Annotated in this window: 212 protein-coding genes, 4 tRNA genes, 1 other RNA gene and 1 pseudogene; 83 read left to right on the top strand and 135 right to left on the bottom strand. The window is 70.8% G+C overall.

The genetic code is table 11. The features are described 5' to 3' along the window. Positions 1 to 3: 3 nt before the first annotated feature. Positions 4 to 147: a hypothetical protein gene (locus AB0B85_RS06265; RefSeq protein WP_357404138.1), complete on the bottom strand. Its 144-nt coding sequence runs from the start codon at positions 145 to 147 to the stop codon at positions 4 to 6. Between AB0B85_RS06265 and AB0B85_RS06260 the strand changes: the two genes are divergently transcribed. Both AB0B85_RS06260 and AB0B85_RS06255 read left to right on the top strand, forming a co-directional pair. Beyond that, a complete protein-coding gene (locus tag AB0B85_RS06260) occupies positions 146 to 568 on the top strand; it encodes a thioesterase family protein (protein ID WP_357404136.1) in 423 nt (140 codons plus the stop codon). The two genes, AB0B85_RS06265 and AB0B85_RS06260, sit on opposite strands and share 2 nt — an antisense overlap. A gap of 370 nt (positions 569 to 938) precedes the next feature. Then, positions 939 to 1,868 (top strand): alcohol dehydrogenase catalytic domain-containing protein, encoded by a 930-nt coding sequence (locus tag AB0B85_RS06255; RefSeq protein ID WP_357404134.1) that lies wholly within the window; start codon positions 939 to 941, stop codon positions 1,866 to 1,868. Positions 1,869 to 2,317: 449 nt separating this feature from the next. On the opposite strand, the gene AB0B85_RS06250 is transcribed toward AB0B85_RS06255, so the two are convergent. After that, a complete protein-coding gene (locus tag AB0B85_RS06250) occupies positions 2,318 to 3,073 on the bottom strand; it encodes an SDR family oxidoreductase (protein WP_357404132.1) in 756 nt (251 codons plus the stop codon). Between the two features lie 31 nt (positions 3,074 to 3,104). Beyond that, positions 3,105 to 3,476, bottom strand: coding sequence for a VOC family protein (locus AB0B85_RS06245; protein ID WP_357404130.1), 372 nt, complete (start codon positions 3,474 to 3,476; stop codon positions 3,105 to 3,107). Between the two features lie 82 nt (positions 3,477 to 3,558). Here AB0B85_RS06245 and AB0B85_RS06240 point away from each other — a divergent pair, with 82 nt between their 5' ends. Next, a complete protein-coding gene (locus AB0B85_RS06240) occupies positions 3,559 to 3,999 on the top strand; it encodes a MarR family transcriptional regulator (RefSeq protein WP_357404128.1) in 441 nt (146 codons plus the stop codon). A 159-nt stretch (positions 4,000 to 4,158) separates the two neighbouring features. Here AB0B85_RS06240 and AB0B85_RS06235 read toward each other — a convergent pair whose 3' ends face one another. The 3 genes from AB0B85_RS06235 to AB0B85_RS06225 are packed head-to-tail and all read right to left on the bottom strand — an operon-like array spanning position 4,159 to position 7,609. Continuing rightward, positions 4,159 to 6,729 (bottom strand): tetratricopeptide repeat protein, encoded by a 2,571-nt coding sequence (locus tag AB0B85_RS06235; protein ID WP_357404126.1) that lies wholly within the window; start codon positions 6,727 to 6,729, stop codon positions 4,159 to 4,161. 3 nt (positions 6,730 to 6,732) lie between these two features. Then, positions 6,733 to 7,344 (bottom strand): DUF6879 family protein, encoded by a 612-nt coding sequence (locus AB0B85_RS06230; RefSeq protein ID WP_357404124.1) that lies wholly within the window; start codon positions 7,342 to 7,344, stop codon positions 6,733 to 6,735. Further along, entirely contained in the window at positions 7,337 to 7,609 is a 273-nt protein-coding gene (locus AB0B85_RS06225) for a hypothetical protein (protein WP_357404122.1), read from the bottom strand. The genes AB0B85_RS06230 and AB0B85_RS06225 overlap by 8 nt, the downstream gene beginning before the upstream one ends. A 113-nt stretch (positions 7,610 to 7,722) precedes the next feature. Between AB0B85_RS06225 and AB0B85_RS06220 the strand changes: the two genes are divergently transcribed. Beyond that, positions 7,723 to 8,118, top strand: a complete 396-nt coding sequence (locus tag AB0B85_RS06220) for a hypothetical protein (protein WP_357404120.1) — start codon at positions 7,723 to 7,725, stop codon at positions 8,116 to 8,118. A 768-nt stretch (positions 8,119 to 8,886) separates the two neighbouring features. Here the strand turns inward: AB0B85_RS06220 and AB0B85_RS06215 are convergent. Then, positions 8,887 to 8,958: transfer RNA gene (locus AB0B85_RS06215), tRNA-Val, on the bottom strand. Between the two features lie 50 nt (positions 8,959 to 9,008). Continuing rightward, positions 9,009 to 9,566, bottom strand: a complete 558-nt coding sequence (locus AB0B85_RS06210; RefSeq protein WP_357404118.1) for a TIGR02611 family protein — start codon at positions 9,564 to 9,566, stop codon at positions 9,009 to 9,011. Between the two features lie 294 nt (positions 9,567 to 9,860). Between AB0B85_RS06210 and AB0B85_RS06205 the strand changes: the two genes are divergently transcribed. Further along, complete coding sequence (locus AB0B85_RS06205; protein WP_053653619.1) at positions 9,861 to 10,292, top strand: SsgA family sporulation/cell division regulator; 432 nt, start codon at positions 9,861 to 9,863, stop codon at positions 10,290 to 10,292. Between the two features lie 115 nt (positions 10,293 to 10,407). On the opposite strand, the gene AB0B85_RS06200 is transcribed toward AB0B85_RS06205, so the two are convergent. Continuing rightward, the gene (locus AB0B85_RS06200; protein WP_357404116.1) at positions 10,408 to 11,184 is read right to left on the bottom strand and encodes a glucose 1-dehydrogenase; all 777 of its coding nucleotides are present in this window, start codon (positions 11,182 to 11,184) and stop codon (positions 10,408 to 10,410) included. A 203-nt stretch (positions 11,185 to 11,387) separates the two neighbouring features. Between AB0B85_RS06200 and AB0B85_RS06195 the strand changes: the two genes are divergently transcribed. Together AB0B85_RS06195 and AB0B85_RS06190 are read left to right on the top strand one after the other, a co-directional pair. Beyond that, positions 11,388 to 12,371, top strand: coding sequence for an AraC family transcriptional regulator (locus AB0B85_RS06195; protein ID WP_357404114.1), 984 nt, complete (start codon positions 11,388 to 11,390; stop codon positions 12,369 to 12,371). A gap of 7 nt (positions 12,372 to 12,378) precedes the next feature. Further along, positions 12,379 to 12,834: an Rrf2 family transcriptional regulator gene (locus AB0B85_RS06190; protein WP_355032917.1), complete on the top strand. Its 456-nt coding sequence runs from the start codon at positions 12,379 to 12,381 to the stop codon at positions 12,832 to 12,834. A 21-nt stretch (positions 12,835 to 12,855) separates the two neighbouring features. On the opposite strand, the gene AB0B85_RS06185 is transcribed toward AB0B85_RS06190, so the two are convergent. The 8 genes from AB0B85_RS06185 to AB0B85_RS06150 form a co-directional block, all read right to left on the bottom strand. Further along, positions 12,856 to 13,821: an acetylxylan esterase gene (locus tag AB0B85_RS06185; RefSeq protein ID WP_357404112.1), complete on the bottom strand. Its 966-nt coding sequence runs from the start codon at positions 13,819 to 13,821 to the stop codon at positions 12,856 to 12,858. Positions 13,822 to 13,848: 27 nt separating this feature from the next. After that, positions 13,849 to 14,553: an N-acetylmannosamine-6-phosphate 2-epimerase gene (locus tag AB0B85_RS06180; RefSeq protein WP_357404110.1), complete on the bottom strand. Its 705-nt coding sequence runs from the start codon at positions 14,551 to 14,553 to the stop codon at positions 13,849 to 13,851. After that, a complete protein-coding gene (locus AB0B85_RS06175) occupies positions 14,550 to 15,485 on the bottom strand; it encodes an ROK family protein (protein ID WP_357404108.1) in 936 nt (311 codons plus the stop codon). Before AB0B85_RS06175 ends, AB0B85_RS06180 begins: the two co-directional genes overlap by 4 nt. A 2-nt stretch (positions 15,486 to 15,487) precedes the next feature. After that, complete coding sequence (locus tag AB0B85_RS06170; protein ID WP_357404106.1) at positions 15,488 to 16,426, bottom strand: dihydrodipicolinate synthase family protein; 939 nt, start codon at positions 16,424 to 16,426, stop codon at positions 15,488 to 15,490. Continuing rightward, positions 16,423 to 17,496, bottom strand: coding sequence for an ABC transporter ATP-binding protein (locus AB0B85_RS06165; protein ID WP_357404104.1), 1,074 nt, complete (start codon positions 17,494 to 17,496; stop codon positions 16,423 to 16,425). Before AB0B85_RS06165 ends, AB0B85_RS06170 begins: the two co-directional genes overlap by 4 nt. Beyond that, entirely contained in the window at positions 17,493 to 19,451 is a 1,959-nt protein-coding gene (locus AB0B85_RS06160; protein ID WP_357404102.1) for a dipeptide/oligopeptide/nickel ABC transporter permease/ATP-binding protein, read from the bottom strand. Before AB0B85_RS06160 ends, AB0B85_RS06165 begins: the two co-directional genes overlap by 4 nt. Beyond that, the gene (locus AB0B85_RS06155; RefSeq protein ID WP_357404100.1) at positions 19,451 to 20,407 is read right to left on the bottom strand and encodes an ABC transporter permease; all 957 of its coding nucleotides are present in this window, start codon (positions 20,405 to 20,407) and stop codon (positions 19,451 to 19,453) included. The genes AB0B85_RS06160 and AB0B85_RS06155 overlap by 1 nt, the downstream gene beginning before the upstream one ends. Before the next feature lie 103 nt (positions 20,408 to 20,510). After that, entirely contained in the window at positions 20,511 to 22,139 is a 1,629-nt protein-coding gene (locus AB0B85_RS06150) for an ABC transporter substrate-binding protein (RefSeq protein WP_357404098.1), read from the bottom strand. 140 nt (positions 22,140 to 22,279) lie between these two features. Between AB0B85_RS06150 and AB0B85_RS06145 the strand changes: the two genes are divergently transcribed. Next, entirely contained in the window at positions 22,280 to 23,011 is a 732-nt protein-coding gene (locus AB0B85_RS06145) for a FadR/GntR family transcriptional regulator (protein WP_357404096.1), read from the top strand. A 172-nt stretch (positions 23,012 to 23,183) separates the two neighbouring features. Here the strand turns inward: AB0B85_RS06145 and AB0B85_RS06140 are convergent, their stop codons facing one another. Together AB0B85_RS06140 and AB0B85_RS06135 are read right to left on the bottom strand one after the other, a co-directional pair. Continuing rightward, on the bottom strand, positions 23,184 to 23,855 hold the full coding sequence (locus AB0B85_RS06140) for a FadR/GntR family transcriptional regulator (RefSeq protein ID WP_357404094.1): 672 nt from the start codon (positions 23,853 to 23,855) through the stop codon (positions 23,184 to 23,186). 44 nt (positions 23,856 to 23,899) lie between these two features. After that, positions 23,900 to 24,043, bottom strand: a complete 144-nt coding sequence (locus AB0B85_RS06135) for a hypothetical protein (protein WP_357404092.1) — start codon at positions 24,041 to 24,043, stop codon at positions 23,900 to 23,902. Between the two features lie 466 nt (positions 24,044 to 24,509). Here AB0B85_RS06135 and AB0B85_RS06130 point away from each other — a divergent pair, with 466 nt between their 5' ends. From AB0B85_RS06130 to AB0B85_RS06110, 5 genes are all read left to right on the top strand, one after another. Then, entirely contained in the window at positions 24,510 to 24,701 is a 192-nt protein-coding gene (locus AB0B85_RS06130) for a hypothetical protein (RefSeq protein WP_357404090.1), read from the top strand. Positions 24,702 to 24,873: 172 nt separating this feature from the next. Next, the gene (locus AB0B85_RS06125) at positions 24,874 to 27,663 is read left to right on the top strand and encodes a glycoside hydrolase N-terminal domain-containing protein (RefSeq protein ID WP_357404088.1); all 2,790 of its coding nucleotides are present in this window, start codon (positions 24,874 to 24,876) and stop codon (positions 27,661 to 27,663) included. A gap of 67 nt (positions 27,664 to 27,730) precedes the next feature. Further along, complete coding sequence (locus tag AB0B85_RS06120; protein ID WP_357404086.1) at positions 27,731 to 30,517, top strand: alpha-L-fucosidase; 2,787 nt, start codon at positions 27,731 to 27,733, stop codon at positions 30,515 to 30,517. 30 nt (positions 30,518 to 30,547) lie between these two features. After that, positions 30,548 to 32,821: a family 20 glycosylhydrolase gene (locus tag AB0B85_RS06115; protein ID WP_357404084.1), complete on the top strand. Its 2,274-nt coding sequence runs from the start codon at positions 30,548 to 30,550 to the stop codon at positions 32,819 to 32,821. A 74-nt stretch (positions 32,822 to 32,895) separates the two neighbouring features. After that, positions 32,896 to 35,529 carry a discoidin domain-containing protein gene (locus AB0B85_RS06110; RefSeq protein WP_357404082.1) on the top strand — a complete coding sequence of 878 codons (2,634 nt, stop codon included), beginning with the start codon at positions 32,896 to 32,898 and terminating at the stop codon, positions 35,527 to 35,529. A 58-nt stretch (positions 35,530 to 35,587) separates the two neighbouring features. Here the strand turns inward: AB0B85_RS06110 and AB0B85_RS06105 are convergent, their stop codons facing one another. Genes AB0B85_RS06105 through AB0B85_RS06080 form a run of 6 tightly spaced genes read right to left on the bottom strand, consistent with a single transcriptional unit; the run spans position 35,588 to position 40,338 of the window. Further along, a complete protein-coding gene (locus tag AB0B85_RS06105; RefSeq protein ID WP_357404081.1) occupies positions 35,588 to 35,911 on the bottom strand; it encodes a DUF202 domain-containing protein in 324 nt (107 codons plus the stop codon). Between the two features lie 33 nt (positions 35,912 to 35,944). After that, positions 35,945 to 36,313, bottom strand: a complete 369-nt coding sequence (locus AB0B85_RS06100) for a DUF202 domain-containing protein (RefSeq protein WP_357404080.1) — start codon at positions 36,311 to 36,313, stop codon at positions 35,945 to 35,947. Then, complete coding sequence (locus tag AB0B85_RS06095) at positions 36,310 to 37,722, bottom strand: sulfatase (RefSeq protein WP_357404078.1); 1,413 nt, start codon at positions 37,720 to 37,722, stop codon at positions 36,310 to 36,312. Before AB0B85_RS06095 ends, AB0B85_RS06100 begins: the two co-directional genes overlap by 4 nt. A gap of 23 nt (positions 37,723 to 37,745) precedes the next feature. Beyond that, positions 37,746 to 38,747 (bottom strand): aliphatic sulfonate ABC transporter substrate-binding protein, encoded by a 1,002-nt coding sequence (locus AB0B85_RS06090; protein WP_357404076.1) that lies wholly within the window; start codon positions 38,745 to 38,747, stop codon positions 37,746 to 37,748. Further along, on the bottom strand, positions 38,744 to 39,526 hold the full coding sequence (locus AB0B85_RS06085; protein ID WP_357404074.1) for an ABC transporter ATP-binding protein: 783 nt from the start codon (positions 39,524 to 39,526) through the stop codon (positions 38,744 to 38,746). Before AB0B85_RS06085 ends, AB0B85_RS06090 begins: the two co-directional genes overlap by 4 nt. Next, a complete protein-coding gene (locus AB0B85_RS06080) occupies positions 39,523 to 40,338 on the bottom strand; it encodes an ABC transporter permease (RefSeq protein WP_357404072.1) in 816 nt (271 codons plus the stop codon). Before AB0B85_RS06080 ends, AB0B85_RS06085 begins: the two co-directional genes overlap by 4 nt. A 328-nt stretch (positions 40,339 to 40,666) precedes the next feature. On the opposite strand from AB0B85_RS06080, the pseudogene AB0B85_RS06075 reads away from it, so the two are divergent. Next, positions 40,667 to 42,658 (top strand): annotated as a pseudogene (locus tag AB0B85_RS06075) (family 20 glycosylhydrolase); the annotation flags it as partial. Positions 42,659 to 42,941: 283 nt separating this feature from the next. Here AB0B85_RS06075 and AB0B85_RS06070 read toward each other — a convergent pair. From AB0B85_RS06070 to lysS, 3 genes are all read right to left on the bottom strand, one after another. After that, positions 42,942 to 45,485, bottom strand: coding sequence for an ATP-dependent Clp protease ATP-binding subunit (locus tag AB0B85_RS06070; protein WP_357404070.1), 2,544 nt, complete (start codon positions 45,483 to 45,485; stop codon positions 42,942 to 42,944). A gap of 554 nt (positions 45,486 to 46,039) precedes the next feature. Next, positions 46,040 to 46,384 carry an Lsr2 family protein gene (locus AB0B85_RS06065; protein WP_110563841.1) on the bottom strand — a complete coding sequence of 115 codons (345 nt, stop codon included), beginning with the start codon at positions 46,382 to 46,384 and terminating at the stop codon, positions 46,040 to 46,042. A gap of 111 nt (positions 46,385 to 46,495) precedes the next feature. Beyond that, positions 46,496 to 48,004, bottom strand: a complete 1,509-nt coding sequence (gene lysS / locus AB0B85_RS06060; RefSeq protein ID WP_357404068.1) for a lysine--tRNA ligase — start codon at positions 48,002 to 48,004, stop codon at positions 46,496 to 46,498. 88 nt (positions 48,005 to 48,092) lie between these two features. Between lysS and AB0B85_RS06055 the strand changes: the two genes are divergently transcribed. Next, positions 48,093 to 48,833, top strand: a complete 741-nt coding sequence (locus AB0B85_RS06055; protein ID WP_357404066.1) for a class I SAM-dependent methyltransferase — start codon at positions 48,093 to 48,095, stop codon at positions 48,831 to 48,833. Positions 48,834 to 48,869: 36 nt separating this feature from the next. Here AB0B85_RS06055 and AB0B85_RS06050 read toward each other — a convergent pair whose 3' ends face one another. Continuing rightward, positions 48,870 to 49,628, bottom strand: a complete 759-nt coding sequence (locus tag AB0B85_RS06050; protein WP_357404064.1) for a type III pantothenate kinase — start codon at positions 49,626 to 49,628, stop codon at positions 48,870 to 48,872. Between the two features lie 118 nt (positions 49,629 to 49,746). Here AB0B85_RS06050 and AB0B85_RS06045 point away from each other — a divergent pair, with 118 nt between their 5' ends. Beyond that, positions 49,747 to 50,838 (top strand): hypothetical protein, encoded by a 1,092-nt coding sequence (locus AB0B85_RS06045; protein ID WP_357404062.1) that lies wholly within the window; start codon positions 49,747 to 49,749, stop codon positions 50,836 to 50,838. An 18-nt stretch (positions 50,839 to 50,856) separates the two neighbouring features. On the opposite strand, the gene nadC is transcribed toward AB0B85_RS06045, so the two are convergent. The 7 genes from nadC to AB0B85_RS06010 form a co-directional block, all read right to left on the bottom strand. Next, positions 50,857 to 51,753, bottom strand: coding sequence for a carboxylating nicotinate-nucleotide diphosphorylase (nadC, locus tag AB0B85_RS06040; protein ID WP_357404060.1), 897 nt, complete (start codon positions 51,751 to 51,753; stop codon positions 50,857 to 50,859). Then, a complete protein-coding gene (locus AB0B85_RS06035; RefSeq protein WP_357404058.1) occupies positions 51,750 to 53,444 on the bottom strand; it encodes an L-aspartate oxidase in 1,695 nt (564 codons plus the stop codon). The genes nadC and AB0B85_RS06035 overlap by 4 nt, the downstream gene beginning before the upstream one ends. A 99-nt stretch (positions 53,445 to 53,543) precedes the next feature. Then, complete coding sequence (locus AB0B85_RS06030) at positions 53,544 to 54,440, bottom strand: septum formation family protein (protein ID WP_357404056.1); 897 nt, start codon at positions 54,438 to 54,440, stop codon at positions 53,544 to 53,546. A gap of 96 nt (positions 54,441 to 54,536) precedes the next feature. Continuing rightward, the gene (gene panD / locus AB0B85_RS06025) at positions 54,537 to 54,965 is read right to left on the bottom strand and encodes an aspartate 1-decarboxylase (RefSeq protein ID WP_357404054.1); all 429 of its coding nucleotides are present in this window, start codon (positions 54,963 to 54,965) and stop codon (positions 54,537 to 54,539) included. Positions 54,966 to 54,977: 12 nt separating this feature from the next. After that, the gene (panC, locus tag AB0B85_RS06020; RefSeq protein ID WP_357404052.1) at positions 54,978 to 55,856 is read right to left on the bottom strand and encodes a pantoate--beta-alanine ligase; all 879 of its coding nucleotides are present in this window, start codon (positions 55,854 to 55,856) and stop codon (positions 54,978 to 54,980) included. Further along, on the bottom strand, positions 55,853 to 56,809 hold the full coding sequence (locus AB0B85_RS06015) for a Rossmann-like and DUF2520 domain-containing protein (protein ID WP_357404050.1): 957 nt from the start codon (positions 56,807 to 56,809) through the stop codon (positions 55,853 to 55,855). The genes panC and AB0B85_RS06015 overlap by 4 nt, the downstream gene beginning before the upstream one ends. A gap of 124 nt (positions 56,810 to 56,933) precedes the next feature. Further along, the gene (locus AB0B85_RS06010; protein ID WP_357404048.1) at positions 56,934 to 57,509 is read right to left on the bottom strand and encodes a TetR family transcriptional regulator; all 576 of its coding nucleotides are present in this window, start codon (positions 57,507 to 57,509) and stop codon (positions 56,934 to 56,936) included. A gap of 118 nt (positions 57,510 to 57,627) precedes the next feature. On the opposite strand from AB0B85_RS06010, the gene AB0B85_RS06005 reads away from it, so the two are divergent. From AB0B85_RS06005 to AB0B85_RS05995, 3 genes are all read left to right on the top strand, one after another. Beyond that, a complete protein-coding gene (locus AB0B85_RS06005; protein ID WP_357404046.1) occupies positions 57,628 to 58,539 on the top strand; it encodes an SDR family oxidoreductase in 912 nt (303 codons plus the stop codon). Between the two features lie 67 nt (positions 58,540 to 58,606). After that, positions 58,607 to 59,818 (top strand): SAM-dependent methyltransferase, encoded by a 1,212-nt coding sequence (locus AB0B85_RS06000; protein ID WP_357404044.1) that lies wholly within the window; start codon positions 58,607 to 58,609, stop codon positions 59,816 to 59,818. Next, on the top strand, positions 59,815 to 61,002 hold the full coding sequence (locus AB0B85_RS05995) for an NADH-quinone oxidoreductase subunit D (RefSeq protein WP_357404043.1): 1,188 nt from the start codon (positions 59,815 to 59,817) through the stop codon (positions 61,000 to 61,002). Before AB0B85_RS06000 ends, AB0B85_RS05995 begins: the two co-directional genes overlap by 4 nt. Before the next feature lie 18 nt (positions 61,003 to 61,020). Here the strand turns inward: AB0B85_RS05995 and AB0B85_RS05990 are convergent, their stop codons facing one another. The 4 genes from AB0B85_RS05990 to AB0B85_RS05975 all read right to left on the bottom strand — a co-directional run bounded on the left by AB0B85_RS05990 (position 61,021) and on the right by AB0B85_RS05975 (position 65,588). Further along, a complete protein-coding gene (locus tag AB0B85_RS05990) occupies positions 61,021 to 62,850 on the bottom strand; it encodes a hypothetical protein (protein WP_357404041.1) in 1,830 nt (609 codons plus the stop codon). A 108-nt stretch (positions 62,851 to 62,958) separates the two neighbouring features. Next, the gene (locus AB0B85_RS05985; RefSeq protein WP_357404038.1) at positions 62,959 to 63,963 is read right to left on the bottom strand and encodes a glycine betaine ABC transporter substrate-binding protein; all 1,005 of its coding nucleotides are present in this window, start codon (positions 63,961 to 63,963) and stop codon (positions 62,959 to 62,961) included. A gap of 201 nt (positions 63,964 to 64,164) precedes the next feature. Next, complete coding sequence (locus tag AB0B85_RS05980; RefSeq protein ID WP_357404036.1) at positions 64,165 to 64,905, bottom strand: ABC transporter permease; 741 nt, start codon at positions 64,903 to 64,905, stop codon at positions 64,165 to 64,167. Continuing rightward, positions 64,902 to 65,588, bottom strand: coding sequence for an ABC transporter permease (locus AB0B85_RS05975; RefSeq protein WP_357404034.1), 687 nt, complete (start codon positions 65,586 to 65,588; stop codon positions 64,902 to 64,904). Before AB0B85_RS05975 ends, AB0B85_RS05980 begins: the two co-directional genes overlap by 4 nt. Before the next feature lie 2 nt (positions 65,589 to 65,590). Here AB0B85_RS05975 and AB0B85_RS05970 point away from each other — a divergent pair, with 2 nt between their 5' ends. Beyond that, a complete protein-coding gene (locus AB0B85_RS05970; RefSeq protein WP_357404032.1) occupies positions 65,591 to 66,595 on the top strand; it encodes an ATP-binding cassette domain-containing protein in 1,005 nt (334 codons plus the stop codon). Positions 66,596 to 66,667: 72 nt separating this feature from the next. Here the strand turns inward: AB0B85_RS05970 and AB0B85_RS05965 are convergent, their stop codons facing one another. The 7 genes from AB0B85_RS05965 to folP form a co-directional block, all read right to left on the bottom strand. Next, a complete protein-coding gene (locus tag AB0B85_RS05965) occupies positions 66,668 to 67,174 on the bottom strand; it encodes a hypothetical protein (protein ID WP_357404030.1) in 507 nt (168 codons plus the stop codon). Between the two features lie 53 nt (positions 67,175 to 67,227). Then, a complete protein-coding gene (locus AB0B85_RS05960) occupies positions 67,228 to 67,536 on the bottom strand; it encodes a hypothetical protein (RefSeq protein WP_357404028.1) in 309 nt (102 codons plus the stop codon). 53 nt (positions 67,537 to 67,589) lie between these two features. After that, positions 67,590 to 68,822: an ABC transporter permease gene (locus AB0B85_RS05955; RefSeq protein ID WP_357404026.1), complete on the bottom strand. Its 1,233-nt coding sequence runs from the start codon at positions 68,820 to 68,822 to the stop codon at positions 67,590 to 67,592. Between the two features lie 119 nt (positions 68,823 to 68,941). Next, the gene (locus tag AB0B85_RS05950; protein ID WP_357404024.1) at positions 68,942 to 69,481 is read right to left on the bottom strand and encodes a DUF3180 domain-containing protein; all 540 of its coding nucleotides are present in this window, start codon (positions 69,479 to 69,481) and stop codon (positions 68,942 to 68,944) included. A gap of 19 nt (positions 69,482 to 69,500) precedes the next feature. Continuing rightward, positions 69,501 to 70,028: a 2-amino-4-hydroxy-6-hydroxymethyldihydropteridine diphosphokinase gene (folK, locus tag AB0B85_RS05945; RefSeq protein WP_357404022.1), complete on the bottom strand. Its 528-nt coding sequence runs from the start codon at positions 70,026 to 70,028 to the stop codon at positions 69,501 to 69,503. Then, a complete protein-coding gene (gene folB / locus AB0B85_RS05940; RefSeq protein WP_357404020.1) occupies positions 70,025 to 70,393 on the bottom strand; it encodes a dihydroneopterin aldolase in 369 nt (122 codons plus the stop codon). Before folB ends, folK begins: the two co-directional genes overlap by 4 nt. Next, positions 70,390 to 71,286 (bottom strand): dihydropteroate synthase, encoded by an 897-nt coding sequence (gene folP, locus AB0B85_RS05935; RefSeq protein WP_357404018.1) that lies wholly within the window; start codon positions 71,284 to 71,286, stop codon positions 70,390 to 70,392. The genes folB and folP overlap by 4 nt, the downstream gene beginning before the upstream one ends. Before the next feature lie 355 nt (positions 71,287 to 71,641). On the opposite strand from folP, the gene AB0B85_RS05930 reads away from it, so the two are divergent. The 7 genes from AB0B85_RS05930 (at position 71,642) to AB0B85_RS05900 (ending at position 80,142) form a co-directional block, all read left to right on the top strand. Further along, the gene (locus AB0B85_RS05930; protein WP_357404016.1) at positions 71,642 to 71,956 is read left to right on the top strand and encodes a hypothetical protein; all 315 of its coding nucleotides are present in this window, start codon (positions 71,642 to 71,644) and stop codon (positions 71,954 to 71,956) included. A gap of 13 nt (positions 71,957 to 71,969) precedes the next feature. Next, positions 71,970 to 72,332, top strand: coding sequence for a hypothetical protein (locus AB0B85_RS05925; RefSeq protein WP_355032620.1), 363 nt, complete (start codon positions 71,970 to 71,972; stop codon positions 72,330 to 72,332). A gap of 70 nt (positions 72,333 to 72,402) precedes the next feature. Further along, positions 72,403 to 75,843 carry an ATP-binding protein gene (locus tag AB0B85_RS05920; protein WP_357404013.1) on the top strand — a complete coding sequence of 1,147 codons (3,441 nt, stop codon included), beginning with the start codon at positions 72,403 to 72,405 and terminating at the stop codon, positions 75,841 to 75,843. A gap of 1 nt (position 75,844) precedes the next feature. Continuing rightward, positions 75,845 to 77,800: an MFS transporter gene (locus tag AB0B85_RS05915; protein WP_357404011.1), complete on the top strand. Its 1,956-nt coding sequence runs from the start codon at positions 75,845 to 75,847 to the stop codon at positions 77,798 to 77,800. Beyond that, positions 77,797 to 78,357: a hypothetical protein gene (locus AB0B85_RS05910; RefSeq protein ID WP_357404010.1), complete on the top strand. Its 561-nt coding sequence runs from the start codon at positions 77,797 to 77,799 to the stop codon at positions 78,355 to 78,357. Before AB0B85_RS05915 ends, AB0B85_RS05910 begins: the two co-directional genes overlap by 4 nt. Positions 78,358 to 78,359: 2 nt before the next feature. Then, a complete protein-coding gene (locus AB0B85_RS05905; RefSeq protein WP_357404160.1) occupies positions 78,360 to 79,529 on the top strand; it encodes a M23 family metallopeptidase in 1,170 nt (389 codons plus the stop codon). Between the two features lie 13 nt (positions 79,530 to 79,542). Next, positions 79,543 to 80,142, top strand: a complete 600-nt coding sequence (locus tag AB0B85_RS05900) for a hypothetical protein (protein WP_357404158.1) — start codon at positions 79,543 to 79,545, stop codon at positions 80,140 to 80,142. 2 nt (positions 80,143 to 80,144) lie between these two features. On the opposite strand, the gene AB0B85_RS05895 is transcribed toward AB0B85_RS05900, so the two are convergent. Further along, positions 80,145 to 80,708 (bottom strand): hypothetical protein, encoded by a 564-nt coding sequence (locus AB0B85_RS05895; protein WP_357404008.1) that lies wholly within the window; start codon positions 80,706 to 80,708, stop codon positions 80,145 to 80,147. Positions 80,709 to 80,902: 194 nt separating this feature from the next. Between AB0B85_RS05895 and AB0B85_RS05890 the strand changes: the two genes are divergently transcribed. Together AB0B85_RS05890 and AB0B85_RS05885 are read left to right on the top strand one after the other, a co-directional pair. Next, positions 80,903 to 83,491, top strand: a complete 2,589-nt coding sequence (locus tag AB0B85_RS05890; RefSeq protein ID WP_357404006.1) for an FtsK/SpoIIIE domain-containing protein — start codon at positions 80,903 to 80,905, stop codon at positions 83,489 to 83,491. A gap of 1 nt (position 83,492) precedes the next feature. Further along, complete coding sequence (locus AB0B85_RS05885) at positions 83,493 to 84,212, top strand: hypothetical protein (protein ID WP_357404004.1); 720 nt, start codon at positions 83,493 to 83,495, stop codon at positions 84,210 to 84,212. A gap of 152 nt (positions 84,213 to 84,364) precedes the next feature. Here AB0B85_RS05885 and folE read toward each other — a convergent pair whose 3' ends face one another. The 4 genes from folE to AB0B85_RS05865 form a co-directional block, all read right to left on the bottom strand. Beyond that, entirely contained in the window at positions 84,365 to 85,030 is a 666-nt protein-coding gene (folE, locus tag AB0B85_RS05880; protein ID WP_357404156.1) for a GTP cyclohydrolase I FolE, read from the bottom strand. Between the two features lie 35 nt (positions 85,031 to 85,065). Beyond that, positions 85,066 to 87,084: an ATP-dependent zinc metalloprotease FtsH gene (ftsH, locus tag AB0B85_RS05875; protein WP_357404002.1), complete on the bottom strand. Its 2,019-nt coding sequence runs from the start codon at positions 87,082 to 87,084 to the stop codon at positions 85,066 to 85,068. Positions 87,085 to 87,559: 475 nt separating this feature from the next. Next, positions 87,560 to 88,135, bottom strand: coding sequence for a hypoxanthine phosphoribosyltransferase (gene hpt, locus AB0B85_RS05870; protein ID WP_179781302.1), 576 nt, complete (start codon positions 88,133 to 88,135; stop codon positions 87,560 to 87,562). Between the two features lie 100 nt (positions 88,136 to 88,235). Next, entirely contained in the window at positions 88,236 to 88,385 is a 150-nt protein-coding gene (locus tag AB0B85_RS05865) for a hypothetical protein (RefSeq protein ID WP_357404162.1), read from the bottom strand. Positions 88,386 to 88,523: 138 nt separating this feature from the next. On the opposite strand from AB0B85_RS05865, the gene AB0B85_RS05860 reads away from it, so the two are divergent. Beyond that, on the top strand, positions 88,524 to 89,486 hold the full coding sequence (locus AB0B85_RS05860; RefSeq protein WP_357404000.1) for a helix-turn-helix domain-containing protein: 963 nt from the start codon (positions 88,524 to 88,526) through the stop codon (positions 89,484 to 89,486). Between the two features lie 9 nt (positions 89,487 to 89,495). Here AB0B85_RS05860 and tilS read toward each other — a convergent pair whose 3' ends face one another. The 3 genes from tilS to dacB all read right to left on the bottom strand — a co-directional run bounded on the left by tilS (position 89,496) and on the right by dacB (position 93,140). Continuing rightward, on the bottom strand, positions 89,496 to 90,488 hold the full coding sequence (tilS, locus tag AB0B85_RS05855) for a tRNA lysidine(34) synthetase TilS (protein ID WP_357403998.1): 993 nt from the start codon (positions 90,486 to 90,488) through the stop codon (positions 89,496 to 89,498). A 10-nt stretch (positions 90,489 to 90,498) separates the two neighbouring features. After that, positions 90,499 to 91,569: a zinc-dependent metalloprotease gene (locus AB0B85_RS05850; RefSeq protein ID WP_357403996.1), complete on the bottom strand. Its 1,071-nt coding sequence runs from the start codon at positions 91,567 to 91,569 to the stop codon at positions 90,499 to 90,501. Between the two features lie 104 nt (positions 91,570 to 91,673). Then, a complete protein-coding gene (dacB, locus tag AB0B85_RS05845) occupies positions 91,674 to 93,140 on the bottom strand; it encodes a D-alanyl-D-alanine carboxypeptidase/D-alanyl-D-alanine-endopeptidase (RefSeq protein WP_357404154.1) in 1,467 nt (488 codons plus the stop codon). Between the two features lie 591 nt (positions 93,141 to 93,731). On the opposite strand from dacB, the gene AB0B85_RS05840 reads away from it, so the two are divergent. Beyond that, positions 93,732 to 94,238, top strand: coding sequence for an inorganic diphosphatase (locus AB0B85_RS05840; protein WP_109816465.1), 507 nt, complete (start codon positions 93,732 to 93,734; stop codon positions 94,236 to 94,238). Positions 94,239 to 94,269: 31 nt separating this feature from the next. On the opposite strand, the gene eccD is transcribed toward AB0B85_RS05840, so the two are convergent. Then, the gene (eccD, locus tag AB0B85_RS05835) at positions 94,270 to 95,673 is read right to left on the bottom strand and encodes a type VII secretion integral membrane protein EccD (protein WP_357403994.1); all 1,404 of its coding nucleotides are present in this window, start codon (positions 95,671 to 95,673) and stop codon (positions 94,270 to 94,272) included. 101 nt (positions 95,674 to 95,774) lie between these two features. Between eccD and eccCa the strand changes: the two genes are divergently transcribed. The 4 genes from eccCa (at position 95,775) to AB0B85_RS05815 (ending at position 102,754) form a co-directional block, all read left to right on the top strand. Then, positions 95,775 to 99,755 (top strand): type VII secretion protein EccCa, encoded by a 3,981-nt coding sequence (eccCa, locus tag AB0B85_RS05830; RefSeq protein WP_357403992.1) that lies wholly within the window; start codon positions 95,775 to 95,777, stop codon positions 99,753 to 99,755. A 74-nt stretch (positions 99,756 to 99,829) separates the two neighbouring features. Then, on the top strand, positions 99,830 to 101,167 hold the full coding sequence (gene mycP / locus AB0B85_RS05825) for a type VII secretion-associated serine protease mycosin (protein ID WP_357403990.1): 1,338 nt from the start codon (positions 99,830 to 99,832) through the stop codon (positions 101,165 to 101,167). Between the two features lie 53 nt (positions 101,168 to 101,220). After that, a complete protein-coding gene (locus tag AB0B85_RS05820) occupies positions 101,221 to 102,012 on the top strand; it encodes a phosphatase PAP2 family protein (RefSeq protein WP_357403988.1) in 792 nt (263 codons plus the stop codon). Between the two features lie 37 nt (positions 102,013 to 102,049). Further along, positions 102,050 to 102,754 (top strand): phosphatase PAP2 family protein, encoded by a 705-nt coding sequence (locus AB0B85_RS05815; RefSeq protein WP_357403986.1) that lies wholly within the window; start codon positions 102,050 to 102,052, stop codon positions 102,752 to 102,754. A gap of 13 nt (positions 102,755 to 102,767) precedes the next feature. On the opposite strand, the gene AB0B85_RS05810 is transcribed toward AB0B85_RS05815, so the two are convergent. From AB0B85_RS05810 to AB0B85_RS05785, 6 genes are all read right to left on the bottom strand, one after another. Then, a complete protein-coding gene (locus tag AB0B85_RS05810) occupies positions 102,768 to 103,946 on the bottom strand; it encodes a MarP family serine protease (RefSeq protein ID WP_357403983.1) in 1,179 nt (392 codons plus the stop codon). A 63-nt stretch (positions 103,947 to 104,009) separates the two neighbouring features. Continuing rightward, positions 104,010 to 104,702, bottom strand: coding sequence for a CoA pyrophosphatase (locus tag AB0B85_RS05805; protein WP_357403981.1), 693 nt, complete (start codon positions 104,700 to 104,702; stop codon positions 104,010 to 104,012). Then, positions 104,699 to 105,367, bottom strand: a complete 669-nt coding sequence (locus tag AB0B85_RS05800; protein ID WP_357403979.1) for a TlpA disulfide reductase family protein — start codon at positions 105,365 to 105,367, stop codon at positions 104,699 to 104,701. Before AB0B85_RS05800 ends, AB0B85_RS05805 begins: the two co-directional genes overlap by 4 nt. Beyond that, entirely contained in the window at positions 105,364 to 106,152 is a 789-nt protein-coding gene (gene nth, locus AB0B85_RS05795) for an endonuclease III (protein ID WP_357403977.1), read from the bottom strand. Before nth ends, AB0B85_RS05800 begins: the two co-directional genes overlap by 4 nt. A 39-nt stretch (positions 106,153 to 106,191) precedes the next feature. After that, positions 106,192 to 107,361 carry a CapA family protein gene (locus AB0B85_RS05790; RefSeq protein WP_357403975.1) on the bottom strand — a complete coding sequence of 390 codons (1,170 nt, stop codon included), beginning with the start codon at positions 107,359 to 107,361 and terminating at the stop codon, positions 106,192 to 106,194. Between the two features lie 55 nt (positions 107,362 to 107,416). After that, on the bottom strand, positions 107,417 to 108,079 hold the full coding sequence (locus tag AB0B85_RS05785) for an adenosylcobinamide amidohydrolase (RefSeq protein ID WP_357403973.1): 663 nt from the start codon (positions 108,077 to 108,079) through the stop codon (positions 107,417 to 107,419). A gap of 143 nt (positions 108,080 to 108,222) precedes the next feature. On the opposite strand from AB0B85_RS05785, the gene AB0B85_RS05780 reads away from it, so the two are divergent. From AB0B85_RS05780 to AB0B85_RS05740, 9 genes are all read left to right on the top strand, one after another. Continuing rightward, positions 108,223 to 108,900: a Crp/Fnr family transcriptional regulator gene (locus AB0B85_RS05780; protein ID WP_076467173.1), complete on the top strand. Its 678-nt coding sequence runs from the start codon at positions 108,223 to 108,225 to the stop codon at positions 108,898 to 108,900. Between the two features lie 114 nt (positions 108,901 to 109,014). Next, positions 109,015 to 109,758, top strand: coding sequence for a metallophosphoesterase family protein (locus AB0B85_RS05775; protein WP_357403970.1), 744 nt, complete (start codon positions 109,015 to 109,017; stop codon positions 109,756 to 109,758). A gap of 190 nt (positions 109,759 to 109,948) precedes the next feature. After that, entirely contained in the window at positions 109,949 to 110,554 is a 606-nt protein-coding gene (locus tag AB0B85_RS05770) for a TetR/AcrR family transcriptional regulator (RefSeq protein ID WP_357403968.1), read from the top strand. A gap of 38 nt (positions 110,555 to 110,592) precedes the next feature. After that, positions 110,593 to 111,390, top strand: coding sequence for a TIGR03084 family metal-binding protein (locus AB0B85_RS05765; RefSeq protein WP_357403966.1), 798 nt, complete (start codon positions 110,593 to 110,595; stop codon positions 111,388 to 111,390). After that, entirely contained in the window at positions 111,387 to 113,063 is a 1,677-nt protein-coding gene (locus tag AB0B85_RS05760) for an acyclic terpene utilization AtuA family protein (RefSeq protein WP_357403964.1), read from the top strand. The genes AB0B85_RS05765 and AB0B85_RS05760 overlap by 4 nt, the downstream gene beginning before the upstream one ends. Further along, on the top strand, positions 113,060 to 114,256 hold the full coding sequence (locus tag AB0B85_RS05755) for an acyl-CoA dehydrogenase family protein (RefSeq protein ID WP_357403962.1): 1,197 nt from the start codon (positions 113,060 to 113,062) through the stop codon (positions 114,254 to 114,256). The genes AB0B85_RS05760 and AB0B85_RS05755 overlap by 4 nt, the downstream gene beginning before the upstream one ends. A 55-nt stretch (positions 114,257 to 114,311) precedes the next feature. Beyond that, positions 114,312 to 115,913 (top strand): carboxyl transferase domain-containing protein, encoded by a 1,602-nt coding sequence (locus AB0B85_RS05750; RefSeq protein ID WP_357403960.1) that lies wholly within the window; start codon positions 114,312 to 114,314, stop codon positions 115,911 to 115,913. 13 nt (positions 115,914 to 115,926) lie between these two features. Further along, complete coding sequence (locus tag AB0B85_RS05745; protein ID WP_357403958.1) at positions 115,927 to 117,888, top strand: biotin carboxylase N-terminal domain-containing protein; 1,962 nt, start codon at positions 115,927 to 115,929, stop codon at positions 117,886 to 117,888. A gap of 16 nt (positions 117,889 to 117,904) precedes the next feature. Next, complete coding sequence (locus AB0B85_RS05740) at positions 117,905 to 119,068, top strand: acyl-CoA dehydrogenase (protein ID WP_357403956.1); 1,164 nt, start codon at positions 117,905 to 117,907, stop codon at positions 119,066 to 119,068. Between the two features lie 189 nt (positions 119,069 to 119,257). On the opposite strand, the gene AB0B85_RS05735 is transcribed toward AB0B85_RS05740, so the two are convergent. Beyond that, complete coding sequence (locus AB0B85_RS05735) at positions 119,258 to 120,271, bottom strand: hypothetical protein (RefSeq protein WP_357403954.1); 1,014 nt, start codon at positions 120,269 to 120,271, stop codon at positions 119,258 to 119,260. Next, positions 120,268 to 120,615 carry a PadR family transcriptional regulator gene (locus AB0B85_RS05730; protein WP_357403952.1) on the bottom strand — a complete coding sequence of 116 codons (348 nt, stop codon included), beginning with the start codon at positions 120,613 to 120,615 and terminating at the stop codon, positions 120,268 to 120,270. Before AB0B85_RS05730 ends, AB0B85_RS05735 begins: the two co-directional genes overlap by 4 nt. A 78-nt stretch (positions 120,616 to 120,693) precedes the next feature. Between AB0B85_RS05730 and AB0B85_RS05725 the strand changes: the two genes are divergently transcribed. Next, on the top strand, positions 120,694 to 121,386 hold the full coding sequence (locus tag AB0B85_RS05725) for a hypothetical protein (protein WP_357403950.1): 693 nt from the start codon (positions 120,694 to 120,696) through the stop codon (positions 121,384 to 121,386). 24 nt (positions 121,387 to 121,410) lie between these two features. Here the strand turns inward: AB0B85_RS05725 and AB0B85_RS05720 are convergent, their stop codons facing one another. Together AB0B85_RS05720 and AB0B85_RS05715 are read right to left on the bottom strand one after the other, a co-directional pair. Beyond that, a complete protein-coding gene (locus AB0B85_RS05720) occupies positions 121,411 to 122,592 on the bottom strand; it encodes a hypothetical protein (protein ID WP_357403948.1) in 1,182 nt (393 codons plus the stop codon). Next, positions 122,589 to 123,530, bottom strand: a complete 942-nt coding sequence (locus AB0B85_RS05715) for a transporter substrate-binding domain-containing protein (protein ID WP_357403946.1) — start codon at positions 123,528 to 123,530, stop codon at positions 122,589 to 122,591. The genes AB0B85_RS05720 and AB0B85_RS05715 overlap by 4 nt, the downstream gene beginning before the upstream one ends. Before the next feature lie 169 nt (positions 123,531 to 123,699). Here AB0B85_RS05715 and AB0B85_RS05710 point away from each other — a divergent pair, with 169 nt between their 5' ends. Beyond that, on the top strand, positions 123,700 to 124,041 hold the full coding sequence (locus tag AB0B85_RS05710; RefSeq protein ID WP_357403943.1) for a hypothetical protein: 342 nt from the start codon (positions 123,700 to 123,702) through the stop codon (positions 124,039 to 124,041). Here AB0B85_RS05710 and AB0B85_RS05705 read toward each other — a convergent pair. The 7 genes from AB0B85_RS05705 to AB0B85_RS05675 form a co-directional block, all read right to left on the bottom strand. Continuing rightward, positions 124,028 to 125,539, bottom strand: a complete 1,512-nt coding sequence (locus AB0B85_RS05705) for a serine/threonine-protein kinase (RefSeq protein ID WP_357403941.1) — start codon at positions 125,537 to 125,539, stop codon at positions 124,028 to 124,030. The genes AB0B85_RS05710 and AB0B85_RS05705 overlap by 14 nt on opposite strands. 30 nt (positions 125,540 to 125,569) lie before the next feature. After that, positions 125,570 to 126,073, bottom strand: a complete 504-nt coding sequence (locus AB0B85_RS05700) for a hypothetical protein (RefSeq protein ID WP_357403939.1) — start codon at positions 126,071 to 126,073, stop codon at positions 125,570 to 125,572. Positions 126,074 to 126,241: 168 nt separating this feature from the next. Further along, positions 126,242 to 129,862, bottom strand: coding sequence for an adenylate/guanylate cyclase domain-containing protein (locus AB0B85_RS05695; protein WP_357403937.1), 3,621 nt, complete (start codon positions 129,860 to 129,862; stop codon positions 126,242 to 126,244). Next, complete coding sequence (locus tag AB0B85_RS05690; protein WP_357403935.1) at positions 129,859 to 130,695, bottom strand: MBL fold metallo-hydrolase; 837 nt, start codon at positions 130,693 to 130,695, stop codon at positions 129,859 to 129,861. The genes AB0B85_RS05695 and AB0B85_RS05690 overlap by 4 nt, the downstream gene beginning before the upstream one ends. Before the next feature lie 134 nt (positions 130,696 to 130,829). Further along, positions 130,830 to 131,291 carry a RidA family protein gene (locus AB0B85_RS05685; RefSeq protein ID WP_357403933.1) on the bottom strand — a complete coding sequence of 154 codons (462 nt, stop codon included), beginning with the start codon at positions 131,289 to 131,291 and terminating at the stop codon, positions 130,830 to 130,832. Then, the gene (locus AB0B85_RS05680) at positions 131,288 to 131,443 is read right to left on the bottom strand and encodes a DUF4177 domain-containing protein (protein ID WP_007466198.1); all 156 of its coding nucleotides are present in this window, start codon (positions 131,441 to 131,443) and stop codon (positions 131,288 to 131,290) included. Before AB0B85_RS05680 ends, AB0B85_RS05685 begins: the two co-directional genes overlap by 4 nt. 45 nt (positions 131,444 to 131,488) lie before the next feature. Further along, positions 131,489 to 131,971 (bottom strand): hypothetical protein, encoded by a 483-nt coding sequence (locus AB0B85_RS05675; RefSeq protein WP_357403931.1) that lies wholly within the window; start codon positions 131,969 to 131,971, stop codon positions 131,489 to 131,491. A gap of 678 nt (positions 131,972 to 132,649) precedes the next feature. On the opposite strand from AB0B85_RS05675, the gene AB0B85_RS05670 reads away from it, so the two are divergent. Genes AB0B85_RS05670 through AB0B85_RS05660 form a run of 3 tightly spaced genes read left to right on the top strand, consistent with a single transcriptional unit; the run spans position 132,650 to position 135,354 of the window. Further along, complete coding sequence (locus AB0B85_RS05670) at positions 132,650 to 133,144, top strand: hypothetical protein (protein ID WP_357404152.1); 495 nt, start codon at positions 132,650 to 132,652, stop codon at positions 133,142 to 133,144. 26 nt (positions 133,145 to 133,170) lie between these two features. Then, positions 133,171 to 134,148 carry an ArsA-related P-loop ATPase gene (locus AB0B85_RS05665; RefSeq protein WP_357403929.1) on the top strand — a complete coding sequence of 326 codons (978 nt, stop codon included), beginning with the start codon at positions 133,171 to 133,173 and terminating at the stop codon, positions 134,146 to 134,148. A gap of 54 nt (positions 134,149 to 134,202) precedes the next feature. Continuing rightward, a complete protein-coding gene (locus AB0B85_RS05660) occupies positions 134,203 to 135,354 on the top strand; it encodes an ArsA-related P-loop ATPase (RefSeq protein WP_357403927.1) in 1,152 nt (383 codons plus the stop codon). A 6-nt stretch (positions 135,355 to 135,360) separates the two neighbouring features. Here the strand turns inward: AB0B85_RS05660 and AB0B85_RS05655 are convergent, their stop codons facing one another. Further along, complete coding sequence (locus tag AB0B85_RS05655; RefSeq protein ID WP_184179440.1) at positions 135,361 to 135,681, bottom strand: WhiB family transcriptional regulator; 321 nt, start codon at positions 135,679 to 135,681, stop codon at positions 135,361 to 135,363. 407 nt (positions 135,682 to 136,088) lie between these two features. On the opposite strand from AB0B85_RS05655, the gene AB0B85_RS05650 reads away from it, so the two are divergent. Further along, a complete protein-coding gene (locus AB0B85_RS05650) occupies positions 136,089 to 138,530 on the top strand; it encodes a transglycosylase domain-containing protein (RefSeq protein ID WP_357403925.1) in 2,442 nt (813 codons plus the stop codon). Between the two features lie 117 nt (positions 138,531 to 138,647). On the opposite strand, the gene AB0B85_RS05645 is transcribed toward AB0B85_RS05650, so the two are convergent. Further along, on the bottom strand, positions 138,648 to 139,103 hold the full coding sequence (locus AB0B85_RS05645) for a GatB/YqeY domain-containing protein (RefSeq protein WP_357403923.1): 456 nt from the start codon (positions 139,101 to 139,103) through the stop codon (positions 138,648 to 138,650). Between the two features lie 25 nt (positions 139,104 to 139,128). Between AB0B85_RS05645 and AB0B85_RS05640 the strand changes: the two genes are divergently transcribed. Next, the gene (locus AB0B85_RS05640; RefSeq protein ID WP_357403921.1) at positions 139,129 to 140,022 is read left to right on the top strand and encodes a metallophosphoesterase; all 894 of its coding nucleotides are present in this window, start codon (positions 139,129 to 139,131) and stop codon (positions 140,020 to 140,022) included. A gap of 70 nt (positions 140,023 to 140,092) precedes the next feature. Next, positions 140,093 to 140,169, top strand: a tRNA-Pro gene (locus AB0B85_RS05635). Between the two features lie 56 nt (positions 140,170 to 140,225). Here AB0B85_RS05635 and AB0B85_RS05630 read toward each other — a convergent pair. The 11 genes from AB0B85_RS05630 to AB0B85_RS05580 form a co-directional block, all read right to left on the bottom strand. Further along, a complete protein-coding gene (locus AB0B85_RS05630) occupies positions 140,226 to 141,317 on the bottom strand; it encodes a tyrosine-type recombinase/integrase (protein WP_357403919.1) in 1,092 nt (363 codons plus the stop codon). Continuing rightward, positions 141,317 to 141,583 carry a helix-turn-helix domain-containing protein gene (locus AB0B85_RS05625; RefSeq protein ID WP_112734980.1) on the bottom strand — a complete coding sequence of 89 codons (267 nt, stop codon included), beginning with the start codon at positions 141,581 to 141,583 and terminating at the stop codon, positions 141,317 to 141,319. The genes AB0B85_RS05630 and AB0B85_RS05625 overlap by 1 nt, the downstream gene beginning before the upstream one ends. Positions 141,584 to 141,594: 11 nt before the next feature. Then, on the bottom strand, positions 141,595 to 143,322 hold the full coding sequence (locus AB0B85_RS05620) for a replication initiator (RefSeq protein WP_357403916.1): 1,728 nt from the start codon (positions 143,320 to 143,322) through the stop codon (positions 141,595 to 141,597). Continuing rightward, positions 143,319 to 143,540: a hypothetical protein gene (locus AB0B85_RS05615; protein WP_112734978.1), complete on the bottom strand. Its 222-nt coding sequence runs from the start codon at positions 143,538 to 143,540 to the stop codon at positions 143,319 to 143,321. Before AB0B85_RS05615 ends, AB0B85_RS05620 begins: the two co-directional genes overlap by 4 nt. A gap of 5 nt (positions 143,541 to 143,545) precedes the next feature. Beyond that, positions 143,546 to 143,983: a hypothetical protein gene (locus AB0B85_RS05610; RefSeq protein WP_357403914.1), complete on the bottom strand. Its 438-nt coding sequence runs from the start codon at positions 143,981 to 143,983 to the stop codon at positions 143,546 to 143,548. Continuing rightward, positions 143,980 to 144,594 carry a hypothetical protein gene (locus AB0B85_RS05605; protein ID WP_357403913.1) on the bottom strand — a complete coding sequence of 205 codons (615 nt, stop codon included), beginning with the start codon at positions 144,592 to 144,594 and terminating at the stop codon, positions 143,980 to 143,982. The genes AB0B85_RS05610 and AB0B85_RS05605 overlap by 4 nt, the downstream gene beginning before the upstream one ends. Continuing rightward, positions 144,579 to 144,845 (bottom strand): hypothetical protein, encoded by a 267-nt coding sequence (locus AB0B85_RS05600; protein ID WP_357403911.1) that lies wholly within the window; start codon positions 144,843 to 144,845, stop codon positions 144,579 to 144,581. The genes AB0B85_RS05605 and AB0B85_RS05600 overlap by 16 nt, the downstream gene beginning before the upstream one ends. Further along, positions 144,842 to 145,030: a hypothetical protein gene (locus AB0B85_RS05595; protein WP_357403909.1), complete on the bottom strand. Its 189-nt coding sequence runs from the start codon at positions 145,028 to 145,030 to the stop codon at positions 144,842 to 144,844. Before AB0B85_RS05595 ends, AB0B85_RS05600 begins: the two co-directional genes overlap by 4 nt. Positions 145,031 to 145,054: 24 nt before the next feature. After that, positions 145,055 to 145,363: a spread protein gene (locus AB0B85_RS05590; protein ID WP_357403907.1), complete on the bottom strand. Its 309-nt coding sequence runs from the start codon at positions 145,361 to 145,363 to the stop codon at positions 145,055 to 145,057. After that, complete coding sequence (locus AB0B85_RS05585; RefSeq protein ID WP_357403905.1) at positions 145,360 to 147,000, bottom strand: FtsK/SpoIIIE domain-containing protein; 1,641 nt, start codon at positions 146,998 to 147,000, stop codon at positions 145,360 to 145,362. Before AB0B85_RS05585 ends, AB0B85_RS05590 begins: the two co-directional genes overlap by 4 nt. Positions 147,001 to 147,257: 257 nt before the next feature. Beyond that, a complete protein-coding gene (locus AB0B85_RS05580; RefSeq protein WP_350856940.1) occupies positions 147,258 to 147,656 on the bottom strand; it encodes a transcriptional regulator in 399 nt (132 codons plus the stop codon). Positions 147,657 to 147,856: 200 nt separating this feature from the next. Here AB0B85_RS05580 and AB0B85_RS05575 point away from each other — a divergent pair, with 200 nt between their 5' ends. Continuing rightward, positions 147,857 to 148,723, top strand: a complete 867-nt coding sequence (locus AB0B85_RS05575; protein WP_357403902.1) for an AAA family ATPase — start codon at positions 147,857 to 147,859, stop codon at positions 148,721 to 148,723. Then, the gene (locus AB0B85_RS05570; RefSeq protein ID WP_357403900.1) at positions 148,720 to 149,262 is read left to right on the top strand and encodes a kinase; all 543 of its coding nucleotides are present in this window, start codon (positions 148,720 to 148,722) and stop codon (positions 149,260 to 149,262) included. The genes AB0B85_RS05575 and AB0B85_RS05570 overlap by 4 nt, the downstream gene beginning before the upstream one ends. Here AB0B85_RS05570 and AB0B85_RS05565 read toward each other — a convergent pair. From AB0B85_RS05565 to AB0B85_RS05555, 3 genes are all read right to left on the bottom strand, one after another. Next, positions 149,220 to 149,999, bottom strand: coding sequence for an HAD family hydrolase (locus AB0B85_RS05565; protein ID WP_357403898.1), 780 nt, complete (start codon positions 149,997 to 149,999; stop codon positions 149,220 to 149,222). The two genes, AB0B85_RS05570 and AB0B85_RS05565, sit on opposite strands and share 43 nt — an antisense overlap. An 850-nt stretch (positions 150,000 to 150,849) precedes the next feature. Next, positions 150,850 to 151,854 carry an MBL fold metallo-hydrolase gene (locus tag AB0B85_RS05560; protein ID WP_357403896.1) on the bottom strand — a complete coding sequence of 335 codons (1,005 nt, stop codon included), beginning with the start codon at positions 151,852 to 151,854 and terminating at the stop codon, positions 150,850 to 150,852. Positions 151,855 to 151,875: 21 nt separating this feature from the next. Then, positions 151,876 to 154,533 carry an N-6 DNA methylase gene (locus AB0B85_RS05555; RefSeq protein ID WP_357403894.1) on the bottom strand — a complete coding sequence of 886 codons (2,658 nt, stop codon included), beginning with the start codon at positions 154,531 to 154,533 and terminating at the stop codon, positions 151,876 to 151,878. A gap of 342 nt (positions 154,534 to 154,875) precedes the next feature. Here AB0B85_RS05555 and AB0B85_RS05550 point away from each other — a divergent pair, with 342 nt between their 5' ends. Beyond that, positions 154,876 to 155,868 (top strand): HNH endonuclease, encoded by a 993-nt coding sequence (locus tag AB0B85_RS05550; protein WP_357403892.1) that lies wholly within the window; start codon positions 154,876 to 154,878, stop codon positions 155,866 to 155,868. 263 nt (positions 155,869 to 156,131) lie between these two features. On the opposite strand, the gene AB0B85_RS05545 is transcribed toward AB0B85_RS05550, so the two are convergent. The 6 genes from AB0B85_RS05545 to AB0B85_RS05520 all read right to left on the bottom strand — a co-directional run bounded on the left by AB0B85_RS05545 (position 156,132) and on the right by AB0B85_RS05520 (position 160,462). Beyond that, entirely contained in the window at positions 156,132 to 157,295 is a 1,164-nt protein-coding gene (locus AB0B85_RS05545) for a site-specific integrase (protein WP_357403890.1), read from the bottom strand. Then, positions 157,292 to 157,510, bottom strand: coding sequence for a helix-turn-helix domain-containing protein (locus AB0B85_RS05540; RefSeq protein WP_357403888.1), 219 nt, complete (start codon positions 157,508 to 157,510; stop codon positions 157,292 to 157,294). The genes AB0B85_RS05545 and AB0B85_RS05540 overlap by 4 nt, the downstream gene beginning before the upstream one ends. Positions 157,511 to 157,592: 82 nt before the next feature. Next, the gene (locus AB0B85_RS05535) at positions 157,593 to 159,068 is read right to left on the bottom strand and encodes a replication initiator (protein ID WP_357403886.1); all 1,476 of its coding nucleotides are present in this window, start codon (positions 159,066 to 159,068) and stop codon (positions 157,593 to 157,595) included. Between the two features lie 17 nt (positions 159,069 to 159,085). Then, a complete protein-coding gene (locus tag AB0B85_RS05530) occupies positions 159,086 to 159,319 on the bottom strand; it encodes a hypothetical protein (RefSeq protein ID WP_196920157.1) in 234 nt (77 codons plus the stop codon). Next, positions 159,316 to 159,738, bottom strand: a complete 423-nt coding sequence (locus AB0B85_RS05525) for a hypothetical protein (RefSeq protein WP_357403884.1) — start codon at positions 159,736 to 159,738, stop codon at positions 159,316 to 159,318. Before AB0B85_RS05525 ends, AB0B85_RS05530 begins: the two co-directional genes overlap by 4 nt. A 511-nt stretch (positions 159,739 to 160,249) precedes the next feature. After that, complete coding sequence (locus AB0B85_RS05520; protein WP_099849185.1) at positions 160,250 to 160,462, bottom strand: hypothetical protein; 213 nt, start codon at positions 160,460 to 160,462, stop codon at positions 160,250 to 160,252. Positions 160,463 to 160,897: 435 nt separating this feature from the next. Here AB0B85_RS05520 and AB0B85_RS05515 point away from each other — a divergent pair, with 435 nt between their 5' ends. Both AB0B85_RS05515 and AB0B85_RS05510 read left to right on the top strand, forming a co-directional pair. Then, positions 160,898 to 162,181, top strand: a complete 1,284-nt coding sequence (locus AB0B85_RS05515; RefSeq protein ID WP_357403881.1) for an XRE family transcriptional regulator — start codon at positions 160,898 to 160,900, stop codon at positions 162,179 to 162,181. Between the two features lie 14 nt (positions 162,182 to 162,195). Beyond that, positions 162,196 to 162,753 carry a GNAT family protein gene (locus AB0B85_RS05510; protein WP_357403879.1) on the top strand — a complete coding sequence of 186 codons (558 nt, stop codon included), beginning with the start codon at positions 162,196 to 162,198 and terminating at the stop codon, positions 162,751 to 162,753. On the opposite strand, the gene AB0B85_RS05505 is transcribed toward AB0B85_RS05510, so the two are convergent. The 4 genes from AB0B85_RS05505 to AB0B85_RS05490 all read right to left on the bottom strand — a co-directional run bounded on the left by AB0B85_RS05505 (position 162,750) and on the right by AB0B85_RS05490 (position 165,818). Then, entirely contained in the window at positions 162,750 to 163,481 is a 732-nt protein-coding gene (locus AB0B85_RS05505; RefSeq protein WP_357403877.1) for a HEPN domain-containing protein, read from the bottom strand. The two genes, AB0B85_RS05510 and AB0B85_RS05505, sit on opposite strands and share 4 nt — an antisense overlap. Before the next feature lie 526 nt (positions 163,482 to 164,007). Further along, on the bottom strand, positions 164,008 to 164,169 hold the full coding sequence (locus AB0B85_RS05500; RefSeq protein WP_196920163.1) for a hypothetical protein: 162 nt from the start codon (positions 164,167 to 164,169) through the stop codon (positions 164,008 to 164,010). A gap of 507 nt (positions 164,170 to 164,676) precedes the next feature. Continuing rightward, positions 164,677 to 165,096, bottom strand: a complete 420-nt coding sequence (locus AB0B85_RS05495) for a hypothetical protein (protein ID WP_357403875.1) — start codon at positions 165,094 to 165,096, stop codon at positions 164,677 to 164,679. Between the two features lie 80 nt (positions 165,097 to 165,176). Next, positions 165,177 to 165,818 (bottom strand): class I SAM-dependent methyltransferase, encoded by a 642-nt coding sequence (locus AB0B85_RS05490; protein WP_357403873.1) that lies wholly within the window; start codon positions 165,816 to 165,818, stop codon positions 165,177 to 165,179. Positions 165,819 to 165,957: 139 nt separating this feature from the next. Here AB0B85_RS05490 and AB0B85_RS05485 point away from each other — a divergent pair, with 139 nt between their 5' ends. Both AB0B85_RS05485 and AB0B85_RS05480 read left to right on the top strand, forming a co-directional pair. After that, the gene (locus AB0B85_RS05485) at positions 165,958 to 166,527 is read left to right on the top strand and encodes a SigE family RNA polymerase sigma factor (protein ID WP_357403871.1); all 570 of its coding nucleotides are present in this window, start codon (positions 165,958 to 165,960) and stop codon (positions 166,525 to 166,527) included. After that, complete coding sequence (locus tag AB0B85_RS05480; RefSeq protein WP_357403869.1) at positions 166,524 to 167,999, top strand: hypothetical protein; 1,476 nt, start codon at positions 166,524 to 166,526, stop codon at positions 167,997 to 167,999. The genes AB0B85_RS05485 and AB0B85_RS05480 overlap by 4 nt, the downstream gene beginning before the upstream one ends. A gap of 73 nt (positions 168,000 to 168,072) precedes the next feature. Here AB0B85_RS05480 and AB0B85_RS05475 read toward each other — a convergent pair whose 3' ends face one another. Beyond that, positions 168,073 to 168,546 carry a hypothetical protein gene (locus AB0B85_RS05475; RefSeq protein ID WP_357403867.1) on the bottom strand — a complete coding sequence of 158 codons (474 nt, stop codon included), beginning with the start codon at positions 168,544 to 168,546 and terminating at the stop codon, positions 168,073 to 168,075. Positions 168,547 to 168,696: 150 nt separating this feature from the next. Here AB0B85_RS05475 and AB0B85_RS05470 point away from each other — a divergent pair, with 150 nt between their 5' ends. Next, positions 168,697 to 169,980, top strand: a complete 1,284-nt coding sequence (locus AB0B85_RS05470; RefSeq protein ID WP_357403865.1) for an MFS transporter — start codon at positions 168,697 to 168,699, stop codon at positions 169,978 to 169,980. A gap of 251 nt (positions 169,981 to 170,231) precedes the next feature. Here AB0B85_RS05470 and AB0B85_RS05465 read toward each other — a convergent pair whose 3' ends face one another. Next, entirely contained in the window at positions 170,232 to 171,938 is a 1,707-nt protein-coding gene (locus AB0B85_RS05465) for a bifunctional metallophosphatase/5'-nucleotidase (protein WP_357403863.1), read from the bottom strand. Positions 171,939 to 172,227: 289 nt separating this feature from the next. Here AB0B85_RS05465 and AB0B85_RS05460 point away from each other — a divergent pair, with 289 nt between their 5' ends. Further along, positions 172,228 to 173,016 carry an alpha/beta fold hydrolase gene (locus AB0B85_RS05460; protein WP_357404150.1) on the top strand — a complete coding sequence of 263 codons (789 nt, stop codon included), beginning with the start codon at positions 172,228 to 172,230 and terminating at the stop codon, positions 173,014 to 173,016. Positions 173,017 to 173,076: 60 nt separating this feature from the next. Here the strand turns inward: AB0B85_RS05460 and AB0B85_RS05455 are convergent, their stop codons facing one another. Genes AB0B85_RS05455 through AB0B85_RS05435 form a run of 5 tightly spaced genes read right to left on the bottom strand, consistent with a single transcriptional unit; the run spans position 173,077 to position 175,390 of the window. After that, positions 173,077 to 173,724 (bottom strand): histone deacetylase, encoded by a 648-nt coding sequence (locus tag AB0B85_RS05455; RefSeq protein ID WP_357403861.1) that lies wholly within the window; start codon positions 173,722 to 173,724, stop codon positions 173,077 to 173,079. 12 nt (positions 173,725 to 173,736) lie between these two features. After that, on the bottom strand, positions 173,737 to 174,237 hold the full coding sequence (locus AB0B85_RS05450) for a hypothetical protein (RefSeq protein ID WP_357403859.1): 501 nt from the start codon (positions 174,235 to 174,237) through the stop codon (positions 173,737 to 173,739). Beyond that, the gene (locus AB0B85_RS05445) at positions 174,234 to 174,824 is read right to left on the bottom strand and encodes a CDP-alcohol phosphatidyltransferase family protein (protein ID WP_357403857.1); all 591 of its coding nucleotides are present in this window, start codon (positions 174,822 to 174,824) and stop codon (positions 174,234 to 174,236) included. The genes AB0B85_RS05450 and AB0B85_RS05445 overlap by 4 nt, the downstream gene beginning before the upstream one ends. Continuing rightward, a complete protein-coding gene (locus AB0B85_RS05440; RefSeq protein WP_357403855.1) occupies positions 174,821 to 175,048 on the bottom strand; it encodes a hypothetical protein in 228 nt (75 codons plus the stop codon). Before AB0B85_RS05440 ends, AB0B85_RS05445 begins: the two co-directional genes overlap by 4 nt. Further along, the gene (locus AB0B85_RS05435) at positions 175,049 to 175,390 is read right to left on the bottom strand and encodes a helix-turn-helix domain-containing protein (RefSeq protein ID WP_357403853.1); all 342 of its coding nucleotides are present in this window, start codon (positions 175,388 to 175,390) and stop codon (positions 175,049 to 175,051) included. Between the two features lie 203 nt (positions 175,391 to 175,593). Between AB0B85_RS05435 and AB0B85_RS05430 the strand changes: the two genes are divergently transcribed. Then, a complete protein-coding gene (locus tag AB0B85_RS05430) occupies positions 175,594 to 177,003 on the top strand; it encodes a sensor domain-containing diguanylate cyclase (protein WP_357403851.1) in 1,410 nt (469 codons plus the stop codon). A gap of 118 nt (positions 177,004 to 177,121) precedes the next feature. On the opposite strand, the gene AB0B85_RS05425 is transcribed toward AB0B85_RS05430, so the two are convergent. Next, positions 177,122 to 178,183 carry an aspartate-semialdehyde dehydrogenase gene (locus AB0B85_RS05425; RefSeq protein ID WP_357403849.1) on the bottom strand — a complete coding sequence of 354 codons (1,062 nt, stop codon included), beginning with the start codon at positions 178,181 to 178,183 and terminating at the stop codon, positions 177,122 to 177,124. 5 nt (positions 178,184 to 178,188) lie between these two features. After that, on the bottom strand, positions 178,189 to 179,454 hold the full coding sequence (locus AB0B85_RS05420; protein WP_357403847.1) for an aspartate kinase: 1,266 nt from the start codon (positions 179,452 to 179,454) through the stop codon (positions 178,189 to 178,191). 258 nt (positions 179,455 to 179,712) lie between these two features. Between AB0B85_RS05420 and AB0B85_RS05415 the strand changes: the two genes are divergently transcribed. Both AB0B85_RS05415 and AB0B85_RS05410 read left to right on the top strand, forming a co-directional pair. Then, positions 179,713 to 180,501 carry a hypothetical protein gene (locus AB0B85_RS05415; protein WP_357403845.1) on the top strand — a complete coding sequence of 263 codons (789 nt, stop codon included), beginning with the start codon at positions 179,713 to 179,715 and terminating at the stop codon, positions 180,499 to 180,501. Positions 180,502 to 180,585: 84 nt separating this feature from the next. After that, the gene (locus tag AB0B85_RS05410) at positions 180,586 to 181,116 is read left to right on the top strand and encodes a nitroreductase family protein (protein WP_357403843.1); all 531 of its coding nucleotides are present in this window, start codon (positions 180,586 to 180,588) and stop codon (positions 181,114 to 181,116) included. Here AB0B85_RS05410 and AB0B85_RS05405 read toward each other — a convergent pair whose 3' ends face one another. After that, positions 181,117 to 182,103, bottom strand: a complete 987-nt coding sequence (locus tag AB0B85_RS05405) for an ArsR family transcriptional regulator (RefSeq protein WP_357403841.1) — start codon at positions 182,101 to 182,103, stop codon at positions 181,117 to 181,119. Between the two features lie 80 nt (positions 182,104 to 182,183). Between AB0B85_RS05405 and AB0B85_RS05400 the strand changes: the two genes are divergently transcribed. Both AB0B85_RS05400 and leuA read left to right on the top strand, forming a co-directional pair. Continuing rightward, positions 182,184 to 183,455 carry an MFS transporter gene (locus tag AB0B85_RS05400; protein WP_357403839.1) on the top strand — a complete coding sequence of 424 codons (1,272 nt, stop codon included), beginning with the start codon at positions 182,184 to 182,186 and terminating at the stop codon, positions 183,453 to 183,455. Between the two features lie 238 nt (positions 183,456 to 183,693). Beyond that, positions 183,694 to 185,445, top strand: a complete 1,752-nt coding sequence (leuA, locus tag AB0B85_RS05395) for a 2-isopropylmalate synthase (RefSeq protein ID WP_357403837.1) — start codon at positions 183,694 to 183,696, stop codon at positions 185,443 to 185,445. A gap of 59 nt (positions 185,446 to 185,504) precedes the next feature. Here the strand turns inward: leuA and AB0B85_RS05390 are convergent, their stop codons facing one another. Beyond that, complete coding sequence (locus AB0B85_RS05390) at positions 185,505 to 186,998, bottom strand: MFS transporter (protein ID WP_357403835.1); 1,494 nt, start codon at positions 186,996 to 186,998, stop codon at positions 185,505 to 185,507. Positions 186,999 to 187,105: 107 nt separating this feature from the next. On the opposite strand from AB0B85_RS05390, the gene AB0B85_RS05385 reads away from it, so the two are divergent. Next, positions 187,106 to 187,747, top strand: a complete 642-nt coding sequence (locus tag AB0B85_RS05385) for an HNH endonuclease family protein (protein ID WP_357403833.1) — start codon at positions 187,106 to 187,108, stop codon at positions 187,745 to 187,747. Further along, positions 187,744 to 188,130 (top strand): hypothetical protein, encoded by a 387-nt coding sequence (locus tag AB0B85_RS05380; protein WP_357403831.1) that lies wholly within the window; start codon positions 187,744 to 187,746, stop codon positions 188,128 to 188,130. The genes AB0B85_RS05385 and AB0B85_RS05380 overlap by 4 nt, the downstream gene beginning before the upstream one ends. A gap of 61 nt (positions 188,131 to 188,191) precedes the next feature. Here AB0B85_RS05380 and AB0B85_RS05375 read toward each other — a convergent pair whose 3' ends face one another. From AB0B85_RS05375 to AB0B85_RS05345, 7 genes are all read right to left on the bottom strand, one after another. After that, complete coding sequence (locus AB0B85_RS05375) at positions 188,192 to 189,292, bottom strand: oligopeptide/dipeptide ABC transporter ATP-binding protein (protein WP_357403830.1); 1,101 nt, start codon at positions 189,290 to 189,292, stop codon at positions 188,192 to 188,194. Continuing rightward, a complete protein-coding gene (locus AB0B85_RS05370; RefSeq protein ID WP_357403828.1) occupies positions 189,289 to 190,275 on the bottom strand; it encodes an ABC transporter ATP-binding protein in 987 nt (328 codons plus the stop codon). Before AB0B85_RS05370 ends, AB0B85_RS05375 begins: the two co-directional genes overlap by 4 nt. Before the next feature lie 52 nt (positions 190,276 to 190,327). Further along, positions 190,328 to 191,341: an ABC transporter permease gene (locus AB0B85_RS05365; RefSeq protein ID WP_357403826.1), complete on the bottom strand. Its 1,014-nt coding sequence runs from the start codon at positions 191,339 to 191,341 to the stop codon at positions 190,328 to 190,330. After that, positions 191,338 to 192,345, bottom strand: coding sequence for an ABC transporter permease (locus tag AB0B85_RS05360; protein ID WP_357403824.1), 1,008 nt, complete (start codon positions 192,343 to 192,345; stop codon positions 191,338 to 191,340). Before AB0B85_RS05360 ends, AB0B85_RS05365 begins: the two co-directional genes overlap by 4 nt. A gap of 97 nt (positions 192,346 to 192,442) precedes the next feature. Further along, the gene (locus AB0B85_RS05355) at positions 192,443 to 194,116 is read right to left on the bottom strand and encodes an ABC transporter substrate-binding protein (RefSeq protein ID WP_357403822.1); all 1,674 of its coding nucleotides are present in this window, start codon (positions 194,114 to 194,116) and stop codon (positions 192,443 to 192,445) included. Between the two features lie 246 nt (positions 194,117 to 194,362). Continuing rightward, a complete protein-coding gene (gene recR / locus AB0B85_RS05350; RefSeq protein WP_179781356.1) occupies positions 194,363 to 194,956 on the bottom strand; it encodes a recombination mediator RecR in 594 nt (197 codons plus the stop codon). Between the two features lie 8 nt (positions 194,957 to 194,964). Then, positions 194,965 to 195,273 carry a YbaB/EbfC family nucleoid-associated protein gene (locus tag AB0B85_RS05345; protein WP_238433593.1) on the bottom strand — a complete coding sequence of 103 codons (309 nt, stop codon included), beginning with the start codon at positions 195,271 to 195,273 and terminating at the stop codon, positions 194,965 to 194,967. Between the two features lie 207 nt (positions 195,274 to 195,480). Here AB0B85_RS05345 and AB0B85_RS05340 point away from each other — a divergent pair, with 207 nt between their 5' ends. Continuing rightward, positions 195,481 to 196,158 (top strand): DUF998 domain-containing protein, encoded by a 678-nt coding sequence (locus AB0B85_RS05340; protein ID WP_357403820.1) that lies wholly within the window; start codon positions 195,481 to 195,483, stop codon positions 196,156 to 196,158. Here AB0B85_RS05340 and AB0B85_RS05335 read toward each other — a convergent pair. Then, on the bottom strand, positions 196,155 to 199,259 hold the full coding sequence (locus AB0B85_RS05335) for a DNA polymerase III subunit gamma and tau (protein WP_357403818.1): 3,105 nt from the start codon (positions 199,257 to 199,259) through the stop codon (positions 196,155 to 196,157). The two genes, AB0B85_RS05340 and AB0B85_RS05335, sit on opposite strands and share 4 nt — an antisense overlap. A gap of 181 nt (positions 199,260 to 199,440) precedes the next feature. Further along, an RNA gene (gene ffs, locus AB0B85_RS05330) (signal recognition particle sRNA small type) lies at positions 199,441 to 199,530 on the bottom strand. Between the two features lie 82 nt (positions 199,531 to 199,612). Here ffs and AB0B85_RS05325 point away from each other — a divergent pair. Beyond that, positions 199,613 to 199,697, top strand: a tRNA-Ser gene (locus tag AB0B85_RS05325). A 1,210-nt stretch (positions 199,698 to 200,907) separates the two neighbouring features. Here AB0B85_RS05325 and AB0B85_RS05320 read toward each other — a convergent pair. Beyond that, on the bottom strand, positions 200,908 to 201,570 hold the full coding sequence (locus AB0B85_RS05320; protein ID WP_357403816.1) for a pentapeptide repeat-containing protein: 663 nt from the start codon (positions 201,568 to 201,570) through the stop codon (positions 200,908 to 200,910). A gap of 268 nt (positions 201,571 to 201,838) precedes the next feature. On the opposite strand from AB0B85_RS05320, the gene AB0B85_RS05315 reads away from it, so the two are divergent. Then, the gene (locus AB0B85_RS05315; RefSeq protein ID WP_357403814.1) at positions 201,839 to 202,675 is read left to right on the top strand and encodes a class I SAM-dependent methyltransferase; all 837 of its coding nucleotides are present in this window, start codon (positions 201,839 to 201,841) and stop codon (positions 202,673 to 202,675) included. A gap of 101 nt (positions 202,676 to 202,776) precedes the next feature. On the opposite strand, the gene AB0B85_RS05310 is transcribed toward AB0B85_RS05315, so the two are convergent. Continuing rightward, positions 202,777 to 203,019, bottom strand: coding sequence for a flavin reductase (locus tag AB0B85_RS05310; protein WP_357403811.1), 243 nt, complete (start codon positions 203,017 to 203,019; stop codon positions 202,777 to 202,779). 199 nt (positions 203,020 to 203,218) lie between these two features. Here AB0B85_RS05310 and AB0B85_RS05305 point away from each other — a divergent pair, with 199 nt between their 5' ends. Further along, positions 203,219 to 203,986 carry a helix-turn-helix transcriptional regulator gene (locus AB0B85_RS05305; RefSeq protein ID WP_357403809.1) on the top strand — a complete coding sequence of 256 codons (768 nt, stop codon included), beginning with the start codon at positions 203,219 to 203,221 and terminating at the stop codon, positions 203,984 to 203,986. Next, a complete protein-coding gene (locus tag AB0B85_RS05300) occupies positions 203,977 to 204,168 on the top strand; it encodes a DUF397 domain-containing protein (protein WP_357403807.1) in 192 nt (63 codons plus the stop codon). The genes AB0B85_RS05305 and AB0B85_RS05300 overlap by 10 nt, the downstream gene beginning before the upstream one ends. A gap of 65 nt (positions 204,169 to 204,233) precedes the next feature. Here AB0B85_RS05300 and AB0B85_RS05295 read toward each other — a convergent pair whose 3' ends face one another. Next, positions 204,234 to 204,857: a DUF1349 domain-containing protein gene (locus tag AB0B85_RS05295; protein WP_357403805.1), complete on the bottom strand. Its 624-nt coding sequence runs from the start codon at positions 204,855 to 204,857 to the stop codon at positions 204,234 to 204,236. A gap of 135 nt (positions 204,858 to 204,992) precedes the next feature. Here AB0B85_RS05295 and AB0B85_RS05290 point away from each other — a divergent pair, with 135 nt between their 5' ends. Both AB0B85_RS05290 and AB0B85_RS05285 read left to right on the top strand, forming a co-directional pair. Next, positions 204,993 to 205,547 carry a hypothetical protein gene (locus AB0B85_RS05290; protein ID WP_357403803.1) on the top strand — a complete coding sequence of 185 codons (555 nt, stop codon included), beginning with the start codon at positions 204,993 to 204,995 and terminating at the stop codon, positions 205,545 to 205,547. Positions 205,548 to 205,639: 92 nt separating this feature from the next. Continuing rightward, positions 205,640 to 206,134 carry a hypothetical protein gene (locus AB0B85_RS05285; protein ID WP_357403801.1) on the top strand — a complete coding sequence of 165 codons (495 nt, stop codon included), beginning with the start codon at positions 205,640 to 205,642 and terminating at the stop codon, positions 206,132 to 206,134. Between the two features lie 99 nt (positions 206,135 to 206,233). Here the strand turns inward: AB0B85_RS05285 and AB0B85_RS05280 are convergent, their stop codons facing one another. After that, positions 206,234 to 206,827: a hypothetical protein gene (locus tag AB0B85_RS05280; protein ID WP_357403799.1), complete on the bottom strand. Its 594-nt coding sequence runs from the start codon at positions 206,825 to 206,827 to the stop codon at positions 206,234 to 206,236. Positions 206,828 to 206,997: 170 nt separating this feature from the next. Here AB0B85_RS05280 and AB0B85_RS05275 point away from each other — a divergent pair, with 170 nt between their 5' ends. Then, the gene (locus AB0B85_RS05275; protein ID WP_357403797.1) at positions 206,998 to 207,471 is read left to right on the top strand and encodes an SUKH-4 family immunity protein; all 474 of its coding nucleotides are present in this window, start codon (positions 206,998 to 207,000) and stop codon (positions 207,469 to 207,471) included. A 69-nt stretch (positions 207,472 to 207,540) separates the two neighbouring features. Here AB0B85_RS05275 and AB0B85_RS05270 read toward each other — a convergent pair. Continuing rightward, a tRNA-Ser gene (locus AB0B85_RS05270) sits at positions 207,541 to 207,627 on the bottom strand. 75 nt (positions 207,628 to 207,702) lie between these two features. Between AB0B85_RS05270 and deoD the strand changes: the two genes are divergently transcribed. Next, complete coding sequence (deoD, locus tag AB0B85_RS05265; protein ID WP_030328147.1) at positions 207,703 to 208,410, top strand: purine-nucleoside phosphorylase; 708 nt, start codon at positions 207,703 to 207,705, stop codon at positions 208,408 to 208,410. A gap of 95 nt (positions 208,411 to 208,505) precedes the next feature. Here deoD and AB0B85_RS05260 read toward each other — a convergent pair whose 3' ends face one another. Genes AB0B85_RS05260 through AB0B85_RS05245 form a run of 4 tightly spaced genes read right to left on the bottom strand, consistent with a single transcriptional unit; the run spans position 208,506 to position 212,000 of the window. Then, positions 208,506 to 209,705: an ABC transporter permease gene (locus tag AB0B85_RS05260; RefSeq protein ID WP_357403795.1), complete on the bottom strand. Its 1,200-nt coding sequence runs from the start codon at positions 209,703 to 209,705 to the stop codon at positions 208,506 to 208,508. Next, positions 209,705 to 210,400 carry an ABC transporter ATP-binding protein gene (locus tag AB0B85_RS05255; protein ID WP_357403793.1) on the bottom strand — a complete coding sequence of 232 codons (696 nt, stop codon included), beginning with the start codon at positions 210,398 to 210,400 and terminating at the stop codon, positions 209,705 to 209,707. Before AB0B85_RS05255 ends, AB0B85_RS05260 begins: the two co-directional genes overlap by 1 nt. Further along, positions 210,397 to 211,479: a peptidoglycan-binding domain-containing protein gene (locus AB0B85_RS05250; RefSeq protein ID WP_357403791.1), complete on the bottom strand. Its 1,083-nt coding sequence runs from the start codon at positions 211,477 to 211,479 to the stop codon at positions 210,397 to 210,399. Before AB0B85_RS05250 ends, AB0B85_RS05255 begins: the two co-directional genes overlap by 4 nt. Beyond that, positions 211,476 to 212,000 (bottom strand): hypothetical protein, encoded by a 525-nt coding sequence (locus tag AB0B85_RS05245; protein ID WP_357403789.1) that lies wholly within the window; start codon positions 211,998 to 212,000, stop codon positions 211,476 to 211,478. Before AB0B85_RS05245 ends, AB0B85_RS05250 begins: the two co-directional genes overlap by 4 nt. A 131-nt stretch (positions 212,001 to 212,131) precedes the next feature. Between AB0B85_RS05245 and AB0B85_RS05240 the strand changes: the two genes are divergently transcribed. Together AB0B85_RS05240 and AB0B85_RS05235 are read left to right on the top strand one after the other, a co-directional pair. Next, on the top strand, positions 212,132 to 212,788 hold the full coding sequence (locus AB0B85_RS05240; RefSeq protein WP_357403787.1) for a response regulator transcription factor: 657 nt from the start codon (positions 212,132 to 212,134) through the stop codon (positions 212,786 to 212,788). After that, the gene (locus AB0B85_RS05235; RefSeq protein WP_357403785.1) at positions 212,785 to 213,951 is read left to right on the top strand and encodes a HAMP domain-containing sensor histidine kinase; all 1,167 of its coding nucleotides are present in this window, start codon (positions 212,785 to 212,787) and stop codon (positions 213,949 to 213,951) included. The genes AB0B85_RS05240 and AB0B85_RS05235 overlap by 4 nt, the downstream gene beginning before the upstream one ends. Positions 213,952 to 213,967: 16 nt before the next feature. On the opposite strand, the gene AB0B85_RS05230 is transcribed toward AB0B85_RS05235, so the two are convergent. The 3 genes from AB0B85_RS05230 to AB0B85_RS05220 form a co-directional block, all read right to left on the bottom strand. Beyond that, positions 213,968 to 214,414, bottom strand: coding sequence for a nucleoside deaminase (locus AB0B85_RS05230; RefSeq protein ID WP_357404148.1), 447 nt, complete (start codon positions 214,412 to 214,414; stop codon positions 213,968 to 213,970). A gap of 145 nt (positions 214,415 to 214,559) precedes the next feature. Beyond that, the gene (locus AB0B85_RS05225; protein WP_357403783.1) at positions 214,560 to 215,087 is read right to left on the bottom strand and encodes a tRNA adenosine deaminase-associated protein; all 528 of its coding nucleotides are present in this window, start codon (positions 215,085 to 215,087) and stop codon (positions 214,560 to 214,562) included. Between the two features lie 379 nt (positions 215,088 to 215,466). Beyond that, the gene (locus AB0B85_RS05220) at positions 215,467 to 215,853 is read right to left on the bottom strand and encodes a hypothetical protein (protein WP_357404146.1); all 387 of its coding nucleotides are present in this window, start codon (positions 215,851 to 215,853) and stop codon (positions 215,467 to 215,469) included. Positions 215,854 to 215,923: 70 nt separating this feature from the next. Here AB0B85_RS05220 and AB0B85_RS05215 point away from each other — a divergent pair, with 70 nt between their 5' ends. Together AB0B85_RS05215 and AB0B85_RS05210 are read left to right on the top strand one after the other, a co-directional pair. Continuing rightward, positions 215,924 to 216,688, top strand: a complete 765-nt coding sequence (locus AB0B85_RS05215; protein WP_357403781.1) for a peptidoglycan DD-metalloendopeptidase family protein — start codon at positions 215,924 to 215,926, stop codon at positions 216,686 to 216,688. A 29-nt stretch (positions 216,689 to 216,717) separates the two neighbouring features. After that, on the top strand, positions 216,718 to 217,788 hold the full coding sequence (locus tag AB0B85_RS05210) for a PHP domain-containing protein (protein WP_357403779.1): 1,071 nt from the start codon (positions 216,718 to 216,720) through the stop codon (positions 217,786 to 217,788). Between the two features lie 126 nt (positions 217,789 to 217,914). On the opposite strand, the gene AB0B85_RS05205 is transcribed toward AB0B85_RS05210, so the two are convergent. Continuing rightward, positions 217,915 to 218,895, bottom strand: a complete 981-nt coding sequence (locus AB0B85_RS05205; protein ID WP_357403777.1) for a DMT family transporter — start codon at positions 218,893 to 218,895, stop codon at positions 217,915 to 217,917. A 131-nt stretch (positions 218,896 to 219,026) separates the two neighbouring features. On the opposite strand from AB0B85_RS05205, the gene AB0B85_RS05200 reads away from it, so the two are divergent. After that, positions 219,027 to 220,697, top strand: a complete 1,671-nt coding sequence (locus AB0B85_RS05200) for a DUF885 domain-containing protein (protein ID WP_357403775.1) — start codon at positions 219,027 to 219,029, stop codon at positions 220,695 to 220,697. A gap of 68 nt (positions 220,698 to 220,765) precedes the next feature. Here the strand turns inward: AB0B85_RS05200 and AB0B85_RS05195 are convergent, their stop codons facing one another. The 3 genes from AB0B85_RS05195 to nudC all read right to left on the bottom strand — a co-directional run bounded on the left by AB0B85_RS05195 (position 220,766) and on the right by nudC (position 224,283). Beyond that, positions 220,766 to 222,316 carry a DUF6114 domain-containing protein gene (locus AB0B85_RS05195; RefSeq protein WP_357403773.1) on the bottom strand — a complete coding sequence of 517 codons (1,551 nt, stop codon included), beginning with the start codon at positions 222,314 to 222,316 and terminating at the stop codon, positions 220,766 to 220,768. Positions 222,317 to 222,393: 77 nt separating this feature from the next. After that, complete coding sequence (locus AB0B85_RS05190; protein ID WP_357403771.1) at positions 222,394 to 223,017, bottom strand: DUF6230 family protein; 624 nt, start codon at positions 223,015 to 223,017, stop codon at positions 222,394 to 222,396. Between the two features lie 348 nt (positions 223,018 to 223,365). Continuing rightward, positions 223,366 to 224,283: an NAD(+) diphosphatase gene (nudC, locus tag AB0B85_RS05185; protein ID WP_357403769.1), complete on the bottom strand. Its 918-nt coding sequence runs from the start codon at positions 224,281 to 224,283 to the stop codon at positions 223,366 to 223,368. Positions 224,284 to 224,463: 180 nt separating this feature from the next. On the opposite strand from nudC, the gene AB0B85_RS05180 reads away from it, so the two are divergent. Further along, positions 224,464 to 226,278: a VanW family protein gene (locus tag AB0B85_RS05180; protein WP_357403767.1), complete on the top strand. Its 1,815-nt coding sequence runs from the start codon at positions 224,464 to 224,466 to the stop codon at positions 226,276 to 226,278. Positions 226,279 to 226,874: the final 596 nt, after the last annotated feature.

The following is a 226,874-nucleotide window of genomic DNA, read 5'->3' as shown; positions in this document are numbered from 1 at the left end:
CACCTATCGGTGCAGCAGACCCATGATCAGCACGGCCTCGCCGGCGTCCGCCCGCGCGGGCGTGGCGGTGACGGCCACGAGCGCCGCGGCCATGGCGGCGCGGTGAACAGCGGCGGTGTCACCGCGCCCCGCTACGCTCGCGCTCATGGCAGATCCGTTCCGGGTGCGCATCACCGTCCGTGGCTACGAGCTGGACACCCAGGGCCACCTGAACCAGGCCGTCTACCTCCAGTACGGCGAGCACGCCCGGTGGGAGTGCCTGCGCGCCGCCGGCATCTCACAGGAGCGGCTCATCGCCGGCGGGGTGGGGCCGGTCGCCCTGGAGGTCACCGTGCGCTACCTGCGCGAGCTGCGCGGCGCGGACGAGGTGGACGTGTCCTGCGGGTTCCGCTGGGGCGAGGGCAAGACCTTCCAGATCGACCAGGACTACGTCCGCCCGGACGGCACCCCGGTGGCGACGCTGACCGGGGTAGGTGGTCTGCTCGACCTGTCCGCCCGGCGGCTGGTGGCCAACCCGCGCGAGCGGTTCCGGGAGCTGGCCAGCGACCCGGGGCCGCTCAACCTCTGAACGCAGGTCTCCCCCAGCAGGTCGGGTCGCACCGGCATTACGCCCATCCCGACGTTTCCCCTGCCGCCTTCTTCGTCGGTCACCCACACCGACGTCGGGTCCGGGCCGGGCAGCGCCACTCCCCCGTGGCAAATTCGCGGTCATCTCGGTCGCCGGCTCGCCGTCCGGCACCACGTAGCCGGGCACCGCATCGAGCGGCCGGATCACCACCCGGACCGACCAGGAAGCTGACCTGCCCGCCGCTGCGCAGGGCCGGTACGGCGGAGGTGGTGATCCGGCCATGGGCGAAGTCGATGCGGGCCAACGGGCCCGGTCACCCCCGGCGGGCTGCCGTCGGCCCGGTCGTCTGGCACATGTGAGGATGCGGCGCATGCGTGCCGTGATCTTCGACGAGTTCGGTGCCCGACCCGAGGTCCGCGATGTGCCGGACCCGGTGCCGCCGCCCGGGGGTGCCGTCATCCGGGTCGAGGCGACCGGATTGTGCCGCAGCGACTGGCACGGCTGGCAGGGGCACGACCCGGACGTCCGCCTGCCGCACGTGCCTGGCCACGAGTTCGCCGGCGTGGTCACGGCGGTCGGCACCGGTGTACGCGGCTGGCGCCTCGGCGACCGGGTCATCGTGCCGTTCGTCTGCGCGTGCGGGCAGTGCCCGGCCTGCTTCTCTGGCGACCAGCAGGTGTGCGAGCGGCAGACGCAGCCCGGCTTCACCCACTGGGGCTCGTTCGCCGAGTACGTGGCGGTGCAACACGCCGACGTCAACCTGGTCCGGCTTCCCGACGAGGTGGGCTACCCGGCCGCGGCGGCGCTCGGCTGCCGGTTCGCCACGGCGTTCCGGGCGGTGGTCGGTCAGGGGCGGGTCGCCGCAGGCGAGTGGGTGGCGGTGCACGGCTGCGGCGGTGTGGGGTTGTCGGCGGTGATGATCGCAGCGGCGTGCGGCGCGCGGGTGGTGGCGGTCGACGTTGCCCCCGGCGCACTCGAGCTGGCCCGCCGTTTCGGGGCCGCTGTGTGTCTGGACGGGGCTGCCCTCACCGGACCCGGCGCGGTGGCCGCAGCCGTTTGTGAGGTGACCGGCGGCGGCGCCCACCTGTCGCTCGACGCCCTGGGCAGCCACGCCACCTGCACTGCCTCGATCGAAGCGCCGCGACGAGCAGCAACGACCCGGCGGCCGCCGAGCGCCCCCAGCGGCGCAGGGCCGCCCGGGCCGCCCGGGCCGGCGGCGGGGACGGTCCCGGCACCACCACCCGGTCCACGCCGGGGTACGCCAGCCGGGCGGCCTCGACCGCTTCCTCCTCCGACCTGACCGCCCGGTTGGCGGTGAGGGTCAGCCCAGCCTCGTCCCGGTAGCGCCACCGCCACACCTCTCCCACCGGCCACAGCTCGATTCGCTCCCCTCGGGCGGTCCAGGGCGGGGCCCTCGGGTTCGTCCTCGCCGCTCAGGCGAAGGGGCGCGGGACGGGCCGCCCGGCGCAGCCAGCCCGGGTGAGTTCGCCGAGCGACGCCGCCTCCCCGCGACGCAGCGCCCGGTGATGGCGATCGATCGATTTCAGTAGCAGTGATCGGCGGGCCTCGCTCACCACGCGTGCACTGCCAGCTCTGACCACTTCGACATCCACTGGGAGGTCACGGCACACCGCTCGATCTCCATCGCCGCAGGTCATAGTCGGGTCTGCAGTGAGACGTGGCTTGTCTGCCGGCCAGCGACGCCAGCCGGTCCGTCGTCGCGGGCCAGCGCCTGGCCAGCGGCCGCGCTCAGGTTGCGTTGCGACCCCCGTCGACGTCGAGGACGGCGCCTTGGACGAAGCTGGCGTGATTGCCGGCGAGGTAGGTGATCGCGGCGGCGATCTCCTCGGGTGCGGCGGGTCGTCCGGCGGGTGCGGCGGCTGCGAGCCGGTCGAGTCCGTCGCCGAAGGCCTGGGTTCCTTCGGTTCGGGTGGGGCCTGCGCTCACTGCGTTGATGCGCACCCCTCGGGGGCCGAATTCCGCGGCCCACGCTTTGGTGAGTAAGAGCAGCGCGGCCTTACTGGAACCGTAGAGGGCGAAGCCGGGCATGCCGAAGCGGGCGGTCATGCTCAGCACGTTGACGACGGTGCCGTGTCCGCGTGCGGCCATCGCCGGGCAAAACTCGGCGACCAGCAGGAACGGTGCCTCAACGTTGACCGCGTAGCAGGTGATGAAGTCGTCGTGCGTGGTGTCGGCAGTGAGACCCCGTGCGGGGTAGACGGCGGCGTTGTTGACCAGGATGTCGACGTGCCCACCGCCGGCCTCGGTGGCTTGCTGTGCCATTGCCCGTACGCTGCCGGCGTCAGCGAGATCGCCGAGCAGCAGGTCGGCCTTGCCTCCGGCACTGCGGATCGCGGTGACTACCGCGTCGCCGCGGGCGGCGTCTCGGCCGCCGACGATGACGTGGGCTCCGCGTTGGGCGAGCGAGACGGCCACCGCACGTCCGATGCCGCTGGTGGCGCCGGTGACGAGCGCCGTCGAACCGACGAACTCCCGTGCAGTCATGCGAGCTGATCCTTCCGTGGTTGTGGTCGGGTCATGCTCGGTCGTGGACGGTGACGGCGTACCCGTCGGGATCGGTGAAGGTGAAGGTGCGTCCGAAGGGCCCGTCGAACGGTGACACCGTGATCGGAACACCATGGGCGGCGAGTTTGTCGTGCACCGCCTGAGCGTCGTCGGCGCCTAGCCACAGAACGACGCCCGCGCCGGGGTGCGGTGTCACGGCGTCGAGGTCGACGCCGGGCAGCGGTTCGCGCACGGCGAACGCGATGGGTGTGGTGGCGAAGACGACGGCATGTGGTGGGGCTCCCGCCGCTCGCGTGAGCCCGAGTCGTGTTTCGTAGAACTCCGCGGCCTTTTCGAGGTCGCGGACTTGGAGGCCGATGAAGTCGGGTCCGGTGACGTGCATGACTCTCCCTGTGTGTCAGCGTGTTGACATCAACAGTCTGTGTCATCATGTTGACATGGGTCAAGGGGGAATTTCCCGACCAGTGGACGAGCAGGTCGGATACGTACTGAAGAAGGCGGCCAGCGTGCTGCGCTCGGCGATGGACAACGCGCTACGACCGCTCGGCCTGACCGTTCCGCAGTACGCCTGTCTTGAACTGCTGCGGCAGCAGCCAGGCTTGTCCGGCTCAGAGCTGGCCCGCGCAATGTTTGTGAGCCGTCAGTCGATGAACCTGGTAGTGAAAGGGCTGGAACGTCGAGGGATGCTCACTCGCTCGCCGGTTCCCCGCCACGGCAAGGCGCTACCGACCGAACTGACCCCGGCCGGCCTCGGGCAGCTGGCCGCCGCGAACGAGGCCGTGAGCGTGGTGGAGAAGAAGATGCTGGCCGCCCTGACCGCGGACGCTGAGCGACGACTGTGCGCCGACCTCACCGCGTGCGCGGCCGCGCTCAGCGATCTCGCCGGAGAAGCTGACCCAGATTGACCTGCGACGATGTCGCAGGGGCAGCGGCTCAGCCGATCTCAGCGACATAGCGCGATACCCGATACGTCGCCGGCGTCGGAGATCAGCGGGACGGATCAGCGCGAGCCGCTGTGGTTGGTCGCGCCGTAGGCACGCCGGCAAGCAGGAGGGCGCAGCGCGTTACCTGCAGCGCACGATCACCCTCAGCGAGGAGCCTGACCCCGACGACCTGAAGGTGATGCGCGACATTGCCAAGAAGTCACCGGTCACCCTACTGATCCAGTTCGCCTGGAGCGTGCGGACCGAGTTCGTCGGACCGCGTTGAGGGGCACCGCGCGACGCCTCCGCCGGTGGCAACACGGTCCCGGCCATCGCCGACTCGACGCGCCGTCGCAGTCGTTCCGCGCGCGGGTCCGGGAAGTTGCTCAACAGCGTGACCGCTTCGCGCCACCACCGGTGTGCCTCCTCGGCGCGCGCGACGTCGATCAGCGCCGTTGCCAGGTGGTCCAGCGTCAGGGCGAGCTGCCAGTCGTCCCCGAGCCGCCGGTGAACCGCCGCCGCCCGCAGGTGGAAGGCGATCGCCTGCTCCGGCTGCCCCAGCTCCCGGTACGCCTCGCCGGCCCCGTCCAGTGCCATCGCCTCCCGGCTGCGGTCACCCAGCTGGCGCTGGATCGTGGCCGCCCGGTGCGTCGCCTCCAGCGCCTTGGCGGACCGACCGGCGGCGCGCTGCACGCGCGCATATTCGACCAGCCAGTGCGCCAACCACACCGGGCTGCCGTGTTCGGCGATGGCCAGTGCCCGCTCGATCGCGGCCAGGGCGTCCTCGTTGCGTCCGAGTTCGCGCAGCGTCATGCTGAGGAAGAAGAGCGAGTTGCCCGCCTGCCCCCGGTCGTCGATGTCCCGCTGCACTCCGAGCGCCTGATTCAGCAGCATCACGGCGTCGGCGAGGTCACCCAGTTCGTAGCGGGTCTCCGCAAGGTTGCTCAGCAGCAGGGCCTGCCAGCGTTGGTCCTGACGGCGGGTGAAGATGTCGAGGCTCGCGCCGAAGTGCGTGAGGGCGTCGGTGAGGCGGCGGTGGCGCAGCGCCAGTAGTCCCAGCGCGTTGATGGACACTGCCGTGCCGTGCTCGTCGCCGATCTCCCGCCGAATCGCCAGCGCAGCGTGGTGGTGCTCCGCCGACTCCGTGAGCTCGCGGGCCTGGAAGTGGGCCTTACCGAGGCTTTCCAGCGCCTCCGCCTCAGCGCCTCGGTCGCCCAGCGATCGCGCAGCGGACAAACCGATCCGCGCGGTGGCGAACCATGCGTCGAAGGCGTTGCGGTGCATGAATACGCTGCGCAGCAGGACAGCCAGGCGCCAAGCAATCCGCGGCAGCGCTGCCTCGAACGCGGCGCGGGTGGCGGCGACGAGGTTGTCCTGCTCGGCGGTGAACCAGGCGTCAGCCTCTTCGGCGGTGGCGAAGCTCAGCGGCGTGACCTCGGTCGGTGGTGCCAACGGCATCGTCCGGCTGAACGGGAGTGTGCGGGTCAGCGCGGCGTCCGCCGTGTGCAGGTACCAGGTGAGTATGCGACGCAGCGCCGCCTGGCGATCCTCGCCGCTCTCAAGGTGCTTGACCTGGTCCACGGCGTACGCGCGTAACAGGTCGTGCAGTTGGTAGCGGCCGGGTGCGCTCTGTTCCAGCAGGTGCGCACCGACGAGCGCGTCGAGCGGCGGCCGAACCTGTGCCACCGGCCAGCCGGCGAGCGCGGCGGCAGCCGGCGCGCCGAGGTCCGGGCCGGGATGCAAGCCGAGCAGGCGGAACAGACGGGCCGCCGATGTGTTCAGGGCCCGATAGGACCAGGCGAAGACGGACCGGACGGCGTCGGCCTCCTCACCGTCCTCCGTGGTCAGCGCGTCCCACAGGGCCGACTCGTCACGCAGGTCCTGGATTAACTCGGACAGCGGCATGAACGGCCGGCTCGCCGCCCGTTCGGCGGCGATTCGCAGGGCCAGTGGCAGCCTGGCGCACAACCGTGCCAGTTCGGCGAGCTCGACCGAGTCATCGCCGGTGCGGTAGTCGACGGTCACGTCGTGCAGCAGCGTCACCGCGTCCTCCTCGGCCAACATGCGCAGGGTCAGCCGCCGGCCGCCGTCGCGGCTGACCAGTCCCGACAGCATGCTTCGGCTGGTGACGATCACCAGGCAGCTGCTGGTGCCCGGCAGCAGTGGACGCACCTGCCGGACCGTGGCGGCGTTGTCCAGGACCACCAGGACGCGCCGGTCAGCCAGCCGGGAGCGGTACACCGTCTCGCGGTCCTCGAGATCAGCGGGAATCGCGGATGCGGGGACGCCCAGCGCCCGCAGGAAGCGGCCAAGTACCTGCTCCGGTTGACTGGGTTGGCCCGGGTCGTAGCCACGGAGGTTCGCGTAGAGCTGTCCATCCGGGAACCGGTGCCGCACGGCGTGCGCCCAGCGCAGCGCCAGAGCGGTCTTGCCGACGCCAGCGGTGCCGGTGACGACGACGACGAGGTTGGCGTCGGCGGCCTCATCGCCGAGAAGCCGGTCCAACGCGCGCAGCTCCTCGACCCGGTTGACAAAGCCGCGTACATCACCGGGGAGCTGACGGGGAGGCGGGTCGGCGAGGGAGGGGTCGCCGGAATAGAAGTGAACACCGCCGTACACGTCGCGCGCCTGCACCAGGTCGGCGGGGCCGGACAGCTCCGACCGGTTGACGTGCTCCGGTCGTCCTTGCTCCGCCGCGCCGTTAGCCGCCATCTGTCAGTCCGTGTGGGGAGGCTCCAATGGTGCCACCGCTCGGGCGAAGAACTCGTCTAGCGGCTCGCCGGCGTCGTAGAGCGACTCGATGAACTTTTGGCATCGCGTCACCACGTCCGGGTTCCGCCAGCGGCGCGCCGCCTCGAGCAAGCCGTCGGCGTCGTAGATCGCCTCGTACATGACGTCCGTACCGAGGGTGTAGATCTCCGGCAGCGGGCCATCCGCCTCCGCGGCGGCGACCTGGTTCGGTGCCACCACTCGGGTCAGGCCGCCGTACTCGTGGCGTAGCCGCAGCACGTGCAGCTCCCACTGCAGGTAGGGCGTCAGTGGCTCCTGCACCACCCGCAGCCGGCGGGTAGCGAACCCGCTGTCGGCGATGCGCTGGTAGTAGTCGCCGAACTCGGAACGCCGCGCGTCGAGAATCCGCAGCGACTCTTCCCATCGACCAGCGGCGAACGCCTGCCAGCCCTCATCCTGCGGTTCCTTGAACGTTTGTTGCCGTTCCAGTTTCCAGAATCCTGGCGGGCCGGTCTTCCAGAACCGTTGTTCGAATTCGGCCCAGTAGTCGTCGAGGGCCAGCAGCTCGCCGGGGTCTCCGCCCAGGAGTTCACGCATCAGGGATGTCTACCTTCGCCGCGATCATGGTCGATCGGGGAATGATGATAAGCCGCTCACCGGGGTCGACGGAGACTCCCTCGGGCAGCCGGTCCTGGTAGGTCTCGGTGAGATCCTGCCCGATCACGGCGACGTCACCGTTGCTCAGCTCCCAGATGTCGGGACAGCTGCCGTCCCCGGAGGTGTTGCCCAGTTCGTGCGACGACTTGCCCCATCGGCGGTTCAGCTCGGCGGACGGGTCCGCCTCCCACCGACGTGGACTCATGCCAACCCCCTGATTAGGTGATGCCGAGAGCACGGATAGTAACATCGAACAAGCTGGATTACAGTCATGCTTGCCGACTCCGGCCCGGATGGTGATCCTGGGGGGTGAAGGGTGTGGAGGATCCGCTCATGCTCGCGGCGGCGACGACGCTGGTCGCCTGGGCGACCACCGAACTCGCACAGGGATCCCGGTCAGCTGTATCCGGCCTGACCGAGTATCTCCGCCACCGATTCCGTCACGAGCAGGCAGCCCAGCAGACCGTGGAGGTCGCGCTACGCCACCCGACTACGGATACCGTTCAGCGCCTCGGAGCACTCCTCGAACAAGAGGCGCTCGGTGATCCCGCGTTCGGTGCCGAGTTCCTCGAACGCTTCAGGAAGGTCCAGGCGATCGTCGCGGCCAACCAGGGCGATGTGACCAACACCGTCTCCGGCGACGTCAGCGGATCGGTGGTGCAGGCGCGTGACGTCCACGGCGGCATATCCCTCGGCGGACACAGCGGCGCCTGATCAGCCGCTGTCCACTGGTGACCCGCGGCCCGCCCGTACCGCCGGCGCGCCGGCCCCAACCCGGCCGACGTGACCCGGCTGGCCGCCCACGTCGGCCCAACTCGGCAGTTGGCCCACCGGGGGCACTGCCGGCGGCACCATTTGGTGCAGCGCATCACCGTCCCGGACATTGAACGCAATGACTTTCGACCAACTCGCCGCTCTGCACCGAACCGGTCGACTGCTACGCGGCGGGCAGATCAACCACCTGGACGGTGGTGACTCTGACCGTCGAAACTTCGGACAACCCCCCGCCAAAACGATCAGCAGTTCAGCCTGATGTCCGCAACCCCACTCGTCGTCGACAGCGGCCGTGACACTCCACTGCCCATGACACGAAAAGTCCGATACGAGGCCGCCCGAATCGTGAACCCCGGACATTCAATAGGCCGCTGCAGGTCGTCGTGCAGCACCGTTGGCGGCAACCTCTGCGACGAGAAATGTAGCCGCAGCCGGGGCCTCTACTCAGGAACTCAAAGCCAGCAAGGGTCCGCGACCAACCGCCCGCCGGACCGCGCCGTCCCCTAGCCCTCCATCGCCGCAACCCAAGAAGCCGCCGACCCGGTCCAGTCCGGGAAGGGGTCAGCGTCAGAGCACGCCTGCCCCGGGTGATCGCGGCGAGCGCCGCTCACCGCTGCTCCCAATCTGCTCCCAATGTAAGCGGCACATACGGCGAAGCCCGTTACCGGCTTATCCGGCAACGGGCTTCTGACCTGCGCAAACTGAGAGTGGGCGATGCTGGTATCGAACCAGCGACCTCTTCGGTGTGAACGAAGCGCTCTCCCACTGAGCTAATCGCCCTCAGCGCCACTGACTCTACCCGATCGTGGAACCGGACCGGAAATCCGGGGTCAGTGCGTCGCGAGGTAGTGCATCGCCTCGGCCACCACGTCGATGCCGAGGCTGTACTTGAGCGACAGCCAGACCACGGTGGCCACGAAGACCAGGCCAACGAAGCCGAGCACAGTTCGCACTATGAGTGACTGTCGAGTCACCCATTGTGTCCAGCCGTGGACATGTCGGCGGGTGAAGCCGAGCAGTCGGCGCGCCCAGTGGTATTCGACTGCCCAGATGCCCAGCCCGGCGATCACCAGCAGCCAGCCGGGGCCGGGCAGTGGGATGAGGGCGATGCCGATGGTCACCACTATCGCTCCGGCGATCGCAATGAAGATCTTGAGGGCGATCCGGCCGGTGGGGTTGGCCCGGATGAGGTCGAGGGTCAGCGAGATCCGCTCCCGCCACCGGGGGCGGCGCGGGGGTTCGCCGACGACGAGGACACCACCGGGACGATCGGCGTCGGACGTCGGCCGATCGGCGCGTTCGGGCTGCTTCATCGGCACTCCGTACCCCCGCTTTTCGGCTGCTTGGACCGCTACCTTCGGCGGGCCGAACGCCGTGAGCCGATCCACTGAGGATTTCTTCGCCACCATTTCACCCCCCAGTGTCGCTCAGGCCCGTCACTGCAACGGCCGACTGGACGTTACCGGAGTAAGTCGACGACTGAACCACCCGATGCCGGGCGGGATCACGCACTGGGCAGAACCGGAAATCCTACATGAATGTTCACATTCACGCGGCCTTTCCGTCCCCCTTCCCACCACTGGGTGAAGTCAGCGTATGGCGGAGCGTAGCCAGGAGTAGCACCTGAGTATGGGAAAAGCGGGACACGCGCGTTCCGCAGCGGTGCCGGGGGGAGAACGTCCATGAGTGTCATCCGACCGACGACCGTAGAGGTCGAGACGTCGCTAAGGCTCGTCGCACCTGACGCCACCGCCTTGCCGGTGCGTGCCAGTCTGCGTTACGACCCTGCTGACCCGTATGCGGTCCATGTCCTGTTCCATGCCGAATCGGCCGGGGGCGAGGCGGTGAGCTGGTCGTTCGCTCGCGAACTGCTTGTCACCGGCCTGGACGAGCCGGCCGGCATCGGGGATGTGCGGGTCTGGCCCTGGGCCACCCCGCGCGGCGATTTCGTCGCGCTGGCCCTCTCGTCACCGGACGGCAACGCCCTCTTCGAGGTGCCGCGCAGCGTCCTGGTGCGGTTCCTTCGCCGGACGTACGTCGTCGTCCCGCGCGGTCGTGAGGCCGAGCACCTGGACGTCGACACCGCAGTGACCCGGCTGCTCGCCGGTCGCTGAGCACCACCCGAACGGGAAGTACCGGCCACACCGGGGCCGCGCGGATCTGCCGAGTCCGCGCGGCCCCGGCACACCCGGGGGGTACGCGGGCAGCCCGACCCGGGGTGGTCGGTGTTCAGCCGTGCGTGGTGATGCCACCGTCGACGGGGATGACCGCCCCGGTGAGGTAGGCGCCCGCCCGCGAGGAGAGGTAGATGGCCGTGCCGGCCATGTCCTCCGGGCGGCCGATGCGGCCCAGCGGCACCTGCTGCTCGATGGCGGCCCGGCTGGCGGGGTCGTCGAGGGCGAAGGCCATCATCTTGCTCTCGAACGGGCCGGGCGCGATCGCGTTGACGGTGATCTGCTCGGCGGCGAGTTGGTGGGCCAGGCTGCGGGTGAGCATGTGCACCGCCGACTTGGTGGCCGAGTACGCGTACACCTCCATCGCTGGCACCCGGATGCCGTCGATCGACCCGATGTTGATCACGCGGGCCGGGTCGTCGGCGCTGGCGGCGGCGCGTAGCGCCGGCAGCAGCGCGGTGGTGAGCCGGAAGACGGCCTTGACGTTGACCGCCCAGAGCTTGTCGAACGCGGCACCCGGGTAGGTTTCCAGCGGTGCGCCCCAGGTCGCGCCGGCGTTGTTGACAAGCACGTCGAGGTGGTCGAAGCGCTCCCCTACGGCGGTGGCCAGCGCCTCGGCCCCGGCGTCGTCGCTGAGGTCGGCGGGGATGGCCTCGCACCGGCCCTCGGCGGAGAGTTCCTTGGCGACGGCCGCGCAGACGTCGGCCTTCCGGGACGAGATGATCACCTGGGCGCCGGCCCGCACGAAGCCCTGGGCGATCATCAGACCGATCCCCCGCGACCCGCCGGTGACCAGGACCGTCTTGCCTTCGACCGAGAACAGCTGCGTCATGCCCATCCCATCGCGAGTCGCCGGGGCCGCCGACCGGTCGGGTGGCCCGGGAAGCGCCGGGCGGGCCACGGACCGGATGGCACTACCGCCCGGTAACGTAGCCCGGCCGTCGGGATCGCGACAAGCCCCACGGACCGCGGTGATTCCGCGACCCGCGTCGATTGGGATGCGATGACCTGCGGTTCGGGCTACCGTCGCAGGCGATGGTCTCCACCGGTCCCTCCCCCGCGCCACCGATCGGTTCGGCTCCACCCGTACCCGACCAGATCGCCACGTTCGCGCTGGCCCACCTCGCCGGCGACCCGGGCTGGCGTCGGCCGGTGCTCGTCGAGCAGGAGCTGCTGATCCTCACCAGCCGTGGGCACGGCGACGCGGAAGTCGACTTCCACCTGTTGCCGTGCCGGCCCGGCACACTGCTGCGGGTCCGCGCCGGCCAGGTGCTGCGCTGCGCCGGCCCGCAGTTCGACGCCACTGTGGTGTCCTGGGATCCGGCGGCGTTGCGCGGCTTCGACGTCGATCTGGACGCGCCAGTCACCTGGCGGCAACTGGCCGGCGAGGACGAGGACGCGGTGATCACCGAGGTGAGCCAGTTGGCGGTGGACTGCCAGCGGCACGCCGACGGCCGTGCCGCCCGCGCGCTGCTCCGCCACCAACTGGCAGTGTTGCTGCTGCGCCTCACAGTGGCCGGGGGCGAACGCGTCACCTCCCGTCCCGAGGAGGAGACGTTCCACAGGTTCCGCCAAGAGGTGGAGCGCGGCTACCCGCGCACCCGACGGGTGGAGGATTACGCCGCCGACCTGCGTTGCTCGGTGCGTACCCTGACCCGCGCCTGTCTGGCCGTCACCGGCCGCAGCGCCAAGCAGGTCATCGACGAGCGGGTGGCGTTGCAGGCCGGCCGGCTACTCGCCGCGACCGACCAGCCGATCGCCCAGATCGGCCGGCGGCTCGGCTTCTCCGAGCCGACGAACTTCGGTCGTTTCTTCACCCGCGAGGTCGGGGTCAGCCCCGGCGCGTTCCGGGCCGCCCGCGACCAACCGCCCAGCGGCCGGGTGGTCCGCCCCCGCCCGCCGGTCGAGCCGAGCGGCGCCAACGGTGGCAGGTTCCGTCCCGGCACGCTCGGTGAACCGGCGAACGGTGGCCACTCCGGGTCGCCCACCGGACCGGCCCGCGGTGGCGGCCGGGCATGATGACGGGGTGCAGATCTCCGCGCGCGGCGACTACGCGGTACGGGCGGCACTGAGCCTCGCCACCGCGTACCCCTCGCTGCTGTCCACCCAGGCCATCGCCGGGGAGCAGGACATGCCCCGCAAGTTTTTGGAGGCGGTCCTTGCGGATCTGCGTCGGGCTGGCATCGTCCGCGCCCAACGTGGCGCAGAGGGCGGTTACACACTGGCCCGTCCGCCACGCGAGGTGACCGTCGGCGCGGTGCTGCGGGCGGTCGACGGCCCGCTGGCCGGGGTGCGCGGCCTGCGCCCGGAGGAAACCCGTTACGAGGGTGCCGCGGAGAACCTGCCCGGCCTGTGGGTGGCGGTGCGGGCGGCGGTGCGGCGGGTGGTCGACGAGGTGAGCCTCGCCGAGATCGTGAGCGGTAGACTGCCGGCCCACGTGCGCAAACTCACCGCGCTGCCGGACGCGTGGGAGCCGCGCTGACGTTAGCCGACAGCGCTGTCCTCAGCGGCCGAAGAGCTTCCGCAGCCAGGCGAGCTGTTCAAGCTGCTGGTGCGCCTCGCCACCTTCGTGGTCGTTGAACTCGTAAACGCGTACCTCCTTGTCGCCGCCGTAGCGGTGGTAGGCCGCGAAGCAGGTCGAGGGCGGGCAGGTCCGGTCCATCATCGCGACGGAGAACAGTGCCGGCGCGGTCGCGCCGGGCGCGAGAACGGCGGCGTCGACGTACGACAACGTCCGGAACACCTGGCTGCGCTGGTCCCGGTGCAGCGCGAGATACTCGGCGACCTCGCCGTAGGGGCCCTCGGCGGCGATCTGGACAGCGCGCGGGAAGTCGGACAGGAAGGGCACGTCGGGCATGGCCGCCGCCACCCCCGGGAACAGCGCGGCGACCGCCAATGTCAGGCCGCCGCCCTGGCTGATGCCGGTGACGACGACCCGGTCGGAGTCGACGGCGGGATGGTCCTGGGCGGCCTGGGCGAACCGGACCGCGTCGGTGATCAGCCTGCGGTAGTAGAAGTCCTCCGGGTTGGTGACGCCGCGGGTGAGGAAGCCGGGGACGGTGCCCGCCGGATAGGAGTGCGGGTCGGCGGTGATCCCGGGCGCGGCGCTCCAGCCCTGACCCCGGGTGTCCATGATGAGGTGCGCGAAGCCCGCCGAGGCCCAGAACAGTTTCTCGTGCGGCAGGCCACGTCCACGGCCGTACCCGAGATACTCGACCACGCAGGGCAACGGCCCGGCGACATTCGTCGGCAGGTGCAGCCAGCCGTGCACCGGCTCGCCGCCGTAGCCGGCGACGGTGACCGAGTGGGTGCGGATCGAAGTGAGACCTGTGTCGACGGGCTCGTACGCCGCCGCCGTCGGTTCGTCGACGCGCAGCGTCCGCTCCCAGAAGGCGGCCAGGTCGGCCGGAACAGCCAGTTCGGGTCGGTACGCCCAGCATTCGGCAAGGGTGAGGTCGCTCAATGCCACAGTTTGGCCTCCAGGACAGCGGGATCGTCAGTTGGTGTGGGGTCCCGGCGGCGACTGGGCGCCGGCCATCGCCGACGCGAACCAGCCGGTGATGGTGCTGGGGTGGGTGATCGCCGTGCCCACCACCACCGCCCACGCTCCGGCCCGCAGCGCCTGCGCCGCCTGGGCCGGGGTGTGGATCCGCCCTTCGGCGACCACCGGCACGTCGATCACTGCGGCGAGCCGGGAGACAAGGTCCAGATCCGGGCCAGGCTGCTTGGTGGTGTACGCGGTGTAGCCGGAAAGGGTGGTGCCGACCAGGTCGGCGCCCGCCTTGGCGGCGGCGATCCCCTCGCCGAGGGTGGAGCAGTCGGCCATCACCAGAGCCCCGGTCAGGTCGTGGACGGCGGTGATGGTGCCGGCGAGCGTTCGGCCGTCGGGTCGTGGCCGAGCGGTGCCGTCGAGCGCGACGACGTGCGCGCCGGCCCGCGCCACGGCCAGCGCGTGCTCCAGCGTGGGGGTGATGAAGACGTCGTCGTCCCCGTCCTTCCACAGCCCGATCAGCGGGAGGTCGACCGCCTGCCGGATGGCCGAGATGTCCGCCAGGCCCTGGGCGCGGATGCCGGCGGCTCCGCCCTCGGCGGCGGCGAGAGCGACCCGGCGCATCGTGTCCGGGGAGCGCATCGGCTCACCGGGGTACGCCTGGCAGGAGACGACGAGGCGGTGACGGAGCTGCGCGATCAGCGCGTTCATGCGGTGCCCTCCCAGGCAAGTGACGCGGCGCCGACAAGTGGGGCGTCCGATCCGAGGGTCGAGGCCAGGACGGGCACGTCGTCCAGACTGGGCAACGTCTCCCGCCGCACGGCGTCCAGAAGCGCCTGCCACCAGAGGTCGCCGAGGCCGGCGACCCCGCCGCCGATCACGACGGCAGCGGGGTCGAGCACGTTGACCAGTCCGCCGACAGCCGAGCCGACGGCAGTCCCGCCCAGCAGCACCACCTTGCGGGCGGTCGGGTCGCCGTCCGCGGCGCGCGCGGCGACCAACCGCAGGTCGTCGACCGGCCGACCGGCACGCCGCACGTACTCCTGGACGAGGCCGGGCCCGGAGGCGATCGCCTCCAGGTGCCCCTGTCCGCCGCAGGTGCAGGGCAGCCGCCCGGCGTACGGCGACGGCTGGTGACCGGCGTGGCCGGCCACGGAGTGGGCGCCGGCCAACACGGTGCCGCCGACGACGAACGAGGCGCCGATGCCGGTGCCGACCGCGACGAAGAGTGTCGTCTCGTAGCCGGCGGCCGAACCGTGGCGGGTCTCGCCGAGGGCGTGCGCGTGCACGTCGTTGATGACGGCTACGGGCAGGCCCAGCAGGTCGCGCAGTTGCCCGCGCAGATCCGTGCCGGCCCAGCCGGCCAGGGCGTCGGTGGCCGACAGCACCCGGCCGGTCCGGTGGTCGATCACCCCGGCGCTGCCGACTCCGAGGCCACGCACGGTTGTCCCCGTCGCCCTCCCCCGCAACCGGTCGACGAGACCGGCTGCGGTGTCGAGGATGGCGGTCGCTCCGGCCCGACCGGGGGTGGGGGCGGTGGCCCGGTGGACGACCTCGCCGTGGCGCGTCACGAGGGCGGCGGCCGTCTTGGTGCCCCCGATGTCGAGGGCGGCGACCACCGGGGGCTTGTGTGCCTCCGACATGGCTAGAGCAGCCCCGCCAACTCCAGCTGGGCACGCACCCGTGCCGTCTCGTCGGCGTCGAGCGGTCGCAGCGGAAGCGACACCGCGTTGCTGTCGATGACACCGAGCAGGGCCAGGGCGGTCTTGAACGCGCCCACGCCCCGGGTGGCCCCCGCCGCCGTCGCCGGGTCGGCCGCGTCGACGATCCGGAACAGCCGGGTCAGCCGGTCCTGCTCCGCGCGGGCGGCGTCCCAGTCGCCGTCCACGCAGGCCTGGTGAAGTCGCACGTAGCCGGCCGGGTCCACGTTGCCCAACCCGGGGACAGAGCCGGAGGCACCGGCGAGCATCATCGCGTCGACCACCACCTCGTGGCCGGTCAACAGGCTGAAGCCGACGTTCGGCGCGCGTTCCGTGATCGCCAGCACCAGCTGACGGAAGGAGACGTCGTCGCCGCTGGAGTCCTTGACGCCCGCGAGAACGCCCTCCACCGCGAGCCGGCTCAGCAGGTCCGGAGAGAGCTTGGTGTGCACACAGACCGGAATGTCGTACGCCAGCAGGGGCAACTCGACCGACGAGGCGAGGGACCGGAAGTGCCGCTCGATCTCGTGTGGGCCGACGATGGCGTAGAAGGGCGCGGTGGCCACCAGTCCATCGACACCTAGGCGCGTCGACGCGTCGGCCCGGTCGAGGACCCGGCGCGTGGTCGGCTCGATGCAGCCGGCGATGACAGGTACGGCACCCCCGACGGTCTTGACGACGGTTTCGAGGGCCTGGTCCCGCTGGCTGTCGGTGAGGAACACCGTCTCGCCGGAGCTGCCGAGGGCGAAGATGCCGTCGACGCCGGCGGCGAGCATCCGCTCGACGAGCCGTTCGAGGGAGGCGACGTCGACAGCACCCTCCTCGGTCAGGGGGGTGACGACCGGCGGCACGACTCCGGCGAACCGCGGGGCAGGGGTGGTCACGCTGTCTCCTCGACATGTAGGGGGGTGGTGCGGCCGGTCGATGCTCTGGCGAGCTCGACCAGCTCCGTGTTGCTGGATCCAGCGGGTACGGGGTGGTAGCACCGGAACTCGTGGAGGCCGGCACCGCCGCCGCCCGTCCTGGGTGGTGGCATCTCGATGGCGCAGCCGTCAGTGGCCTTCCAGCAGCGGGTGCGGAACGGGCAGCCGGTGGGCGGCCGGGTCGCGAGCGGGACGGGACCGACGAGCGGGATCGGATCCAGCGGTGAGAGCAGACCCGGCGTGGCGGAGAAGAGCGCCCGGGTGTACGGGTGCTGGGCGACCTCGGGGAGCCCTGCGGCGGGCGTCTGCTCCACGATCCGGCCCAGGTACATGGTGACCACGCGGTCGCTGATCCGTTTCACGGTCTGGATGTCGTGCGAGACGAAGACCATGGCCAGGTTCAGGCGCTCCTTGAGGTCCAGGAGCAGGTTGAGGATCTGCGCCCGCACCGACACGTCGAGGGCGCTGGTGGGCTCGTCGGCGATCACCAGGCCCGGCTCCAGGGCCAGGGCACGCGCGATGGACACCCGCTGGCGTTGGCCGCCGGAGAGCTGGCTCGGCAGCACGTCGGCCACCGAGCGGGGCAGGCCCACCAGGGCCATCAGCTCCCTTACCCGCTCCTCACGCTCCTTGCGGGTGCCACGCCGGTGCACGTCGAGCGGGTCACGCAGGATGTCGCGGACCGGCATGCGCCGGTTCAGCGACGTGGCCGGATCCTGGAAGATCATGCCGACCCCGGCGCCGATGTGCAGCCGGCGTTCCGCCGCGTTCATCGACCAGACGTCCTTGCCGGCGAAGGCGACAGTGCCGCTCGTCGGCCGCTGCAGACCCACAAGCACCTTGGCCATCGTGGACTTGCCGCAGCCGGACTCACCGACGACACCGATGGTCTCGCCGGCTCGCACGGTCAGGTCCGCGCCGGTGAGGGCGTACACCCGCTCGCGGCCGAACATGCCGCCCCCACGGGTGCGGTGAACCACGTGCACGTCGCGCAGCTCGACGATCGAGTCGTGTGAAACTGACGCACTCATCGGGCCAGCTCCTCTTCCCTGACATTGACGGCCGGGTGGTGACAGGCGTACCGGTGGTCGGTGACGCCCTCCAGGAGGGGCGTCTCCTCCCGGCAGATCTCGGTCGCCATGGGGCAGCGGTCGGCGAAGCGGCAGCCCGCCGGGAAGTCGGCAGGCGACGGCACCACACCGCGGATCTGGGTGAGCCGCTCCGCGCCGGCCTCAAGGGAGAGCACCGAGCCGAGCAGACCCCGGGCGTAGTGGTGCGCGGGCGCGCCGACCACGTCGGCGGTGACACCGCTCTCGACGATCTGACCGCCGTACATCACCACGACGCGGTCCGCGACGTCGCTGACCAGCGCCAGGTCGTGACTGACCAGGATCAGCGCGAAGCCGAGCTGGCCGCGCAGCCGCAGCAGCAACTCCATGACCTGCGCCTGGACCGTGACGTCGAGCGCGGTGGTCGGCTCGTCGGCGATGATCAGGCGCGGGTCCCGGGACAGGGCCATCGCGATGACCACCCGCTGCCGCTGCCCGCCGGAGAGCTCATGCGGGTACGCGGACAGGGTGCGCTGCGAGTCCAGGCCCACCAGTTCCATCAGCTCCTCGGCGGAGCGGGTGCCGCCACGGCTGATCATCTGGGCGAGCTGCGGACCGATGCGCAGTGAGGGGTTCAGGGCCGACAGGGCGTCCTGGTAGATCATCGCGATCTCGCGCCCCATCAGAGCCCGGCGTCGCTTCGCGCTCACCTTCAGCAGGTCGGTGCCCGCGAAGCGGACCTCGCCGCGCACCCGGGCCCCCTGCGGGAGCAGGCCCATCACGGCGAGCGACGTCAGGGACTTGCCCGAGCCGGACTCCCCCACCAGGCCCAGCACCTCGCCGGGGCGGACGTCGAAGGTCAGGTCGTCGACGATGTCGACACCCCGGTGCCGCCCCTCGAACCCGATGGACAGGTTCTGGACCTCCAGGACGGGCTCACCCTGCGGGAGCGGGCGGGCCCGCTCGCGCAGCCGCTGCGCCGCCTCGGGCAGGCCAGGCAGCCGCACCACCTCACCGGAGCCGGGCTGCGCCTCCTCCTGCGCGTCGCCGGCCCTGGTCGAGGTGGCCCGCCTCGCCGCCGGGGCGGCCCAGGCGTCGGACATGCCCTCGGAGAGCACGTTCAGGGCGAGCACGGTCAGCAGGATCAGCAGGCCGGGGAAGAACGTGGCCCACCAGCCACCGATCTGGACCATCTCCTTGCCGAAGGCGATGACCGAACCCCACGAGGACGCCGCCTCCTGGGGTGCCAGCCCGCCACCGATGAAGGAGAGGGACGCCTCGAACACGATCGCGTCGGCCACCATGACGGTGGCGAAGACGAGGATCGGGGCGGCGCAGTTGCGCAGGATGTGCCGCCAGAGGATGTGCGGTCGTCGTGCACCGATGATCCGTTCGGCGGCGACGTAGTCCTCCCGGTACTGCGAGAGCACGTTGGCGCGCACGATACGGGCGATCTGCGGCACGAAGACGAAGGCGATCGCGATGACGAGGACCACGAGGCTGTTCTTGCCGAAGGAGATGATCAGCAGGGCGGAGAGGACGATGGCGGGGAATGCCATGACGACGTCGAGGCACCGCATCACTACCTCGTCGACCGCCGGCCGGCTGGTTCCGGCAAGCGCGCCCAGGATCGAGCCGACCACCAGGGCGATACCGGCGCTGCCGAAGCCCACGATCAGCGAGCGTCGGGTGCCGGCGACCAGCCGCGAGAACACGTCGCGTCCGAGCTTGTCCAGGCCGAACCAGAAGTCGCCGTTGGGGCCGGTCAGCGCCGGTCCGAGCCCGGCCTGCGCGGGGTCGTGCCGCATGATCAGCGGCGCGAAGATGCCCACCACGACGATGAGCAGGACAAAGCTCAGTGCGATCCGGGCCGTGAGGCTGAGCCGTTTGAAGGCGATGCCGGGAACCGACAGCCGGGCGGTGAGTGTTCGACGCATCAGTGGGCTCCGCGCAGTCGTGGGTTGGCGAAGAGGTAGAGGATGTCGACCACCAGGTTCACGACGACGAAGCAGATGGCGATCGTCAGCACGGTCCCCTGCGCGAGGGCGGTGTCGTTCTGCTGCACCGCGCTCATGATCTGGGTGCCCATGCCCGGCAGCGAGAAGATGGCCTCGATGACGACAGTGCCGCCCAGCAGGTAGCCGATCCGCAGGCCCAGCACGGTGAGTGGATTGACGAGCGCGTTGCGCAGCACGTTGCGTCCGATCACCACTCGCGGTGGCAGCCCGGCGCCGATGGCCGTACGGACGTAGTCCTTGTCGAGTTCCTCGACCATCGACGTTCGCACGATTCGGGCCAGCGAGCAGCCGACCGGCACGGCGAGAGCCAGCGCGGGCATGGCGAGCGACTGCAGCCAGAGGGAGAACGAGTCACCGGGGTTGACGTACCCGCCGGTCGGGAAGACGGGGCGGCGCACCGACAGTTCCTGGATGAGCAGCAGGGCCAGCCAGAACGACGGCATGGCGATACCGGCCATCGAGACGAACCGGATGACCTGGTCGGGCCAGCGGTCCCGGTACAGCGCTGCGGGGATGCCGAGGGCCAGCGCGATGACCAGCGCACCGATGATGCCCAGGGCCGTCAGCTGGATCGTCAGGGGCAGCGCGGTGGCGATCTTGTCGGCGACCGGGACGGACGGCGGGAAGGTCATGCCCAGGTCGCCCCGGACCAGGTCGCCCAGGAAGTGCAGGTACCGCAGGGGCAGCGGGTCGTCGAGCCCGTTGGCGGCCTTGAACGCGGCCACCTGCGCGGGGGTCGCCTGGTCACCGAGAACGGACAGCGCGGGGTCGATCGGGGAGAACTGCATGATCACGAAGACGAAGATCGTGATGCCCAGCACCAGGGGTATCAGTGTCAGGAGTCGTCGCGCGACCAGACTCAGAACGCTCAGCATGGTGTCTTTCTCTCGTCGAGGGCCGCCGGGGCGTCCCGCCCAGCCCACGGGACAGGGGCTGGGCGGGACGCGGAGGGGCCAGGGTCGGGCCCCCGAAGCGGGCTCAGCCCTTTCGGCCGGTGCCCAGGAAGTACAGGCCGGTGGTCGACGCGCCCGAGAAGTCCGAGAGCTTCGCCGGGTCGTACGCGGTGACGACCTTGGTGTGCAGGATCGGATACAGCGGGACCTCGTCGGCGACCTTGTCCAGAGCCTGCCCCCACAGGGCCTTGCGGGCCGCCTCGTCGGAGGTCTGCGCGGCCTTGTCGAGCAGGTCGGCCATGGCCTTACGGTCGGCGGCGCTCCACCGGTAACGCAGGCCCGGCCAGGTCTCGCCGTAGTAGAACCAGCGCAGCAGCAGGTCGCTGTCGACGCCGAAGACGCTCGGGTCTCCGGTGGCCATCAGGACCCGGAAGGTGTCCTTCGGAACGATGTCGCCGTAGATGGCCGAGGACGGCACCGTGTTGAGGGTGGCGTTGACGCCGATCTTCTTCCACTGCTCGATGACCAGCGGAGCGACGTCCTTCACCGCGGAGTTGTCAGTGGTGTCGAGCTGGAACGACAGGTTGGTGACGCCGGCCTCGGCGAGCAGGGCCTTGGCCTTGTCCACGTTGAGGTCGTAGACGGTGGCGGCCTTCTGGTAGTCCTTGTTGCCCTCGTCCAGGTAGCTGGTCGCCGGGGTGCCGTAGCCGTTGAGCGCGGTCTTGATGACCGCGTCCTTGTCGATCGCGTAGTGCAGCGCCTGACGTACCCGCTTGTCGTTGAACGGCGCCGCAGCCGTGTTGAACATGAGGAAGACCTGGTTGAAGGCCTGCTTCACATCGACCTTGTACTTGTCCTTGAGCGAGTCGACGTTCAGGTACGGCACCGACTCGATGGCCTGGACACGGCCGCCCTGCAGGTCCGACACCCGGGCGGAGGCCTCCGACGTGGTGTTCCACGTCATCGTCTCGACCTTGGCCAGCTTCGAGCCGTTGTAGTTCGGGTTCTTGCTGAGCTTGACGCCCGACTCCTTGGACGCGCTGTCCAGCTTGAAGGGGCCGGAGCCGATCGGCGCCGTGTCGAAGGCCTTCGACGCGGCGACATCCGCGGTCTTCGCCTTCGGCACGATCTTGATCACGGAGATCCGCTCGTCGAACAGCGCGAACGGGTACTTCAGCGTGAACTCGGCGGTCGTCGCGTCCTTGGCGGTGACCGAGTCGATGAACGACACGAACCCCTGCATGAGCGGCGGGGCCTTGGGGTCCGCCGGCTTCAGCACGCGCTGGAACGACCACGCGACGTCCTCGGCGGTGACGGGCGTGCCGTCGGAGAACTTCGCGCCGTCCCGAACCGCCACGGTGTATTTGAGCCCGTCGGGGCTGGCCACCGGGTCTTCCTTGGCCAGGGCACGGTAAGGTTCCCGCGTGACCGGGTCGAGATCGATCAGACCCTCGAAGATGTGCTGGTTGACCGCGGTCGCCACCGCCGACGAGGCGTTCCCCGGGTCGAACCCGCTGGAGAGGGTGAACGCCAGAGTGGTCTCGATCGAGGTCGCACCCCCGTTACCGCCCTCGACGGCGTTGGTCGAGGCGGGGCCGCCACTGCACGCGACAAGCCCGAGTGCGAGGGTTGCCGCAGTGGATGCGACGGCCAGCGAGCGGAACCGGCGCGGGGGCAAGCGCCGACTCTCCTTTGGCTCAACGGTGGTGCTCACGTAGCTGCCTCCATAGGCTCTTCATTGCGCTTGCGTCGCCGCTCGCGCTGAGGGATTCGAAGGTTAATGGGGTCTGACGTCAGACATCTGATGCCGATAGGGTGAGCGTGTCAGATCCGTGAACGAAGGGCAAGTGGCAGATGACGACCATTGACGCATCCCCGCTACGCGGTGCGGAGCGCCCGGGTCCCCGCCGGCAGGAGGTGGCGACCAAGATCAAGGATTACATCCTGCGCAATCGCCTCAAGCCCGGAGACATCCTGCCCACCGAGGCGGAGCTGTGCGACGCGGTGGGGGCGAGCCGCTCGAGCGTCCGCGAGGCCGTCAAGATCCTCTCCGCGCTCGACATCGTCGAGGTGCGGCACGGTCACGGCACCTTCGTCGGCCGGATGTCCCTCGCCGCGCTCGTGGAGGGCCTGACCTTCCGCGGCCTGCTGAGCGGCGAGGAGGACCACCACGTCCTGGGGCAGGTCGTCGACGTCCGCCAGACCCTGGAACAGGGGCTGGCAGCCCAGGTCATCGCCGTTCTCGACAGCGGGCACCTGGCGAGACTCTCCACCCTCGTCGACGAGATGGAGAGCCTCGCCGCCCAGGGGATGGACTTCCTCGACGTCGACCGCGCCTTCCACGTGAAGCTGCTGGAACCCCTCGGCAACGACCTGATCCTCCAGCTGACCGAGGCGTTCTGGCAGGTGCAGGCCATCGTCGCCCCCACGCTGCGCACCGAGCCGGAGGACCGGCTGATCACCGCCCACCGTCACCGGGCGATCGTGGACGCGATAGCGGCCGGCAACGTGGCCGGCCTGCAGGCCGCCATCGCCGACCACTACGCGCCCATCCGGGCGAGCATCGCCCGCATCGTGCAGTCCTGAGTCGACACCGCCACCGTCGTCGGAATCGACACTGGACTGACGCGAGGCGCCATCGGCGTTCCGATGATGCTCCCTATACATAGGAGTGTCACCGCACCCGATTCGACGCGACGGGTTCGACCGGCGTTCGACGACCTCGGCACGGTAGCGCCGAGGTCGCGCGGGGGGTCGGTCACAGTGCCCGGCGGAGCCACTCCTCGACACCGGCGACGTGCACGGTCGCCCAGGAACGCGCCAGATCGGCCTGGCCGAGCGTGATCGCGTCGACGATCGCCTGGTGCTGCTCACGGGTCCGGGTGACGGCGCCCACCTGGGTGACGCCGCGCCAGATGCGGGCCCGGGTGGTGGGGCCGGAGAGCCCGTCGAGCAGCGAGCACAGCACCGCGTTTCCGGCGCCGACGGCGATCTGGCGGTGGAATTCCAGGTCGTTGGCGACCAGCATCTCGACGTCGCTGGTGTCGTCGACGTTGTCGAGGATCGCCTGGAGGTCGGCGATGTCCTCAGCACCCATCCGTTGCGCGGCCATCGCGGTGGCGGCTGGTTCGAGAATGCGCCGGACCTCCAGAAATTCCAGCACTGTGTCGTCGCGGTGGAAATCCACGACGAAGCCGAGCGTGTCGAGCAGCAACTGTGGAGCGAGGCTGGTGACGTAGGTGCCGTCGCCCCGACGGACGTCCAGGACGCGGATGATGGACAGCGCCTTCACCGCCTCCCGCAGGGAGTTTCGGGACAGGCCGAGTCGCCGGGCCAGGTCCGTCTCCTTGGGCAGTCGGTCGCCGGGGCCGAGTTCGCCCGAGGTGATCATGTTTTTGATCTTGCCGATCGCCTCGTCGGTGAGCGCCATCGCTGCCTCCGGGTAGGTGTGAGCCGTTGCCGTGACCGCGAGGATTACACCCTGAGCCGGTAGACACGCGCGGCGGTGCCCCCGAAGAGCGCCCGGGATGCCGCGTCGGTGAGCTGCGGCAACACCTCGTGCAGCGCGGCCAGGACCCGTCCGTAGCTGCCGGCGAGCAGGCACACCGGCAGTCCCACCTCTCGCGGTCGATGTCGAACGAGGCGTACGCGGGCGGTTCTTCCCAGCGGTAGATGGTGCGCGTCGACGGTCAGCACGTGCGGGCGGTCCGGCTACCCACGCCCGACCGCGCGCTCCTCGCGGGAGCACCTTACTCGTCGAAGCTGCACCACTGTCCGTTCCCAGTTGAGGTGGTATGGGCAGCTCGGCTTCGGGGTGCAGGCGGTGGGGCGGGGCTTCGGTTTGCAGGGCGGTGAAGTGGCGGGTCAGGGCGTCGACGGTTGCGGTTGGTGAGCACGGCCAGGCGTGCGGCGCGTACTGATCCTTGATGGCCGGGTGGGGCGCAGAGGTAGCGGCGTAGGCAGCTGGGGTCGTAGGTGGTTGACGTGGGCGAGGCGGCGGACGTAGGAGCTCAGGGTCTCGCCGGGTTGGGGGCGGGGTATGACCGGCAGTGGCTGGGGCCAGCCCGGGAAGTTCCGCTGACCCGTGAACATCGCAAACGACCGCGCCGGCACGACATCCGCGAACCGCCGCAGCGCAGCGCGTCAGCGGCTCACAACGCAGCTCACCGCCCTCGCCGACGAACTCGACCCTGAAGTCGGCCGGGTCGATGACGCCGGCAGCGGCGACGGATTCCGAAGAGGAAACATCGGGTGTTTCCGATTCCATGACCTCTGACATCTGATGTCTGTCAGACGCCCCTCGCGCCTGCGACAGATCGAGCTGGGCTGACGGGTCTCCATGCGGGTCACGATCGTCCCCTCTGGCCGCACACATCAGACGAATGAGTCCGGGCCATTGACAAAAATAAACATCCCACGTTAACTCTCCTCTACATAGAGGAGGCCCTATGTTCGAGAACAGCAGTCTCCGGACCATCCTGTGCGCCGCAGCCGTGCCCCTTCTCGTGGCCGCCTGCCTGACCTCCCTGTCCGTCGCCGCGACTCCAGCCGCTGCCGCCGCCGATCCCGCGCTGGCGCTCTGGTACGACGAGCCCGCCGCCAACTGGGAGAGCAACGCGCTGCCGCTGGGCAACGGCGCGCTCGGCGCGATGGTCTTCGGAGGCGTCCAGACCGAACGTCTTCAGCTCAACGAGAAGAGCCTGTGGACCGGTGGACCCGGCACCGCCGGATACAACCACGGCAACTGGACGTCACCACGGCCCGGAGCTCTGGCCGGCGTACAGGCCCAGATCGACCGGGACGGACGGATGGCGGCCGGCTCGGTCGCCACCGCCCTCGGCCAGCCGGCGACGGCGTTCGGCTCGTACCAGAACCTCGCCGACATGTACCTCGACATGACCGGCACACCGACGACGGTGAGCGGCTACCGGCGCGAGTTGGACCTCGCCGAGGCCACCGCCAGCGTCGCGTACTCGCACGGTGGGGTGACCTACCAGCGTGAGTACTTCGCCAGCCACCCGCGCAACGTGATCGTCTCCCGGCTGTCCGCCAGTCAGACCGGGAAGGTCTCCTTCGTCCTGCGTCCCGCCTCGGCCCAGTCCGGCAGCACCGTGACGGTGGCGAACGGCCGGATCACCACCCGGGGCACGCTGCCCGGCAACGGGCTGATCCACGAGACCCAGTACCGGGTGGTAACCACGGGCGGCACCCGCACGGACGGCACCGACCGGATCACCGTCACGGGCGCCGACTCGGCGTTCATCGTGCTGTCGGCCGCGACGTCGTACGCCGACACCTATCCCACCTATCGCGGCGCGGACCCGCACGCCCAGGTCACCCAGGCGGTCGACGGCGCTGCGGCCTCCACCTGGGCGGCGCTGCGCGCTGCCCACCTCGCCGACTACAAGAGTCTCTTCGACCGCGTCCGGCTCACCGTGGGCGGGCAGATGCCGAACGTCCCGACCGACGAGCTGCGGTCGGCGTACACCGGTGCCGCCGGACGGGCCCAGGACCGCGCGTTGGAGTCGCTGTACTTCTCCTTCGGCAGGTACCTGCTCATCGCGTCGTCGCGCGGCGGCTCCCTGCCGGCCAACCTCCAGGGCGTCTGGAACAACTCCAACAACCCGCCCTGGCAGGCCGACTACCACACCAACATCAACGTCCAGATGAACTACTGGCCGGCGGAGACCACGAACCTCACCGAGACCGCCACACCGCTGTTCGACTTCATCGACGCCCTGCGGGCACCCGGCCGGACAAGCGCGCAGAACATCTACGGTACGACCGGCTGGGTCACGCACCTCAGCACCAACCCGTACGGCTTCACCGGTGTGCAGGACTGGGCCACCGCCTTCTGGTTCCCGGAGGCCGCGGCCTGGCTGTGCCAGCACCTCTACGAGCACTACCGCTTCACCCGGGACACCTCGTTCCTGCGGGATCAGGCGTACCCGGCGATGAAGGAGGCCGCCGAGTTCTGGCGGGCCAACCTGCGCGTCGACCCGCGCGACGGCAAGCTGGTCGTGACGCCCAGCTACTCGCCGGAGCAGGGCGACTTCTCGGCCGGCGCGTCGATGAGCGAGCAGATCGTGTGGGACCTGCTCACCAACACCATCGAGGCGAGCACCACGCTCGGCGTCGACGCCACCCTGCGCGCGCAGTGGCAGACCACGCTGAGCAAGCTCGACCCCGGCCTGCGGGTCGGTTCCTGGGGCCAGTTGCAGGAGTGGAAGGCGGACTGGGACAGCCCCACGAACGACCACCGGCACGTCTCGCACCTGTACGCCCTGCACCCGGGACGGCAGATCTCCCCGCTGACCACCCCGGCCCTGGCCGACGCCGCCAAGGTGTCCCTCACGGCACGCGGCGACGGTGGCACCGGCTGGAGCAAGGCTTGGAAGATCAATTTCTGGGCTCGGCTGCTCGACGGCGACCACGCCCACAAGATGCTCAGCGAGCAGCTCAAGAGCAGTACGCTGGCCAACCTGTTCGACACCCACCCGCCGTTCCAGATCGACGGCAACTTCGGTGCTACCGCCGGCATCGCGGAGATGCTGTTGCAGAGCCAGAACGGCGTCGTCGACGTCCTGCCGGCCGTGCCGGCGGCCTGGCCCACCGGTTCGGTGACCGGTCTCAAGGCGCGCGGCAACGTGACAGTGGACGCCGAGTGGCGCAACCGCCTGGCCAGCCGGATCACGCTCACCGCCGGCAGCAGCGGCACCCTCACCGTCCGGAACCCGATGCTGGCCACCGCGTCGCTGGTGGACCTCACCACCAACCAGACAGTGCCGGTGACCCGCACCGGTGACCGGGTCACGTTCACGGCCGAGGCCGGGCACCGCTACCAGGCCGTCTCCACGGCCGCGACCGGCACGATCGCCGGCGTGGCGAGTGGCCGCTGCGTCGACGTACCGGGGGCGGCCACCGCCGACGGAACCGCCCTCATCCTCTGGGACTGCACCGGCGCCACCAACCAGATCTGGACCCGGCAGGCCGACAACACCATCCGCAACCGTGGCAAGTGCCTCGCCGCCGCGAGCACCACAAACGGCGCCGCCGCCACCATCACCACCTGCGGCACCGCCACCAACCAACGCTGGACCTACGACACCACAGCGAGAACCCTGCGCAACCAGGCCACCGGCACCTGCCTCGACGCCAACGGCGGCGGCACCACCAACAACACAGCAGTCATCCTCTGGCCCTGCACCACAGCCACCAACCAACAGTGGCTGATGTAGCACCTACCGGTCTGCCGGACGCCACCACCGCACCGCCCTCCCTGCCCGTTCCCGGAGAGGACGCTCCATGACCCGTACCCTGCGTCGCCACCGTTCGCGCGCGAGCAGTGCCGCCCTGGCCGCTCTGGCAGTGCTCGCCACCTGCCTGGTCCAGCTCACCCCACCGGCGGCACCGGCCGCCGCAGCACCGGGGGACGGCACGATCACCGGGGTGGCCAGCGGGCGCTGCGTCGACGTGCCCGGCGGTGCCACCGCCGACGGCACCACCCTCATCCTCTGGGACTGCACCGGCGCCACCAACCAGATCTGGACCCGGCAGGGCGACAACACCATCCGCAACCGTGGCAAGTGCCTCGCCGCCGCCAGCACCACAAACGGCGCCGCCGCCACCATCACCACCTGCGGCACCGCCACCAACCAACGCTGGACCTACGACACCACAGCCAGGACACTGCGCAACCAGGCCACCGGCACCTGCCTCGACGCCAACGGCGGCGGCACCACCAACAACACAGCAGTCATCCTCTGGCCCTGCGGCACGGCCACCAACCAGCAGTGGCGGGTCGCCGCCGCCGACTACCAACCGCTTCTCGACGTCGGCTTCAGCGGCACGTTCACCTCCACCACCGGCTACACGCCGTCGACAGGCGAACTGGTCGACGGGCAGCTCACCCGCTTGGCGGGCAGCGAGACGATCGGCGGCACGTCGGTCACCCTCACCGGCGGTGGCACCGGCATCGGGTTCTCCCCCCGGATCCCGGTGACCAGCACGAAGTACGTCAACAGGAGCCTGCTGGCCGAGGCTGTGGTACGCCGTCAGAGCGGTGCCACGCTGACCTTCGACACGGTGCTCAGCCTCGCCGGTGGCGGCTACTACCGCTACGCCAGCGGCTCGCAGACCGCCACCGAGTTCGGCATGTACGGGCCGGACGCCCCGTACTACGACACCCGCCAGAGCGGGCCGAACCTGCCCGACACGCAGGACACCCACGTGGCGTTGGCCTACGAGTACGTGAACGACTCGGCGGCCCGGCTCGTCGCGTACGTCAACGGCTGCCAGGTGGGCAGCACCGTCACCGCTCCGGTGGCCGCGGCCAACGCGTCGCAGGGTCTGCTGACGTTCGGCAACGACGCCGGAACCCGTAACCGTGGCTGGCACGGCACCGTGGACGCCATCGCACTCGCGACGATGACTGGCGCCGCCGGTCCTGTCGACTTCCAGCTCGACGCGCCGGTCTGCGGAGGCACACCACCGCCGCCCGGCTGCGCCGGCAACCCCGGCAGCAGCGGCCCGGTCAGCCCGGCCACCGTCATCACCGTCGACAGGTGCGACACAGTCGACCGGATCCGGCAGAAGGCGGCCCAGGTCGTCCCGTCGGCCGCCCAGTTGGCCTGGCAGCAGCGGGAGCTGACGGCCTTTCTGCACTACGGCATGAACACCTTCACCGACGTCGAGTGGGGCAGCGGGAACGAGGACCCGGCCCTGTTCAACCCGACGACAGTCAACCCCGCGCAGTGGATGGACGTGCTCAAGCGCAACGGGTTCAAGCAGGTCATCCTCACCGTCAAGCACCACGACGGGTTCCTGCTGTACCCGTCGCGCTACAGCACCCACTCGGTGCGCAGCAGCCCCTGGTGGGGTCGGACCGGCCAGAGCGACATCCTGCGGGCGACCGTCGACGCCGCCCGCGCGGCAGGTCTCGCCGTCGGCTTCTACCTCTCCCCCGCCGACGGCGCGGAGATCCCCGGCCGGCGCGGCGGCGACCGGTTCGGCAACGGCAGCGCCAAGCGGGCGGTGAGCATCCCGACGCTCGTCGCCGGCGACACCCGCACCCCGACCCAGACGTACGCGTACCAGGCCGACGACTACAACGCCTACTTCCTCAACCAGCTCTACGAGCTGCTCACCGAGTACGGGCCGATGGCCGAGGTGTGGTTCGACGGTGCCAACCCGTACACCGCGTACCCGCAGCCGTACCAGGTCGCCGACTGGTACCGGCTGATCCGGGCACTGCAACCGAACGCCACGATCGCGATCAACGGGCCGGACGTGCGCTGGGTCGGGTCGGAGTCCGGGGCGTTCCGGGCCGACGAGTGGAGCGCACTGCCGTTCCGGGGCACCGATCCCGGCGCGCTGAACCGTGACGACGACCTGCTCGCCGGCGCCGCGTCGAGCGACCTGGGTTCCAGTGCGTTGATCGGCCGCAACCTGGGCTCGATCACCTACCTGTCGTGGTACCCGGCCGAGGCGGACGTGTCGATCCGGCCCGGCTGGTTCTGGCACTCCGGCCAGAACGGCTCGGTCAAGCAGCCGGCCGCGCTGATGCAGCTCTACGAGAACGCGGTGGGCCGCAACGCCAACCTGCTGCTCAACGTCCCGCCGAACCGGGCCGGTGTGATCGACGCGCCGGACGTCAGCGCCCTCGACGGGTTCGGCACCGCGCAACGCGCCCGCTACGGCCGGGAGTTGTTCGCCAAGGCGGGTGCGACCGGCACCCACGCCACCCTCACCGACGCGGCCCTGGGCACCTACTGGTCGCCCTCGGGTGGTGCCGTCACCGGCGCTGTCGAGCTGACCGCCTGCCGGGCCCGCACGTTCGACCGGGTGCTGGTGCAGGAGTCGGTCGGCAACGGCCAGCGCGTCGAGGCGTTCGCCGTGGACGCCTGGATCAACGGCGGCTGGCAACAGGTCGCCGCCGCCGGAACTGTCGGCTACAAGCGGATCGTTCCGCTGTCCACCGCCGTGACGAGTGACCGGCTGCGGCTGCGGGTCACCGCCGCACGCGGCGTACCGCAGGTCGCGACGCTCACCGCGTACGCGACAGACAGCACCGCCAACCCGGCGTCCTGCTGATTCCCAACCCTTTACCGAGAGGAACGGTTCATGCGTCTTCGACGTATCAGCGTCACCGGAGCGGTGGTGGTCCTCGCCGCCGCACTGTTGACCGTGCCGGCGACACCGGCCTCGGCCGTACCGGGTGACCTGCAGGTGATCCCGGCGCTGAAGCAGTGGACGGCGGGCACCGGCAGCTACACCTTCGGCGCGACGTCCCGCATCGTTGTCGACAGCGCCTACACGGCCCAGCTCAACGACGACGCGGCGACCTTCGCCGCAGACCTGCGGGACCTGACCGGCCGCACCGTCGCGGTCGCCACCGGAGCCGCGGCGACCGGGGACATCCGGCTGACCCTGGGCGGCAGCCAATCCGCCGAGGGCTACACGATGACCGTCGGGTCGAGCATCGCCATCCAGGGCTCGACCGACGCCGGCGCCTTCTACGGCACCCGCACGGTGCTGCAACTGCTCAAGCAGTCCACAACCGTCCCGGCGGGCACGACGACCGACTCCCCGACCAAGTCCGAACGCGGCCTGATGGTCGACGTGGGCCGCAAGTACTTCACAGTCGACTGGCTCCGCCGGCACATCAAGGAACTCGCCTACCTGAAGATGAACCGGTTGCACCTGCACCTGTCAGACTCGCAGGGGTTCCGGCTGGAGAGCACCACCCACCCGGAGGTGATGTCGGAGCAGTACTACACCAAGCAGCAGATGCGCGAGCTCATCGCTCTGGCCACCCAGTACCACATCGAGGTCGTGCCCGAGATCGACATGCCGGGCCACATGAACGCCATCCTGGAGGACCACCCGGACCTGCAACTCGCCGACACCAACGGCAACCGCAACCCCTACTACCTCGACCTGTCCAAGCCCGGTGCCTACACCCTGACCCGGGACCTCATCACCGAGTTCCTGCCGCTGTTCCCCGGCCGGTACTGGCACATCGGCGCGGACGAGTACGTCGGCAACTACGCCGCCTACCCGCAGCTGCTGACGTACGCCCGCGCGACCTACGGGCCGAACGCCATCGCCAAGGACGTCTACTACGGCTTCATCAACTGGGCCAACGACATCGTCCGTGCCGGCGGCAAGACCACCCGCATGTGGAACGACGGCATCGGCACCGACGGCACCATCCGGCCGGCGTCGAACATCCACGTCGAGGTCTGGTACAACTACGGCATCACCCCGCAGGCCCTGCTGGACCGGGGGCACACCATCTCCAACCAGGCGTGGGATCCCACCTACTACGTCCCCGCCATCAGCAAGCCGAACGTGACGTGGGCGTACGAGACCTGGACGCCGGAGCGCTTCCAGGGCAACAACACCGTCAACGCTCCGGCGCGCAACCTCGGCACGGTGCTGCACATCTGGTGTGACTACCCGGACGCCGAGACCGAGGACCAGATCGCCGCCGGCATCCGGACCATCCTGCGCGTCATCGCCCAGCAGACCTGGGGTTCGCCGAAGCCGGTCGCCACGTACACCGCCTTCACCCCGATCATCGACCGCATCGGCCGGGCTCCCGGCGGCCCGGCGGTGGCGACCGCCAACCTGGCGACCAACCGCCCGGCGACCGCGTCGTCGACCGAGACGGCCAGCTTCCCGGCGTCGGCAGCGGTGGACGGCGACATCAGCACCCGCTGGGCCTCGGCCTACACCGACCCCAGCTGGATCCAGGTCGACCTCGGCAGCAGCCAGGAGCTGTCCCGCGTCGCACTGCGCTGGGAGGCCGCCTACGCGCGGGCGTACCAGATCCAGACCTCCACCAACGGCACCACCTGGACCACGGCGGTGACAGTCACCGCGGGGGACGGCGGCACCGACGAGCACGTGCTCAACACCACCGCCCGGTACGTACGCATGCAGGGCACCCAACGGGCCACCACGTTCGGCTACTCACTGTGGGAGTTCGAGGTCTACGGGCCGAAGAAGGGCGCCATCACCGGCACCGCCAGTGGCCGCTGCATCGACATCCCCGGCAGCAACACCACCGACGGCACCGCGGTCAACCTCTGGGACTGCAACAGCGGGCCCAACCAGACATGGACCCACCGCAACGACGGCACCCTCACCGCCCTGGGCAAGTGCCTGGAGCCGGCGAACGGAAGCCTCACCGACGGCACCGCGATCGTGATCCGCACCTGTTCCACCGCCACGTACCAGCGCTGGACCTACGACGCCGCCACGAGCAGCTACCGCACCGGCGGCAAGTGCCTCGACGCCAACGGCGGCGGGACCGCCAACGGCACCCGCCTCATCCTCTGGCAGTGCACCAACGGCGCCAACCAGCGCTGGAGCACCCCCACCACCGTCTGAACCCCACCGATGGAGGCACGATGCAGCACGCTTCGCCCTCACCCTCATCGACGACACGGCGACGGCGGCTCGTCGTGCCCACCATCGTTCTGGGTCTGATCGCCGGTGCCGTCGCGACGGTCGGGGGCCAGCCGGCCCCGGCCGGCGCGGCGGTCCCGGCGGACCCGACCTACACCGACGCCGCCGGTCTGGTCTTCCCCGGTGTCCAACCGGGGGCGGCGACGGCGTCGCTATCCGGCGGCAGCTTCACACTGGCCAACGCGGCCCTGTCGACCACGTGGAGCGTGCAGGGCGGCACCGTGTCGCTCACCCGGTTCGACAACCGGGCGGCGAACGCCACAGTGCCGATGAGCCTGCGCGGGCTCTTCACCCTCACCCTGGCCGACGGCAGCACCATCACGACGGCGAACACGGTCGTCTCCGCGGGTCCAGCGCTCAGCGATCTGCCGGCGAACGCCGGGTCGGCACGGCTCGCGGAACGCTTCGCCGGCAAGGCGGTCACCACCACCTTCCGGTACGGCGGCGGCACCCGGACGCTCGACGTGCAGTGGCAGGTACGGCTGCGCGGCGGAGCCAACTCCGTGCAGCACAGCTTCACCGTGCGCTCGGTGGCCGGCACGTTCGACGTGACCTCCCTGCTCCTTGTGGAACTCGGCCTGACCAACGCCCGGGTGCTCGGCAGCGACGACGGCAGCCCGGTGGTGCACGGCGCGGCCGGCAGCGAGACGGTGTTCGTCGGCATCGAGAACCCGATGGCGAAGGCGACGGTGAACGGGTCCGCCGTCGACATCACGGTGCCCCGCGCCGGTGACCTCACCACCGGCGCGTCGTGGGTCTACACCGCCTCCACCGGTGTCTCCCCGGCCGGGCAGCTGCGCCGCTCGTTCCAGTACTACCTGCAACGCGAGCGGGCCCACGACCGCCGGACGTTCCTGCACTACCAGAGCTGGCTGGACCTCAAACCGCCGGGCGAGGTCATCAACAGCGCCGAGCTGACCCGGGCCATCAACCTGTTCGGCACCCAGCTGCGCAACCGGGGAGCGACCATCGACAGTTTCTGGGTCGACGACGGCTGGGACTATCTGCGTACGCCCCGGGTCGACGAGACGAACCTGAACGTCTGGTCGTTCGACCCGACCCAGTTCCCCACCGGCTTCGCGCCGCAGAAGGCTGCCGCCGCGCAGTACGGGGCCTCGATGTCGGTGTGGATGTCACCCTTCGGCGGGTACGGCACCAGCGCCGCCACCCGCCAGGCCATCAACGCGAGCAAACCCGCCGACCAGCGGTTGGAGACGCACAGCGGCGGCCAGTTCAAACTCGGCGGCGCCCGCTACTACGACCGGTTCCGGTCGGTCGCCTTCGACATGATGGACAACCAGGGGGTACGCGGCTTCAAGCTGGACGGCATCGGCGGCGGGCTCTACCAGTCCGGCCCGAACGCGGCCTACATCGCCGACTACGAGGCCCTGCTCGGGTTGACCGGCGACCTGCGCGCGCACCAGAAGGACGTGTTCGTCAACGCGACGGTCGGCACCTGGGGCTCACCGTACTGGTTGTGGTTCACCGACTCGATCTGGCGCGACGGGCACGACGCGGGCCTGGCCGGCGCGGGCAGCGCCCAGCAGCGCTACGTCAACTACCGCGACTCGGAGACGTTCCGCAACAACACCAGGCAGAACCCGCTGTTCCCGATCCCGAGCCTGATGAACCACGGGATCATCTTCTCCGACCGCACACCGCAGTTCACCGCCGACTACGACCTGACCAAGCCCAGTGTCCAGGCCGAGGTGTCGCAGGACATCCGCGCCTACTTCGCGCTCGGGCTGAGCCTTCAGGAGTTGTACGTCCGCAACACACTCGTCGACGCGAGCCGGCCGGGCGCTGCCTGGTTCTGGGACACCGTGGCGGCCAACGCCCGGTGGGCGCGGACCAACCAGGGGTTGCTCAGCGACGTGCACTGGGTCGGCGGTGACCCGGCCGCCGGAGCGGTCTACGGCACCGCCGCCTGGAACTCCTCGGCCGGCGCGTCGAAGGGGATGCTGATGCTGCGCAACCCGTCGGCGTCGGCGCAGAGCTTCACTGTCAACCCGCATACGGTCTTCGAGCTGCCCGGTGGCACCCACCAGCGGTACCGGTTCACCGAGCGCGACGGGCGGCGCGCCGGCTTCGTGTCGGGTCCGGCCGCACCGGTGAGCATCACCCTCGCGCCGTTCGAGGTGGCCGTCTTCCAGGCCGCGCCGACGGACGAGGCGATCGGCGGTGGAGACAGCCCGCAGCTGTCGCGCGCCCGCTGGACCGCGACGGCGGACAGTGTCGAGACCGTCGGCGAGAACGGCGTCGCCGCCAACGCCATCGACGGCAACCCGGCCACCATCTGGCACACCCGCTACGTCGGCGGTGTCGCCGCCATGCCGCACCAGATCACCATCGACCTCGGCGGCAGTTTCCGCGTCGACAAGCTCGACTACCTGCCCCGGCAGGACGGCGGCACCAACGGCACCATCGCCGACTACCAGCTCCTGACCAGCACCGACGGCACCACCTGGACCCAGGTCACCGCCGGCACCTTCGGCGCCGGCAGCACAGTGAAGACGGCGGTCTTCCCGCCCACCACGGCCCGGCACGTGCGCCTGCGCACCACCCGCGCCGCGAACGGGGCCGGGTACGCCTCCGCCGCCGAGATCAACCTGTACGGATCGACTGTCTGACCGGTACCGGCCGTCCCGGGGCGCCCCTATCGTCGCCCCGGGACGGCCGCAGCCCACCTCACCTGGCGAGGACATGGGCGAGGACCGCCACGCCCCCCGCCACCACCAGCACGTTGCCGACGGCCAGCAGGGCGGCGCCCTCCGGGTGGCCCAGGTGGGTGGGCAGTCGTACGCTGCGGTACCGGCGTCGCGCCAGCACCGCCACCGCGACGGCGAGCGGCGCGCAGGCCAGCACGATCCCCGCGGCGACCGGATGGGCTGGCACCAGCTCCCGGCCGACGGCCAGCAGCACGGCGGCCGTCGCCAGCGCGGTGCGCAGCCACGCGAGCAGGGTGCGTTCGGCCTGCGCCCCCCGGTCGGCGAGACGCGGCGGCTCCGTCACCTCAGCACCACGACACCGGCTCAGCACCGGACATCAGATCAGCACCACGACGACGATCGTCACGCCGGCCACGAGCACCCCCGCCGCCGACACGACGACGACGGGGGTGGACGGTAACGGCAACTGCAGCCGCAGCGCCCGTTCGTTGCGGCTCCACCGGGGGAACGCCTCGGCGGCCACCCCGACGGCGAGCACCGCCAGCACGACCGCCGCCCACTGCGAGCCGTCCGCACCGAAGGCCCTGACCGCCGCGGCGGCCACCATGAGACCCAGCGCGGTCCGCAGCCACGCGAGGAACGTGCGCTCGTTGGCGAGGGTGAACCTCGGGTCCGGTTCCGTGCCCACCCCGTAGACCCGGCGTGGCCAGCGGCGGTCGGCTCGTCCCGTCGGTTCCTCCGTCACCCGGTGACCGCTGCCTGCGGCTGCCACGGGGTGTCGCCACACTCCTGCTGGACCCGGGCGAGCTCGTCGGTGAGCGTCGTGCGGATCCGCGCGTACGCCGGGTCGTCGTACACGCTGCGCATCTCCCACGGGTCGGCCCGAAGGTCGAACAGCTCCCACTCCGGCTCCTGCGCCGTCGCGGAGGTGCCGGGCAGACCCAACCCGTCGGCGTAGTAGTAGACCAGCTTGTGGTCGTGGGTGCGTACGCCGTAGTGCGCCCACACGTGGTGCTCGTCGTCGTCGTGCTCCCAGTAGCGGTAGTACACCGACTGCCGCCAGTCGTCGACTGCCTCGCCGCGCAGCAGTTGTCGCAGTGAGCGCCCCTGCATGCGGCCGTCGGCCGGCACGTCGGCGTAGTCGAGGAACGTCTGGGCGAAGTCGACGTTCATGGCGAGCGCGCCGGTGGTGGAGCCGGCCGGGATCTCCGCCGGGTAGCGGATGAGGAACGGCATCCGCAGCGACTCCTCGTACATGAACCGCTTGTCGTACCAGCCGTGGTCGCCGAGGAAGAAGCCCTGGTCGGACGTGTACACGACGATGGTGTCGTCGGTAAGCCCGTGCTCGTCGAGGTAGTCGAGCAGGCGGCCGACGTTGTCGTCGACGCTGGCGACGCAGCGCAGGTAGTCCTTGATGTAGCGCTGGTAGGTCCAGAGCGCTGCCTCGTCCGGGTCCAGGTGCGGTGGCAGCATCTCCTTGATGTCGTTGGCGGTCAGGTCCCGGTCGACTCGCATCCGTGCCGCCCGGGCGGCGGCGGCGTGCCCGGAGTGGTCGTCGTCGAACGAGCCCGGTACGGCCACGTCGTCGACGTACATGTCGCGGTGCTTGTCGTCGGGTTCCCAGTTGCGGTGCGGCGCCTTGTGGTGGACCAGCAGGCAGAAGGGCCGCTGTGGGTCGCGCTGGTCCAGCCAGTCGACGGCCAGGTCGGTGATGATGTTCGTGCAGTAGCCGGGGCGGACCTGTTCGGTGCCGTCCATGCCGATGAACACGGGGTCGCGGTAGCGGCCCTGGCCGGGCACTACCTCCCAGTAGTCGAAACCACGGGGGTCGTGCTCCGGGCCGTGCCCGAGGTGCCACTTGCCGACCAGGGCGGTCTGGTAGCCGGCCCGGCGCAGCAGCTCCGGGAAGACGAGCTGCCGGTTGTCGAACTCGGTCGACAACGTCTGCACGCCGTTGACGTGGTTGTAGGTGCCGGTGAGGATGGTGGCCCGGCTGGGCGCACAGAGTGAGTTGGTGCAGAAGCAGTTCTCCAGCAGGGCGCCGCCGGCCGCGATGCGGTCGATGTGCGGCGTCTCGTTGATCTTGCTTCCGTACGCGCTCACCGCGTGCGCGGCGTGGTCGTCGGCCATGATGAAGACGATGTTGGGCCGCACGGGTCGGTCCTTTCTCACTGTGCTCAGGACGCGTACGCGGCGGCGTCGTAGTAGGTGCTCGGGTCGACCGCCTCCGGCAGCTTGCCCAGGTCCTTGAACAGGCCGTTGAGGCCGGTGAGCCAGCCCGCGACGGTGCCGTCGGCGGACTTGGCGGCGAGTTCCGACGAGGGCAGGAACCGGGCGTTGGTGGCCTCGGCGCGCAGCTGGTCGACCGGCGCCGACTTGAGGAACTTCGCGGTGACCTCGACCGCCGAATCCACGTCGGCCGCCCGCGCGTCGTTGGCGGCGCGCAGCACCGCGAGCACCTTCTTGACCAGCTCCGGCTTGCCGGTCACCACGTCGGTGCGCCCGACGTAGGCGGACGGGAAGCTGATGTCCGGGTAGAAGTCCTCGTTCTTGGCCAGCTCGGTCAGGTCCGGCACGCGCTTCTTGATGGTGCCGATCAGCGGGTACCAGATCCCGGCGGCGTCGATCTGGCCGGACCCGAACGCGGTGACCACAGTGCTGGGGTCCATCGTGACCTTCTGGACGTCGTCGATGGAGAGCCCGGCACGTCGTAGGGCCAGCCGCACGATCATGTCGCCGGAGGTGCCCTCGGGTACACCGACCTTCTTGCCCTTGAGTGCGGCGATGGAGGTGATGCCCGGCTTGGCGATGACCCGGTCGGCGAAGCCGAGCGAGTTGATGGCGATGACCCGGGCCTTGCCGGAGGCCGGCAGCCACATCGCGCCCGGTCCCAGGTAGCCGAAGTCGAGGTCTCCGGCGCCGAGCGCCTGCACCTGCAGGGGGCCGTTGGTGAAGACCTTCAGGTCCGGCTTGAGCCCGTGCTCGGCCCACAGCTTCTTGTCCTCGGCGATCGCCATGAGGCTCGCGCCGGTGAAGTCGGCGATGTAGCCGAGCTTCACCGCTTCGGTGGCCGAGCCGCCGGATCCTGACCTGTCGTCGTCGCCGCAGGCGGCGAGGGCCGCGGTGGCGCCGAAGCCGGCGATGCCGGCCAGCACGGCGCGACGGGAGAGAGGGCTCATCGGGATGTACCTTCCTGAGGGGTCTGGTGGTAGACGGCGCGCCAGACCCGATTGCGGATCCGGGAGAACTCCGGGGAGAGGCGGACCGCTTCGGTACGCGGGTACGGCAGGTCGACGTCGATGACCTCCTGCACCCGGCCCGGTCGGGCGGCCATGACGACGACCCGGTTGGCGAGGTAGACGGCCTCGTCGACGTCGTGAGTGATGAACATGACGGTTCGTTTCTCGGTGCCCCAGGTGTCGAGCAACTGGTCCTGCATCTGCACCCGGGTGAGGGCGTCGAGGGCACCGAAGGGCTCGTCCATGAGCAGGACGCCGGGGTCGACGGCGTACGCGCGGGCGATGGCGCACCGCTGCCGCATGCCTCCGGACAGCATCCGGGGCAGCGCGTCGGCGAAGTCGGTGAGGCCCACGAGGTCGATGAAGTGCTGCGCCCGTCGGCGCCGTTCGGCCCGCCCGACCTTGGCGATCCGGAGACCGAACTCGACGTTGTCGCGGACGCTCAGCCAGGGGAACAACGCGTACTGCTGGAAGATGACGCCGCGTTCCGGGCTGGGCCCCCGCACCGGGCGTGCGTCGACCAGCACCTCCCCACCGGTGGGTTCGACAAGGCCGGCGGCGATGTTCATCAGTGTCGACTTGCCGCAGCCGGACGGGCCGACCACTGTGACGAACTCCTGGTCGGCGATGTCCAGGTCGACGTCGCGCAACGCGTGGAACGGCTTGCCGCCCACCTCGAACGTCCGGCTGGTGGAGCGGAAGGAGATCTTCTCGGTCATCGGCGTTCCTGCCATCCGGTGAGGCGCTTCTCGGCGGCGAGCAGGAGCCGATCCATGACCAGGCCGAGCACGCCGATGGTGATCAGGCCGACGAAGATGCTCGGCAGGTCGTAGTAGATCTGCGCCTGCTGCATCCGGTAGCCGAGGCCCTCCTGGGCGGCGATCAACTCGGCGGCGACCAGCGTCGCCCACGCCGCGCCGAGGCCGACGCGCATGCCGACCAGGATGAACGGGGTGGACGCGGGGACGACGACCCGGCGGAACACCACAGCGTCGTTGGCGCCGAGCACCCGGGCCGCGTTGATCATGGTGCTGTCGACGCTCACCACTCCCTGGAACGTCGACACGACGCAGGACAGGAACGCGGCGAGGAAGATGACGAAGATCTTCGGGGTCTCCCCGATGCCCATCAGCAGGATGGCCAGCGGGATGACGGCCAGCGGCGGGATCGTGCGGAAGAACTGCACGTAGGGCTCGACCAGACCGCGTGCCGTCCGGTACCAGCCCATGAGGAAGCCGACCGGGATGGCGAGGGCGCTGCCGAGCGCGAAGCCGATGAACACCCGGCGCAGGCTGGCGAGGCTGTCGTCGAGCAGGGTGCCGTCCATGGTCAGCTCACCGGCGCGGACGGCGACCTCCTGGGGCCCGGGCAGGCCCGAGACCCCGATCCGGGCCAGCACGATCCAGATGCCGATGCCCAACGCCACGGCGATCACGTTCCACACCAGCAGCGGTACGGCGCGGCGCGGCGGCGACGCCGCAGTGGTGGTCTCCGACCCTCGGGGTGGGGACTGTTGAACGTCTATCGCCACTGTGGTGCTCCGTAGCCCAGCTCGGACATGGGGCCCCTTTCCGGGTCGGCGGCGCTGAAGGTAAGCGAATCTTTGGTGACTCGACGAATCATGTCAACCCTTCGGACTAAAAAACCCGAGCTGGGAGCGGTGCGGTGATTCATAAGATGTCGGATGTCTGGCCGGCAGCCTAGGCGCGGTCGGGCCACGTGACAACGCCCGACCGGGCCGCCCCCCGGACATCGGGTTTATTGTCCGGGGCATTGACTAAATTGAACCGCTTGAGCAGACTGCGGCGTACCCGAGCCACCAGTCTCCCGGCGAGCCGGGCGACGGACGGAGGAGTCCCATGTCGATTCCGCGCTCCCCCCACACCACCGGATCCAGACGCCGCCTGACCGCGGCGACGCTCGCCGTGGTGCTCGCCGCGTCGCTCCTCGCGCCGCTGGTGTCCGGCACCCCGGCCATGGCCGCGCCGGTGAACCTGGCCCGCACCGGCACCGCCACCGCGTCGAGTGTCGAGCTCGACCGCGCCGACTTCGTCGCCACGCGTGTCAACGACGGCGACCGCAACACCCGCTGGTCGTCGAAGTACCAGGACGACAACTGGGTCCAGGTACGGCTGGCGTCCGCCGCCCGGGTCGACCACGTGGTGCTGACCTGGCCCAACGCGTGCGCCCGTGACTTCTCCCTGCAGACCTCGACCGACGGCGCCGTCTGGACCACTGTCACCCGCCTCCAGCGCGACACCTGCCCCCGCACCGACGTCATAGCTGTGAACTCGGCCCAGCCGGTGTCCCACGTACGGATGCAGGGGCACCAGCGGTGGGCGGCCTACGGCTACTCGATCTCCGAGTTCGAGATCTGGGACAGCAGCGCGCCCCCGCCGGCACCCTCACTAGGCCTGCTGCCCAAGCCGGTGTCGCTCACGGAGAACGGCGGTACGCCGTACACACTGAACCCGAACACACCGATCGTCGCGCTCGGATCACCGGCGACGGCACCCGCCACCTACCTCGCCGGGCTGCTGCGCCCCGCCACCGGGTACGCCCTGCCGGTGGTCACCCAGAGCACCGCGCCCGCGCCCATCGTCGTCGAGGTGGGGGCCGGCAAGGGTCCGGTCGGGCACGCCGCCGAGGGATACCGACTCACCGTCACCACCGGCACGGTCCGGATCAGCGCCGACACCGCCAACGGCGCGCTCAACGGGGTGCAGACGCTGCGCCAACTCCTGCCGCAGTGGGTGGAGTCCGACACCGTCGTGAACGCCGCGTGGACGGTGCCGGCGGTGACCATCTCCGACTACCCGCGCTTCGCCCACCGCGCGATGATGCTCGACGTCGCCCGCAGCTTCTACCCGGTGAACGAGGTGAAGGCGTACATCGACAGCGCGGCGCAATACAAGATCAATCGGCTGCACCTGCACCTGACCGACGACCAGGGCTGGCGCATCGCCATCAGCAACCCGGCGAGCAACCCGGCGGGCATCGACTACGGCCGGCTCACCTCGGTCAGCGGGCGCACCGCCATGACCTACAACGACAGCGGGCAACTGATGGGCACCGAGCTGGGCGTCACCGGCTTCTACACGGTGGCCGACTACGCCGAGATCGTCCGCTACGCCGGCGTGAACGGCATGACTGTCATTCCGGAGATCGACATGCCGGGGCACACCAACGCGGCGCTGCACGCCATCCCCCAGCTCAACACGGCCGGCGCACAGCCCAAGCCGGCGTCCGGCCAGCAGACCGCACCGGCGAACGGCACCGGCAACGTCGGCTACTCGACGCTCGACTCGGCCAGCGCGACGACGTACGAGTTCGTCACCCGGGTCCTGACCCAGATCGCCGCCATGACGCCCGGGCCCTACCTGCACATCGGCGGCGACGAGGCGCACGTGACAAGCCACGCGAACTACACAACGATGGTCGACGCCTTCACCGCGACCGTCGCGTCGCTCGGCAAGACTGTCGTCGGCTGGAACGAGTACGCCGGCACCGCGCTGCCCCGGAACAACGCAGTGGTGCAGTACTGGAACGGTGACCGCACGGCGGTGAGCAACGCGGTGAACGGCCGCGGCGCACGTGTCGTCCTCTCCCCCGCCGCCCACACGTACGTGCCGCAGAAGCAGGATTCCCGCCAACCACTCGGCGGCTCCTGGGCGTGCGGCGGACCGTGCGGGCTGGACCGGCACTACAACTGGGACCCGGGCACCTTCATCCCGAACATCGCCGAGACCAGCGTGCTCGGGGTCGAGTCGGCCCTGTGGGGCGAGTTCATCCGCCGTGTCGGCCAGGCGCAGTACTACAGCTTCCCGCGCCTCATCGCCACCGCCGAGGTGGGCTGGACGCCACAGGCGCAACGCGACTACGCCGACTTCACCACCCGTCTGTCGGTGGCCGGGGGGCGGTTGACGGTCGAGGGCGTCAACTTCTTCCCCACCGCCGACGTGCCGTGGCGTAAACAGGCGATCGGCCGGTCCGCCGCCGTCGTCGTCGGCGCACCGGTCGGCGCCACCTGGACGGTCACCGCCCCCGGGCTGCGCAGCACCGACCTGGCTGCCACTGTCACCTGGAGTGACGGGCGGGTGGAGGCGTTGACGCCGACCGCCACGCGCGAGCCTGCTACTCGTCCGTGGCCGCTGCGGCGGTGCCAGCGGCGGTGCCACCGAGGTCGGCCGGCACGGCGTCCGGAACTTCGACAGGCTTCTCCGCGCCCCGGAAGACGAGCTTGGACTTGTCGATGTCGTTCGGGTCGCCCTCGCAGTCCACCACCACGATCTGACCCGGGGTCAGCTCGTTGAACAGGATCCGCTCGGAGAGGTTGTCCTCGATGTCGCGCTGGATCGTGCGACGAAGCGGACGGGCACCGAGCACCGGGTCGAAGCCCTTCGCGGCCAGGTACTTCTTGGCGTTGTCGGTCAGCTCCAGGCCCATGTCCTTGTTGCGCAGCTGGCCCTCGATCCGCTGGATCATGATGTCCACGATCGAGAGGATCTCGGTCTGACGCAGCTGGTGGAAGACGATGGTGTCGTCGATCCGGTTGAGGAACTCAGGCCGGAAGTGCTGCTTGAGCTCGTCGTTGACCTTCTGCTTCATCCGGTCGTAGTTGGACTCGGAGTCCTCCGACTGCTGGAAGCCCAGCGACACCGCCTTGGCGACGTCACGGGTGCCCAGGTTGGTGGTCAGGATGATGACCGTGTTCTTGAAGTCCACGATCCGACCCTGGCCGTCGGTGAGCCGACCGTCCTCGAGGATCTGGAGCAGCGTGTTGAACACGTCCGGGTGGGCCTTTTCGATCTCGTCGAAGAGGACCACCGAGAACGGCCGACGCCGCACCTTCTCGGTCAGCTGCCCGCCCTCGTCGTAACCGACGTAGCCGGGAGGGGCACCCACGAGGCGGGACACCGTGTACCGGTCGTGGAACTCGGACATGTCCAGCTGGATGAGGGCATCCTCGCTGCCGAAGAGGAACTCGGCGAGCGCCTTGGACAGCTCGGTCTTACCGACACCGGACGGGCCGGCGAAGATGAACGAGCCCGACGGGCGCTTCGGGTCCTTCAGGCCGGCCCGGGTACGCCGGATCGCCTTCGAGACCGCCTTGACCGCGTCCTCCTGGCCGATGACGCGCTTGTGCAGCTCGTCCTCCATGCGCAGCAGGCGTGAGGTCTCCTCCTCGGTCAGCTTGTAGACCGGGATGCCGGTCCAGTTGCCGAGCACCTCGGCGATCTGCTCGTCGTCGACCTCGCTGACGACGTCCAGGTCACCGGCCTTCCACTCCTTCTCCCGCTGGGCCTTCTGGCCGAGCAGCTGCTTCTCCTTGTCGCGCAGCTGGGCGGCCCGCTCGAAGTCCTGCGCGTCGATCGCGGACTCCTTGTCGCGACGCACCTGGGCGATGCGCTCGTCGAAGTCACGCAGGTCTGGCGGCGCGGTCATCCGGCGGATCCGCATCCGGGCGCCGGCCTCGTCGATCAGGTCGATCGCCTTGTCCGGCAGGAAGCGGTCGGAGATGTACCGGTCGGCAAGCGTCGCGGCGGCCACGAGGGCTGCGTCGGTGATGCTGACGCGGTGGTGCGCCTCGTAGCGGTCGCGCAGGCCCTTGAGGATCTCGATGGTGTGCGCCAGCGACGGCTCACCCACCTGGATCGGCTGGAAGCGGCGCTCGAGAGCGGCGTCCTTCTCCAGGTGCTTGCGGTATTCGTCGAGCGTGGTGGCACCGATGGTCTGCAGCTCACCACGGGCCAGCATCGGCTTGAGGATGCTCGCGGCGTCGATCGCGCCCTCGGCGGCACCCGCACCCACCAGGGTGTGGATCTCGTCGATGAACAGGATGATGTCGCCGCGGGTGCGGATCTCCTTGAGGACCTTCTTGAGGCGCTCCTCGAAGTCACCGCGGTAGCGGGAACCGGCGACGAGCGCGCCCAGGTCGAGCGTGTAGAGCTGCTTGTCCTTCAGAGTCTCGGGCACCTCGCCCTTGATGATCTTCTGGGAAAGCCCCTCCACCACGGCCGTCTTACCGACGCCGGGCTCACCGATCAGGACCGGGTTGTTCTTGGTGCGGCGGGAGAGCACCTGCATGACCCGCTCGATTTCCTTCTCGCGCCCGATGACCGGGTCGAGCTTGCCCTCGCGGGCGGCCTGGGTCAGGTTGCGGCCGAACTGGTCCAGCACGAGGCTGGTCGACGGCGCGGCCTCACCCGGCGCGGCGCCCGCAGCGGCGGGCTCCTTGCCCTGGTAGCCGGAGAGGAGCTGGATCACCTGCTGGCGGACCCGGTTGAGGTCGGCGCCGAGCTTCACCAGCACCTGGGCGGCGACACCCTCGCCCTCACGGATCAGCCCGAGCAGGATGTGCTCGGTGCCGATGTAGTTGTGGCCGAGCTGCAGCGCCTCGCGCAGCGACAGCTCCAGCACCTTCTTGGCCCGCGGCGTGAACGGGATGTGCCCGCTCGGCGCCTGCTGACCCTGGCCGATGATCTCCTCGACCTGCTGGCGGACGCCCTCCAGGGAGATGCCGAGGCTCTCCAGGGCCTTCGCCGCGACGCCTTCACCTTCGTGGATCAGGCCCAGCAGGATGTGTTCCGTACCGATGTAGTTGTGGTTGAGCATCCGGGCCTCTTCTTGGGCCAGGACGACAACCCGTCGCGCTCGGTCGGTGAACCGCTCGAACATGCCCTCGTGCTCCTCACGTGCCGTGCGCCTTGATGGTCAAGATCTTGGCGGGGCCGGTGCACGAACGTCCGGGACGGGCGTCCGTGCCTCCTTACTCTATCGTCGCTTACCGACTCAGCTGAGGTCGTGTGTCTCCGGTCTGGGTCGGTTCCACGTCGTTTTGGACAACCGTCCGCGCTCAGGAGGTGTTCCGGTAGTCCTGTCGCTACGCGCAAAGCGAAATCCGACTGGTGCGACAGGTACCCGATCCGGGCCTCGGAAGCGCTCCCGGAGCCCTCGGAGGGGTAGCTAGGGGTCACCACGATCGCCGCGCACCACCCCCGGGGACTGTTGTCCACAGGCTGTGGATAGTTGCTCCACTGGTTGTGGACAACGCCGGCGGGCACGAGATGCTTCCCCACCCCCCCGCAGCGACCACCCGGACCCCGGACACGACCAGCCGGACTTCGGACACGGCCACCCGGACTTCGGATACGGCGACGCCGGCCCGGAGAGCTACTCCGGCCCGGCGTCGGTGTCGCCCGCGGTGGCGACTGGCACCAACCGCTGATGGATCAGCGCTTCGCGTGGTACTCGTCAACGATCTCCTGCGGGATACGACCCCGGTCCGAGATGTCCTTGCCGGCCTTCTTGGCCCACTCCCGGATCGCCTTGTTCTGTTCCCGATCGGCGGTCGCGCCGCCCCGACCACGAGCAGCCCGCCCACCGATCACCACGCCGCCCCGGCCGACCTTGGTGCCGGCACCCACGTACGAGGCAAAAGCGTCCCGCAATTTAGCGGCGTTGGCACTCGACAGGTCGATCTCGTACTGAACGCCGTCGAGGGCGAACTTGACGGTCTCGTCCGCGTCCCCGCCGTCCAGGTCATCGACCAGCTTGTGAATGATCTGCTTGGCCACGTCCCACATTCCTTTCGAGCAGGGCACTCCTGCTAACGAGAGCACAATAACCCCCGCACTGCTTGCCTCGTCAATAGGATGCCCTTACGGCATGGCCTGAGCCGGGCGAACCTACTCCGAGCGCACCAACGGGAAGAGGATCGTTTCCCGAATTCCGAGGCCGGTCAGGGCCATCAAGAGCCGATCGATTCCCATTCCCATACCGCCAGCCGGCGGCATTCCGTACTCCATCGCCCGGAGAAAGTCCTCGTCGAGACGCATCGCCTCGTCGTCGCCACGGGCCGCCAGCTGCGCCTGGGCCACCAGCCGCTCCCGCTGCACTACCGGGTCGACAAGCTCGGAGTACGCGGTGCCCAGCTCGAAGCCGAGCACGTAGAGGTCCCACTTCTCGGCCAACCCCGGCACACTGCGGTGGGCCCGGGTCAGCGGGCTGGTCTCCTCCGGGTAGTCCCGCACGAAGGTGGGCGCCACCAAGCCCGGGACGACCAGTTCCTCGAACAGTTCCTCGGCCAGCTTGCCCGGCCCCCACTTCGGGTCGACCGCCAATCCCACCTTGTCCGCGTACTCCACCAGGCGGGTCCGGTCGGTGCGGACCGTGACCTCCTCGCCGAGCGCTTCGGAAAGCACGCCGAAGAGTGTCACCGAACGCCACTCGCCACCCAGGTCGAACTCCCGCCCGTCGGCGTGGGTCACCACCATCGAACCGCTGACCGCGATCGCCGCCTGCTGCACGAGATTACGGGTCAGCGCTGCCATCGTGTCGTAGTCGCCGTACGCCTGGTACGCCTCCAGCATCGCGAACTCCGGCGAGTGCGAAGAGTCGACACCCTCATTACGGAAGTTGCGGTTGATCTCGAAGACGCGGTCGACGCCACCAACCACGGCGCGCTTGAGAAACAGTTCCGGCGCGATTCGCAGATACAGATCGGTGTTCAACGCATTGCTGTGGGTCACGAACGGTCGGGCCGTCGCACCGCCATGCAACAGTTGCAACATCGGCGTTTCCACCTCGATGAAGCCCTGCCCGTGCAGTGAATCGCGCATACTGCGCACCGCGGCGGCTCGGGTCCGGACCATCTCCCGCGCCTGCGGCCGGACGATCAGGTCGACGTAACGCTGCCGGACGCGGGCCTCCTCGGAGAGCGGCTTGTGCGCCACCGGCAATGGTCGGAGCGCCTTTGCGGTCATCTGCCACTGCTCCGCCAGCACCGACAACTCCCCCCGACGGCTGGTGATCACCTCTCCGGTGACGCCGACGTGGTCGCCGAGGTCGACCAGGCGCTTCCACGCCTCCATCCGCTCCGGCCCGACCCGGTCCAGTGAGAGCATCGCCTGCAACTCGGTGCCGTCGCCGTCACGCAGCGTGGCGAAGCAGAGCTTCCCGGTGTTACGCACGAAGATCACCCGACCGGTGACCGCGACCTGGTCGCCGGTCGCGGTGTCGGTCGGGAGTTCGGCGTAGCGGGCCCGGACCTCCGCCAGGGTGGTGGTCCGGGAGAAGCCGACCGGATAGGGCTCGACCCCCTCGGCGAGCATCCGGTCCCGCTTCTCCCGGCGGACCTTCATCTGCTCGGGAAGGTCGTCGGCGGGGTCCACTGGCACGGCGTTCTGCTCGCTCACGGCACGCTTCCTCGTCACGAAGATTCAGGGGGACAGGCCCGAGCGTACTCAAGCGGCCAGGGGGTCGTTATCGGATAACCTGCCCGCCATGGTGGATCACACTCAGGCGCTCTCGTTCGGCGCCGCCGCCGCCGACTACGACAGGTTTCGGCCCCGCTATCCGGTACCGGCCATCCGGTGGGCGCTCGACGGGCTGGGCGCTTCCACCCGGGTCGTCGACCTGGGTGCGGGCACCGGCATCCTCACCCGGGGCGTGCTCGCGCTCGGCCACCAGGTGACCCCGGTGGAGCCGGACCCCCAGATGCGTGCCCAACTGGACGCCGCCACCCCGGGTAGCACCGCGCTGGCCGGCGGCGCCGAGTCGGTACCGCTACCGGACGGGGTCGCGGACGCGGTGGTGGTGGGGCAGGCGTACCACTGGTTCGACCGGGAGCTGGCGCACGCCGAGATCGCCCGGGTGCTGCGGCCCGGCGGGACGTTCGCCCCGATCTGGAACGTACGGGACGAACGGGTCACCTGGGTGGCCGAGCTGGGTCGAATCGCCCACCTCGGTTACAACGCCGACGACGTCGTCGGACGGTACGAGGACTTCGGCTCCGCGTTCACACCTGTCGAGCTTGGCGAGTTCACGCACCACACGACGCTCACGCCCGACGAGGTGATCGCGATGCTGCACACCCGTTCGTACTGGCTCACCGCCTCACCCGAGCGGCGGGACCGCATCGACCGGGAACTGCGCGACCTCTTCGCGAACCACCCCGAGCTGGCCGGGCGGGAAACCGTCGACCTGCCGTACCGGACGATCGTGCTGCGGGCCCGGCGACGCTGAGGCCCCGGCCGGCGGCGGTCCCCCTTCGGCCGGGGTTCACAGGTTGCGGTCGTAGACCATCCGCAGGCCGATCAGCGTGATCATCGGCTCGTGGTGGGTGATTGTGCGACATTCGTTGATCACCAGGGAGGCCAGACCGCCGGTGGCGATCACCGCCTTCACCTCCCCCAGCTCCTCGGTCATCCGCTCGACGATGCGGTCCACCTGCCCGGCGAACCCGAAGTAGAGGCCGGCCTGGAGACACTCCACGGTGTTCTTGCCGATCACCGAACGGGGTTTGGTGGCCTCGACCTTGCGGAGCTGGGCCGCGCGGGCGGCAAGTGCGTCGAAGGAGATCTCGATGCCCGGGGCGAACGCCCCGCCGAGGAACTCGCCCCGGCCGCTGATCACGTCGAAGTTGGTGGTGGTGCCGAAGTCCACGACGATCGACGGCCCGCCGTAGAGGGAGTACGCGGCGAGCGTGTTCACCACCCGGTCCGCGCCCACCTCCTTCGGATTGTCGATCGCCAACTGCACCCCGGTCCGCACGCCCGGCTCGACGATCACGCTCGGCAGGTCGGCGTAGTAGCGGCCGAGCATGGTGCGCAGCGAGCGCAACGCGGCCGGCACCGTCGAACAGGCGGCCACGCCGGTGATCTCGACGTTGTCCCCGGCGAGCAGCCCCCGGAACATCAGGCCCAACTCGTCCGCCGTCGAGCGGGCATCGGTCTTGATCCGCCAGGAGTGCACGAGCTTGTCGCCGTCGAAGGTCGCCAGCACGGTGTTCGTGTTTCCGATGTCGATGCAGAGCAGCACGCACGCAGCCTAGACAACGACCGTACGGGCGGGTGCGGACCGGGCGACGGACCGTATCCTTGTTGTATCGCGACATGAGCATGGGTCGATCCACGGCGCGGCCGGACGGGGAGCTGACATGTCGGGGACGTGGTGGGTGCGGGGCCGCAACACCCTGCGTCGGCGTCGACGACACGTGTTGGTGCTCGTCGCGTTGGCCGGCGGCGCTATCTGGATGATCGTGCAGGCCTGGCGGGCGTCAGTGCGGGCGAGCGACAGCTTCGTCGGCGACCTCTACCTCAACATCGGCGCAGCTCTGATCATGACGCTGCTGACGTACGTGGTGCTCAACCCGCTCTTCCGTGAACTCCAGACGGTGAGCATCATCGAGCATCCCCGCCTGGACCGGGACGCGCTCATCGAACGGGTCGCCCAGTCCCGGGAGATCGTGGCCATCCTGGAGACCTGGACCAGCATGCTGGAAGGTCCGTACGCGGCCCGGTTCGTGACCGCCTTACGCTCCGCGCTCGCCAACGGCGCCGTCGTCAAGGTGTTGCTGCTCGACCCGGACTCGCCGGCGGTCCGCCTGCGCGGCGAGGAGCTGCGCCGGCGGGACGCCTCGGTCGCCATCCTCAACAACCTGTGGCACCTCGCCCGGCTCAGCGAGGAGCTGCCCGAGTCGGCCCGCGCCCGGCTCCAGGTCCGGGTCTACAGCGCCGCCCCCTCGGTGCAGATGTACCGCTGGGACGGAAAGGCGTTCATCTCGTTCTTCCCGGTGCAGGGCAGCACCTTCGACACCCAGCAGATCGAGGCGTTCGTCTCGACCCCGCTCGGCGAGTTCGTCGACGACCGGTTCGCCGAGCTGTGGGACACCGCTCCGCTCGAGGACCTGGCGGCCTGCCTCACGCTGCGACTCTGCCTGCGGCAGGCCGGTCGGGACCTGGAAACCTGCGACGCCCTCTACGTACGCTCCGACGGCGACTGGTACATCGCCGGGACCGACCTGGTGCGCAACGTCGCCCGGCACGGCCTGGCCGGGCTCAGCGTCGTGCTGGACCGGCCCGAGGCGGCCGGCGAGATCTTCGCCATCGGTGAGGCCGACGAGCTGCCGCCGGAGATCTACAACCGGGTGTTGGAGCTGTTCCGTGCCAAGTACGGCCTGGACGGCCGGCAGGACACCGAGAACCGGGTGATCTTCAACCTGGCCGCCAGCTCGCTGACCACCGTCTGAGCCGCCGACCTCAGTCCGCTACCCGGTCCGCAGGTCGAGCGCGATGTCCAGGATCGGCGACGAGTGCGTCAACGCCCCCACCGAGAGGAAGTCGACGCCGGTGGCCGCATACCGGCCCGCCACCTCCAGGGTCAGGCCCCCGGTGGCCTCCAACTCGGCCCGGTCACCCACGGCGGCCACCGCCTCGGCCAACACCTCCGGCGTCATGTTGTCGCAGAGCAGGAAGTCCGCACCGGCCTCCACCGCCTCGACCGCCTCGTCGACGGTGGTCACCTCGACCTGCACCGGCACCTCCGGGAACGCCGCCCGGACCCGCCGGTACGCCGCAGTGATGCCGCCGGCCGCGAGCTTGTGGTTGTCCTTGATCATGGCCACGTCGTAAAGGCCCATCCGCTTGTTGGTGCCCCCGCCGGCCCGCACCGCGTACTTCTCAAGCGCCCGCAGGCCCGGCGTCGTCTTCCGGGTGTCAAGCACCATCGCCTTCGTGCCGGCCAGCGCGTCCGCCCAGGCCCGGGTGTGGGTGGCCACCCCGGACATCCGGCAGAGCAGGTTCAGCGCCGTCCGCTCGGCCGTCAACAACAGCCGGGTCGGGCCGGTCACCGTCGCCAGCACGTCGCCGCGGGCCACCCGCGCACCGTCGCGGGCCACCACCGACACCTCGACGGTACGACCGAAGCCGGTCACCTCGCCCACCAACTCGAACACGGCCGCGGCCACGGCCAACCCGGCCAGCACACCATCCGCGCGGGCCACCAGGTCGGCGGTGTCGGTCTGCTCCGCCGGGATGGTGGCCACACTCGTGACGTCCAGGAAATCGGGCCCCAGATCCTCGACCAGCGCGGTTTCGATCACCTGCCGCACCTGCGTCGGGTCCAACCCGGCCGCCCGCAACGCCACCTCTGTCGACCCGGTCATGAGTTTCCCTCCCACTGTTGGTCCACCCGGCCCGCCGCCCCGATCGACCCGACGAGGTGGCCCAGCCACCGCTCGTCGGCCGTCGGGAAGTCCTCCCGCCAGTGGCAGCCCCGGGTCTCGCCACGCGCGTACGCGGCGGCGACAAGCGTCGACGCCACGGTGAGCAGATTCGTCGCCTCCCAGTCGGACGTGCGGGGCCGCCCCCGGGCAGCGCCCAACTCCCGCAGCGTGCCGGCCGTCCCGGCGAGCGTCGCCGCCGACCGGAGCACCCCGGCTCCCCGGGTCATCGCCCGTTGCAGGGTCGGCGTCGCCTCGGCGGGCAGCACCCAGCCCGCGCCCCCGCGCCAGGCCCCGGTGTCCGCCGGCTGGATCTGCTCGGGCAGCCCGACGGCGATGTCCTCGGCGATCCGCCGGGAGAAGACCAGCCCTTCAAGCAGCGAGTTGCTGGCCAGCCGGTTCGCGCCGTGCACCCCCGTACAGGCCACCTCGCCGCAGGCGTACAGGCCGGGAATCGAGGTGCGACCGCGCAGATCGGTGCGGACCCCACCGGAGGCGTAGTGGGCGGCCGGCGCCACCGGGATCAGCTCGTTCGCCGGGTCCACACCGATCGCCAGGCAGGACGCCACGATGGTGGGGAACCGACCGGCCAGGAAGTCCCCGCCCAGGTGCCGCGCGTCGAGGAAGACGTGGTCCGCGCCGGTGGCCAGCAACACCCGGTGGATGCCCTTGGCCACCACGTCCCGAGGTGCCAACTCGGCCAACTCGTGCTGGCCCACCATGAACCGCTTGCCGTCGGCGTCCACCAGGTACGCGCCCTCCCCGCGCAGCGCCTCGGAGACCAGCGGCTGCTGCGCGTGCCCGGCGCCCGGCACTCCCGCGCCGGGCGGGGTGATCAGCGCGGTCGGGTGGAACTGGACGAACTCCACGTCGGTCACCGCCGCGCCGGCCCGCATCGCCAGCGCCACCCCGTCGCCGGTCGAGACCGCCGGGTTGGTGGTGGCCGCGAAGATCTGCCCCATCCCGCCGGTGGCAAGCACCACCGCCCGGGCCAGCAGTGCGCCGACGCCGTCCTCGCTGCCCTCGCCGAGCACGTGCAGGGTGATCCCGCAGGCCGGGCCGAGCCCGTCCGGGCCGTCGCCCGGCGCGCGCAGCAGGTCCAACACCAGGGCGTGTTCGACAAGCCGGATCCACGGGTCGCGCTGCACCGCCGCGTGCAGGGCCCGCTGCACCTCCGCGCCGGTGGCGTCACCACCGGCGTGCACGATCCGGTCCGCCCGGTGCCCACCCTCCCGGGTCAGCATCAACGAGCCGTCCGGATGGCGATCGAACTCGGCGCCGATGCGCATCAGCTCCCGCAGCCGGGTCGGGCCCTCCTCGACAAGCACCCGGACCGCCGCCGGGTCGCAGAGCCCGACCCCCGCGATCTCGGTGTCCCGGGCATGGGCCGCCGGGGTGTCCGTCGGGTCGAGCACGGCGGCGATGCCGCCCTGCGCCCACCGCGTCGAGCCGTCATCGATGTTGACCTTGGTTACCACCGTGACGTGCAGGCCTGCCTCCCGCAGGTGCAGCGCCGCGGTCAACCCGGCCACCCCGGAACCCACAACGATCACGTCGGTGGTCTCCACCCAGCCGGGCGCGGGCGCGGCCAGCAACGCGGGCAGGGCCGGCAGGTCGACGGTCGGAAGGTCCATCCCCCCAGTCAACCCGAACCGTCCTCGCTCGGGGCGGCGGGGGCGGGACGAGTGTTTTGGGCTACCCCGTCCGGCGCCGCGCCGGCCGTCAGCCCGTTGTCACTTCGTCCGGACCGGCAGACCGGCCGGGCCGGTGCCCTTCAGCGAGGCGGTCACCGTACGGTCGCTCAGCCACAGATAGCAGCGGACCCCCCGATCACCGACCCGCCACCGCCCCGCACCCGGCGGGCGGACCACCAACCCACTGCGAAAGCGCAGGTGGACGTCGTCCGGCACCCCCACATAGCGGCCGAGGGCGCTGCGGCAGCCGGTGTAGAGCGGGGCCCAGTCGGCGTCCCGGGTCGGGTACGCCATCTCCGGCGCGCGCCACACCCCGACGAACTCGGCGTCGTGCCGTGTGGCGCACGGCACCGGAACCAGTGTCTGCACGCCCGCGCCGGCCGCGGTGCGGGTCTGCTGGCAACCGAGCCGCAGCCCGGTCGCACCCTTCAACGCGTCCCGCAGGCTGCCCGAGCGGACCACCACTGTGGCGGCGGCCTCGACAGTGGTCAGCTCGGTGAGGTCACACCGGAACCACCGGGAACCGGCCGCCCAGCCCGGCCCGGAGGGCAACGCCACCGACAGTCGTAGCCGGCCGGCGCGCCAGTCGTCGCCCACGTACCCGGTCGCCCGGGTGTCGCACTCGGTGAACGCGCCCCGCAACTCCGCCGAGCCGCCCGCCGGCGCGCTCGGCCGCTCGGCCGGGAACGTCCCCACATGCACGGTTTCCAGCCGGTGTGGGCCGGCGCAGTCCACCGGCTCGTAGGCGGCAAGGGTGACCACATCGGTGAAGTCGGCGGCCTGACAGACCCCGGCGGCCGGCGTGAACGCCGTCGGCTGCGGCAGCGCCGCCCAGTCGTCGGTCAGGTCACCGTCCAGGCCGCCCGACCCGGCGCAGCCCACCAGCAGCACCGCCGTCACGACAGCGGCGAACACGGTAGTCCTGGCACTGCGCATAGCGGCCTCCCCCAGCCACCTACCGGCTTCCGCCAGCGCGCCAAGGGTAACCGGGAATGACCTTCCGGTAACAGACCGGAAGCACGTCGTGCGGGATCAGACTCCGGACATGGCCAGCGGGCTGGGCACCGGGTCACCGACCATGCCGGGTGCCACCGATGCCGGGTCGGCGCCCAACTCGATCACCCGGTTGTCGGCGTCCACGTGCACCACCCGCGGCTGGTACGACCGGGCCTCGGCGTTGTCCATCTGCGCGTACGAGATCAGGATCACCAGGTCACCGGGGTGCACCAGGTGCGCGGCGGCACCGTTGATGCCGATCACGCCGCTGCCCCGTACGCCGGGAATCACGTACGTCTCCAGTCGTGCACCGTTGGTGATGTCCACGATCGCCACCTGCTCGCCGGGGAGCAGGTCGGCGGCGTCGAGCAGGTCCTCGTCCACCGTCACCGAACCGACGTAGTGCAGGTCGGCCTGGGTCACCGTGGCCCGGTGGATCTTCGACTTGAGCATGGTCCGCAGCATCGGGGTGGCCTTTCACAAAGAGGTGGCGGGTGGTGCGACCCGGTCCGGGGCGGGAGCGAGGTGGATCGCCGCGTTGTCGATCAAGCGGGTGGCGCCCACCCACGCGGCGATCACCAGCCGCGCCGGCCCGGTGACCGGCCCCGGTTCCAACTCGGGGTCGGTGAGCACCAGGTAGTCGAGGCGGGCGCCCGGCGTACCGGCACCGAAAGCGGCGTGCGCGGCGGTCAGCACCGCGCCCGCGTCCAGACCGTCCGCGGCGGCCCGCGCGCCGGCCCGCAACGCGGCGGACAGACTCAGCGCCGCGGCCCGCTCCGACTCGCTCAGGTAGCGGTTGCGACTGGACAGCGCCAATCCGTCCGGCTCCCGGACGGTCGGCACGCCGATCACGTCGACCGGGACGTCCAGGTCCCGGGTCATCCGCCGGACCAGGGTGAGCTGCTGGTAGTCCTTCTCGCCGAAGAACGTCAGGTCCGGCCGGGTGAGCTGGAGCAACTTCAGCACCACGGTGAGCACCCCGTGGAAGAAGCCGGGGCGGCTCGCGCCCTCCAACTCCGCGCCGAGCGGGCCCGGGTCGAGGCGTACCCGGGGCTGGCCGTCCGGATACATGTCCGCCACCGACGGGGCGAAGACGAGATCCGCGCCCGCCCGCCGGCACACCTCCAGGTCGGCGTCGAGGGTGCGCGGGTAGCGGTCGAAGTCCTCGTTCGGCCCGAACTGCAACGGGTTCACGAAGATGGTCACCAGCACGTGGTCGGCCTGTTCCCGGGCCGCGCGCAGCAACGTCTCGTGCCCGGAGTGCAGGGCGCCCATCGTCATCACCACCCCGACGGTGCCCTTCAGCCCGGCCCGGGCCTCGGCCAGCTCGGCGCGCGAGTGTACGAGTTGTGTCATGCGGCCACCTCCCGGGCGGTGTCGGCGAGTACGCCGAGCAACGACTGCGCGTCCACCGGCCGCAGCCGACCGGCGGCGATCGCCCGGTCGGCGGTACGCCGTGCCAACGCGAGATAGGCGGGGACGGATTCCGGTGCGGTGTCGGCCAGCCGGGCCAGGTGCCGCTGGACGGTGCCCGCGTCACCCCGGGAGACCGGGCCGGTCAACGCGTCGTCACCGAGCCGCAGCGCATTTTCCAGGGCGGCCCGCAGCAGTGGGGCGAGCACCTTCTCCGGCCGGGTCACCCCGGCGTCACGTAGCCGGTCGGTCGCCTCGTTCACCAGGGTCACCAGGTGGTTCGCGCCGTGGGCCAGCGCGGCGTGGTACAGCGGACGCGCCGACTCGTCCACCCACTCGGGCACACCACCCAGGTCGGTGACCAGCCGGGCGGCCAGCGCACGTAGCTCCGCCGGGGCGGTCACCCCGTACGAGATACCTGCCAACCGGGGCAGGTCGTCCGGCGTACCGGTGAAGGTCATCGCGGGGTGCAGGGCGAGCGGGCGGGCACCGACGGCGGCGGCCGGCGTCAGCACGCTCAGGCCGTGCGCGCCGGAGGTGTGGGCGACCACTTGGCCGGGGCGAAGTGCCTGCCGGTCGGCGAGGTCGGCCACCACACCGGCCAACGCGTCGTCCGGCACAGCGATCAGCAACAGGTCCGCGGCGGCCTGGGCGACGGCGGTGGCCGGGCGGCGGGGCACCTCGGGCAGCAGGAGGGCGAGGCGGGCCCGGCTGGCCCCGGAGTCGCCGGTGACGGCGACCACGCGGTGCCCGGCGGCGACGAGTGCGGCGCCCAGGACGGCACCGACCCGACCGGCGCCGAGGACGCCGACGGTGAGCGGGCGGGAGGTGGCGGGGAGGCCGGGCGCGGCGGACCGGGGTTGGTCGGCCGGACGCGGGCGCAGCGGTGCGCTCATGACAACGATCCAGTCCTCGAGAAGGGGTACCGGTCGATCGCAAGTATGCGCCCGGCCCGTCGAACCAGGACAAGCATGTGTGAAAACGTTCACCACCGACGGAGGGGTGCGGCGCTTACCACGGTCAGGGCGTGGACCCCGGGGCCGACGTGATCGCGCGGAGTTCGGCGGCCACCTCGGTGATCAGGTCGGCGAGTGAGGCGTCGCTGTCGGGTGCTAGCCAGCGCGCGTACGCGACCCGGAAGACCGTGGCGCCGGACTCGGTGGCCAGCGTGGCAGCGCTCGCGCCGAGGCCCTTGGCCCGCAGGGCGGCGGTGACCGCGGCCACCAGCGAGCCCGTCTTGCGTAGCTCGCGCTCCTGCAGCTCGGGGCTGCTCTCGATGATGGATTGGCGCATCCGGACGAATTCGAGGCGGTCGGCGAAGACGTCCACAGCCACCTGACGGAAGCCGGCCACGACCGCCTCGAAGGGGGCCCCGCCCGTCTCGGTCACCACCTTGACCAGGATCTCCTCCAGCTGTTCGCTGCCGCTGAAGAGCACCTCCCGCTTGTCGCCGAAGAGCCGGTAGAAGGTGCGCTTGTCGAGGCCGGCCCGGGCGGCGACGTCGGCGACGGTTGTCTGTTCGAAGCCGCGCTCCTGGAACAGCTCGAAGGCGGCCGCCGTCAGGCGGCCGCGTGCGTCCGGTTGCCAGCGGGCCATCCGCCGATGGTATCCGATGTCACACGGCGACATTATTTCCGGCCGGTCCATGTCATCTTGCGACATGGCGAGCTACGGTCATGTCGCAGGATGACATCACTTCCTCGGAAGGAACACAATGCGCGTATTCGTCACAGGTGCCTCCGGCCACCTAGGCTCCGCGGTCGTGCCGGCACTGCTCGCCGCCGGACACGACGTCGTCGGCCTGGCCCGCTCCGACACCTCCGCCGCCGCGATCGAGAAGCTCGGCGCTCAGGCACACCGCGGCGAGCTGACCGACCTCGACGTGCTCCGGGAAGAGGCGGCCGCCGCCGACGGGGTGATCCACCTGGCGTTCCGGCACGACCTCATGGTCAGCGGCGACCTGGCCGGCGCCGCCTCGGCCGACCTGGACGCCCTCGCCGCGCTCGCCGACGGTCTGGCCGGCTCCGGCAAGCCCCTGGTCGGCACGGGTGGCACCGCCATGCTCGTGATGGGCGGCGTCGTCGGCCGTCCCGGCACCGAACGCGACATCTTCGACGGCGGCGGCTACCGGATCGACGCGGAGAACTTCGTGGCCGGCCTCGGCTCGCGCGGGGTGCGCGGCTCCGTCGTCCGGCTCGCGCCCACAGTGCACAGCTCACTCGACCACAACGGCTTCATCACCGTCATCATCGCGGCGGCCCGGCGCAACGGCTACGCCGCGTACGTCGGTGAGGGCGCCAACCGGTGGCCGGCCGTGCACACGCTCGACGCGGCCCAGCTCTACCGGCTCGCCCTGGAGCAGGCCCCGGCCGGTGCGCGCCTGCACGGAGCCGCCGACGAAGGAGTCCCCTTCCGGGAGATCGCCACTGCCGTCGGCCGCAACCTCGACCTCCCGGTCCGTAGCATCAGCCCCGCCGAGGCGAACGACTACTTCGGCTTTCTCGGGCAGTTCGCCCAACTGGACAACCCCACCTCGTCCGCCATCACCCGTGAACTGCTGGGCTGGACCCCCACCCACCCCGGCCTGATCGCCGACCTGGACGACGGGCACTACTTCCGGGCCTGAGGCAGGAAGCCGCCCGGCGGGGACCGTAGGGTCGGCACGGCTACCCATGCCGACCCTGAGGAGGACGATGTCGATCCGGTGGCGGGACGCGATGGGCCACGCCCTCTACGGACCGGGCGGCTTCTTCGTGGCCGGCGGCGGGCCGGCCGCCCACTTCCGGACCAGCGTGCACGCGTCCCCGGCCTTCGCCACCGCTCTGCTGCGCCTGCTCACGCAGGTCGACGCCGCTCTGGGGCAACCGGCACGGCTCGACGTGGTCGACGTGGGGGCTGGGCGGGGGGAGTTGCTGCGGGCGCTCGCCGGGGGCGTGGTGGGGGTTTCCGGGGAGCCCACCCACTCCGGGCGGTCAGGCTTGATCCCTGCGTGGGCGGGCTCCCCGGAAACCCCGACTTCCACGGCCTCCGTCCGTCCGTTGGGCGGGGAGCCGTCGTCGGTCACCGTTCGTCAGTCGCTTGCGGAACGGGTTCGCTTCACAGCTGTGGAGTACGCCGAGCGCCCCGAGAACCTGCCCGAAGAGATCAACTGGACAGCTGAGATTCCCGAGGGGATCACCGGACTGTTGATCGCTAGCGAGTGGTTGGACAACGTCCCACTCGACGTGGCGGTGCACACCGCCGACGGCTGGCGATACGTGCTCGTCGACCCCGAGAGCGGCGCGGAGACGGTCGGTGAGCCAATCAGCCCCGACGACCTCGACTGGCTGACGACCTGGTGGCCCCCTCCCGCGAGCTCGTCCCACGCGGACCCTGATCTGACCTCGACCGACGCGACAAGCGGAAGCGAGTCGGGTTTCCGGGCAACCCCCAGCAGTGACCACCCACGAGCCGAGATCGGCCGAACGCGCGACGACGCCTGGGCGAGCGCGGTCCGAAAGATGGAACGCGGGCTCGCGGTGGCGGTCGACTACGGGCACCTGAGAGAGGGTCGACCGGTGGACGGGACGTTGACCGGTTACCGGGGTGGGCGGCAGGTGCCTCCGGTGCCGGACGGGTCGAGTGATGTCACAGCGCACGTGGCCATGGACTCGGTCGCCTCCGCTGGTGCACAGGTCGCCCGGTGTGCGTACTCCCTGGTCTCGCAGCGGGAGGCGCTGCGGGCGCTCGGGGCCGACGGCGGCCGACCGCCGCTGAGCCTGGCCGGCACCGACCCGGCGGGGTACGTGCGGGCGCTTGCCGCCGCGTCGGCGGTGGCCGAGCTGACCGACCCGGCCGGGCTCGGCGGGCACCTGTGGCTGCGCCAACCGGTCGGCATCGTGCACGAGCCGGCCGTGGCACGATGACGGGCATGACCACCGACGCCGGGGACCTCCGTGAACTGACCGTCGGCACCGGGGCCGGCCTGGTCGCCGGCACCGGCGACCAGCAGCTCGGCACCGACATGGTGCTGAACATCGGCCCGCAGCACCCCTCGACGCACGGTGTGCTGCGGCTGAAGCTGGTGCTCGACGGTGAGCGGGTGGTCTCCTGCGAACCGATCGTCGGTTACATGCACCGGGGCGCGGAGAAGCTGTTCGAGGTGCGCGACTACCGGCAGATCATCGTGTTGGCCAACCGGCACGACTGGCTCTCGGCGTTCTCCAACGAGCTGGGTGTGGTGCTCGCTGTGGAACGCCTGATGGGCATGGAGGTGCCGGAGCGGGCCACCTGGCTGCGGATGGCCCTGGCGGAGCTGAACCGGGTGCTGAACCACCTGATGTTCCTCGGCTCGTACCCGTTGGAGATCGGGGCGATCACGCCGATCTTCTACGCCTTCCGGGAACGGGAGACCATCCAGGCGGTGATGGAGGAGGTCTCCGGCGGCCGGATCCACTACATGTTCAACCGGGTGGGTGGCCTCAAGGAGGAGGTGCCGTACGGGTGGACCGGCCGCGCCCGCGCGGCGATCGGCGAGGTACGCCGACGGCTGCCCGACCTGGACCACCTGATCCGCCGCAACGACATCTTCCTGGCCCGCACCGTGGGCGTCGGTGTGCTCACCGCCGCCGACGCCGCCGCGTTCGGCGCGTCCGGGCCGGTGGCCCGCGCCTCCGGGCTCGACCTGGACCTGCGCCGCGACGACCCCTATCTGGCCTACGACGAGCTGGACGTGCCGGTCGTCACCCGCACCGCCGGGGACTGCCATGCCCGCTTCGAGGTGCTGCTCGACCAGGTGTACGCATCGCTCGACCTCGCCGAGCAGTGCCTGGACCGGGTGGACCAGCTGACCGGCCCGGTCAACACCCGGCTGCCGAAGGTGCTCAAGGCACCCGAGGGGCACACGTACGCCTGGACCGAGAACCCGCTCGGCATCAACGGTTACTACCTGGTGTCCCGGGGTGAGAAGACGCCGTGGCGGTTGAAGTTGCGGACCGCGTCCTACGCGAACGTGCAGGCGCTGGCCACCCTGCTGCCCGGCTGCCTGGTGCCGGATCTGATCGCGATCCTCGGTTCGATGTTCTTCGTGGTCGGCGACATCGACAAGTGAGCCGGACGGCCTGACCGCTCAGCGCCAACGGTCGCCGGGCGGGGTGCCACCGGCACGCGGTACGTCGTCCTGCGGTGGGTAGCCGTAGCGCTCGTCGACCCGGCGCCGACCGGTCCGCTCCGGCACGGGTTCGGCCTGGTGACCGCGCGGACGCGGTGGGCGCCACTCGTCCGGCACCGGAACACCGCCCGCCGGCAGCGCCGGCAGGTCCGCCGGCTCGCCCCGGTGGTACGACTCACGCTCCGCCTGCCGACGTGGCTCCCCGTAGCGCTGCGGCGCCTCGCGCTGGCGCGGCCCGTCATGCTGGCGCGGTTCCTCGTAGCGGCGCGGTTCCTCGTAGCGGTGCGGTTGCTCGTGCTGGCGGGGTTCCTCATGGCGGACCTCGGCCCAGCGGTCGGCCACCCGGTACTCGGTGCCGGTGGCGTCGGCGCGCACCTCGGCCCGGCGTTCGCCGACCCGCAGCTCAGTGCCGTTCTCGTCGTCGCGGACAGTTGCCCACCGGTCACCGGCCCGCAGCTGGGACCAGTACTCGCCCGTGTCGTCGGCCCGCAGGGCCGGCCCGGGCTGGGGAGCGGTCGGACCCGCCGGAGCGCGCTGTGCCGACCAACCGCTGTCGTCCGGGCTGTCCCAGGAGCCCGACGGTGGCCGCTCCGGCGCGTGGTGCGACCTGGCGGCCGGGTCAGGCTCGTCGGGTTGGGCGTACGTGTCGCGCGGATCGGTCCACTCCGGCTCGTCGTGGCGGCCCGTCCAGCCCGGCTCGGCCCCGTCGGCGCCGTGCCGGTCGGCACGCCGACCCGACGCCTGCCGCCCGCCGCTCCACTCGGGCTCCCCAGCGGTCGGCGGCTGCGGCCCCCACGCGCGCTCGCCGGGGCGGGACCGGTCGTCGTCGGGGCGTCGGTCGTCGTCGTACCCGGCCCGGGGCCGCTCCGCGGGCTCACCTCTCGGCCGGCCGGCCGAGCGGGCACGCTCATCCGCGCCGCCGCCTCGGGTCCACTCCTGCGCCGGTGGGGTCCACCGGCCCGGGTATTCGCCCTCGTAGCGCCCGGTCGGCTCGGCCGGCCCGCCGTCCACCACCGTGTGCCGGGTGGTGACGTGCACGGTTTCGGTGTGCCGGACGACGCCGACCGGCCGGTGTGCCGGCTCGGGGCGGTCGTGTTCCCGAGGACGGGCTGAGCCGTACACGGCGTCGGCCGGGCGCGCGGCGCCGTACGTTCGCGCGGTCGCCCGCGGCTCGGCGGGCTCCCGCGGGTAGGCGGGTTCGTCGTCGTGCGGGTGCGGAGCCCGGCCCCGCCGGGACGCGTCATCCGGGCCGGACACTCGGGCCCGGCCCGGCGGTGCGTCCCCCGGCGCCTGGACGCGACTCCGGGCTACCGGCGTGTTGTCCACCGGCGGCTCGACGCTCGGCACTCGTGCCCGGCCGGGGCCCGGCGGTTCCGCGACGGGGGCGGCGGCAGCGACGGGGGCAGTACCGGCGAGAGCGGCACCGCTGGCGTCCAGCCGGCGGCGGATCGCGGCGATCCCCTCCTGGGCCCGGTGTGCCTGGTCGAGCGCCTGGCTGCCGCGCTGGGTGGCGGTCGAGATCTCGGTACGCAGCTCCCGGCGCAGCTCCTCGATCTCGTCGAGCAGCTCGTCGGCTCGCGCACCCTCGCCGTCCGGTCGCAGTGCGATGGAGAGGCCGATCAGCACCACCGCGACGATGGCGAGCACCGCGGCGAAGCGCAGCGGGCCGTTGCCGTCGGCGACCAGCAGGATCAGCGCCGCCACCGGGGCGAGCGCGACGCCCGCCCAGAAGAGCACGGTCAGCAGCGATGGTTGACGCCGGGCGTCGGAGGTGGCCGGGGCTGGCATGGATGTGCAGCCTACCGACGAGCTGCGCCGGAGGGAACGGGGTCCCGGGACGCGCGGACGCCCCCGCCCGATCGGGGCGGGGGCGTCCGTAGCAGGCCCAGAACGGGCTCAGTTCGTGGCGAACGCGCCGTCCGAGGAGAAGATCAGGCCCACGCTGATCGAGCCGTCCCGCAGACCGCTCTTGGTGAGCGGCCCGCCCTGGTCCAGCGAGGAGAACTTGCCCACCGACAGCCCGTACGTCTTCTCCAGGCCCGGCTTGCAGAACGGGCGCTGCTCGCACTCCGGCGGGCCACCCAGCACCGTCGCGCTGCCGGAGCACTTCGCGGCCAACTCGGAGAGGGTCCGCACGCCGTACTTGTCGGCGAACGCCTGGGTGACGGCGAAGGCGTTCTGGTCCTGGGCTGCGGCCGGGGCACCGAAGGTGATGCCGACCTTGTCGCCCTGGGCCTTGAGCGCGGTGACAGTGCTGTTGATGTCGGGCGAGGAGATCGGCGGCGGAGTGCCGCCCTTGTCCTTGGTGTTGAGGAACTCGGCCATTGTCGCCGCGTACTCCGGGACGACCTGGATCTCGCCCTTCTGCAACGCCGGCTCGTACAGCTCGCGGTTGCCGATCTGCTGCACCTTGACCTGGTAGCCGGCTGCGGTGAGCGCGATCCGGTACAGCTCGCCCAGGATCTGGCTCTCGGCGAAGTTGCCGGCGCCCACAGTGATGTCGCCGCCCGGTCCCTTGGCGATGCCGTCGGTGAGGTTGTTGGCGGCGGCGAACTCCTCGGCCGCCACCCGTGGCGTCTTACGCTCGTCGTTCACCGCCTTGTTGAGCTGGATCAGTTTCGGGGTGTCGAGCGCGGCGGAGACCTTGTCCAGTGCGGCGATCAGTTGCGGGTTGGCGACCTTGCTGTTGACCGCGGGGATGACGTTGTCGGAGTTCTGGAGCTTCTTGTCGTCCTGCAGAGCGATGAGCTGCTGGCCGGCGACCGGGGCGCATCCGGCGCCGGAGGCGCCCTGCTGCGGTGCGTCGGTGCCGGACGAGCCTTCCTTACCGCATCCGGTGAGGAGCGCTGCCCCGGCGACGGCGCCGATTACGCCGATCGCCAGCCGTGTACGTGCGCGCATGTGCCCGCCTTCCGTGTCCCGGCGCGGCCCGTCCCGGGCCGGCCGCGTGTCCGACGGACGAGCCTGACTGTTGGCCGCCCGCGAATATCCACCCAACATGCTCCGCAACCGACCGACAACTCAGGATGGACTTCGTCACCTCATCGTCACCGATCGGCCGGATGTGTGCGGTCGGCTCGACCCAGGGCTCACCCGGACGGGTCAGGCCCGCCCGGTGGCGTCCGCGGGCCGGGGCCGCTGCGTTCGTTGCCGTCCGCGCCGCAGCGGACGGGGAGTGACAAGGCGTTCGACCCCACCGAGAACCACCTCGGCGAGCAGCGCCAGCCCGGCCACCAGCACACCGCCGGCGACGATCTGCCCGCCACCGGCCGCGATGCCGATCCCGAAGCCGGTCCTGATGATCTGGCCGAGGCCGCCGCCGTTGACGAACGAGGCCAGGGCGGCGGTCGCGATCACCTGGACCGCGGCCGTCCGAAAGCCGGCGGCCAGGTAGGGCACCGCGAGCGGCAACTCGACGCGGCGCAGCAGCTGCCCGCCGGACAGGCCCATCCCCCGGGCCGCGTCGCGGGCCTCCGGGTCCACCTGTCGCACCCCGGTGTACGCGTTGGCGAGCAGCGGCGGCACGGCGAAGACGGCAAGCGCCACCACTACCGGCGTCCGTCCGAAGCCGCTGGCGAAGGCCACCGGCAGGATGGTGAGCAGCGCCAGGGTGGGGATGGCCAGGGTGGCGTTGGACACCAGCACCACCAGGCCACCACCTCGGCCGAGGTGCCCCAGCCAGAGCCCGAGCGGCCAGGCCACCAGGCAGCCGAGCGCCACCGCCAGGGCCGAGATCGTCAGGTGCTCACCGAGCCGGTCCAGCATGCCGCCCGGATTGGTCCAGTTCAGTGGGTCGTTGATCCAGGTGATCGCCTGGCCGATCGGATTCGCCGCGACGGTCACCGTGCGCTCCGGGTGGACCAGGGGGTCACCAACCGGGCGACCAGGACGAGCAGGAGGTCGAGCACTACCGCGAGCGCCACGCAGAGCAGCGCGGCGGTCATGATCTCCGCCTTGTAGAGGTTGTTCTGGAAGCCCGCGAAGATCAACTGCCCGAGGCCGCCATGCCCGACCAGCACCCCGACTGTGACCAACGCCACCGTCGAGACGGTCGCCAGTCGCACGCCGGTCACGATGCCCGGAAGCGCCAACGGCAGGTCGATCCGGAACAGCCGCCCCCACCGGCCGTACCCCATCCCCTCGGCGGCCTCGCCGACCTCCGGGGGCACCTGGTTGAGGCCGGCCACCACGTTGCGCACGATCAACAGCAACGCGTAGAGGACCAGCCCGACCAGCACGGTGGTGGTTCCGGTGCCCAGGTAGGGCGCGATGAACGCGAAGAGCGCCAACGACGGGATGGTGTAGACGACCCCACTGACAGCGAGGATCGGACCGGCGAGCGGCCGGAACCAGTACGCCAGCACGGACAACGGCAGCGCGATCAACACGGCGAGCAGCACCGCCCGCCCGGTGAGGGAGGCGTGTTCGCGCACGGCGGCGAGGATCGTGTCAGAGTTGTCCCGCACGTACTGCCAGGAGAACCAGGGGTTACCCGGGTCGGCCCGGTAGCTCAGGCGGAAGGACATACGTGGACGTTACCCCGGAGGCTGCCGACGCGGCCCGATCCCCTCGCGCGGCGTCGATCTCCCTACAGGGCATCAAGAAGCGCTACCCGAACGGCACCGAGGCCGTCCGGGAGCTCAGCCTGGACGTCCGGGCCGGCGAACTGGTGGTGCTGATCGGCCCGTCCGGCTGTGGCAAGTCGACGGTACTGCGCATGATCAATCGCCTGATCGAGCCGACCGCCGGCCGGATCACGCTCGGCGACGAGGACGTCACCGACGTCGACCCGGTGCAGCTGCGCCGCCGCATCGGGTATGTGATCCAGAACGTCGGCCTTTTTCCACACCAGACGGTCCGGGCCAACGTGGCCACAGTGCCGGGCCTGCTCCGGTGGCCGAAGCGGCAGACCCGGGCCCGGGTCGACGAGTTGCTCGACCTGGTCGGCCTGGACCCGGCCCAGTTCGGGGGCCGCTACCCGCACGAGCTCTCCGGTGGCCAGCGGCAACGGGTCGGGGTGGCCCGCGCGCTCGCCGCCGACCCGGTGGTGCTGCTGATGGACGAACCGTTCTCGGCCGTCGACCCGATCGTCCGGACCCGCCTGCAGGAGGAGTTCCTCCGCCTTCAGGCCGAGGTCCGCAAGACGACGGTCCTTGTCACCCACGACCTCGACGAGGCGGTCCGGCTCGGCGACCGGATCGCGGTCCTCTCCGAGGGCGGGCACCTGGAGCAGTACGACACGCCGGCCGCGCTGCTCGGCGCACCGGCCACCCCGTTCGTCCGCGAGTTCGTCGGAGCCGACCGGGGCATCCGCCGGCTGGCGGTGACCCCACTCGACCGGGAGTCATTGGAGCCCGTACCCGGCGACGCCGCCGCGGACCTGCCCACCGTGGCACTTGACGGCACCGCCTACGACGCGCTGGCCGTGCTGCTCACCTCGGGACGGGACCAGTTGGTGGTGACCGACGCCGGCCGACCGGTCGGTGCCCTCAGCCGACACCGCCTGCTCGAGCTGGGCCGACCGACGAACTGACCCGACGCCCACCGGGCCGCCACCGTCGGCGGCCCGGTCCCGGCCACCCCCGCCCGACCGCCTCGGACCAGGTCAGGCGCGACCACCAAGGCTGGCGGTGCCGATGATCCACCCGGTGAGGAAGCCGTAGCCGGCGCCCGCGCTGGCGTCCTGCAACGCACCGAGCAGCGACGGATCCGGGGTGAGCACCGCCGCCAGCACGGCGGCCAGCCCACCGGCGAGCACGTACGCGGCCCAACCGGACAGAAACTGGCTCACCGGGCTGGGCACCCGGGCCACCTGCGCGGCGGGCAACAGGTAGAGCAGGGCGACCGCGAGGACCACGAGCAGCACGGCCCGCAGGTCGGCGGCGAACAACCCGCCGGCCTGCCCGTCCGCGTCCAGCCGCCAGGCCGGCCAGGCGAGCAGGCGCAGATAGTAGGCGCCGGCCGACTCCGGGTCGGTCTGGGTGGCAGCCCAACCGGTGTACGCCGGACTGCCGCAGATCCCGACCAGCAGCAACACGGCGAGCGCGCCGGTGCCGGCGGCGGTGCCGTAGCGGCTGACCCGGCCGGAGCGGTGCAGGAACGACGACGCCATCCGTCCAGGCCCCGACCCTGTCCTTCGGGCGGACCTGGGCTGCCCCGGGCGGTTCAGTGCTTCAGCAGGTAGTCGATGAAGGCGGCCCGCAGCAGCGGCGCGGACTCCTCGTAACCGTGACCGGTCAGCTCCCGCCACAGCGCGTTGGCCTCGTCGATGGTCGGGCCGATCGAGTTCGGTGCGCCGTCCAGCACCGTGGCCTCGTCCGCGTTCGGCAGGTGCCGCAGCACCGACCAGTAGAACTTGACGTCCCGCCGCTCCCGGGCCAGGGCGAACGCCCGCTCCCGCAACTCCTCGGTGGGCAACGCGTCAAGCTCGGCGAACGAGGTTCCGCCGGGGGTGGCGGCAGGTGTGTCGGTCATGTCGCCGAGCCTAACCGTCGAGATCAGCTCCGGCTCGGCGGACGTCACCCTGATCACCGCTCGTCGGCGTCCCACCGGCGCGGGCCGTCCTCCCACCGCGGATCCCGCCAGGGGTCCACGGGTTGCGGTGCGGCAGGCGTCGGCAGTGTCGGCGGCCAGTTCTCCACCGACTGCGACTGCGGCATGGTCCACCCGGTGCTGATCGTGCCGTCGGTGACCGGTTCGGGTCTGTCGGTGCTGCCCGGCCGGGGCCGACCGAACGTCTCGACAAGCCGGGTGACGAGCAACCCGACACCGAGCGCGGCGCCACCCACCGCCCAGGTGCTCAGCGTCCAACCACGCTCCGGCGCGTACGCCTGGAAGACGGTGACCAGGCTGACCGCCAGCAACGTGCCGAACACACCGCCGCGACGCCCGTACGCGCTGGTGCCGGCGAGCAGGGCCACCCCGATCGCCAGGATCGTCCAGTCCAGCCCCGAGGTGGGCGTTACGGACCCCGGGTCCGTGGCCGTCCCGGAGTGGTTGGCGGCGATGAGGACACCGGCGAGGGCGGCCATCACTGTCGAGCTGACAAGCGCGACAGCGGTGACGACGGCGGCCACCGCGCCACGCCGACGAGCCGGGTCGGTGGTCGGCCGGTACCGGCCGACAAGTCGGCGGATCGCCCGGACCGCGCCGAACAGCCCGCCGAGGACGGCCACCGCCGCGAAGCCGGCGAACAGGTATCCGGCACTGCGCCCCGGGTCGTAGTCGCCCTGCACCAGCACGGGCGCCGAACGGCGTTCGATGAACACCACCACCCCGGCCGCACCGGCCAGGCTGGCTGCCCACCCCGGCACGTGCAGCAGCACCACGGTCAGCGCCAGCGCGAGCCCGCCAAGCGCGGCGAGCGCCACGGCCGGGCCGACCGACGCCGGCAGACCCCGATCACCCTGCTCGGCGTAGTGCAGGGCGGCGGCGACCGCGACCGGCCCGACGGCCAGGTTCGGTGCCGCCGTACGCAGGCTCAGCCCGGCGGCCAGGGCGAGCAGCCCCAATCCGACCGCGTCGACGAGCAGGGTGCGCAGGTTGTCGGCGCGCAGCAGGCTCTGATCCTCCTGCCAGAGCAGCCAGCCCACTGCCGCCACGCCGGCGAGCAGCAGCACCTCCCAGACCACCTGCACGCCGAGCCGATCCCGGCCGGGATCACCCTGCGTGGGGTCGTCGAAGACGTTCTCCAGGACGGCGGCGGGCACACCGGACGAGAGCTCGGTCGAGCGGTCCCGACCCGCTTCTTCGTAACCCATCACGCCGCCTCCCCAGTGGCCGACCGTCCCAGGTCCGGCGCGCGGACGGACCGGGGGTGGGCCTTGCTCTCCGATCGCAGGCACCGTACCCGCGCTCGGAGCCGGGCGTAACCCCCTGCTCAGCGCTGGCCGGGACGGCTCTCCCGTGGGTCCTGCTCGTGGTCGTCGTCCGGGCGCTCCGGCACCCGGCAGGAGCGCTCCAGCCACAGCGCGGCACCAACCAGAGCCAGCGAGGCGAGCAGGCCGCCGCCAGCAGCCGGTCGATCGTCCAGGGCCGCGCGGGTGGTTTCCATGAACAGCCAGCCGGTCAGCCCCGCGTAGAAGCCGGCGAAGATGGCCGCGGCCAGCGCCGACGCCTTGGCCAGCACCACCAGCCGGGCAACCAGCAGCGGGTCGACCGGGTCCCGGCCGGGCTTGCGCTCGATCCGGCCCCGGGTGTTGATCGCGGCGTACCCCTCGAGCACGGCGAGCCCGGCCAGCGTCACCACCGGCAGCCAGGGCAGCCTCGGGATGCCGCTGTAGTAGAGGCTGCTGATCAGCAACCAGGCCACCGCCGCGGCGGCCAGTGCGGCGACGACAAGTGTCGAGATCCGGGTGGGGCCCATCCGGGAGCGGTCCGGGCCCGACCCGCCCGGTGGTGGGGACTTCGCCTGCGTCATGCCGGCCGGCTCCGCTCGGTCATGCCGTCGACTCTAACGCCAACTCGGGCCGGGGACGCAGTTCCAGCGCGTCGTCCGCCGCGGGGCCGGTGGTGAGCAGATCGGTAAGCCAACCGTGGCCGGGCAACCGACCGTAGGGCTGGATGTCGATCCACGGCCGCAGCACGAAGGCCCGCAGGTGCGCCCGGGGGTGCGGCAGGGTCAACTCCTGCTCGTCGCTGAACACCGGCTCGTCGTCGTCGCCCCAGACCGCGATCACGTCCACGTCGAGGGTGCGCGGCCCGAACCGCCGCTGCGGGTCCCGGACCCGGCCGGCCGCCCGCTCCGCGTCGCGAGCCCGCTCCAGCCAGTCGCGGGGGGTCGCGGTCGCGTCCTGGGCGAGCACCACCGCGTTGAGGTACGCGGGCTGGTCGGCGTCGCCCCACGGTGGAGTCTCGTACACCCCGGAGGTCACCAGAACGGCGTCGCCGAGCGTGGCGACCGCGGTGCGCAGGTGGCCCAGCCGGTCGCCCAGGTTGCTGCCGAGCGACAGCACGGCCCGGGTCACCGGCCCCTCGCCCGGGTCATGGTGACCGCCACGTCGGTGAAGGTGTGCGGCACCGGGGCCTCCGGTTTGTGCACAGTGACAGTGGCGGTGCGCACCCGCTCGTCGGCCAGGCAGACAGTGAGGAGTCGATCGGCGAGGGTTTCGATCAGGTTCACCGGCTCGCCGGTCACCACCGCCACCAGGCGTTCGGCCAACTCGCCGTAGTGGACGGTGTCGGTGACGTCGTCGCTGGCGGCGGCCGGGCCGAGGTCCAACTCCAGGACGGCGTCGACAACGAAGTCCTGCCCCTGTTCGCGTTCGAAGTCGTACACCCCGTGCCGGCCGCGCGCCCGCAGTCCGGTCAGGTGGATCCGGTCCGTCGTCATCGCCGTACCCCATGCTCGTGATCGTGATGCGCTCGCTCCGTGCCGTGCCCCGCCACGACCATGCGCGGGCTGCCGGTGGCGGTCCAGACGGCCAGCGCGTCGACGGTGGCCCGCACGTCGTGTACGCGGACGCCCCAGGCGCCCGCGGCGACGGCCAGCACGCTGGTGGCCACCGTGGCCGCCTCCCGCTGGGCGGTCGGTCGTGGGGTGCCGTCCGGGGCGGCGAGCAACCCACCGAGGTACGACTTGCGGCTGGCCCCGAAGAGCAGCGGACAGCCGAGATCCAGCAGCTCCGGCAGCCGGGCGCTGAGTTCCCAGTTGTGCGCGGCGGTCTTGGCGAAACCGAGCCCCGGATCGACGATGAGGCGGTCGGCGGCCACCCCGGCGGCCAGCGCCGCGTCGATCCGTTGGGCCAGTTCGGCCCGGACGTCGGCCACCACGTCGCCGTAACTGGCCAGGTCGCGCATCGCCCGGGAGTGGCCCCGCCAGTGCATCAGCACCCAGGGGCAGCGCGCGTCGCGAACCACGCGGGCCATGTCCGGGTCGGCCAGCCCGCCGGAGACGTCGTTGACCACCGCCGCCCCGGCCGACAGGGCCGCCTCCGCCACCCGGGCGCGACTGGTGTCGATGCTCACCGACACGCCGGCGGCCGTCAACTCGCGGATGACCGGCAGCACCCGGGCGACCTCGGTCGCGGCGTCGATCCGTTCGGCGCCCGGACGGGTCGACTCGCCGCCGATGTCGATGAGGTGCGCACCGGCGTCGCGCAGACGGACGCCGTGTCCGACGGCCGAGTCGAGGTCGGCGTACCGTCCGCCGTCGGAGAAGGAGTCCGGCGTGACGTTGAGGACGCCCATCACCACCGGCCCCGAGGCCCGCACCAGATCGGTCACGACTAGACGGTACCGGTCGCGGCAGCGGCGCCGACCGGCCCGGGTCGGCTCAACCGACCACCCCTGACGTGCTCGTTAGAACAGGTGTACGATCGGTCATTCGGGCGGCATCGGGCAGTCCCTTCGCGGCTTGTCGCAATCCGGGGCGGCCCGTACGCTTTGGAATTGGCCAGCATCGAGATGGCGAAGCTTGGAGGGAGGGCCGAAGCGGGGAAAATCCGCCCAAACCTCGCCACCCTCCGTGGTGAGTAACGAACGCAGGGTCAAGAACGCCATGCCCTGAGGAGCAGATTTCCCGTCCGGCTTGCCTATCGCACCGCCGCGGCACCGCCGGCCGCGCTATGGGGAGGTTCCAGTGATCGCCTTCGAGCTCATGGAGACGGCGTCTTCCAACGTCGCCCACGCGCTCTCCACCCTGGCGTCGACTCCGCTCGCGGAGCCGGCCCCGAAGGGGATCGACACCAACGGTGTCGTCACCTTCTTCGCCAGCAAGATCGCGCCGATCCTGCTTGCCGTCCTGGGCGTCATCTTCATCGGCCGAGCCAGCCGCGGCGAGATCTCCAAAGTGCTTACCAGCTCCGCGATCGCGATCGTCGGGCTCGCCTTCATCGCCGGCGCGGCAACGCTCTTCTTCGTCGGCGATTACCTGATCGACCTGATCTTCGAATAGGCGCGTTCACCAGATGCGGCTGCGCACCGACGACGACATCTACCGGGCCCGCCTGGTCTACCTCGGGCCGCCCGGTTACACCCTTCCGGTCCACCTGCCCTACGCCCAGTACGGGCTGTTCATCCTGCTGGTCCCCCTCTACATGTTCATCCACTGGCTGTTCACGTTCACTGTCGAGCTCTTCCCGGCCTGGGAGATCGCGCTCGCGATCGTGACCACGTCGTTCATCTTCCGGCACGTCGACCCCGATCGGCCGGCGCGGGTGGTCATCCGCACCGCGCTCACCGACTGGCGGCGCACCCGGGAGCCGGCGATCGAGCAGCGCGACCCGCGCCTGGTCGGCAGCCGGATCAGGATTCGGGAGGAGCTGGCATGACCGGGCGTACGTCGATCGGTTCGTCACACGACGCGGGTGGCAGCCTGCCGCCATCTCCTGAGGCGGTCGCATGAGTCGCTCGTCCACGCCGGATTCTCCGGCCGGCCACCAGCCGGTGCCTGCCGGTCACCGTGCGCAGTCATTCGACTACGGCGATGCCGAGGATGAGGTGGCGCTCGATCCTGCGCTTGTGACATCGCCCGGCCACGGTGCGGTGGGCGTGTTCCAGGCACCCCGGCCGGTCCCCCGGCGGACGCCACCCGCCGAGCCCAGTGCGGTGGCCGCCGGCGAGAACGCCGATATCGACTCGCCCTTCCTGGACCTCTTCGGTGGCGCACGACCCAGCGCCACGCGAGCTGTTTCGGCTGGTCCGAGCACCCAGGAGCAGCCGGCGATCCCACCGCAGGCACCGCCGCAGATCGGCCCGGCACCGGCCCGTCCGAGCCCCGAACTGGAACCACCTTGGCCGCCCGACGACCAGCCCCGCGGCGGACGCCGGCCGGTCGAGCCACGCCACGGCGGTGGCCACCCGGCCAGCGAGTCCCGGGTGCCGCACCAGGCCGGCGACCGGCTGCCGATGGTCCGGCCCTCGGCCGAGCCCGACCGGGCCCCCACCACACCACCGGCCAGCACCGATCCCGTCAACGGGCCGGCAGGCACCACGCCCGGACGCCGGACGCCGGCCCCACCGACGGGTCGGCAGGCGCCGCAGGCAGCCCGACCGGCTGCTCAACCGGCCCGACAAACAGTCCCGGCTGAGCAGCCGGCAAACACCGGGCCCGCGGACCGGCCGGCGCTGGAGCGCACGCCGCGGCGGGTCGCCGACCCGGATCGGGCCGAGGGCTCGGGCACCGAGCCGACCGGACGGGAGATCGCCCCGTCCCGGAAACGTGCCACGAGCCGACTGGACCAACCGACCAAGCCGACCCGGATTCGCGCCCCGAAGATCAAGTTTGGCGATCGGGACCCGTCGGTCGAGCTGGCCATCACCGAGATCGCCGGTCACCTGACATTCACCCCCAACACCGTGACCGCCTGGTACTGGCTGCCCGAGGTCCGCTGGGCGTTCCGACCGGACGCCGAACGTGAAGCGCTGTTGTCAGCCATCTCCGAGCAGTACGCCGGCCTGGCCGGCTTCCGGCTGCACCTGCGGCGCACGACCCGGCCGTTCCCCGCCGACGAGTGGGCGCGCACCATCGACGCACACACCCCCGCGCCGCTCGCCGACGTGCCCGGCACCACCGGTTGGGCCGACCACCTGGTCGCCGCCCAGCGGCACCTGATGGCGGTCAACCACGCCGAGGGACAGACCTACCTGGGCGTCACCTTCGCCCGCCGCTCCCTCGGTGACTCGCTCACCGAGCGGCTGCTGCGCACCTTCGGTCGGGGCACCGCCGAGGGCGAACGCCGCAAACTGGGCCGCACCGTGGAGCAGTTCGACGAGGTGCTCGGCGCGTTCGGCATGCGCGGCCGACGGGTCACCGCCCAGGAGCTGGAGTGGCTGCTCTACCGCTCGGTGGCGCTGTGCATGGCCCCGCCCGGCACCCTCTCCCCCGTTACCGACGGGCACTGGGAACGCGGTGACCTGCTCGCCCTTACCGAACAGGTGGAGCGCTACCGCACCCCGTACGGCTCGACGGTGAAGCTCGTCAACCGGATGACCGGCGAGGAACGGCACGTGGCGGTGCTCGCCGTCGGCCGGATGGAGCCGCTGGAGATCCCCGAGCGGCACGAGCCCTGGCTGCACTTCCACGAGCGGCTGCCGTGGCCGATGGAGATCTCCACCCGCGTCGACATCCTCGGCTCCAATGACTCCTTCCGCAATCTCGAACACCGGCTGCGGATGATCCGCTCGCAACAGCTCGACTACGCCGAGCACGGCATCGACGCGCCTCCGGAGCTGGAGCGACTGGCCAAACGCGCGTTGGTGATCGGCGACGAGATGACCACCGGTCTGCCGGTCGACTCGGCCCGGGCGCACGGCTGGCACCGGATCGCCGTCGGCGGCCGGACCAGGGAGGAGTGCCTGGAGCGGGCCCGCCGGCTCATCCAGCTCTACTCCCGGGAGTTGCGCATCTCCCTGCAACACCCCAAGAGCCAGGACTGGTTGGCCCGCGAGTTCATCCCCGGCGAGCCGATCGCCAACACCGGCTACGTCCGCCGCATGCCGGTGCCACTGCTCGCCGCCGCGCTCCCCCAGGCCGCCTCGAACGTGGGCGACCGCCGGGGAGACCTGATCGGCAGGACGGCCGGCACCTGCCGTCGACCGGTCTTCCTCGACCTGCACTTCCCGATGGAGGTCCGGGAACGCTCCGGGCTGGCGGTCTTCGTCGCCGAACCGGGCGGTGGCAAGTCGACCCTGCTCGGCGCGCTGGGTTACCTGGCCGCCCGCAGAGGTGTCCAGGTGACCCTGCTCGACCCGTCCGGGCCGCTGGCTCGACTCTGCGCGATGCCCGAACTGCGACCGTACTCCCGGGTGTTGAACCTGACCGGCTCCGAGCACGGCACCCTGGCGCCCTACTCACTCATCCCCACCCCGCTGCGTACCGAATTCGCTGCCGGCGCGGCTGGTGACCGCGAGTTCGAGATCGCGGTCTCCAACGCCCGGGCCGAGCGGCGGATGCTGGTCCAGGACATCTGCATGATGCTGGTGCCACCACAGGTGGCCCGTGAGGCGTCCACCGCCACCCTGTTCCGGCACGCGGTCCGGCAGGTCCCCGCCGAAGAGACGTCCACCCTGGACGACGTGGTGAGCTGCCTCGGTCGTCTCGACGACGACGCCGGCAAGGAGCTGGCCAACCTCCTGCTGGACACCGCCGAGATGCCACTGGCCATGCTCTTCTTCGGTCGACCACCGGAAGGGCTGCTCGGCGCCGACGCCGCCCTCACCGTGATCACCATGGCCGGGCTGCGGTTGCCCGACCTCAAGATCGAACGGGAGTACTGGTCCGCCGAGGAAGCGCTGGCCCTGCCGATGCTGCACACCGCGCACCGGCTCGCCGTCCGCCGCTGCTACGGCGGGTCGATGTCCTCACGCAAGCTCGTCGGCCTCGACGAGGCGCACTTCATGGAGGGTTGGCGGTCCGGACGGTCGTTCCTGGTCCGGCTCGCCCGGGACTCCCGCAAGTGGAACCTCGCCGCCCTGGTCGCCTCGCAGAACCCCCGCGACATCCTCGGCCTCGACGTGCAGAACCTGGTCTCCACAGTCTTCGTCGGCCGGATCGCCGAAGACGCCGAGATCGCCTCCGAAGCGCTACGACTGCTGCGGGTGCCGGTCAACGACGGGTACGAAGCCACCCTCGCCTCGCTCTCCGCCGCCGACACCAGCTCCGCCAACCGCCTCGGCTTCCGCGAGTTCGTGATGCGCGACGTCGACGGCCGTGTGCAGAAGGTCCGCGTCGACGTCTCGTACGTCGAAGGGCTCTTGGACCACCTCGACACGACACCCGCCGCGATCGCCGCGGCGGCCGGCGTGCTACCGAGCATCTCCCTGCCGGATCTGGAGGCGTGACATGGCGAGGGCCCGGGCAAGGATCACGTCGTTCCTGCTCACCCTCGGCGTACTGGCCGGGGCCACCCTGTCCTGGCCACTGATCGGCGCGGAGGCCGCAGCCGCCGCACCGCCCGTCGCCCAGGCCCGCGCCGACCTCTGCACGACCAAGGAGTGGCAGGCCGACTTCCGCACCTGCGTGGACAAACTGCAAGCGGTAAGCGAGGACGAGGTCAAGTGTCGTAACGCACCGACCCCAGGAACGCCGGACTCCGGACTCGCCGGCTGGTTCGCCGGCCGCCCAGACTCTGCCAAGGAGCTTGGGCCCAAAGGGCTCTACAGCGACTACGGCTACGCGGGCTACAGCTACCCGACGTACGACATCCCGGGCGGCTGCGCGTCGTCTGTCCTGCATCCGGACTACAAGTTCACCACGACCGTGGCGAATGGCGAGTTCATGATGGCCACCGCGATCGTGGGGGCCTCGAACGCGCTGCGCGAGCGAGCCTGGGATCCGCGATCGATGTGGGGTTGGGCCGACCCGCTGGTGGAGCAGGCGACCAAGGCCGTGTACCAGAAGGTGTTCAGCGTCTTCGGCATCGTCACCCTCTGTGTTGTGGGGCTGTACCTCCTCTGGCGGTCCCGCCAGTCGGACATGAGTAATGCGATGACCACCGCAGGCTGGGCGCTGCTGGTGATGGTCGCGGTCACGGCACTGGCGGCCTGGCCGGTCAAGTCGGCGAATATCGCGGACGGCACCCTGGTCACCAGCCTGGGTGTGGTGCACGATGCCGTGGGTCCCGCAGCCCGGGACACTCCACCTGACCAATGCGACGACTCAACTCCTGGAGCTTGCAAGGACAATCGGCCACCCGCCGTACGAGCCAGTGACACGGCCACCGAGGCAATGCTCTACCGCAACTGGCTACGGGGAGTGCTCGGCTCAGCCGACAGCGAGACCGCCCGCAAGTACGGCCCTGCGCTATACGACGCCAAGGCACTCTCCTGGGACGAAGCCGAGAAACTGCGCGCGAACCCGGCGACCCGGGAAGCGACTATCGCGGCCAAGCAGCAACAGTGGGCGCGGGTGGCCCAACAGATCCAGACCGAGGACCCGGAGGCCTACGAGTACCTCCAGGGCGTACGGGACATGGACCGGGTCGGGGCCGGGTTCATTGCCGTACTGGCCTCGGTGCTCTTCGCCATGTTCGACCTGACCGCGTCGCTGCTGGTCCTACTGGGCTTCCTGATCTTCCGCTGGGCGGTGATCGCCGCTCCGATCCTCGGCACGATCGGGCTGCTTCGGCCGGCCAGTGCTGGGCTGCGGCGCTTGGCGAACGCCGTGGTCGCCGCGGTCTTCAACATCGCCATTTTCGGCACCGGCGCGGCGATCTACCTGTTCGCAGTGGATCTGATCATGAGCACGCCTACCCTGCCCGGTTGGCTCCAGGTCGTGCTTGTCTGGCTCTGCGGGGTGGTCGGCTGGTTGTTGCTGCGCCCGTACCGGCGGATAACCCAGCTGGGCGGCAAGGACAGCAGCGAGGCGGTCAGCTCGGCCGGCTCCTGGCACCGTCGGTTCTTCCGCGACATGCGCGTCGCGGCACGGCTCGACGTGGTGGAGCCCGGCGGCACGGCCGAGCCGGTGGGCGGACGTCGCCGATCGCCGGACGCCGAGCAGACCCGGCTGCGCCCGGAGGCGCGCAGAGAGGACCCGGTGCCGACGCCGGCCGCTCCGGTCGGGGCCCAACGGGCCGGCGACGCGCGACCTGACGGTCGGGAAAACGCTGATGAGGCAACGAAGGAGGGGACGGGAGGCCGGAGCCGTAAGGTCCCACCCCAGCCTCGGCGACGGCAGCCGGCGACCTGGACCGAACCTGACGTGCCAGCCGAGAACCCGTCGTTCGTGGTCTACCGACCGGGCTCCGCTGAGCGCGCGCCGGACCGTACCGGACCGCGGGTGCGCTCAGAGGCGCGGTGACGGCGATGAGACGGGCGCTGGAGTTTCTCTTCACCCGGGCGCTTCGGTCCCGACTGGGAGTGGCGCTGGTGATGGTGGTGCTCATCTTCGGCGTTATCGGGGCTGCCCGCCTGGTCTCCGGTCCGCCAGGTCCGGCGGACGGACTGAGCAACCGGCCGGACCGGCCGATCACCACTGTGGATCCGACGGCCGGTGACGACGGCGTGAAGTCCACCGAGGCGCCGCCATCGCCTGTCACTCCAGCGGGTGCCCGCACCCCCGAGCAGACCGCCGACCGGTTCGCCAAGGCCTGGCTCGGCCAGCCCGGGATGGCCGCCGAACAATGGCATGCCGGCCTGCGCCCGTTGTCGACCCCGGCGTTGACCGACAAGCTGTCCGGCGCCGAACCCAGCGGGGTTCCGGCCGAAGAGGTCACCGGGCCGCCGGAGGTGCGGGCCCGCACCCAGACGTTCGTCGAGGTGCTGCTGCCCCTCGACAGCGGTCGGCTCCGGCTGGAGTTGGTGGCCGCCGCCGACGCCGGCTGGCTGGTCGACGTGGTGGATTGGGAACGGCAATGACCATGGGCGGTGACACGACCCCTCCGCGTCGCCCGCTGCGGATCGGGCTGATCATCACGATCCTCACCGGGGCGTTGCTCCTGCTCTGTTGTACCGGCGGCACCGCCGCGTTCTTCCTCAGTGGGCTCGGTGGCGACGCGGAGAACGGGGACACCCTGGCCGGCTGGGGGTGCGGCCCGATCCGCCCGGTGGACATCGCTGGCGAGCTGCCACGGTTCACCGAGTACGGCGACGCTCAGGTCCGCAACGCCGCGATCATCATCAAGGTCGGCCAGGACCTGGGGGTGCCATCGCGCGGCTGGGTGATCGCTCTGGCCACGGCGATGCAGGAGTCCGCCCTGCGTAACCTGGCCAACAGCGATGTTGCCGCGTCTCTGGCACTGCCACACGAGGGGGTCGGCGCCGACCACGATTCGCTGGGCCTTTTCCAGCAGCGGCCCGGCTGGGGCTCGGTCGCCGAGCGGATGACACCCGCGTACACCGCTCGCAAGTTCTACGAGAAGCTCGTCAAGGTGCGGAGCTGGCAACGTCGGCCACTGACCGTGGTGGCGCAGCAGGTGCAGGTCAGCGCCTATCCAGACGCGTACGCCAAGCACGAGGAGTTGGCCAGCAAGATCGTTGACGCCCTTGCCGGCGGGGCGGCCCGCACCGTCGAGATCAACGGCAAGGCAGTGTGCAACGCTGCCGAGCACGGCGAGATTGCCGCTTCGGGCTGGACCGCCCCGATCCCCGGCGACGTCGGTTCCGGATTCCGGACCGCCGAGCGTCCCAGTCACAACGGGGTCGACATCGGGGCGGCCAAGGGCACCGAGATCCGAGCCGCAGCCGCCGGGCGGGTGCTGGTGGCCCGTTGCGACCCGGACAACCAGGGACGACGGAACTGCGACGTGGACGGGTATCCCGGCAAGGGTGGCTGCGGCTGGTTCGTTGACCTGCTACACGCTGGCGGCAACATCACCCGGTACTGCCACATGGTGGTCCGCCCCCGGGTCGCACCGGACCAGATCGTGCCGGCCGGCGAGGTCATCGGGCAGGTCGGCAGCAGCGGAAACTCGTCGGGGCCCCACCTGCATTTCGAGGTGCACCTGCGCGGCGACCGGTCCAGCCGCGGCGCGATCGATCCGATCCCGTTCATGCGTGAGCGGGGTGCCCCCCTGCGCGCTGCCGAGTGAGGCCGCCACGGGCATGACCGGACCGATGCCGGACCCATTCGCCGACCAGCCCGACTGGGCGCCCCGGCCACCCCGCCCGCTGACCATGGTCCCCGCCACGGACCGGGTCGAGCTACGCGGGCGACGGGTGCTGGTCGGCCTGCCGGGCTTGGGGTGGCGAGGAGACCTGCGCGCGGACGACCGGGTGGTGCAGAGCGCCCGGACCTATGTGCCGGTGATTCCCGAGCACGAGTGGTACCGAGCCGAGGCCGACCAGGTCGAGGTGTTCGCGCCACTGGTGCCGGTGGAACGGGTTTGGGTGGAGACCGTTGGCAGCCGGCCGCAGGCGGACAGCCCTCGCGAAACCGGCATCCGGTTGGTCTCGCTGGACGGCCCGGCGCACCGGGCCCCCATCCCCGTCTTCGAGGCCGACGCCGTCACCGGCCGCCGGGTGGTACACGTCGAGGGCGGTGTGGAGCACCGCGACATGCGGGCAGTCACCGAGACCTACTCGGGTGCCGAAGGGGACATCTGCGTCCGGATCACGCCGGAGGTGGAGTGGTACCGCTGGGCCTGGCGTGGCCAGTCACCCACCACGTTGGAGGTTCCGGTACATCTCCTGTGGATTGAATGATGTCAGCTGGCCCGCGCACCGCCGCAGACTCGCCAGCCATCGTCGTCCTCGACGACGCTAAACGTCCAGTCCTCCCGCCGACCGCTCCGGGGAACGCCATTCGCGGACCCAGCGATGGTCAGCGTCGTGCCGACAGATTCCCCGCCCTGAGACGGCGTCCGGGTCAATGGGCCCCAACTGACTCGAACGGTGACGCCAAACTTCGATTCACGCTGCTCAGTCTCAACTCGGAGATCCCGAACGGCCTGGAGGTCCGACCCGCCCTCGCAGGTGAAGAGGTCTGCTCTCGCGTCGTTGCGGTCGACAAGAAACGCACGCAGATAGTTGTCCACGACCACGTCGGGTGCGCTGCGGTCTGGGGCGGACGCCCGGTGGTAGAGCACCACGCCCGCGATGAGCCCACCGAGGAGGAGCAGTGCGAGCACCCCGGCGACGACCGTGACCACCGTCCGCATTCGACGACGCGGCGGCTGCGTCTCCGGCGGTGCCGGGGCAGGCGGCAGCTGCTCGGATGGGGTCCGTTGGGCCGGTACGTGGGAGACCTGGGAACCGGCGGGGGGCTGCACTGATTCCACCTCCTGACGTTAACGGCTGGACGCTCCGGAGCCAATGCCTCAGATCCAGCGGATCGTGACGGACCCCTACCCATCGGTGAGATCCACGACATCGCTGGCGCAGCGCCGTGCCACCTCCCGGAGGTGCAGCCTCGGCTGGGATACCGTCTCTGCTCGGGAGGGGTTGCCAACCTCGGGCAGAGGGGGTGGACGCGGTGGCCGGTCCGAAGGCACGCACGAACCGCGCTGCTGCCCTGCATCGCCAGGCAGCGGCCGTCGCCACCGCTGCCGCCGGGATCCTGGACGAGATCCGGCCAGCTCCCGCGGACCAGCGTCGCCAGTACGAGCTGGCTGATCGCCTTCGGGTGGTCGCCGCGCGGTTGGCCCCGGGTTGGGCTGGTGCTGCGTTGGACTCGCTCACCGTGAACTCTCCGGCGGGTGACGGCCCGCCGCCGTTCGTCCGGGTCGGCACGGCGGCGCCGTTGGACGATGCTCGCTTTCCCGCGTTGGTGCCGCTGGTTGGCACGGGTCATCTGAGCGTTGACGCTGACGCTCGGGAGCCACGGGTGGCGGGGTTGCTCCGGGCCGTACTGCTGCGGTTGTTGGCGGCGACGCCGGCGGGTGCGTTGTTGATTCGCGCGGTGGATGCCACGGGTTCGGCGCTGGCCCCGTTCGGCTCGCTCGCTGACGCTGGCCTGCTGCCGCCGCCTGCGGTGGACCTGGCGGGGCTGCGCGCAGTGCTGACGGAGGCGGAGCAGTGGGTCACGCCGGGGGCGAGTGGACGACGTCGGCACGATCGCACGCTGTTGCTCGTGTTCGCCGCTCTGCCGGAGTCGACAGGTCCGACCGATCTGGTCCGGATCGAGGCGCTCGCCGAGCAGGGGCCTGCCGCCGGTCTGCATCTGGTGGTGGCCGGCTGGCCTCCGGCCGGCCCGTACGCGACGCGGGCCGCGCTGCCGCACAGCACACCGCTGGCGCTGCGCAACGCGTACGCGCTGCTCGGTGACCCGCCGAGGGCGTCCTTCGCGAGTCCGGGCGCGGACCCGCCGGGCGGACTGAACTCGCCGGTCTTCGTCGAGGTGGACCCACCGGTTGAGCTGGTCGACGCGGTGTGTCGACGGTTGGCCGAGCAGGTGGAGGCCGGCTCGCGGTTGGGGTTGGCGGCGCTGTTGCCGCCGACGGGTGAGCGTCTGTGGGAGTCGGAGTCCGTCGATGGGTTGACCACCACAGTGGGTGATGCCGGGGGGCGGTCGGTGCCGCTTGGTTTCAGCGAACTGACCCCGCACTGGTTGGTCAGTGGGCGGTCCGCGGCGGGTCGCGCGGCGTTCCTGACCACCGCGTTGCTGGGGTTGGCCGCCCGGTACGGCCCGGACGAGTTGGCGTTCTACCTGGTGGATCTCGGCGACGGTGAGTCGTTCGTGGAGTTTCTGCAGACGGAGCGGGACCGGTCGTGGATCCCGCAGGTGCGCGCTGCCGCGATGGCCGCCGACCGGGAGTACGTCCGGGACCTGCTCGACGAGTTGACGGCCGAGGTGCAGCGCCGGGCGGAGGCTGGGGCGCGCGCGGGTGGTCAACGTTTCGCCGAGCTGCGTCAGCACCAGCCGCTGCCCCGGATCGTCTGTGTGTTGGACAATGTGCCATTGCTCTTCGCCGAGCGGGACCGGTTGGCTGCTGATCTGGCCGCACAGTTGGACGGGCTGGCTCGGGCCGGCCGGGCGTACGGCGTGCACCTGGTGTTGGCCGGTGCGGGCGAGCTGGGGTTGGGCACCCGGACCGATGGGGGTCATCGGGATTCGGTGCTCGGGCAGTTTCCGGTGCGGGTGGCGCTGCCCGGCGGCAGCCCGGTGTTGGAGCCGACGAACGATTCGGCCGCCGGTCTGCCGGTGGGCAGCGCGGTGGTGAACACCGCAGGCGGGCTCGGCGGTCCCCGGGGCGCGATCCGAGGTCATGAACGGCTGATCCGGCACCCTGATCCGCAGGACCACCCGGCGGTGGTGGAGGAGTTGCGGCACGAGTTGTGGGCCGCTCGGCCGGCCGGGGCGGTGCCGCCTGTGGTCTTCGCCGGCTATGCTCGCCCGCTGCTCGGCAACGATCCACGGCATCGGGCGGCGTTGGCGGGGCAGGCGCACGGGCCGGCGGCCCTGCTGGGTCGCGCGGTGGACGTGGCCCGTTCGACGGTCGCCGTGCCGTTGGGTCCGGCTGCGGGCCGCAACCTCGCGGTACTCGGGTCCGGTGCCGCGGCGGGCGGGTTGCTGGCGACGGCGGTTCGGAGCACCGCGGACCATCATGCGCCGGGCACCGCCCGGTTCCTGGTGGCGGCGCCGGATCCGGGCGCTCGGGCGCTGGCGAAGGCGTTGACGGCGGAGTTGGCCACCCGGCATTCGGCCGAGTTGGTGGATCTGCCGACGCTGCTGGCCGCCCCGGCCGACGAGCTGCCGACGTACCTGGTGGCCTTCGGGCTGGACCGGCCGGGCCCCCGGGAGCTGCCGGTGGACCGGTTGCGTGCGCTGCTCCGCAACGGGCCGCCGACGGGAAGACACGTGTTGGGTTGGTGGCGGGCGGTGCCCCCGTTCGCCGCGCTTGTCGAGCCGGCGGGAGAGGTCGACAAGTTGGCCGCCGTGGTCGTGCTTGACGTTCCGGTCGCGCAGCTCACCGCGGTCCTGGGTCGGGCGGTGGAATGGCAGCCTCGCCCTGACCGGGCGGTGCTCTGGGACGGTCCGGACGAGCGGGGCACGGTCCTGGTGCCGTTCGCCGACGAGGCCGGGTCCTCCGGTGACACGGACCGGGGGTGTTGAGATGAGTCCGGAGGCGACGGTGACCGGGCCGGGCCGGCAGCGGGTCGCCGCGACGGCTGGGGACGCCACCCAGCCGGCGGGCGAGCAGGGGTCGGCGTGGGCGGAATACCTGGCCGCGGCCCGCCAACTGGACGGGGTACGCCGCAGTGCGGCTGCGGCCGCCGGTGAGCAGGCCCGGTCGGCGGAGACCGCCCGGGAGGAGCTGATGGTGGTCCGTACCGGGCTGGCGAGCCAGCAGGAACGGCTGCGCGAGTTGGGCGTACCGGCGATCTCCCTGGTGCCGTCGCCTCCGGAGCTGACCGAGGCGTCCCGGTCGATGGCGGGCGGTCCGGCGGCCGTGCTGGCGGCGCTACGGGTCGCGCGGGGTCGGGCCGAGGCGGCGGACGCGGCCCTGGCGGCGCGGCGCCGGTTCCGGCCGGCGTCGTGGCCGGCGCGGGTGCGCAACCTGCTGGTGTACGGGCCGTTGGCGCTTGTGGTACCGCTGATCCAGGTCGCGGTCTGGGCGGCGACGGGGGTGGGGGCGGCAAGTGTGGCCGCGTTGATCTGCGGGCTGCCGATGCCCGCGGTCGCGCTCGTCGCCGGTTGGGTGGGGATCGGGCGGTTGTTCCGGGTGAGCCCCACCGAGCGACTGGACCGCACTGTGCGTTTCGGAGCGCTCGTGTGCCTGGTGCCGGCGGTGCTGGTGACGGCGGGCCTGCTGCTGGTCCTGCTCGCCGGCTGACCTGCCCGGCCGGCGATGGGCAGAAGAGCCGAGCGGCAGGAAAGGCAACGGCCGGCTGACCTGCCTGGCCGGCGATGGGCAGAGGAGCCGATCGGGCGGAATGGCAACGGCCGGCCAGCCCCGCAGGGTCGGCCGGCCGGTGCGTCGGACGGTCAGCGCGGGATGATCAGCGCCATTGCCTCGGCACGGGACTTGGAGTCCGTCTGCAGGATGCCGCGCACCGCTGACGTGATGGTCTTGGCACCGGATTTTTGGATGCCGCGCATCGCCATGCACATGTGCTCGCACTCAAGCACCACGACGACGCCGCGCGGGGCGAGTTTGCTCATCAGCAGGTCGGCGACCTGTGAGGTGAGCCGTTCCTGCACCTGGGGTCGGCGGGCGAAGACCTCGACCAGTCGGGCCAGCTTGGACAGTCCGGTGATCCGTCCGTCCGGCCCGGGGATGTAACCGATGTGCGCGCTGCCGCGGAACGGCAGCAGGTGGTGCTCGCAGAGGCTCATCACGTCGATGTCCCGGACGATGACCAGCTCTTCGTGGTTGGCCTCGAAGGTGGTGCTGAGCACCTGGGTGGGGTCGACCCGCAGGCCGGCGAAGAGTTCGGCGTACGCGCGGGCGACCCGGGCCGGGGTCTGCTGGAGTCCGTCGCGGTCCGGGTCCTCGCCGACGGCGATCAGGATCTCGCGGACGGCCTTCTCGATCCGGCCCAGGTCGACGGCGTCCTCGACCGGGCGACCGGTCAACCTACCGCTGATCAGGCGGGCGGCGACGTAGTCGAGCCCGTCGTCGCCGTCGGGTTCGGTCGCGGAGACGGCCAGCTCCCGGTGGGGGGAGCTGGCCGTCGGGTCGTTGCTCAGTGCGTGCCGTCCGAGTTGTTGGACGGCGTCCCGCCACCGACTGACGCCTGCGCGCCGTCGGCCTGGGCCTGCGCCTTGAGCTTGTCCTTCTCCGCAGGGGTGAGCACGGGCGGCTCGGTGGAGGGCTGGCGCTTACCGAAGCCGTTGTAGGGCGCCAGCGGCGGACGCTTGACCACCCGGGAACCGATCCGCGCCATGTCGGCGGTGGAGAGGGTTTCCTTCTCGATCAGCTCGAGCACGATGTTGTCCAGGACGTCCCGGTATTCCACCAGGATCTCCCAGGCCTCGTCGTGCGCCAGCTCGACGAGGGCTCGCATCTCGCCGTCGATCTCGGCGGCCACCGCGTCCGAGTAGTCCCGCTCGTGGCCCATGTTGCGGCCGAGGAACGGCTCGTCTCCGCTGGTGCCGTACTTGATGGCACCGAGTTTCGAGCTCATGCCGTACTGGGTGATCATCGCGCGGGCCAGTTGGGTGGCCTTCTCGATGTCGTTGCCGGCACCGGTGGTGGGCTCGTGGAAGACCAGCTCCTCGGCGGCCCGACCGCCCAGCGCGTACGCCAGGGTGTCGATCATCTCGGCGCGGGTCTGGGTGTACTTGTCCTCGGTGGGGAGCACCAGGGTGTGGCCCAGCGAGCGACCACGGGACAGGATCGTCACCTTGTGCACCGGGGCGGCGTGCGGCAGTGCCCAGGCGACAAGCGCGTGCCCAGCCTCGTGGTACGCGGTGATCTTCTTTTCCTGGTCGCTCATCACCCGGGTCCGTCGCTGCGGACCAGCGATCACCCGGTCGATCGACTCTTCGAGCGAGTCGTTGCTGATCGCCCGCTGGTCCTTGCGGGCGGTGAGCAGGGCCGACTCGTTGATCACGTTGGCCAGGTCGGCGCCGCTGAAGCCGGGGGTACGCCGGGCCACCGAGTCGAGGTCGACGTCGGGGGTGAACGGCTTGCCCTTGGCGTGCACCCGCAGGATGGCCTTGCGGCCCTCCATGTCGGGGGCGTCCACCGGGATCTGCCTGTCGAACCGGCCCGGGCGCAGCAGCGCCGGGTCGAGGATGTCCGGCCGGTTGGTGGCCGCGATCAGGATGACGCCGCCCTTGGTGTCGAAGCCGTCCATCTCGACGAGCAGCTGATTGAGCGTCTGCTCGCGCTCGTCGTGACCGCCGCCCATGCCGGCGCCACGGTGTCGACCGACGGCGTCGATCTCGTCGACGAAGACGATCGCCGGGGCGTTCGTCTTGGCCTGCTCGAAGAGGTCGCGGACCCGGCTGGCGCCGACACCGACGAACATCTCCACGAAGTCAGAGCCGGAGATGGAGTAGAACGGCACCCCGGCCTCACCGGCGACGGCGCGGGCCAGCAGCGTCTTGCCCGTTCCGGGCGGGCCGAAGAGCAGCACACCCTTGGGGATCTTGGCGCCCAGGGCCTGGTACTTGGCCGGGTTCTGGAGGAAGTCCTTGATCTCGTGCAGCTCTTCGACTGCCTCCTCGGCACCCGCGACGTCCGCGAAGGTCGTCTTCGGAGTGTCCTTGGTGATCATCTTCGCCTTGGACTTGCCGAAGTTGAGCACCCGGGAGCCGCCGCCCTGCATCTGCGACATGAAGAACAGCAGCAGGAGGACGAGCAACGCGATCGGCAGCAGGTTGACGAGCAGGCTCACCCAGATGCTGTCCGACGAGACCTTGGCGTCGGCCGGGCCGGTGACCCGGTTGGCCGCCTTGGCGTCCAGCACCTCGTTCCAGATCTCGTCACCGGCCTGGTACGGGAACTGAGCCTCGATCTTGTTGGTCTCGGTCTTGCCGAACTTGGTCTTCTCGGCCAGGTCCAGCTGGAGCGTCTGCTCCTTGTCCTGGAAGACCACCTTGTTGATCTTGGCGGTGTGGAGCTGATCGAGCGCAACGGAAGTGTCCACGCGGTGGTAGCTGGGACCAGCGGTGAACAGCTGACTGAGCACAACTGCGCCGAGGATGACCAGGATGATCCAGACCACCGGTCGGCGGAAGAAACGCGTACGTTCCATACTGTTGTCGAGCGCCGGAGCGCCCGCATCCTCCTGATCGACGTCCTGACCATCTGATTGGTGTCGCCGCGGTGAGCGGCGGTCGGAGCTGCCATGCGGGGCGGCCTCGACCCCGAGACGCGAAAACTGCCGCGCCGCGGTCATTCGACGGTACACCGTGTACGCGAGGAGCGAGCTCGCGAGCCCCGCACTGGGCGCACCTTTCATATCGATGGCGCGCACCGTGGGCAGGCCCACCAGCACCGCGACCCGCGTACGGCGGGTCCGGGTGGAAACCTGGCGTGGCGGGGAGTCCGGCCCGGCCAACCGACGGCCCGATCACTCGGGCGAGGGGGTCGGGCGCGGAGTAACCTCCGGGCCACCGGGTCCACGGTAACCGCAACAGCTGAGAGCGCGCTGAACGTCGGCTCGATGAAAGCCGATGCGAGTCGACCTCACGCCACTGCGGGACCGCCCCGGCGGGTCGACACCGGGGTCAGGAGCGCGCGTAGACCTCGGGCTTGAGCACCCCGACGTACGGCAGCTCCCGGTAGCGCTCACCGAAGTCCAGGCCGTAGCCGACCACGAACTCGGTGGGGATGTCGAAGCCGACGTACTTGACCGGAACCGGCACCTTTACCGCGTCCGGCTTGCGGAACAGCGCGACGACCTCCACGCTCGCCGCCGAGCGCGACTCCAGGTAGCGCAGCAGCCAGGAGAGCGTGAGCCCGGAGTCGACGATGTCCTCGACGACCACCACGTGCCGGCCGGCGATGTCCCGGTCCAGGTCCTTGAGGATGCGGACCACCCCGGACGAGGTGGTGCCCTGGCCGTAGGAGGAGATGGCCATGAAGTCGAGTTCGGCCGGGGGGCCATTGCGGCCCAGCGCCCGGGCGAAGTCCGCCATGAACATCACCGCGCCCTTGAGCACGCACACGAGCAGCAACCCGTCGGTGACGTGCGAGTAGTCGGCGGAGACCTGCTTGGCCAGCTCCGCAGTCTTCTCGCGAATCTGCGCCTCGGAGATGATCACGTGGTCGATGTCGGCGTCGTACCAGGAGCCGTCAGCCATGACTCCTAGCCTGCCGTACGTCTGATGGCCTCCGTCGGCGGGGCCGCACCTTTTGGCGCGGTCCCGCCGGGGTTTTTCTGGACAAAAGACGCTAATCACATCAGTTGGTACGGGACCGCCAGCGACGGCCATCGTCACTGGGCTTCCAGTCCGCCGAATCGTGGCTGTCGACGGTCAGGCCGGCCGCCGAGGCGGCGACGAGCAGGACGAGGAGAAGGAGAAAGAGCAGGAACTCCATGGCGGCGCTCACTTTCGCATGATTGCTGTCGGTTTCGCCGTCGGTGCGCACCGGACTGAGACCAGTCTGCGACTCTCCGCTCGACCCGGACAGTGGCAGGAATGCCATTGGTCATCGATTTACTGCCACCTGCCGGGTTACCCTCGTCACATGCTCCGGTCAATCGCCGTCCTCGCCCTCGACCAGGTGGCCCCCTTCGAGCTCGGCGTGCTCGCCGAGGTGTTCGGCACCGACCGCACCGCCGACGGTTTCCCCGGCTACCGCTTCCAGGTGTGCAGCCCCGACGGCGCTCCGGTGCGTACCTCATCCGGTTTCCACCTCACCCCGCACGCCGACCTCGGCCCGGTCGACGAGGCGGACCTGGTGGCCATCCCCGCGCACAGCCAGGGCACCACAGTTCCCGCCCCGGTGCTGGACGCGCTGCGGCGGGCCGACGCCCGCGGCGCACACCTGTTGAGCGTCTGCTCGGGCGCCTTCCTGCTCGGCGAGGCCGGCCTGCTCGACGACCGGGAATGCACCACCCACTGGCGGTACGTGGACGAGCTGCAACGCCGGCACCCACGCGCCCGGGTGCGCTGCAACTCGCTCTACGTCCAGGACGGTCGGCTGCTCACCAGCGCCGGCACGGCGGCCGGCATCGACGCCTGCCTGCACCTGATCCGCCAGGAGCACGGCTCGGCCACCGCGACCCGACTGGCCCGTCGGATGGTGGTCCCGCCGCACCGCGACGGCGGCCAGTCCCAGTACGTGGAGGCGCCCATCCCGAAGGCGCCCGAGGCGCCCACCCTGGAACCGGTGCTGGAGTGGCTGATGGGCCACCTGGACCGGACCACCACGGTGGAGGAGTTGGCCGCCCGAGCCGGCATGGCACCCCGCACGTTCGCCCGCCGGTTCCGCGCCGAGACCGGCACCACCCCGCACGACTGGCTCACCAACCAGCGGGTGCTGCTCGCCCGGCGGCTGCTCGAGGAGACCCCGTTGAGCGTGGAGGCCGTCGCCGACCAGGCCGGCTTCGGCGACGCCGCGGCGCTACGCCACCACTTCAGCCGCCGGGTCGGCGCCACCCCGCACAACTACCGGAGCACTTTCCGGGACCGGACACACAGCGCGTGAACGGCATTCTCACGCCGACCGGACGGGCGTCAACCGGTCGGCGCGACGGAGCACCCGGACACCCCCGGGCAGGTCGGTCGGCCCCTGGCCGTGCCAGGCGGTGACCAGCGCGTCCAGCGCGTTGACGTGCCGGTGCGACAACGCTCCGGGCCGGGCACCCAACTCCCGCGCCCAGGTGTGCAGCACCCGGCCCCGCACCGCGGGGTGCAGACCGCTGAGCGCCGGCACCGAGAGCCCCCCTTCGGGGCACCGCGCCGCCGCCAGCGCCGCCGCCGCGAACTCGTCGAGCGCGGCGTTGTCGGCCGCCACCAGACCTGCGGTACGCGCGAGGTTGTCCACCACTCCGGGCCCGAGCGCCCGGACCAGCGCTGGCAGCAGGTCGACCCGAACCCGGGAGCGGGCGTACGACGGATCGCTGTTGTGCGGGTCCTGCCACGGGCTCAACCCGAGCACGGCGCAGGCGGCGCGCGTCTGCTCCCGACCGATCTCCAGCAGCGGACGCAGCAGCGGCACCCCGTGCAGATCCCGCCGTGCCGGCATCCCGGCCAGCCCGCGTGGCCCAGCCCCCCGGGCGAGCGCGAGCAGGACCGTCTCCGCCTGGTCGTCGCGGGTGTGCCCGGTCAGCACCGCTACCGCGTGCTGCTGCCGGGCCGCCTCGGCCAACGCCTGGTAACGGGCCTCCCGGGCGGCCGCCTCCGGCCCGCCTGGACGCCCAGCCACCTCCACCCGCACCACTGTCGTCGACGCGAACCCGAAACCGCCGGCCCAACTGGCCACCGCCTCGGCACGCTCCGCGGAGCCGTCCTGCAGACCGTGGTCGACTGTGACAAGCACGGCGGCGCGGCCCAGTCGAGGCGCCACGAACGCGGTGGCCGCCGCGAGGGCGAGCGAGTCGGCGCCCCCGGAACAGGCGACAAGCACCGGCCCACCGGGCGGCAGCCCGGTCAGGGTGCGCCGGACCGCCACCCGGATCGCGGCCACCGGCGGAGCGAGCGCGGCCACCGGCGGGCGGTCAGCCAGCGGCCGGAATGGTGCCGGCCGGGCCGTGCACCCGGGCCACCCAGGCATCCGGGTCGGCCAGCTCGGACAGCCGGGGCAGCGTGAGCGGCGAGTTGAAGATCGAGTTGAACCCCTCCATGCCGACCCGCTCCACCACACCGTGCACGAACTTGCGCCCCTCGGCGTACTGGCGCATCTTGACGTCCACGCCGAGCAGCCGGCGGATCGCCTTCTCCAGCGGGTTGCCCGCCTCGCGGCGCCTGTTGAACGACGCCCGAATCCGCTCCACGCTCGGAATCACCTGCGGACCGACGCCGTCCATCACGAACTCGGCGTGCCCCTCCAGCAGGGTCATCAACGCGGTGAGCCGGTCGAGCACCGCCCGCTGCGCCGGAGTCTGCACGATGTCCAGCACGCTGGTGCGGCTCTCCGGGTCACGGACCGCCTCGGACAGCGTGGCCACCCCGCGCCGCAGCCGCTCGACGAGATGCTCGCTGCCGCTGGACGAGGCGTCGACGAACGCCTGCACCTCGCCGAGGAAATAGGCCCGCATCCACGGGACGGCGGTGAACTGCGTCCGGTGGGTGACCTCGTGCAGGCACACCCAGAGCCGGAAGTCCCGCGGGTCCGCACCGAGCTTGCGCTCCACCTCGACGATGTTCGGCGCGACGAGCAGCAGTTGGCCCGGGTCGGCCGAGAAGACCTCGTACTGCCCGAGCACCCGACCGGAGAGGTAGGCCAGCACGGTGCCGGCCTGCACCCCGGTCAGCCGGGACCCGACCGCCTCGGTCAACGCGCTCGGCTGCTTGTCGCCGGACAGCCGGCTCACCAGCGGGGTGATCACCTCGCGGAGGCCGGCGATGTTGGTCGCGGCCCAGTCGCGCCGGTCGACCACCCGGACCGGCGGATGCGCCACCTGCGCCCGCAACCCCGTGTAGTCGGCCACGTGCCCGGCCGCCTCGTCGGTAAGCCGACGCAGGTCGCCGACCACGTCAGTGGCCTCGGCATACGACACCCGAGGGCCCGACTTGCTCAACGCCCCCGCGGTGGCGGCGGCCAGATCCCAGTCCACGAACTGCGCCATGGACCCACCGTACCCGCGCCGCGACACCCCGGCCCGGGCTCGCGTTGCCGATCGACGGCGCTGGCGGCTCCGGTCCGGGGCCGCAGTGCCCGAGCCGGTGACGGTCAGCGGCAGCCGCAGCCAGCCAACGCGGCGGTGATCCGATCCAGCGCCGGTTGGGCGGTTTCCTTCCCACCGGGCACCCGATCCGTGAGCACCGCGAAGGTGAGTAGCCGACCGTCGGCGGTGGTGACCAGGCCCGCGATCGAGTGCACAGCGGTGAGGGTGCCGGTCTTCGCCCGGACGCTGCCCGCCCCGGCGGCGGTGCCGGCGGCGGTGCGGTAGCGCTCGTCCAGGGTCCCGGACCAGCCGCCCACCGGCAGGCCGCCGAAGACCCCGGCCAACTCCGGATGGTCCGGGCTGGCTGCCAGTCGGATCAGGTCGGTGAGCAACGACGGGCTGATCCGATTGTTGCGGGACAGCCCACTGCCGTCGGAGAGGGTGATCTCGTCGGCGGGTAGGCCCAGCTCGGCCACCTCCGCGTCCATCGCGGCAGCCCCGCCGTCGAACGAGGCCGGCTGGTTGCGGGCCATCGCGACCTGACGGGCCAGCGCCTCAGCCACCAGGTTGTCGCTCTCGCTGATCATGATGTCGACCAGCCGGATCATCGGCGGAGACTGCACCACGCCCAGCTCGGTGCCCGGCGCCGGGGAGCCACCGGCGGCGGCGGGAGCCGGTGCCGTGCCACGCTTCACCGCCTCGCTCGGCACGCCGAGCAGCCGGGCGAACGCCTTGCCGGCGGCCAGGTCCGGCTCGGCGAACCGCGCCGCGGCCCCGTGCGGGACGCTCGGGTCCCGGCGACCGCCGTCGGTCATCAACGCCGTCACCGCGCCACCAGACCCGCCGGTGGGGATGTCGTCGTCCCAGCCCGGGCCGTAGACCGGGCCGGAGTAGACCGAGCCGTCGACGGTGACGCTGGTCGGGCTGGTGCCGCCGAGCGCGGTACGCACCTGGGCGGCCAACTCGTCGAGTCGGGCCGCGCCCGGGTAGTAGCCCTTCTTGTTGATCGCGAGGGTGGGATCGCCACCACCGATGATCACTACCTCGCCGGCCTTCGTACCGGCCACCGCGCGAGTGGGAATCCGGTAGCCGGGCCCCCGGGCGGCAAGTGCCGTCACCGCGGTCGCCAGTTTGGTCACCGAAGCGGGCACGGTGCCGTCGTCCGCCCCCTTGTCGAACAGCGTCTGACCGGAGATGACATCGGCCACCGAGACGTTGACCCGATCGCCCAGGGCGGCGACCCCGACAAGCGGGTCGAGCGCGGCACGAACCCCGTCCGGGGTGGGGACCGGGGCGTTCGGGTCCGGGCCGGGAAGCACGTCCGACGGGACCGGGTCCGGGGTCACGCCAGCGGCGTTCGGTGCGGATCCGGCGTCGTCGCCGAGCCATCCCGCGACCGGGCCGGGCCGGACGACGACCACCCCGACGCCGGCGAGCACCAGCAGCAGCACGACGGCCAGCACCACCGGCAGCCGCCGACGAGGCGGCGCGTCCGGCGTGGGTGCCGGCGCGTCACCGGCCGGTGACGGCAGCGCCGAGATCGGCGGACCCAGCGGTGGGACGCCACCGGGGGCGGCGGTCGGAACGGGCCACGGGCCGGGAGGGACCGGGCTCACCGGCACCGACGCGCTGCCCCGCGACGGGCCGCCCGAGGTCGGGCCGGGCGGGACCGGGCCGGGCGGGGCCGGGCTCACCGGCACCGACGCGCTGCCGCGCGGCGGGCCGCTCGTCGGCCGATCACCGCCGAGCGCCGGGAAGCGACCGTTGTTCGGGCTGGGCGGGACCGGGCCGGTCGGCGGACGCCAGGGCAGGGGTGGGTTCACCTCAGCTGCCGGCGTCCCTGGCTCGGGAGCCCGTGGCAGGTGGGCCTCGGGCACCGGAACCCGACCCGTGGCGCCACCGGAGCCGGATCGTCCGGTACCGTGCGCCGAGCCCCCGTCCGGGCGGTAGTGTGAATCTTCCCTCCCCACGACCCCCTCCTCCCCCAGCGAAAATCAGCTTGGGTGACACTACTTCGGTCCGAAGACTATGCGGCGGCCGGAGTCGGCGGGTGGGCATTCACCTGTCCGGAGGGGCCGCCAGTGGTTCCGTTAGCCAGCGTGGGCAGACGAGGGAGCGTGCAGATGGATTTCGACGTGACGGTTGAGATCCCCAAAGGTCACCGGAACAAGTACGAGGTGGACCACAAGACCGGCCGGATCCGGCTGGACCGCACCCTCTTCACCTCGACCCAGTACCCGGCCGACTACGGGTTCATCGAGGGCACTCTGGGCGAGGACGGCGATCCGCTCGACGCCCTGGTGCTGGTCCCCGAGCCGACCTTCCCGGGCTGCCTGATCCGCTGCCGCACCATCGGCATGTTCCGGATGACCGACGAGAAGGGCGGGGACGACAAGGTCCTCTGCGTGCCCTACGAGGACCCTCGCCAGGAGCACCTGCGCGACATCCACCACCTCGGCGAGTTCGACCGGCTGGAGATCCAGCACTTCTTCGAGGTGTACAAGGACCTGGAGCCCGGCAAGTCGGTGGAGGGCGCGACCTGGGTCGGCCGCACCGAGGCCGAGGCCGAGATCCACGCCTCCTACCAGCGGGCCAGGGACGCCGAGGCGCGCGGCGAATCCGCCCACTGACGACCACTCACGCACCGGGCCCGGGGGCCGCTCAACCGAGCAGCCCTCGGGCCCGGTCGTACAGGTCGAGCACCGCACAGGCGATCGGCACCACGGCGACCGCCAGGGCCGTGTCGGTGAGGTCCGCGACCCTCCCGAGGTACGGCGAGACCGGCCGGCGGGCGTATCCGGTGCCGCTGGCAGCGGCCACCAGGGCCACCGCCGCACCGCCCAGGACCAGCGCCAACCGCCCGACGTCGTCGGCCCGGCCGACAAGCACCGCGCCCAGCACGGTGTAGCCGGCCAGCCCGGCCAGCACCGTCGGGACCCGGTGTCGCAACGCCACGAACAGCCGCGACCGCAGCAGCAGCACCGCCGAGGTGACCGCCAGCAGCACCCGACCGGCCGTCGCACCGGCGACCCCGAGGACGACCGCGGCGGCCACCGCCAGCAGGGCGTGTCCGATCAACATTCCGGTGAGCACCTCCTCGGTGCGGGTCACCGCGGCGTGCACCCGACTGCGGTCCGGCAGATCCCGGGCCCGCTCCGGCCCCTCGGTGGCTGCCGGGGTCGGCAGGGTGATCGGCGGCAGCGGCAGCTTGCCCAGCCGGATGGCCAGCAGTGGAATCACCCCGACGGCGAAGACAAGTGCGCTGAGCAGCACCGCCGCCGTGCCGGCCGGGGTCAGCAGCAGCCCACCGAGCGCCGCCCCGGCGCCGACCAGGCCGACCGTGACACCGGCCACGAAGACCCGCAGCCGGCTGGCCACCCCGAGCAGGCCGATCAGCGCCACCAGTGACAGCGCCACCGAGCCGGCCAGCAGCTCGGGCGCGCCCACCCAGCGGACCGGCCCGAACGGGCCTACCGGGTCGCCGGAGCCGACCGCGAGGGCGCCGGCCGTGAACGCGTACGGCAGCGCGTAGCCACCGAGGGTCGCCCCGGCGGCACCGTCGCCGTTGGCGCGTGAGGCGACCGTGCCGGCCACGGTGAGCAGCAGCGCCACCACCGCAGCCGCCAGCCAACCAGCCCGGTACGTCGGGCCGCCGGCGAGCAGGGCGAGCAGCCCGACGGTGAGTGGCACCGCCGCACCGGCCAGCCCGGCGGCCCGGGTGGCGGTGGGCGACCAGGCGCCACCGCGGCGGCGGGCACCGTCGGCGATCGCCTCGACCACGTCGTCGTACTCCAGCTCGGGCCAGTGGGCGCGGGCCGGCACGAGGTGCAGCACCTCACCGTCACGGACCCCCTGGGACAGCAGCGCCTGAGCGGTCGTCAGCAGCGCGCCGTCGGTGCGGCGCAGCACCCAGCCGCCGTGCTGCTCGCCATCGTCGGCCAGCCCGACGCCGGCGTGCCGGAGCACGTCGGGCAGCAGCTCGGCCAGGGGCACCTGCTCCGGCAGGGCGACGTCCACCCGTCGTTGCGGCGCGCTGATCGTGACGCGGGCCAGACCGGTAGTCATCGACTGGTCTCCATATCGACTGGAATCGGAGGCTGCGCGGACGACAGGACTTTACCTACCATGAGTCCGGCTCGGGTTACCCAGCGCTGTCAGGAGGCCGAGTGTCGACAGTCGTCATCAAGCGTCCGCCACGTCGACCGGCACCGGAGATCCCCGCCGGCGAACTGCCGGTCGAGGCACCACCGGAGATCCCCGTGGTCGCCGGCGGGCGGTGGCAGCAGATGCTCATGCTGCTGCCCATGCTCGGCGGCACCGTGGCGATGGCGATGATGTTCGGCCGGGGCGGTGGCGCCTACTCGTACGTGGTGGGTGGGATGTTCGGGCTCTCCTCGCTGGCGATGCTGGTGACCTCCTGGGGCAGCGCATCCGGCACGCCGAAGAAGTCCGAGATGATGGCCGCCCGGCGGGAGTACCTACGCCACCTGGCCACGTTGCGGCGGCGGGTCCGCCGGACCGCGGGACAGCAGCGGGCCGGGCTCTACTACCGGCACCCGAACCCGGGCGGGCTCTGGTCAACCGTGGACAGTCACCGGGTCTGGGAACGACGCCCCGCCGACCCGGACTTCGCGGTGGTGCGGGTGGCCGTCGGTCCACAGACCCTGGCCACTCCGCTCGTGCCACCTGTCACCCGGCCGCTGGAGGAGCTGGAGCCGATGACGGCGGGGGCGCTGCGCCGTTTTCTGGACGCGTACTCCGTGGTGCCGGACCTGCCGGTGGCCCTGTCGCTGCGCAGCTTCGCCCGGGTGCACGTCCGGCCCGCCGGCCGGGCCGGAGGTGGCACCCCGACCACCGGTGGGCCGACCAGTGGCGACCCGGCGGCGCAGGCGCTGGTCCGGGCGGTGCTCACCCAACTCGCGGTCTTCCACGCCCCGGACGAGCTGCTCGTCGCGGTCTGCGCCGGACCCGAACGCAGGGCCTGCTGGGAGTGGGTGAAATGGCTCCCGCACGCCCACCATCCCGGCCGCACCGACGCGCTCGGTCCGGTCCGGCTGGTCACCAGCTCCGCCGCCGAGTTGGAACGGCTGCTCGCCGACGTGCTGGCCAGCCGGTCGCGGTTCAGCCCGGCCGGCCCGGCCACCGACGGGCCGCACGTGGTGGTGGTCCTCGATGGCGGCGACCTCACCGGTGCCAGCGACCTGACCGGTGACGGCGGCATCGACGCGGTCACCGTGCTGGACCTGGACACTCCGCCACCCCGGCTGCTCGACCGGTACGCGCTGCTGCTGGAGTTGCACGGCCGGCGACTGCACTCGCTGTCGTCCGACGGGCATGCCGAGGTGGGCACCGCCGACCAGCTCGACCTCGCCGACGCCGAGGCGGTGGCCCGACGGTTGGCGCCGCTGCGGCTCGCCGGCGCGGCCCGCGGACCGGACGCCCCGTTCCAGGCCGACCTGGGCCTGCCCGAGCTGCTCGGGCTCGGCGACCCGGAGAGCTTCACCGCTGAGCAGGGCTGGCTGCCGCGCTCGGCACGCGACCGGCTGCGGGTGCCGATCGGGGTCGGCACGGACGGCGGCGCCATCGAGCTGGACCTCAAGGAGTCCGCCCAGGACGGGATGGGCCCGCACGGCCTGCTCATCGGGGCGACCGGCTCCGGCAAGTCCGAACTGCTCCGCACGCTGGTGCTGGGGCTCGCCGTCACGCACAGCTCCGAGCAGCTCAACTTCGTGCTCGTCGACTTCAAGGGCGGCGCCACCTTCGCCTCGTTCGACCGGCTACCGCACACCGCGGCGGTGATCACGAACCTGGCCGACGCGTTGCCCCTTGTCGACCGGATGGTCGATGCGATAAACGGGGAGCTGGTCCGCCGCCAGGAGCTGCTGCGCCGAGCCGGCAACTTCGCGAGCGTGCGCGACTACGAGCGGGCCCGGGCGGCCGGCAGCCCGCTGGCCCCGCTGCCGTCGCTGCTGCTGATCTGCGACGAGTTCTCCGAACTGCTCTCCGCCAAACCCGACTTCATCGACCTGTTCGTGCAGATCGGCAGGTTGGGTCGGTCGCTCGGCGTGCATCTGCTGCTCGCCAGCCAGCGGCTGGAGGAGGGACGGCTCCGCGGGCTGGACACCCACCTGTCCTACCGGATCGGGTTGCGTACCTTCTCCGCGCTGGAATCGCGCACCGTGCTCGGGGTGGCCGACGCCCACGAGCTGCCCCGCTCACCGGGTCACGGCTACCTGCGCGCCGGCACGGACCCGCTGGCCCGGTTCAAGGCCGCGTACGTCTCCGGTGCCGTCCGGCGTCGGGTGCTGCCGGCAGGCGCCCCCGCCGACGGTGGTGCCCGGCTGCTCACCTTCACCACGCACGTGGTGCCGGTGCCCGAGCCGGCAACCCCGGCCGTGCCTGTCGTGGCGGAGGAGGAGGGCCGGGAGACGCTGCTCGACCTGCTGGTGGACCGGCTCGTCGGGCAGGGCCCGCCGGCGCACCAGGTCTGGCTCCCGCCGCTCGGTCCGCCACCGGCCCTGGACGAGCTACTCGGCCCGGTCGAGGTGGACCCGACGCGCGGGCTCACAGTGGGCAACCCGGAGCTGCACGGCGCGCTGGGGGTGCCGCTGGCGGTGGTGGACAAGCCGTTGGAGCAACGTCGGGACCTGCTCTGGCTGGCGCTGGACGGGGCCGCCGGGCACGTCGCGGTGGTCGGTGCGCCGCAGAGCGGCAAGTCCACGGTGCTGCGTACGCTGATCTGTGCGTTGGCGCTCACCCACACCCCGGCCGAGGTGCAGGTCTACTGTCTCGACTTCGGCGGCGGCGGGTTGGCCGCGCTGCGCGACCTGCCGCACGTGGGTGGGGTGACCGGTCGGGCCGACCCGACGGCCGTCCGGCGCACCGTCGGTGAGATGAGCACCCTGCTCGCCGATCGGGAACGCCGCTTCGCCGAGCTGGGTGTGGAGTCGATGGCCGGGTACCGGCAGCGGCGGGCCACGACGGTTACCAGCGGTCAGCCGGGCGCTGACCCGTTCGGTGACGTGTTCCTGGTGATCGACGGTTGGAGCACGGTCCGGGGCGAGTACGACGACCTGGAACCGCTTGTCACCGACCTGGCCACCCGGGGCCTGTCGTACGGGCTGCACGTTGTCGCCACCGCGCTGCGCTGGCTGGACTTCCGGCCGGCGATCCGGGACCTGTTCGGCTCCCGGCTGGAGCTGCGCCTCGGTGACCCGTCCGACTCGCTGGTGGCCCGGCGGGCGGCCGCGAACGTGCCGGAGCGCGCCGGTCGGGGGGTGACCGCGGAGGGCCTGCACTTCCTCACCGCGCTGCCGCAGCTCGCCGACGACGGGGACACCGCCGATCTGGTCAAACGGGTCGCCGGCAGTTGGGGTGGCCCGTCGGCGCCCCGGGTGCGGCTGCTCCCGCAGGTGCTGCCGTATGCCGAGCTGGACCTGGCCGCGGCGACCGGGCTGCGGCTGCCGATCGGGATCGCGGAGGCGGACCTGCGCCCGGTGCTGCTCGACTTCGCCACCGAGCCACACTTCGTGGTCTTCGGGGACTCGGAGTGCGGCAAGTCGTCGTTCCTGCGCGCGCTGGCCACCTCGATCATCACCCGGTTCACTCCCGAGCAGGCCCGGGTGATCCTTGTCGACTACCGGCGCAGCCTGCTCGGCGCCATCGAGACGCCGCACCTGATCGGGTACGGCACCGCCGCGGCGCACACCGCCGACCTGGTCGAGTCGGCCGCCGGTTACCTGGAGCGGCGGGCCCCGGGGCCGGAGGTCACCCCGCAGCAGCTACGGGACCGCTCCTGGTGGTCCGGGCCGGAGCTGTTCGTGCTTGTCGACGACTACGACCTGGTGGCGGCCGGGCCGGCCAACCCGCTGCGGGCCCTGGAGGAGCACCTGCCGCACGCCCGCGACGTCGGGTTGCACCTGGTGCTGGCCCGCCGATCCGGTGGCGCGGGCCGGGCCCAGTACGAGCCGATCGTGCAGCGGCTGCGGGAGCTGTCCACCGCCGGTCTGGTGATGACGGGCAGCCCGGAGGAGGGGGCGCTCGTCGGACCGGTGCGGCCGGGTCCGCTGCCGCCGGGGCGTGGTCGGTTGGTCACCCGGCGGGAGGGCGTACGCCTCGTGCAGCTCGCCCAACTGCCGCCACAATGACCTGACTCGCCAGTTCCTCCCGTGACGGGTGAGGAAACCGGTAATCTCCGATCGTCATGGTTCCGTCGGGATGAATGGCTGGGGATGTGACAGGGGTGCGGCACAGCGGTCCGTCGGCGGCCCGACGGGCGACCGTCCGGGCGCTGCTCGGTGTGGCCGCGGCGCTCACCGTCGTCGCGCCGACGGCGGCGGCCGTGCCTGTCGCCGGGCCGAGCCGTGGTGGGCAGTTGGCCGGCGGGCCGACGGTGTTCGCCCCCGGCGACGCTGTCGCGCGCACCGATCAGGTCCGCGACGAGCAGTGGCAGCTCGACGAGTTGCGGGCCGAGACGGCCTGGCGCAGCTCGACCGGCCGGGGCGTGACCGTCGCCGTGATCGACTCTGGGGTGGACGGCAGTCACCCGGACCTGGTCGGCCAGGTGCTGCCCGGTCAGGATCTGGTCGGCTCGGGCGGGGGTGCGGGCCCCGATCCGGTGGGGCACGGCACGACCGTCGCCGGCCTGATCGCCGGGCGCAAGGACGACAAGCGGGGCGTGGTCGGCCTCGCGCCGGACGCGCGGATCCTGCCGGTCCGGGTGCTCGACGAGGACAACCGCTACGACGACGCGTTGATCGTGGCCCAGGGGGTCCGTTGGGCGGTCGACCACGGCGCCCGCGTGATCAACCTGTCGCTGGGCGGCAGCGGCGACAGCCCCGCCCTGGCGGCGGCCCTGGACTACGCGTTCGTCCGGGACGTGGTGGTGGTCGCCTGCACCGGCAACCTGGCCACCTCCAACAGCCCCAAGGTGTGGTACCCGGCGCGCGAGCCCGGGGTGATCGCGGTCGCCGGCCTGGAGCGCAACAGCGAAGACCTGTGGTCCGGGTCGATCACCGGCCGGGCGACGGTGCTCAGCGCCCCCGCCACCGGGCTGGTCGGCGCCAAATCTCCGAACGGATACTGGCGGGTGCAGGGCACCAGCTTCGCCGCGCCGCTGGTGGCGGCCACCGCCGCGCTGGTCCGGTCCCGCTACCCGCAGATGTCCGCGGGTGAGGTGGTCAACCGCTTGCTGGCCACCGCCCGGGACCTCGGGCCGACCGGACGGGACGACCGCTTCGGGTACGGCATGGTCGACCCGGTGGCCGCGTTGACCGCCGAGGTGCCGCCGGTGACCGCGAACCCGCTTGACGATCAGACGTCCCCGGGGGTCACCGGTTTCGGCCCGGCGCCCGGCTCGGCTGACGACTCGATGGCCGGTGCCGGCGCCGATCCGCTCGGTCTCGCCGCTCCTCGTCAACAGAGCCGGTGGACGGCCCGGGCGGCTGGTGGCGAGGACACGTCGGCGCCAGCGCAGTTGTGGACCGGGTTCGTGCTTCTCGTCGCCCTGACCGGCGGCGCAACCCTGCTGGTGCGCCGGTTCCGCCAGCGGTCCCGATGATCGAGGCGTCCCGGCAGGCCTGACCGGCCGACCGGTGGGGTAGAACCGTTCGCATGAGCGCGTCTGGTCCACGTACCCTCGGCACCGCCCGGCACTCGTCCTGGCGGCACCGCCGAGTCGACCCGGACCATGCGCTCGGGCTGCGGCTGACCCTGGCCACGACGGCGGCGTTCCTGGTGCTTGTGCCCTTCGCGCTGCTCGCGTTGTTGGTGCTCGGCGCCTGGGCGCCGCTGCACCGACTGGACACGGCGGTCACCGGGGCCTTGCACGGCTACGCCGTGCAGCACCCGGCCTGGGTCGCGCTGATGCGGATTTGGAGTGAGGTGTTCGCGCCCATGCCGCTGCGGGCTGTCGCCCTGCTCGTGGTGATCTGGCTGCTGCGCCGGGGAGCCCGCCGGCTGGCACTCTGGGTGACCACCACGATGGTGGTGGGTGGGTTGTTCGGTCCGTTGCTCAAGCTGCTCGTCGGGCGGGACCGGCCGGAGTTGCTGGATCCGGTGGCTCGGGCGGCCGGCTATTCGTTCCCCTCCGGTCACGCGCTCAACGCCACCCTGACGGCGGGGGTGCTGCTGCTGGTGTTCCTGCCATACGTGGGCCGAGGGCTGGCGCGGGTCGCGCTCTGGGTCGCCGCGCTGCTGCTCACCGTGGTGACGGGGTTGAGCCGGGTGGCGCTCGGCGTGCACTTCACAAGCGACGTGCTCGGCGGCTGGCTGCTCGGCGTGGCGGTGGTCGCGGCGACCACCGCCGCGTTCACCAGTTGGCGGGCCCACGTCGGCCTGCGGCCCGTCCAGCCGGCCCGCGAGGGCGTCGCTCCCGAGGTCGAGCGGGAACCTGGCGCGGCCTGAGGCGTGCCGGCGAGCCGCACCGGGTACTGGCCCACCCATGTCCGACACCCTGGTCCAGATCATCCGGCGGGTGCTGCTGCCGGTGTCCCTCCTGTTTGGCGTCATGGTGCTGCTCGGGGTGCTTGTCACCCGGGTCTTCGAGCGGACCTGGCCGTTCACCGTCGAGGACGCGGTGAACCGGGAACTCGCCGGCGACCGCACCGGCGGCTGGAACGACGTCTCGCTGGTGTTCAGCACGCTGGCCAGCACCCAGATGATCGTCGTGGTCACCGTGCTTGTGGCGTTGGCGTTGCGGCTCTGGTTGAACCGCTGGCGGGAGCCGCTGTTCCTGTGCGCGGCGGTGACCGCCCAGGCGCTGGTGTTCCTGCTGACCACGCTGGTGATCGACCGGCAGCGGCCGGCGGTGGAGCACATGGATGTCTCGCCGCCCACCTCGAGCTTCCCGTCCGGGCACACCTCGGCGGCGGTGGCGCTCTACGTCGGGATCGCCGTGCTGATGGCCCTGCGGGCGCGGAGCACCGGGGCGAGGGTCGCCTGGTGGACGCTGCTGCTGGTGGTGCCGCTGGGGGTGGCGTTGACCCGGCTGTATCGGGGGATGCACCACCCGAGCGACGTGGTGGCGTCCTTCCTCAACGGCGGCACCTGCGTCGCGATCATGGCCCGGGCGGTGCTGGACCGCGGGCTGCGGTGGGGGCGGGCGAAGTTGCCGAGCACGCGACAAGCCGCACCGGCGCCCAACTGACTCCGGACGGCGCTCAGGTGCACTCGCCGGTGCCGACCTGCCGGTTACGTTCGGCACCGGCCAGCGCCACCGGGCGGGCCTCGGCGGCGGTCACCGCGAAGCCGGTGTTCGGGTCGTCCGCCGCCGCCGCGAAGATCACGCCGAGCACCAGACCGTTCGCGGAGAGCAGCGGACCGCCCGAGTTACCGCTGCGGACCAGCGCCCGGATCGTGTAGATGTCTCGGGTGACGTCGCCGTCGGAGTAGATGTCCGGCCCTTTGATCTTGTCGACGTCGCGGATCCGGGCCGACTGCGCGTTGTAGGGGCCGTCGAGCGGGAACCCGAGCACTATGGCGTCGGTGCCGCTGCCCGCGTTTCCGGCGGCGAACCGCAGGGACGGACCGGGGAGTCCGGGTACGAGCAGCACGGCCAGGTCCCGGTCCGGGTCGTAGACGACCACCTTGCCGTCGTACCGCTCGCCGCCCAACTCCACGGCGACCGAGCGGGTCCCGGCGACGACGTGCGCGTTTGTCATCACCCGGTCGTCGGCGTACACGAAGCCGGAACCCTCGATGCGGCGTGAGCAACTGGGCGCGGAACCGAGCACCTTGACGACCGACCGCTGACCGTTGACCACCACCTGCGAGCCGGCCAGCGCCGGGTCGGGCGGCTCGACCTGCCGGACCCGGGTGGGCGCGAGACCGCCGAAGGGGTCCCGGAACCCGTCGGTGCCGAGGGTGTCCTGCAATGCCGTGGTGAGATCCTGCGCCTTGTTCGGCAGCACCCGGTTCACCGCGGTGATCAGCGCGCTGTTGCGCACCGCGGCGGCGATCCACGGCACCTCGGACGAGCCGAACGGCACGGCGATCAGCCACCCGAACAGGAGCACCGCGAGCAGCGAGACGGCGGCTCCGCCGATGTCGTCGGCCCGCCTGCCCACCTCACTGGTGATCGTCTTACGTAGGCGCGAGCCGAGCCAACCGGCGAGCGCCTGCCCGATCACCGCCAGCCCGAAGATCGTCACCAGCGAGATCAGCACCCGGGTGATCGGTTCCACGAACTGCTTGGCGAACAGCGGCCCGAGCTGGAGACCCAGCAGCAGGCCCAGGAAGAACCCGGCGAGCGACAGGACGCCGATGGCGAAGCCCTGGCGGTATCCGCTGATCGCGAACAGGAGCATGAGCAGGAGCAGCAGCAGATCCACGACGGACACGGGTCAAGCGTACGGGCAGTGTGCCCACGGGATGACCGCCGCTTGCGGAAAGTGAACGTGCGGTCAGCGCAGGGCAGTCTCGTCGGCGTCGTCGGTGCCTGCCGAGGGGGCCGGGGTTGCCCCGCTCGGCGGCAGCTCCACCACCCGGTCGCGCGGCCACGGACGGGCCCAGCCGCCCATCTCCAACAGGGTGGCCAGCACCCCTGCGGTGAAGCCCCAGACCAGCATCCCGCGGGCCGAGAACGCCGGGCCGATCCAGCCGCTCGGGTGGCGAACCCGCAGCCGGTTGGCCGGGTCGACAAGCTCGCTCACCGGCAGGCGGGCCACGTGCGCCACTTCGGCAGGTTCCCGGGGGTGCACCGGGTGCGGGTCGTGCCACCAGGCCAGCACCGGGGTCACCACGAAGTCGCTTACCGGGATCCACAGTTTCGGCAGCTCGGCAAGCACTGTCACGGTTGTCGGGTCGAGGCCGACCTCCTCGTTGGCCTCGCGCAGCGCGGTGGCGCGTACGTCGGCGTCCTCCGGGTCGGCCGCGCCTCCGGGGAAGGCCGGCTGGCCGGCGTGCGTACGCAGGGTGGCGGCGCGTTGCAGGACCAGCACGTCGGGGCCGACGCCGGGCTGCTCGCCGAGCAGCACCAGTACGGCGCTCTCCCGGCCGCCCTCGGCTGGCGTGGTCAGCCGGGTGAAGTCCTCGGCGCGGGCGGTGCCGAGCCGGGTCAGCAGCGGCTCGATCCATTCGGGCGGTCGACGGGTCACGCGGACACCGTCAGGCCGAGGTGCGTGCGGACCAGTTCGGCGAGTTGGGCGTCGTCGAGCGCGCCGCTGGCGTCGATGTGCCGGACCCGACCATCGGCGTCGACGAAGATGGTCATGGGGAAGAAATTGCGCTCCAGCTGGCGTTGCAGGGCCTCACCCTGGTCGACGAGGATCGGGAACCGGATGCCGAAGTCCTCCCCGAGGGACTGCGCCGCACTGCGGCTGTCCCGACTGTTGACCCCGATCACCTGGAGCTGACCGGCGGCCCGCTCACTGAGGCGTTGGAAGGCGGGCAGCTCCTTCTGGCATGGCGGGCACCAGGAGGCCCACACGTTGATCACCGCGGGACCGGCCACGTCCCGCAGGGCGACGGGGGCACCGCCGGTGAAGCAGGCGAGCGTCAGCTCCGGCAGCGCCTTACCGCCAGCGGCGCCGGCCGTGGGGGCCCCACCGGTAGCGGAGGCCGCCGGGTCGGGCGCGGCAGTCGTGGCGGAGCCGGACGACGTGGCCCTGGGCGGTGTGCGCAGCGTGGAGCAGTCCCGGAACGGCGATGGTCGCTCGGCCGCGGCCCGGCTGGGGGTCGGAGCGCCGTCGTCCGCGCCGCTCGTGCAGCCGGCGAGGGTCAGCAGCAGCGGCAGGATCACCAGGGCGAGGCGGCGGTTCACGGCACCTCCGCGGCGATCGCCTGGGCGGGCACCAGCTCCGGATCGACCCCGGCGGCCACCGCCAGGTCCCGCGCCCGAGGGCCCTTGAGCAGCTTCGCGGCGGCGGCGGGCTCGGTCGGGCCGGTGCCGTACGAGGGGCAGAGCTTCGCCAGTGTGCACGCGCCGCAGGCGGGCTTGCGGGCATGGCAGACCCGTCGCCCGTGGAAGATGATCCGGTGCGACAGCATGGTCCAGTCGCGTTTCGGGTACATCGCGCCGATCGCGTGCTCGATCTTGACCGGGTCGGTCTCGCTGGTCAGCCCCCAGCGATGCACAAGCCGCTGAAAGTGCGTGTCGACGGTGATGCCGGGTACGTCGAAGGCGTTGCCGAGGATCACGTTTGCGGTCTTCCGGCCGATCCCGGGCAGCGTCACCAGGTCGGCGAGCCGGCCGGGGACGCGGCCGTCGTACCGGTCGAGGAGAGCCTGACCGAGCTTGATCAGCGAGTCGGTCTTGTTCCGGTAGAAGCCGGTGGGCCGGATCAACTCCTCCATCTCGCCACGGTCGGCCCCGGCGTACGCGGCGGCGCTCGGGTAACGGGCGAAGAGTTTCGGAGTGACCTCGTTGACCTTCTTGTCCGTGCACTGCGCGGACAGGATCGTGGCGACGGACAACTCCAGCGCGCTTGAGTGGTCCAGTTCGCAGTGCGCGTCGGGATGCGTCTCGGCGAGCACCCGGCCGATCTTGCGGGCGCGGCGTGTGCGCCCGAGGTCGGTCTCGCTGACGCCGGGGGGACTACTTGTCACGACGGTCAGCCTACGTCGCGCCCCGGCCGCTCCCCCGGGTCAGCCGCCCGTGGGCGGGGAGATCTTGCCCGGACCGTCGAACCGGGCACCGCTCTTCGGGAAGTCGCTCCGGCTCAGGTCGCCGATCAGGCCCAGGCCCCGGTCGTTCGGGTCGAGCGTCGGCTTACCGGCGTCGTTCATGTACGTCGAGGTGAACGAGCCACCGGCCCAGGCGCCGTCCGGCTTCAGCGACACCTTCAGCACCCCGCCCCACCCGAGGCGGCCGTCGTTGTTGAGCGAGTTGCCGCCGCCGGCGAAGTTGCCGAGGCTGTACGCGATCAGCCGCCCCTGGTAGAACTCCATGCCGCGCAGCACGTGCGGCCCGTGCCCGACGATCAGATCGGCACCGGCGTCGATCATCGCGTGTGAGAACTTGACCGGGTCGCCCCGGTTCTCGCCCAGGAACATCTCGGTGCCCGGCTTGACCCGGGTCTTCTCCGCTCCCTCGCCACCCATGTGCACCTGCACCACGACCAGGTCGGCCATGGTGGCGGCCTTGGCGATCACCGTCTTCGCCGTGGCGATGTCGACAAGGCTGTTGGACCAGACGTACGACGAGAAGCCGACCACCGCGACCTTGACGCCCTTGACGTCGACCACTGTGATCTGGTCCGGCGCACCTGTGTGCTTCAGGTCGTACTTCTCCAGCGCCTGCTGGGTGTTCTGGTAGCCCTTCGGCCCGTAGTCGTAGCCGTGGTTGTTGGCCTGGTTGAGCACGTGGAAGCCGGCGTCGCGCAGGTGCGCTGCGTACTCCGGTGGGGCCCGGAACTGGAAGCAGCGGGTGGAGTTGGCCCCGCACTTGCCGGTGCCGGTGTCCACGGTCAGCGGCTCTTCCAGATTGCCCATCACCAGGTCGGCTTTGAGCGCCTCGGTGACGGAGGCGAAGAACCCCTTGCCGCCGCCGGCGGGCAGTCGGCTCGGCGCGTTGCCCATGATGATGTCGCCGGTGGCGGAGAGCGAGATCACGCCGCCCGCGGCGGAATCCTCCGGGCCAGTGGTGGTCACCGGAGCGCCGGTGCCACCGCCGCCGGCACCGGGCTGCCAGACGGGGGCGGGGGCGCCGCCGGGGTCGCTGCCGCAGCCGGCGGCGAGCAGGGTGGCCAACAACGCGGCGAGGCCGAGGACGACGTGGCGACGCCGGCGGGACGCGGGAGGGGTCGGAGAATACATCGCTCGCGACCCTACCGGGCCGACAACGCGCCGACGACAGCCGATCGGCTGGAAGTCAGCCCGGGAGTTGCTCTGACCAGGGCACGACTGCCCGCGCACCCCCGGCGCGCACCGCCGCGTGCACCGCTCGGGCGAGCGGGGCACCCCAGGTGGAGCGCGGCCCCCCGTACGCGGCCTCCGGCCCGTCGACCGGGCAGAGCACCGTGACCGCGTCGGTCGGGGTGCCGGTCCCCGGCAACCCGAGTTCAGTGATCGCCTGGGTCTTCGCCTCGGTCGCCGTGGCCACCGCGTTGACGAGCGCCGAGTCGGCGAGTCGGGCCGGCACGTACACCACGATGTTGACGGTGCCGACCCGGTGGGCCAGCTCGACCGGGGCCGGCGCGGCCGCGAGCAGCGGCGTGCCGAGCCCGACCGTCGCCCAGGCCCGCACCCCGGTGTCGGTCCGCGCCACCACCTCGGCCACGTCGACGCCGGTCAGCAGACCGACGCCGGGTCCGTCGAGGGCGAGGTCGGCGGCGAGCGCGCTCAGGTGGGCGGCCGGGTCGTCCCGGTCGTACGACATCGGCACCGTCGCGTTCAGCACCCAGTGTCGGGCGCCGATTCCACCGCCGAGTGGGCCGCTGCTGACGGCGCGTAGGGGTCCGTCGGCGCGCCACAGGAGCAGCGGGATGTCCCACCCGTCCTCGGGGCGACTGGTCAGAGTCGGCTCGCTCAGCACGTCGGGCAGGTTACGCCCAACGATCAAGATTCCAGGGGCGACCTCTGATTCATGCTCATGTGCGCCTAGACTTGGCGGCGCGCGAGGGGATCAGCGGACGGCGACCCCGGCCGACGGACGGCCCGCGTAACCGGAGGTGCGCGATGGACGAGGTACTTGCCCGCAGCGGGATCTTCCAGGGTGTCGACCCGGAAGCTGCCGAGGCGCTTGCCAAGGAGATGGAGACGATCGAGGTCCGCAAGGGCGAGGTCGTCTTCAATGAGGGCGAGCCCGGTGACAGCCTCTATATCCTGCTGTCCGGGAAGATCAAGGTTGGTCGGCGCGCCGCGGACGGCCGGCAGAACCTGATCGCGGTGATGGGGCCCTCGGACATGGTCGGTGAGCTGTCGCTCTTCGACCCGGGTCCGCGTACGGCGACCGCCACCGCGGTAACTGACACCCGGCTGGTACGACTGCGCAAGCAGGCGCTGCGGCCCTGGCTCGCCAACCGGCCGGAGATCGCCGAGCAGCTGCTTCGGGTGCTCGCCCGACGCCTGCGGCGGACGAACGACTCGCTCGCCGACCTGATCTTCACGGACGTGCCGGGTCGGGTCGCGAAGAACCTGCTCCAGATGGCTGGCCGGTTCGGCACCCGCGACGGTGGCGTCCTGCGGGTGACCCACGACCTCACCCAGGAGGAGATCGCCCAGCTCGTCGGCGCCTCCCGGGAGACGGTCAACAAGGCGCTCGCCGACTTCGCCTCGCGCGGCTGGCTGCGGCTGGACGGCAAGAGCATCATCATCCTGGACCCGGAGCGCCTGGCCCGTCGCGCCCGCGTCTGATCTGAGCGGTACGTCGCGTCCCCGCCTTCCGTCACCGACGGGCGGCGGGGACGTTTCGTCTGCCCGCCGCAGAAATGCTGGCTCGGGGACTGCCGAAGCGGTGAGGGTGGGGCCATGGTGAACAGAGTTGCTGTCCTCTCCGATATTCACGGCGTACTCCCCGCGCTGGAGGCCGTGTTGGCCGAGCCGGACGTCGCCGCCGCCGACCTCCTCGTGCTGACCGGCGACATCGCGTCCGGCCCGCAGCCGGTCGAGGTGCTGGACGTGCTCGCCAACCTGGGTGACCGGGTCTGCTGGGTGGGCGGCAACTGCGAACGTGAGCTGGTCGACGCGCGGGCCGGCCGGCCCGCCGCTTTCGAGGTGTCCAACTGGGCGGCCGGGCAGCTCCGCGAGGACCAGGTGGCCCGACTCGCGGCCCTGCCGGCGACGGCGACTGTCGAGATCGACGGTCTCGGGCTGACGCTGTTCTGTCACGCGACCCCTCGTGACGACGAGGAGGTGGTGCTCGTCGACTCCCGGATGTCCCGCTGGGCGGAGGTGTTCGCGGGCCTCCCGGCGGACGTCTCGACGGTGGTCTGCGGCCACACCCACATGCCGTTCACCCGGCTGGTCGATCGACGTCTGGTGGTCAACCCGGGCAGCATCGGCATGCCGTACGGGGGTGCGGGCGCGTGGTGGGCGCTGCTCGGGCCGGGCGTCCAACTGCGCCGCACCGCCTTCGACGTGGACGCGGCGTGCGCCCGGGTGGCCGCGGAGTCCACCTTCCCCGACGCGGCGGCGTGGGCCGACGAGTACCTGCGCTCCCAGCACAGCGACGCCGACGCGCTGGCCGTCTTCGGCCCCCGCGACGGCCGCTGACCCGGCCGGTCGGGGACCTGGGTGAGCGTGCCTTCAGAGCTGACTCGTCTGCGACATCAGCTCCGAAGGAAGCACACCGCAGGCCAACCGCTGAGCCACGTCCCCCCACCGCCGCGAGTTCAGTGCGGCAACGCGGCACACAAAAAAAGTCAGTCTTGACTGTTTGTTTCGGAGGCAGCAGGCTGTTCCCGTGTCCACCGCATCGACGCGCGTCCCTCAGCAGGAACGCAGCCGTGCCACCCAGGCCCGGCTGCTGGACGCGACAGTCGACTGCCTGATCGAGCACGGCTGGTCCGGCACCACGACCACAGTCGTCGCCGCGCGGGCCGGTGTCTCGCGCGGCGCCCAACTGCACCACTACCCGACCAAGGCGGCCCTGGTGACGGCCGCCGTGGGTCATCTCGCCGAGCGGCGGGCCGCCGAGTTACGCACCGAGGCCGAGGCGTTGCCGGCCGGCCCGCAGCGGCTGGACCGGGTGATCGACCTGCTCGGCGTGGCGTTCACCGGGCCACTGTTCGTGGCGGCTCTCGAACTCTGGGTCGCCGCCCGGACCGACCGGGAACTCCGCGACGCCCTGGTGCCACTGGAGGCCACTGTCGGCCGGGAGATGCACCTCCTCACCGTGGCGCTCCTCGGTGTCGACGAGCGCCGACCCGGCGTCCGCGAGGCGGTCCAGGCCACTCTCGACCTGCTCCGCGGGCTCGGGGTGGCCAACCTCCTCAGCGACGATTCGACCCGCCGTGCTGCCCTGCTGAGCACCTGGAAGCGCCAACTCGCCACAGTGCTCACGCCCTGACCGCCGGCCACGCCGGCCACTACCGACCGGAGGCACCCATGGTCGACTACACCGACCTGCTCGCGGATCTGGCCGCCGAGTCCGCCCAACTGGACCGCCTGGTGGCGCCGTTGCCGGCGGCCGACTGGGCCCGCCCGACCCTCGCGCCGGGCTGGAGCATCGGGCACCAGATCGCCCACCTCGCCTGGACCGATCACGTGTCGCTGCTGGCGGCCACCGATACCGAGGCGTTCTTCGCGGCGGTGACCGCCGCACCCGACCCGACGCGGATGGCCGACGACGGCGCCGAGGAGTTCCTCGCCCCACCGGCGGAGCTGCTCGCCCGCTGGCGGGCCGGCCGGACGGCGCTCGCCGACGCGCTGGCCGCCGTCCCGGCCGGCGAGAAACTGCAGTGGTTCGGCACCCGGATGTCGGCCACCTCGATGGCGACCGCCCGGATCATGGAGACCTGGGCGCACGGCGAGGACGTGGCCGAGGCGCTCGGCGTCGTCCGACCCGCGAGCGACCGGCTCCGGCACATCGCGCACCTCGGTGTGCGTACCCTCGGGAACGGCTTCGCCGCCCACGGCCGGGACATCCCGACGACGCCGATCCGGGTCGAGCTGGTCGGGCCCGGCGGCGACCTCTGGACCTGGGGTCCGGCGGACGCCGCCGACCGGCTGAGCGGGCCCGCCCTGGACTTCTGCCTGCTCGTCACCCAGCGCCGACACCGCGCGGACCTCGCCCTGGTCGCCACCGGGCCGGTCGCAGACGAGTGGCTCGACGTGGCGCAGGCGTTCGCCGGGCCGCCCGGCGACGGCCGGAGGCCCGTCGGCGAAGACGGCACGCCTACATGATCCGGATCGGCAACGCCTCCGGCTTCTACGGTGACCGGTTCACCGCCTGGCAGGAGATGCTCGACGGCGGCGAACTGGACGTGCTGACCGGTGACTACCTGGCCGAGCTGACCATGCTGATCCTCGCCCGGGATCGGCTGCGCGACCCGAACCTGGGCTACGCGAAGACCTTCCTGCGGCAACTGGAGACGTGCCTCGGCACCGCCCTGGAACGGGGGGTGCGGATCGTGACGAACGCCGGCGGGTTGAACCCGGCCGGTCTGGCCGCCGCCATCGGCGCGCTCGCCGGCCGGCTGGGCCTACCGGCCCAGGTCGGGTACGTCGAGGGCGACGCCATCGGGCGACCGGACGCGTTGAGCGCGAACGCCTACCTCGGCGCGTTCGGCATCGCGGCCTGCCTGGACGGCGGAGCGGACGTGGTGGTCACCGGCCGGGTCACCGACGCGTCGCTGGTGACCGGCCCGGCCATCGCGCACTACGGCTGGAGCCGCGACGACCTCGACGAACTGGCCGGAGCAACAGTCGCGGGGCACCTGATCGAATGCGGCGCACAGGTCACCGGTGGCAACTTCAGCTTCTTCACCGAACTGCCCGACGGTGGGCACCGACCCGGATTTCCGATCGCCGAGGTGCATCCGGACGGCTCGACGGTGCTCACCAAACACGCTGGCACCGGCGGCGCTGTCACTGTGGAGACGGTCACCGCACAGCTGCTCTACGAGATCGGTGGGCCGGCGTACCTGGGGCCGGACGTGGTGGCCCGGCTGGACACCGTGGCGTTGCGCCAGGACGGGCCGGACCGGGTCCGGGTCTCCGGCGTCCGGGGCACCCCGCCGCCGCCAACGCTCAAGGTGGGCGTCAACAACCTCGGCGGCTTCCGCAACTCGATGACCTTCGTCCTCTGCGGACTCGACATCGAGGCCAAGGCCGCCCTGGTCCGCGGGCAGGTCGAGGAGGCGGTGGGGAAGGACGGGCTGGAGTTCACGCTGGCCCGGACCGACCACCCGGACGCCGCCGACACCGAGGCCGCCAGCGCCCTGCTGCACGTACACCTGCGCGACGTCGACAGGGCGCGAGCCGGGCGGGCCTTCTCGGCCGCCGCTGTGGAGTTGGCGCTGGCCTCGTACCCGGGCTGCACGCTGACCACCCTGCCCGGCGACGCGACCCCGTACGGCGTCTTCACCGCCGACGCGGTGCCGCAGGACGCGGTGGCGCACGTCGCGGTGCTGCCCGGTGGTGAGCGGGTGCCGATCGCCCCACCGATCCGCACCGCGCCGGCAGTGCAGGACGCGACCGTGCCGGGCGGCGACGCGCCGGTCGGCGGCCCGACCCGGCGCGGGGCGCTCGGCGAACTGGTCGGCGCGCGCTCGGGCGACAAGGGCGGTGACGCCAACCTCGGGGTCTGGGCCCGGACCGACGCCGGGTACGCGTGGCTGCGCGCCTGGCTGACCGTCGAGCGGCTGGCCGAGCTGTTGCCGGAGACCGCGCCGCTGTCGGTGCGGCGCTACGAGCTGCCGAACCTGCGCGCTGTCAACTTCGTGATCGAGGGCCTGCTCGGGGCGGGGGTGGCCGCGTCCACCCGGTTCGACCCGCAGGCCAAGGCGCTCGGGGAGCTGCTGCGCGCCCGCATCGTCGACCTGCCCGCCGATGTGCCGCCGGGGGTGACGCCGTGAGCATCGTGGACACGCCGGAGCGGCGGCAGCTACGCGAGTTGACAAGGGCCTTCGTGACCCGGGAGGTGCTGCCGCACCTGGACGACTGGGAGCGGGCCGGCGAGGTGCCCCGGGCGTTGCACGCGAGCGCCGCGAAGCTCGGCCTGCTCGGCATCGGCTTCCCCGAGTCGGTGGGCGGCAGCGGCGGCGACCTGCTCGACACGATCATCGTGACCGAGGAGTTGATCCGCTCCGGCGGCTCGTCGGGGCTGGTGGCGGCCCTGTTCACGCACGGCATCGCGGTGCCGCACCTCGTCGCGGCGGCCGGTGCCCGCACCGGTGGGTCGCTTGGCGGTCGGCTCGGCGGCACCGCGTCCCCGGGCGACGACGATCTGATCGAGCGGTACGTCCGGCCCACCCTGGCGGGCACGATGATCGGCGCGTTGGCGATCACCGAGCCGGACGGCGGTTCGGATGTGGCCGGCATCCGCACGACCGCCCGCCGGGACGGCGACCACTACGTGGTGAACGGGTCGAAGGCGTACATCACCAGCGGGCACCGGGCCGACTTCGTGACCACAGCTGTGTGCACCGGATTCCCCGGCAGCGGTGGACTGACCCTGCTGGTCATCGACAAGGGGTCGCCCGGCTTCACGGTGGGGCGCCGGTTGGAGAAGCTGGGCTGGCACTGCTCGGACACCGCCGAGCTGTTCTTCGCGGATGTGCGGGTGCCGGTCGCCAACCGGGTCGGCGCGGAGAACACCGGCTTCCTGGCGATCATGCAGCACTTCGCCGCGGAGCGGCTGTCGCTGGCGACCCAGGCGTACGCGACGGCGCAGCGCTGCGTCGAGCTGGCGACGCGCTGGTGCCGGGACCGGGAGACCTTCGGGCGTCCACTGGCGAGCCGGCAGTTGATCCGGCACCGGTTGGCCGAGATGCACACCCGGGCCGAGGCGGCCCGGTCGTACGTGCACGAGGTGGCCGCCCGGGTGGCCGCCGGTGAGCCGGTGGTGACCGAGGTGGCGATGGCGAAGAACGTGGCGGTGGCCGCCTGCGACCACGTCGTCGACCAGGCGTTGCAACTGCACGGCGGCTTCGGCTACCTGCGCGACGCCGAGGTGGAGAGGCACTACCGCGATGCCCGGATCCTGGGCATCGGCGGCGGCACCACCGAGATCATGAACGAGATCATCGCGAAGGGCATGGGCCTGTGAGCGCGAGGAGTGAGCCGGGTCTGCGAGCCCCGCAGTCGCGAACGAAGGAGCCACTGTGAGCATCCTGGACAGCGCGGTCGACCCGGCCGCTCCCGGGTACGCGGCGAACCGGGCCGCACTGCTGGAGCGGCTTGCCGAGCTGGACGCCGCGCTGGACCAGGCGCGGGCGGGCGGCGGCGAGAAGTACGTGTCCCGGCACCACAAGCGCGGCAAGCTGCTCCCCCGGGAGCGGATCGAGCTGCTTGTGGACGCGGACAGCCCGTTCCTGGAGCTGTCACCTGTCGCCGCGTACGGCACCGACTTCCCGGTCGGGGCCAGCGTGGTCACCGGCATCGGTGTGGTCGAGGGTGTGGAGTGCCTGATCGTCGCCAACGACCCGACGGTACGCGGTGGCGCGGTCAACCCGTGGTCGCTCGCCAAGACCCGGCGGGCCGGTGAGATCGCCCTGGCCAACCGGCTGCCGATGGTCAACCTTGTCGAGTCGGCCGGGGCGGACCTGCCCACCCAGGCGGAGATCTTCATCCCGGGTGGTCGGGTGTTCCGGGACCTGACCCGGCTCTCGGCGGCGGGCATCCCCACTGTCAGCGTGGTCTTCGGCAACGCCACTGCCGGTGGCGCGTACGTGCCGGGGATGTCCGACCACGTGATCATGATCAGGGACCGGTCGCAGGTCTACCTGGCCGGGCCGCCGCTGGTGAAGATGGCGACCGGCGAGGTCACCGACGACGAGTCGTTGGGCGGCGCGGAGATGCACGCCGGCACGTCCGGGCTGGCCGACTATCTGGCCTCCGACGAGCGCGACGGCATCCGGCTGGCCCGGCAGTGCGTACGCCGGCTGAACTGGCGCAAGCACGGCCCGTCGCCGCGGACGGCGGTGCCGCAACCGCCGAAGTACGACCCGGAGGAGCTGCTCGGCATCACCAGTGCCGACCTGAAGGTGCCGTTCGACCCGCGCGAGGTGCTGGCCCGGATCCTGGACGGCAGCGACTTCGACGAGTTCAAGCCGGCGTACGGGGACGCGCTCGTCACCGGCTGGGGCGAGCTGCACGGGTACCCGGTGGGCGTGCTGGCGAACGCCCGGGGGGTGCTGTTCAGCGCGGAGGCGCAGAAGGCGGCCCAGTTCATCCAGCTCGCGAACGCTGCCGACACGCCGCTGATCTTCCTGCAGAACACGACCGGCTACATGGTGGGCACCGAGTACGAGCAGCGCGGCATCATCAAGCACGGCGCGTTGATGATCAACGCGGTGTCGAACTCGACGGTGCCGCACCTGACGGTGAACCTGGGCGCCTCGTACGGTGCCGGCAACTACGGCATGTGCGGTCGGGCGTACGAGCCGAGGTTCCTGTTCACCTGGCCGAACGCGAAGTCGGCGGTGATGGGCCCGGCCCAGCTCGCCGGGGTGCTGTCCATCGTGGCCCGGCAGGCCGCCGCTGCCCGGGGACGCTCCTTTGACGAGGAGTCCGACACCGCGATGCGGATGATGGTCGAGCAGCAGATCGAGTCGCAGTCGGGCGCGCTCTTCCTCTCCGGCCGGCTCTACGACGACGGGGTGATCGATCCCCGGGACACCCGTACCGTCCTCGGGCTCTGCCTCTCGGCGATCCACAGCGGACCGGTGAAGGGCGCCGACGGTTTCGGCGTCTTCCGGATGTGAGAGGGCTACGCGGATGATCCAGAGACTGCTTGTTGCCAACCGGGGTGAGATCGCCCGTCGGATCTTTGCCACCTGCCGCACGCTCGGCATCACCACGATCGCCGCGTACTCGGACGCGGACGCCGACGCGCCGTTCGTCGCCGAGGCCGACCTGGCCGTACACCTGCCGGGAAACACGCCTGCCGAGACGTACCTGGACATGGTGCAGATCCTGCGAGCGGCCCGCCGGTCCGGCGCGGACGCCGTGCACCCCGGCTACGGATTCCTGGCCGAGAACGCCGAGTTCGCCATGCGGGTCGCCGAGCACGCCGGGCTGACCTGGGTCGGCCCGCCGGCCAAGGTGATCGCCGCGATGGGCGACAAGATGGCCGCCAAGGCGTTGCTCGCCGACGCGGGCGTGCCGATGCTGCCCACGTGGACCGACGCCGGGCAGGTCACCGACTACCCCGTGCTGGTCAAGGCCACAGCGGGCGGCGGCGGCCGGGGCATGCGGGTGGTCCGCGACCCGGACGGGCTCGCGGAGGCCGTCGCCTCCGCGCGCCGCGAGGCGGCTGCGGCGTTCGGCGACGGCACGGTCTTCATCGAGCGGTACGTCGAGCGCGGCCGGCACGTCGAGGTGCAGATCTTCGGCGACACCCACGGCACTGTGGTGGCCCTCGGGGCGCGTGACTGCTCGATCCAGCGCCGGCACCAGAAGATCGTCGAGGAGGCTCCCGCGGTCCTGACGCCGGAGCTGCGGGACCGGCTGCACGCCGCGGCGGTGGCCGCCGGCCGGGCGGTCGAGTACGTGGGCGCCGGCACTGTCGAGTTCCTGCTCGCCCCCGACGGCCAGTTCCACTTCCTGGAGATGAACACCCGCCTCCAGGTCGAGCACCCGGTCACCGAGGCGGTCACCGGGCTGGACCTGGTCCGGCTGCAACTGCTTGTCGCCGAGGGTGAGCCGCTACCGCTCACGACAACTCCGCCGGCCGACGGTCACGCAATCGAGGTACGGCTCTGCGCCGAGGATCCGGCCCAGAACTTCCGCCCGGTCACCGGCACCCTGCACCGCTTCACGATCCCCGGGTTGACCAGCGAGTTCACCCCGACGAAGGGCCTGCGCCTGGATTCCGGTGTGCTGGCCGGGTCGAGCGTGAGCGTGCACTACGACTCGATGCTGGCCAAGCTGATCGCCTGGGCGCCCACCCGCGCCGAGGCGGCCCGGGCGCTGGCCGGCGCACTCGCGCGGGCCGAACTGCACGGCGTGACCACCAACCGGGATCTGCTGGTCCGGGTGCTGCGCAGCCCCGACTTCGCCGCGCTGGAGGTCGACACCGGCTTCCTCGATCGGCATGCGGAGGTGTTCGAACCGCTGCTGCCCGCCGAGCTGCTGCCGGTGGCGGCGCTGGCCGCCGCGCTGGCCTCGGCCGCCGCGCGTCGGGCGAGCGCCCCCGTGCTCGCCGGGCTCCCCTCGGGTTGGCGCAACGTGCCGGCGTTTCCGCAGGTGGCCCGGTACGCCGATCGGACCGGGCGGGAGATCGAGGTCCGCTACCGGCTGGCTCGGGACGGCGGCCTCGCCGAGTGGTCGACGGATCCGGCCAGCGAGATACCGGCCCGGCTGGAGGAGGCCACCCCGGACCGGGTGGTGCTCACCGTGTTGGAGAGCCGGTGGCAGTTGCGCGTACACCGGGTGGGTTCGGAGGTGTTCGTGGACGGCCCGGCGGGGGCGGCGAGCCTGACCGAGCTGCCGCGTCTCCCGCTGCCCACAGTGGAGCTGGCGGCCGGTTCGCTGCTCGCGCCGTTGCCCGGCGTGGTGACCCGGGTGCACGTCGAGGTGGGCCAGCGGGTCGCGGCCGGCGATCCGCTGCTCACCCTGGAAGCGATGAAGCTGGAACATCAGGTGCTCGCCCCCGCCGACGGTGTGGTCGCCGAGTTGCCGGTGCCGGCCGGCGGTCAGGTACGCACCGGCGCCGTGCTTGCCGTCATCGAAGACTGACGAGGAGAACCCCTTGATGACCTTCGACCTCACCCCCGAGCAGGACCAGCTCCGCGACGCCGTGCGGGCGTTGGGCCGCCGCTACGGTCATTCCTATTTCGTGGCGAAAGCGAAATCGGGGGAACACACCACCGAGCTGTGGGCCGAGGCGGGACGGCTCGGCTACCTGGGGGTCAACATCCCCACGGAGTACGGCGGTGGTGGCGGCGGCATCACCGAGCTGGCCATCGTCTGCGAGGAGCTGGCGGCGGCGGGGTGCCCGCTGCTGCTGCTCGTGGTCTCTCCCGCCATCGCGGCGACAGTGCTCAACCGGCACGGCACCGAGGAGCAGCGCAAGCGGCACCTGCCCGGCCTCGCCGACGGCTCCCAGAAGATCGTCTTCGCGATCACCGAGCCGGAGGCCGGTTCCAACTTCCACCGGCTGGGCACTGTCGCCCGTCGCGACGGCGACGGGTGGCTGCTCAACGGCCGCAAGTGCTACATCTCCGGGGTCGACGAGGCAGGCCACGTCCTGGTGGTGGCCCGTACCGAGGATTCCGCCACCGGCAAGCTCAAGCCGGCGCTGTTCCTGGTGCCGACCGACGCCGCCGGGCTGACCCGGTCCAAACTGGACATGGAGATCGTGTCCCCGGAGAACCAGTTCCTGCTCTACCTGGACGACGTGCGGCTCCCCGCCGACGCGCTGCTCGGTGAGTCGCTGGACGCCGGACTGCCGGCGCTCTTCGCCGGGCTCAACCCGGAGCGGATCACGGTGGCCGCGATGGGTGCCGGCACCGGCCGCTACGCCATCGAGCGGGCCAGCGAGTACACCGCGACCCGCAAGGTCTGGGGTGGCCGGAGCATCGGCTCGCACCAGGGCGTGTCCCATCCGTTGGCACACGCGGCGGTGCAGGTGGAGTTGGCCCGCCTGATGATCCAGAAGGCTGCCACCCTGTACGACGCGGGCCGCGACCTGGAAGCCGGGGTGGCCGGCAACATGGCCAAGTACGCGGCCGGCGAGGCAGCAGCCCTCGCTGTCGACACCGCCGTCCAGGTGCTCGGCGGGGCCGGCATGACCACCGAGTACGGGGTGGCCACGCTGCTCGGTGCGGTACGGGCCGGCCGGATCGCCCCGGTCAGTCGGGAGATGATCCTCAACTTCGTGGCCCAGCACGTCCTCGGTCAGGAGAAGTCCTACTGAGCCGACCCGCCCGGCCTGCCCGGCCCGCCCGGCCTGCCCGGCCCGCCCGGCCTGCCCGGCCTGCCCGGCCTGCCCGGTCTGCCCGGCCCGGATGATCGACTCGGTTTCTTTGAGCCGGGGGTGTCCACGGCCCATCGATGCCCCGACTTTCACGAGAACCGAGTCGATCACCTGCGGTCCGCGTCCTGCCTACGCTTCGGACGTCCCCGGCCGCTCGCGGTGGTGCAGGATCACCACGGCCACCGCGAAGAGCAACACGGGGGCCAGCACCAGCGTCGACCACTGCGCCCAGGTGAGCGCATCGAGGACACCGTCGTGGCCGGAGCGCTCCAGGAACGTCCCGGGAGTCCCGAGCCCCACCCGGGTGAGCAGCAGGATGACGCCGACCGGAACGACGAGCGCGAGCAGGCGCAGTCGGAGCACCGTCGGCGTCGACAGGACGGCAATGGCGAAGAGCAGGTATCCGGTGCTCAGCAGGATCGCCTCGACCCGACCGACACCGACGGTGAATACCAACGAGCCGTAGATGGGCGACGTCGAGCTGTCCGCGGCGGTCAGCAGGGCGATGCTCGGCGCACCGACGCTGACAAGCGTCGCCGCCGCCAGTGTGCCGAGCCGCCAGCGTGCGAGGGTGGCAGTGGCGGAACGGGGAGCGCGGACGGCGAGGGCCAGCGGGACCAGCGCGGCGACCACGGCCGGCCAGAGGTTGAAGACAGTCGAGTACTGCAGGTAGGCCTCAGCGACCCGAACCACCTCGAACGCCGCGCCGCCAACGGCGATGGCGGCTGCGGCCCGGCCCCACCCGGATGCGGCGAACACCGCAACGACGAGCCACAGCGCCGCCACGAGACCAACCGGCCAGAAGACGAACTCCTCACCGATCCCGTCGGGATAGCTCTCCGCGAACATGGCGAGGTGCAGCACCGGAACGCGCGCGTCGCGCACGAACAACAGCAGCGCGGCGACAAGGCCGAGCAGCTGCGCCGCATCCCGCCACGCGTCGACCGAGAACCGGGCGCCGACCTGTCGGACGTGCGCCCGCACCGCCCCACCGAGCAGTGCGAGCACGTCTCGTGCGGCCGGTCTGCGCTGGCCCGGCGCGGCGTCGTCGAGCAACACCCCGATCAACTCGTCCTCGTACTGCCGCCGGTACGCGCGGGGGTAGCAGGCCAGCAGCCACCGGTATGCCTGGTGCAACGTCATGCCACACCGCCTTCGAAGATGAGGCCGGCACGGCGTAGCCGCACGCTCGCCGCGTCGGCGTTGCTCCGCAGCCGCGCCGACTCCTCGGCCAGGCGTTGCACCCCGGCGGCGGTGAGTCGGTAGTACCGACGCAACCGGGACTGCACCTGCTCCTCGCGCTCGATGTCGACGAGGCCTTCGGTACGCAGCCGGTCCAGCGCCGCGTAGAGGGTGCCGGCGCGCAGGTCGACGCGCCCGTCGGAGATTCGGCGGACCTCGTCGAGGACCGCGTAACCGTGCCGGGGGGCCTCGACGAGCGCGGTGAGGATCAGATAGCTCGCCTCTTGCATGGACGCCTTCGTCATTGCCACAGCATATACATTTGGTCTGCATATGCGGGTATGCGGGCACCGTCCGACCGCCGCGTCGGAAATACTGAGCCCGTGCGCGACGACGTCGAGTTCGACCGGCTGGTGGAGGGGCTCTACGGCGCCTTCGCCCACCACCGGATGCCCGCCGACATGGAGGCCTGCCCGCACTGCGTGGACCCGGCGTACCTGGCCCGCTTCGCGGCTACCCCGCTGCGGAAGCTGACCACCGACCAGCTCGAGTCCTACCTGGGCAATCGGGGCACCTGGGGGGACGGGACCGAGATCCCGCACCTGCTGCCCCGGTTGCTCGACGCGTTCGCCGGTGGCGAGCTGCCACACCTGCCACCGGAGGCGGCCACCGAGCGGATCCGGGACCAGTGGCCCGGCTGGCCGGCCGCCGAGCGGGCCGCCGTCGAGCGGTTCCTCCTCGGCTGGTGGCGACGGACCCTCGGGGAGTTCCCGTCCACCACCTCGGCCTGGAACCTGCTGGAGGCGGTCGCCGGGCTGCAGATCGACCTCGGGCCGTACCTGGCCGAGTTCGCGCTCACCACGGGCGAGGACACCGCGCGGCACCTGGCCGAGGTCGTCAACGGCTGGTCGTGCCGGGATCCCCTGCCCGACGAGGCGCAGGAGTCGATGCGGCGCTGGCTGGCCGGCGCCACACCCACCGACGTGCTGTGGACCGCCGCCATCAACGCGACAAACCCCCAGATCGCCGACGAGTTGGCCGACGCCGCCGACGCGACGGCACGCCTGCCGCACTGATCGGACCTGCCGCCCGCCACTGGTTCAGCCGGGGATCCGACAGGCGGCGTCGATGCGGTGCACCGGACGGACCCGACGGCCCATGCCCTCCAGCAGCGAGTCCTCGACGTGGAAGTCGCGGATGCGCAGCTGGTACCGGGGCAACTCCTCCTCGCTCGGGCAGAGCACCTGCGCGCGGACCCGATCGACCGGCACGTACCGCACCCCACCCCGCTCCTGCAGGATCACCATGTTGACGTCGTCGGTGGTGATCACGTGCCCGCGGACGTCCTCGGTGGGCCCGTTCTCCGCGCCCACCGTCGTCACGGTGAGCGGCAGCACCGGTGTGCTGATCACCGGCACCGCGGCCCAGAGCAGCATGGCGAGCATCGCCACCTCGGTCACCGACGCCAGCGGCCGGATCACCACGCCCGGCAACGGCCCCGCGATGAAGAGAGCCAGCAGCGGCGGCACCACGAGCAGCGCCAACACCAACAGCTCGCCCTGCTTGCCGGCGTCCCGCAGCGTCGGCAGCAGCAGCCAGCCGTACCCGGCGAGCAGTGCGACGATGATGACAAGTCGTGGCACCACCCGTTGGTGCAGTCGCCCGGGGCGCAACTGGAACGCGGCCGCGAACGCCGGCAGCAGCAATGGCAGATAGAGCAGCGGCCAGGTGATCAGGGCGAGCAGGAAACCGGCAAGCACCACCCAGGCCGGGGTGAGGTCGGCCCAGCGGGCGAAGAGCGGACGACGGCGGGCCCCCGGCGGCAGCCGGTCCGCGCCGACGGCCAGCACCGCCCCGAGCGCGAAGACGGCGACCATGCCGGTGGAGAGCAGCCGGGCCGCAGTGGTCAGGAAGCCGGCGAGCAGGTTGACCGGCCCGACGTTCGCCACCAGCAGCAGTGTGGTCTGAAGTTCGCCGCCCGCCTCCACCCCGAGGCGGAGCACCGAGAAGATCGCCGGTACGCCCACCAGTGCCGTCCAGAAGGACTGACTGGCCCGGGCCCGCCGCTCCGCCGGGTCCCAACGGATCCGCCCGGGCTCGACGTCGGCGACGACCGGGTCGGCTGGCTCGGCGACCGGCCGGTCGACGCGGTCCACCGCCCCCGCCGGCGGTTCGGCTACTGCCGTACCGTCGGTGGCCGGTGCGGCGGCGACGCCCGGCACGGACGTGCGGGGTGGCGGAACCGGGCCGTCGGCGCCGGTTGTGGTCGGCGCCGTGCTCACTTCGCGGGCGCCTTGTCGTCGAAGTCGACAAGCTTCGGCACCTTCAGCGGCTGAGGCTGGCGTTTCTCGACCTTCAGCCACGGGCCCAGGGTGCTGTTGTACGCGCTCTGCCAGGGGCTCACCTCCCCGTTGCGGCCCCGCTCGTAGCTTCGTTGCAGGAAGAACGCGACGAGGTCACGCAGCGCGGGATCGCCGATCGGCACGCCGATGCCCAGCAACTCGCTGGTGCCGAAGGGCATGTCCACGACCTCGAACTCCCTGGGGTAGGTGGCCAGGAATCCGGCGAGGATCGTCTCGTCCGAGCTGACCGCGTCGTACCGGCCAGCCCGGATGCCGTCGACGCAGTCCCCGACGTCCTTCACCACGAACGTCCTGACGCCGTGTTTCTCCAGCTCCGCCTCGGTGGTGGATCCGCCGCTGGTGCAGACCTTGTAGGCCGGGTCACGCAGGTCCTCGATGGTGCGGATCCGGTCCCGGAGGCGGACCGGCACCATCACCTCCTGTGTGGTGACGAAGTACGGCCCGGCGAAGCTGACAAGCTTTTCGCGCTCCTCGGTCATCGAGAAGCTGGACACCACGAGGTCGACGGTGCCGCCCTGCAATGCCGGAATCCGATTCTCGGTGGCCACCGACACGAACTCCAACCGCTGGTCGCCCTCGTAGCCCAGGGAGCGGGCGATGTACCTGCCGATCTCGACGTCGAAGCCGACGTGCTGGCCGTTGCGCAGGTCGCCCATCAACGGCTCCTTGGTGGCGACGCCGATGCGTAGCTGTGCCTGCCGGTAGATGTGCGACTCACGGATCTTCTGCTGCACAGACGGCAGCTCCGGCTCCTGCCGGCTGTCGCAGCCGGCGGCGGCGGCCAGGGTAAGGGTGAGGGCGACCGCCAGGGTCGTCGCGACCGAACGGAGCCGGGACCGGGAACTCTGCACGTTCATGCGGTGACCTCGCTGACGAAACAGCCTGCGGAACACTCAGGGTAGCCAGCGCAAGCTTCTCCGTAGCGACGCCAACCGGACAGCTGGGATGCTCCGAACGAGTGGCTGGTTCGGCGCGGCGACCCGACTGCGCGGTTGACAGTCGCCGATGTCGCGACATGCTGGACGAATGAGTCGATTGTCCAGGCCCGACGCGCGGACGGTGGCGGTGCTCGCGGCACTGGGAGCTCTCGTGCCGCTGGCCCTGCTTGTCGTCTGGCGCCGACAGGACCTTGTCGGCGTGGTTCTCGCCCTGCTCTGCGTCCTGCTGGCGACGGTCGCCGGGGTCGCGTTCTCCGCCGCCCGTCAGGCCGACGGCCCGGAGCCGGAGGACCGATCGGCGACCACCGGGCCGCCCGAACTGATGCCGTACGGGATCGACGCGGACACCCTCGACGCCCTGGACAGTCGGGACGCCCTGCGGGCGGTGCGGGACCGGCGACGCGGCTCGGACGGGATCAGCGGCCGGTGAGGGTGGGCGCGGCGAGCGCGTCCGCGCCCCGGCCGGCCAGACACCGGTACGTCCGGTCGATGCTCCCGTCGACCGGGGGCAGCACCTCCAGGTGCCAGCCGCGCGGCTCGGTGATCCCGGTGGTCAACCGGAACGTGGTGGCGCTGCAGACCTGCCGCACCTGCTCGGCGGCGACCACGTCGGCGTAGCCGGCGCCCACCAGGGACACCGGCAGGATGCCCTCGGCGTACGTCTCCCAGGTGTGCCGACCGGTGCAGGACAGCCGGGCCGCCTCGGCGCGGTCGCCGCGGATCCGCATCGGGCCGAAGCACTCCAGCTCGGGCAGGCACCGGGCCCCCTCGGGCAGCACTGTGGGCGTGCCGGCGCCGGTGGTGCAGCCGGGCAGCAGCCCGGTCGCCGGTGCGGCGACCTGGGTGACAGTCGGGTTCGGGGTCGGCGGTGCCGCGTGGTCGGCGAACCACGCCCCGGCGGTGGCGGAGCCGGCGAGCGCGAGGACCCCGGCTCCGCCGAGGAACCAGCGCCGCCAGCGTCGGACACCGGGGGCCGCCGGCTGGGTGTCCTCGATGGGCGGTCGGGGCACCGGCTGGGTGGACACGTACGGGCCGGGGCGGGTCCCGCCACCGCTGACCGCGCCACCGCTGACCGGGGCGCCGCTGACCGGGGCCGACGGTGGGCCGAACGGCAGGTTGGCGAGCAACTCGTGCAGTTCGAGGGCGGAGGGGCGCTCGGCCGGGTCGTTGGCCATGCCGGCACGCAGCACGTCGATCAGCTCGTCCGGGACGCCGGGCAGCGCGGGGAGCGGCTGGTTGAACATCTCCAGGACGGTGATCAGGCTGGGGTTGCGCTCGGACTGCCAACGGGGCGGCCGACCGTGCATCACCGCGTAGAGGGTGGCGCAGAGCGCGTACACGTCGACGGCCGGTGAAGGCGGGCTGTGGCTGAACATCTCCGGCGGCGCGTACGCCGGGGTGAGCACCTCCAGGGTGACCGAGGCATCCCGGTGCTCGGCGAGCACGGCCAGCCCGAAGTCGGCGAGCACCGCCGAGTTGAAGGCCGAGTGGAGGATGTTCGCCGGTTTCACGTCCCGGTGCAGCACTCCGGCCGCGTGCGAGTGGGCCAACGCGTCGGCGATCTTGATGCCGAGGTCGCGGGCCTCCACCGGGTCGAGTGGCGAGGTCCGCATCCGTTCGGCGTACGAGCCGTCGCAGAGCTCCATGATCAGGTAGGGGTGCTGGTCGACGGTGACCCCGACGTCGAAGAGGTCCACCACGTGCGGGTGTGACGACATCCGGCCGGCAGCCCGCGCCTCGCGCAGGAAACGGGCCTGGTCCCGCTCGCTGTCGAGCGTCCGGTTCTCCACCTTGACGGCGACCTCACGGCCCACCGAGATCTGCGTGGCCTGGTAGACGGTCGCATACCCACCCCGGGCAAAGACCCGCAAATCAGTCAGACCAGGCACGATCGGCACCGGTGGGCCGCCGGTCGGGGTGTCGGTCACCGCTCGAAAATACCCAACCCGGCCGGCGGCTCAGCGCACCGTGTCCGCCGGAGCGGCACCGGCCGAACCGGTACCCTCCTCGGCGGGCGCCGCGACCGCAGCGGCGTCGGACGAGGCGACAGCACCGGCCGACGCGCCCCGGCGGGCATCCAGGCGCAGGCCGACGGCGGTGGCCACGGCACCAAGACCCTCCCAGGCCGCCACCCCGAAGAACCGGTCCGGAGCGATGTCGGCGAGCACCGCGATGGTGAACACGGTGAACGTGACAAGCCGGAAGACCACGGTGAATCGATAGAACACCCGCCACTCGGTGATCGTGGCGAGCAGGTAGTAGACGCCCATGTTGAACGCCGCCATCGAGGACGCCAGCAGGAACGTGCCGGTGTAGTCACCGGCAGCACGCGTCTCCGGCACCTCGAACCCGAGCAGGCGCAACTGCGCCTCCGGCCAGAGCAGCCCGACCGCCCCCATCACCAGCGCCAACACGCCGAAGACCGCGATGGTCCAGCCCGCGATGGAACGCGGCAGCTTCATGAAGGGCCTCCCCAGGCACGGCGACGGCCCCCACTGTGGACCGGCACACGGTGGTGACACGCTAGCCCCTCACCCCCACCACCACATCCCCAGAACCGGCAAAAACCGTGCCACCTCCGCCCCTGCCCCATCGATCGAAGGGCTCGGTCAGGAAGCCGTCACCAAGGGTCAGGCGGGGATGGCCAGCCGGGCACGGAGGGCGTTGGCGGCAGCGCGTTCGCTGCGCTGCTCGGTCGCGTACGCCAGGCGGACCGCCTCGTCCGCGGAGGACCGCGCCTCCGTCGGGTAACCACAGGCAGCCAGCGCCTCGGCCAGCACACTGGCCGCGATCACCTGGCTACGCACGTCCTCGGCCGGCGCGGCGACCGCCCGCCGGGCCCAGTCCAACGCCTGCTCCCGCTGACCGTGCGCGAGCAGGGCCGCCGCGTACTGGGCCATCGTCTGACGGCGGGAGAGCAGCAACGAGGGCGCGTTCGCGGCGGCCGTCGCCACCGGGGCGAGCAGCCCGACAGCGGTCGCCGAGTCGCCAGCGGCCAGCCGGGCCGTCGCCAGCAGCACCCGGGGTGCCACCTGGGCGGGGGCCTGCGGGTTGTGCGGCTCCACGGCCGTCAGCACCGAGCGGGCCGCCCGCTCGGCGGTCTCGCAGTCGCCCAGGTCCAACGCCACGAAGCCGCGCAGCGTGCCGGCCATCCCGGTGAGCAGCGGGTGCGAGGTGCGCTCGGCGTACGCCAGGGCGTCGGCGAGCAGGTCCGCCGCGTGCTCCGGTTCGCCCAGCCCACGCGCCACCACCGCCCGGACCACGAGCGCGAACCCGCGCCCCCAGTCGTCGGAGGCGGCGGCGAACTCCCGGTACGCCCGCCGCGCCTCCCGGTCCGCCTCGGCCAGGTCGCCCAACTCGGCGGTGGCGAACGCCGCCACCGCACGGAGCGTGCCCACCGCCCACGCCTCACCGACCCGCTCGCCGAACGGCAGGAACACCTGCGCCATCCGGCACGCCTCGCGGAGTCGACCGGCGAGCAGCCGGGCGAACGCCGTGGTGCCGCGCAGCCAGGCCCGCCCGTACGGGTCCTTCAGCTCGGCGAAGAGCCGGGCGGCCCGGCCGAGCACCGCGTCGGTGCCGGCGAAGTCACCCCTGGTGGTGGTCACCCAGGCCAGGTTCTGCAGCGACCACGCCTGCCCGCGCCGGTCCTGCGCACCGAGGCTGACCTGGTACGCGGCAGCCAACCGGCTGCTCGCCTGGCTCAGCCGCCCGGCCACGAAGTCGGCCATGCCGAGCCGGCGCATCGCCGTCGCCCGCTGCACGGGCAACCCCGCGGCAGTGGCGACCTGCAACGCCTCGTGCCAGGCGGTCATCGCCCGACCTTGATCACCAAGTGTCTCCTGGGCCTGCCCGGCGAGCAGCAGGGCACCGACCCGGGTGGCCTCGTCCCCCGCGTTCGCGGCGATCTTCTCCGCGTACGCCAGCGCGTCGGCGACCCGGCCCACCTGGAGCAGCGCCCGCGCGTGGACCACCCGATCGGCCGCCGGCACCCCGTCGCGGGCCAGTTCGGTGGCGCGTTCGGCGTACTCCACGGCCAACACCGGCTCACCGTCGGACAGCGACCGGCGGGCGGCCCGACCCAGCGCGGCGACGCCGAGCGGCACCACCGCCCGCGCCGGCGCGTCCGGGCGCAGCTTCACCGCGTCGGCGAGCGTCGCGGCCCGCTCCACGTGCGTCGCCACGAAGTCGTCCCGGGCCTCGTCGGTGAACCCGCCCACGGCGCTGCCCGCGGCCCCGTCCGCCGGTGCGGCCCAGCGGGCCAACGCGGCGTGCCGCTCGGCCAACTCCGCCTTGCTCACCCCGGCGTACGCGGCCTCCCGCATCAGCGGGGTCGCGAACGAGTAGCCGACCCGGGAGCGGTGCAGCATCCGGCGTTGCAGCAACTCCTCGACAGCTCGGTCCAGCTCGACGGCGACCACTGCCGACGGCCGGCCGTCCCGGCCGGAGCGCTGCTCGCGCATCGCCTCCAGCGCACCGGTCGGCACCGTGTCGCCGATCACCGCGGCGTCGCGCAGCACCGAGCGGGCGTCCGGCGGCAGCGCGTCGATCCGGGCCGCGAGCACGGCGGCGAGGTCACGGGAGAGCAGCCGGCTGCCGAGCGAACCGGGCACCAGCCGCCAGCCGGCCGACGAGCTGGGGTCCCGGTCGCCGGAACCGGGCCGGGCGCCGCGCGCCGTTTCCGTGGTGAGCGCCCCACGCTCGATGAGCAGGGTGACCAACTCGGCCAGGTAGAACGGGTTGCCCTGTGCGGTGGCGAGCAGCCGGTCCGCGTCGGCCGGCGGCAACTTGCCACCGCCGAGGTAGCTGGTGAGCAGCCGCGCCGCGTCGGCACCCCGCAGCGGCGGCAGGGAGTGCACCTCGGCGTCCGCGACCCGGGTCAGCGCGCCGGCGGTACGCACCAGCTCGGGGCGGCCGAGCAGCAGCACCAGCACCGGGCCGGCGAGCCGGGACAGGGTCAACCCCAGCGCGCCGATCGTCTCGGCGGTGGCGTCGTGCAGGTCGTCCACCACGATCACCAGTGGCGCCTCCGAGGCGAGCCCGCTGAGCAGGTCGGCGACCGCGTTCGGCAGCACCTCGGCATCCGCGGTCGAGGCGCCCGACCCGCTCCACTCGCCGGCGTCGGTGCCGGCGTGTGCCGACAGTTCGGCGTACCCGAGCAGAGCGAGCAACTGCTCGGTGGCGATCGGCGGGGTTTCCCCGCCGGAGCGGGCGAGCCGCTGCCCGAGCCGTCGCAGCCGCTCCTCCACCGCCGGTCGGGTAAGCGCGGTGGCGGCGTCAGTGGGCAGGCCGACGGCGGCCCGCACCAGGTCGGCGAGGGGCGCGAGCCGGCGTCGCTCACCGAACGCGGCGCAGCGCACCGAGAGCACCCGGGCGCCCGTGTGCGCCGCGTACCGGCCGGCACCCACGTCGTACCCGGCGGCGAGGCGCTCCACCTCCGCGGCGAACCGGGACTTGCCGATGCCCGCCTCGGCGGTCATCAGCAGCACCCGCGGGTCACCCTGGTCGATCACCTCGGCGAGCCGCCCGGCGATCCGGCCGATCTCCGTCTCCCGGCCGACGTACGGCGCCTCGTCACCGAGCCCCGACCGGGTGCCGGGCGCGTCCAGCAGACCCAGCAGCTCGTACGCCTCGACCGGCTCACGCTTGCCCTTGAGCCGCAGCGGACGCAGTGCCCGCCAGGAGGACACGTGCCGGGTGGCGGCGGCGGTGCGCCCGCCGGCGTAGACCGCGCCGACAGCGGCGGCGTCGGCGAGCCGGGCGGCGGTGTTCACCGTGTCGCCGATGACCGTGTATTCGATGGCGGCCTGGATGCCGGCGATCACGTCGCCGGTGTTCAACCCGACCCGCAGCCCGAGCGGCGCGCCGCCGCCCCGCTCGTCGTCGAGCACCCGGCGGACGGCCCGCTGCATCGACAGGGCGGCCCGGACCGCGCGTTCGGCGTCGTCCTCGTGCGCCACCGGCGCACCGAAGACCGCCATGATGCCGTCACCTGTCAACTTGTCGACGTGCCCGCCGAAGGTCTTCACCGCGCCGGCGAGGGCGGCCAGCACCCGGTCGGTGACCGCGCCGACCCGTTCCGGGTCGAGGTCCTCCGACCAGGAGGTGAACTCGGAGAGGTCGCCGAAGAGCACGGTGACCACCCGACGCTCGGCCGCCGGCAACGTGGCGGCGGCCGGCAGCGCGGCACCGCAGTTGTGGCAGAACCGCGCACCGGGAACGGCTACGGTTCCACACACGGGGCAGGTCACATGTGCTCCAACCCACTGACCCCGGGTGCGGATTCCCCGCTGCCGACACCCAGATATTCCAACTGCGCGCGGACCGACCACTCAGCCGCCCACCAGAGCGAGCGGTCCACGTCCGCGTAGACCACCGCGACCACGTCGGCGGGCGTGTCGGCGCCGGCCGCGACCGCGGCCCGGACCTGGTCCAGCCGGGCCCGGCGGTGCGCGAGGTAGAAATCGGCGGCGGCGGCGCAGTCGGCGAGCGCCGGGCCGTGCCCGGGCAGCGCCGGAATTCCCCGGTACGCGGACAGCAACTCCAGGCTGGTCAGGTAGTCACCGAGGTGCCCGTCCGGGTGTGCGACAACGGTGGTGCCCCGGCCGAGGATGGTGTCACCGGTGAGCACCACCCGCTCGTCGCCGTGCTCGACCAGGAAGCACACCGAGTCGGCGGTGTGTCCCGGGGTCTTCAGCAGACGGACCGCCAGGCCGAAGTCGCCGAAGTGCTCGCCCGGCTCGCTGAGCGGCTCGGCGCCGATGGTGTGCGCCGGGTCGACGGCGAGGACGTGGACCCCGCCGAGCAGCTCACTCAGCTGGGCCGCGCCCTCGGTGTGGTCGGGGTGGCCGTGGGTGATCAGGATCAGCCCGATGGGGCCGTGTTCGGCGATCCGGGTCAGGTGCCCCTCGTCGGCCGGCCCGGGGTCGACCACGATGGCGGACCCGGCTGTCGGGGCGCGCAGCACCCAGGTGTTTGTGCCGTCGAGGGTCATCGGCCCCGGGTTCGGCGCGCGCAGCAGTGTCACCCAGGTCGGCAGTCCGTCGGCAAGCGCCGCCGCCGGCGCCGTCACGTGCCCGCTCATGGCTGCGATGGTACGACCCCGCCCACCCCGCCCCACGATCTTGCCCACCGAACCAGAAGGAAGGGCCCCTGATCAACGCTTATGTGGAGAAAGGGGCCCTTCCCGACGGCGGACGGGCGAGCGACGCCGAAGCGTCAGGCGACCTCGACGATCAGTTCGATCTCCACCGGGGCGTCCAGGGGCAGCTCGGCCACCCCCACGGCACTGCGGGCGTGGCGGCCGGCCTCGCCGAAGACGGTGCCGAAGAGGTCGGAGGCACCGTTGATCACTGCGGGTTGACCGGTGAAGCCCGGCGCGGAGGCCACGAAACCGGTCACCTTGACCACCTTGACCACGTTTTCCAGGCCGACAAGCGAGTCGACAGCGGCCAGCGCGTTGAGCCCGCACCGCTGGGCCAGATCCTTCGCCTGCTCGGCGGAGATCCCGGCGCCGACCTTGCCGGTCGCGAGCAGCTTGCCCTCGGCGATCGGCAACTGGCCCGAGACGTACACGTGTTGACCGGACTGCACCGCCGGCACGTAGCTGGCTACCGGCGGCACGACCTCGGGCAGGTCGAACCCCAGCTCGGCGAGTTTCGCGTGCGGACCGTTGCTCACGCCTTCGGCCGCTTCAGGTAGGCGACCAGCTGGTCGGGGTTGGGCCCGGGGACCACGGCGACGAGTTCCCACCCGTCCTCGCCCCAGTTGTCGAGGATCTGCTTGGTCGCGTGGACCAGCAGCGGGACCGTGGAGTATTCCCACTTCTGCATCGCTGAAGGGCTCCCTCTCGGTGCGGAATTTGTTCGAGGGACAGCCTACGGTCCGCTGGCCGGGCGAGGCGCGGGACGCTGCTCCGGCGCGGCCGGCACCTCCCCGCAGAGCCCTTCGTGCTCGTACCCCTGGGGGCAGCGGGACCGGTCGGGCAGCAGCAGGTCGCAGAAGACCCGGTGCCGATTGTTCTGGTCGTCGGCGTTGGAGACGGTGGTCTCGCCCGCATCCAGCTCGGGTAGGAAGCCCAGCGACACCGCGACCCGGCCGGCCAGCACGGTCGCCGCCGCCAGGCTCGGCACCCGGATCGGTAGGTGGATGACGAAGCCGGGCTCGTCGTCGTCGCGGGCCCGCTCGGCGGCGTGGCCCGGTGCCCGGCCCGCCTCCACCTGCTCCGGCATCCGGCGGTACGACCGTTCGTTGACCGGCTGGCCACCGACCTGCCCGCCGGCCGGGACCATGGGCCCGGACCGGTGCGGCCGTTCGTTGGTCGGGAACTGGGTGCGAGGGATGTTGTCCACGTCGCGCATGCACTGCCTCCGGTCGTACCGCTCGGATCACTCTTCCGGTCCGGACCCATTCGTCCGTTCCGGCCCCCGCGCCGGGACGAAGGTAGGTCCGGGGCCGCAGTCCCGCCAATAGGACGCGCCCGAATGGCCACCTACAGTCACATATGCGACAGAGGCCAGGTAAATGACCAGATGGTGCTCCGGACGCCCGGTCCGGCCGGCCGGGTCGGTGGGCAGCCGCGCGGCACGGGCGACACCACTGCGGTCATCGACCGCTACCCTTCCGGTCGGGCGGTCGCGCAGCGCCCGGCAGCCCGCTCGATCACGCTCGACGCCAGGGGTGGCGGCGGGCGCCGCACCCCCCGGGGGAGAACGATGACCCAACCGCCAAGCGGCGACCAGGCCCGCCCACCCGCTCTCCCGCCGACCCAGCCGGAACCCACGGATCAGCCCGGCGTCGCGGCCACCCCCACCCAACCGGCCGCCGCCGCGCCGACCGGGCAGCTCGCGCTCCCGGCGCCGCCCGCACCGGCGGCGCTGCCCGCGCAACCGACCATTCCCGGCCCGGCGTTCCCGGCACTGCCCGCGCAACCGACCATCCCCGGCCAGCCGGCCTTCCCGGCGCCGACCGGCGGGGCTGACGCTGCCGGCACGTCGGCCGCGATCCCTACCCAACCCGGCACGCCGGGCCCCTCGACCATCCCGCCACCCCCACCGGCGTACCCGCCCTATCCCGGGGCGGCCGAGCCGAAGAAGAAGCGCGGTCTGCTGATCGCGGTGATCGCGCTCGTCGTGATCATGGTGCTCTGCGTGGGCGGTGGCGTGCTGGCGTTCCTGACCCTGCGCAACGCCGAGACCGGCGAGGGCGCCAAGGAGCCGGCGGTCGCCGTCGACGAGTTCCTCACCGCGGTCTACAAGGACCGTGACGCGACCAAGGCGGCCAGCCGGGTGTGCGCGGCCTCCCGCGACGACGGCAAGATCGCCGCGAAGGTGGCCGAGGTGCAGAAGTACGCGTCCGAGTACCAGAACCCCCGGTTCAAGTGGACCACCCCGAAGGTGGACAACCAGACCGGTGACCGGGCCACCGTCTCCACCCGGGTCACCATGACCACCGCCGACGAGAAGGTGGCCGACCAGGACCTGCGCTTCACAGTGGTGCAGAAGACGGGTTGGTGGGTCTGCGAGGTCGCCTGACCACCGGGCGTGGATAGGCTCGACGGGTGTGTGCAGCTGAGCGGCCGTTCGACCCGGCCGGTACCGGATGGTCGGCCCGCCTCCACGTGGTGACCGGCAAGGGTGGCACCGGCAAGACCAGCGTCGCGGCGGCCCTGGCCCTCGCGCTCGCCGCCGGGGGCCGGCGCACCCTGCTTGTCGAGGTCGAGGGGCGGCAGGGCATCGCCCAACTCTTCGGCATCGATCCGCTGCCCTACGAGGAGCGGCACCTCGCCGAAGCGCCGGACGGCGGTGAGGTGCGCGCCCTCGCGGTGGACGCGGAGGAGGCGCTGCTCGAATACCTGGACATGTTCTACAAGCTGGGTGCGGCGGGGCGGGCGCTGCGCAAGCTCGGTGCCATCGACTTCGCCACCACAATCGCACCGGGTCTGCGGGACGTGCTGCTCACCGGCAAGGTGAAGGAGGCCACCACCCGCACCTCGGGGCAGCGGCGGGCGTACGACGCGGTGGTGCTGGACGCCCCACCGACCGGGCGGATCGGTCGGTTCCTCAACGTCACGGCGGAGACGGCCCGGCTGGCCAAGGTGGGCCCGATCAAGACCCAGAGCGAGGGGGTAGCCGCGCTGCTGCGCTCCCCGATCACCGCGGTCCACGTGGTCACGCTGCTTGAGGAGATGCCGGTGCAGGAGACGGTGGACGCCATCGCCGACCTGACCGCTCTCGGTTTCGGCGCCGGCAAGGTGATCGTCAACGGCACCCGGCCCCCGCTGCCCGCCGGCCAGGCGGTCACCGCCGCCGAGCTGAGGCGTGGGCTGGTCGCCGCCGGACTGCCGGCCGATCGGGACACCGTGGCCGGTTTGCACCAGGAGGCGCGAGACCAGGTCATCCGGCGGGAACTGGAGGATTCGCTCCGCGCCGACCTGGTGGAGATGGGGCTGCCGATGGTCGAGCTGCCGTTGCTGCCCGACGGGGTGGACCGGGCCGGGCTCGCGACACTGGCCCAGGCCCTCGTCCGCGCCGATTGACTCACACCTGGGCGCAGCACGGGCGCGTGGACCCACCCGGCCCGATACGCTCGATTGGTGCCTTCCGAAGACGCGGCGCCGCAGCTGGACGTCGACCAGATCCTCGCCGACCCCGGCGTACGGATCATCGTGTGCTGCGGTGCCGGCGGGGTGGGAAAGACGACCACGGCCGCGGCGCTGGCGCTGCGGGCGGCCGAGCACCACGGCCGGCGCACTGTGGTGCTCACCATCGACCCGGCCCGCCGGCTGGCCCAGTCGCTGGGCCTTACCGAGCTGGACAACACCCCCCGCCAGGTCAAGGGGATCGACGTCGAGAGCAGCGGCGGCGAGCTGCACGCCATGATGCTCGACATGAAGCGCACCTTCGACGACGTGGTGTTGCAGCACACCGATCCGACGAAGGCCGCGGAGATCTTCGCGAACCCGTTCTACCAGGCGATGAGTTCGACCTTCGCCGGCACGCAGGAATACATGGCGATGGAGAAGCTCGGCCAGCTGCACGCCCGGGGCGACTGGGACCTGATCGTGGTGGACACTCCGCCGTCCCGCTCGGCACTTGATTTCCTGGATGCCCCGGCCCGGCTCTCCCGCTTTCTCGACGGCCGGATGCTGCGGCTGCTGCTGGCTCCGGCGCGCAGTGGCGGACGGAGCATGTTCAGCCTGGTCACCGCCTCGTTCGGGATGTTCTCGAAGGTGGTGCAGAAGGTCCTCGGGGCGCAACTGCTCACCGACCTGTCCGGCTTCGTGGCCGCACTCGACTCGATGTTCGGGGGTTTCCGGCAACGGGCCGAGCAGACGTACCGGATCCTGCAGGCGCGGGAGACGGCCTTCCTGCTTGTCGCGACGCCGGAGCCGGACGCGGTCCGGGAGGCCGCCTACTTCGCGGGCCGGCTGCGGGAGGAGCGCATGCCGCTGGCCGGCCTGGTGCTCAACCGGGTGCACCGACCAGCGGTGCCGGAGCTGGACGCCGAGCAGAGCCGGGTCGCCGCCGAGCGACTGACCGAGCTGGGTGGGCACGAGGCCACCGCCGACGTGCTGCGGGCGCACGCGGCGCTGGCCCGTCAGGCGGTACGCGAGCAGCAGGTCGCGGCGCGGTTCACCGAGGCGTTCCCGGGGGTGCCGGCGGTGTCGGTGACGGCACAGCCCGCCGACGTGCACGACGTCGACGGGCTACGGACGATCGGCGCGGCGATCAGCCGGCCGTGACCGTCGTCAGTTGGCCGCACTGACGAGGATCTTGTCCTTTCCGGCCTTTTCCTTGCTGTTCTTCTTCATCGCGGCCTCGAACATCTTGCGCCAGCTCGTCACCTGCGGGTGTCGACGCAGCAGCGCCCGCCGTTCGCGTTCGGTCATGCCGCCCCACACACCGAACTCGATCCGGTTGTCAAGCGCGTCGGCCAGGCACTCGTACCGAACTGGGCAGCTCCGGCAGATCCGCTTCGCCACGTTCTGTTCGGCGCCCTGTACGAACAACGCGTCCGGGTCCCCGTTCTGACACGCCGCCAGCGACGGCCAGTCAGTGATCATGCCCATGTGTACACGTCCCCCCTTGCAGTACCTACCGACCTCGTCGATGCACGCCAGCCGGCAATTCCCCCCGATCGCCCGGCTCGCCTTCCCCAAGGCGGCACGGACGACATGTGGCGCTGTCGCCGACCCCATCATGCTCTGTAGTCGACTGATTACGCAACGTTGTCGGCGAAATCCATCATTCCGGACACTCCCGGCTTCCCGGGCCTTCGACCGCCGCTTACCCCGCCGAGGTCGGCGATAACGCTGCGCCGCCTCATCCGATCGGAGGAGACTCACGCCGGGTCACACGCAACCAAGCACCGGGGGTCGTGCGTTTAGCACAACGAGGGCAGCGCGCGCAGGAAATGGGGAAAGAACGCCCCGGCAGCCCTCGTTCCCTACTCGCGTACCCTGTCGAGGTGACCTGGATGCGGAAACGTGACCACAATGTGCTGACCAACGCCGCATCGCTGCTGGTGTGTGGCCTGTTGGCCGGCGTGGTGGTCGCTGCGGCGGCCTTTCCCGCGGTGGCGATGTCCGGCTTGGCCGCCAAGGCCGGCGCCGAGACATTCGGCGCCCTGCCCACGGAGCTGACGGTGGCCCGCGCGCCACAGATCAGCTACCTGTTGGCGTCGGACGGCAAGACACCACTCGCGACGATGTACGACGAGAACCGGCGCGACGTGAAGCAGGCCGACATCTCTCCGTACATGCAGAAGGCCATCATCGCGGCCGAGGACCACGACTTCTACAAGCACAACGGCGTCGACATCAACGGTGTCGCCCGGGCGTTCGTCAACAACCAGAGCGAAGGCTCCGGCCGGCAGGGTGCCTCCACGCTGACCATGCAGTACGTCCGGCTGGCCATCGCCTACTCGGCCACCCACCCGGCCGACGTGGTCGCGGCGACCGAGGACACCAGCGCCCGCAAGCTCCGGGAGATGCGGCTGGCCCTCCAGGTCGACAAGGAATTCTCCAAGGACGAGATCCTCACCCGCTACCTCAACCTCGCCTCGTTCGGCAACGGCGCGTACGGCATCTACGCCGCCAGCCAGGTCTACTTCGGTAAGCCGCCGAGCAAACTCAAGATCGAGGAAGCGGCGCTGCTGGCCGGCATGGTCAAGGCACCCACCACGAACGACCCGACCACCGAGGCCGGCTACCCGCTCGCCAAGGACCGGCGCGACTACGTCATCCAGAACATGGTCGAGATCAAGGCCATCACGCAGCAGGAAGCCGACGCGGCCAAGGCCGTCGAGCTGAAGGTGAAGGACAAGCGCACCCCGAACGGCTGTGTCGCCGCGAACGTCAACAGCTGGGGCTTCTTCTGCGACTACTTCTACCGCTGGTGGTTGCAGCAGGAGACGTTCGGTTCGAGCAGGTACGACCGGGATCGGCGGCTGAAGAGTGGCGGCTACACCGTGGTCACCTCGATCGACGTGCAGGCCCAGAAGGGCGCCGACGCGGCGGTCCGCCGGGCCAAGAGCGAGAACAGCAAGGAAGCCGCGATGGTAGCGGTGGTCGAGCCCGGCACCGGCCGGGTCCGGGCGCTCGCGGTCAACCGGCAGTTCAAGCTGGACGACCCGAAGAACCCGAAGAACAAGATCTCCAGCGATCCGGCGAAGAGCAAGAAGAAGATCCGGGGCAACTACCCGGCGACTGTCAACCCGCTGCTCACCGGCGGTGACGGCATCACCGGTTACCAGGCCGGCTCGACCTTCAAGATCTTCACCATCCTGGCCGCGCTGGAGAAGGGCCTCCCGCTCAGCTACACCATCAACGCGCCACAGCAGTTCAAGTCGGAATACATCATCAGCCCCAGCAGCGACGCGGCGTGCCCCGGTACCCACTTCTACTGCCCGACCAACTCCGGCCTGAAGGCCGGTGGCGTACAGAACATGTGGACCGCGTTCGCCCAGTCGGTCAACACCTACTTCGTCCCGCTCCAGCAGCAGGTCGGCGCGGAGAACGTGGTCAGCGCCGCCAAGCGGGCCGGCATCCAGTTCCGCACCGACGAGGACCTGACCCTGGAGAAGGGGGCGCACCAGTGGGGTGCCTTCACCCTCGGCGTCTCGCAGACCACCCCGCTGGACCTCGCCAACGCGTACGCGACCCTGGCGGCGGACGGCACGTACTGCGAGCCGATCCCGGTGCAGGAGATCCGCGACCCGGACGGCAACAAGCTGGACATCGCCAACCCCCGCTGTGAGAAGCGGTTCAGCACCGACGTGGCCCGCGCCGCCGTGGACGCCGCCCGCTGCCCGGTCGGCGACAACTCCACCACCAGCAAGTGCGGAAGCAGCCGCACCGCCGGCGTCGTGAAGGGCATCGTCGACGCGCCGGTGGCCGGCAAGTCCGGCACCACCGACTCGGAGAAGACCGCCGCCCTGGTCGCCATGACCAAGCAGTACTCGGTGGCCGGCATCATGGCCGACCCGGACTGGCCGCAGACGAACGTCAAGATGAAGCACAAGGAGAAGGACGGCATCAACCCGCCGGTCTACGAGACGTTGCGGGATGCCATGAAGGGCAAGGACCGCATTCCGTTCGCCGCGCCGGGCCAGAAGATCTCCGAGGGTGACCAGCGCAGCATCCCCGACGTGAAGTGCGTCTCGGTGGATCAGGCGAAGTCCCGGCTCAAGGGCGCCGGTTTCGAGCCGGTGGTCTCCGACGCGAAGGTGCCGTCGTCCTGCCCCGCGGGCACCGCACACGGCACCAGCCCGGACGGGCGCACCATCAAGGGTGGCGTGGTCACCATCCAGGTGAGCAACGGTGGCGGCGGCGGCACGCCGGGCACTCCCGGCGGCGCCGGCCAGCCCGGTCAGCCCGGCGGCCAGCCGGGTCGACCCGGTGGTCGACCCGGCGGCTGAGTCGGCGAGGAAGACACGACGGGCGGGCACCCACAAGGGGTGCCCGCCCGTTTCCGTAGGTCCGGACCACCGCAGCCCGCTGACGCTCAGGGGAACGCCGACCGGGACGCCGGTGGATCAGAGGCCGAGCTGTCTGCGTACCTCGGCGGCCACCCGGCCACCCTCGGCCTGGCCCGCCACCGCGGCCTGGGCCGCCTTCATGGCCGGGCCCATCTGGGCCTTGCCGGTGAAGCCATCCGCGGCGAGCGCCCCCGACACCAGCTCGGTCAGCTCGGCGTCGGAGAGCTGCTTGGGCAGGTAGCGGTCCAGCACCTCACCCTCGGCGGTCTCCTTCGCGGCCTGCTCGGCGCGGCCGGCGTCGGCGAACGCGGTGGCCGCCTCCCGGCGCTTCTTGGCTTCCTTGGTCAACACCACGAGCACCTCGTCATCGGTGAGCTCGCGCTTGGCCTTGCCGGCGACCTCGGCGGTGCCGACGGCGGCCAGGGCCATCCGCAGCGTGGAGGTGGTCAGCTCGTCGCGCGCCTTGAGCGCGGAACGCATGTCGGCGGTGAGGCGGTCCTTCAGCGTGCTCATGGACGGTCAAACTACCCTGAACGCCATGCGAAAGCGCACACTATTCCGGCTTGCCGCCGGAACCGCCACGGTCGGCGCGGCCACGCTCGCGTACGCGTCGCTCATCGAGCGCAACATGTTCACCCTGCGGCGGTACGACGTGCCGGTGCTGCCGGCCGACGCGGAGCCACTGCGCGTGCTGCACCTGTCGGACCTGCACATGATGCCCGACCAGGCGCGCAAGCAGCGCTGGGTGGCGTCACTCGCCGCCCTCGACCCCGACCTGGTGGTGGTGACCGGCGACAACATGGCCCACCCGAGCGCGGTGCCCGGAGTGCTGCGGGCCCTGCAACCGCTGCTCGACTACCCCGGGGCGTTCGTGTTCGGCTCCAACGACTACACCGGCCCGGTGTTGAAGAACCCCTTCACCTACTTCCTGCCCGACCGCGAATACACCGAGGGCGTCGAACTGCCCTACGAGGAGCTGCGCCAGGTGTTCACCGGCGCCGGCTGGGCGGATCTCAACAACGCGCGGACCACGCTGAAGGCCGGCGGTCGGCAGGTCGACCTGGTCGGTGTGGACGACCCCCACATCGACCGGGACGACTACCCAAGCGTCGCCGGGGCGGTCTCGTCCTCGGCGGACCTGTCCATCGCGGTGACGCACTCCCCCGAGCCGCGGGTGCTCGACCAGATGGCCGCGGACCGCTTCGGGCTGCTGCTCGCCGGGCACACCCACGGCGGTCAGGTCTGCGTACCGGGCTACGGCGCCCTGGTGACCAACTGCGGCCTGCCCCGGTCGATGGCGCGCGGTCTGCACCGCTGGCCCGGCTCCGACTCCTGGCTGCACGTCTCCGCCGGCCTGGGCACCCACCCCACCGCCCCGGTCCGCTTCGCCTGCCCCCCGGAGGCCAGCATCCTCACCCTCATCCCCCGCTGACCGCCCCCGGAGGGCGGGGGTACCGAGTTTGACCATCCGAGCGGGTGGGCTACTATTTGTCGGCACGCCTCGGGGTGTGGCGCAGCTTGGTAGCGCGCTTCGTTCGGGACGAAGAGGTCGTCGGTTCGAATCCGGCCACCCCGACCAGAGGTAACAGCAGGTCAAGGCCCCTCCACGGAGGGGTCTTGATTCGTTTTCAGGGCTCATCGCTCATCCTGAGGCAGCAAGAAGGCAGCGAACGACGCGAGCACCCTGCGATCCCGGTCGCGGGTCGAGTGCGTGTAGCGGTCTAGGGTCGTGGACGTCTGCTCGTGGCCCATCACCTTGGCAACGTCATTGATCGGCACGCCATCGGAGACGAGCCAGGTCGCATACGAGTGCCGCAGGTCGTGAAACCGGAGCGCGAGGGGCAGCCCGGCCCGTTGCAGCGAAGGCTTCCAGATCCGCGCCCGGAAGGTGCCGCGCTTGAGCGGTTCGCCGGTCCGGGCAACGAAGATCAGATCTTCGGCGCCGGTCTCGAAGGACTGCCGGTGGTCGGCCAGCGCCTGGACCACGAAGGGCGGCAGCGGCACAGTTCGCCGGCCAGCTCGTGACTTCGGGTAGGGCTTGAGCGTGACGTGTCCTGACACCTCCTCCGCGACCCGCACCACCCGGAGCGCGCCCGCGGCCAGGTCCACGGCATCCCAGCGGAGTCCCGCGCACTCGCCCCAGCGGATGCCGGTGCCGGCCGCGACGGCGACCAGGGCGCGATACCGGTCCGGGACGGCGGGGAGAAGCCTGTCGAACAGATCCGCGCGGGAGATGACCAGTTCGTCGGTGTCCATGCGCCGCCGGGGCGGGAGACGGACGCCCTCGCAGGGGTTGAAGCCGATGAGCCGGTCACGAACCGCCGACCGGAGCACCCCTGACGTGAGCCGGTAGCACTCGCGCACCGTAGCCGGCGACAGCCGCTCCCCCAGCTTGGTCACCCACTCCTGCACGGCCGAGTGTTCGATCTTCGCCAACGGCACCGCACCCCAACGCGGCACGACGTGGTTTCGCATGATGGAGGCATCGCGGGCAGCAGTCGCCTTCTCGTCGTTGCGATTGCTCAGCCAGCGTTGCGCGTAGTCAGCGAAGCGGAGCCGGCCGGCATCGGGAGCGACGTACGTTCCGCGGTTGAGCGCCGACTCGACTTCGGCCAGGAAGGCGTTGGCCTCCTTCTTGGTGCGGAACGTCTTTGATCGCTGCTGGCCGGCCGGATCACGCCAGCACGCCCGGTGACGCCCAACGGGAGTCTTACGAACGAAGCCCATCAGGCCCACCCCTCCGATGCTCGGTTGTCCTGCTCGTCGGCCTCGTTGAGCCAGTCGTGGAATCGCTTCTTGGGGATAACCCAGCGCCCGCCGAGCTTGCGGGCGGGTATCTCTCCCTCGCGGACCAGGGCGTAGGTGCTGCCCAGGGAGAGCGAGAGCAGGCGGGCGACCTCGCGGACGGAGTAGACGGCGCGGGTGTCACTAGTGCGCAGGATCCGACCGGGCAGATCCGGACGGGTGGCGGTGGGGATGGTGGCGCGTTCCATTGCTCCTCCGGTCAGGATGTGGGGTGGTCGACGGTGGTCGGGGCGGCGGTGGCAGCGCGGTCTCTCGCGGCTAGGAGCGCGGCCTTCCATTGCGCCCGTTGCGACAGGGCACGTAGGAGCCGGTGTTGCAGGGGTGGGATGTCGGGGTCGTCGGGGCGGGCCATTTCCCAGGCGTAGGCGGTGGGTTGGTCCGGGCCGGCGGGGTCGGAGCCGTCGGCGCCGGTGGTGATGCCGAGGAGGTTGCGGACCCAGGCGCGAGCGTCGGCGCGGTGATCGGCCAAGGTCTTTCCGGACCAGTCGCGGGAAACCAGGATGCGGCGCCCACCGATGCCGAGGGTGGCACGTTGGTGGACCTTGCCTTTGCAGCGTCCCGCTTGCAGCCGTCCGTGTGCCTTCTTCGGTTGGATGCCGTAGAGCAGCCAGTTGGCGCACCGCTCGTTGCACGGCGTCACCCGCAGTTGGTGCCACAGCCGGTCAAGGTGGTCCCGCTGCCGGTCGGTGTCGGTCTTGTGGCAGTCGGCGGCGCTCTTGGTGATGTACTTCGTGATGTAGCCGATGGTGCGGTCGGCGTGCACGGTTCCGGGGGTGACGCCTTCGGCGTGGACCTGCCGCCCGAAGCGCACAACGTGGACGGGTTCGGCGTCGGGGTCGGCGTCGATCAGGTCCAGGGCGTCAGCCCAGGACGGCAGCGGCTGGGCGGTGTCAGGGTCGACCCACTCCCCGCGGTCGTTATCCCAGAGGGGCAGCCGGTCGAGGGAGTACACGGGTTCGTCAGCGGGTGGCCACCACACCTGGTGGTAGGTGGCGGCGGCGACCTGCCGCAGCACCGCGCGGGGGATGGTTCCTCGGATGGCGAAGTGCGCGTGCGGCGCCAGGCGGCGTTGGGGCTCGACGCACCCGGCGTATTGGACGTTCCAGCCAGCGCACCGCCTAAGGTTCTGCCAGAACCGGTCGAGGAGCCGGGCGAAGTGCACCGCATCCCAGGCGGCCCGCCGGTAGTCGTAGCTGTCCGGGTCGACCGGTGTCCCATCGGGCCGAACTCGACCGTAGCTGTCGAGGGTGAGCGACAGCCACATCGACGGGCGGTGTTCGGTGCCGTCGGGAGCGGTGTAGACCTTGCCGAGGGTGCGTCGTTCTACCTTCTTGCGGGGTAGGTCGGGGGCGTCCTGGCGACGTTTGGTGGACCGCTTGCGCCGGGCGCCGTCAGAGTCGTCCTCGTCGTGAGGTGGGGCGACTTGCCCGCGTAGCCCTTCGGCGGCGATGGCTTCCTCTACCTCCGCGATGGCGTGGTCGATGCCGGGTACCTGGTCAAACTGCGCGGCGCGTTGGGCCTCATCGCGGGCGAATTCCAGGTGTGCGCGCAGCAGGATCAGCTCCCGCTGTGCATCGGTGGCGGGGTCAGGCGCGGGGGCGGGTTCGTCGGTGCGGTGCCAACCTTCACGGATCTGGGTCTGGCGCAGCCGACGGGCGCGTTTGGCGCACGGCTCGCACTTGTCTTCCCGGGTGGAGCCGCAGGGCAGGTCGATGACTTCGGTTTGGCCGGTGTGCAGGTCGGTGCGGCGCAGGGTGACCGGGCGCAGACAGACGCCGTACTCGGCGGCCATCTCGGTGAGCACCTGACGGGACATGGGCAGAGCGAGGCGGGCGGCACGGGACCCGCTCGCCGGCGGGACAGCCGGGGCGGGGGTGGGTTCGGTGGTGGCGTCGGGGGCGAGGCCGGGCAGGGTCGGGGCGGTCAACGGGTCACCTCCGGGAGGTCGAACAGGGCGGGTTGGGTGTCACCGATTGGGGTGGTGCGGGTCGGGCCGGCGGTGCTGGCCCAGCGGTGGGCGGCAGCGGTGTGGCGTTCGCAGGTGGTTTCGGCGCGGTAGCGGCCGGTGCCGGGTTGGCCGGCTTCGATCAGGGCGGTGGCTGGCCCACCGCAGCGGGCGCAGTAGGTGGGCCAGCCGGTAGCCATGGCGGTCAGTGGCCGCAGCCGGGGCAGTGCAGACCGGGGCAGCAGCGACCCGAGCGGCGCAGTAGCAGGGCGATGACGATCAGGACCAGGACGCCGCCCGCGATAGCGGGGAACGCGGCCCGGATCGTCTGAACGAGCTGCGCGGCGAGGTAGCCGACAGCGGCGATGGCGCCCACGGTCGGGACGGCGATCGCGGCGGCGGTCCGACCGCGGTTGACCCTGCGGGTCGGGGCGGGTGTGGGTCGGGTGGTGTCGAGGAACCGCACCGTGACCGTCACCCGGGAGTCCCCGGGGATCAGTTGGGGCTCGCTCATGGAGAGCAGCCGGTTGGAGTCGCGGACCAGGGCGACGGTCGCGGCGACTTCGGCGGGGGTGCCGACGATCCGGCGAGCGACGACGGTGGGGCGGCGAGTTTGGACGCGGGCGAGCTGGGTGCGGGTCATCGGGTCACCTCCGAGGTGAAGACGTGGCCGTTGCGGGGCGACTGGACGACGGAGGACACCAGCGCGGGGCGCAGCACCGGCGTCGGGGTGGGCATCGGTGCGGTCGGGACCACGGCGGCCGGAGCCGGATCGGCGGGCATGTCGACCGGGGCGATGTCGGCCGGTTCCTCTGCTGCGACTGGCGTGGGCCGGGTCGGAGCCGGAGCCGGGTCGGTGGGCTTGCCGCTGAGGATGAGCTTGGACAGGGCGAGGAACGCCAGCGCTGGAACCGAGGACAGCAGCCGAGACGAGAAGCTGTCGTTGGCGACGGCGATCTGCGCGGCCAGGGACAGCGCCACGGCGGCGATGAGGATTGCCAGCGGGTAGAGCACGGAGGCTTCCGAGTGGTGGCGGCGGCGTCGGCGGATGACCAGTAGCGCGGCGGCCGGGGTCAGTTCGGAGATGACGGCGTTGGACCAGCCGAACCATTCGCCGGTGCCGGCGGGGGCGTGGAGCATGGTCCAGTCCTTGACGTGGGTGAACGACGCGGCGCCGGCCATTCCGCCCACGGCCAGGAGGATGAGGACCAGGGCGATGGCTTCCAGCCGGTCGGCGTTCAGGACGCGGCGCATTCGGTCACCTCCGACTCGGGCGCGGTCGGCGGGGTGGGGCGGAGCCAGGCGACCAGGTTGCGGATGTAGATGGCGCCGTAGGCGAAGCAGGAGACGAGGAAGCCCCACTGCTCGGTGGTGATGGAGTAGGCCAGCCACAGGAGTTGGGCGGCGAGGCCGACGGCCCAGCCGGTCCAGGAGCGCTTACCGGCGAGGTAGAGGCCGGTGACGCCGACGGCCATCAGGAGCCAGGACCACAGCTGCGGGTTCATGCGGCCCACCCCCACGCTTCGGCGGCGTCGGCGGCGATCTCGGCGTGCCGGGCGAGGGCGGCGGCGAGGATCGCGTCGGCGTGGGTGTCGGGGGCGCAGTAGGGGCACTGCTGGTCGGGGTCGGTGTGGGCGAGGTCGAGGCAGGTCCGGCGGATGGGCCGGCGGTTGAGTCGACGGGTACGCATCACGTGCTCCAAGCAGGCAGAGGGTCAGCGGTGGGTGGGGGTGATGTGCACGCGGATCCACTCCGGCGGCTCACCGGTCGAGGCCACGGCTTCCGAAAGGCAGCGCCACAGCGCCCACGCCTCGGCCTGGGTGAGGTACATGCGGCGCCGGCCGGATCCAACTGCGACGTACAGGTCGGCGTCGGGGGTGACGCGGACCGTGACCGGCACCGTGGCCTTGTCGACGTGTGGGGCGCGCAGCCGGTAGAAGCGACGCTGCTGCCGGGTCTGCTCGTCGGGTTCGTCGGCGTAAGGCATCCGCACCGGGACGTCCTCGGGCAGCTCGATGGTCATCGGGGATCACCGCCGTTCGGGGTGGTGTTGAAGTCCAGGGCGTTGAGCAGCGACGGCGGCAGCAGCGGCGCAGCCTGACGGGGCGGGGTCGGCCGGTAGGTATGCCGCCCGTTAGAGCGGGCCGGCTTCACCGGGGCAGGGGACTCGACCGGTTCCGGCGCCACCTCAGGCGACGCGGGGAACGTCGCGGCCATGTCCCGGATCACGTCATCAGCGATGAAGGAGAACCGGACGCGGGCGGGTTCCGGCTGGCCGTCAAGCAGGACGTAGGCCACGCCCTTGGCCGACAGCGGGATCTGATCCGCAAGGGCTCCGCGGTCACGGGCGCCGTCACCGAGCAGGAGATCGACGTGGCCGCGTTCGGTGAGGCCGAGGGCGACGCGGGTCGGGAACAGGTCGCGGACCGAGACGACTTCCTTGCGGGGGTCTTGGGTGGCGGCGACGACCAGGACGCCGAGCCCGGCACCCTGCGACAGCAGCAGCCCCAAGCTCTGGGCGATCCGGTTGCGGATGTCGCTGTCGGGCAGGTACGCCAGCAAGGCGGCGATCTCGTCAATGACGATGACGATCAGCGGCTCATCCACGGTCGGCGTGTGCACCCGCACCTTGCCCCGCAGCAGCCGTTGCCGAGCGCGCATCCGGGTCACGGCGTCATCGAGCATGTCCGCCATCCGCGACCAGTCGTCATCGACGTATCGGGAGAACAACGGCCGCCCGATGGACAGCTCCATGCCGCCCTTTGGGTCGATCGCCCACACCCGCACGAGGCCCGAGCGGATGCCGGCGGCGAGCGCGCGAAGCAGGGACCAGATGACCGAGCCCTTGCCCATCCGGGTCGCCCCGCCGATCAGGACGTGAGTGGCGAGCAGTCGCAGGCAGTAGACGGCCAGGTCTTCGCGCAACCCGAGCGGTAGGGCGGTGAAGTCCGGGCGGGCCGGCACGGGCAGTGGTGCCACGATGCGGGTCAGCGGGTCGCGGCGGATGAACACCAACCACACATGCCGAGGCCGGTCCCGGAACCGGATTGCGTCGAGGCAGCGCAGCAGCCAGGCCAGCCGACCTGAGCGCACGGGTGGTGCCTGGCGGCGGCCGGAGAAGACGCGGCAGTGCCGGGTGCCAAACGAGTACGCCAGGTCCCGGGCGGCCTTGTGGTAGGCCTCCGGGTTCTGCCCCCGAGGCATCCGCAGCACCACTTCATCCGTGGCGTAGGAACAGCGCACCGAGAGCAGGTCGGGGACCTTCTCGCCACCGTCGTACTTCTTCACCAGCCCGCACAGCGTCATCGCCTCGTGCCACTGACGCCGGTAGACCCACAGCCGCCGCCAGACCGTGACAGCACGCAAGACGACATGGCGGTGGAAGGAGTCCCAACCGCGCCAGAACCAGACACCGCCCGCAGCGGCGAGGACGAGCAGGACCAGAAGGTGAGGCCACCAGCCGCGCGACTGGTGAACGTCGACGGCGACCAGGACCAGGGCGACGCCCGGCCAGGCACGCCAGTGGCGCAGCGCCCAGATTCCGAGGCGCACCACCGCCACGGCGAGGCGGACCAGAAGGAACGCGATCGTAACCGTCCAGACCAAGGGCCACGGGGTAGCCACCTGGAGGCGGCGGAAGTTGACCAGCGGGGCGCGCATCACGCCACCGCCTTACGGGCGCTGTGCTGCTCGGTCCACGCCTCCGCGCAAACCTTGTGCACCGGCTTGCCCGCAGGGCTGCGGCAGATCGCCGGCTTCCCGCAGAGCACACACGGGACCGGCTCGCCGGCACTACCGCCGCGAGTCCAGTCCAAGGAAATTGGCATGATGAACCTGCCCTTCCAGGCCGAGAGGGTTGAGAGGGCAGCGGGGCGGTCAGGCCGTAGGAAGCGGACCGCCCCGCGCCATGAAAGGGATCAAGCAGCCTTGCCGCGCGACTCCGCGAGGGTCTTGGGCGCCGTCAACGCGGTCGCTCGGTAGGAGTAGGCCAGCCGGCCATTGCTGCCGACGTACGGCGTCACCATCAGGTTCTCGAACTCCACCGGCTGAAACGGACCCACCGGCGGCACCGGCTGCACATCCGCCAGAACCTTGATCGACACCTCACGCGAGCGGGAACCCAACTCCGGGTCCATGTCCATCACCCGGCACTGCCACACCCGCTGCCCCGTCAGCTTGTCCTTACTCGGCGTCCGCGCCCGGGTCTTCTCGTCGAAGTCCTGCGCCTCCGCGATCGAGTCCGGCACCAACACACACCCGTGCGGGAAAACCGCCTCGAACGGAACCGAGAACCGAGTACCACCCCTGAGGGCCATGTCGATCTCCTTCGCTGCTGCGACTTGACCGGCGCTCCGGTCTCTGTGATGCACCTAACCTAACAACTGATATGGATATCAGTCAACTGTTAGGTGCAAGGTTCTCGTGGAGCACATGCGAGCCGTCAGGGCACCTGTCATCTGTTAGGTCGCTGGTAACCTGCAGTCGATACGCGATGTCAACCAGAGGGAGCACCGCGATGACCTCTCCGCAGGGCCGCACCGAGCGGCCGGAGGCCCGGCATCAGCAGGTGGCTCGAAACATCCGCAACGAGATTGAGGCGGGTCGACTGGTGCACGGCACCGCCCTGCCGTCGACCAGGAAGCTTGCGGAAGAGTGGGGCGTCAGCGTCTTCACCATCACCGAAGCCATGAAGGTGCTGGCCGATGAAGGGCTCGTCATCAACGAGTCCCGCTCGAAGCGGGTGGTACACGCGCCAGACCAGCTGCGCCGCAGCGAGGTACGCCCGGAGCGTCCGCGAGTTTTGTTGATCGGTGGCTACGCAGGTAGCGGCAAGACCGAGTTGGGCCGCATCTTGGCGCGCGAAACGGGGTGGCCGATGCTCGACAAGGACACTCTGACTCGGCCAGTAGTTGAGGCAGCGCTGGATACGCTGGGACTATCGCCGAACGATCGCGAGTCGCAGACGTACCTGACCACTATCCGCCCGCGCGAGTACGAAGCCCTGCAAGACGCGGCTAGTGAGAACGTGCAGTGCGGTAACAGCGTCGTTGTGACAGCGCCCTTCATTCGAGAGTTCGGCGATCCCGCATGGATGGCTCGCACACGTGCGTTCTACGAGGCGGCGAACGCCGCTGTCACCGTGGTCTGGGTGTACTGCGATGCCGACACGATGCTGACTTACGTACGTCGGCGCGGCGCTGCCCGCGATGGGTTCAAACTTGCCGACTGGCCGGCGTACGTGGGCTCCATCAACCTTGACTTCCGTCCGGTGGACGCTTACGTGGTGGTAGACAACTGCGCTTCGAGCCGTCCCTTGCAGGAGCAGGCCAAGGAACTGGTAAAGGGGATCCTCGCGGGCGAGGGCTTGTGGCGCGGGGTGTGATCCTCTACGGACCACCAGCGGCCGGCAAGGACACCGTGACCGCTGCGTTGCGCGACCTCGACCCCCGGTACGTCCTGTTCGAGCGGCTGAAGGTGGGACCGGGCCGCACGAGGGGTTATCGCATGGCCGATGAGACGACGCTCGACCAGTTGCGCCGTGCCGGCGATGTCGTTTGGGAGAACCATCGATACGGCGCGCGGTACGTGGTCGACCGTCCATTCCTGACGCAGCGGCTGTCGGCCGCGGTGCCTGTCGTGCACCTTGGGCAACGCCAAGCTGTCGCGGCTGTTACGAGGGCTGTCCCCGATGCCAGCTGGTCAGTGGTCTACCTCTGGTGTCCCCGTGATGTGGCTGAGCGGAGGATCGTGGCGCGCCACACCGGCGACACGGACGCGCGTCTGCGGGCATGGGACGACACCGAACCTCTACCCGACGCGGATCTCACCATCGACACCGCAGAGGTGTCCCCGCATGCCGCAGCCGAGCGGATCCACCGTCACGTCCTGCCCGATGGTCGATCGACCGTGCCGAACGCCTGACGGAGCAGTTCGAGTAGACCGTGACCGTCCTGGATCGTCGCGTCGGGGGTCAGTTCGAGGTCCGGTGGCTCACGGTCCGTGCGGGGCGAACGCATCAGAATGGCGGCTTGAGCAGCAGCGCGGCGGGCGCAGGCGATGTCCCGGTGCAGGCTGTCACCGATGAACCAGCAGTCTCCGATAGGTACGCCAACGGCGTCAGCTGCCAGAAGGGCCAACTGCGGGTTTGGTTTGCGGGGGCCGGCTTCGTCGCTGTAGAACTCGGCGGTGAACAGGTCGGACAGACCGGTGGTGGCGAGGTAGTCGCGGTGGGCGGCGCCGCACAGGGTGTTGCTGACCACGGCCAGGGGTAGCCCGACGTCGGCAGCGGCGCGCAGTGCCTCCGGGACGCCGGGACGCACCTCCCATTCGGCCCGCCAGGTCCATGCATATGCCAGCGTGGTGGCTTCCCGCTCGACCGCGGCTCGGGCTGACTGAGGCCAGGTGGGGGAGACGAAGCTAGCCCACACCTGCGCGTGCGGAAGTTCCATCGGGTCGCCGGTCTTGCCCACCTCATCGCGCCACAGCGCATATGCCCGTACGCCCTGGCGCAGATCAGCGGCGATCTGCTCATCGGATACCGCGCCTTCCACGATCCGGGCGAACTGGCGAACCAGCTCGGGCGGGGCCGAAGGCTGCGGAGGCGCGTCAACCAAGACGCCGCCAAAGTCCAGCAGGAGTGCGCGAGGCGTATGAAGCATGCGGCCATCCTTCACCAGCGAAGAGAAGGGGTGAAGGAGCAATGATCTAGGGCTTGGTGAGCCGGCAGGATCTCGATGTCAGCGGGTCGGGGCGCCGGAGCGTGAGTGGCCTCTTCGCGGCTGTTTCAGTCGACTGCGCCGGAGCGTGACCCGGGCGGCACGTCGCGGCCGGTGGAAAGCTCGATCGGGTGAGTTGCTTCGCGCTGGCCTTGGTCGCTCGGAGCTGCCTGTGATCTGTTGCCGAATTGGCCTGTACTAGATCAAGGCGCTCCGCGCGGCGCGGGCCGGGGCGCGGTAACCGGCTCCTGACGGAGCCGCCGCCCCGGCCGCCTACGGCGCCGGGGCGGAAAGTCAGCCGGCCCGAACCCCACACCCCGCCCCGCGCGTCACCCCTGGGTCAGTGAGGTGACCCGGTGACGAGCCCGGAAGACCGTGGCCGGGCGGACTCTCTACCCGTTCTCAGCGATCCGAAGGCGCACGAAGACCGGCGGGCACCTCGGCAGCCGAAGTTGCCGAACGGCGATCACGGTGCCGCCGAGGCCAATGGGAGGGGGGAGGTGGAGAGGGCGGAGGGGTGAGGGAGGGGCGGGGTTAGGGCTGCCTCCGGCGGGGGCCAGACGACTCCGGGATGGAGTTGCCGAACGGTTTCGACGGGTGGGTGGTTCGGGAGCTGCCATCCCGCCTACCACCGACCCAGGCAAGCCGAGCAGACCAGGGCCAGGGCGCCAAGGTCGTTCGTCCGGTGGGGCGCTCCACCTTGTCACCCTGGCCCTGGCCCGCTCCACGGTGTGTGGGTCGGCGGCAGACGGGATGGCGGCAGAGGACGATCTTGCGGATTGGGAGCCCGTCCCTAATTCACCAGAGCGTCTTCCCCTTCAGTAATGCCAGTCGGGGTCGGCCCCACGGTTGCGGGCCTGCATAGCGGCCGGCTCCAACCGTTGATTAGAGATTCGAGCTGGGGACTGTCGGGCGACCTCGTTACGCGTCCACCGGGACTAAGCATCAACGAAACAGTGCCAGCACAGGGAGTGTTGGGGCCATGGAGTCCGGAATGGCATCGCTCAGTCACTTGGGTGCACATCACGCCGATTTCGTGTTGAGCAACAAGCCGAACGGTCGCTGGCAGGGGGTGGCCGTACCTGTTGTCACTTCCAGCGCTAAAAATCACGAGCGACGGCTCTACTGCCTGCAGTAATTTTTGGTCATCAGCATGTCGTTCGGTGTGCCTCATCGCGCCATGGTGCGGCCACTTAAGGACGTCGGACCGAATTTGTGTTCCCTCGGAAAGAATTCGGCTCCAGACTCGGCCGTCTGCGTCACCGCCTACAAGGACCCTTGTGCCGTTAGCGTCTAGCAGAACTACGCCGCTAGCAAGGTTTCGGTCAAATGAGGAAACAGCATGCAGTAGTTGCCGATAGGACGGAGCGAGTAGTTCAAAGCGAACTGCTCCAATTGTCCCAACGAGGCCCTGCCTGGCATCACTGAATTCAATATGGTTGTAACGCCGATCGCGCAGCCGTCGCAGGGTGGCGATCACGCGGCCTTGATTGCCATGCGCGAGCAGGGTCTCATGATTGAAGCGCAATGTCTTGGCCTCGCATTGGTCCAAGACCCCTACAATGCCGCCGAAGTGATCCAGGTCCCAATGTGTGATCAGTGCGATTGCAAGCCTGCATCCCCGCTCATTGAGGGCCTGCTCGACGACGTGCTCCCGTCCGCCAGGGCAGTCAATCAGCAATGCCTCTTTAGTTGAATGATCGACGACGAGGGTCGCATCTCCTTGACCAACATTCAGGAACAGGACCTCGACATCCGCCTCTTCGCCGACGTCGAAGGATACAGAAGATCCCGGCACATTCCCTCCCCGTCACTGCATTCAATTAGCGCCCGCCACGACGGGATGGGCGTCGTGATAGGCGGGATCCCGCATCAACGTTTCGGCATCAACCCAGCTCTCGGGTTGATAGAAATACTGCCCGTCCTCGGGTGAAGCCCCATCCGGGATAAGAACGTCGAAGGTGGCGCCCGGTCGGCATAGTGCAGCCGGCAACCCTGGTGGCGGTTCAACCCACACGCCTTCTGACGAAGTAACGCCAATTACCTCAATCAACATCCGCTGTTCGGCCACCTCAAGCACGATGCCAAACCTAGACCGAGGCTTGCCCCTGTTCCTTAATCCGGCCGTTGTAGCCGAGTTGGCATACCGGTGAACTCCCTCAGGAGCCACAAAATCCGATAGACGGTTTACCAGTCTTGTTTGCACCTCGGAGGGAACGTCCAAGGTTCTCCAGACAAGCTCGTCGATGGCGCGAGCGACCTCGCCTAAAGCGTCGGGCTCGGCCGCAACTCTAATCCCCTCACGCCCCAGCTCGGCCAGTGCTACCCAGTCCAACCGCCGAGACGGCGACGGGATACTCAAGACGTCTGCTGTACTAATGTTCCTCTCAACAGCGCGTTCGTCGATCCAGCACGATGCGAAGGCGGAAGCAAGGAAGGCCGTCAATCCAAAGAGGTGCGTCTCGTCGTCATCGTGTGGAATAACCATGTGCATGCTGTTCCTGACCAGCACGCCACGATGGTCGAGAGCTGTCCACAAGCGCCAAGGAGTGTCGGGGCCACTGGCCGCAGGGACAATGACCTTCCGACGGCCTAGACCCACCGCACCGCGGCCCGTTTGGAAGTCATCCGGAAACCGAACGGGCTTTAGCGATTCTTCGGACAGTTCCGAAAATGCTCGCATGTCTCTAAGGCGCGCAAGATACAGGCAATTAGAGTCTTCAGTAGGGCGAGCTGCAAACCCCGCCACAGGTTGTGGCCCTGCACGTACGGCCGCAACGGACGAAACGGTAGCACCCTCCCGACCTCTAAAAGAGGCGGTCAGGGGACCGGAAAGAAGCGGACCAGATTCCTCGATCTTGTCCGGGTCGGCGAGGTAGGCCTCACCGCCCGACAATCCTCGGTAGAAAGAACCAAGGTCGGACTTACGGAAGACCCTACGGAACAGAATGGGTCCCTTGCGAGAAGGTGCGGACGTCTGCTTTTGAGCGAAGAGCACCGCCGGTGCCATGTTGCCCGACTCGAACGCCCCCTTAGGGAGACGCCATACCTCAAATAGGTCGCAAGATTCCCGCAGAACTGCTCTCGCTTCCCTGCTGCTCCTATTTTGCAGCCATCCAACCGGCAACACCACTGCAAGCAAGCCCCCAGGCCGGAGGCTCGCGAGCATCCACCTTAGGAAGTCGTCTGCGGCCTCGACTCTGCGGCCATTGGCCGTGTTGGTGTTCCTCCAAGGAGGATTTGCCACCACGATGGATGGCCTGTCGGCATCGACCATGCGCTCAAGCAACGCGTCTCGCTGCCGTACGTCCCACCCATTGCCAGCCGGCATGGCGTGAAGCAGAAGGCTTAGGCGGGCGATCTCCACTGCGAACGCATCCGTGTCGAAGCCTCGCAAGTGCTCAGCGAGGTCACGATGGCTCTGCGCTAGGTTCCATTCGGTGGGTTGTAGCGATCTCAGGCGATCATGCGCCGCAAGCAGGAGGCTTCCTGAGCCGCACGTTGGGTCCAGTACAGATCGATCGCCTGGAGGGATCAGCTCTACCGGCAGCTCTGCCAGCATCCGTCGAGATAATCCAGGAGGCGTGTAATGAGTGCCCAGCTGTCTCCTGGTAATGTCGCTGACAAGCGTGCTTTCGTAAACTCCACTTAGCACGAGTGGGTCTAGGCTCTTGAAGTTGATATCCGCGCCTAACCCGGCAACTGTGCCAGTCAAGCCATCCAGTTCCAAGGGGCTTAATGCCTGCACCCAAGAGAACTCGCTCGGGTGCCTTTGCAGGATTGTATCGAGCAGAGCCCCTGCAGAAAGCTTGGGGAAGTCTTCTTTATCTCTGAGTACCAACGCCGCGAGCGCACCCACAACTAGCCTGGAGGCTTTCTGGTGGGACCTTTCTAATGCCTCGCGTTCGGTGCCTACCTCGCGGTCGTAGCCGAGGTGATCGAAGGCTGCAATTAGAGCCCTCTCGACCCGTGGCGCTAGACGATCCTCGGTCGCTTGCCTTGCATAATCCAACAATGACACATCGATCGGGAAGAGGCCGGGTTGACGGCTTCCGGTCTTCATTTCGAAGATGTGACGAGGGCTCAGGTGCTCGCGGACATCCGTAGTTAAGCTCAGGTCGCCGAATGGAATATCAAATAGCGGATGCGTGTTGCCGTCCCGAGTCACGGTGGCTAGGGCTAGCCCCGCCGAATCAGCCAACCCAACGATCGGTGCGGCGAGGGACCTTCCGATTTGAGCAGCCTGGCCCCAGACGTCCTCGCGCGCCCCCTCGGCGAACTCGACGACTAGGGCAGCCGTGCTCATGTCCTTCGGCTCACTGCGGCTGAACGCCACGAGGTCCGCCGCGACCTGCCGGTCTCCGAGCCAGACCGTGTACTCATGCTCGATGAGGTCATCGCCGTAGCCGAGTAGTCGCAGCGTGTCAAGGAGCTGCCGTGTCTGCGGCCTGCTCTTCGCCCGATTCTCTTGCCGCATACGAGAAGGGTCGCACACAAAGGACGTTCGGCGCAGTATCGATAGTCTCCGTGATTTGAAGTGGTTACAGAGTGCGTGCGCCGTCCCTGCGACCTGAGTCTGGGTCGCATCCGTCGCTCACCCGGCGGTAGTGCTCCTGGGAGAACGCTGGCGATGCCGTCCGGCGAGCTGGCCCACGGAGGGTGTACCAACTAGTAGTACAGCAACCGGCCCACCTGTAGTAGCCGCAACGCGTGTGCCATCGGCCGTGCCACCGCGCAGATGGCCGTAAGAGATCGCAACGCCCGGAGCTACGGATTAGAGGGCCTCACGCTGTCGCACTCGCCACCTACGATCTCGCCCGTGGGTCTTGCTGATGTGACACGCTCCGATGTCCTCGCCGCCGCTCAGGAGTTCGACAAGCTCGGCCGGGACGCGTTCCTGGACAAGTACGGCTTCGGGAGCGCCCGGACGTACTTTCTAGAGGTCAACGGCCGCCAGTACGACTCCAAGGCGATCATGGGCTACGCGCACGGGGTCAGCCAGGGCGAGTTCCTACGCTCCGGTGACTTCACCGGAGGGGAGGCGAGCGTCGTCCACCACCTTCGACGGCTTGGCTTCGTCATCCGGACTCACCGCAACCCGCCCTGGACGTGGGACGAGGTGGTCCTGGCCTGCTCTCTCGTGCGCGACAACGGCTGGCGGTGGCTGACGCCAAACGACGCTCGCGTGGTTGAGCTGTCTGAGTTGCTCCAGCTCTACACCGCGCACCCGATAGAGGAGCGCGGCCCGGACTTCCGCAACCCCAACGGCGTGGCCCGCAAAACCGCCGACATTGCCACCCAGCATCCGAACTACACAGGCAAGCCAACCAACGGCGGCCGGTACGACCCGGAAGTGCTCATGGCCTTCCTCGACAGGCCAGCCGAGATGGAGCAACAGGCCACCGCGATCCGGCAAGCCATCCTGGACGAGTCAGCTGGCCCTGCAGAGGTGGCAGACGTGGACCTCGACGGGCTCAGCGCCGACGAGGGGCGGGTGCTACAGCGGCTGCACCTCCGCCGCGAACGAGACCCGAAGCTACGGCGAAAGGTGATCGAGGCGCACAAGCGCCGGCACGCGGTGGTCGCCTGCGAAGCATGCGGATTCGACTTTCAGAAAACGTATGGCGACCGCGGCACCGACTACATCGAGTGCCATCACCGCACGCCTCTCCACGTCAGCGGACCTACACGTACGCGGCCGGAAGACCTCATGCTGCTTTGTTCCAACTGCCACCGGATGATCCATCGATCCTCGCCCTGGTTGACCCCGGAGGAACTCATCTCGCTCATCGAGCGCCACCGGTCGCAGTAAGCCGTCCCCACCACCCCTGGTAGCCGCGGGGCAGCCGGGAGGCAGCCGAAACAGCAACAAGGAACGGCAAGGGGCGACACGAGATGGCGAAGGGGCGCTGCCTAGCAGCGTGAAATCGCACCGGACGGCATTGAGCGATGCACCGCAACGGCGTTCGGGACGAAGAGGTCGTCGGTTCGAATCCGGCCACCCCGACCAGGTCAGAGGGCACATCCGATCCATGGATGTGCCCTCTAGTGCTTCCTGGGTGACGAACTGAGTGACTACGCCTCAGCAGCCGGCGCGAAGATGCGATCCATGACCGCCGCGCCCTGGAGCAGCACCGGCCGGAGCTGGTGACGGTAGACCAGCTCGGTGACGGTGGTGCCGGAGTGCCCGCACAGGTCGGCGATGTCCTCCAGGCTTACCCCGCTGTCGGACAGCAGCGACACGAAGCTGTGCCGCAGCTCACGAGGTGTCCAGGCAGCCGGATCGAGGCCGGCGAGGGTGACGACTCGGCGGAAGGCCCGGCGGACGTTGGCCGCATCAAGGGCAGTGCCGACAGTCGAGGCAAAGACCAACCCGAGCGGCTGCCAGTCCTTGCCGGCAGTCTTGCGCTCCTGGTCTTGGCGCTGACGGTGATGGGTCAGCGCGGTGACGCACCGCATCGGCAGCGCGAGGGTGCGTCGAGACTTGCGAGTCTTGGTATCGCCGCCATCCCGGTCAGAGCGCCACACCTGGATCGAGGGCGGTAGCGGCGGATCAAGGTCGGGTTGACCGTCAAGGTCGACGTGGTCCCAGCGCAGGGCGCGGAGTTCTTCGGTGCGCGCGCCGGTCAGCAACGAGAGGACGACATAGGCGTGCAGGCGACTTCCGTCGGAGGCGTCGAGGACGGCCTTCGCCTGGTCCAGGGTGAGGGACTTGGAGGGGCGGCCCTCCTGGCCGCGCGGGACGGTGCACAGCGCGACGACGTTGCGCTTCACCTTGTCCCGGGCCATGGCTCGGTTCATCGAGCGGTTGAGGCACCCGTAGAGGTCACGAAGGGTGCGGGTGCTGAGGATGGTGGCCTTGTCGGCTAGCCAGCGGTCGACGTCCTGGGCGCGAAGCTCGCGTAGCTTCCGAGCGCCCAACGCCGGGATGATGTGGGTACGGCACAGGATCTCGCACTTGGTCTTGGTGCGGTCTGATCGGCCGTTGAGCCCGTAGGTGAGCCAGTCGGTGACGGCTTCGGTGACGGTGTAGTGGTGCTCGGCGATGGCGAGCCCGTCTTCGTAGTCGCGGATCTTCTCCCGCAGTTTCGCGCGAGCTTCGGTCTTGGTCTTGCCGCTGCCTTTGCGCACGATGCGTTTGCCGGCCGGGGTGTAGCCGACGGTGATGGTGGCCATCCAGCGTTGCCGGGACTCGTCCCAGTGCAGGCCGCCTTCTCCCCTGGCGCGGCGTGTGGTCATCGGGTGCCTCCTTCCTGGGCTTCGTGTTCGAGCAAGTCGACGTAGGCGGTGATCGCGGCGGCGGGGACGAGACGGGATCGACCCTGTCGGACGGTGCGCAGTCGGCCGGCGCGGATCTGTTCGTAGATCACGGTCCGCGACAGGCTGAGCAGTCGCATGGCCTCAGTGATCCGGTAGAGCGCCTTGCCCGGCGCGTCGATCGTGGGTGCGGTCAAACGGGGTGGTCCTTCCTACTCGGGGCGGCGGGTTCTTGACACATACGTGTCAAGAGTGGGTGGGTGGGTTGACACGTACGTGTCAGCCGACGAGATCGCGCATCGCTTCGCGGCCGGCTTCTGCTCGTTCGCGGGCCATGGCTGCGGCGGTGTTCGCTAGGAGTGCGTCGCCGGTGGTGAGCCAGCCGGAGCCGGTGTAGGCGAGGGTGTTGATGACGACGGTGGTTTCGCTGTCGTGTTCGGCGGCGTCCTGGTCGTGCTCGACGGTGCGGCGCCATATGACCCGGGCGTCGCGCAGGATGCGGAAGGTGACGGAGTAGCGGCGGCTCTTGGTGAGGAAGTGGCCGCCGAAGCCGAGCATGTGTGCCCACCGCCGCAGCCCGGTCCAGTCGGGTGCGCCGCCGAGGGTCCAGGCGGCGTCGATGAGTCGTTCGGTGTGGGTGCCGTCGGGGTTGGCATACAGGTCGATGATGTCGCCGTTGAGCCGGCCGGAGGCGTGGCCGGTGGCCTCGGTGCTCTTCGTGGCGTACTTCGCCAGGTAGGCAGCAACCATGGCATCGGTGATTTCACCGTCGCCAGCCAGCCGGACCGGGCGGATGTCGGCGTAACGGCCCTTGCCCTCATCGCCCCACCCGATAGACCAGGCGGCGAGCTGGTGGGGGTGGGGGTCGGTGGTGAACGAGGTGGAGGCGGCAGCCTGCTCGACGGCAGCGACCAGGTCCAGCAGCCCGAGCGGAGCCGGGGGCGCGACGATCGCGCCGGGGCAGTCGGGGTTGTTGCCGTCGAGGCGGATGATGACGTGGTAGTGCACGACGCCGCGTCGTTGCATCTCGGCGACCTTGCCGTAGGACAGGCGCAAGGAGCCCGCGGTGAGTCCGAACGCGCGGGCGGTCTTGGCCAGCTCGCGGCGGATCGCGATGGTGGTACGCCGCCACAGCTCGCCGGCCTGGTTGTTGAACACGACCTGGGCGTGGTGGTCGTAGCAGTCCAGGCACAACGGCGTCCCGAGGGCTTTTTCGTCGGCGGCGTGCAGCCGCTGGCAGCGCAGGTCCACCCCATGCGGGCACAGCACCTCAGCGCGGCGCGGACGGCACGGGATCGCCTGCCCGGTCTTGCTGGTGCGCCGGGTGTGGACCGCGCCGAACGACGGGGCCGTCAGCGTCACGAACACGGCGGGGTGCGCGGAAACGGCGGCGGGGATGCCTTTGCCGCCGATGAGGCCAGCGCGGATGAGGTGGAAGGCGTCGCGGCGGTAGACCTCGGCGCAGGACGGGCAGACGGCGGCGCGGCGGTTGCCGCACGGCTTGTAGATCTGCCCGTCGGGCATGTCCTCCGTCGAGGCGAGGGCGAGGAGTTCCCCGGTGGCGGGGTTGATGGTGGCGCACTCGCCGGTCAGCCGCACGGGTCGGGTGCAGCCGGCGGCGGGGCGGACGTGGTGCAGCCACGCGAAGTAGTTCGGGTCCTGGGCGCGGAGCCGGCCGAAGTCGGCGGCGTCAACAGCGCGGCGGCCCGAGACGAACGGGTGTGGTCCCGGGCGACGGATGTCGCCCGGGGTCACAGGTTCGATGGTGACCGTCACGCAGTGACTCGCGTGGTGGTCGTGGGCAGCTCACCGTAGATACGGGTGAGCAGTGCGGCGTAGTAGCCGGGCACCTGGGCGCGGTGGTTCTCCCACAGGAAGACCAGCCGCACGAGCAGGTACACCTTGGGCAGGGTCATGCCGTCGCGCTCGGCCAGGATCTTCATCCGGCCGATGAGCTGAACAGGTTCCCAACCTCGGGACAGACGCGCCAGGCGTAGCGGACTCATGCCGCCACCTCCGAAGCGGTGGCCTGGTGCCAGGCGGTCAGCGCGGCATCCGGGCGGGTGGCCCGGCGGTGCATCCGCACGAACTTCGCCGCGATCGACATGGCGTCGCCACGGCTGTCGAGGCCGGGAAGCAGCGCCTCCCAGTCTCGCCACTGGCAGCGGTCCAGGGCGTTCCGGATGCGGGCACCGATGTCCCGCACCGTGTTCCAGCCGAGGGTGGTGATCTGGTCCGTCACGAGACGGGCCATGTCCTCGTAGGGCAGGTTCCCGTGGGTGGCCCAGCGGGCACCAGCGGCGAAGAACACCGCCTGTAGCTCCCACTCGGTCAAGGAACCCAGATCGGTCGGTGCCGACTCCACCGGACGGGTCGAGGTCGGCAGGTGCAGCACCTTCGCGGCCGTCCCCGTCGTCGCCATCACCGCGCGTCCCGCTGGGTCGACGGCCTGCTCATCAGGGCGTCGTGGACCATCAGATCCGCGAGACTGCCGTCATCCCAGACGGCAACGCCACGCCACGCCTTCCGACGCGGGGTCGGCACAGGCTCAGGCGGGCAACACGAGTCACAGCAGCAGTACGGGTTGGCGGGGTTCGGGCAGGCATCGGCGCAGATGACGGGTTCGGGGCAGGAGACGGGGTTGGCAGCGGGCGGCAGTCCAGAAACCTCAGTAGGGGTCGAAGCAGCGAGCAAGCCGGGAAGCTCGGAGACGAGCGAGACGGCGGCACGCGCCACGGGGTAAAGACCCGAGGTCGATGGGGCAGGGACGCGGGTAGGCTGATAGAGCATCGTGTGGTCCTTTCGCGAGGTAGACCGATGCGCCCGGCCTCAGCGGGTGGCAGCCCGCTGGGGCCATCTATTGGAGTGCTCTACAGCGCCGGTGCTGTATTGAGGCCGACTTTACAGCACCGATGCTGTAGAGGGAAGGATCGAAGCTACTTGCCGTGGCGGGGGCGTGACTCCGCCCAGCTCTTGACCGTCTGGGGCCGCCAAGCCGGCGATCGACCGAACATCCGCTCCGGAGCGGGAGCCTGCTCGCGGGCCACGTAGGCCGCCCAGGTGCCCCGCGCGATTCCGAGATAGGCGGCGCATTCCGCCGCTGTCCACCAGTCGTTGGGCAGCGCGGGCGGGTTCGTCATCCGTGTCATTACGGGTGAGGATACGGGACGGGGCAGCACCCGCGCTGTAGCGAATACTGCCCCTCGCCCCGCTGCCGCTCGGCCTCCGGACCTGCTGCTGCCGATTGCGGGAAGCGCCGTGGTTGATGCGGATCATGATGTAGATCTGCAAGCTCAGCAGTGTCGTGCCGACAATCATGGCGATCGCTGGCATCAGCAGAGAATTTGCCATGGCGCTGCCCTCCCCGTCGCTACTCGCTCGTCACGGTGTGCCTGGTTGGCTCACACTGAGAGTGGCGTCATCGACCAGGACCTATCGAGGTCCCGGCCGGGACCTCTGGCGGACAACTGACGGACAACTGGCGGACATCCGTTGAGGAAGCCATAGCAGTGCGCGACCGTCGACGTAGGAGCCCAGAGCGAGGAGGGGAACAGGTGGCAAGCACACGCCGCACACCCCGAACGATGCTGGAGTACTTCATCCAGCAGCGCGATCGCACCTACGAGGAGATGGCCGACGCCTTCCTCCGCTTGGAGGAACCCGCCGCGATCAGCGCTCGTCACCTTGGTCGACTAGCCAGAGGCGAGCGAGATTCTGCCGGTGCGACGCCGGCCACGAGGCGAGCGCTACAGGCGATGTTTGGCATGCCGCTTGATGATCTTCTCCGGCCCTGGACTCCGGAACTTGTCATAGCCCAGCCGGCTACCGACGACGGCTCATTGGTGCTGCCGTCACCCGGCAACGAAAGGAGTCTGATCAGAATGGCAGCCGAACGAGCCCGTCGTTTCACCCTCCTCGCCGCCGAGAGCACTACCCCGGAGGCGGTCGAGCAACTCCGCGACGACGTCCAGCGACTGGCACTGGCCTATCCACAGCGCCCACTCACCGAACTGCTCGGCGACATGGTCGAAACCCAGGACACCTTGTTCACCCTGCTTGAGCGGAGGCAGACGCCGCAGCAGGCCCGGCAACTGCACTTCCTCACCGCTGTTACGAGCGGACTGCTCGCCAAGGCGTCTCACGATCTTGCCGACCCCCACGCCGCGATGCTGCAAGCCCGCACCGCCGTCCTCTGCGCCGACCAGGCCGACCACAACGGGCTGAGAGCCTGGCTTCGTGGCCTGCAATCCATGGTCGCCTACTGGGCGGGCCGGTACGCCGAGGCCGTTCGGTTTGCGGAGGCGGGCACGAACATCGCCGCCGGCACCGCCGGCACGACCTCCGTGTGGTTGCCGGTGAGCGCCGCCCGTGGATATGCCGCACTCGGCAACAGCGCCAAGGCCCTCAGCGCGATTCGGGCAGCCGAAGAGGCGTGGAACCGCGTCGAACCGGACGAGGTCGATGAGTTGGGCGGCATCTGCACGTTCAACCAGCCTCGCACGCTCTACTACGCTGCCGACGCCCTCGCGTGGCTTCCGAACGAGGCAGACCAGGCAGTCGACTTCTCCACCCGCGCCGTCAACGCCTACGCCAACCCGAACGACCCCGCTTGGGCCTTCGGCGACCAGGCCGGATCGCACTCGGACCTAGCGATCGCACGGATCGCCGCCCGTGATCTGGAGGGTGCCATCGAGGCCGTCACTCCGGTGCTCGAACTGCCTCCGAGCCAGCGCATCAACGGGATCGTTCACTCCGTGCAGAGGGTGCACCAGGCCGTCATCCGAGCCGGGCTGGCGGTCGAAGGACGCGACCTGCTTCAACAGATCGAGGATTTCACGAGCACGCCTCTAAAGGCACTTCCCAGGTAAGGCAAGATCGGGGCATGTACCCCGTGACGTTGAAGGGCCGCGCCGTCATCCTGCGAGAGTTCCGCAGCGACGACGCGGCCCCTTCGCTTGCCCTCGTAGGCGACGAGCGTGTGACCCGCTGGCTCTCGTTCGACAACCGGGACCTCCATGCCGCGACGGCAATGATCGAGGGAGCGGTGGTGCGCGCCAAAACGGAGCCCCGCAACGAGTACTACCTTGCAGTGACTCTCCCTGGAGACGAGCTAATCGGCTTTGCTCGGTTGGGCCTCGACGGCGTGAAGGCTGCCAAGCTTGGATACGCCATCCGAACCGAGCAGTGGGGCCACGGCTATGCAACCGACGCGGCACGGACCCTGACGGACTTCGGCTTCCGAGAACTGGGGCTACACCGCATCTCCGCAGCTATCGGCCCAGACAACACCCCGTCGATCGCCGTAGCCCAGCGGCTTGGCATGCAGTATGAAGGCCGAATTCGGGACCACGTATTTACTAATGGAGCATGGCGCGACTCGCTGCTCTATGCGGTACTGGCGAAAGAATGGACCGATCTTGCCGGCCTCCAGGAACGCTAGGCCGCACGAGATCGCGCGTAGGCGATCATTTCGCTTACAGTGCCTAGAAGTTGCTTGAGCTCGTCGTCGGAGATGTCGAGGCTTCCGTCCGCGTATCGCGCTGCCGCTCGTGCTCGGTGCAACGCTCTGAGGGTTTCAGCATGACTGCTCGGAGCGTTGGCATGCGCGACCCACTGGTCAAGCCACTCCTGCCGATACGAGTGATTTTTAGTCCGTTGCTGCTGCAGCAGCATGCTCGCTTGCACAGTCAGCTCTGCTGCGGAGTAGGCGACGTCGCATGCGACGGCAGGTGCCGTTTCGGAACAGGTCCGCGCCACGGCGAGGAACTCTTCGGCCCGCTGTATAAGCCCGGAAGCCTGTTCGCGGTTGTAGCGGAAGTCGAATGTCACATACCTTGCGCCAGCAATGGTCGCCAGGCACACATACCCACTGTTGGGGCCAACATCGGGTGGCAAGACGGCAATGACTTCCTCGACGTCAGCCTCAGTAATCGACTGCCCCTCTTCCACTTTCGAGGCCCTAACCTGAACTGAAATCTGCGCCTGATCGTTGATCCACACCCTCGGGTGCTTCCGGCCTGGATCGATCTCGACCACGACCTTGGTGATCGCGTCTCGTTCGAGCGTGAGTCCGCGTCGGGAAAGCTCTGGCTCAACGAAGACGTCAAATATTGAGTTCACAACGTTGCGGGCGAACTCATCGTTCGGAGGGCTAGTCGACTCGCTCACGGCAAAGATCTTACCCTTCGATGGCCAGACGTAAATGGTGAGAACTTTCTATACGTCTTCAAGGCGGCCCGCTTCGCAGGCCGCTCGCGCCGCCGACCAGGGGCCGGCCCGGATCGGGCCACCGACCGGGGACCCCGCCGCCCTGGCGCAAGCGCCCGGCGGCACCCCGGCGGTTGCAGCCCCGCCGGCGGCGCGAAGAGGATGCGAAGAAGCCCCGGTCCGCCATGAGTGGTAGGCAGATCCGGGGCTGTGATGGTGGTCGATGCACGGGCAGGTGCCTCCGGCGGGGTGCTCTGGCGCTCTGGGATGGTGTCGCCATCCCAGCAACCTTCGTCCGGGCGGAGCCGATCAGGTGGGGGCTGCCCGGTCAAGGTCGTTCAGACGTAGGGTGCTCCACCTTGACCGGGCAGCCCCCACCTGATCCACGGGTGTGCGGACGAAGGCCGACGGGATGGCTAAGAGGCGAGAGGGCTTAAGTGGGCGGCGGCAAGACGTCTGCCTCACCGCCGCGCCACTAGTGGGAAGGTCAGCGGCGACGAATCGCCCGCAGCGAGCCGGAGAACGCCTCAGCGATCTTCGGCAGATCCTCTCGCCGCGCACGGTGAGCGACGTAGATCCAGAAAGCCGACCTGCCAACCGCAGCCATGCCGAAGACAATGGCCAGCGGCGTTCCGATTTCGGGCAGCACCGATTTCCCCTCCTTAGGGGCTCGGCGCTTTTCCCGAGGAATTAATGGGCTGACCATTGCCCAGCACCGGGAAGGCGCATTGACTTGGTGGAACCACCGAAGTAAGGCCACGGTCAGTCTACCCGCCGCGAGCGAGCTTCAGCTGATGCGGCCAGGCCTATCGAACGACGGTGCCCCTGGGTGACTAGTTGGGTGACGACGAGCACGATCGAGGACGGACGACCATGGACGGTGGCGGACTGTTCAGCCAGCGTGCGCCAGACGCCCACGCAGCCCAACCGCCGCTGATCGTTCCTTCGGGACGAAGAGGTCGTCGGTTCGAATCCGGCCACCCCGACCGAGGTCAGGGGCCACTCTCCATCGATGAGAGTGGCCCCTGATGCATTCCTACAGCAGCGGCGGTCACCGCAGGCTCTCCACCAGGCGCTTGCGGGCGTCGCGGGTGGGCGTCCGAGGAGGTGGGAACCACCTCGTTGACCCAGGTCTGCACGTCTTGTGCCTCGACTGTCAGCTGTCGAGCTGTGGTGAGCCGAGTTCTTTTCGCAGTTGCCATACCAGGTTCCGGAAGGCGCTCTCCGCGGCTTTCTTGTGAGCCTCGTCAGAGTCGGGGCTGAGGTCGTAGAGAGCCCTCGCCACATCATTCGCCAGCGACACCGTCCGAGCGCTGCACAGGAGACTGAGGGTAGAGCGCGCGGACTGCATCCGGCTTCGCCACTCCCGTCGGTCGTCCTGATCCATGCCCACCTCACCCACCCTTCGATACTGGCTGAGCAAGTACCGCGTGCTGGTGAGGTAGTCGACCGCGCCTCGCAGCTTCTGATCACGGAGCCATTGCCGACGCTCCCGTTGGGCCTGAAGCCACGCGCCAAGGGCTACAACGACGAGGCTGGCGAGGGCGCCGAAGCCCGCCGCAGCAAGGTTCCCCATGGCGATGGAGGGTACGGATCGGTCGTTGCCGTGGCTAGAGCGATGGGCGTAGGCCGATGCGTGTGCCGCATGGTTGCTCGTCAGGAGTGCCGGCGGGCGAAGAGGAACGCGCCGTGCCTGTTCTCGTCGGGGCGGTGCAGCAGTTGGGCCTCGACGGTGAACCCGGCGTCGGTGAGCCAGGCGGCGACCCGGTCCGGTGGGCGGCGGTGCACGTACACGTTCATCGGGTGCCCGCCGTAGCCCTCCGTCTTCAGCCGACGCCCGGCGCCGACGTGGAAGGCGAGCAGCACTGTGCCGTTGGGACGCAGCACCCGGTGGAAGTGGGCCAGGACCGCTGGCACTTCGTCGTCCGGGATGTGGATGATGGAGAACCAGGCCAGGATGCCGGCGACGCAGGAGTCGGTGAGGTCGAGGTCCGTCATGGAACCCACAGCGAACCGCAGGCCAGGATGGTCGCGCCGGGCAATGTCGATCATCGCGGGTGAGAGGTCGATGCCGAAGGCGTCGACGCCGAGGCTGTGCAGGTGGGCGGTGATCCGTCCCGGCCCGCAACCGATGTCGACAACCGGTCCCTCACCGCTGCGGGTCAGTTCGGCGAACAACGCCAGGACCGCCCGTTCGTACGGCGCGTCGTCGAGTGCGTCGCGCAGCATCGCGGCGTAGCTCCCGGCCACCGTGTCGTACGACGTCCGGGTGTCGGCCAGCCAACCGTCGGCGCTCATCCGGGCACAGTAGTGCAGCAGTCGACACCGCCACCGCCCACGGCGGGCGGCCAGGGACGCCACGATGTGCCCGCGGCCGGCCTTCAACCTTTCGGCCCTCGACGGAGTCGTGATGGGTAACCAACCGAGGCGGGGGCTTATGGCAGTTGACGACGAGCATTTTCGAGAGTTCGTCGAGACGCGCTACATGGATCTTCTGCGCGTGGCGTACCACCTCACCGGTTCGGCGCAGGATGCCGAGGATCTGGTGCAGACGGCGCTGGTGAAGGTGATGCGTCGCTGGCGTCGGGTCGACGATCCGATGGCCTACCTGCGCCGGGTCATGATCAATCAACACATCAGCAGCTGGCGCCGCCACCGGGTGCACGAGGTGGTCACGTCGATCCTGCCGGACCGGACCGCTCGGGACATGACCGAGGCGGTGCCGGAACGGCACGCCCTGTACGCGGCGATGCGGGAGCTGACCCCGCGTACCCGGGCCGTGATCGTGCTCCGGTACGTGGTCGACCTGCCGGAGGTGGCGGTCGCGGCCACCCTGGGCTGCTCGGTGGGATCGGTCAAGAGCCGCGCGTCGAGAGGTTTGGCCCGCCTGCGGCTGGCACTGACATCCGACGCGCCGACGCCCGAACAGGTGCCGGTGACGACGACCGCAACGGCAACCGAGCCGGTACCGACCGGTACAACGACGATGACGGGAGCAACACCATGACTGTCGATGAGGAGGTGGGCCAGGCCCTGGCCGAGCTGAGCAGGACCCTGACCCCACAGCCGGATCCGTACGGAAGGGCCAGAGCGCGTTACCGGCGGGACCGGCAGCGCCGCCTTGGCGGGCTGGCCCTGGCCCTGGTGGTCTCACTGGGCGGAGCGGCATTCGCGATCGCCGACCCGGGTCGGACCACCCAACCACGACCAGCGGACTCGACCGAAACCATCGCACCCGTGCTGGCCTGGTCGAACAAACTCGTTCAGTCACCACCGCAGGGCGTCGTCGGTCAGGACCGCGACTACGTCGACCAACTCGCGCAACTCCTGTCGGCCGCGCAGCGTCAGGGCGCCTTCCCCCGGCTGACGCTGCCGTTGCAGATGCTTGACGAGCCGAACACGGTGAAGGTGCTCTTCGTCGACGACGTCGGCGGCCGGCGGATCGCGCTTGCCGCCTTCGTCCGCGGCCGGCCACACCCGGGCATCGACTGGCCGAGCGCCTCGATCTGGCTGGCCGCCGACGAGGGCGCCAGCGCCGAGCAGCTGGCCAGCCCGGCCGCCGTGCACAGCGTCGGCGACGGCCTGGAGCCCTACGAGAGCCTCACCCTCGACGACCCGGCCGGTCCGGGAAAGGCCGTCCACGTGGCGATCGCACCCGCCGGGTGTGTCTTCCTCACCGCACCGTTGCCCGATGGTGAGCCGTTCCGGTGGACCCCGGAGCCGACCGGGTCCTACCTGACCCGTACGCCGCAGACCCAGCGACCCGAGTGGTGGCGGGTCGACTGCGGCACTGTGACGCGCAAGGTGACCCCGGGTCCGGGTTCGCTGGCGTCGCGGCCGATCACCGATGCGCAGCTCGCGACCGCGATGTCCCGCGTTCGCGGCAGTGTCCCGACGCAGCGTGCCCGAGTGTTGGTGTCGCAGTACGCCCAGTCGGCGGGATACCGGCTGACCGCCCTGCCGAGCGTGGTGTGGGGCGGGCAGGTGGCCGACCTTCCCGCCCGTCCCACCGGCGGATCGCCGGGCGTTGCCGGGCGTTCGGTGGAGAGCGGCAGGGCGACACTCCTGGCCGCCCCCGTGTACGGCGGCGGCTGGGTCGGCGAGGTGACGATCGATCTCGACCAACCGAGACCCGACGGCGTACTCGGCACCGGCGCGTCCTTCACCGCCGCGACGGACCCGACCGACCCGGCCAGCGTCCTGGTGGTGCCGATCGACGGTGACGTCATCGGCGGCGAGGGCCAGCGGTCCCTGTTGGTGGTGACACCAGCGACAGCCACCACAGTACGGGTGACGCAGGACGGACGCTCGGTGACGACGGCCGTGAGCGGCTCCGGGGTGGTGTTGACAGTGCCCGACGCCCTGACGGGCCTCGTCGTCGAGGCGCTCGACGCGTCCGGGCGGACACTCGCCAGCGGGCAGGTGGCCAGCCAGGGCGCGTTGATGTCCCCCGAGACGGACACCTGGAACCAGGACTGACAGTGCCGGAACTGCCGCCAACATAGGTACTTCTGCCGACCCTGGGCGGCCACAGCGAGGTGGCCGCCCACCGTCAGTCCTGTCGTTCGGTGCGTTCGATCTCGGCGAACGCGGCGGCCAGGTAGTCGTCGAACGGCACGCTTGTCGTCGCCAACAGGTCGGCCACCAGGATCGGGGCGTGCCGGGCCAGCGCCACTGCGTCGGGCGGCGACTCGTCGCTCTCGGGGTCGTACACGCCGAGCGCGCCGGCCAGCAGGACGAGCACCACATGCGGGTCAACGTCCGACCGCCACCGCGTCGCGCCCTGCACGCACCGGGTCAACACCTGGCGGATGTCGTCGCCGGTGAGCCCGTCCGGGTGGCTCTCCTCGAGCAGCAGCCGGACCACCGCACCGAGCACCAGACCGGATCGCTCGTCGGCGGCAAGACCAACGACCGCCTCGTCGTACGCCTGACCGTCGCGTGCCTGGGCGGCGGCGACGGCTGCGGCCGCGGTCACCGCGATGGCGCGGGCGGTAGCGGGCAGATGTCGCCAGGTGCCGGTCATCGGGCCAGCATCGCAGACCCGGCGGACACCGGCCGGCCGCCACCGAGCCGAGTCGATCATCGTGGGATTGGTCACCGGACGGCCCGGCGACGGCTCGGGGCGGCGAAAACGATTCGCGGAGTGTCACACCTGACGAACAGAATGCCGGACATGCTGCGTCGTGCCCTGCCCCGCCGGCCGGATGCCCGCCGGATCATGCTCGGCACTCTGCTGTCGGCGATCGGGCGCGGTCTGACCCTGCCGTTCCTGTTCATCTACCTGACCGACGTACGCGGGCTCACCGACGCCCGCGCCGGGCTCGTGATCGGCTGGTACGGCGCCGTCACCCTGGTGCTGTCGCCGCTGGGCGGGACGCTCATCGACCGGTTCGGCGCCCGCCGGGTGGTGGTGCCCTGCCTGGTGCTGGAGGCGATCGGCACGGGCTCGCTCGCGCTGGTCCACTCGACCGGTTCGGCGCTGCTGGTGATGACGGTGATCGCCATCGGCAGCTCGGCGATCTGGTCCGGGCAGAACACGATCCTCGCGTCGTTGACCGACGACGATGAGCGGCAACGCGTGTTCGGGCTGAACTTCGCCCTGCTCAACCTCGGTATCGGCATCGGCGGCATGACCTCCGGCGCGATCGTCGACACCGCCCGGCCCGGCACCTTCCAAACGATCTACCTGCTGGACGCGGTCAGCTACCTGCTGCCGGCGCTGATCCTGCTCACCCTGCCCAGCGTGGGCCAACGCCTCGGCACCCGTCGGGGGGTCGGCGAGCCGTCGCCCGGCGGCTACCTGACAGTGCTGCGGGACCGTCCGTTCCGGCGGCTGGTGATCTTCGGACTGGTCCTCACCACCTGCGGGTACGCGCAGATCGAGGTGGGTTTCGCCGCGTACGCCATGCGGGTGGTCGAGGTGAACCCCCGGGTGGTGGCCTGGGCGCTCGCGGCCAACACGGTGATGATCGTGCTCGCACAACTGGTGGTGATCCGCCGGATCGAGGGGCGCAGCCGCACCCGGGCACTGGCGGTGGTGGGGGCGGTGTTCGCCACCGCCTGGTTGGTCCTCGGCGCGGCCGGTGTGGTGACCGGGGAGAGCGCCGTGTTCGCTGCCCTGTGCGTGGTGGCCTGCTCAGCGATCTTCGGCTTCGGTGAGACGATGCTGTCGCCGGTGATGCCCGCGCTCACCAACGCCCTGGCCACGGACGAGCTGCGCGGTCGGTACAACGCGATGAGTTCGATGATCTTCGGAATCAGCGGGGTGATCGGCCCGGTGACCGCAGGCCCGCTCATCGGCGCAGCCGACGGCCGAGTCTGGGTGGCGACGGTGGTCGGCGGTTGTCTGGTCGCCTCGTTGATCGCGCTCTCCCTGCGCCGACTGCTCAGCGCCGATCAGGACGGCCGACTGACGCCGACCGTCACCTCCCCCGAGCCGGCCCCCACCCCCGCCTGACCCACCCGGCGCCCTCGCGCCCCGGCGCGCTCAAGATCCGCGCAAGTTCCCCCGCAAGATCACGCTCGATCCTGGATCGAGTGGCATCCACGCTCCCGGAGGCCACTACTTCCATGTTGCAGCGTGATCATGCGGCCGACACATCGGGCGGACGACCGGGCGGGGCGAGACGGGATGTGGACTGGACAGAGCCGGGGACGGGTCGGGCCCCGGAGCGTTCGCTCCGGGGCCCGACGTCGCGGGGTCGGCCGTCAGGCGGCGGGGACCTCGGCGGTGGTGCGGATCCGGTCCAGCGTCGGCGCGGACACCGGCGACTGCGCGGTCAGGTAGTCCACGAACGCGTCCAGGTCGATCTGGCCGGTGACCTGGTTGGTCCCGGCGGTGAGGGCGCTGAAGCCGTCACCGCCCCCGGAGAGGAAGTTGTTCACCGTCACCCGGTAGGTGGCGGCGGTGTCGACGGCGGCCCCGCCGATGGTGAGGCTGCCCCGGACCACCCGGGTGCCGGCGCACGGGTCGGCGACCGTACCGGTGGTGCCGTTCGGGTCGACCACGTAGCCCACCGTGGCCGACGGGTACAGCGTCCGGCCGGTGACGAATTGCTGCTCCAGGACGCAGTAGAGCTGCGCACCGGTCAGGTCCAGCGTCACCAGGTTGTTGGCGAACGGCTGAACCGTGAACGCCTCCTCGTAGGTGACCGGGCCGGCGTTGAGGTCGGCCCGGACACCACCTGGGTTCATGAAGGCGGCGACAGCGCCCTGTTCGTCGTCGGTGGCCGCGAGTTGCGCATCGGCGATCACGTTGCCCAGTGGCGATTCGCCCAGACTCGTACCGAAGAGGGTTTCCTGGGTCTTGGTGATGGCCTCGGTGGTCTCGCCGACCTGACGGTCGGCGACCGGGCCGAGCACCGTCTTGTACCTGTCGATCAGGGCGGTCTGCTTCGGGTCCTTGGCGACGTCCCGGGTGACCACTACGTTGTTCGCGGCGGCGGAGATGACGTCCCCGCTCCGGCGGTCGATCTTCAGGTCGATGTCGGTGACCAGGCGGCCGAACGAGCTGGCGCTGGTCACCAGCTTGCCGTTGATGTCGCAGTTGTACGCCTGGTGGGTGTGCCCACTGACCACCACGTCGATCGACGGGTCCATCCGGTTGGCGATGTCCACGATCGGCCCGGTCATGCCGACGCAGTCGTTGATGCCACCTGTCGCCGCCTGGGCACCACCCTCGTGCAGCAGCACGACGATCGTCTCCACGCCCTTGCGGCGCAGTTCGCGGGCGTACCGGTTCGCGGTGTCCGCCTCGTCGGCGAAGGTGAGGCCGGCGACGCCCTGCTGGCTGACGATCTGCGGGGTGCCTTCCAGGGTCATCCCGATGAAGCCGACCTTGACGCCCTGCACCTTGTGGATCGCGTACGGCGCCATCAGCGGCTTGCCGGTGGCGGTCTTGAAGGCGTTCGCGGACAGGTACGTGAAGCCGGCGCCCCGGTACGGGGTGCCGTCGGCGCAGCCGTCCACCGGGTGGCAGCCGCCGTTCTGGATCCGCAGCAGCTCGGCGGCGCCCTCGTCGAACTCGTGGTTGCCGACGCTCGCGTAATCCAGGCCGGCCATGCTCAGCGCCTCGATCGTCGGCTCGTCGTGGAACGCGGCGGAGAGCAGCGGGGACGCGCCGATCAGGTCACCGGCGGCGACCGTGATGGTGTTCTGCTTCTTGGCGGCGGCGCGCAGCTCGGCCAGGTGGGTCGCCAGGTATTCGACGCCGCCCGCTGTCTGCCCGGCGATGGTGCCGCTGGACCCGCTCGGCGGTTCGAGGTTGCCATGGAAGTCGTTGAGGGCCAGCAGGGTGACGTCGACCGGCTTCGGTCGCGCGTCGGCTTGTTCTGGGCTGGTGGCGACCGCGCCGAACGCGGCCACCGCGAGCGCGGTCAGACCGACAGCGGCCCGTCGCATCCCGGTTGTGGACATGGATCTCCTCGGAAGAATCGGCGCCCGCGGGCCCGGCCTCTGGGTCGACCGGGCCGCCGCGCGACGCCGTCGTCAGGGTCGCGGTTGGCGGCGGTTGGGGATGGCCGCCTTGCTCCGACAGCCTCTCACCTGGATGCCGCCGGGTCGACCCGGGCAGCACATCGGAGCTGCGGGTACGCCGGCCACCACGGAGCGAGCACCGGTTACCGCGGTCTGCCGGTAATCGTCGTGGGCAGGGTCTAGAAAGGACGAGACGGTTGACGCGGACGGAGACAGCATCGTGAGTGACATGACACCGCCGGTGGAGCAGGTCCGATCGGCTGACGGCACGCCCATCGCGTTCGAGCGGTCCGGTGCCGGGCCGGCGATCGTCCTGGTCTGCGGGGCGTTCGGTGACCGCGCTACGACCCGTGCACTGGCCACGGCTCTGGCACCGGATTTCACAGTTTTCGGCTATGACCGCCGAGGGCGGGGCTACAGCGGCGACACCGCGCCGTACGAGATCGGCCGCGAGATCGACGACCTGGCCGCCGTGATCGCGGCGGCAGGTGGTTCCGCCGCCGTCTACGGGATCTCCTCCGGCGCGGTCCTGGCCGCCCTCGCCACCGCGCAGGGCCTGCCGGTGACCGGGTTGGCGCTGTTCGAGCCGCCGTTCCAGGTCGGCCCGCACATGGGCGTCCGGAAGGACATCACCGCGCAGCTCATCGAGCTGATCGCCGCCGACGACCGGGACAGCGCGGTGGAGACCTTCCTGCTCGCCTCGGTGGGGCTGCCCGCCGAGGCGGTCGCCGGGATGCGGACCCAACCGGTCTGGGGTGGGCTGACCGCAATCGCGCACACCCTGCCGTACGACGCGATCGTCACGGCGGGCGGGCGACTGCCGGCTGACCAACTGGCCACCATCACCGCGCCGACCCTCGCGGTGGACAGCACCGGCAGTCCACAGTGGCTGCGCGACGGCAGCCGGGCCGCGGCGGAGGCGGTCCCGGGCGGCCGATCCATCAGCCTCGACGGCGGTTACCACGAGGTGCCGCCGGCGACGCTCGCTCCCGCGCTGCGGGAGTTCCTGCTCGGCTGACGGCCTGCCCGGTTACCAGCCTGGCCGGTTGACGGCCTGCCGGCCGCACCGCGCCGGCGGTCACGCGTCGGCGAGCACCTCGCTGACGAGGGCCGCGATGGCGTCGGGGGCCCATCCGTCGGCCACGCCGGGCCGGGCGGCCAGATAGCTGGTGATCCGCTCGGTCGACCAGCCATGCGCCTCACGCAGACCGCGGGCGATCATGCCGAGGTAGATCGGCGCGGGTGGCCGGCACCGGCTCGTCGACGCCCCGCCGGGCGCGGTGAAGGTGAGCAGGGGGACGCCGCTGTGGCTGCCGGGGCAGACCAACGTCTCGTACCGGCCGGGGCCGAGCGTCGCCCGCCCGTCGGCGATGGCCGCCTCGATCGCCGCACCGGTCGCGGGGATCAGGTCGGCGGCACCCGCCGGGCGGTACATCTCCTGGGCGGCGATGTCGGCGAACTGCTCCTCGGTGACCAGGTAGGCACGGGCTGCGGCCGAGCCCGGCAGGTGCGGGTCGTAGAAGGCCATGCCTCCGGTCCAGGCCCGGGACTCGCCGGCGAAGTAGATCCCGCCCGGCAGGAACACCGGGACCGACCGGCTGGGTGGGCGTCGGTCCCGGCAGCCCGGGTACGTCCGCCTCCCCCCGGGCGGGCAGCCGCCACCGATGTACCACAGCAGGCGGGCGGCGTGCATGTTCGAGCCGTAGGCGACGTACCAGAGCACCACGACGCCCTCGTCTCAGTAGCCGGCGAGCTGCGGGGCCAGCGCGAGCGTCACGAACCTGATCGCCCGGCCCAGCAGGCACGTCGCCGCGAAGGCGGCCGGGCGCATGGGTGTGCGTCCCAGGTAGACGCTCGCGGCCAGCAGCGGTGGTAGGCCGGTGACGGCGCTGACCAGCAGCATCCCGGTCGACTGGTGGGGGCGTTCCAGCACCTCCACGAGTCGTGCGCCGGCCGCCTTCGGACGCGCCAGCATCGCGCCCAGTCGACCTGGTCGCTCGGGTGCGGCAGGCGGGCGTCGGTGGAGCCGCCGTTGCAGCCACGCCGAGCGGATCGCGCCGCGCGCACCGAGGAAGATCAGGACCTTGCCGACGGTCTGACCGGCCGCGGCGGCCACGCCGAGCGCCACGGGCGGCGCGCTGGTAGTGGTCACTGTCGCGATCAGGTACGGCTCGGCCGGGGTGAACGGCAGGAAGGCCGACAGCAGCCCGACGCCCGCCGCGCCCAGGACGGCGATCATGGTTGGGTACGCGGGAGGCCCGCCGGCAGCTTGGCGGCGCTCACCAACGAGACGGCCTTCACCGCGGTGACCGCGAGGGCGAACGTGACGGCCACTGCCACCGGCGCGAAGATCGCCAGCAGCACCACCGCCGCGGTGTTGAGCGCCTTGGCCGGCGGGGACCAGTTCCACAGGTAGATGCGTTTGTCGACCCGGGCGAAGTAGTTCGGGCTGAGCAGCGGCCAGCGCAGGAACATCAGGCTCAGCAGTTGGTCGATGACCATGAACTGGACGAGGAACACAGCGATCGGCAGGGCGGTGCCGGGCCGCAGCACGATAAGTGCGGCGGCGCAGGCCGACGTGCAGGCCCGGTCCGAGACGATGTCGAAGACCGCGCCGGTGCGGGTCTCCTGTCCCAGGCTCCGGGCGGCGGCACCGTCGAGGATGTCTCCGATCCAGTAGAGCAGGTAGGCGGCGATCAGCAGATGCGCGCTGCGCTGGGTGAGCGCCGCAACGGCGAGCCCGACGGCACCGGCCGTGCGGACGGCGGTGATGGTGTTGGGGACGTTGATGAGGGTGACCGGCGGGCTGAGGCCGAGGGCTGTCATTCGGCGTCCTTGAGGATGCGTTGCATGTCCGCGGTGCGCCGGTTCAGGTCGGCCAACTGCGCGCTCACGTCGGTGAGCAGGCGCTGGGTCTCGGCGGCCTGCTCGGCGTACTGCCGCTGTAGTTCGCCGGCGACGGCCGTCCGGGTGCGGACGCCCGCGTACCAGACGACCGAGATGAGCACGGCGGCGACGACGACGAGGAAGACCGAGGCGGTGACGTCCATCTAACTTGTTCCTTTCGGTGGGGCATCGCCGTCTGCGGCGGTGCTCAGGGTGGTGGCGGCGGTGGCCACCACGTCTGGCGTGAGGTGCAACGAGAACGGGGCGGTCTCGTAGTACTTGAGTGCCTTGCCGTCCTCGGACAACTCCAGATGCGCGGTGACCAGCCCGGCCTTTTCCAACTTCTTGAGGTGCACCTGCAGCAGCGCGCGGCTGATGCCCAGATCGCGGGCGAGCTGTGAGACGTACGCGCGCCCTCCGGTCAGTGCGGCGAGCACCCGCAGCCGGTGCGGGCTGGCCAGCGTGGCAAGGACCTCGACCAGCCGGTCACCGCTCAGCTCTCCCATAGCTCACCTTGGCTCATGCCAATTATTATTGGCAGGCGCAAACACTGCTGTCAACTCGAATGCCAGACGGCTCCACCCACAGGCCGTGTCCACAGCCTGTGGATAGCACGTGTGTACGAACCTGGGGTTCCCGCCACCGTGGGTACGCTTGATCGCGCGGCTCGGCGCCGGCCGACCCCTCCCCTACCTGGAACGACGTGCGAGTGGATCATCAGCGAGTCAGCCGTGACGTCAGCGCGCGCCTGCCGATGGCGTCGAACGTGCCGGAGGCCTGTCGATGGACGGTCACCGCACTGTCCCGCCACACCAGCGCGACGATCTCCGTGCTGCTCGCGGTCCACGACCGGCTGCGCTGCGTCGCCGCGACCGGGGCCTGGCAGATCTTCGCGACAGTGCCGGCGCGCACCGGCATCGTCGGACGGGTGTACGCCACCGGCACCTCCGCCGTCGTCCCGGACGTCACCGTCGACCCGGACTACCTTCCGGTACGCCCGGACGTGATCGCCGAACTGTGCGTACCGGTGCTGGACCCGACGGGCCGGGCCATCGGCGTGCTGGACCTGCAGTGGAGTGAGCCCGCCGACCTGGAGCTGTGGCGGGAGACGACCCAGCGGCTGGCCGACCGGCTCGGCGCGCGGATCGCCGCACTCGGCGGCCCACCCGAGGAGAGCCGCAGCGAGAAGTTGCTCCGGCACACCGCCGCCCTCTCCGCCGCACTCACCGAGGGAGAGCTGATGGGCGCGGCGGCCCGCGCCGCCCGGGAGGTCTCCACCCTCTCCACCGCGCTGCTCCTGATCGCCGGCCAGCTCGGTCCACCAGCGGCGACACCGGGCGACCTGGAATCCCGCATCCGCGCCGAGCTGACCGAGGCTGGCCCGGCGGCCCTGGCCCGGATGGTCGACCGGGCACACCGCTACGGCGCCGGGTACACGCTGGGCGAGGCGGGGCACCCCCCGACCGAGGACTACCGGCCGCTGACCCGCGCCGGGGTGCACACGTTGGTCGCCGTCCCGGTCGGGTCACCGGAGGCCGGCGGGGTGCTGCTGGTCGCCGACGAACGCGCCCTGCGCCCCGACCCGACCACCGTCAGCCTGATGGAACTGCTCGCCGGGCAGGCCTGGACCAACCTGGACCGGCTCCGCACGCTGGCCCGACTACGGGAGCAGGCCAGCTCCGACCCGCTCACCGGCCTGCGGCACACCGGCCCGTTCGGGCAACGGATCGCGGCGGCCACCCCGGGGCGTACGGCCCTGCTGGCGATCGACGTGGACGGCTTCAAGACCGTCAACGACACGTACGGCCACCAGGCCGGCGACCGGGTGCTTGTCGGGTTGGCCCGCGCGCTGGAGGAGGCGCTTCGGCACGGCGACGAGCTGTACCGGATCGGCGGCGACGAGTTCGTCGCGGTGATCGAGGTGAGTCGCCCCGAGGAGGCGGTCCGGATCGCCGAACGGCTGACCGAGGCGGCCCGGCGCATCGGCCGCACAATCAGCGTGGGGGTCGCGCTCCCGCACCCCGGCGAGTCCCCCGACCGCACCCTGAGAAGAGCCGACCAGGCCCTCTACGCGGTGAAACGCCAAGGCCGGGACGGCGTGCACCTCTCCGCCGCCTAACCCCCCACCGCCCCGTCGATCATGGAGTTGTGGCGAGGACGTTTGCCTCTCCCGCGGCCAAAGCGCCCACCACAAGTCCATGATCGACGCGGCCGCGGCCGCGGCCGCGGCGGGGCGGTCAGGGGTTGCGGAGCTCCTTGGCGAGCAACTCGGCGATCTGGGCGGTGTTGAGGGCCGCGCCCTTGCGGAGGTTGTCGCCGGTGACGAAGAAGTCGAGGGCGCGCGGGTCGTCGAGGGCGCGACGGATCCGGCCTACCCAGGACGGGTCGGTGCCGACCGCGTCGATCGGCATCGGGAACTCACCGGCGTCCGGGTCGTCGACCACGATCACGCCGGGTGCGTTGCGGAGTGCCTCGCGGGCGCCCTCGGCATCCACCTCGGTGCCGAAGACCGCGTGCACGGCCACCGAGTGGCCGGTCACCACGGGCACGCGCACGCAGGTGGCGGAGACCTTGAGGTCGGGCAGGCCGAGGATCTTCCGCGACTCGTTGCGGATCTTCATCTCCTCCGACGACCAGCCGTCGTCGGCCGCCGAGCCCGCCCACGGCACCACGTTGAGCGCCAGCGGCGCCGGGAAGGGACCGAGGTCCTCGCCGACCGCCTGGCGGACGTCGCCGGTGCGCGAGCCGAGCGCGCGATCCCCGGCGACCTTGGTGAGCTGGTCGTGCAGGATGTCGACGCCGGCCTGGCCGGCTCCGGAGACCGCCTGGTAGGAGGCGAGCACCAGCTCCCGCAGGCCGTACTCGCGGTGCAGGGGGGCCACCGCCACGATCATCGCGAGGGTGGTGCAGTTGGCGTTCGCGATGATGCCCCGGGGCCGGTCGCGGACCTGCTCGGGGTTGATCTCCGGAACGACGAGCGGGACGTCCCGGTCCATCCGGAACGCGCCGGAGTTGTCGACGGCGATCGCGCCGCGGGCGACGGCGATCGGCGCCCACTCGGCGGAGACCTCGTCGGGCACGTCGAACATCGCCACGTCGACGCCGTCGAACGCCTCCGGGGTCAGCGCCTGGACGACGACGTCCTCGCCTCGGCAGCGCACCCGCTTGCCGACCGAGCGTTCGGAGGCGATCAGCCGGATCTCACCCCAGACGTTGCGCCGTCCGGTGAGCAGCTCACACATCACGGTGCCGACGGCACCTGTCGCTCCGACCACGGCGAGGGTGGGCAGCGCCGCCATCGGCGCTACCTACCTGTCCCCGCGTAGACAACGGCTTCGGTATCGCCGCCCAACTCGAACGCGTCGTGGATGGCGCGGACGGCGGCGTCGAGGTCGGTGTCCCGGCAGACCACGGAGACCCGGATCTCGGAGGTGGAGATCATCTCGATGTTGACCCCGGCAGCGCCGAGCGCGGCGAAGAAGCCGGCTGCCACCCCGGGGTGCGAGCGCATGCCGGCACCGATCAGCGAGACCTTGCCGACGTGGTCGTCGTAGAGCAGGCCCTTGAACTTGACCGGCTCCTGGATCTTGCTGAGCGCGGCCATCGCGGTCGGGCCGTCGGCCTTGGGCAGGGTGAACGAGATGTCCGTCCGGCCGGTGCCCTCGGTGGAGACGTTCTGCACGATCATGTCGATGTTGATCTCGGCGCCGGCGACGGTGTCGAAGATCCGCGCGGCGGCACCCGGCTCGTCGGGCACCCCGACGATCGTGATCTTGGCCTCGCTGCGGTCGTGCGCGACCCCGGTGATCAGTGCCTGCTCCACGGAAAGGTCCTCCATCGATCCGGTGACCATCGTGCCGGTGTTGGTCGAGTATGACGAACGGACGTGGATCGGCAACCCCGCCCGACGGGCGTACTCCACGCTACGCAGGTGCAGCACCTTCGCGCCGCAGGCGGCCAGCTCCAGCGTCTCCTCGTAGGTGATGTTCCGGATGTGCCGGGCGTTGGGCACGATCCGCGGGTCGGCGGTGAAGATGCCGTCCACGTCGGTGTAGATCTCGCAGACGTCGGCGTGCAGGGCGGCGGCGAGCGCCACGGCGGTGGTGTCCGAACCACCCCGGCCCAGCGTCGTGACGTCCTTGGTGTCCTGCGAGACCCCCTGGAAGCCGGCGACGATGACCACCGACCCCTCGTCGAGCGCGCCCTTGAGCCGCCCGGGGGTGACGTCGATGATCCGCGCGCGGCCGTGCACCGAGGTGGTGATCACACCGGCCTGCGAGCCGGTGAACGAGCGGGCTTCGTACCCCAGGTTGTGGATGGCCATGGCGAGCAACGCCATGGAGATCCGCTCCCCGGCGGTGAGCAGCATGTCCAGCTCGCGACCCGGCGGCAGCGGGCTGACCTGGTTGGCCAGGTCCAGCAGCTCGTCGGTGGTGTCCCCCATCGCGGAGACCACCACCACCACGTCGTCGCCGGCCTTGCGGGCGGCGACGATGCGCTCGGCCACCCGCTTGATCCGCTCGGCGTTGGCGACGGAGGACCCGCCGTACTTCTGCACCACGAGTGCCACGACGGTGCACTCCCTCCCAGCGACCCTGAGCGTGCCGACGCCGCCGGAACCGGGGCCGGCGGCGCGTGTCAGTCCCCCTGAGGGTATCCGGCGGGTAACGACGCCGGGTCAGGTGATCCCACCATCCGGCCCGCGCGGAGCGACCGGACCGCTCCCACCAGCCCCCGGGGGTACGCGGTGACGGCCGGTCCGACACGCCGGAACAGCCCATTACGTGCCGGCGACCACCAAACAGTCCGCACCCACCAGAATGGGCCGGTGTCCGTCCTCACCCGCCCGGCCGTCCGCGTGCTCGGGCCGCTCCTGTTCGCCCTGCCAGCACTCCTGGTCGCCTGCACCGATGCGCAGCCGCCGACGCCGCCGCCCGCCGACCCGGGACCGGTCGCGGTGGACGCCGCGCGGGACGAGTTGGCCGCCCTGGCCGCGGCGGCCCAGGATCGCCACCTGACGGCCCAGTACGTCTACGGCCAAGCCGGTCAACCGGCTCGCACCATCACGTTCACCAGCGCGAACGACGGCAGCTGGCGGGTGGACGTGCCGGGTGGCGCGTTGGGCGGCACTGCCGACATCTCACTGGTCGCCACGAACGACGGGCTGTTCCAGTGCGCCCTGCCGTCGGCCGGGCGACCGGAGTCGGCGAGCTGCGTACGCCTCGGTGAGCGCGACGACGCGATCCCTCGCCGATCGGACCCCCGGGTCCAGCATCCGCTCACCGACTGGCTGGACGTGCTCACCGACCGGCGCGCGGCGCTCGCGGTGGCTCCCGCCAGCCCACCCGAGGGCCTGACCGGCACCTGTTACTCGGTGGACTCCACCTCTGCGTCGCTGAACGCCCCGGTCGACGTGGGCATCTACTGCTACGAGCGGGACGGCACGCCGACCGGGGTGCGGACCGGAGCGGGGACACTGCGGCTGGCCACACCGCCCGGCCCGGCACCGGCCACCGTGCAGTTGGCCGGCCCGGTGGTGGTCGACCGGGACCCGCTCGACACCGCAGCGCCACCGTCTCCTGATCCAACGGACAGCCCGAGCGCGGGAACGCCCTGATCTTCATACCGTTACGGGTGCGTTTGCCCACATTTAGCGAACCCAGCCTGAGTGGCGAATCGCCCATACAGGACGATTCCCCTCATGGTTGACCTGACTCCGCTGCTCGCCTTCCGCTGGAGCCCTCGGGCCTTCGACCCGTGCGCCGAACTGACCCCGGACGAGGCGGCCTCGCTGCTGGAGGCGGCGCGCTGGGCACCGTCGACGGACAACGGGCAGCCCTGGCGGTTCGCCCTCGGCCACCGGGACGACGAGAACTGGAAGCGGATCATGATCAGCCTCCCGGGCGACGACCAGTGCTGGGCCCGGCACGCCGCGACCCTGGTGGTCGGCGCGCACACCGGCGACGACGCCGAGCGGGCCGCGTACGACCTGGGTCAGGCGATAGCCCACCTGACGGTGCAGGCCACCGCGCTCGGCCTGCACGTGCGCCAGCTCACCCGCTTCGACCAGGCCGGCCTCGCCACCGAACTCGACCTGCCCGGCGGGGTCCGTCCGCTTGTGGTCGCTGCCGTCGGCCAGCTCGGAGACCCGTTCACCCTGCCGGCCGATCTGCGCGCCCGGGAGACCGGCCTGCGCCGCCGCCGCCCGCTCGCCGACCTGCTGCTCGCCTGATCACCCACCTCGGCTGGCCCGGACCAGGACCCTCGCGGCGTCGGTGTTGCGGTAGAGAACGTGCCGACCCTGCCGGGTCCGGGAGGTCAGGCCGGCGGCGTGCAGCGCGGCCAGGTGCTGGGAGACGTTCCCCGCGGACATCCCGGTGAGTCGGGCCAGGTGGGTGGTCGTCGACGCCGTGTCGAGCAACTGCAGCAGCGCGGCGCGGCCGGGGCCGACCACCCGGGCCAGCGCGTCGCCGGGCGGTGGCGCGGCCGTCTCCCAGAGCGTTCCGATCGCCCGGACCGGGTACGCGCCGGCCGGCAGCGAATCCTCCAGCAGGTTCCACAGCACGTGCTGCTCGGTGAACACCGTCGGGTTCAGCGCCAGCCCCCGACCGCGGAGGTCGAAGTCCCGCTCGAACGTGTCGTCACTGATCACCCTGTCGCCGTGCCAGTGCAGGCTCGGGTGGAGCTGCTCGAAGAACCGACCAGCGCCGCTCTCGGCGAGCTGCGCGGCCCGGTACGCCACATCGGCGTCGAGCAGCGCCCGCATCCGCGGCCAGTCCGGGGCGATCGCCTCGTCGTACCAGACCCGCACCGCCTCGACGACCTGCGGCAGCAGCCCGCCGGGGTCGGCGAGCAGCGCCCGCCCGAACGGGCTCAGCGGTTTTTGCCAGGTGGTCGACAGCAGGTCTTGGACCACCACGGCTGGCGGTGTGGCGGCGATCTGGTCGAGCTGCTCGGCCATCTCCACGTTCGGTCGGGCAGCCGGGGTGAGGAAGTCGGGCAGCCAACGACCCGGCGCGGCCAACCCCACCAGAGGTCGGACCCGCTCGGCGACCTCGGGGCGGCGCAGGGTCACCCGGGCGCGGTCGATCCAGGGCAGGTGCACCGCGTAGCGGACCGGGTTGGCCATCGCCCACATGCTCATGACCGTCTCGTTGACCGGTGACACGGCGAGCCGGACGCCCGCCACGTCGGCCAGGCTGAACCGCAACTCGGACACGCGCCCTCCCCCGGGAGCAGGATTCGATCCAGCCTAAAAGGCTCGACCGATGTCGTGGGGGCCCGGTTCACTTGCCGGCCATGGGGGCCAGAGACACCATCCGTACCGCTGTGGCAAACGTCGTACCGCCCGCCGGGTTGACCCGTGCGCTGGCCGTGCAGGCCATGGTCTACGCCGTCGGCAGCGGCCTGTTCCACGCCGGCAGCGCCGTCTTCTTCACCCGGGCGCTGGGGCTCAGCGCCGCCCAGGTCGGGCTGGGCCTGTCCATCGCGGCAGGGGTGTCGCTGCTCGGCACGGTGCCGCTGGGCGGGCTCACCGACCGGTACGGGCCGCAGCGGGTCTGGATCGTCGGGCTGGTGCTGGACGCGGCGCTGTTCGCGTCGTATCCGTTCGTGGGCGGCTTCGCGAGCTTCCTCGCCGTGGTGGTGGCGCTCGCGGCCGTGGACGCGTCGACAGGCGTGGCCCGGCAGGTCTACTCGATCAACGCGCTCCCGCCGGCCGAACGGGTCACGGCGATGGCGTACCAGCGGTCGTCGTTGAACGTCGGCTTCGGGCTGGGCGCGGTGATCAGCGGCGTGGTGCTGACGGTGGACACGATCGAGGCGTACCGGGGGATGGTCTGGTTCATCGCGACGGTGATCCTGGTGACGGCCCTCTTCGTACGACGACTGCCCCGGCTGCCGCAGGTGGCCCGGGCGGTGGAGCCGATGAGTCGGCTCGCCGTACTGCGGGACCGGCCGTTCATGGCGGTGTCCCTGCTGTCCGGGTTGCTCACCGCGCACGGGGTGCTCTACCTGACGGTCCTGCCGCTGTGGATCCTCACCCACACCGACGCACCGAAGACGGTGATCGCCGCCCTGGTGCTGCTCAACACTGTCCTGATCGTGCTGCTCCAGGTACGCGTGAGCCGGGGCGCGGACACCGCCGCGGGAGCGGCACGGGCCTCCCGCCGTGGTGGCCTGCTGATCGCCGTGTCCTGTCTGGTCCTGCCGATCTCCGGGGTCACCCGGGGCCCGCTCACCGTCGTGGTGCTGGTGGCCGCCGCGACGCTGCTGATCCTGGCCGAACTGATCCAGTCGGCGGGCGCCTGGGGGCTCACCGCCACCCTGCCGCCGGCCGGCCAACGCGGCGCGTACGTGGGGGCGTTCCGGCTCGGCGAGCAGGTGCAGTACCTGATCGCCCCGGCCGGGTTGACCGCGCTCGGCGTGACCACCGGCGGCTGGGGTTGGTTACCGACGGCAGCGATCTTCGTGCTGGTCGCAGTGGCGATCGTGCCTGCGGTGGCCTGGGCCGAACGGACGCCGAGGCTGGGCGTCGAGGTCCCGGAGCCGGCCATGACTCCGGTCCCATAGTCCGGACCGGCCTTCCCACCCCCCGTTCCATCACGTAGGGTGACTTGGTCATGTGGCGGGCGCTTCTCCTTCTTAGCCGCCGCGACGAGGCCTGATCGGCCGGCACCTCGTCGCGGAGTCGCATCGCGCCGTCCAGCACATCCGATTTTTCCTCTCGGCACCGCCGCGCATCGTCGCGCGACCGCTCGCCGAAACCTTCCGATCTGCTGACGCCACATGTTCCAGGGAGCACTCTGAGATGGCTCAACCTGTCACCGAAGCCGATACCGATCCGATCGCGCGGCAACGCCCGAGCCGGATGCCGTACCACCGCTACCAGCCGTACCGGGAGCAGTTCCGGATCGACCTGCCGGATCGCACCTGGCCCACCCGTACCGTCGAGGCCGCTCCGCGCTGGTGCGCTGTGGATCTCCGGGACGGCAACCAGGCGCTGATCGACCCGATGTCGCCCGAGCGCAAGCGGCGGATGTTCCAGCTGCTGGTGCAGATGGGCTACAAGGAGATCGAGGTCGGCTTCCCGTCGGCCAGTCAGACCGACTTCGACTTCGTCCGGCAGCTCATCGAGCAGGACATGATTCCGGAGGACGTCACGATCCAGGTGCTCACCCAGTGCCGGGAGCACCTGATCGATCGGACGTTCGAGTCGCTGCGCGGCGCCAAGCGGGCCATCGTGCACTTCTACAACTCGACCTCCACCCTCCAGCGCCGGGTGGTCTTCGGGCTGGACAAGGACGGCATCGCCGACATCGCCACGACCGGTGCGCGGCTCTGCCAGAAGTACGCGGAGATCCACACCCCGGACACCGAGATCTTCTACGAGTACTCGCCGGAGTCGTACACGGGCACCGAGCTGGAGTACGCGCTTGAGGTCTGCTCCCGGGTCATCGACGTGATCGACCCGACGCCCGACCGCCCGCTGATCATCAACCTGCCGGCCACCGTCGAGATGGCCACCCCCAACGTGTACGCCGACTCGATCGAGTGGATGCACAGGCACCTGCCGCGCCGCGACAGCGTGATCCTGAGCCTGCACCCGCACAACGACCGGGGCACCGGGGTGGCCGCCGCCGAGCTGGGCCTGCTGGCGGGTGCCGACCGCATCGAGGGTTGCCTGTTCGGCAACGGCGAGCGCACCGGCAACGTCGACCTGGTGACGCTGGGGCTCAACCTCTTCTCCCAGGGCATCGACCCGATGATCGACTTCTCGAACATCGACGAGATCCGGCGCGCCGTCGAATACTGCAACCAACTGCCTGTGCACGAGCGCCACCCGTACGCGGGCGACCTGGTCTACACCGCCTTCTCCGGCTCCCACCAGGACGCCATCAAGAAGGGCTTCGACGCCCTCGCCGCCGACGCCAAGGCCGCCGGGGTGCCGATGGACGAGCACACCTGGGCCGTGCCGTACCTGCCGATCGACCCGAAGGACCTGGGCCGCACCTACGAGGCGGTCATCCGGGTCAACTCGCAGTCCGGCAAGGGTGGCATCGCGTACATCATGAAGAGCGAGCACCAACTGGACCTGCCGCGCCGGCTCCAGATCGAGTTCTCCGGGGTGGTGCAGCACGTCACCGATCACGACGGCGGCGAGGTCGACCCGGCCGCCATGTGGGAGATCTTCGCGACGCACTACCTGCTCGACCACCAGCCCGACCCGGCGGTCCGGCTGAGCAGCTACACGATCGGCACCGCGGACGGCAAGGTCGAGATCGAGGCCCAGGTCGTCACGGCCACCGAGCGGCACTCGCTCACCGCGATCGGCAACGGCCCGATCGACGCGTACGTCAACGCGCTCCAGTCGGTAGGGGTGGGCGTACGGGTGCTCGACTACCACGAGCACGCGCTCTCCTCCGGTGGGGACGCGCAGGCCGCCGCATACGTGGAGTGCGAGGTCGACGGTCGGACGGTGTGGGGTGTCGGCACCGACGCCAACATCGTCACCGCCTCGATCAAGGCCGTCACCAGCGCCGTCAACCGCGCCCGCAGCTGAGTGTGAAGGAAGGACCCCTGATCAACTTTCCACCTTGACCAGGGGCCCTTCCTTGCCCGCTAGCGCGGGGGCGTGGCGGCGGGTAGCGAATGGCAGGGCTGCGACGGTGGGGCCGCGCGGGGCGGCCGGCGCACCAGCACGAGCGCCAGCACGGCCCCGGCCAGCAACAATCCCGCACACCAGGCCAGCGCGCCCCGGAATGCGTCGGTCAGCTCGGCCTGCTGCGCGTAGCCGCTGCCGGAGAGGCCGACAAGTAGCGGCAACGCGGCCACGGCGAGCAGACCGCCGGCCCGGGACGCGGCGTTGTTGAAGCCGCTCGCCACCCCGGAGAACCGGTCCTGCACGGCGGCCAGCACCGACGCGGTGAGCGGTGCCACCACCAGGGTCAGCCCGATGCCGAAGAGCAGCACCCCGGGCAGCACGTCGGTCCAGTACGACGCGCCCGGTGCGACGCCGCGCAGCAGCAGCAGACCGACCGCGGCGAGCACCGGCCCGACGGTCAGCGGCAGGCGCGGGCCGATCCGCGCCGCGAGCGCTCCGGCGCGGGCCGACCCGGCCAACAGCAGCAGGGTCATCGGCAACAACGCGATGCCGGTGCGGAAGGCCGACCACCCGACCACGTTCTGCAGGTAGACGGCGAAGAAGAAGGTGAAGCCGCCGAGCGCCGCGTAGACGACCACTGTGAAGATGTTCAGCACCGAGAAGAGTCGGCTGCTGAACAGCCCGGTGGGCAGCATCGCGGCGTCGCCACGCCGCCGTTCGAGCAGCACGAATGTCACAGCGGACAGCACCCCGACCAGCGCCGCGATCAGCACCGGGGCCGAGTCGAAGCCCCGCGCGGGCGCGTCGATCAGGGCGTACGTGACGCCGGCCAGCGCGAGCGCGCCGAGCAGTGCGCCGCCGATGTCGAACCGCCGTCGGGTCCGACCCGGCCCGGCGGTCCGCGAGGCGCTCTCGTCCCGGCTCTCCGGCACCCAACGCGTCGCGGCCAGCACCACGAGCACGGCGATCGGTAGGTTGAGGAAGAAGATCCAGCGCCAGGACAGCGCGTCGATAAGCCAGCCCCCGATGAACGGGCCCAGCGCGGTGGACACCCCGGACAGTCCGGCCCAGGCGCCGATGGCCCGACCTCGGTCGTCCGGGTGGAAGCTGGCCTGGAGCACGGAGAGCGATCCGGGGGTGAGCAGGGCACCGCCGGCGCCCTGGAGGAACCGGGCGGCGATCAGCCAACCGGTGTCCTGGGCCAGCCCGCACAGCACCGAGGCGGCGGTGAACCAGATCACCCCGATGAGGAAGATCCGTCGGCGGCCGAAGCGGTCCCCGAGCGCGCCGCCGAGCAGCACGAACGCCGCCAGCATCAGCAGGTAGCCGTTGACAGTCCACTGGAGATCGGCGACGTTCGCGCCGAGATCCTGCCCGAGCTTCGGCAGCGCCACGTTGACGACGGTGCTGTCGAGGAAGACCATGCCAGAGGCGAGTACGGCGGCGAGCAGCGTGCCCCGGCCGGCGGTGGTGCCCATCCGTAGTGTGCGTGCCGGCGCGGGAGTGGTCATCCCACCAATCTGCCTTGCATCATGTGGGAGACGCCACGAATCGCCGAAACCATTCCCGGGTACTGTGCGCAATCGCCGGGAGACCGCAAGCTGGAGAGGTGTCGTCTGTGCGTACCAGATCAGGACCCCGAGCGGCGGCGACCGCGCTCGCCGCGACGCTGGCGCTCGGCGTGGCCGGTTGCGTCCCGCCGGACGAGCCGGTTACGCCTCCGCCGTCGAGTGACGGCGGCAACGCGGCAGAGCAGCTGAGCCAGCTCACCGTGGCCGCCGCCGGCTCGATGAAGGGCTACAGCCGGGACCGCTTTCCGCACTGGCGGAACACTGGCAAGAACTGCGACGTGCGGGACAGCATCCTCCAGCGCGACGGCAAGGACGTGAAGCTCTCCGGCTGCAACGTGGTCGGTGGGCGTTGGGAGAGTGTGTACGACGGTCGCAGCTTCTCCGATCCCTCCGACGTGGACATCGACCACATGGTGCCGTTGGCGAACGCGTGGCGCTCGGGTGCCGACGAGTGGGACGACGCGAAGCGGGGTGATTTCGCGAATGACACCACCCGGCCGCAACTCTTTGCGGTTTCCGCGTCCTCCAATCGGGCAAAGGGTGACCAGGACCCGTCCCAGTGGAAGCCGGCAAACCGGTCGTACTGGTGCAAATACGCTCAGGACTGGGTGACGGTCAAGCACTACTGGCGGCTGACGGTGACAAGCGCCGAGAAGGCCACCCTGACCGACATGTTGGAGGGCTGTTGAGTGGGGAGCGAGACGTGACCGCCGCCGGGCAGGACGGCCCGGCCGCCGCCGGCATGACCGCGGACGGTGCCGCCGAGACTCCCGCCGCGGTGCCGGGCGCCGGCATGGTCGCGGATTCGGGCGGCGCGGCCGGCCCGCAGAGCCGCACCACCGACATCGTGCCCGGCCCCGGCGGCGTGATGACCGACGAGGTGGGCGTCGTCACCGGTGACCTGACGCTGCGCACCGAGTACGCGGACGGCAAGGTCACCCTGCGGGTGCAGTACAAGGACGCCGACGAGTGGTATGCGGTGACCGGCACGACTGTCGCGCTCGCCGACCCGGCCGGGTTGGACGCGGTACACGGCGTCGCTGTGGGGTTGCTGCACCGCCCGGAGGGCTGAGGCACCCGGAGCACGTACCGGCCACAGGGGCCGTCCGGCAGCGGACGGCCCCTGTGCGGCGTCACGGGGTGGGGATCAGCTCGCCCGGCGGGTCGACCGGGCCGGTGCCCTCGCTCGGGCGGACCAGCTCCACCTCGACCTCGTGCGGCCGGATCCGGCCGGCGGCGATGTCCTCGGCGAAGTGGCAGGCCACCCGGTGTCCGCCGACCACGTCCCGTAGCTCCGGGCGTTCGTCCGAACAGCGGGTCGGCTGCGCCCACGGGCACCGGGTGTGGAACCGGCAGCCCGACGGCGGGTTGCTCGGCGACGGCAGGTCGCCGGCGAGCAGGATCCGCTCGCGGCGGTCCTCGACGACCGGGTCGGGCACCGGCACCGCGGACATCAGCGCCCGGGTGTACGGGTGCATCGGCTCGCGGTACAGGTCGTCGCTGGACGCCTCCTCGACCAGACCGCCGAGGTACATCACGCCCACCGTGTCGGCGATGTGCCGGACCACAGCCAGGTCGTGCGCGATGATCAGGTACGTCAGACCGCGCTCGTTCTGGAGGTCTTCGAGGAGGTTGAGCACCTGCGCCTGGATCGACACGTCCAGTGCGGAGACCGGCTCGTCGGCGACGATCAGGTCCGGGTTGAGCACCAGGGCCCGGGCGATGCCGATGCGCTGGCGCTGACCGCCGGAGAACTCGTGCGGGTACTTGCTGAGGGCGGACGCGGGCAGACCCACCGCCTCCAGCGTCTCGCGCAGTCGCCGGTCCGTCTCGGCCTTGTCGGCAGCCAGCCCGTGCGCCTTCAGGCCCTCCACGAGCAGCGACTCCACCGACTGTCGAGGGTCGAGACTGGAGAGCGGATCCTGGAAGATCATCTGCATCCGGCGGCGGGCCTGCCGCATCGCCTCGCCCTTGAGCGCGCGGACGTCGGTGCCGTCGAAGACGATCTCGCCCTCGGTCGGCTCGACGAGGCGCAGCAGGCCACGACCGAGCGTCGACTTGCCGCAGCCCGACTCGCCGACCAGGCCGTACGTCTCACCCTTGCGGATGCTCAGCGACACCCCGTCCACCGCGTAGACGTACCCGATGGTGCGGTCGAAGAGCAGGCCGCTCTTGATCGGGAAGTGGACCTTGACGTCGCGCAGCTCGATCAGCGCAGTGGTCTCGTCGGTCATCGGACCGCCACCTCCTCGGGGACGGGGTTGTTGCAGCGGAGGTCGCCGCCGGTGGCGGTGGGTTCGAGCGGCGGCGGCCCTTCGAGGCACGCGTCCACGACGTTGTCGCAGCGCGGCGCGAAGGCGCACCCCTCGGCCCACGGGATGTTGTCGGCTACCGACCCGCGGATCGCGTGCAGTCGCTCTCCGCGCGGGGAGTCCAGCCGGGGCACCGAGTTGAGCAGCCCGTGGGTGTACGGGTGCCGAGCGTGCGCGAACAACTCGTGCCGCCGCGCCCGCTCGATCACCTTGCCGCCGTAGAGCACGTTGACCGTGTCGCAGAGTCCGGCCACCACCCCCAGATCGTGCGTGATCATGATCAGGGCCGTGCCGGTCTCGTCCACCAACTGCTTGAGCAGGGTGAGGATCTGCGCCTGGATCGTCACGTCGAGCGCGGTGGTCGGCTCGTCGGCGATCAGCAGCCGGGGCTTGCAGGCCAGCGCGATGGCGATCAGGGCGCGCTGGCGCATGCCGCCGGAGATCTGGTGCGGGTACTCGCTGAGTCGCCGCTGCGGGTCGGGGATGCCGACGGCGTCGAGCAGCTCTCGTGCCTCCCGCAGCGCCTGCTTGCGGTCCCGGCCCTGGTGGCGTTCCAGCACCTCGGCCACCTGCACGCCGATCGGGATGACCGGGTTCAGCGACGACAGCGGGTCCTGGAAGATCATGCCGATGTCCCGGCCGCGCCGGTCACGCATGTCCCCCGGTCGCAGCTTCAGCAGGTCGGCGCCGTCGAACAGCACCTCTCCACTGACCTTGTTGCCGCGCTTGGGCAGCAGGCCCATGATGGCCAGGCTGGTCACGCTCTTGCCGCAGCCGGACTCGCCGACCAGGCCGACGGTCTGCCCCGGCTCCACCGTGAAGCTGACCTTGTCGACGGCGTTGAAGGGTCGCTCGCCGCGCCGCTGGAACACGACGCTCAGGTCACGTACGTCGAGCAGGCTCATCGGGTCACTTCCTCACTGCTGTGGTTCATCGCTCGCGATGCGCACACGGCGGTCACCGCCGGTTCTTCGGGTCGATGGCCTCGCGCATCGCCTCACCGAACAGGGTGAAGCCGAGCGCCACCACGATGATCGCCAACGCCGGGTAGTAGGCCAGTTCGGGGCGTACCTCGAAGTAGCGCACGCCGGCGTCGCCGAGCATCGCGCCCCACTCGGCCCGGTCCCGATCGGGGTCGCCGAGGCCGAGGAACGACAGCGACGCGGCCTCGATGATCGCGACGGAGAGCGTCAGCGTCGCCTGCACGATCACCGCGGTCATGGCGTTGGGCAGCATGTGCCGCAGCACGATGTTGCGCTGCTTGACGCCCAGCGCTCGCGCGGCCAGCACGTGATCGCTCTCCCGCTGGGCGAGCATCGAGCCGCGCAGCAGCCGGGCGAAGATCGGCACGTTGACGATGGCCACCGCCATGATGACCGTCCACTGGCTCGACTTGCTGGCCAGGGCGACCAGGGTGATCGCCAGCAGCAGGGCGGGCAGGGCCAGCATCACGTCGGTGATACGCATGAGGATGTTGTCCACCCAACCGCCGACAGCGCCGGCGATCGCGCCCAACAGCACGCCGATGGCGAGCCCGATGATGGTGGCGAGGACACCGACGAAGAGTGTCTGCCGGCTGCCGTAGACCAGGCGGGACAGCAGGTCCCGGCCCAGCTCGTCGGAACCGAGGGGGAAGCCGTCCATGGGCCCGGCGATGTTGTTCGGGGTGAGCTGGTCAGTCAGCGCGTCGAAGCGCTGCACCGGGTCGTGCGGGGCGATCAACGGCGCGAAGATCGCCACCAACACGAAGAGCGCGATGATGGTGGCGCCCACGATGGCCGCCGGGTTGCGGCGCAACCGACGGAACGCGTCGCGGAACAGACTCACGCCGCCCGGGGCGGCGGTCGACTGGGCCAACTCGTCCAGGCGAGCCTTCTTACGGTCACTGAGGCGGTTCCGGCCCGCGCCGGACGCCTGCTCCTTGCCGCTGCGGGGAGCCGGGGCGCCGGCCTGCGTGGTTGGTTCGGTCATCGCACACGCACCCTCGGGTCGATGAAGGCGTAGGAGAGGTCCACCAGCAGATTGACCACCACGAAGACCAGTGCGGACAGCAGGATCAGCGCCTGGAGGATCGGGTAGTCGCGGCTGCCCGTGATCGAGTCGGTGATCAGCGTGCCGAGACCACCCCAGTTGTAGACCTTCTCGGTGAGGACCGCGCCGGACAGCAGCGCGCCGGTCTGGAGGCCGATGGTGGTGACCACCGGCAGGAGCGCGTTGCGCAGGATGTGCCGGCCCCGGACCGTACGGTTCCGCAGGCCCTTGGCCTCGGCCGTGCGTACGTAGTCCTCGTTGAGCACGTCCAGCACGCTGGCGCGGGTCATCCGGACGATGACCGCCAGCGGGATCGTGGCGAGCGTGAACGCCGGGAGGATCAGGTGCCAGAGCGCGTCGGCGGTGGCGTCGAACTCCCGGGTGAGCAGGCTGTCCAGGACGAAGAAGCCGGTGATGTTGGTGTTGTCCAACCCGATGCCGACCCGGCCGGACGGCGGGAACCAGTGAATGTTCTGGGTGAAGACGTCCTTGAGCAGGTAGCCCAGGAAGAAGATCGGGATCGAGACGCCGAGCAGCGTGCCCACCACCGTCAGGTGGTCGAGGAGCCGGCCGCGCCAGCGGGCGGCGAGATAACCCAGTGGGACGCCCAGCCCGACCGCGATGAGCATCGCCGCGAGGGCGAGCTCCACGGTGGCCGGGAAGGCCCGGCTGATCACTTCGGTGACGGGGTCGCCGGTTCGGATCGAGTTGCCCAGGTCACCGGTGAGGATCCGCTGCATGAACTTGCCGTACTGCACGAGGATCGGCTGGTCGTAACCGAGCGCCTTGGTCAGCAGAGCACGGGTCTCGGGGGTCGCCCGTTCACCGAGCAGCGCGTCGACCGGGCCACCGGGCAGGTTCCGCAACCAGACGAAGATCAGCGCTGACAGTGCTATCAGCGTCACCACCAGCTGTAGCAGGCGGCGGACTATCACTCGCAACATCTCTCACACACCAGACTTTCGATAGTCGCGGAATCGGCCCGGGCGGGGGAAACCCCCAACCCGGGCCGATTCCGCCTACGGCGTCAGCCGATTGACGTCACTTCTTGACGCTGACGGTGTTGAACCGCTCGTCAGTCAGCGGGCTGGCCTTCAGGCCCTCGACGTCCTTGGTGACGACGATCGCCGGCGGCGCGTGCCAGACCGGCACGGCCGGCAGCCACTTGGCGGCGATGTCCCGGTTGACCTGCTCCCAGGCGGCCTTCTTGCCGGCGTCGTCGACGGTGCCGTCGGCCTTGGCGATCGCGTCGAACATCTCGGTCATGGCCTGGTCGCCGAACTCGGCCTTGCCCCGGCCGAAGAACGTGCCGACGAAGTTGCCCGGGTCGTTGTAGTCACCCGTCCAGCCGAGGATGTGCAGGTCCTGCTTGCCGAACGTCTGCACGTCGTCCTTGAAGCCGCCGTTCCACGGGCGAGGCACACCGTTGACCTTGATGCCGACGGCCTGGAGGTCGTTGGCGAGGATGGTGAAGATCTCCTGCGGGTTCGGCATGTACGGCCGGGTGACGTCCGGCGGGTAGTAGAAGTTCAGCGTCAGACCCTCGGCGCCGGCCTCCTTGAGGAGCTGCTTGGCCTTGTCCGGGTTGTACTCGTACTTCTGCACGTCCGGGGCGTAGCCGAGCACGGTGTCCGGCATGAACTCGTCGGCGACCTTCGCGCCGGCCGGGCCCTTGGTCTGCGCGAGCTGCTGGCGGTTGAGCGCGTAGGCGATCGCCTGCCGCACCCGCAGGTCCTTCAGCTTCGGGTTCTTCTGGTTGATGCCCAGGTAGAGGATGTTGAACGCCGGGCGGGCGACGACCTGGAAGCCCTCGTCGGAGAGCGCCTTGGTGTCGGCCGGGGCCGGGAAGTCGATGCCCTGGACGGTACCGGCGCGCAGCTCCTGCTTGCGGGTGTTCTCGTCCTTGATGATCTTGATGATCATCTTGTCGACCTTGGCCTTCTCACCGAAGTAGTCCGGGTTCCGGTTGAGGGTGATCTCGCCCTTGGTCTTGTCCCAGCCACCGAAGGTGAACGGGCCGGTGCCGACCGGGTGCTCGTTGGCGAACGCGCTGTACGCGAACGAGTCGCCGTTCTGCTTCACCGTGTTGGCGTCGTACTTCTTCAGCGCCTCGGGGCTCGCGATCGAGAGCGAGGTGAGCGCGAAGGCACCCGGGAAGGCACCCTTGTACTTCTTGAGCGAGAGGACGGCGGTGCCCTCGTCCTTGGCCTCGCACTTGTCGTAGATCGACTCGCTGGCGCCCTCGGCCTCGTTCTTCGCGAAGCCACCGAAGACGTCCATGTAATAGATCATGTTCGCCTGGGCCGCGGCGCCCTGCATGTTGTACCAGCGGTCGAAGTTGTAGCAGACCGCCGCCGCGTTGAAGGGGGTGCCGTCGTGGAACTTCACGCCCTGCCGCAGCTTGAAGGTCCAGACCTTGCCCGCCGGATCGTGCTCCCAGCTCTCCGCCAGGCCGCCGGTCAGATCAGCCGTACCCGGCTTGTGGCTCACCAGCGTGTCGAACATCTGCCGGACCGGCCGAAACGACTCACCGTCGTCGTTGAAGATCGGATCGAAGTTCTTCGGGTCACCGGCACCCGCGAAGATGAAGGTGCCGCCAGTCTTGGCCTCGCCACTGTCGCCGTCGCGCTCGCTCTCCGCGCAGCCGGCCGCGCCGACCGCCAGGGCGGCAACGGCCGCGATGGCCACGGCCGTTTTAAGCCTTCTCGCCTGCATCTCTCACCTCTGTCATGCGCATGACCACGCCGAGCTGTGGCTCGGTCCGTGTGCGGGAGGCTATGACATGTCACACGCGCAGCGGAACGGGCGTTAGGCAATCGCTACCAAGCCGACACCTTGCGCAGACGTCTGACAGTCGACGGCAAGGCGAACACATCGAGCGACACATCGATCCGTGCCCGGGCCGGACACCGGAACGGGGGCGGCACCGTCGACAACGGCACCACCTCCGCGCGGTACGACTCAGACGGCCCGGCGGCCCTCGAAGGCCCGGCCGAGGGTGATCTCGTCGGCGTACTCCAGGTCGCCGCCGACCGGCAGACCGCTGGCCAGCCGGGTCACCGCGATCCCCATCGGCTTCACCATCAGCGCCAGATAGGTGGCTGTCGCCTCGCCCTCGGTGTTCGGGTCGGTGGCCAGGATCAACTCCCGTACCCCGCCACCACCGAGGCGGATCAGCAACTCCCGGATGCGCAGATTGTCCGGACCGATCCCCTCCAGCGGATTGATCGCGCCACCCAGCACGTGGTAGCGACCGCGGAACTCACCGGTCCGCTCGATGGCCACCACGTCCTTGGGCTCCTCCACCACGCACAGCACCTCGTCGGTGCGGCGCGGGTCGCGGCAGATCCGGCACTGCTCAGACTCGGCCACGTTGTAGCAGGTGGTGCAGAACCGCACCAACTCCTTGACCTTGCGCAGTGCGCCGGCCAACCGGTTGACGTCGGCAGGATCCGCCGACAGGACGTGGAACGCGATCCGCTGAGCGCTCTTCGGACCCACGCCCGGCAACCGGCCCAACTCGTCGATCAGGTCCTGGATGGCACCTTCGTACATCTGCCGGCTCAGAAACCGGGCAGGCCGAGGCCGCCCATGCCACCGGCGACCGGGCCCATCTTGCGCTCGGTCAGCTCCCGGGCCGCCTCGGCGGCGTTGTGCACCGCCGCGACGACCAGATCCTCAAGCGTCTCCACGTCGTCCGGGTCGACGGCCTTCGGGTCGATCTTGATGGCCTTGAGCTCACCAGCGCCGGAGACGGTCGCGGTGACCAGCCCACCGCCGGCGGTGCCGGTCAGCTCGGCCTCGGCCAACTCGGCCTGAGCGGCGGCGATCTGCTGCTGCATCTTCTGCGCCTGCTTCAGCATCTGCTGCATGTTCGGCTGTCCACCTGGGCGCACGGATGGCTCCTTCTCGCACTCGTCTGCTCGGCCGCCGCCCAGCCTATCCGCTGGGACCGACCACACCCCGCCCGGGAACACCGTCCACCCCGTCGAAACACCTGCCCGGTACGGCTACCACTACCCCGAACCGGCCGCCTGGTGGTAGTGCGCCCACGCCCGCCGCACTGGTCTGCTCGTGGCATGAATCTCAACCGAACCGGCCGGATCGGCGCGCTGTGCTGGCTCGCGGCGGCGCCCATCTTCCTCGTCGCCAGCCTGATCACCGGGCTGCGGTGGCGGGAGCCGACCTACAGCTGGGCCACCCACAACATCAGCGACCTCGGCAACGCCCACTGCGGCGTCTGGGACACCACCAGACCCCGCTACGTCTGCTCGCCCTGGCACCCACTGATGAACGCCGCGATTCTGGCGACCGCCGTCCTGCTCGCCGCCGGGCTGGTGCTGACCTGGCGGCTCCTCGGCCAGGGTGGCGTGGTGCGCTCGGCGCAGGTCCTCCTGCTGCTGGCCGCCGGCGGTTACGCCCTCGCGGCCGTCTACCCGGCCGACGTCGACGAGAACCTGCACGTCCTCGGCGCATTCCTGATCATGGTGTTGGGCAACATCGGGCTACTCCTCGCCGGGTTCGCACCACCCGCCACGACGCTCGGACGATGGCGACGGCTCACCCTCACCGCCGGGCTCGTCGCACTTGCCGGGACCGTGCTGTTCGTCGCCCAGCAGGGCCTGGGCATCGGGGTGGGCGGCATGGAACGAGTCGCCGTGTTGCCCTTCCCCAGCTGGGCCTGCTGCCTCGGCGTCCTGCTCGCCGAGCGGCCTGTCGTCCAGGCGTCGCACGCCCGGTCGACAGTGGCGAACTAGCGGGCGTCGACCTCGTCGATCTTCTCGGCCCCGAACGTCTCGCGCAGCAGCCGTACCGCCTGCTCCTCGCTGGACTCCCGCGCCGTCTTCTCGTCGATGATCTCGTCCAGCGGCTCGTCGCCCGGGTCGAACCCCTCGTACACCGGGGTCGCCGCGCCACCCGGCCGACCGGCCCGCGCCGGGCCGTCGAAGTCCGGGTCGTAGGGCGGCTCGCCGGCCCACTCGGCGTCCGCGACGGGCCGGGCCGCCGCTCCGGTACGCGCACCGCGCCCCGCCGCCGCCGCGCGAGCCGCGGCGATGGCGCTGCTCACCGGGGCACCACCGGCTGCCGCCGGCTGCCGGGCCGCCGGTGTCGGGTTACCCCGCCCACCCGGGTTGCCGCCGCCGGCCGCCGGCTCGGGGCGACCCGAACCGCCCGGTCCACCACCGTTCTGGCCACTGCCATTGGCGTGACCGCCGATCGGGCCGCCGCCGTTCGCACCGCCACCCTGGCTGCCGCCGCCGTTCGGGCCGCCGCCGCTCGGGCTGGTCGGAATCGACGCCGAGCCGGGACCGCCCGGTCCGGCATCAGGGCCCGAGGCGTTCCCGGCCGACCCGCCACCCGGACGGGCGGCCTCCGGCCAGTCCTCGTCGTCGGTCGCCTCGGCGGCGGGTGCGCCACCGCCCGGGCGGGCCGCCTCCGGCCAGTCGTCCTCGTCGTTCGCCGACGCGACCGGCTGCGCTGCGCCCGGCCGGGACGAAGCGTGCGCGGCGGGCGGCGTTCCGCCCTGCCGACCCGAACCGGGCGCACCGGGGCCTGCCCCGCCCCCCTCGGCACGCGCCCCCACGCCTCCCGGCAGGCCACCACGGGCACCCGAGTCGGCAACACTCGTCGAGTTCGGCGCTGTCACCGGGCCGGCGGCGCTGCTCGGGTTCGGCGCGCTGGGCGTCGCTGTCACCGAACCAGCGGCGCTGCTCGGATTCGGCGCGGCGGACGGTGCGCTCGGCCGGCCGGCAGCGGCCGACGGGTTCGGCGCGGCGGACGGTGCGCTCGGCCGGCCGGCGGCGGCCGACGGGTTCGGCGCGGCGGACGGTGCGTTCGGCGGGCCGGCAGCGGCGTTTGCGTTCGGCGCGGCGGTGGGATTCGTCGCGGGAGCCGGCGCGGCGGACTGGGCGCGCTGGGGGCCGGACAACGACACGCCACCGCGCTCACCGGCGACCTCGCAGCGGATCTGCCAGCGCCCGCCCAACTCCTCGTAGAGCGCGTCGGTGAGCACCGCCGCATGATCGGCCATCATCTTGGCCAGCACCGTTGACTTCACTGTCAGCACCAGCATGTCGCCGTCGAGTTCACGCACCACGGCGTCGCGCATCAGGGCGGCGATCCGCTTGTTGGTCCGGTTTACCTTGCCGACCACGTCGGGCCAGACGCGGCGGACCGCGACGGCGTCCAACGCGGCGGCCGGCGCGCCCGGTCGGGGTGGCTGGGGCGTGGCCGGGTCGGGCAGCACCGCCGACGGTGGCACCACCCGACGGGGGGCCGGCCCAGCGGGCGAGACGGGTGCCGGCCCGGTGCCGGCCGACGCGCCCGGTGACGCCGGGATCGGCGAGTCGGCGGCCGAGCCGTGCCCGGCCGGTACGCCGGACGTCGGACCGTACGAGGCCGGTGCAGCGGACGTCGGACCGTGCGAGGCCGGTGCACCGGCGGTCGGGGCACCCGGGACCGGGCCGGGCGAGGCGGGTGCGCCGGGGACCACGGCAGCCGACGCGGGCGCACCCGGGACCGCAGCGCCGGGGGTCGGGGACGCGGCCGGTTCGACCGCCCAGGGCGGTGCGGAGGTCGGGGCGTTCACTGGTGCTGGATGTGCGGCAGCCGGGACCGGGGTGCCGGGCTGTGGGCGTACTCCCTGGTGGGTGGGCGGAGCGGAGCCGGCGGCGGCCGACGGCGCGTCGGTGCCGCCCAGGGTGAGCCGACGTTCCATCCGTTCGAGGCGTTGGAGCAGGCCGCCGGTGGAGTCGTCCACGCCGGGCAGCAGCATCCGGGCGCAGATCAGCTCCAGCAGCAGGCGGGGCGCTGTGGTGCCGCGCATCTCCACCAGGCCGTCGTGCACGATGTCGGCGCAGCGGGAGAGCGTGGCCGAGCCGAGTTGTGAAGCCTGGGCGGCCATCCGCTCGATCTGGTCGGCCGGGCCGTCGATCAGACCCTTCGCGGCGGCGTCCGGCACCTGCTGGATCACGATGAGGTCGCGGAGCCGCTCCAGCAGGTCGGAGGCGAACCGGCGCATGTCGTGCCCGGCCTCGGCGACCCTGTCGACTGTGGCGTACGCGGCGGCGCCGTCACCGGCGGCCAGCGCGTCGCACATCTCGTCGATCAGCGCCGAGTCGGTGACCCCGAGCAGCGAGACGGCCCGGGCGTAGCTGACCCCCTCCGGGCCGGCGCCGGCGATGAGCTGGTCGAGCACGGAGAGGCTGTCCCGCATGCTGCCACCACCGGCGCGCACCACGAGCGGAAAGACCGCCGGCTCGACGGCGACGCCCTCGGCCTGGGTGAGCTGCTCCAGGTATGGGCGGACCACCTTCGGCGGGAAGAGCCGGAACGGGTAGTGGTGGGTCCGCGACCGGATCGTGCCGAGGACCTTCTCCGGCTCGGTGGTGGCGAAGATGAACTTGACGTACTCCGGAGGCTCCTCGACCAGCTTGAGCAGGGCGTTGAAGCCCTGGGTCGAGACCATGTGCGCCTCGTCGATGATGTAGATCTTGAAGCGGCTGTTGGCCGGCGCGAAGAAGGCACGCTCGCGCAGCTCACGGGCGTCGTCGACACCACCGTGGCTGGCCGCGTCGATCTCGATCACGTCGATCGAGCCGGTGCCGTCGGCGGCCAGCGAGCGGCAGGACGCGCACTTGCCGCACGGCTCGGGAGTAGGGCCCTGCTCACAGTTGAGCGAGCGGGCCATGATCCGGGCGCTTGTGGTCTTGCCGCAGCCGCGAGGGCCGGAGAAGAGGTAGGCGTGGTTGAGCCGACCGCTACGCAGCGCCTGCGACAGCGGCTCGGTCACGTGTTCCTGGCCGATGACCTCAGCGAAGGTACGCGGCCGGTACTTGCGGTAGAGCGCCAGCGTCACTCGTCCCGCCTCCTCTCGACCGAGCCATTCTGCGCCGGTCGGGCGCGGGTGACCACCCACCCCGCCGGGGCGCCTGGGCCCTCGGGCTTGATCGACTCGGCTTCCTGGAAATCGGGGTGTCCGCATGCCCGGGATGCCCCGACATCAGGGATGTCGAGTGGATCAACCGGCCCACAGACAAAAAGGCCTCCCGTGCACCCGGCAGAGCTCGCTTATCCTTGCTGCCTTCCGGCCCTGGGGAGGTTCACGAGATACCGCCGCACGGGAGGTGCCGCCAAGCCTACCCGACCGCCCGTCGATCTTCAGGGGGTGGTGGGGTGGCCCGGCCGACGGGGGCCTGTATCCTGGCTCGCGGAGGATTCGCCTAGAGGCCTAGGGCGCACGCTTGGAAAGCGTGTTGGGTTTACACCCTCACGAGTTCGAATCTCGTATCCTCCGCTCGCCTCACCAGGCAAAGCATGAGGGTCGGCCCCGATCTGGGACCGGCCCTCACTCGTCTGTGGTGCCACGTCGTCTCAGTTGCCGTCTCAGTACGCGTCTGGAGGCCGCCCAATCCGACCACCGAAGCCAGGCGCAACCCACCTGGCGATCAGCCCACCACCTCCGCCATGGTGCAGCCGGAGCGGAGGGAGCTTGAGCGTAGGCACCAAGGCCGTTCGGCAGGGAAGCGCGATCGTTACTGCGGCGCGGTTGAGGAAGCCCTGCCTGGTCCGATTGCTCGCTCGGCGACTTGACTGCCAGTTCTTTGATCTCGTCCGGCAGATGGTGCATTAGTTCCAGGCTTCGAACGTGTTCATCGCCCACAATGTCGGTAACACGTAGCGAGAATTCAAGGCGTCGCAGTCGGCGTATCGTCCTGAGGTTCATCCTTACCAGACGTTTGCCCTCTCGCGGTCCGGCAGCTGGCACAAGAGGCGCGTTCTTCGCCAACCACAAGAGTTCAAAGTCAGACCCATGCGAAAGGCCGAGATCACCCAGGGCTCTACGTAACTCAAGGGGCGAAACCCAAGAGGAAGTGGAGAAAGTTCCGTCCGGGAGAACGAACTCGCCCCTATATGTAGCCGAGATCACCGTTGCGACGCCTGGGCCAGCGTTGAACATGTACGCCTCCCAGTAGTCGCTCTTCAACTCCTGCTCTTGGTCAGCACCCTCCACAGAGAAGCCTATCGACGGGCGGTGGGTTCTCGCGAACTGGGCACGAGCAAGAAGTAGACCGGCCAGAGCAGCGGCGATACTGGCCAGCGTCTCGGGTGGCAAGATCGTGAGGCGGTATGGCCACTCGGATCTCGTCTTGTCGCCAACATTTGCTCGAATCACCTCCCAAACGAGAAGGGTCAGCAGTAACAGCAGAACGGCCCAGGGAACGCCAACAAACAAAGGAGACCTTTTTAGCACCCGTTGTTGACTTGCTCCGCCGGTCCGCCCCTCCGGCCACCGTTCGCCCATGAACAGCACCGTACACAAGTCGGACCACTCGAGGACCCTTGAACAGGTAGCCGTGCAGGGAGATATCAGAAAAACGCAAGCGGGGCTAATCAAGGCCACCCTCGCCATTCGTCTTATTTGCCGCCTTCACCCCAGAAGAGGCCGCCGAACTGCTGGGCAATGTCGCGGCGCACTGGTCGGTTGAGTCGTCGCTGCGCCAGCCTCAGCCCAGCACCTGGACGCCCTGCGCGCCCTGCGCCGAGAGCCACCGTTCGAGTTCGGCACCGCCGAGGGACCGGGTCGCGGCCTCGTCGACGAAGACCGGGCCGACGACGGCCCCGGTCGCGCCGTCGAGCTGGCAGCCGAACATCCGCGCACCGCTGAGCACCGTCGGCATGCTCGGGCCGCCGAGGGTGCACCAGCGCAGGCTGGCGTACTCAAGGTTGGCGCCGCGCAGGTCCGTCTTGTAGAGCTTCGCGGAGTTGAGGATCGCGCGACTGAGATCGGCGTCAGCCAGCACCGCGTCGTCGAGGTGCGCCGCGAACAACCGCGCCGAACCGAACCGCGCCGCATCCGCCGCGCAGCCGACCAGGTCCGCCTTGGCCAGGTCGGCACCGGAGAAATCCGCGCCCTGCGCCTCGGCATTGCTCAGGTTGGCGTCGCCGAGGTTGGCGGCCTCGAACCGCACCCCGGCCAGCTGGGAACCGGCGAGGTAGGCGCCGGCCAGGTCGAGCCGGCTGAGGTCCGCGCCGCGAAAATCAAGAGAGTCACCCGACAGGTACGCCCCGACCGACGAGTCGGCGAACCAATCCGTAAGCGCTGCCCGAGCGTCGGGGCTGTCCGGCCACCGAAGAACGTCGCCGCTGGTCCGCATGTACGTACTCATCCGTCGAACACCACCCTGCCGTCCTACGCCGGAGAAAGGGTCCGCGACCCACTGCCGCACATCGGCAAACGCGCTCGCCGACCGGCCGGCGTTCACCACTGGCCACGCCGATCGCACCGCCCGAATCCAGCAGCCCGCCCGCGGGTGGCACCTCGGCAGTCATGTGTCCCCTCGGTCGCTCAAGGTGATCATGTGAGCGGACGGAGATTAACATGAGCCGCCCGTCGCAACTGTCCAGGCGAGACGCTGCTGTGGTCTCATCGACGTCGTGACCGAGGCGACGTGGCAGTGGGACGAGACCCTGTACGCGGGCAGCGCCCGCCACTACAGCGTCGGACGGATGCCCTACCCGCCAGGTCTCGCCGACGCCATCCGTACCGCGCTCAACCTCGACGGCACCGGTCGACTGCTGGACGTGGGCTGCGGACCCGGATCGTTGACGCTGCTGCTCGCGCCCCTGTTCGAGGCGGCGGTGGGCGTCGACGCCGACCAGGACATGCTCGCGGAGGGGCGGCGCAGAGCTGACGGCGTCGGGGTGACGAACGTCGAGTGGCGACACCTGCGCGCCGAGGCCCTGCCCGCCGACCTGGGTACCTTCCGGGTGGCCACATTCGCCCAGGCGTTCCACTGGATGGACCGCCCGCTCGTGGCGCGTCAGGTCCGCGACATGCTCACGCCCGACGGGGCCTGGGTGCACGTCGGCGCCACCACACATCAGGGCGTCATGGGAGACGACCCGTTGCCGTACCCCCGGGCACCCTGGCCACAGATCGACGAGCTGGTCGCCAGTTACCTGGGGCCGATCCGCCGGGCCGGGCAGGGCTTGCTCCCGGCGGGCACCCCCTCCGGCGAGGCCGAGATCATGCGCGGGGCGGGCTACGCCGGCCCTACCCGGATCACCATCGAACAGGGGATCGTGGTGGAACGCTCGGTGGACGAGGTCACCTCGGCGGTGTTCTCGCTGTCCAGTTCGGCACCGCACCTGTTCGGCGACCGACTCCCGGCCTTCTCGGCGGATCTGCGCCAGCTCCTGACGACGGCAGCACGGGACGGCCGCTTCGCCGAGCGGCGACAGGACATCGGCGTGACGATCTGGCGACCCTGACAGTCGCCCGCGCACGGCACCGGGCCCAGCGGCGCCGACGTCAGCTCAGCCACGGAAGCGGCCTCAGAAGGCAACCACCGGGGCCAGGGGACAACGTCAGCTCAGCCACGGCAACGGGCCCAGGAGAGGAAGCGTTCGCTCAGCCGGGCGGGGTCCACCTCGGGTAACTGTTCGCCGGCTTCGGCCTGGAGCGTCGCCAGGTAGACGGTCAACGCCAGCCGGTCGTGCCGATACTCGCCGAGCAGCCGTAGCTTCGCCGCCGAGCACGGCCAGGCGATGCCGCACGCCGCGCAGCGCCAGGTGGGTCGGGTCGGTAGGTGGTTCCGGTGGCGACGGCGGGGCATGGGCGGGCTCCTTCGCTGTGGAAGCGGGTCGCCCCGCCCTCCCCGCCGGGGCGACCCGCTGACTGACGCCCACCGCCGGGCTGCTGCGCCTCCACCGGTCGCGCCGTCTTCTCCAAACCACTCTCGGGTGCGTCACGGGACAGATACACCGCGTAGCGATATGGTCCTCAGATATTCGAAACATCTCGATGGAGGGGCCGTGAACGACGCGTTGCGGGTGGCGCTCAGCGACACCGGGCACACCACCGAATCTCTCGCCGAGACCGTCGGCGTCGACCCGAAGACCGTGGGGCGGTGGTTGACCGAGGGGCGCATCCCGCATCCCCGGCACCGCCTGGCGGCGGCCGAGGCCCTTCGCAAGGACGTGTCGGACATCTGGCCGGACACTTCAAGACGTCGTGACCCCATTTGGTTTCGTCCGTGGCAGGAGATCGAGCGGGAGGCGGTGTCGCTGCGGTGGTTCGAGTCGACCGTCCTGCCGGGGTTGTTGCAGACCGAGGCGTACGCCAGGGCGGTGCTGAGCGGCGCGGGCCTGATCCCTCGCGGCGAGATCGAGCGGCATCTCACGGTCCGGCTCGGCCGACAGGGCGTGCTCAAGCGCGACGACCCGCCGCAGTTCACGGCGGTCGTCGACGAGGCGGTCATCCGTCGCCCGGTGGGCGGCGGGTCGACGATGCGCGAGCAACTGCTGGCCGTCGTCGCCGCGTGCGCCGAGCCGCACATCCGGGTGCACGTCGTGCCCAGCACGGTCGGCGCGTACGCCGGGCTGAACGGGCCGTTCGTGATCGCGCACAGCCACGACCACCGGATGGCCGGCTACCTCGACAACCAACTCCAGGGACAAGTGGCTAGCGACCCCGAGGACATCGCGGCCATGATGGCGGCATGGGAGAACGTGCGCGGGGAGGCGCTGTCCCACTGGCAGTCGGTCGACCTGATGAGGGAAGTGGCGGAGTCATGGAGCTGAACGACGCCCGGTGGCGTAAGAGCAGCCGCAGCAGCGGCAACGGCGGCGCGTGTGTCGAGGTCGCCGACAACCTGCCCGGCGTGGTCGGCGTACGGGATTCCAAGGACCCGAACGGCCCGGCGCTCACCTTCGCGCCGACGGCCTGGCGGGCGTTCGTGAGCCGGCTCGCCACGCGAAGCTGACCGAGCCCCGACCCGTCGTACACATGTTCTATCCACAGGCTGTGGACGGCGGTGTCGGGCCTGCGTCAGGAGCCGTCGCGGAGGTCGGCGAGGCGTTCCGGTCGGAAGCTGACCTCCTCGAAGGTCACGCTGCATCCGTCGCCGGTCGGCGACTGGCCGGCGAAGCCGATCCGATCGCCTGACGTCTCGCCGTCGAAGCCGAACACGCGGATCAACTGCCAGGTCCGCCCGTCGACCGAGGCGTGGTAGGCGTAGACCCGACCGATCCGCGAGACCCGCAGCCACACCGTGCGGTCGGCCACCACGAAGGCGTTCGCGTCGTCGGCGACGCCTCGGCAGATGACGGACACGATCATGGGCTCACCCTTGGGTGAGAACTCGAAGCACAACTTGCCCCAGCACCGCTCGTCGCGCCAGAGCAGGAGCACCCCGGCGTCGAAGGTCGCGGCGAAGGCCACGCTGACCCGGGCGCTGAACTGGAAGTCGCCCTCCGGCGGCAGGTCGGCGAGCAGTGTCGCCGCGTTGAGGACGGGTGCCGCGTCGTCGCCGCCGCTGGGGTCGATGAAGATGTCAGTACGCGGCTGCGCCGACACCGTCACCGCCCCGGAAGTCTCGTCCACCCGCCAGAGCCCCTCGGGCGAGGGCACGAGCGGCGACGGCATACCGGGGACTGTCAGTTGGTCGACCATGACCAGGACGGTACAACGGGTCCCGGCAGCGAATCCGCCGCCGCCGGCCGGGTACGGTCCGGGAATCGACGACGACCAGCCCCGCTGGCGTCGTACACATGTTCTATCCACAGGCTGTGGACGGCGGAGGGTTCGATGACTTACCAGCTCAGCGCGGTGGTCGCGGACGTCGAACTGCTCCGTGAGCAGACCGCCGAGCTGGATCACGCGGTCCTCGGCGAGCTGCGCCAGGATTTCGGGCTGTTGCCGGTCACGCCGCAGTTGGTGGTGGAGCTGACCGGGTCGTTGCCGGATTTCGCGACGGACGACCGGAGCGCCGAGCACCCGTTCGGTCTGGTGCTGTCGCCGACGCTTGCCGAGTTATTGACCCGCTGGTCAGAGGCGGGGCCGGTGGCGTACCTGGAGGCGGAGTTCGGCGGTGGCGTCGGCTGCCAGTCGGCGGCGGTGTGGCTGGGTGGAGCGCTGTCGTGGGGTCCACACTTCGACGACGTGCTGGACGCGCCGCGTGGGCAGTGGCCGATAAACGCGGCGCTGACCCGGCTCGGTGTCGAGCCCGGCGAGTGGATCGACCCGTTCGCCGAACTGGGGTTGCACCTGGAACGGAACACCGACGGCTGGTTGGCGCACGGACGGCGTCGCCTCAGCGCCGACTACTGGGACGACCTGGTCGAGCAGTGGGAAAATCAGTAATCCGCCGACTGGCAGCAACCTGAACGCCCGCGTTCCGTTGGGGACTGGGGGATTCCATGAAATTGCGACAATTTGCGTTTATTGCCACGCTGATGACGGCTGCCACGATTGCTGGCAGTGGAGTGCCGCCGACCGGGGCGATCCCGGACGGCCGGCCCGCCGGCAACGTGGAGATCATTGACCTGAACGGCCTGCGCAACATCGAGTTCGGCGACACCGAGGAGGAGCTGACCCGACGCGGCATCCTGCTCACCAATCTGGACGCCTGCGGGCCGACGCTCGCCGGCCATGACACGGTCAGCCCGGTCTTCGTTGAGGACAAACTGGTGCTGCTCTGGGTCGGCGACCCGATGCGGACACCGGAGGGCATCACCGCCGGCTCGCCCATCGGCCAGGTCTGGGCCCGCTACCCGCTGGTCACCCGACTGCCCGCTCCACAGGGGACACACCGCCTCGACGGGCTGCTCGCCCGCCGCGGCGACCGCGCGTACCTCTTCCTGCACGACGGGCGCACGGTCCAGAAAACCATCGCCGGGTACGCCGACTGGGCCCGCCGCCTCTTCGAGGAGGGAGCGGGCCCGTGCTGACCAACCGGCCGCCGCATCCAGTCGGGCGACGACATCAGCGCAACGACTCCGCGGCCGCGTAACCGGACCACGTCGGCCAGTGCGCCCACCACCGCCACATCACGGCTGAGGCCGTTCCCGGCGCTCAAGCGGGGGAACCTTGACGGCGTGTACGGCATATCCGCCGACGAGGATCGGATACCGGGGCCTCACTTGCGAGCCCGGAGGAAGGTCCGTCTCGGGATCGATGCAGCCGGTGGGCGGTGGCTCGCTGCCGTTCGTCGCCTGGGCGTCGACGATCTGATCCGGCCCCCGCCCGCCGTCGATGATCTTCACGTAGAAGCCGTGGTTCTTCACACTGCCCTGCGCCTCCGGGACGATCGCGGTGAACACCGCGACGTTTCCGGTGACCCGCAGACACGTCACGTCGGCCCATCCCTGCGCCACGAGCGTGCCGTCCGCCCGTTCGTGCCGGTACCGAAACCGACCGTGCGCCGATCCCTCGGAGGCCGATACGGCGTGGACGCCGAACCAGATCCGGTGCCCCTCGGTGTTCGGCTCGTCGTACACGAAATGTCCCAACCCGACGACAGCCGACCGCCCCGCGGCAGCGTTGCTCGTGCCGGGCCGGGCCTGGGCGGTGGTGGGCGCTGCCAACAGCCCCGCCACCGCAACCGCCGTCAGTGTCGTCGCCCGCAAACCAGATCTGAACACGTCGTTCCTTCCGCCCACCCGTCGCTGACGCGATTCAGCATCACCACCTGCGGAACCGACCAGATCCCTCCGATGAGCCAGCCGCGTCCCCTCCGCAAGGGAGCCGGCGCGGGTACGCGCTCAACCGAGGTGCCCCCCGGCCAGCGGCGGCGCTCGATAGATTGCCCGCCATGGCATCGCTGCACGAGCTCGACTGGTGGGAGTCGCTGTCGCCGGAGTTGCGGGACCGGCTGGCCAGCGTCGACCTGCCGGAATCACTGCGGCTCGACGAGTACTACCTGTTTCTCCTCGGCCCGGATCTGACCTTCCGGGACGGCCTGCTGCGATTCGGCTACGCCACCGCCGGGTTGAGCGGCGAATTCTGCCTCGATCCGGGCACCGGTGCCGTGCTGATCATCGACGACCTCCCGTCGCGGACGTTCGTGAACTCGTCGCTCGACCTCTACGCCCGCTCGCTACGCCTGGTCGCCGATCTCGCGCCAGCGATCGTCGGTGGCGACCCGGACCGCTGGGAAGACGCCAAGAACGAGATGCAGCGACTCATTGAGGAGTGGGACGCGCCGGCGATGATCGTGGACAGCTACTGGGACTTCATCTCGTGGGACGTCGCCGCCGGCAACTTCGCCGACCAGTCAGACCTCTGAACCGGGCCAACCTACCGAGAACGCCCGGCAGATCCGCGAGGGTCGGCCGGGCGTTCTCGCACTTCAGAGCGGTGGCGGAGGGATTTGAACCCTCGGAGGGCGTTAACCCTCACACGCTTTCGAGGCGTGCTCCTTAGGCCGCTCGGACACGCCACCGCCGACGAGGGTACAGGACCGCCGGTTCGGACGCCGAACCGGTATCGCCCGGGCCGGCCTGGCAGGATCTTTGCCATGAGTACGCACATCGGCGCGAAGCCGGGCGAGATCGCCGAGCGGGTCCTGATGCCGGGTGACCCCCTGCGGGCCAAGTGGATCGCGGAGACCTACCTCGAGGGCGCCACCTGCTACTCGACGGTTCGGGGCATGCTGGGTTTCACCGGCCGCTGGAACGGCGTCGAGGTTTCCGTCCAGGGCTCCGGCATGGGCATGCCGTCCGCCTCCATCTACGCGCACGAGTTGATCAACGAGTACGGCGTGAAGACGCTGATCCGGGTTGGCTCCTGCGGTGCCCTCAGCACCGACCTGCAACTGCGCGACGTGGTGGCCGCGATCGGGTCGTCCACCGACTCGAACATGAACCGGATGCGCTTCGACGGGTTGATCGACTACGCGCCGGTGGCTGACTTCGGGCTGCTGCGTACCTCGGTCGAGGTGGCCGAGCGGCGCGGCATCAGCATGCACGTCGGGCCGATCCTGGCGGCGGACGCCTTCTACACCGACCGGCCGGACCTCTACGACACCCTCGCCGACTACGGCGTGCTGGCGGTGGAGATGGAGTCGGCGGCGCTCTACACGATCGCCGCCCGGTTCAAGGCCCGGGCGCTCACCGTGCTGACCGTCAGCGACCACATCAAGACCGGCGAGAAGACCACCTCGGAGGAGCGGGAGCAGACGTTCAGCCAGATGGTCGAGATCGCCCTGGACACGATCATCGCCTGACCCGTGCCGAGAGCGGCATGACTCATTCGGTATAAGAATACCCCTGGGTCATGCCGCTCTTTCGGCTCATGCCAGCCAGACCGCCACACGCGCCGTCAGACAGCGGCCAGCGCCTCCGTCGGCGCTAGGCGGGCGGCGCGCACCGCCGGGTAGAGGCCCGCGAAACCGCCGATGACCAGTGTCGCGCCCACTCCGCCGAGTATCGCCCCGGCCGGGACCACAGTCGGCCAGTCCTGGGAGAACGCGTACCCCGAGGTGACAAGCACACCCAGCACCACCCCGCCGATCCCGCCGAGCGCGGAGAGCAGCAGCGATTCGGCGAGGAACTGGGTCCGTACCTGGCCACGGGTCGCGCCGAGCGAACGGCGTAGGCCGATCTCGGCCCGCCGTTCCAGCACGGAGATCACCATGGTGTTCGCCACGCCGACACCGCCGACCAGCAGGGCGACCGCGCCCAGACCCAGCAGCAGTCCGGTGAACGCGTCGTCGGTCGCCTCGGCGGCGGCGAGCGCGTCGGAGGGCCGGGACACCTCGACCTCGTTCGGCGCCTCCGGGTTGGCTGTCGCGCCGAGCACCGAGCGGACCGCCTCGACCTGTGCCTCCCGCGCCCTCGTGTAGATGGTGGTGGGGTGCCCGTCGAAGCCCAGGTAGTCGGCCGCCGCCGGCCAGCCGACAAGCGCCGAGGTGTCCAGCTCCGGCGCGAGTGGCGCGGCGGCGAGGACGCCCACCACCGTGAACGACCGCCCGCCCACCCACACCTGCACCTGCGGGTCGGCCGCGACGATCCCGAGCCGTTGTGCCGCGCCGGCGCCCAGCACCACCGCCGGATAGTGTTCGGTCGCCTCGTTGAGCCAGGTACCGCTTGTCAGCTCGGCCCCGACGGTGCCGAGCAGGTCCAGCCGGGCGGCCCGGGTGGCGATGCCTCCGGTCTCCGCGGCCGGGATCCGATCCGAACGGTAGACCTTGGCGTCGGTGACCTCCCCGGTTGCGGACACCTCGGTCACCGGGCCGATCCGCCCGATCATGGCGATCGACTCGTCGGGCAGTTGGGCGTCCGCCCCGAACAGGGTGTTGCCCGGCTCGACGGTGAGCAGGTTGGTGCCGAGGGCGTCGAGCGCGCGGTCCAACTCCGCCCGGGACGACGACGAGATCCCGACGACCGCGATCATCGCGGCGATACCGATGGCGATGCCCAGGGCGGAGAGGAACGCCCGGAGCGGACGGGTCCGTAGCCCCACCCCGCCGACCCGCAGGATGTCCGCCGGTCCCAGCCGGGCCGGGGTCAACGTCGCCATCAGCCGACCCCGCCTGGCGTACCGGCCGAGTCGTGCCGCACCGCGCCGTCGCGCATCCGCACCTGCCGGGGCAGCCCCGCCGCGATCTCCCGGTCGTGGGTGATCACCACGACGGTGGTACCGGCCCGGTGCAGCTCGTGCAGCAGCTCCAGCACCCCGGCACCGGACGCGGAGTCCAGGTTGCCGGTCGGCTCGTCGGCGAGCAGCACCGCCGGCTCGCCGACCACCGCCCGCGCCACTGCCACCCGCTGCCGTTCCCCGCCGGACAGTTCGTGCGGCCGGTGCCCGAGCCGGTGGCCCAGGCCGACCCGGACCAGCGCGGCCCGCGCGCGTTCGCGCCGCCGCCGCAGGGGTACGCCGGAGTAGAGCAACCCGTCCGCCACGTTGTCCACTATCGGAACGCCGGGGGCCAGGTGGAACTGCTGGAAGACGAAGCCGATCCGGGTGGCCCGCAGGGCTGACAACTCCCGGTCGGTCAGCTTCGCCGCGTCGTACCCGTCGATCAGCACGCTGCCCGACGACGGCCGGTCCAGGGTGCCGATCAGGTGCAGCATCGTCGACTTGCCCGACCCGGACGGGCCGACGATCGCCACCAGCTCGCCGTGGCCGATCCGCAGTGACACGTCGTTCAACGCCACGACGTCGCCGGCGTACCGTTTGCTGACCCGGTCGAGCACTATCACCTCGCCGGTCATCCCGGCACCGCCACCAGCGTGCCCTCGGTGACGTCCGCGCCGGTGATTTCCACCCGGCCGTCGGCGAACAACCCGGTGGTCACCGCGACGACCCGGCTCGCCTCCCCCTCGGCGAGCTGGACGCCGTAGCCGCCCTCGGCGAGCGCGAGAAGCGCCGACACCGGCACGGTGAGGACGTCCTTGCGCTCCGCGGCGGTGAAGACGACGTCGGCGCTGGCCTGGTCGAAGCCGGCGAGCGCCTTCGGGTCGGCGACCGCGACCGTCACCTCGATCTTCGTCTCGGCCTCGCCGGACTGCCCGTTGGCTCCGGCGGCGCCGGCCTGGATGACGGTCTCGACAGTGCTGACCGTGCCCGCCACCGTCCGACCGTCCGGCAGCCGCACGGTGACCTTCGCGTTCCGCTTCGCCAGCCGCTGGTCGTCCACGTCCAACTCGACGGTGACCAGGCGGCTGGTGCCGGTGTAGGCGAGCACCGCCTGACCGGGTTGGGTGAGATCACCGACGTCCGCCTGGTGGCTCTCCACCCGGACCTCCCGGTCGGCGTAGATGATCCGCCCCGGCTCGACCCGACCGGTCTCGGCCAGGCCCAGGTCCTCCTGCCAGTCCCGGACCGCGTCGGCGGTGGCGCCGGTGTACTCGTCGTCGACCGTGAAGCCGGTGTAGCCCAACGCCTTGAGGTTCCGCTCGAACTGCGCGACGTCGGCACCCGCCAGCCCGGGGGCGAGGGTCCGGTACGCGGGCAACCCGCCGTAGAGGAGCACCACCTCCTCGTTGTCGACCGAGTAGAGCGCCCGCCCCCGCTGCACAGTCGACCCGGTCGGCGGCAACGCGGTGACAGTGCCGCTGAGCTTCGCCGTGGCGGTACGCGTAGCGCCGTACCCCAACTCGCCCTCGGCGGTCTCCGCATCGGCGAGGGTCTGCCGGGTGACAGGCGCGGTGGCCGGTGGCGCGCTGCCGGCCTCGGCCCGGTCCCCGCCGCCGAAGCCCACCGCGGCGCTCACGCCCACGGCGGCGACCAGCAGCACGACTCCGCCGATGACGGCGGCGCGCAGCCGGGCACGTCGGGAAACGCCGCTCACCGGCCACCCCCGACCTGTGGTGCGTGCTGCCGGCACTTCTCCAGCGCGGCCTTCATGGCCGGATCGCCGATGTCGATCGCGTTGTCGCCCACCCCGATCCGGACCCGTCCGTCGGCGTCCGGATCCGGGAAGTCCGGCACCCCGTTCTCCCGCATGCACTTGGCCAGCGTGCGCATCTGCTCGGCCTGCTCAGGGTTGAGCTGCGGCCCCTGCCCACCGTTCGGCAGTTTGTCCTGGCACTTCTCCATGGCCGCCTGGACCTTCTGCCGGTCCACGTCCGCGCCGAACCGGAAGTTGGGACGGCCGCCCGGCTCCGGGTCGGGCAGGTCGACGCCGTTCTCCCGCATACAGCGGGCAAAGGCGAGCTGTTTGTCCGAATCGCTTACCGGCGCGCCGCTGGCCGTGGCGCTTGTCGTCGCCCCGCCGGCGGTCGCCACCCCGCCGCCGTCGTCGCCTCCCGCGCCGCACCCGGCCAGCGCCAGGGTGAGCAGGACAGGTACCGCGAGCAGTTGCCGCCGCATGGTGTCCACCTCCGCTGTGGGTCCGACGCGACTCGTCGGACGTCGACACCCAGTGCACGGCAGCGGGCGTATCCCCGGCGTTACCGTCGGCGGTTATGCCGCAGTTACCGCACCCCGGGGACCATGGAGGGGTGAGAGTGCTGGTGGTCGAGGACGAGACGGTGCTGGCGGACGCCATCGCGGAGTGGCTGCGTCGGGAGTCGTTCGCTGTGGACGTGGCGTACGACGGCGACGCCGCACTGGAGCGGCTCGGCGTCAACGAGTACGCGGTGGTGGTGCTGGACCGGGACCTGCCGGTGGTGCACGGCGACGACGTGTGCCGGGCGATCGTGGACGCGGGCGGGGAGACCCGGGTGCTGATGCTGACCGCGGCGGCAGCGGTCCGGGAGCGGGTGGCGGGGTTGGCGATCGGTGCCGACGACTACCTGACCAAGCCGTTCGCCCTCGTCGAGTTGTCGGCGCGGGTGCACGCGCTGACCCGGCGGGCCCGCCCGGCGGCTCCGCCGACGCTGCGCCGCGCGGGCATCCAGCTCGACCCGGCACGGCACGAGGTACGCCGCGACGACCGGCACGTGGCGCTGTCCCGCAAGGAGTTCGCGGTGCTCGTCGAGTTGCTGCGCGCCGACGGAGCGGTGGTCTCCGCCGAGGATCTGCTGGAACGCGCCTGGGACGAGCACATCGACCCGTTCACAAATGTCGTCCGGGTCACCGTGATGAAGCTGCGCCGCAAGCTCGGCGACCCGCCGGTGATCGAGACGGTGCCCGGCGCGGGGTATCAGATCCGATGAAGCGGCTGACCATCCGCGCCCGACTCACCCTGATCTACGGCGGGCTCTTCCTGCTGGCCGGGGTGGTCCTGCTGGCCGTCACGTACGTGCTCGTGGATCAGCGCACGGCGCAGCCGTTCGGGGTGAGCCTGCGCGACCTGCCGAGGACCTCCCCCACGACACCCAGCGGCCAGAACGTCGACAACCTGCGCAACCTGTTGCAGGAGGTGCAGGACGAGGCGAAACGCAACGCGTTGGAGTCGCTGCTCACCCAGGGCGGCATCGCGTTGATCGTGGTGTCGACGGTGGCGATCGCCTTCGGCTGGTTGCTCGCCGGCCGGGCGTTGCAGCCCCTGCACCAGATCACCGGAACGGCCCGACGGATCGCCGGCGCGGACACCGCCGGCCGGGGCCTGCACGAGCGGATCGCGCTCACCGGCCCCCGCGACGAGGTACGCGAACTCGCCGACACGTTCGACGAGATGCTGGAACGGTTGGACAGGTCCTTCGACGGGCAGCGCCGGTTCGTGGCGAACGCCTCGCACGAGCTGCGTACCCCACTGGCGCTCAACCGGGCCCTGGTGGAGCTGGCGGTCAGCCGGCCGGACGCGTCGGCGGAGACACGCCGGCTGGGTGAGTCGCTGCTGGCGATCAACGAGCGGCACGAGCGGCTCATCGACGGCCTGCTGACCCTTGCCGACTCGGAGAACGAGCTGACCGAGCGTACGCCGATCGACCTGGCCGAGGTCTGCGCGCACGTCATCGATCAGGCCGAGAAGCAGGCACCTGACGTCCCGGTGCGCCGATCGCTGGCGCCGGCCCCGGTCAGCGGCGACCCGGTGCTTGTGGAACGACTCACCGTCAACCTGGTGGAGAACGCGGTGCGGCACAACCTGCCCGCCGACGGTTGGGTCGAGGTTCGCACCGGCCGGACCGACGGCCAGGCCACCCTGACGGTGACGAACACCGGTCCGCCGATCGCCGGCTACGACATCGAAACGATGTTCCAGCCGTTCCGCCGGCTGTCGCGGGAACGGGTCGCCGGTGCGCGGGGCTTCGGGTTGGGGTTGTCCATCGTGCGCGCGGTGGCCCGCGCACACGGTGGCACGGTTGAGGCGCAGCCCCGCCCGGCGGGCGGCTTGATCGTCACGGTCACCCTGCCGGCGGCCGGACCGCCGGCCTGACCGGGTCGGGTGTCCCTCAGCGGAAGAAGGCGCGCAGGACCGCTGCGGTCTCGGCTTCCAGGACGCCGCCGTAGACCTCTGGTCGGTGGTTGAGCCGGCGGTCGCGGAGCACGTCCCAGAGCGAGCCGGCCGCGCCGGTCTTGGGTTCCCACGCCCCGAAGACGACTGTGGAGACCCGGGCCAGCACCAGCGCCCCCGCGCACATGGTGCACGGTTCCAACGTGACCACCAGGGTGCAGCCGTCCAGCCGCCACCGGCCAGACCGCTCGGCCCCCCGACGCAGGGCCAGCACCTCGGCGTGCGCGGTCGGGTCGCCGGTCAACTCCCGCTCGTTGCGTCCGCTTGCCAGCTCGGTCCCGTCCGGCCCGTAGAGCACCGCGCCCACCGGCACGTCGTCCACGTCACCGGCACCTGCCGCGACACCGCCGGTGCCGGTGACGGCGACCTCCAGGGCACGGCGCATCCACAGTTCGTGCCGCTGCCTCCGGCCGAGCTCACCCGGGTCGGCCAGGCCCTCGTGCGCGCCCGGCCCGGCCCGGCCCACCACACCGGGAGTCGGCTGCCCCGGTCGGATCGTCTCCAGTGCCGGGTCGGTGGCGTCGGCCGGCTCAGACCTCACGCAACTCCTCGACCTCGTCGGCGCAGCCGAGCACCTGGCAGATCTCGGCGGTGACATCCGCCGGCAGCATCCCCTCGTGCGTACACAGGGCGAGCAGCTTCTGCGCGGAGATGCCCAGGTTGGCCAGCAGGTCGGCCTCACCCACCGGATCGGCCTCCGGGTCGACGGCGGGCTGCTCGCTCTCCTCGTCACCGGTGGTCGCCGGGCGGGCCTCCTCGTCGCCGTCGAGGCCGGTGACCGAGGTCTTCAGGTCACCGACGAGCAGTGCGCCCAGCGGGGACTCCTCGGCGTACGCGGAATCCGAACCGAACACCCGCAGATCCTCGCCCTCGTCGAGACGCAGGATCACCAGGTACGCGTCATCTGCCTCGACGAAGAGCAGCGACACGTCGGCCTCCTGGTCGACGTCACGCAGCCGCTCGGCGACCTCGTCGATGTCGGTGGCGCCACGCAGGCTGACCTCGGCGGCGGTCCAGCCACTGTCGTCGCGCACAACGGCCGCAGCGAAGTACGACACGGTCCCCCCAATAGCCCTCGACACAGCGTCGACTCGTTACGCGTGCACGTTAGCCGGTCGGGTCGGCAGGCGACTCGTCAACGCCCCGAAGGGTCGGTCATTCCTGACAAAGTCGAATCAGCCGGCTACCCGACGGCGGGTAGCGATGAGCTGGCGCAGACGCTCGGTGCGCTGCCGCTGCGGTCGGCTGCGCTGGCGGACCGCACGGGCGCCCGCCAACTCGGCAAGCAACTGCAGGCGGCGGCGACAGCGATCGGGGTCCTGTCGCGGAGTGGTCCAGGCCATAGTGCCGAGCGTGCCGAGTCTCGGCGGCCACGTCAAGACGGCGTTCGCTACGCAGCCAACCGGGCACGCGGCGCAGTCGTCGGCGCCCCTCTGATCACCACAGCGGCCAGTCACCGCTGGTGGCCCAGCGGACCGCCACCACGGCGGCGGCGATGCTCCAGCCACCCGCCGTGACGATGGCCACCCCGGCGGCGACCCCGCGATCGCCGTAGCGGACCAGCACCAACGCGGTAAGCCACGCCAGCAGACCCGCCAGCACCGTCCACCACGCGTAGCTCATCACATCGGTGCCCAGCAGGCCGAACAGCAGCAGCCAGGTGGTCGCCGCGCCACCACCGGCGGCGACGCCACCACCGGTGACCGGGTGCGGCTCGCGGTAGGTGGGGCGGGACGGGGGCCCGGCCGGGAAGAGTCCGGACGGGATCCGCGCCACCTGAGGTGCGGCGGCACCGGGATCCGGGCCGGGGTCGGGTCGGGTGATCGCCACCGTCGCTGCCCTCCCTCACGCGCGCCGCTCGTGCTCACGGTACCGGCTCTGCCAGGATGACCGGATGCCCTCGCCGACGATCAGCCAACGCGTGCGCCCGGCGTACCCGATCCTGCTGCTTCTCGTCCCGGTGCTGGCCGCCGGCTGCGCGACCACCCGGCCGGGAGTGCCGCCCGAGGGAGCACCACAGACGCCGTCGGCGGTCTGGGCGACCGCCGACCAGCCGGCGTCGCCGACGGCCGCGCCGACGCCGACCGGCCCGGCCCGCCCGAAGCCGTCGCCGGCCAGCCCGTCGGCGACGGCACCGCGCAGCGGGCTGCGGCATGTCTTTCCGGTACGCGCCGGCAACGTCGACTATCACCCGACCCACGGGGCGTACCCCGCCACGGATCTCTTCGCCAACTGCGGTGAACCGTTCGTCGCGGTGACCGACGGGACGGTGCTGGAGGTCAGCCGCGTCGACAAGTACCGCAAGGGTGGGCCGCAGGGTCCGGACAACGGCGGCCTGTCGGTCTCCCTGCTCGGCGACGACGGCGTGCGTTACTACGGCTCGCACCTGAGCGTCGTGTCCAGCGGCGTCGACGCCGGGGTGCGGGTCCGTGCCGGGCAGCAGCTCGGCAAGGTGGGCCGCACCGGCAACGCCAACAACGTCTGCCACGTGCACTTCGGCATCTCGCCGCCCTGTGCCGGCAAGGACGGCTGGTGGATCCGGCGCGGCGTGCTCTGGCCGGCGCGGTACCTGGATTCGTGGCGCGCCGGCGGCAATCGGGAACCGGCCGCCGAGGTCGTCGCGTGGCAGCGTAAACACGGCTGTCCGAAGGCTCCCTGACCGGTCCCGCAGGGACTAGGTTCGGTGGGATGAAGGCCCGGGACCCCATCGCCGACCTGCGCCGCATCGCGTTCCTGTTGGAGCGGGCGAACGAGGCGACATACCGCGTCCGGGCGTTCCGGTCGGCGGCGACGGCGTTGGCGGGTCTGCCGGCGACCGAGGTGGCCGCGCGGGCCGGCAACGGCACGCTCACCGAGTTGGCCGGTGTTGGCGACGTGACGGCCCGGTGCGTGGCGGAGTCGCTTGCCGGCGAGGAGCCGGTCTACCTGCGCCGGCTGCTGGCGACCGAGGGCAGTGACCTGGATGCCGAGGCCACGGCGCTGCGCGCCGCCCTGCGGGGCGACTGCCACACCCACTCGGACTGGTCCGACGGCGGCTCGCCGATCGAGGAGATGGCGCTGGCCGCTGTCGAGTTGGGCCACGAATATCTGGTGCTTACCGACCACTCGCCGCGACTGACGGTGGCCCGAGGGCTGACCGCCGAGCGCCTACGCCGGCAGCTCGACCACGTGGCGCAGGTGAACGCGGCGCTGCCCGAGGGCTTCCGGATCCTCACCGGCATCGAGGTGGACATCCTCGCCGACGGTTCCCTCGACCAGGACGACGAACTGCTGGCCCGGCTGGACGTGGTGGTCGGCTCGGTGCACAGCGGCCTGAAGGACGAACGGTCGAAGATGACCCGTCGCATGCTGAGGGCTGTCGCCAACCCGCACCTGGACATCCTCGGTCACGTCACCGGCCGGATGGTCTCGTCCCGCCCGGCCGGGGTGACCGGCCCGGGCGACCGGGGGCACCGCGCCCGGACCAGGGCGGAGAGTGACTTCGACGCGGACGCCGTCTTCGCCGCCTGCGCCGAGCACGACACCGCCGTCGAAATCAACTCGCGGCCGGAGCGGCAGGATCCGCCGAAGCGCCTGATCCGCCGGGCGCTGGAGGCCGGCTGCCGGTTCGCCATCAACACCGACGCGCACGCGCCCGGCCAACTCGACTGGCAACGGTTCGGCTGTGAGCGGGCCGCCCGCTGCGGCGTCCCCGCCGATCTGGTGGTCAACACCTGGCCGGCGGAGCAACTGGTGGCCTGGACGCACAACCGCGGCTGACCTACCCACCCCGCCAGGTGGGCGCCGGCCGCCGGGGCGGTGATCCACTCGGGTTTCTTGACGTCGGGGTATCCCGGTCCGCCGGATACCCCGATTTTCAGGAAGTCGAGTCGATCAGCTGGTCGGTCAGCGGCGGGCCGGTTCGGCGGCGGGTGCGGCGGGAACGCCGACGCCGACCACCGGACGAGGCTTGCGGCGACCGAACACACCCTGCGCGACAGCGACCCCCAGCAGCACGATGAGCGCGCCGACCGGCTGGTGCCAGTTGAGCCGCTCGTCGAGCGCCACCGCCCCGATCAGCACCGCGAAGATCGGGATCAGGTACGTGACGGTGGACGCGGTACTCGCGCCAGCCACCCGGATGTTGCGCATGTTGATCACGAAGGCAAGCCCCGTGCCGAGCGCGCCGAGCGCCAGCACGCTGGCGACCACCCCCGCCGACAACTCGGTGGGCAGCGGCGGCAGGCCGGCGACGAACGGGGTGACGACTGCCAGTTGCGCGGCGGCGAGCAGCAGTTGCGCCGCGGAGAGCGACAGGCCGGAGTGCGTGCTACCGGCGACGAACCGCTTCTGGTACGGGATGGCGACGCCGTAGCAGGCGGCCGCGCCGAAGCACATCAACTGCCCGGTGAAGTGCGCCCCGCCGATGCCCTCCCAGACCCCCAACACCACAAGCACCCCGAGGAAACCGAGCCCGAGCCCGATCGCGCGACGCACTGTCAACTTTTCGGTGCGGAAGACCAGCACCGCCAGCGGCAGCACGATCAGGGGCGTGGTGGCGTTCCAGATGCCGGCGAGCATCGACTCGACCCGCTGCTCGCCGTAGCCGAAGAGGGTGAACGGCACGGCCACACCGAACGCGGCGACGACGGTCAGGTGCGCCCAGATCCGCGGCTCGCGGGGCAGCCGGTCGCGCACCACGGCGAGGACGACCAGGAGCGTCAACGCGCCGGCGACGACCCGGTAGAGGGTGAGCTGGACCGGGTGCAACTCGGCCACCCCGACCTTGATGAACAGAAAGCTGGAACCCCAGATCGCGGCGAGGGCGACGAAGCCTGGCAGCCAGGCGCGAGCCGGCGCCTTGTCAGGAGTGGTATCGGCAGTCACCCCTGACACTCTGCCGGAGCCCACCGACAAAGTCGCGTGCCTTTTCACTGTTGCGCCGCGAGTCACGTCACCGGCCTGATCACGACAAACGTCGTCGACACGAAGGCGGGGGGGTCACGTAGGGTCGCACCGTGGGACGAATCGATGAAATCGCCAACCGTTATGTGGCCGAGTGGGCGCCGTTGAGCCCGACCGGCGCGACCTTCGTCGGCATCGCCGGCCATGACGATCAGCTCGACGACCTCTCGCCGGAGGGTTACCGGGCGCGTGCGGACCTCACCCGCCGCACGCTCGCCGAACTCGAGGTGACCGAACCGCAGGATGAGTCCGAGCGGATCGCCAAGGAGGCCATGCAGGAACGGCTCGGCCTGGACCTGGCCCTGTACGACGCCGGTGAGACGACAAGCGGCGTCAGCGTGATCGCGAGCGGGCTGCACGAGATCCGTATGGTGTTCGACCTGATGCCGACCGCGACAAGCGACGAGCAGGCGAACATCGCGGCCCGGCTCAACGGCTTCGCCGGCGCGCTGGAGAACTACAAGGTCACCCTCCGGGAGGCCCTCGCCGCCGGTCAGGTCAGCTCGAAGGTGCAGCTGGTCGAGGTGGCCAAGCAGTGCGACATCTGGGTCGACCCGAGCGGGGACAACTTCTTCCACGGGCTGGTCGAGCGGCTGGGCGCAGCGGGCTCGCTCGACGCGGAGCTGCGGCGGGGCGCGGCGGCGGCGACCGCGGCGACAGCGGAGTTCGGTCAGTTCCTGCGTACCGAGCTGGCCCCGCACGGGCGGGACAAGCAGGCCGCCGGCCGGGAGCGCTACGAGCTCGCCTCGCAGTACTTCCTCGGTGCCAAGATCGACCTGGACGAGACGTACGCCTGGGGCTTCGCGGAGCTGGCCCGCCTGGAGGCGGAGATGCGGACCGTCGCGGGGCGCATCGCCGGCTCCGGGGCCACCGTCGACGAGGCCGTGGCCAAGCTGGACGCCGACCCGACGCGGACCATCCAGGGCAAGGAGGCGTTCCGGGACTGGATGCAGGCCCTCGCCGACAAGGCGATCGCCGAGCTGCACGGCACCCACTTCGACATCCCGGAGCAGGTCCGCCGGATCGAGTGCTGCCTCGCCCCGACGAGTGACGGGGCCATCTACTACACCGGCCCGAGCGAGGACTTCTCCCGGCCGGGCCGGATGTGGTGGGCGGTGCCGCAGAGCATCACCGACTTCTCCACCTGGCGGGAGGTGACGACGGTGTACCACGAGGGCGTGCCCGGTCACCACCTCCAGGTGGCGCAGACCGCCGTCCGAGCCGACCTGCTCAACCGCTGGCAGCGACTGCTCTGCTGGGTCTCCGGGCACGGCGAGGGCTGGGCGCTCTACTCGGAGCGGCTGATGGACGAGCTGGGCTACCTGGAGGACCCGGGCGACAAGCTGGGCATGCTCGACGGCCAGGCGATGCGTGCCGCCCGGGTGATCGTCGACATCGGCATGCACCTGGAGTTGGAGATCCCCAAGGACAATCCGTTCGGCTTCCACCCGGGCGAGCGGTGGACACCCGAGTTGGGTTGGGAGTTCATGCGGGCGCACTGCCGGGTGCCGGACGAGAATCTGCGCTTCGAACTGAACCGCTACCTCGGCTGGCCGGGGCAGGCGCCGTCGTACAAGGTGGGTGAGCGGATCTGGCTCCAGGCCCGCGAGGACGCCAAGGCCCGCAAGGGTGCGGATTTCAACCTGCGGGAGTTCCACCGGCAGGCGCTGGACCTGGGCGGGCTGGGCCTCGACCCGCTGCGTCGGGCGCTGGCTCGACTCTGAGTTCATCGGCGGTTCGAGCGCCGGCGGTACGCCAACCGCCGGCGCTCGGACCATACGGCGGGTGCGGTTCAGCCGAGGGTCAGCGCCAACGCCGGTCGGGCGGTAAGCGTGTTACTTGTGACGTATGCCAGGTCGATGACCGGGTCGGTGAACGTGATCGGGATCGGCGAGGTGATCGGCACACCGTCCGGCAGCGGCAGATCCGGCGTCAGTGTGATCTTGATGCCAACGAGCCGGCCGACGAACCGGGTGGCGTAGAACGCCACGTCTCCGCTGACGGTCAACCGGTCCGTCGCGTACCGCTGGTTGCGCCCGGCGGGGCCGTCGGCGCTGAGCAGGAAGTCGTCGGTCACCGCCTCACTCATGCTGAACTTCAGCACCTTGAGGTCGCCCCGCTCGGTACGCAGGTCGGTGACCCCGTCGAACCGCAGGCCGGTCATCCGGACCGACGATCCGGTGAGCTTGGACGGCGTCTGCGCCACCTTCGGCAGGGTCGGATCGGCGGCGATGCGCGGCAGCGGCGTGCCCGGCTCGACCTTGCCCGGCTCGTCGGGCGTCGGCGTACCCGGCTGGCCCGGGGTTGGGGTGCCCGGCTTGCCGGGGGTCGCCGGGCTGGACCCGTCCGGTGCCGGCGTCGAACAGTCGCCAGGCCCGTCCGTCGGCGTACCGGTCGGTCCCGCTATGGGCGTGGCGGCCAGGCTCGGCAACGGTTCCGGGGCCTGCGCGCGACGCCCACCATCAAGCAGATCGCCGATTCCGTCCAGGATGTCGGTGACCACGTTGCCATCCGGTTCCGGGCTCGGGGTCGGCGCGGCCGGGCTGTCGCTGGGCGACGGGCTGGCATCCCGGGACGGGGTGGGGCAGTCGGTCGAGGCGACCCGGATCGGGGCTGCCCGTACCCCTTGGGGTTGGATGGCCAGCCCACCGGCGGCCAGGCCGAGCACCACGAGAACGACGCCGAACGCCCGGTGCGGGTCGGTCGGTCGTTCCGTCCTGGTGGGCGGCTCGCCGTCGTCGGACGTCTGGGACGCGGTCGGGAGGACGCCCCACCCGCCGTCGTCGGACGCCCGGGCCGCCGGGAGGACGCCCCGCTCGACGGTGGCCGGCTCGGCATCCGACCACGCATCGCCGGCCTGCTCCGCACCGGCAGGCCCGGCGGCAGTCGGCTCGGCATCCGACTGCTCACCGCCGGCCGGTTCGACGCCAGCGAGCTCACCGTCAGTTTGTGGCGGGCCCGGCGTCCACGCGAAGGCGAGCGCACTGCCGACAATGCCGAGCAGCAGACCGACGAAGAAGCCGCCGAGGTTGAGCCCGATCAGCGAGTAGACCGCGGTGACCGCCGCGACTATCGAATAGAACAGGCGCTGCGCCGGGGTGATCCACAGCAGCAGCCCGCAGGTGACCAGAATGATCGGGATCAGCAGCGAGAGCAGGCCGCTCGCCCCACTGTGGAAGCTGAGACCGTTGAGGGTCATCCGGGTGGACGCAAACATCTCCAGCCCGGCCAGTGCGGTGAACAGGCCACCGAGGAACGGTCGACTGCGCCGCCAGCGGCGGAAGAGCCGCCACGCCTGCGCCAGACCGCCGGGCCGGGCGTGGGACGGGTTCGCGGTTGTCACGTACTCCTCCTGGCCACGCGGGGAAGGGGACACGGGCCGGACCCGCGGCGTTGGCGCGCCGCGGGCCACGGCTCACCTTAGAAGCACTCCTTGCCCTTGGCGTCCTCGCCCACGTTGACCTTCAGCCGAAGCCCAACCAGGTTGAACGTGGCCGCCGTGGTGTAGCGGGACACCTGCTGCAGGTTGGTGATGGTCACGTGGTCGGAGTTCTGGCCGAACGAGCCGGCCTGCGCCGTCGGGTTCAGGTCGGTGGCGTCCCGACCGATCTTGATGTTGGTGAAGGTCGCGTTGCCGTTCAGCGAGTCCATGGCGATCAGCAGGTCCTTGGCCCGTGCGGGCTCCTTGCCCTCGCCGGCGTTGATGGTGAGCACCACCGGCAGGCCCGGCAGGTCGGCGCGGACGGACTGGCAGAGGCTGTACAACTCGGCGTCGCTGATCTCGGAGAGCGCGACCGGGTGGACCTGGCCGGGCTTGCCGTCCTTGCCCTTCTCCCGGACGATGCCGCCGTACTGCTTGAAGCCGTCGCCCTCAAGGCGTTCGGCGCCGATCTTGAAGGTCTGGCCGGAGACCGTGATGTCGGAGGCGATCGCGCCCGTCGACATTCCGAAAAGGATGGCCCCGGCGGCGGCCGTAGCGGGCACCGCCATGGCGGCGAACCGCCGCCACCGGGTGCGACCCTGATTCTTCAACCGATCCTGCACGGGGTTCCTCCTCGAGGTGGATGCGCGCGGCTTGCCGGTGACGAACTGGCGGCCCTACACCGGGCTCGGCATCTGTTACCGGCGGGTAACGATCGGGGTTGATGGTGCACCCGTTGGGGCGTAGCTCACAACCCCCCGATTACTCGGCAGTAATAGGGGGCCACCTGGAGGCCAGCGCCGCGTCACGATGGGTTGCGGCATATGCCGGCTAAAAAACGGCAAAAGTGACGGCGATTGGGGCGATTTCTCGGAATCGCTGCGGAGCGTGACCAGTCATGGCCCGATCACAATAATGTAACGACGACACGGCGGTGGTTTGGCTGCGGCTGGGGTCCCTATCGGACAAGGTCAGACCTCGGTCAACCAGTCCTCGAGCAGGCGGTGGTCGATCGCGTCCACCCGACCGAGCGTACGGCCGGAAGCCACCCGATCCCGCAGCTCCGCTCGGGTGAACCAGCGCGCCTCCAGCAACTCCTCGCCGTCGACGCGTACCTCGTCGGACGTGGCGGTGGCCCGGAAACCAACCATCAGGCCGGCGGGGAACGGCCACGCCTGCGACCCCTGATATGTCACGTCGGTGACGGCCACGCCCGCCTCCTCGGCCATCTCCCGACGGACCGCGTCCTCCAGGCTTTCGCCGACCTCCACGAAGCCGGCAAGCGTCGAGAACGCGTCCTCGGCCGCACCGGCGTGCCGGGCCAGCAGGCACCGGCCCGGCGGGCCGGGCGCCTCGACCAGCACGATGATCGCCGGTTCGATCCGGGGAAAGAGGAGACGGCCACAGCCAGCGCCGGTGCAGGTGCGCATGTGTCCGCCGCCCGCCGCTTCGGCCGGCGCCCCGCACGCCCCGCAGTACCGCTGCTGCCGATGCCAGTGCAGCAGACCCCTGGCGTACGCCTGAACGGCCGCGGCACCCGGTTCGAGCTGCCCGACCAGGGCGCGCACGTCGACGGAACGTGCCGCACCGGCCATCTCGACGGCGGCCCGTTCAGAAAGTGCGGACAGGTCAACGGCGAACATCGCCACCGCACCGTCGAGCCCCAGGAAGACCGTCTCACCCGCAGCGGACCGGACGAGCGACGCCCGCTCCGCAGTGAGCCGGACCGGCCCGTCCGCGTCGACGAGGCAGCGGTCCCGCCACAACGCCAGCACCACGGTGCTCGACCCGCAGAGCAGTGCGCTCAACCGGGCCGGATCGGTGCGCAGGGCAGCCGCCCGGTCCAGCCAATCGCCGCCGTACGCCAACACCCGCTCCGCAGTGTCCACCCGGTCACCGTGCCACGCGCGTGCTCCGCCGTTGGCACCGCCCCCATGCCCCAACGAAACGCCGGGCGACACGCGGTGGCAGCACCGGATGGGCGCAGCCGGCGGACGGCCCGGCATTCGTTACCGTAGGTGCCTCCGGGAGGGCGTACCTCCCGCGGCACCCTGGCGATCGAGGTTGCAGTGACGCTGTACGGCGAAAAGAATCCCCCCGCCGACGACCGGCCCACCGTGCAGGTCACCGCGGTCACCTGGCCGGAAGACGAACCGGCGACCACCTCAGCTGCGGGTGAGCCCGAGGGTGGCCCGAGCCGTCCCCGCCGGGTACGAATGCTGCTCGCCACCGGCGTCACCGGCGGCGTCCTCGCCGCCGTGGCGGGTGCCGGCGCCTGGGCGTACGCCGGGGACGTCCCCCGAGGCACCAACGTGCTCGGCACCGAACTGGGCGGCCGGAGCCGCGCGGACGCCGACCGGGAACTACGCGCCGAGCTGGACCGGCGGGCGGCGGCTCTCGCCGGCCCGCTGACGATCACCGTCAACGGGCGGACCGCCGAGATCAACCCGGCCGAGGTGGGCTTGGCCGTCGACGTGCCGGCGACCGTCGCGGCAGCGGCTGCCGCCGACGCGCACCCGGTCAGCCGCCTGGTCGGCTCCCGCACCGTCGACCCGGTGGTCACCGTCGACGTGGACCGGCTGGACGACGCGCTCCGCAAGGTACTCGGCGACCAGGTCCAGGGCATGACGATGCCGGCGATCACCTACCAGGGCACCACACCGAAGGTCGTACCGCCCAAACCCGGGTTGGCCTTGGCACCGCAACGCTCGGCCGAGGTGGTGCGGGCCGGCTGGCTGGCCGGCACCCCGATCACCGTGCCGCTTGTGGAGAGCCACCCGGCAACCACCCCGGAAGAGTTGGACCGGTTGGTCACCGAGCTGGCCAAGCCCGCGGTCGCCGCGCCGGTCACCCTGCGTACCGACAAGGGTTCGATGCAGGTCCCGCCCGCCGCCATCGCGAAGAGCCTGCGGTTCGCCGCAGACAAGACCGGCAAGCTGACCCCCTCGGTGGACGTCAAACGGCTCCGGGCGGCGCTCGGCGACGACCTGGCCGCCATCGAGGTACCGCCCCAGAACGCCACGATGACCATCGTCGGTGGCCGGCCCACCACCAAGGACGGGCGACCCGGTCAGCAACTGGACACCACGACGCTGAGTCAGGACCTGCTGGCCGTACTGCCCAGGACGGACGGCCGCGAGGTGAGCGGCGAACTGAAGCCGACGCCACCCGAACTGACCGCCGAGAAGCTGACCGGACTCGGCATCAAGGAGCGGGTGTCCACCTTCACCACCCGCTTCACCGGCGGCCTGGCCTCCTCGCGCAGCCAGAACATCGCGACAATCGCGAAGCAGGTGGACGGCACGGTGGTCCTGCCGGGGAAGACGTTCTCGCTGAACGGTCACACCGGCGAGCGCGGCTACGCCCAGGGCTACCGGGACGCACCCGTCATCCTCGGCGGAAAGCTCGTGCCGGGCGTCGGCGGCGGCACCTCACAGTTCACCACCACGCTGTTCAACGCGACGTACTACGCCGGGCTGGAAGACGTCGAGCACAAGCCCCACTCGTACTGGTTCGACCGCTACCCGGCGGTCATCGAGTCGACGATCTTCTGGCCGGACCTGGACTTCAAATTCCGCAACAACACCGAGTACGGCGTTCTCATCGACACGTCGTACACGTCGAGCACTATCACCGTGTCGATCTGGAGCACGAAGATCTACGACAGCGTGAAGACGGAGTACGGGCCGCGTCGCAACATCACCACACCGAAGCTGATCCACCTGGAGCCCGGCCCGTCCTGCATCGCGACCAATGGCATAAACGGCTTCACCCAGGACGCCTTCCGGGTCATCAAGAAGAACGGCGCTGTGGTCAAGCGGGAGAAGTTCACCTGGCGCTACGACGCGGAGCCCCGTTACGTCTGCGGGCCGAAGCCCTCCTGATCCGGTCTTGTGGTTCTGGGGTCCGGCGGGGCCCGGGTCCGGTCGGGCTCCGAGGCCGGCAAGGGCTCTGGGATCCGGTCGGGGCTTCGGGGCTCCGGGCCGGCGGGGCTCCGGGCCGGCGGGGCTCCGGGTCGGCCCGTTACGCGACCTGCGCGAGTGCCCCGGCGGTGACCTGGGCGGGGTGCTGAAGTGCGGCAGCACCAGTGGCGACGGTGGCGAATTCGCGGTGTGGCTGGGCCGACCACGGCAGCGTCGTGATGGTGTTCCCCGGCCGTTCGATCGCCGACGCCAGCGGGCTGATGCGTAACCCTCCGCCAGGAGATGCAGACCCGGGGGGGTGATCCACGCCCGCCCTACCCCTTGATCGACTCCTCGCCGCCGGCTGATCGACTCGGTTTCCTGATACCCGGGGTGTCACCCGGTCGCGGATACCGCGGTTTCCGGGAACCCGAGTCGATCAGGTAACACGCGTCGACCGACCCCGGCCGGGAACCCCGCCCGGGGGGGGAATGCAGATAGGGCCACCCCGCATGGGGTGGCCCTATCTGGAAGATTGTCCGGCGGCGTCCTACTCTCCCACACCCTCACGAGTGCAG

Origin of the sequence: Micromonospora sp. NPDC049044 (assembly GCF_040649215.1) — a bacterium.
In the GTDB taxonomy this organism is placed as follows: domain Bacteria; phylum Actinomycetota; class Actinomycetes; order Mycobacteriales; family Micromonosporaceae; genus Micromonospora.
Note: the sequence above shows the minus strand (reverse complement) of the source record. Positions and strands in the feature narration are given on the sequence as shown.

Bases quoted from the DNA above. Each gene is read 5' to 3' on its own strand.
- AB0B85_RS06260 (WP_357404136.1), top strand. From the start codon at position 146: ATGGCAGATCCGTTCCGGGTGCGCATCACCGTCCGTGGCTACGAGCTG.
- AB0B85_RS06265 (WP_357404138.1), bottom strand. From the start codon at position 147: ATGAGCGCGAGCGTAGCGGGGCGCGGTGACACCGCCGCTGTTCACCGC.
- AB0B85_RS06255 (WP_357404134.1), top strand. From the start codon at position 939: ATGCGTGCCGTGATCTTCGACGAGTTCGGTGCCCGACCCGAGGTCCGC.
- AB0B85_RS06250 (WP_357404132.1), bottom strand. From the start codon at position 3,073: ATGACTGCACGGGAGTTCGTCGGTTCGACGGCGCTCGTCACCGGCGCC.
- AB0B85_RS06245 (WP_357404130.1), bottom strand. From the start codon at position 3,476: ATGCACGTCACCGGACCCGACTTCATCGGCCTCCAAGTCCGCGACCTC.
- AB0B85_RS06235 (WP_357404126.1), bottom strand. From the start codon at position 6,729: ATGGCGGCTAACGGCGCGGCGGAGCAAGGACGACCGGAGCACGTCAAC.
- AB0B85_RS06230 (WP_357404124.1), bottom strand. From the start codon at position 7,344: ATGCGTGAACTCCTGGGCGGAGACCCCGGCGAGCTGCTGGCCCTCGAC.
- AB0B85_RS06225 (WP_357404122.1), bottom strand. From the start codon at position 7,609: ATGAGTCCACGTCGGTGGGAGGCGGACCCGTCCGCCGAGCTGAACCGC.
- AB0B85_RS06205 (WP_053653619.1), top strand. From the start codon at position 9,861: ATGAGTGTCATCCGACCGACGACCGTAGAGGTCGAGACGTCGCTAAGG.
- AB0B85_RS06200 (WP_357404116.1), bottom strand. From the start codon at position 11,184: ATGACGCAGCTGTTCTCGGTCGAAGGCAAGACGGTCCTGGTCACCGGC.
- AB0B85_RS06195 (WP_357404114.1), top strand. From the start codon at position 11,388: ATGGTCTCCACCGGTCCCTCCCCCGCGCCACCGATCGGTTCGGCTCCA.
- AB0B85_RS06180 (WP_357404110.1), bottom strand. From the start codon at position 14,553: ATGAACGCGCTGATCGCGCAGCTCCGTCACCGCCTCGTCGTCTCCTGC.
- AB0B85_RS06175 (WP_357404108.1), bottom strand. From the start codon at position 15,485: ATGTCGGAGGCACACAAGCCCCCGGTGGTCGCCGCCCTCGACATCGGG.
- AB0B85_RS06165 (WP_357404104.1), bottom strand. From the start codon at position 17,496: ATGAGTGCGTCAGTTTCACACGACTCGATCGTCGAGCTGCGCGACGTG.
- AB0B85_RS06160 (WP_357404102.1), bottom strand. From the start codon at position 19,451: ATGCGTCGAACACTCACCGCCCGGCTGTCGGTTCCCGGCATCGCCTTC.
- AB0B85_RS06155 (WP_357404100.1), bottom strand. From the start codon at position 20,407: ATGCTGAGCGTTCTGAGTCTGGTCGCGCGACGACTCCTGACACTGATA.
- AB0B85_RS06145 (WP_357404096.1), top strand. From the start codon at position 22,280: ATGACGACCATTGACGCATCCCCGCTACGCGGTGCGGAGCGCCCGGGT.
- AB0B85_RS06140 (WP_357404094.1), bottom strand. From the start codon at position 23,855: ATGGCGCTCACCGACGAGGCGATCGGCAAGATCAAAAACATGATCACC.
- AB0B85_RS06125 (WP_357404088.1), top strand. From the start codon at position 24,874: ATGTTCGAGAACAGCAGTCTCCGGACCATCCTGTGCGCCGCAGCCGTG.
- AB0B85_RS06120 (WP_357404086.1), top strand. From the start codon at position 27,731: ATGACCCGTACCCTGCGTCGCCACCGTTCGCGCGCGAGCAGTGCCGCC.
- AB0B85_RS06115 (WP_357404084.1), top strand. From the start codon at position 30,548: ATGCGTCTTCGACGTATCAGCGTCACCGGAGCGGTGGTGGTCCTCGCC.
- AB0B85_RS06090 (WP_357404076.1), bottom strand. From the start codon at position 38,747: ATGAGCCCTCTCTCCCGTCGCGCCGTGCTGGCCGGCATCGCCGGCTTC.
- AB0B85_RS06085 (WP_357404074.1), bottom strand. From the start codon at position 39,526: ATGACCGAGAAGATCTCCTTCCGCTCCACCAGCCGGACGTTCGAGGTG.
- AB0B85_RS06070 (WP_357404070.1), bottom strand. From the start codon at position 45,485: ATGTTCGAGCGGTTCACCGACCGAGCGCGACGGGTTGTCGTCCTGGCC.
- AB0B85_RS06055 (WP_357404066.1), top strand. From the start codon at position 48,093: ATGGTGGATCACACTCAGGCGCTCTCGTTCGGCGCCGCCGCCGCCGAC.
- AB0B85_RS06045 (WP_357404062.1), top strand. From the start codon at position 49,747: ATGTCGGGGACGTGGTGGGTGCGGGGCCGCAACACCCTGCGTCGGCGT.
- nadC (WP_357404060.1), bottom strand. From the start codon at position 51,753: ATGACCGGGTCGACAGAGGTGGCGTTGCGGGCGGCCGGGTTGGACCCG.
- AB0B85_RS06035 (WP_357404058.1), bottom strand. From the start codon at position 53,444: ATGGACCTTCCGACCGTCGACCTGCCGGCCCTGCCCGCGTTGCTGGCC.
- AB0B85_RS06030 (WP_357404056.1), bottom strand. From the start codon at position 54,440: ATGCGCAGTGCCAGGACTACCGTGTTCGCCGCTGTCGTGACGGCGGTG.
- panD (WP_357404054.1), bottom strand. From the start codon at position 54,965: ATGCTGCGGACCATGCTCAAGTCGAAGATCCACCGGGCCACGGTGACC.
- panC (WP_357404052.1), bottom strand. From the start codon at position 55,856: ATGACACAACTCGTACACTCGCGCGCCGAGCTGGCCGAGGCCCGGGCC.
- AB0B85_RS06015 (WP_357404050.1), bottom strand. From the start codon at position 56,809: ATGAGCGCACCGCTGCGCCCGCGTCCGGCCGACCAACCCCGGTCCGCC.
- AB0B85_RS06010 (WP_357404048.1), bottom strand. From the start codon at position 57,509: ATGGCCCGCTGGCAACCGGACGCACGCGGCCGCCTGACGGCGGCCGCC.
- AB0B85_RS06005 (WP_357404046.1), top strand. From the start codon at position 57,628: ATGCGCGTATTCGTCACAGGTGCCTCCGGCCACCTAGGCTCCGCGGTC.
- AB0B85_RS06000 (WP_357404044.1), top strand. From the start codon at position 58,607: ATGTCGATCCGGTGGCGGGACGCGATGGGCCACGCCCTCTACGGACCG.
- AB0B85_RS05995 (WP_357404043.1), top strand. From the start codon at position 59,815: ATGACGGGCATGACCACCGACGCCGGGGACCTCCGTGAACTGACCGTC.
- AB0B85_RS05990 (WP_357404041.1), bottom strand. From the start codon at position 62,850: ATGCCAGCCCCGGCCACCTCCGACGCCCGGCGTCAACCATCGCTGCTG.
- AB0B85_RS05985 (WP_357404038.1), bottom strand. From the start codon at position 63,963: ATGCGCGCACGTACACGGCTGGCGATCGGCGTAATCGGCGCCGTCGCC.
- AB0B85_RS05975 (WP_357404034.1), bottom strand. From the start codon at position 65,588: ATGTCCTTCCGCCTGAGCTACCGGGCCGACCCGGGTAACCCCTGGTTC.
- AB0B85_RS05965 (WP_357404030.1), bottom strand. From the start codon at position 67,174: ATGGCGTCGTCGTTCCTGCACCGCTCCGGCCGGGTCAGCCGCTACGGC.
- AB0B85_RS05960 (WP_357404028.1), bottom strand. From the start codon at position 67,536: ATGACCGACACACCTGCCGCCACCCCCGGCGGAACCTCGTTCGCCGAG.
- AB0B85_RS05955 (WP_357404026.1), bottom strand. From the start codon at position 68,822: ATGGGTTACGAAGAAGCGGGTCGGGACCGCTCGACCGAGCTCTCGTCC.
- AB0B85_RS05950 (WP_357404024.1), bottom strand. From the start codon at position 69,481: ATGACGCAGGCGAAGTCCCCACCACCGGGCGGGTCGGGCCCGGACCGC.
- folB (WP_357404020.1), bottom strand. From the start codon at position 70,393: ATGACGACGGACCGGATCCACCTGACCGGACTGCGGGCGCGCGGCCGG.
- AB0B85_RS05925 (WP_355032620.1), top strand. From the start codon at position 71,970: ATGCGGCTGCGCACCGACGACGACATCTACCGGGCCCGCCTGGTCTAC.
- AB0B85_RS05920 (WP_357404013.1), top strand. From the start codon at position 72,403: ATGAGTCGCTCGTCCACGCCGGATTCTCCGGCCGGCCACCAGCCGGTG.
- AB0B85_RS05915 (WP_357404011.1), top strand. From the start codon at position 75,845: ATGGCGAGGGCCCGGGCAAGGATCACGTCGTTCCTGCTCACCCTCGGC.
- AB0B85_RS05905 (WP_357404160.1), top strand. From the start codon at position 78,360: ATGGGCGGTGACACGACCCCTCCGCGTCGCCCGCTGCGGATCGGGCTG.
- AB0B85_RS05900 (WP_357404158.1), top strand. From the start codon at position 79,543: ATGACCGGACCGATGCCGGACCCATTCGCCGACCAGCCCGACTGGGCG.
- AB0B85_RS05885 (WP_357404004.1), top strand. From the start codon at position 83,493: ATGAGTCCGGAGGCGACGGTGACCGGGCCGGGCCGGCAGCGGGTCGCC.
- ftsH (WP_357404002.1), bottom strand. From the start codon at position 87,084: ATGGAACGTACGCGTTTCTTCCGCCGACCGGTGGTCTGGATCATCCTG.
- hpt (WP_179781302.1), bottom strand. From the start codon at position 88,135: ATGGCTGACGGCTCCTGGTACGACGCCGACATCGACCACGTGATCATC.
- AB0B85_RS05860 (WP_357404000.1), top strand. From the start codon at position 88,524: ATGCTCCGGTCAATCGCCGTCCTCGCCCTCGACCAGGTGGCCCCCTTC.
- AB0B85_RS05850 (WP_357403996.1), bottom strand. From the start codon at position 91,569: ATGGCGCAGTTCGTGGACTGGGATCTGGCCGCCGCCACCGCGGGGGCG.
- AB0B85_RS05840 (WP_109816465.1), top strand. From the start codon at position 93,732: ATGGATTTCGACGTGACGGTTGAGATCCCCAAAGGTCACCGGAACAAG.
- eccD (WP_357403994.1), bottom strand. From the start codon at position 95,673: ATGACTACCGGTCTGGCCCGCGTCACGATCAGCGCGCCGCAACGACGG.
- mycP (WP_357403990.1), top strand. From the start codon at position 99,830: ATGGCTGGGGATGTGACAGGGGTGCGGCACAGCGGTCCGTCGGCGGCC.
- AB0B85_RS05820 (WP_357403988.1), top strand. From the start codon at position 101,221: ATGAGCGCGTCTGGTCCACGTACCCTCGGCACCGCCCGGCACTCGTCC.
- AB0B85_RS05815 (WP_357403986.1), top strand. From the start codon at position 102,050: ATGTCCGACACCCTGGTCCAGATCATCCGGCGGGTGCTGCTGCCGGTG.
- AB0B85_RS05790 (WP_357403975.1), bottom strand. From the start codon at position 107,361: ATGTATTCTCCGACCCCTCCCGCGTCCCGCCGGCGTCGCCACGTCGTC.
- AB0B85_RS05780 (WP_076467173.1), top strand. From the start codon at position 108,223: ATGGACGAGGTACTTGCCCGCAGCGGGATCTTCCAGGGTGTCGACCCG.
- AB0B85_RS05775 (WP_357403970.1), top strand. From the start codon at position 109,015: ATGGTGAACAGAGTTGCTGTCCTCTCCGATATTCACGGCGTACTCCCC.
- AB0B85_RS05765 (WP_357403966.1), top strand. From the start codon at position 110,593: ATGGTCGACTACACCGACCTGCTCGCGGATCTGGCCGCCGAGTCCGCC.
- AB0B85_RS05760 (WP_357403964.1), top strand. From the start codon at position 111,387: ATGATCCGGATCGGCAACGCCTCCGGCTTCTACGGTGACCGGTTCACC.
- AB0B85_RS05745 (WP_357403958.1), top strand. From the start codon at position 115,927: ATGATCCAGAGACTGCTTGTTGCCAACCGGGGTGAGATCGCCCGTCGG.
- AB0B85_RS05740 (WP_357403956.1), top strand. From the start codon at position 117,905: ATGACCTTCGACCTCACCCCCGAGCAGGACCAGCTCCGCGACGCCGTG.
- AB0B85_RS05735 (WP_357403954.1), bottom strand. From the start codon at position 120,271: ATGACGTTGCACCAGGCATACCGGTGGCTGCTGGCCTGCTACCCCCGC.
- AB0B85_RS05730 (WP_357403952.1), bottom strand. From the start codon at position 120,615: ATGACGAAGGCGTCCATGCAAGAGGCGAGCTATCTGATCCTCACCGCG.
- AB0B85_RS05715 (WP_357403946.1), bottom strand. From the start codon at position 123,530: ATGAACGTGCAGAGTTCCCGGTCCCGGCTCCGTTCGGTCGCGACGACC.
- AB0B85_RS05710 (WP_357403943.1), top strand. From the start codon at position 123,700: ATGAGTCGATTGTCCAGGCCCGACGCGCGGACGGTGGCGGTGCTCGCG.
- AB0B85_RS05700 (WP_357403939.1), bottom strand. From the start codon at position 126,073: ATGAAGCTGCCGCGTTCCATCGCGGGCTGGACCATCGCGGTCTTCGGC.
- AB0B85_RS05690 (WP_357403935.1), bottom strand. From the start codon at position 130,695: ATGAGCGGGCACGTGACGGCGCCGGCGGCGGCGCTTGCCGACGGACTG.
- AB0B85_RS05680 (WP_007466198.1), bottom strand. From the start codon at position 131,443: ATGCAGAAGTGGGAATACTCCACGGTCCCGCTGCTGGTCCACGCGACC.
- AB0B85_RS05675 (WP_357403931.1), bottom strand. From the start codon at position 131,971: ATGCGCGACGTGGACAACATCCCTCGCACCCAGTTCCCGACCAACGAA.
- AB0B85_RS05655 (WP_184179440.1), bottom strand. From the start codon at position 135,681: ATGGGCATGATCACTGACTGGCCGTCGCTGGCGGCGTGTCAGAACGGG.
- AB0B85_RS05650 (WP_357403925.1), top strand. From the start codon at position 136,089: ATGCGGAAACGTGACCACAATGTGCTGACCAACGCCGCATCGCTGCTG.
- AB0B85_RS05645 (WP_357403923.1), bottom strand. From the start codon at position 139,103: ATGAGCACGCTGAAGGACCGCCTCACCGCCGACATGCGTTCCGCGCTC.
- AB0B85_RS05640 (WP_357403921.1), top strand. From the start codon at position 139,129: ATGCGAAAGCGCACACTATTCCGGCTTGCCGCCGGAACCGCCACGGTC.
- AB0B85_RS05630 (WP_357403919.1), bottom strand. From the start codon at position 141,317: ATGGGCTTCGTTCGTAAGACTCCCGTTGGGCGTCACCGGGCGTGCTGG.
- AB0B85_RS05625 (WP_112734980.1), bottom strand. From the start codon at position 141,583: ATGGAACGCGCCACCATCCCCACCGCCACCCGTCCGGATCTGCCCGGT.
- AB0B85_RS05615 (WP_112734978.1), bottom strand. From the start codon at position 143,540: ATGGCTACCGGCTGGCCCACCTACTGCGCCCGCTGCGGTGGGCCAGCC.
- AB0B85_RS05610 (WP_357403914.1), bottom strand. From the start codon at position 143,983: ATGACCCGCACCCAGCTCGCCCGCGTCCAAACTCGCCGCCCCACCGTC.
- AB0B85_RS05605 (WP_357403913.1), bottom strand. From the start codon at position 144,594: ATGCGCCGCGTCCTGAACGCCGACCGGCTGGAAGCCATCGCCCTGGTC.
- AB0B85_RS05600 (WP_357403911.1), bottom strand. From the start codon at position 144,845: ATGAACCCGCAGCTGTGGTCCTGGCTCCTGATGGCCGTCGGCGTCACC.
- AB0B85_RS05595 (WP_357403909.1), bottom strand. From the start codon at position 145,030: ATGCGTACCCGTCGACTCAACCGCCGGCCCATCCGCCGGACCTGCCTC.
- AB0B85_RS05590 (WP_357403907.1), bottom strand. From the start codon at position 145,363: ATGACCATCGAGCTGCCCGAGGACGTCCCGGTGCGGATGCCTTACGCC.
- AB0B85_RS05585 (WP_357403905.1), bottom strand. From the start codon at position 147,000: ATGCGCGCCCCGCTGGTCAACTTCCGCCGCCTCCAGGTGGCTACCCCG.
- AB0B85_RS05580 (WP_350856940.1), bottom strand. From the start codon at position 147,656: ATGGCCCTCAGGGGTGGTACTCGGTTCTCGGTTCCGTTCGAGGCGGTT.
- AB0B85_RS05575 (WP_357403902.1), top strand. From the start codon at position 147,857: ATGACCTCTCCGCAGGGCCGCACCGAGCGGCCGGAGGCCCGGCATCAG.
- AB0B85_RS05565 (WP_357403898.1), bottom strand. From the start codon at position 149,999: ATGCTTCATACGCCTCGCGCACTCCTGCTGGACTTTGGCGGCGTCTTG.
- AB0B85_RS05555 (WP_357403894.1), bottom strand. From the start codon at position 154,533: ATGCGGCAAGAGAATCGGGCGAAGAGCAGGCCGCAGACACGGCAGCTC.
- AB0B85_RS05545 (WP_357403890.1), bottom strand. From the start codon at position 157,295: ATGACCACACGCCGCGCCAGGGGAGAAGGCGGCCTGCACTGGGACGAG.
- AB0B85_RS05530 (WP_196920157.1), bottom strand. From the start codon at position 159,319: ATGAGTCCGCTACGCCTGGCGCGTCTGTCCCGAGGTTGGGAACCTGTT.
- AB0B85_RS05520 (WP_099849185.1), bottom strand. From the start codon at position 160,462: ATGACACGGATGACGAACCCGCCCGCGCTGCCCAACGACTGGTGGACA.
- AB0B85_RS05515 (WP_357403881.1), top strand. From the start codon at position 160,898: ATGCTGGAGTACTTCATCCAGCAGCGCGATCGCACCTACGAGGAGATG.
- AB0B85_RS05510 (WP_357403879.1), top strand. From the start codon at position 162,196: ATGTACCCCGTGACGTTGAAGGGCCGCGCCGTCATCCTGCGAGAGTTC.
- AB0B85_RS05495 (WP_357403875.1), bottom strand. From the start codon at position 165,096: ATGGGGAACCTTGCTGCGGCGGGCTTCGGCGCCCTCGCCAGCCTCGTC.
- AB0B85_RS05490 (WP_357403873.1), bottom strand. From the start codon at position 165,818: ATGAGCGCCGACGGTTGGCTGGCCGACACCCGGACGTCGTACGACACG.
- AB0B85_RS05485 (WP_357403871.1), top strand. From the start codon at position 165,958: ATGGCAGTTGACGACGAGCATTTTCGAGAGTTCGTCGAGACGCGCTAC.
- AB0B85_RS05480 (WP_357403869.1), top strand. From the start codon at position 166,524: ATGACTGTCGATGAGGAGGTGGGCCAGGCCCTGGCCGAGCTGAGCAGG.
- AB0B85_RS05475 (WP_357403867.1), bottom strand. From the start codon at position 168,546: ATGACCGGCACCTGGCGACATCTGCCCGCTACCGCCCGCGCCATCGCG.
- AB0B85_RS05470 (WP_357403865.1), top strand. From the start codon at position 168,697: ATGCTGCGTCGTGCCCTGCCCCGCCGGCCGGATGCCCGCCGGATCATG.
- AB0B85_RS05465 (WP_357403863.1), bottom strand. From the start codon at position 171,938: ATGTCCACAACCGGGATGCGACGGGCCGCTGTCGGTCTGACCGCGCTC.
- AB0B85_RS05460 (WP_357404150.1), top strand. From the start codon at position 172,228: ATGACACCGCCGGTGGAGCAGGTCCGATCGGCTGACGGCACGCCCATC.
- AB0B85_RS05450 (WP_357403859.1), bottom strand. From the start codon at position 174,237: ATGATCGCCGTCCTGGGCGCGGCGGGCGTCGGGCTGCTGTCGGCCTTC.
- AB0B85_RS05445 (WP_357403857.1), bottom strand. From the start codon at position 174,824: ATGACAGCCCTCGGCCTCAGCCCGCCGGTCACCCTCATCAACGTCCCC.
- AB0B85_RS05440 (WP_357403855.1), bottom strand. From the start codon at position 175,048: ATGGACGTCACCGCCTCGGTCTTCCTCGTCGTCGTCGCCGCCGTGCTC.
- AB0B85_RS05435 (WP_357403853.1), bottom strand. From the start codon at position 175,390: ATGGGAGAGCTGAGCGGTGACCGGCTGGTCGAGGTCCTTGCCACGCTG.
- AB0B85_RS05425 (WP_357403849.1), bottom strand. From the start codon at position 178,183: ATGGCGGCGCTGCCCACCCTCGCCGTGGTCGGAGCGACAGGTGCCGTC.
- AB0B85_RS05410 (WP_357403843.1), top strand. From the start codon at position 180,586: ATGGTTGACCTGACTCCGCTGCTCGCCTTCCGCTGGAGCCCTCGGGCC.
- AB0B85_RS05400 (WP_357403839.1), top strand. From the start codon at position 182,184: ATGGGGGCCAGAGACACCATCCGTACCGCTGTGGCAAACGTCGTACCG.
- leuA (WP_357403837.1), top strand. From the start codon at position 183,694: ATGGCTCAACCTGTCACCGAAGCCGATACCGATCCGATCGCGCGGCAA.
- AB0B85_RS05390 (WP_357403835.1), bottom strand. From the start codon at position 186,998: ATGACCACTCCCGCGCCGGCACGCACACTACGGATGGGCACCACCGCC.
- AB0B85_RS05375 (WP_357403830.1), bottom strand. From the start codon at position 189,292: ATGACCGACGAGACCACTGCGCTGATCGAGCTGCGCGACGTCAAGGTC.
- AB0B85_RS05370 (WP_357403828.1), bottom strand. From the start codon at position 190,275: ATGAGCCTGCTCGACGTACGTGACCTGAGCGTCGTGTTCCAGCGGCGC.
- AB0B85_RS05365 (WP_357403826.1), bottom strand. From the start codon at position 191,341: ATGACCGAACCAACCACGCAGGCCGGCGCCCCGGCTCCCCGCAGCGGC.
- AB0B85_RS05360 (WP_357403824.1), bottom strand. From the start codon at position 192,345: ATGTTGCGAGTGATAGTCCGCCGCCTGCTACAGCTGGTGGTGACGCTG.
- AB0B85_RS05355 (WP_357403822.1), bottom strand. From the start codon at position 194,116: ATGCAGGCGAGAAGGCTTAAAACGGCCGTGGCCATCGCGGCCGTTGCC.
- recR (WP_179781356.1), bottom strand. From the start codon at position 194,956: ATGTACGAAGGTGCCATCCAGGACCTGATCGACGAGTTGGGCCGGTTG.
- AB0B85_RS05345 (WP_238433593.1), bottom strand. From the start codon at position 195,273: ATGCAGCAGATGCTGAAGCAGGCGCAGAAGATGCAGCAGCAGATCGCC.
- AB0B85_RS05340 (WP_357403820.1), top strand. From the start codon at position 195,481: ATGAATCTCAACCGAACCGGCCGGATCGGCGCGCTGTGCTGGCTCGCG.
- AB0B85_RS05320 (WP_357403816.1), bottom strand. From the start codon at position 201,570: ATGAGTACGTACATGCGGACCAGCGGCGACGTTCTTCGGTGGCCGGAC.
- AB0B85_RS05310 (WP_357403811.1), bottom strand. From the start codon at position 203,019: ATGCCCCGCCGTCGCCACCGGAACCACCTACCGACCCGACCCACCTGG.
- AB0B85_RS05300 (WP_357403807.1), top strand. From the start codon at position 203,977: ATGGAGCTGAACGACGCCCGGTGGCGTAAGAGCAGCCGCAGCAGCGGC.
- AB0B85_RS05295 (WP_357403805.1), bottom strand. From the start codon at position 204,857: ATGGTCGACCAACTGACAGTCCCCGGTATGCCGTCGCCGCTCGTGCCC.
- AB0B85_RS05290 (WP_357403803.1), top strand. From the start codon at position 204,993: ATGACTTACCAGCTCAGCGCGGTGGTCGCGGACGTCGAACTGCTCCGT.
- AB0B85_RS05285 (WP_357403801.1), top strand. From the start codon at position 205,640: ATGACGGCTGCCACGATTGCTGGCAGTGGAGTGCCGCCGACCGGGGCG.
- AB0B85_RS05275 (WP_357403797.1), top strand. From the start codon at position 206,998: ATGGCATCGCTGCACGAGCTCGACTGGTGGGAGTCGCTGTCGCCGGAG.
- deoD (WP_030328147.1), top strand. From the start codon at position 207,703: ATGAGTACGCACATCGGCGCGAAGCCGGGCGAGATCGCCGAGCGGGTC.
- AB0B85_RS05260 (WP_357403795.1), bottom strand. From the start codon at position 209,705: ATGGCGACGTTGACCCCGGCCCGGCTGGGACCGGCGGACATCCTGCGG.
- AB0B85_RS05255 (WP_357403793.1), bottom strand. From the start codon at position 210,400: ATGACCGGCGAGGTGATAGTGCTCGACCGGGTCAGCAAACGGTACGCC.
- AB0B85_RS05245 (WP_357403789.1), bottom strand. From the start codon at position 212,000: ATGCGGCGGCAACTGCTCGCGGTACCTGTCCTGCTCACCCTGGCGCTG.
- AB0B85_RS05235 (WP_357403785.1), top strand. From the start codon at position 212,785: ATGAAGCGGCTGACCATCCGCGCCCGACTCACCCTGATCTACGGCGGG.
- AB0B85_RS05230 (WP_357404148.1), bottom strand. From the start codon at position 214,414: ATGCGCCGTGCCCTGGAGGTCGCCGTCACCGGCACCGGCGGTGTCGCG.
- AB0B85_RS05215 (WP_357403781.1), top strand. From the start codon at position 215,924: ATGCCCTCGCCGACGATCAGCCAACGCGTGCGCCCGGCGTACCCGATC.
- AB0B85_RS05210 (WP_357403779.1), top strand. From the start codon at position 216,718: ATGAAGGCCCGGGACCCCATCGCCGACCTGCGCCGCATCGCGTTCCTG.